Source organism: Pseudomonas sp. Marseille-Q5117, from assembly GCF_946901175.1.
In the GTDB taxonomy this organism is placed as follows: domain Bacteria; phylum Pseudomonadota; class Gammaproteobacteria; order Pseudomonadales; family Pseudomonadaceae; genus Aquipseudomonas; species Aquipseudomonas iranensis.
The window spans coordinates 169818-396638 of sequence record NZ_CAMPPP010000003.1 but is presented as its reverse complement, the minus strand read 5'-3'; the positions used below and the strand labels follow the sequence as shown (position 1 = coordinate 396638).

Genomic DNA, 226821 nt, shown 5'->3' with positions numbered 1-226821 from the left:
TGAATGCCGCTGTCGAGCAGACCGTCGAGAACCTCGGCACTGATCCCGGGAAACAGCGGCAACACCGCCACTTTCGCCAGTTGCTTCGGCTGGTTGTAGTTCAGCGCGACTGGGATCGACGGCGCCTTCACACCACCGCCCTGACGCTCCAGGCGTTTGAACGGATGGCGGCCGAAGCTGCGCACTTTCGCGCAGCGGGTCGGCGCCAGCAGTTCACCGTGGAAGTACAAATGCACGCCCGGCGCCAGGCCCTGGCCGAGGGCGACCAGCGCGCCGCCGAGGTTTTCCCAGGCATCGCTGTCGGTCACGCCCGCCGGCAACATCGAGCCGGTGAAACACACGCGGGCATGCAGGCCGAGCAACTGAAAACTCATCGCCGCCGCGCTGTACGCCAGCGTGTCGGTGCCGTGGAGGATCAGCACGCTGTCGCAGCCTTGCACGTCCACGGCATCGACCACCGCTTCGCGCAGTTGCTGCCAGTAGGCCGGAGTCATGTTGGCGCTGTCGATCAGCGGCGACATTTCCCGAAACTGCCACTGCGGCACTACCAGCTCAGGCTGGCTGTGCAGGTAGTCGCGCATCCGCGCTTCGAAACCGGACGCCGGGGCCAGCCCGTTGGCGCTGGCCTGCATGCCGATGGTGCCACCGGTGTAGAGCACCATGACGTGTTGAGCGGCGGGATAGGTCGACGAGCTCATAGGATTCTCCGAAACGATGAGGGTCTTGTGGGAGCGAGCAGGCTCACTCCTACAAGTTATTGCATCACAATAACTGACGGGCGCAGGGGATGCGCCCGTCATTCACCTGTCAGCGTTGCGCTGCAGGTACGCCTTGCGGCGCGGTATCAGTCTGGCCCGCCGCTGCTGGCGGGTTGACCGGCCAGGCGTTGCGATCCAGATCCAGATCGGCGAATTTGCTCGAGTCGAACACTGGCTGTTTGACGCCGGCGCGACGCTGCTCATCGTAGTCGCGCATCACCCGCAGGCCGACCTTGAACAGCATGGCCAGGGCTACGAGGTTGACGAAGGCCAGACAGGTCATGGTGATGTCGGCGAAGGCGAATACCGTCGTCAGGTCCTGCATCGAACCCCACACCACCAGCGCCAGCACAAGGCCGCGGAATAGCATCAGCAGGGCGCGGTTGCGGCTGAGGAACTGCAAGCTGTTCTCGCCCAGGTAGTAGTTGTAGAGGATGCAGGTGAAGACGAACAGTGACAGCGCGACGCTGACGAACATGCGACCCCAGTCACCGACCACGGCAGCCAGCGAGTTCTGGGTCAGGACGATGCCGTCACCTTCGAAGCCCGGGGTGTAGAAGCCCGACAGCAGGATCAGCAGCGCGGTGCAGGTGCAGATCACGAAGGTGTCGAGGAACACGCTGAAAGCCTGGACCACGCCCTGCGCGCCCGGGTGCTTGACGGCGGCCACAGCGGCGACGTTCGGCGCACTGCCCAGGCCCGCTTCGTTGGCGAACACGCCACGCTTCACGCCCATGACAATGGCGCTGCCGAGCAGACCCGCAAAGGCCGGGTCGAGGCCGAAGGCGCTCTTGAAGATGGTTTCCAGCATGGCCGGTACGTGTTCGATCTGGGTGCCGATCACGTACAGGGTCACGCCGATGTAGGCCAGGGTCTTGATCGGTACCAGCAGGTCGGAGACCGAAGCGATGCGCTTGATCCCGCCGATAAAGGTGATGGCCAGCAGCACCGCGAGGACGATCCCGGTGTGTTGTGGGTTGAAGTCAAAGGCGTTCTGCAGCGAGTGGGTCACGGTGTAGGACTGCAGGCCGATGAAGGCGAAGCCGTAGGTGACCAGCAGCAGAACGGAGAAGACTATCGCCATGCCTTTGAGCTTGAGCCCGTGCTGGATGTAATACGCCGGGCCACCACGGTACAGGCCGTCGCCATCGGCGCGCTTGTAGACCTGGGCCAGGGTGCACTCGAAGAAGCTGCTGGACATACCGACCAGCGCGGTCACCCACATCCAGAACACCGCACCCGGACCACCGAGGGTCACGGCGATGCCGACACCGGCAATGTTGCCTGCACCGACGCGGCCGGCGAGGCTGAGCATCAAGGCCTGAAACGAGCTGAGCTGCCCGGCGCTGCCTTTGAGGCTGTCGCGGAACACCGCGAACATGTGGAAGAAGTGACGCAGTTGAACGAAACGCGAGCGAATCGTGAAGTAGCTACCGAGCCCGACAATGAGCACGATCAGTACTTTCCCTGAGAGGAAGTCGTTGATGACTTCGAGCATGGATTTATCCTCGCTGTTTTTTGTGGGTGCAAATGCTGGATCGGAGAAACATCGTGTTACACCGGTCTGCGCGCGGCACGACGGGTGAGGCGAAGGTTTCGTCCCGGATCCATATCGCGGGTTTTGTTATTAGTTCGGGTTTCGCATGGGTTATGGCCTCGTTACCGACGACCGCTCACGCGAAGAGGGGCGGCACTATACCGATCAGTGGCGCGCCCGTCTGCACGGTAGTGGTGCAAGCGACGAAACGAAGCTTTGAAACACTTGGCGTTTGTGGCGAGGGGATTTATCCCCGTTCGGCTGCGAAGCAGTCGTAAACCATTGCACGCGGTGTTTCTGGTACATCCTTATTGTTGGTATCGGGGCCGCTTCGCAGCCCAACGGGGATAAATCCCCTCGCCACAAAGGCTCACCTGCATATTGTTCAGTCCTCTACGTTCGGGTCTCAGGATAAACAGTTAAAAAAAAGGGCTCGGGGACAAAATCCCCAAGCCCTCAAAAGGTGAGAGGTGTCTAGTCCCTCGACCTGGTGAGCGGTGCTACAAGTTCGCGTCGGCTCAGGCTTTGAGCGGAACCAGACGCGGGGCAATCATGTTTTCCGGGCGCAGGATGTCGGCGAGCATGGCTTCGTCGAGCAGACCTTCTTCGCGCACCAGTTCCAGCACGCCGCGGCCGCTTTCTAGAGCGATACGGGCGATGCGGGTGGCGTTTTTGTAGCCGATGTACGGGTTCAGTGCGGTGACCAGACCGATCGAGTGCTCGACCAGTTCGCGGCAGCGCGCTTCGTTGGCGGTGATGCCGACGATGCAGTGCTCGCGCAGCATGTCCATGGCACGTTGCAGCAGGCGGATCGAATCGAGGATCTTGAAGGCGATCAGCGGCTCCATCACGTTCAGTTGCAGCTGGCCGCCTTCGGCTGCCATGGTCAGCGCCAAGTCGTTACCGATGACCTGGAACGCGACCTGGTTCACGGCTTCCGGGATCACCGGGTTGACCTTGCCGGGCATGATCGAGCTGCCTGGCTGACGCGCCGGCAGGTTGATTTCATTGATGCCGGTGCGTGGGCCGCTGGACAGCAGGCGCAGGTCGTTGCAGATCTTCGACAGCTTGACCGCGGTGCGCTTGAGCATGCCGGAGAACAGCACGAAGGCGCCCATGTCGGAGGTCGCTTCGATCAGGTCGGCGGCCGGTACCAGCGGTTGGCCGCTGATCAAAGCCAGACGTTGAACAGCCAGTGCCTGATAACGCGGGTCGGCGTTGATGCCGGTGCCGATCGCGGTGCCGCCGAGGTTGACCTCGGTCAGCAGTTCCGGGGCCAGCGTCTTCAGACGCGCGAGGTCTTCGCCCATGGTGGTGGCGAACGCGCGAAATTCCTGGCCGAGGGTCATCGGCACGGCGTCTTGCAGCTGGGTACGGCCCATTTTCAGGACGTGGTCGAACTCTTTGCCCTTGGCCGCGAACGCCTGGATCAGGCTGTCGAGACTGGCCAGCAGCGCGTCGTGACCGAGCAGCAGACCCAGACGGATCGCCGTCGGGTAGGCGTCGTTGGTCGACTGCGCCATGTTCACGTCGTCGTTCGGGTGCAGGTACTGGTATTCGCCTTTCTCGTGGCCCATCGCTTCCAGAGCAATGTTGGCGATCACTTCGTTGGCGTTCATGTTGGTGGAAGTACCGGCGCCACCTTGAATCATGTCGACCACGAACTCTTCGTGGTAGTCGCCGCGGATCAATCGGGCACAGGCTTCGCTGATGGCAGCGTGCTTGGCTTCGCTCAGGTGACCCAGCTCGCGGTTGGCGTCAGCGGCGGCCTGTTTGACCATCGCCAGGCCCACAACCAGTTTCGGGTAATGCGAAATCGGAACGCCCGAGAGGCGGAAGTTGTTCACCGCTCGCAGGGTCTGGATGCCGTAATACGCATGGGCCGGTACTTCGAGGGCGCCAAGCAGGTCGGTTTCTGTGCGGAAAGATGCAGCGGAGGACATGATAGAAATCATCTCGATAAGGACCCGGTCTGTGCCGGAACGCTGCGAATGCTAGGCTTGTGGGGATTTTTGGGCCAATGCTGTTCAGCACTGCCCTATGCACATTCGGCATAATGCCCATGTGACGCCGTCTGTGCGGCAGACGTGTGACCTGTTTTGGTGCGTGTCCGGGAGGACGTGATGAATCTGGAAAGCAAATGGCTCGAGGACTTCAGTGCCCTGGCCGCCACTCGCAGCTTCTCGCAGGCGGCCGAACGGCGCTTCGTGACCCAGCCGGCGTTCAGTCGGCGGATCCGCAGCCTCGAAGCGGCGCTGGGGCTGACCTTGGTCAATCGCTCGCGCACGCCGGTCGAACTGACGGCGGCGGGGCAGTTGTTTCTGGTGACCGCGCGCACCGTGGTCGAACAGCTCGGCGAAGTGCTGCGCCATCTGCATCATCTGGAAGGCGGGCAGGGCGAGGTGATGCAGGTGGCGGCGGCACACTCGCTGGCGCTGGGCTTTTTTCCGCGCTGGATCGCCCAGTTGCGTAACGAAGGACTGAACATCGCCACGCGGCTGGTGGCGACCAACGTTGGCGACGCCGTGCACGCTTTGCGTGAAGGTGGCTGCGATCTGATGCTGGCGTTCTACGACCCGGATTCGGCGATGCAGATGGACCCGGAAATCTTCCCGTCGCTGCACTTGGGCCAGACCGAAATGCTGCCGGTGTGCGCGGCGGATCTGGATGGCAAACCGCTGTTCGATCTGGAAGGCGAGGCCAGCGTGCCGTTGCTGGCGTACAGCGCCGGGGCGTTTCTCGGCCGTTCGGTGAATGGATTGTTGCGCCAGCGCCAGTTGCGCTTCACCACGATCTACGAAACCGCCATGGCCGACAGCCTGAAAAGCATGGCGCTGGAAGGCCTCGGCATTGCCTGGGTGCCGCAACTGAGCGTACGCGCAGAGCTGGCCCGCGGTGAACTGGTGGTATGCGGCGGCCCGCAGTGGCATGTGCCGCTGGAGATTCGTCTGTACCGCTGCGCCCTGGTACGCAAGGCCAACGTGCGGTTGCTGTGGCGCAAGCTTGAAGGCGGTGCCGCACAAAGCGCTTGAAGCTGATGAAGATCGAATGTGGGAGCGAGCCTGCTCGCGAATGCGGAGTTTCAGGCGCTGAGGTATCGTCTGACGCAACGCTTTCGCGAGCAGGCTCGCTCCCACAGGGGGATTTTTGCGGTGTTCTTTCGCTGACCTCAAGGTCAATAAAACCGGGCGTTTCGCTCATTTGACAGATGGTCGTTTCGGGGGCTGTTTATTGCTTTCTTTGCGGTATACTGCGCGGCCTTCGGCCGGCACGTCCGGCCATTTTTCGTACAATCAAGCCACGCAACCTGCGTGGCTTGTTGTTTTATGACGCGCCTGCGGGCGCTCCAGAGAGAAGAGGCGCGACGATGAGTGCACTGGTTGGCGTGATCATGGGCTCCAAGTCCGATTGGTCCACCCTTAGCCACACCGCCGATATGCTGGAAAAGCTCGGCATCCCGTACGAGGTCAAGGTGGTTTCCGCCCACCGCACCCCGGATCTGCTGTTCCAGTACGCCGAAGAGGCTGAAAGCCGCGGCATCGAGGTGATCATCGCCGGTGCCGGTGGCGCAGCCCACTTGCCAGGCATGTGTGCGGCCAAGACCCACCTGCCGGTGCTGGGCGTGCCGGTGCAGTCGGCCATGCTCTCGGGCGTCGATTCGCTGCTGTCGATCGTGCAGATGCCGGCCGGCATTCCGGTCGCCACCCTGGCCATCGGCAAGGCCGGCGCAATCAATGCCGCTCTGCTCTCGGCGAGCATCCTCGGCGCCAAGCACCCGCAATTTCACGCGGTACTGAAAACCTTCCGTGCCGAGCAGACAGACAGCGTCCTGGACAATCCAGACCCACGTATTGCCTGAGGTTGTTGAGATGAAGATCGGTGTAATCGGTGGCGGCCAGTTGGGTCGCATGTTGGCCCTGGCGGGGACTCCGCTGGGCATGAACTTCGCTTTTCTCGACCCTGCGCCGGACGCCTGTGCGGCCGCGCTGGGCGAACACCTGCGGGCCGATTACGGCGATCAGGATCATCTGCGCCAACTGGCCGACGAAGTCGATCTGGTGACCTTCGAATTCGAAAGCGTCCCGGCCGAAACCGTGACGTTTCTTTCGCAATTCGTGCCGGTCTACCCGAGCGCCGAAGCCCTGCGCATTGCTCGTGACCGCTGGTTCGAAAAGAGCATGTTCAAAGACCTCGGCATTCCGACCCCGGCCTTCGCCGACATCCAGTCGCAAGCCGACCTGGACGCCGCCGTCGCTTCCATCGGTCTGCCGGCCGTGCTGAAAACCCGCACCCTGGGTTATGACGGCAAGGGCCAGAAAGTCCTGCGCAAGCCGGAAGATGTTGCCGGTACGTTCGCCGAACTGGGCAGCGTTGCCTGCCTGCTGGAGGGCTTCGTGCCATTCACCGGCGAAGTGTCGCTGATCGCCGTGCGTGCCCGCGATGGTGAAACGAAGTTCTATCCGCTGGTGCACAACACCCACGACAGCGGCATCCTCAAGCTGTCGGTAGCCAGCACCGATCACCCGTTGCAGGCGCTGGCCGAAGATTATTCCAGCCGTGTGCTCAAGCACCTCGACTACGTCGGCGTGATGGCTTTCGAGTTCTTCGAAGTCGACGGTGGCCTGAAAGCCAACGAAATCGCCCCGCGCGTGCACAACTCCGGGCACTGGACCACCGAAGGTGCCGAGTGCAGCCAGTTCGAAAACCACCTGCGTGCCGTCGCCGGCCTGCCGCTGGGTTCGACCGCCAAGGTCGGTGAGAGCGCGATGCTCAACTTCATCGGCGTAGTGCCGCCGGTGGAAAAAGTCATCGCCATCGAAGACTGCCATCTGCATCACTACGGCAAAGCTTTCAAGGCCGGACGCAAGGTCGGCCATGCCAACCTGCGCTGCGCCGACATGGCCACGCTGCAAGCGCAGATCATCAAGGTCCAAGCGCTGATCGCCGAGTAAACCAGTTTCATGTGCCAGCGGCGGAACCATTCAGGGGCCGCCGTTCTCTCATGGCAGGATGCCAAAGTCTGTCTAGGCTTTGGCATATCTACCAAATCAGAGGGAAATGCCATGGGAATTATCGGAACCATCTTTATCGGCTTGATCGTCGGCCTGCTGGCTCGGTTCCTGAAACCGGGCGATGACAGCATGGGCTGGATCATGACCATCCTGCTCGGTATCGGCGGTTCGCTGGCGGCCACCTACGGCGGCCAGGCTCTGGGCATCTATCAGGCGGGCGAGGGCGCGGGTTTCCTCGGCGCACTGGTCGGCGCTGTCGTGTTGCTGGTGATCTACGGTCTGATCAAAAAGAACTGATCGAAAGCGACAAAGCCCTCTCGGCCATCACGGCCGGGAGGGCTAGAATGCGCGGCGACTCACCGTCCATTCCTTTGCCTGCCGAGCACCTTCATGCGCCGTCTTCTGTTGACTCTCCTCTTGCTGGGCAGCAGTCTCGCCCACGCCGGCGAACTGCCGGAAACCGACTGGCTGGAACTGATGCCCAAGTCGGATCAAAAGGCTCTCGAGGCCATGCCGGAAATCGACCACAACTCCCCCGAAGCCACCGGCACCTTCACCGAGAGGGGCGGGATGAAGCAGGCCAAAGGTCTGCCAGCGGTGATGTATTCGACGAAAACCGTGGCGTCGATGAACGACAAGCACATCCGCATCGGTGGTTACCCGGTGCCGCTGGAATCCGATGCCAAGGGCCGCAGCACGTTGTTCTTCCTCGTGCCGTATCCGGGCGCCTGCATCCACGTACCGCCACCGCCGCCCAATCAATTGGTGCTGGTGCGATATCCGAAGGGTTTGAAGCTGGACGATATCTACACACCGCTGTGGGTGACCGGCACACTGAAAATCGAGAAGGTCAGCAATGACCTCGCTGATGCGGCGTATGCGCTGGAGGCGGAGAAGGTGCGGGTGGTGCAGGAATCTGACCTCTAAAGCGCGCCGCACATAAATTTAGGAGCGAGCCTTTTTGGTGAGGGGATTTATCTGTGGTGAAGGGATTTATCTGTGGCGAGGGGATTTATCCCCGCTGGACTGCGCAGCAGGCCCCAGCTTTTGATTTAGAAAAAGCGGGGGCCGCTGCGCGACCCAGCGGGGATAAACCCCCTCGCCACAGGGCTCTTTGCCCTTTTGTATGGCGCTAGAGCTTAGAGCGGCGTAGCAGCTACGCTGACACCCATCGTATGGCTCGCACCCGGCGCCAGGGTCACCAGATCATCCATCACATTCGCCGTTTCGATGCACAGCATGCGCTGCCAGCCATCGTTGTCCATGTCCGGCAGAGCGGCGGCGCGGTCGATCCACGGGTTCCAGATCACCGCCGTGCGCGAGCCGGTAGAGGTCAGCACGATGCGTCGTTCCCACGTCGGATCAACGATGCTCAATTGCGGCGGAACGTCGAGGTAGATGCGGTCGGTCTCGCCGGCGAAATGCAGATCGCCGCTCTGGCTGGCCGTGTTCCAGTCATCCAGGGTCTCGATGTAGTTGAGCCCGGCCACGCCGTCGACATGCACATTACGCACGTCACTCACGACGAAATAGGTGTGCAGCGCCTGACTCAGCGTGACGGTGTCAGTACCACGGTTATGGCTGGTCAGGCTGTAATGCAGTTGATCCGCCAGATGCAGGGTCAGGGTCAGGTCGACTTCGTGGGGCCAGCCCGGCAGGCCTCCTTCCGGGTAGGGCAGCTTGAACTCGACCTTGATGCCGTCAGCCTCTGACTCGATGTTGCCCAACTGCCAATCCATCGCCCGCACCAGACCGTGCGCGGGGGCCGGTTGCGCGCCGGTGTACATGGCCTGCACGCTGCTCGGGTTGCGTTCGAATTTGCCGAACCACGGCCAGCACACCGGCACGCCGGCGCGGATGCTTTTGCCGGTCTTGAACTCGGCCTTGTCGTTGAGCCAGATGATCGGCGGCTGGCCGTCGATCTGATAACTGAGGATGTGCGCGCCTTGCTGGGCCACCAGCACTTCGGCCTTGCCGTGGCGGATGCGCCAGCAGTTCAGTTCATCCTGTTTCACGGCTTCAACGTTGGGCGTGTTCATGGGCAACTCTCGATCAGACACTGGGGACGACTATCGACCGCAAAACGGCCGCGAGGTTTAACGCGCGCGTGGCGGCACCGAACGGGTGCGACCGCTGCCGTCGATGGCGACGAAAACGAAAACCGCTTCGGTGACCTTGCGCCATTCACTGGACAGTGGGTCATCGCTCCACACTTCGACCATCATCTGGATCGAGCTGCGGCCGATTTCCAGGGTCTGGGTATAAAAGGACAACTGCGCGCCGACGGCGACCGGGACGAGAAACGCCATGCGGTCGATGGCGACAGTGGCAACGCGGCCGCCGGCCACCCGGCTGGCCATGGCAGTGCCGGCCAGATCCATCTGCGAGACCAGCCAGCCGCCGAAAATATCGCCAAAGCCGTTGGTTTCGCGGGGAAGTGCGGTGATTTGCAGGGCCAGGTCGCCCTGTGGGATCGGATCTTCTTGTTCGAGCTCTATCATGCCGAGGGGCCTCTGACCCGTGACTCTTCGTGGGTATTGCGGGTGGTAGCCGTCTTCAAGAAAAACGATTCAACACCGAACACACTGCGTTCGTCACGTTTTCCATCAGGCGCCTAAAGGGAAACTCTGCGAAAAAGGCTAAATCCCGAGCAAAGGACGGGCCAACAACGTTTTCGCACAGCAACCTCTTACAAATCCTGCGCTGGTGGCGAGTATATCGGTCGATAGACCCCGCGACGACCACCCGGTTCTGATTTCGACCGTCAATTACGCGCCTCTATGTGCTTTTTCGAACAATTTGCTATGGTGCCGAACCTGTCCGAGCCACCGCCAGCGTTGTTGTGGCGACAGATTCGACTATAAGAGAAGCCCTTGCCATGACCACAGCGCCTTCGAGCCTCGCGCAGCCCGAGCAACCCGCACGACCGTTGACCCGCAATGACTACAAGACTCTGTCGCTGTCCGCCCTCGGCGGGGCGCTGGAGTTCTACGATTTCATCATCTTCGTCTTCTTCGCCACCGTCGTCGGCAAGCTGTTCTTCCCGGCCGACATGCCCGAGTGGCTGCGCTTGATGCAGACCTTCGGCATCTTTGCTGCCGGCTATCTGGCGCGCCCTTTGGGCGGCATCGTCATGGCGCACTTCGGTGACCTGCTGGGGCGCAAGAAGATGTTCACCCTGAGCATTTTCATGATGGCCGTGCCGACGCTGATCATGGGCCTGCTGCCGACCTACGCGCAGATCGGCATCTGGGCGCCGATCCTTTTGCTGCTGATGCGGGTGATCCAGGGCGCGGCGATTGGCGGCGAAGTGCCGGGGGCGTGGGTCTTCGTTTCCGAACACGTACCGCAAAAGCACATCGGTTATGCCTGCGGCACGCTCACCAGTGGCCTGACTGCCGGCATCCTCCTCGGCTCGCTGGTCGCCACGGCGATCAACAGCATTTATACGCCAGCCGAAGTGTCGGATTACGCCTGGCGGATCCCGTTCCTGCTCGGCGGCGTGTTCGGCCTGTTCTCTGTGTACCTGCGCCGCTGGCTGCACGAAACTCCGGTGTTCGCCGAACTGCAATTGCGCAAGGCGCTGGCCGAAGAAGTGCCGTTGCGCGCGGTGCTGCGTGATCATCGCGGCGCCATCGCCATTTCGATGCTGCTGACCTGGCTGCTGTCGGCCGGCGTCGTCGTAGTGATCCTGATGACCCCGACCGTGCTGCAAACGGTCTACCACTTCTCGCCGACCACGGCCCTGCAGGCCAACAGCCTGGCCATCGTGTTCCTCAGCCTCGGCTGCATTGGCGCCGGCGCGCTGGCCGATCGCTTCGGCGCCGGTCGCGTCTTCGTCTTTGGCTGCCTCGGTCTGCTGATCAGCTCCTGGACCTTCTACCACAGCCTCGCCGACCACCCGGACTGGCTGTTCCCGCTGTACGCATTGACCGGTTTGCTGGTCGGCACCATCGGCGCGGTGCCGTACGTGATGGTGAAGGCGTTCCCGCCGGTGGTTCGCTTCAGTGGCTTGTCGTTCTCGTACAACGTCGCGTACGCGATCTTCGGTGGCCTGACGCCGATGGTGGTGAGCCTGCTGCTCAAGGAAAGCGCGATGGGACCGGCTTACTATGTAGCGGTGTTGTGCGGCGTGGGGATGGTGGTCGGTGCGTGGCTCTGGAAAAACGGCCGCTGATTAACGGCTGATCGTTCCCACGCTCTGCGTGGGAATGCATCCCGTGACGCTCTGCGTCACCTCTGGAAGCGGACGCGGAGCGTCCCTGGCGGCATTCCCACGCGGAGCGTGGGAACGATCTGTCGCGACATACTGGCCTTTCATCCAATTGTCATATTTCAGCCATAGAGTGTTCACATGGCCTGCTGATACTTGGCCCCGACTTAACACACCCTATCTGCTAGGAGTAAGGCATGAAACTGAAGCGTTTGATGGCGGCAATGACTTTTGTCGCTGCTGGCGTTGCGACTGCTAACGCGTTCGCCGCTGTTGACCCTGCTATCCCGAGCTACACCAAGACCACTGGTGTGTCGGGCAACCTGTCCAGCGTCGGTTCCGATACCCTGGCCAACCTCATGACCCTGTGGGCTGAGAACTACAAAAAAGAATACCCGAACGTCAACATCCAGATTCAGGCTGCCGGTTCTTCCACCGCGCCACCTGCACTCACCGAAGGCACCGCCAACCTGGGCCCGATGAGCCGCAAGATGAAGGACAACGAGCTGCAGGCTTTCGAACAGAAGTACGGCTACAAGCCGACGGCAATCCCGGTTGCCGTGGATGCCCTGGCGGTGTTCGTGCACAAGGACAACCCGATCAAGCACCTGACCATGGCTCAGGTCGATGCGATCTTCTCCTCGACGCGCCTGTGCGGTGCCAAAGCTGACGTCAAGACCTGGGGTGACCTGGGCGTGACCGGTGACCTGGCCAACAAGCCAGTCCAGCTGTTCGGTCGTAACTCGGTGTCCGGCACCTACGGCTACTTCAAGGAAGAAGCCCTGTGCAAAGGCGACTACAAGCCTAACGTCAACGAACAACCAGGTTCGGCGTCGGTGGTGCAGTCGATCAGCAGCTCGCTTAACGGCGTCGGCTACTCGGGCATCGGCTACAAGACCGCCAGCGTGAAAACCGTCGCCCTGGCCAAGAAAGAAGGCGGCGAGTTCATCGAAGACACCGAAGAAAACGCCCTGAACGGCAAGTATCCGCTGTCGCGCTTCCTCTACGTTTACGTCAACAAAGCCCCGAACAAGCCTCTGGCCCCGCTGGAAGCCGAGTTCGTGAAGCTGGTGCTGTCGAAGCAGGGCCAGGAAGTGGTAGTGAAAGACGGCTACATCCCGCTGCCAGCCAAGGTTGCCGCCAAGGCACTGGCTGACCTCGGTCTGCAGGAAGGCGGCGCTGTCGCCAAGAAGTAACACCCTGAGGCCGGCCTGAAGCCGGACTCCTGTGGGAGCGAGCCTGCTCGCGAAGGGGTGGTCACATGCAGCATCGATGTGACTGACCCGGCGCCTTGACGAGCAGACGCGCTCCTGCAACCACCAAATTTTCGACTCCGCTGCCGGACTTCCGGCTGGCGGATTTGCTGCGTCACTGCACTGTCATCTTTCTGTCATACAGGATCGCTAGGGTGTGCGCATGAATGATCTGGCCAATTCCCCAATGACTACGTCTTCCCCTCCCAAGCGCATTGATTTCAATACGCCTGAGCTGCAACGCAAGCGCCGCATCCGCGCGCTCAAGGATCGCTTCACCCGTTGGTACGTCCTCGTTGGCGGCCTGGCGGTGCTGGCGGCCATCACCCTGATCTTCTTCTTCCTCGCCTACGTCGTTGCGCCACTGTTTCAAGGCGCCGACCTGACCGCGAAAGACTCGATCACCCCGGCCTGGATGCAGGACGCGGGCAAGCCCCTGATGATCTCGCTCGAAGAGCAGAATCAGGTGGCCATGCGTGTATCCGACAAGGGCCAGGCGCTGTTCTTCGATCTCGACAGTGGCGCTGAATTGAGACGTGTCGATCTGCCGCTGCCTGCGGGCGCTACCGTGACGTCCATTGGCGAAGACCAGCCGGGTCATCCGCTAGTGGCCGTGGGGCTGTCCAATGGTCAGGCGTTGGTGTTCCGTCACACCTATAAAGTCAGCTACCCCGATGGCAAGAAAACCATCAGCCCGGCCATCGAATATCCCTATGGCGAGGCACCGATCGCACTGAACGAAAGCGGCGGCGCGCTGGAGCATGTCAGCCTCAATGCCACCGACTCGACGCTGATGCTGGTCGGCTCCACTGGCTCGCAACTCAACGTGCTTTCGCTGACCAGCGAAGAAAACATGATGACCGGCGAAGTCACCAACGAGCAGACGCGCATCGATCTGCCGCAGATGACCGAGCCGGTGAAAAACATCTTCGTCGACCCGCGCCAGCAGTGGCTGTACGTGGTCAACGGGCGAGCTCAGGCCGACGTGTTCAGCCTGCGCGACAAGAGCCTCAACGGGCGCTACAAACTGCTGGAAAACGCTGACGCCCAAGTCACCGCCACCGCGCAGCTGGTCGGCGGTATTTCGCTGATCGTCGGCGATTCCAAGGGCGGTCTGGCCCAGTGGTTCATGGCTCGCGATACCGATGGCGAGCAGCGTCTGAAGCAGATCCGCACCTTCCAGATGGGCACCACGCCGATCGTTGAAATCGCTGCCGAAGAGCGCCGCAAAGGCTTCCTCGCCCTTGATGCCAGCGGCAAGCTCGGCGTGTTCCACAGCACCGCACACCGCACGTTGCTGGTCGATCAGGTGGTGGATGGCCAAGGCCTGTTCGGTCTGTCGCCGCGCGCCAACCGAGTGATCGTCGAAGCCGACGGCAAGCTGCAACCGCTGCTGCTCGACAACCCGCACCCGGAAGTATCGTGGAGCGCGCTGTGGAGCAAGGTCTGGTACGAGAACTACGACGAGCCTAAATATGTCTGGCAGTCGACCGCCGCCAACACCGATTTCGAACCGAAACTGAGCCTCTCGCCGCTGACCTTCGGCACCCTGAAAGCCGCGTTCTACGCCATGCTGCTGGCGGCGCCACTGGCCGTCGCTGCGGCGATCTACACCGCGTACTTCATGGCCCCGGGCATGCGCCGCAAGGTCAAACCGGTGATCGAACTGATGGAAGCGATGCCGACGGTGATCCTCGGTTTCTTCGCCGGCCTGTTCCTCGCGCCGTATGTAGAAGGCCATCTGCCGGGCATCTTCAGCCTGCTGATGTTGCTGCCGATCGGCATTCTGGTCGCCGGTTTCACCTTCAGTCGTCTGCCCGAATCGATCCGCCTGAAAGTCCCGGACGGTTGGGAAAGTGCTCTGCTGATTCCGGTGATCCTGTTTGTGGGCTGGCTGTCGCTGTACATGAGTCCGTTCATGGAGAACTGGTTCTTCGGTGGCGACATGCGCATGTGGATCTCCCACGACCTGGGCATCACCTACGACCAGCGCAACGCTCTGGTGGTCGGTCTGGCCATGGGTTTCGCGGTGATCCCGAACATCTACTCGATCGCCGAAGACGCCGTGTTCAGCGTGCCGCGCGGTCTGACCCTGGGATCGCTGGCCCTCGGTGCGACGCCATGGCAGACCATGACCCGCGTGGTGATCCTGACCGCCAGCCCGGGGATTTTTTCGGCGCTGATGATCGGCATGGGCCGTGCGGTCGGCGAAACCATGATCGTGCTGATGGCCACCGGCAACACCCCGGTCATGGAGATGAACCTGTTCGAAGGCCTGCGCACCCTGGCCGCCAACGTCGCGGTGGAAATGCCCGAGTCGGAGGTCGGTGGCAGCCACTACCGCGTGCTGTTCCTCTCGGCGCTGGTGCTGCTGCTGTTCACCTTCGTCATGAACACCCTGGCAGAACTGATTCGTCAGCGTCTGCGCAAGAAATACTCGTCGCTTTAAGCAAAGGTAGAAGTCTGTGAAACAGAACTCCCTGAAAGGATGGTTCAAGAGCGGCGCCCCGGGCGTCTGGATCAGCGGTGGCGCGGTGTCCATCGCGGTCATCATGACCATTGGCCTGTTGGCGGTGATTGCCGTGCGCGGTCTCGGTCACTTCTGGCCGGCGGACCTGATCCACGCCCATTACGACGTACCGGGCCAGGCCAATCACCTGGTGATCGGCGAAGTGGTGCAGAAAGAGGAAGTGCCGCGCGCACGTCTGAAGAGCGCCGGCCTGCCGGTACCGGACGAAGGTCCGGAATTCATGACCCGCGAGCTGATCAAGGTCGGCAACCGTGACCTGAACGGCAACGATTTCACCTGGATCGTCGGCGAGTGGCTGACCAAGCAGACCACACCGCCCGAGCTGATGGCGATCGAGCGTCGCGAGTGGGGCAACTTCTACGGCTACCTGGTCAACGTCAAACAGGATGGCAAGGTCATCGCCGAAGGCGAGGCCGCTTGGCCTGAGCTGCAAGCGCGCATCGATCGGGTGAACGATCTTGCTGCTCAACTGAAGACGCTGGAAAAAACCGACATCGGCGCGATCAACGCCGGTCTTGAACGCATCCGATTGCATGGGCGCAAACTCGAGCTGGAAGGCAAACTCGACGCCACCGCACAAGCGGACATGGAATCCGAGCGCGCCGAACTGGACGCGCGCTACAAGGACATCGAAGCACGTCTGTCTGATTTGCATGCACAGTTCAACCGCGACGCCTTGACCGCCCGTGACGCCAACGGCAAGGAAATCGAAATCGGTCTGGGCAAAGTCGTGCATGCCTACCAGCCAAACGGCATGAGCACCTTGACCAAGGTTGGTTTCTACTTCAGCAAGATCTGGGAATTCCTCTCCGACGACCCGCGTGAAGCGAACACCGAAGGCGGGATCTTCCCGGCGATCTTCGGCACCGTGATGATGACCCTGATCATGGCGATGATCGTGACCCCGTTCGGCGTGCTGGCAGCGGTGTACCTGCGCGAATACGCCAAGCAGAACACCCTGACCCGGATCATTCGCATTGCGGTGAACAACCTCGCTGGCGTACCGGCGATCGTTTACGGCGTGTTCGGTCTGGGCTTCTTCGTTTACGTGCTGGGTGGCTCGGTCGACCGCTTGTTCTTCCCTGAAGCTCTGCCGGCGCCGACGTTCGGTACGCCGGGCCTGCTCTGGGCTTCGCTGACCCTCGCGCTGCTGGCCGTGCCGGTGGTGATCGTGGCGACCGAAGAAGGTCTGGCGCGGATTCCCCGCACTGTGCGTGAAGGTTCGTTGGCTCTCGGCGCGACCAAAGCGGAGACGCTGTGGAAAATCGTTATCCCGATGGCCAGCCCGGCCATGATGACCGGGATGATCCTCGCCGTGGCCCGCGCCGCCGGTGAAGTGGCGCCGCTGATGCTGGTGGGTGTGGTGAAACTGGCGCCGTCGCTGCCGGTGGACGGCAACTACCCGTACCTGCACCTGGACCAGAAGATCATGCACCTGGGCTTCCACATCTATGACGTCGGCTTCCAGAGCCCCAACGTCGAAGCAGCCCGCCCGCTGGTGTACGCCACCGCGCTGCTGCTGGTGCTGGTGATCGCGACGCTGAACCTGTCGGCGGTGTATATCCGCAACCACCTGCGCGAAAAATACAAAGCACTGGACAGCTGATTTTGCAGCACTGATTTCCATGTGGGAGCGAGCCTGCTCGCGAAGGTATCACCGCGGTTTCATAGACAAACCGCAGCGCCTGAATCGCGAGCAGGCTCACTCCTACAAAAACCGAACCGAATTTGTTAGCACAGGGAGCCTCCCATGCAGCACGAAACACACAGCCACGGCATCAACATGTCTGCCCTGGGCCGCGACAAGCAGAGCCTGGACCTGGCGCAGGAAACCGTTGCCATCGAAGTACCGGGCCTGAGCCTGTACTACGGCGAGAAACAGGCCCTGTTCGACGTCAGCATGAACATCCCGAAACAGCGCGTGACCGCGTTCATCGGCCCGTCCGGCTGCGGTAAGTCGACGCTGCTGCGTACCTTCAACCGGATGAACGATCTGGTCGACGGCTGCCGCGTCGAGGGCGCGATCAATCTGTACGGCAACAACATCTATCGCAAGGGCGAAGATGTTGCCGAGCTGCGTCGTCGCGTCGGCATGGTGTTCCAGAAGCCCAACCCGTTCCCGAAGACCATCTACGAAAACGTGGTCTATGGCCTGCGCATCCAGGGCATTAACAAGAAGCGCATCCTCGACGAAGCCGTTGAGTGGGCGTTGAAAGGCGCGGCATTGTGGGACGAGGTCAAAGACCGTCTGCACGACTCGGCCCTCGGCCTGTCCGGTGGTCAGCAACAGCGTCTGGTGATCGCGCGCACCATCGCGGTCGAGCCGGAAGTGCTGCTGCTCGACGAACCGTGCTCGGCTCTGGACCCGATCTCGACGCTGAAAGTCGAAGAGCTGATCTACGAGCTGAAGTCCAAGTTCACCATCGTCATTGTTACCCACAACATGCAACAGGCGGCACGGGTGTCCGACTACACCGCGTTCATGTACATGGGCAAACTGGTGGAATTCGGCGACACCGATACCCTGTTCACCAATCCGGCGAAGAAGCAGACCGAAGACTACATCACCGGTCGCTATGGCTGATTGGGGCAGCCGCAAGCTTCAAGCTTCAAGCGGCAAGAAAGAATTGGTGCGATATCAGGACTTACACATAACTGCTTGAAGCTTGCAGCTTGAAGCTTGCAACTTTCGCGGAGCGAACAATGATTTCCAAAGAAGGCCTTACCCATCACATTTCCGCGCAGTTCAACGCTGAACTGGAGGAAGTGCGCAGCCACCTCCTTGCCATGGGCGGGCTGGTCGAGAAGCAGGTCAACGACGCGGTCACGGCGCTGATCGAGGCCGACTCAGGCCTGGCTCAGCAGGTGCGTGAGATCGATGACCAGATCAACCAGATGGAACGCAACATCGACGAAGAATGCCTGCGCATTCTCGCCCGTCGTCAGCCGGCAGCCTCCGACCTGCGTTTGATCATCAGCATTTCCAAGTCGGTGATCGACCTCGAGCGTATCGGCGACGAAGCCACCAAGATCGCCCGTCGTGCCATCCAGTTGTGCGAAGAAGGCGAAGCGCCGCGCGGTTACGTCGAGGTTCGTCACATTGGCGACCAGGTGCGCAACATGGTGCGCGATGCGCTGGACGCCTTCGCGCGTTTCGACGCCGATCTGGCCTTGTCGGTGGCGCAGTACGACAAGATCATCGACCGCGAATACAAAACCGCCCTGCGTGAGCTGGCCACCTACATGATGGAAGACCCGCGCTCTATCTCGCGGGTGCTGAGCATCATCTGGGTCCTGCGTTCGCTGGAGCGCATCGGCGATCATGCGCGCAACATCTCCGAACTGGTGATCTACCTGGTGCGCGGCACCGACGTGCGCCACATGGGCCTCAAGCGCATGAAAGAAGAAGTTGAAGGCACAAGCGCTGAAACCGCTAATGTTCCGGGCGAAGCTGACGATAAGTAAGATTGCCTGAGAGAAGCGCCCGGCCCTCTGGCCGGGCGTTTTTGTTTCTGCTTTTCAGAAGCGGATTCGTATCAAAAGCAGCACCCGCGAACGAAAAGTCCCGGCGTGACTGAAGAGTTTTGGCAATGTGCCATCAGCCAGCGTTATGCTTGCCGGGATTTTAATAGGGGTGTTGGATGAGCAAGATCAGTGTGTTGGTCGTGGACGATGCTTCGTTCATTCGTGACCTGGTGAAAAAGTGCCTGCGTAATTACTTCCCGGGGATCCGCACCGAGGACGCCATCAACGGCAAAAAGGCCCAGGCGATGCTGGCCAAAGAGGCTTTCGACCTGGTGCTGTGCGACTGGGAAATGCCGGAAATGTCCGGCCTCGAACTGCTGACCTGGTGCCGCGAGCAGGACAACCTCAAGACCATGCCGTTCGTCATGGTCACCAGCCGTGGTGACAAGGAAAACGTCGTGCAGGCGATTCAGGCCGGCGTATCCGGCTACGTCAGCAAGCCGTTCACCAACGAGCAGTTGCTGACCAAGGTCAAGCAGGCACTGAACAAGGTCGGCAAGCTCGACACCTTGATGAACAGCGCGCCGACCAAGATGAATTCGGCGTTCGGCAACGATTCCCTGAGCGCACTGACCGGCGGCAAGCCGGCCGTGGTCGGCGGCGCTGCGGCCAGGCCTGCCGCTGCCGCTGCTGCCCCCGCTCCAGCCGCTGCGCCGTCGCGCGGTTTGCTCAACAGCCCGCCAGTTCAGGCGCCCGGTGCATCCAAGGCGCCGGTGGGCGGTCGTGGTCAGGGCCAGTTGCGCCTGCCGAGCGGTACTCAGCAATGCGTGATCAAGGCCTTGAGCATCAAGGAAGCCCTGCTGGTAGTGAAGCGCACAGAAACCCTGCCGCAGATCCTCGACAGCGCCGTGCTCGATCTGGAGCAGGGTGACAACGCCGAGATCGCGCGCCTCAACGGTTACCTGCACGCCATCGTCGCCCACGAGCAGAAAGCCGACAGCGACTGGCTGCAACTGACCTTCCGCTTCGTCGACCAGGATGCGCAGAAGCTCGACTACATCTCGCGCCTGATCGCCCGTGGCACGGCGCAAAAGCACTTCGTACCCGGCGCGTAAGCTTCGTCGCCCGATAGGCCGCCTTCGCGAGCAGGCTCGCTCCCACCCTGGAACGCATTCCAAATGTGGGAGCGAGCCTGCTCGCGAAGGGGCCAGCCAAAACACCACTTGTCTCCCGTGCTCTGATCGTTCCCACGCGCAGCAAAGGAATGCCTCAACCGGACGCTCCGCGTCCTCTGTGCAGGGGACGCAGAGCGTCCCGGGCTGCATCCCCACGCAGAGCGTGGGGACGATCATTTGAAACATCTGTCGACTAGCCTGGTCTGTCTCAGCTGCTAGGCTGATTCCCAGGCCTTCCTTCGACAGACTTTTGCCCATGCTCGCGCGCCTGCTGTTTTTCTGCGGTCTCTGCCTTGCCTCCCAGCTGGCGATGGCCATGACCATTTACAAATCCACCGACGCCAACGGCGTGGTCTCGTACAGTGACCGCCCGAGCAAAGGCGCGAAGGTGTTCGTGTTTCAGGACCGCATGGTCGAGCGCCTCGACCGCCAGGTGTACTTGGACATCAAGAAGCAGAAGGGCGTCGACGTAGTGTTTGCGCGCAACGATCTGTACGCGCCGGTCGAGGTTGCCCTGGCCTTCATCGGCACGAGCAATGTGCGTGGCGCGCCCGCGCGGGCGATCCGTCGTGTGCTGCCACCGCGCAGCAACACGCGGCTGGCGCTGCTGACCGCGATCAGTCGTGACCAGCCGCTGGTGTATTCGCCGCAGTTCCAGTATTCACTGGGCGACCCCGCAGGCACCGCACAGAGCTATCGCTATCCGCTGCCCTGGCGTGGCGGGCCGTTTCGCCTGAGCCAGGGCGCCAACGGCCAGTACAGCCACTACGGGCCGAAAACCGCTACGCCATGGACATCGCCATGCCGGTGGGCACGCCGATCATCGCCGCGCGAGCGGGAGTGGTAGTCAAGACCGAGAACTCCCAGAGCGGGCGCGGCACCGATGCCTCCGGCAATTTCGTCCGGGTGCTGCACGACGACGGCACCATGGGCGTGTACCTGCATTTGAAACAGGGTTCGGTGAGCGTGCGCGAAGGACAACGGGTGAAGGTCGGCAGCCCGCTGGCGCTGTCGGGCAACACCGGCAACAGCAGCGGCCCGCACCTGCACTTCGTGGTGCAGCGCAATACCGGCGAAGGGCTGGTGTCGATTCCCTATCAGTTCAACCAGCCGCTGGGGGCGTTGCCCAACTTTGCGTTGGGCAAGCAGTAGGCGCGATAGGGTGTTGAGGGTTTTTGTGGCGAGGGGATTTATCCCCGTTGGGCCGCGAAGCGGCCCCAAATATTGCAACTCTGTACTAACTGACTGCATTCAATGGTTTTGGGACGGCTGCGCCGTCCAACGGGGATAAATCCCCTCGCCACAAGAGCCCCCCAAACTCCCATCAATCCAGCATCAACACCTTGGCCAGGACAATCTTCGGCCCTTTCATCTTCTTGATGATGATGCGCAGGCCTTCGACTTCCAGCACTTCTTCCTCTTCCGGCACCCGTTTCAGGGTTTCGTAAATCAGCCCGGCGAGGGTTTCCGCTTCGATGTGATCGAGATCGATGCCCAGCAGACGTTCAACCTTGAACAACGGCGTATCGCCACGCACCAGCAATTTGCCCGGTTGATAGGCGAGGATGCCGCGCTCTGCCTTGCGGTGTTCGTCCTGAATGTCGCCGACCAGCACTTCCAGCACGTCTTCCATGGTCAGGTAGCCGATGATGTTGCCGTCAGCCTCCTCGACCACGGCGAAGTGCGAGCCGCCCTTGCGGAACTGCTCCAGCAGTTGCGACAGCGGCATGTGCCGCGATACGCGCTCCAGCGGGCGGGTCAGCTCGGCCAGGTTGAACGACTCGGGAATGTGGTCCAGCGCCGCCAGTTCCAGTAGCAGATCCTTGATGTGCAGCAGGCCGACGAACTCCTGGCGCTCGCTGTCGTACACCGGATAACGGCTGAACTTGTGGCGACGGAACATCGCCAGGATTTCTTTCAGCGGCGCGTTGAATTCCAGAGTGATCAGGTCTTCGCGGGAATTGGCCCAGTCGACCACTTCCAGCTCGCCCATTTCCACGGCCGAGGCCAATACGCGCATGCCCTGATCGCTCGGATCCTGGCCCCGGCTGGAGTGCAGGATCAGTTTCAGTTCTTCGCGGCTGTAATGGTGTTCATGGTGCGGGCCGGGTTCACCTTGCCCGGCGATACGCAGAATCGCGTTGGCGCTGGCGTTGAGCAGGTAGATCGCCGGGTACATCGCCCAGTAGAACAGGTACAGCGGCACCGCCGTCCACAGCGACAGCAGCTCGGGTTTGCGGATCGCCCACGACTTGGGCGCCAGCTCGCCGACCACGATGTGCAGGTACGAAATGATGAAGAACGCGGTGAAGAACGACACGCCTTTGATGATCTCGGGCGATTCGACGCCGACCGCGCTCAGCAGCGGTTCGAGAATATGCGCGAACGCCGGCTCACCGACCCAGCCCAGGCCAAGGGAGGCGAGGGTGATGCCGAGCTGACACGCCGACAGGTAGGCATCGAGCTGACTGTGCACGGTGCGCAGGATGTGTCCGCGCCAGCCGTGTTGTTCAGCGATGGCCTCGACCCGGGTCGAGCGCAATTTGACCATGGCGAATTCCGCTGCAACGAAAAAACCGTTGAGCAAAACCAGGATCAGAGCAAAAAGAATCATGCCGAAGTCGGCAAAAATGGTCGCGAGGGACAAGCCAGGGGAAGGGTCCATGATGGAGTTTTGCGGGTTCCGTGTGATTCGAAAGTAGGGAGAAACAGCGCCTGAAAGGCAGGCACAAGTCAGCCAATGTAGCGGCTGACCGTGCGATTGCCTAGTGGCGTGTGCCGGGCGGCATCACTCGGTGGCGCTGATCGCCCGTGCGCTGGCCACTTGGGCCGGGGCGAAATGGCAGGTGAACGTGCTGCCGTGGCCGGGCACGCTGCTGATCTCCATGCGAGCGCGGTGGCGCAGCAGCACGTGCTTGACGATGGCCAGACCGAGGCCGGTGCCGCCGGTGTTGGAGTTGCGGCTGGAATCGACGCGGTAGAAACGTTCAGTCAGGCGCGGCAAGTGTTTGCTGTCGATGCCGATGCCGGAATCCTGCACGCTCAGGTGCGCGCCCTGATCGTCGCCCCACCAGCGAATGCGGATGTTGCCCTCGGCCGGGGTGTACTTGACCGCGTTGAACACCAGATTGGAGAACGCGCTGCGCAGCTCGGCCTCGCTGCCCTTGAGCAGCACTCCGGCATTGGCCTCAAGGCTGATGCGCTGGTTCTTCGCCCCGGACAACTGCTGCGCATCGCTGGTGATCGATTGCAGCAGTGTGTCGATCTGCACTGGCTGGTTGTCCGACGGATAGTCGGTGGCTTCCAGTTTTGCCAGCAGCAACAGGTCGTTGAGCAGCGTCTGCATGCGCCCGCCCTGTTGCTGCATCTGTTGCAGGGCTCGGCTCCAGCGCGGGTTCACTTCCTCGACATTGTCGAGCAGGGTTTCCAGATAGCCGCAGATCACCGTCAGCGGTGTACGCAGCTCGTGTGAGACGTTGGCGATGAAGTCCTTGCGCATTTGTTCCAGCTGATGAATGCGCGTCACGTCGCGGACCAGCATCAGGTGTTCATTGTTGCCGTAGCGGGTCAGGTACAGCTGAATGCGCACGCGATCGTTGGTCGGCGAAGGGATTTCCAATGGCTCGGCGAAGCTGTCCTGCTCGAAGTATTCCTTGAAGCGCGGATGGCGCACCAGGTTGGTCACCGGTTGGCCGCTGTCCTGCGGAGTCTTCAGGCCGAGCAGGGTTTCGGCGGCACGGTTCCACCATTCGAGGTTGCCGTCGCTGTCGAGCATGATGACCGCGTCTTTCAGCGCGGCGGTGGATTCCTGCACCCGGTCGATCACCGCTTGCAGACGTCCGCGCACCCGTTGGTCGCGGCGTTGCAGGTGATAGATGCTGTCGAACACCTCGCCCCACAGACCATAGCCATCGGGCGGTGCTTCGTCGGGTTGATGCTGGCGCAGCCATTCGTGCAGACGCAGCAGTTGCTTGAGCGTCCAGGCCAGATAAAGCCCCAGACCCGCCGCGAGGCTCCAGCCGTAATAGCCGGTGATCAGGCCGATCACCAGGCAGGCGGTGACCAGCAACAGCATGTGGCGAATCAGGGTGCCATGCCAGTTTTGATTCACAGTCGATACGGTCCTTGTCAGCGAGTCTGGCGGGCGGATCAGGCCTTTGTAGAGAACCGATAACCGGTGCCGCGCACGGTTTGTACCAGATTTTCGTAAGCGTCGCCGAGGGCCTTGCGCAGGCGGCGGATGTGCACGTCGACGGTGCGTTCTTCGACATAGACGTTGCCGCCCCAGACCTGGTCGAGCAACTGGCCACGGGTGTAGGCGCGTTCCTGATGGGTCATGAAGAATTGCAGCAGGCGGTATTCGGTCGGGCCCATCTCGGCGGGTTTGCCGTCGATGGTCACGCGATGGCTGATCGGGTCGAGCAGCAGGCCGCCGACTTCGATCGGCGCTTCGCCATCGGTCGGTCCGGCGCGGCGCAGCACAGCCTTGAGGCGGGCGACCAGTTCACGCGGCGAAAACGGTTTGGTGATGTAGTCGTCGGCGCCGACTTCCAGGCCCTGGATCTTGTTATCCTCCTCGCCCTTGGCGGTGAGCATGATGATCGGGATGTCCCCGGTCAGCTCGTCACGCTTGAGGCGCCGGGCCAGTTCGATGCCCGAGGTGCCGGGCAGCATCCAGTCGAGCAGGATCAGGTCCGGTTTGCGGTCGACAATGATGGCGTGAGCCTGCTGCGAGTTCTCTGCCTCGAGGCAGTCATAGCCGGCCATTTCCAACGCCACGGCGATCATTTCGCGAATGGGCGCTTCGTCGTCGACGATCAGAATGCTCCTGCCAACCATGCCTTAATCCTCTTGTCATTTAACTGTCTTGCGCCGCATTAGATAACGGAATTATTGCAGTCGTGTGACAGTATTTCAGGCCGGCAACATTTGCACCTATCCTCGACTAAGCTCTAAGTCCGAATCCTGACAACCACAAAAGAAGGTTTCCATGACTCAGATGACTGCTTCGTTCAAAGCCCTGCTGCTGGCCGCCGCCCTGACATTGCCGGGGCTGGCCATGGCGGCCGATCCGGCGATGGAAAAGGACGGCATGTACACCGACCACAAGGGCATGACCCTTTACACCTTTGCCAAGGACTCCGCTGGCAAGTCCGCGTGCAATGACAAGTGCGCGGCAAACTGGCCGCCGCTAATGGCGACAGCGAATGACAAGTCGATGGGGGACTGGACGGTAATCACTCGTGATGATGGCAGCAAGCAATGGGCCTACCAGGGCATGCCGCTGTACACCTTTGTGATGGACAAGAAGGCCGGCGACATGACCGGCGACGGCAAAATGGACGGCGCGTGGAAAGTCGCCAAGGCCAAATAGACGCAACCCAGACCCTGTGGGAGCGAGCCTGCTCGCGAAAACGATGTGTCAGTTATCGCAGAGGTGACTGACATGACGCCTTCGCGAGCGGGCTCGCTCCCACAGGTGTCATGCATCAGCGCAGCGCGTAATCCAGCACGATCCCGACAAATATCGCCAACCCAGCCCAGTGGTTGTGCAGGAACGCTTTGAAGCAGCGCATGCGATCGCGATCACGGGTGTACCAGAACTCCCACGCATAACACCCGGCAGCCACCAGCAAGCCGAGGTGGAACCAGATCCCCAGCTCGAACTTCGACCCGGCCAGAATCAGGCAGCCCAATGACAGCGCCTGCAAGCTGAGGATGATCATCCGATCTGCCTCGCCAAACAGAATCGCCGTGGATTTCACGCCGATCTTCAGGTCGTCATCGCGATCGGTCATTGCGTAATAAGTGTCATAACCCACCGTCCACAGCAGATTGGCGATCCACAGCAACCACGCCGCCGCCGGTAATTCTCCGGTCTCGGCGGTAAAGGCCATTGGCATGCCCCAGGAAAACGCCGCCCCCAGCACCACTTGCGGGTAGTAGGTGTAGCGCTTCATGAACGGATACGTGAATGCCAGCGCCAGACCGCCCAGCGACAGCCAGATCGTCGGTGCGTTGGTGCACAGCACCAGCAGAAAACTGATGCCCATCAGCACTGCAAAGAACATCAGCGCTTCCTTCGAGCTGATGCGGCCAGCAGCGAGCGGCCGTTGCGCGGTGCGTTTGACGTGGCCGTCGACCTTGCGGTCAGCCCAGTCGTTGATCACGCAACCACCGGCGCGGGTCAGCACTACGCCAAGAACAAAAATCACCACGTTGGCCAGCGACGGCGAACCCTTGCCGGCAATCCACAGCGCCCACAGCGTTGGCCACAGCAGCAGGTAAATGCCAATCGGCTTGTCCATGCGCGTCAACTGAACGAAATCCCAGGCGCGCGGGTTCAGACGGTTGAGGGACTTGAGCAGGCTCTGATACATCAGCAGTTCTCCGGATGGGCGCGGGCGGCGTCCCACAGGCTCGGCAGAAAGATTTCCGCGACCAGCACGCTCAGCGCGCCACGGTCGAAACGCGAACGCCGGCCCCACAGCTCAGGGGCTTGCACCGCTGGCGGCAACCATTGTTCAGGGTAGCGGCAGACTTCAATCGCGCGGCGCTGGAACGCCCGATCGCAAAACAGCAATTCGCCCAGCGAGCGGCTGCCCAGTTCATCCATGTGCAAACCATCACCTTGCAGGGCCGCCCGTGAGGCAACGCTGCGGGCAAACACCCAGGCCTCGCCGTGGCCGCGCAAATACACCTCGCGCACCCAGCCTTCGCTGCCCTCGGCCAGATCCAGTGCCGCGCATTCATCAGCGCGCAAGATGTCCCAGCCTTCGAACAGCGGCGACACGCTGAAGCCGTCCTCGGACAAACGGGTCAAACGGCGGGTCAGCGAGCCTTCGTCGAACAACCAGTCGAGGGTCAACGGATCGGGGCGGGGCGTCAGGCGTTGCTGGGTCAGCCAGAGCGGGGCGGGGCAGGCATTTGAATGTTGCACAATGAGTCATTATTGGCCGCAAATGAGGCGGCGAGCTTACCATGGCGGGCGACAGGATTGAGCGGCGCCGGCCGCCGTTGCGCCGAACAGGCTTGCATCTGCGCGGCACCCTCAGTACAAAACGCCCTGAGCCGGATGGCAACGCAGCACCCATCGACCGTCCGCGCCGGCACTACGCCTGAACCCTGAGGAAGTACCTGAATGAAGAAGTGGCAATGTATCGTCTGTGGCCTGATCTATAACGAAGCCGATGGTTGGCCGGATGACGGCATCGCGCCGGGCACCCGCTGGGAAGACGTACCGGCAGACTGGCTGTGCCCCGACTGCGGCGTCGGCAAAATGGACTTCGAAATGATCGAAATCAACTGAGCAAATCAGAGGAGTAAGGCATGAGCGCACCAGTCGTCATCATCGGCACCGGGCTTGCGGGCTACAACCTGGCCCGCGAGTTTCGCAAGCTCGACAGCGAAACCCCGCTGCTGCTGATCACCGCCGATGACGGCCGCTCTTACTCCAAGCCGATGCTCTCCACCGGTTTCGGCAAGAACAAGGATGCCGACGGCCTGAGCATGGCTGAACCCGGCGCCATGGCCGAGCAGTTGAAGGCCGAAGTGCGCACCCACACGCGCATCAGCGGTATCGACGCCGGCCACAAACGCTTGTGGATCGGTGAAGAAGCCGTGCCCTATCGCGACCTGATTCTGGCCTGGGGCGCGGAAACCGTGCGCGTGCCGATCGAAGGCGACGGCGCGGAACTGGTGTTCCCGATCAACGATCTCGAAGACTACGCGCGCTTCCGTGCCGCAGCGGCGGGCAAGCGTCGGGTTTTGTTGCTCGGCGCCGGGTTGATCGGCTGCGAATTCGCCAATGACCTGATTCTCGGTGGCTACGAAGTGCAACTGGTCGCGCCGTGCGAACAGGTCATGCCGATGCTCTTGCATCCCGCCGCTGCGGCGGCCGTGCAGGCCGGGCTGGAAAGTATCGGGGCGAAGTTTCACCTCGGCCCGGTGCTGACCCGGCTGGAGAAAGTCGCCGATGGCCTCGAAGCGCACCTGTCCGACGGCCAGATCATCCCGTGCGATGTGGTGGTCTCGGCGATCGGCCTGCGCCCGCGCATCGATCTGGCGGCGGCTGCCGGCGTGCAGGTCAATCGCGGCGTGATGGTCGATCGTTACCTGAAGACCTCTCACGCCAACATCTACGCCTTGGGCGACTGCGCCGAAGTCGACGGGCTCAATCTGCTCTACGTGATGCCGCTGATGAGTTGCGCGCGCGCGTTGGCGCAAACCCTCGCAGGAAACCCGACCGCGGTCAGCTACGGGCCGATGCCGATCACCGTGAAAACCCCGGTGTGCCCGCTAGTGGTGTCGCCGCCGCCACGGGGCAGCGAAGGCATTTGGAGCGTCGAAGGGCAGGGCGCCGACATCAAAGCGCTGTGCCACAGTGCCGACGGTCAGTTGCTCGGTTACGCCCTGACCGGCGGGGCGGTCATGGAAAAACTGGCCCTGAACAAACAGCTGCCGCCGCTGCTGGCGTAAATGCCGGTCGTTCTGTCGCAAACACCGCTCTTTTGCCCCGACAAAGGTCTTGGGGAGACTGGCGCCGCCGTTGGCGGCGTGCCATTCTCACTCCCGTCTGCCGCAGAGTAGAGCCTGCGGCGCCTTGGGCGCTGTTCCAGCGAGAACAGCACGGACATAACAACAAAAAACCGTCAAAGGGGCTTCACTAATGCGTAAACCAGAACTCGCCGCTGCAATCGCCGAAAAGGCCGACCTGACTAAAGAACAGGCCAACCGCGTCCTCAATGCCGTCCTCGAAGAAATCACCGGCGCCCTGCACCGCAAGGACAGCGTGACGCTGGTCGGCTTCGGCACCTTCCTGCAGCGCCACCGCGGCGCCCGCACCGGCAAAAACCCGCAGACCGGCGAGCCGGTCAAGATCAAGGCCAGCAACACCGTTGCGTTCAAGCCAGGCAAATCGTTGAAAGACAGCGTCAATCCTTGATGGCGGCGTGCTCCCCTGAATGACGGGGAGAACCGCAAATGAGAAATGGGCACACCGATTGCGGTCGGGTGCCCATTTTTTGTGGCTGTCTGTTGGCTTACTGGCGTCGGAAGCAGGCCTTGCCGTTGCCGAAATCCACGGCCAGGCAGTTTGGCTCGATCACCAGTTGCAGGTCCTGGAACAGTCCGCCCAGATCGCTGTTGGAGGCAGGCTTGGTTTTGCTTTCCAGCACTACTGTCTGGTTCTCGACTTTCCAGGTGCCTTTGGCAAAGCCATCGGCGCTGCCATACGCCACACCGGCATCAAAGGTGCCGTCCTTTCGCAACAGCAACTCGGCGCCCATTTCCATTGCGCCGGTCAGGTAGTAATGGCCGTCCAATGGTGGGGTTTCCGCTGACGCGTGGGTGATGGGCAGCCACATGAGCGCGGCGAAAAACAGTGGTTTCAGTTCCATGAAGTAAAGCTCCAGACCTGCGTTTCAAGGGGATTTGCTTGGGCTCGGATCTTAACCAAGCCTGCAGGATATGAATTATGTAAGAAGTATCCCTGAGTTTTGTCAGAGTATTTTCTGGCATGAGGTGAAAGCATTGCCGGGGAAAAATACATCAATAACTATCGAGTTCGCTGTGGAGCGGCGTATATGTTGAACATACAAGTTTCAATTATGTGAAATGCCATCATTTTGCTAGCATTTTTTTCGTTGCTCGTTGTCGTCTGCGAAAGGTTAAAAGATGCCGGTCTTTATTCAGAAGTGTCCTACTTCTATTTTTTTCCGGATTTGTCATGCTGCACGCCGCTCAAGGACATGAGCGTCCGGTAAACTCGCCCGTCTGCAACGGGAGGCTCTGGATCAATGGTTTCGCAGGACCATGGTGAATGCGCTGTATATCAATCAGCCTCAGGGAAACCCCTGCGACATATAGGGCGATCTCCTACAGACCTCAACGAACAGTTCGTCTTGTTGTTTAATCAGATGCTTGCTAGTGGCCATCATAGTGATTACGATGCGCCCACTTGAAAGAGCACATCTCAATTGGATGAGTCGCTGAACTGCTCTTCGATACTGTCCCGCGTTGCTGAAACTCCAGTCGCGCGCATGACTGTAATCCTTAATAAAGGCCATGGATGTCCTACTCAAGCAAACTTTCCGCCCATTACCTCGAACTCGCAAAAGTCTCTGTTTCCAAAGAGAATTTCGCGGGCGAGGACGTTCGTTTCTCGAGCGAATTCGAGGCGCTGGAAAGTGAGCTGGCCAAGGCTTCGTCGATGCACGAAAGCGGGCAGATCGACTGGCTGAAAATCCGCGAAAACAGCGAAAATCTGCTGCGTACCCAATCCAAGGATCTGCGTGTCGGCGCCTGGCTGACCTGGTCGCTGTACCAGCGCGAATCCTTCCCCGGGCTGCTCGCCGGCCTCGGTCTGCTGCACCATCTGTCGGAAAACAACTGGGCCGACGTCCACCCGCTCAAACCCCGCACTCGTGCCGCCGCGATCGGCTGGCTGGTGCCGCGTCTCGAGCAGGTCATCACCGAAAACATTGCGATCAAAGAGCAGTTGCCGATGTTCCGGCAGCTCTCCGAGCACCTGGCCGGCCTTGAGGCCGCGTGCACTGAGCATCTGGGCGATGACGCGCCGCTGCTGCTGCCGATCTCCCGCCGCCTGAAAACCATGATTCAGCGCGCCGCCGACAACCAGCCGGCGCCCGGCGTGGTGGGCGCGGCGGTGGCGCAGGTCAAGCAGGCCGCGACCCAACTGCTCACCCCTGGCGCGCCGATCGACAACGAGCGGGATGCGCACAAAGCCCTGCGCGCCCAGCAGGACAGCGCCCGGCCATTGTGTGCCTGGTGGCTGAAACAGAAAGCCACCGACCTGCGTGCCCTGCGCCTCAATCGCACGCTGCTGTGGATGACCATCGACGCGGTGCCCGAGCGCAACGCCGAGCAGATCACCGTGCTGCGCGGTCTGCCGCTGGAAAAGCTCAAGCTCTATCAGGACCGTTTCGATCAGGGCAAATACGCCGACCTGCTGGTGGAACTGGAGGCGAGCCTGGCGAAGGCGCCGTTCTGGTTCGATGGCCAGAGGATGGTCTGGGAATGTCTCCAGAACCTCAACGCCGAGCTGGCCATGCGCGAAGTGGAAATCCACTTCGCGCTTTTGATTCAGCGCCTGCCGGGCATCATCGAGTTGCGCTTCCATGACGGCGCGCCGTTTGCCGATCCGTCCACCCGGGCGTGGATCGCCGCCAATGTCATGCCGCACCTGCAAAGCGCCAGCGCGCCGCGCAAGGTCGAAAGCGAGAACGTCGAAACCCAGCCGGCCTGGGAAAAAGCCCTCGAGGAAGTTCAACCGATCCTGCGCAAGGAAGGCTTGAAGCCGGCCGTGCAGATTCTCAAGCAGGGCCTGCAATCGGCCCACGGTGGCCGCGAACGCTTCTTCTGGCAGTTCACCCTCGCGCGGCTGTGTTTCCTGGCCAAGAAATACGAACTGGCCAAGAACCAGCTCGAAACCCTCGATCAGACATTACAGGACTCAGGCCTGCACGCCTGGGAGCCCGATCTTGCATTGCAAGTGCTGCACCTGCTGCACAGTTGCTGCGAGTTGTTGCCGCAGAACCACGCCGTACGTGAAAGCAAGGAAGAGATTTATCGCAGGCTGTGCCACCTCGACCTCGAAGTGGTACTCGAATAGGCCCCAGGGCCACAACCGCAAGGAGAAAAGCCATGGCCAAAGAAGGCTCGGTAGCCCCCAAGGAACGCATCAACGTCACCTTCAAACCCGCCACCGGCGGAGCTCAGGAAGAGATTGAACTGCCGCTGAAGCTGCTGGCAATCGGTGACTACACCCACCGCAAGGACGATCGCAAAATCGAAGATCGCAAGCCGATCAGCATCGACAAGATGACCTTCGACGAAGTGTTGGCCAAGCAAGAGCTGGGTCTGACGCTGAGCGTGCCGAACCGTCTGCAGGAAGATGGCGAGGCCGACGAGCTGGCTGTGCAACTGCGCGTCAATTCGATGAAGGACTTCAACCCGGCCAGCCTGGTCGAGCAAGTGCCTGAGCTGAAAAAACTGATGGAACTGCGCGATGCGCTGGTGGCCCTCAAAGGCCCGCTGGGTAACGCACCTGCGTTCCGTAAAGCGATCGAAGGCGTGCTCGCCGACGACGAATCCCGCGGTCGCGTACTCGGTGAGCTGGGCCTGAACGCCGCAGCCCCGGACGCCTGAGACTCCAGCCAAGGAAGCCAACACAATGAGCACTAGCGCAGCACAAGAGAAGAGCGCCGGCAACGGCGAGTACAGCATTCTCGACAGCATCATCGCCGAAACCCGTCTGACTCCGGACGACGAAGCCTACGACATCGCCAAGCGCGGTGTGTCGGCGTTCATCGAAGAACTGCTCAAGCCGCAGAACAACGGTGAGCCGGTCAAGAAAGCCATGGTTGACCGCATGATCGCCGAGATCGATGCCAAGCTCAGCCGCCAGATGGACGAGATCCTGCACCACCCGGATTTCCAGGCGCTGGAATCGTCGTGGCGTGGTCTGCAGTTGCTGGTCGACCGCACCAACTTCCGCGAAAACATCAAGATCGAAATCCTCAACGTCTCCAAAGAAGACCTGCTGGACGATTTCGAAGATTCGCCGGAAGTCATGCAGTCGGGCCTGTACAAGCACATCTACACCGCTGAATACGGCCAGTTCGGTGGTCAGCCTGTGGGCGCGATCATCGCCAACTACTACATGTCGCCAAGCTCGCCAGACGTCAAGCTGATGCAGTACGTGGCCAGCGTTTCGTGCATGTCCCACGCGCCGTTCATCGCTGCCGCTGGGCCGAAATTCTTCGGCCTGGAAAGCTTCACCGGCCTGCCGGATCTGAAAGATCTGAAAGACCACTTCGAAGGCCCGCAATTCGCCAAATGGCAGAGCTTCCGTACCTCGGAAGACTCGCGCTACGTTGGCCTGACCGTGCCGCGTTTCCTGCTGCGCAACCCGTACGATCCGGAAGAAAACCCGGTGAAATCGTTCGTGTACAAGGAAACCGTTGCCAACAGCCACGAGCACTACCTGTGGGGCAACACGGCTTACGCGTTCGGCACCAAGCTGACCGACAGCTTCGCCAAATTCCGCTGGTGCCCGAACATCATCGGCCCGCAGAGCGGTGGCGCGGTTGAAGACCTGCCTTTGCACCATTTCGAAAGCATGGGCGAAATCGAAACCAAGATTCCTACCGAAGTATTGGTTTCCGACCGTCGTGAATACGAACTGGCCGAGGAAGGCTTCATTTCCCTGACCATGCGCAAAGGCTCCGACAACGCGGCGTTCTTCTCCGCCAGTTCGGTGCAGAAGCCGAAGTTCTTCGGCATCAGCGCAGAAGGCAAGGCCGCAGAGCTGAACTACAAGCTCGGCACCCAACTGCCGTACATGATGATCGTCAACCGTCTGGCTCACTATTTGAAAGTGTTGCAGCGCGAGCAACTCGGTTCGTGGAAAGAGCGTACCGACCTCGAGCTGGAACTGAACAAGTGGATCCGTCAGTACGTTGCCGACCAGGAAAACCCGAGCGCCGAAGTCCGTGGCCGTCGTCCGCTGCGCGCTGCGCAAGTGATCGTCAGCGACGTTGAAGGCGAGCCGGGCTGGTACCGCGTGAGCTTGAACGTGCGTCCGCACTTCAAGTACATGGGCGCCGATTTCACCCTGTCGCTGGTTGGCAAGCTGGACAAAGAGTAAGAGCGACTCATGGACGGATACGGCAGCCTGTTCGAACGCCTCAATGGCGACGCACAACTACGCAAGGGCAACAGCCTTGAGGCTTGTGCCATGGCGTCAGTGGCTGCCCATCTGGCCAAAATGCTCAGCACCCGGGCCGGCAGCGTGCAAACGCTGGCCGACTACGGGTTGCCCGATCTCAATGACATGCGCCTGAGCCTGCACGATTCCCTGAGTCAGGCCCGTCTGGCTATCGAAAACTTCATCGAAGCCTACGAGCCACGCCTGAGCAACGTGCGTGTCATTTCCCTGCCGCGTGACCACGATCAACTTCGCCTGGCCTTCAGTATCGAAGGCCTGCTGGAAGTCGAGGGTTTCAAGCGTCAGGTCAGTTTCTCCGCGCGCCTGGATGGCAGCGGACAAGTCAAGGTCACCTAAGGAGATCCCCGATGTCTGGCAAACCCGCAGCACGCGTATCCGACCCCACCGCTTGCCCGCTCCCCGGTCACGGCACCAACCCGATCGCCGCCGGTTCCGGCGACGTGTTCTTCGACGGCCTCGCGGCCGCCCGCCAAGGCGATGCCTCTGCGTGTGGTGGTGCGCTGGTCGGCGACCTTGCCACTACCGTTTTGATCAACGGCAAACCGGCTGCGACAGTAGGTTCGGTTGGATCTCACGGCAACAAGGTCACGGCTGGGTCCGGGACGGTGATTATTGGCAATTCGCATACGCCGGCGCCGTTTGTGCCGCCGTTGCCTTTGATCATTCCGGGCTTTGATGCTCAATTCCAACTCAAAAACGGCCTGGGGAACCCGCTAGCGGATACCAAGTACTTACTACGCCGAGCGGATGGATCTCTCGAAAGCGGAATCACCAATGAGTTGGGTCTGACTCACCGCGTGAAGGCACACACAGCCTCCGAAAAAATTGAAGTTTTTATTGAGAGCTGAGGGAGTACTCGTTCATGGCCGAGGCTGAAAAAATCAGTAAGGATGGGCAGGAATATGTGCCAGCGGGCGCGGCCGCGAGCACGAAAACCTCTGATGTTGCGCCAGTAGAGTTGCAAGTTTGCCGCTGTAATGGAAAAGAAGTCACAACGCTGACTGGCTACGACAGTGTCGCTAGCTATACCGGTGAGCTGCCTTCCCCGTTGCAAATAATGTGGTATGTGCCAAAAACCAAAGAAATGCTCAAGGCGAGTTTCTCTGATACAGAAATTCGGGTCTGGATTAAGCAGGCGGCTGAATATTATGGGATCCCGCATATTTTGCTTGCGGTTATTCTTCAGCAGGAGAATGGACCTAAGGGTAGTAAATTTCTGCAAACTATGCAGTTCGGCGAACGGTCGCTGACCACTCTGTTAGCGATTGTCGACAATATGGCTTTTGACGCCGTGCCGGACAAGTTGGCTGGGGGGTCCAGCGGTTTTGCCAACATGAGCCGCGCAACATTGCAGAACTCTGTTAAATACACAGAGAACTATTACTGCAAGAAACCTTTGCCCGAAGACGTTCAGTACCGGATTTTTGGTTGGAATCAGGACACGAGAATCCCGGGTGATGACTGGAAGGCAGACCTCTACTATTGCGCCGGCCATCTACGTGAACTGATTGACCGGGCTACCGGGACTCGTTGTCATTCCGGGGCATTATCCGCAGATCAACTGAAAAAAGTCATTGCTTCCTACAACGGTTCTGGCCCGCTTGCCGAAAAATATTCAAGCGATGCGATGGCGTTATTAGACGCAGCGAAAGCAGGCACTGCGTGGTTGTATTTTTATGAAAAATAAGCTGTCGACGTCTACCACTATTGCGCTTGTTGCCGGAGTTTTGGTTTTGGGGGGCGTCTTGTTGACTAATATTTTCTCTAACTCGCTGATGCTGTTGATGGATCGCGTTAATTTTATTCCTGCGGAATCTTCAATCCTTGCCTTCGAACCCTATGAAATAAATCAAGGGTCGTCCTCTTATTGGATCTACGGCCAGGACGGTGAGAATTATTATTATTTTTCTTATGACGCGGCTGCGCCTTATATTTTTATTTCCAAAGCCAATGTTTGCCAGGGATTTGATCGCTTGAATTTCAAAACATGGTGCAGTGCGAAACAAGGCGCGAAGAGATGATCGGCGAGACAACGATCTACCCATGATTTTTTTTTGCGGAACAGCTCAATGAAAATCAGAGCGTGGCAATGCCTTGGCGCGTTCCTATCTTCGGTCGGTTTGCTGACGATTCTGGTCGGCTTCGCTGTGCTGTTGCGAATGGAAAGCTCGACCGAACCAAAGCTGTTCGCGCATCCAAATGCATTGTGGGTTGGGGCCGAGGATGGCGGGGTATTCGTCGAGATTACGAAGCACGAAGCGCCGGACTACTACGTTGAAATTCGTCACCAGAATGGTGGGATGTGGACTGAGGGTTGGGTTCGATATGGCACCCGGGATAGCCATCCACTCAGCGCTGCGGCCATTGGTGGCTACGGCGGTGAAGAGCTCTATGTCTATACGGGTGCGGCGATCACGCCGCAAAAACAGGGAGTTGGGCAGCGATGAATATCTACTTGCGCCTTGCACTTTGCTTGGCGATCCATGCGGCGGGCTGCGTGGCCTACGTGTTTCTGAATAACGCAGTCGTTGTAGCCTACAAGGCATTCAACGGCGGATTCACGTCCCGCGGTGTGGCATACGGTATTGCCCACTATATGTTCATTTACATCTTTCTCGGGGTGAACGCATTGGCCGCAATTATCCCGAACCTGTGGGCCAAGCTCGGTCTGCTTGCTCTGATGGTTGTCTGGATTCTGTTCATAACGGTGCCCCACAACCCACTACGTGCGCTGTTCTACACCGTGGCCCAAGGCGGAGTCACGTTGTTGGCGATTCTGGTCACGCAGGTCATCGAATTGCGTTGGGAAAAATGTGTGCTGATGCGACGGAACTCGCTTGTGAGCCCTACCCATGCTTAGCCGCGCACAACTGAGCTTCTTCATGGCTGCATTGTGGCTGCCACTGCTGGCCGTGTTGGCGATTACTTCCTATGACCTGTGGAATGGCGAGTATTTAACATCCGAGTCGTCCGGAATTTATTGGCAGTTCCTGTTGTGGTGGGGCGTTCCCGGGCTTCTGGGTTTCTCGCTGTGGATGTCCCGATCGGCGCGGCGCCGGAACGAGCAACAGGCATTGCGGATGGTTTGGTGGGCGCCAGTGAAGTTCATCCCGTTCTATGCCGTGCCCTGGATGCTGTATGGCTTGTTCAGTCTGATCGTCCGTCCGCTGAATGATGCTTACATGGCGTACGGCTGGATCTCGGTTGTGCCGTTCCTGCTGATTGGCGGCTATGTCTGTGCCGGCGTGACGGTCGCGCTCTACAGGATTTTTTTTTGATGAGTTCCACTACCAGGCAGGTACCCCGTGTCCTTTAACCACTACTACCAAAGCGAACTCACCGCACTGCGCCAGCTCGGTCGTCGTTTCGCCGAGCGTAGTCCGGCGCTGGCGCCGTATCTGGGGCAGGCCGGGCGGGATCCGGATGTGGAGCGGTTGCTCGAAGGCTTTGCGTTCCTCACCGGGCGGCTGCGGCAGAAGCTCGATGACGAACTGCCGGAGCTCAGCCATTCGCTGATGCAGCTGCTGTGGCCGAACTACATGCGCCCGCTGCCGGCGTTCAGCATTCTGCAGTTTGATCCGCTCAAGCGTTCCGGGCCGGCGCTGTTGGTTGAGCGCGATACGCCGATCGAGAGCAAGCCGATCGAAGACGTGCGCTGCCGTTTCCGCACCTGTTACCCGACCGAAGTCTTGCCGCTGGATCTGGCTGCGCTGAATTACTCGGTGAAGGGCGATGGCTCGCTGCTCAGCCTGCGCCTGGAAATGAGCGCTGACGGCCACCTCGGCGAACTGCAGCTGAGCAAGTTGCGCCTGCACTTTGCCGGTGAGCGCTACATCAGCCAGATGCTCTACCTGAGCCTGCTGCGCAACCTCGACGGCATCGAACTGATCCCGCTCGACGGCGCCGGCAAGCCGATTGAGGGCGTCAGCGGCAAGCCGATGGCGTTCAAGATTCCCGGCGACCGGGTCAAACCGGTGGGCTTTGCCGAAGAAGAAGCGTTGATCCCGTATCCGCTGAACACCTTCCGTGGCTATCGCTACCTGCAGGAATACTTCGCCTTCCAGGACAAGTTCCTGTTCGTCGACGTCAACGGTCTGGACATTCTCAAGGCGCTGCCGGAAGACACCCTCAAGCAGATGCGCGGCCTCGAATTGCGTTTCGACATTCGCAAGAGCGGCATCATGCGCATGCGGCCGACCCTGGATAACGTCAAGCTGTTCTGCACGCCGATCGTCAATCTGTTCGAGCACGACGCGCTGCCGATTCGTCTCGATGGCAAGCAGGACGAATACCTGTTGCTGCCGGCCGAATACGACCTGGAAAACTGTGGCGTGTTCTCGGTGGAAACGGTCACTGGCTGGAAGCCCGGCGGCCTCGGTTATCAGGAGTACGTGCCGTTCGAATCCTTCGAACACGACCCAAGTTTCGACGTGCCCAACAGCCGTCCGCATTACAGCATTCGCCAGCGTTCTTCCTTGCTGCACGACGGCCTCGACACTTACCTGAGCTTCGGCATCCGCCACACCGAAGCCCACGAAACCCTGTCGATCGAGCTGATGTGCACCAACCAGAACCTGCCGAAAAAGCTCAAGCTCGGCGACATCTGCATGGCCAGCGAGCAGACCCCGGAATTCCTCAGTTTCCGCAACATCACCCCGGCCACCCCGAGCTTCGCGCCGCCGCTGAACCGCGACTTCCTGTGGAAGCTGATCAGCAACATGTCGCTTAACTATCTGTCGCTGGCGGACGTCAATGCGTTGAAGGTGATTCTGGAAACCTACGACCTGCCGCGCTACTACGACCAGCACGCGGAGAAGGTCAGCAAGCGCCTGCTCGGCGGCCTCAAGCACATCAAACATCATCACGTCGACCGGCTGCATCGCGGTCTGCCGGTGCGCGGTTTGCGCACCGAACTGACCATCGACCCGGAAGGCTATATCGGCGAGGGCGACCTGTTCGTCTTCGCTTCGGTTCTCAACGAGTTTTTCGCGCTTTACGCCAGTCTCAATTCATTCCATGAGCTGCGGGTAAAAAGCACACAGGGAGAGGTGTACCAATGGACACCACGTATGGGCCTGCAGCCCCTGCTTTAAGCGGGCTGACCAAGGTAATACGCGAGTACTCGCTGTTTCAGGCCGTGCTGTTGGTGATCGACCGGCTGCGCGAGGCACACCCGCATCTGAGCGAAGACGATCTGTACGATCAGGTCGAGTTCCAGGCCAACCCGAGCCTGGGTTTTCCGCGCAGCGACGTCGATCGCGTGGAGTTTTTCGAAGAGCACGGCAAGATGCGCGCGCGCGTGCGTTTCAACCTGATCGGCCTGGTCGGCTCCGGTTCGCCGTTGCCGGCGTTCTATGGCGAGCAGGCCCTGGGCGACAGCGAGGACGGCAACCCGACGCGCAACTTCCTCGACCTGTTCCACGTCGCTGATGCTGATCGAGCGCTACCGCGCGAGCTTCGTTTCCGGCGCACTTTGCGCTGATCGGCCTGGGTGGCGACGAGATCCGCAAGGCCAAGGAACTCAACTGGAAACGCTACGCCTGTCAGTTTGCGCACGGCGCGCTGCGGCCGTTGCGTTACACTTCAAGCACGGACGGTCATCGGCATTCGAGCGCCGCGTGGAAATTCTCGACGAGCAGCGCAATCGTTTGGGCCGTGCCAACAGCGTACTCGGCGAAGACCTGGTGCTGGGCGAACACGTGCGCGATCGCAGCGGCAAATTCCGCATTCACATCACCGAACTCGACTGGCAGCGATTCCATGAATTCCTGCCGATCGGTTTCGGTTACCAGCCGCTCTGCGCGCTGGTGCGGTTCACCTTGCGTGACCCGCTCGATTACGACATTCGCCTGGTCCTGCGCCAGGAAGAAATCCGCGAACTGCGCATCGGTGAGCAGAACGCCTGTCGCCTCGGTTGGACCAGTTGGCTGGGCCGCGAAAAAGCGGACGGCGTGGTGACCCTGGGCAGCAAAATTCATTAAGGACGTGAGCCATGATCAACGTAGACCTGCAACAACTCATCCAGGCGCTGGACGCCGAAACCCGTCGTGATCTGGAACGTTCGGCCGAGCGTTGCGTCGCCCGTGGCGGCAGCAAGATCCTCGTCGAAGACTTGCTGCTGGGCTTGCTCGAGCGCCCGAACGGCTTGCTGTCGCGCGCGCTGCAAGATGCTGACGTCGACGCCGGTGAACTGACCGCTGCATTGCAATCGCGGGTCGAACACAGCGCTTCGCGCAACCCGGTATTCGCTCCGGAACTGGTGCAATGGCTGCAAGACGCGCTGCTGGTGGCCAACCTCGAGCTGGGCCAGACCCAGGTCGAAGACGCCGCGCTGATCCTGGCGTTGCTGCGCAACCCGATGCGTTATGCCGGCAGCCGCTATCAACCGCTGCTCGCCAAGTTGAACATCGATCGCCTGAAGGAATTTGCCCTGTCGCAACAGGAGCAGCCGGCGGCCAATGGCAAACCGGCGGCGCGAGGCGAGTCGCTGTTGCAGCGCTTCACCCACAACCTGACCCAACAGGCCCGCGACGGCAAACTCGACCCGGTGCTGTGCCGCGATGGCGCGATCCGGCAGATGGTCGACATCCTCGCCCGTCGCCGCAAGAACAACCCGATCGTCGTCGGTGAAGCCGGTGTCGGCAAGACCGCGATCGTCGAAGGTCTGGCCTCGCGCATCGCTGCCGGTGAAGTGCCACAAGTGCTCAAAGGCGTTGAATTGCTCTCGCTGGACATGGGCCTGTTGCAGGCCGGCGCCAGCGTCAAAGGTGAATTCGAGCGTCGTTTGAAAGGCGTGATCGACGAAGTCAAAGCCTCGCCGAAACCAATCATCCTGTTCATCGACGAAGCCCATACCCTGATCGGTGCTGGCGGCAACGCTGGCGGTTCCGATGCGGCCAACCTGCTGAAACCGGCGCTGGCCCGTGGCGAACTGCGCACCATCGCCGCGACGACCTGGGCCGAGTACAAAAATACTTCGAGAAAGACCCGGCGCTGGCCCGTCGTTTCCAGCCCGTGCAACTGCACGAACCGACTGTCAGCGAAGCAGTGACCATTCTGCGTGGTCTGGCTCAGGTCTACGAGAAGAGCCACGGCATCTACCTGCGCGATGACGCGGTGGTGTCCGCTGCTGAATTGTCCGCGCGTTACCTGGCCGGTCGGCAACTGCCGGACAAGGCCGTCGACGTCCTCGACACCGCTTGCGCCCGCGTGCGCATCAGCCTCGCTGCGGCCCCGGAAAGTCTGGAGCGCCTGCGTGGCGAACTGGCTGAAGGCGGCCGTCAGCGCCAGGCCCTGCGTCGCGATGCCGAGGCCGGTCTGCTGATCGACCACGAAGCGCTGGAGGCACTGGAAGCGCGGCTGGACGAAGCCGAAAGCGAGATGGTTGCGCTCGAGACCTTGTGGACTGAGCAAAAAGAACTGGCCGAGCGCCTGCTGGAACTGCGTCAGCAACTGGCCAAGGCCCGCGAAGCCGCAGCCGTCGAGCCGACCGTCAGCGTTGAAGAAGACGCCGAAGGCACCGTGATTGAAACTGTGGTCGCCGAAGTCGAAGAAGGCCAGAGCGTCGAAGCGCTGGAAGCTCAGCTGCATGAAACCCACGCCGCGTTGACCGCTGCGCAAGTCAAAGAACGCCTGGTCAGCTTCGAAGTCTGCCCGCGTCTGGTTGCCGAAGTGATCAGCGCCTGGACCGGTGTGCCGCTGGCGCAACTGGCCCGCGAGCACAACGCCAAGGTCGCCAGTTTCGCCACCGATCTGCGCACACGCATCCGTGGTCAGGAGCAAGCCGTGCATGCGCTGGATCGTTCGATGCGCGCAACCGCTGCCGGTCTGAACAAGCCTGATGCACCGGTCGGTGTGTTCCTGCTGGTCGGCCCGAGCGGCGTCGGCAAGACCGAAACCGCGCTGGCCCTGGCGGACCTGCTGTACGGCGGCGACCGCTTCATCACCACCATCAACATGTCCGAGTTTCAGGAGAAGCACACCGTCTCGCGCCTGATCGGTGCGCCACCGGGCTACGTCGGTTACGGCGAGGGCGGCATGCTCACCGAAGCCGTGCGCCAGAAGCCGTATTCGGTGGTGTTGCTCGATGAAGTCGAGAAGGCCGACCCGGACGTGCTCAACCTGTTCTACCAAATCTTCGACAAAGGCGTGGCCAACGATGGCGAAGGTCGCGAGATCGACTTCCGCAACACGTTGATCCTGATGACCTCGAACCTCGGTAGCGACAAGATCAGCGAACTCTGCGAAGACGGCGCGCGGCCGACCGCCGAAGTGCTCGAAGAAACCATTCGCCCGGTGCTCAGCAAACACTTCAAACCGGCGCTGCTGGCGCGGATGAAAGTGGTGCCGTACTACCCGGTGGGCGGGCCGGTGCTGCGCGAGCTGATCGAGATCAAACTCGGCCGTCTAGGCGAGCGCCTGAACCGTCGTCAGCTGGAGTTCAGCTGGTGCCAGAACCTCGTCGATCATCTGTCCGAGCGCTGCACGCAAAGCGAAAGCGGCGCGCGCCTGATCGATCATCTGCTCGATCAACACGTGCTGCCGTTGGTGGCCGATCGTCTGCTCGATGCGATGGCGACCGGCGAAAGCCTCAAGCGTGTGCATGCCACGCTCGACGGCAACTCCAGCGTGACCTGCGAGTTCGTCTGAGGTGGGCGTGATGTTCACTCAAGTGCCGCAGCCACTGGTCTATGCCGAAGCGTTGCTGGCGCAGTTCGCCAGTCTTTCGCGCGCGGCGGACAGTGCTGCGCTGCTGAGTGAATTCGTCCGTGGCCTGGCCGAACTGAGTGGCTGCGAACTGACGCAGCTGTATCTGCTCGACGCCACCCACACCTGCCTGGGGATGAATGCCGAGTGCCTCGACGGCGCGCTGCAACCGCGTCAGGCGGCGAGCCTGCCGGCGGATTACAACGGTGAACAACTGCTGCAATTCGCCCTGTGCCAGAACCGCGTGGTGTGCCTCGACGACCTGACCGGCAGCCTGCACGAAACCAGTTTTCTGCCAGCGGCGAGCACGCCGTGGCAGTCGCTGTTGTGCGTGCCGCTGGTCAATCAGCACAAGTCGGTTGAGGGCTTGCTGCTGTGTGCCAGTCGTCGTCGCACTGACTTGCAGGGTTTCGCCGACTCCCTTGGCCAGCTCGGCTCGTTCGTGCTCGGCCAACTGCATCTGCTGCAACGCCTGCGTCAGCCAGCCGCCGAATCGGCCACCGCCACTCGCAGTGTGCCGAGCATCAGTGGCTACGGCCTGATCGGCAAAAGCGCGGCGATGCGCCAGACCTACTCGCTGATCAGCAAGATCCTCCACAGCCCGTACACCGTGCTGTTGCGTGGCGAGACCGGCACCGGCAAGGAAGTGGTGGCGCGGGCGATTCACGATTGCGGCCCGCGTCGCTCCCAGGCGTTCATCGTGCAGAACTGCGCGGCGTTCCCGGAAAACCTGCTGGAAAGCGAGCTGTTCGGCTATCGCAAAGGCGCCTTCACTGGTGCCGATCGCGATCGTGCGGGGCTGTTCGACGCGGCCAATGGCGGCACGTTGCTGCTCGATGAAATCGGCGACATGCCGTTGTCGCTGCAAGCGAAGATTCTGCGCGTGTTGCAGGAAGGCGAGATCCGTCCGCTGGGTTCCAACGACACGCACAAAATCGACGTGCGCATCATCGCCGCGACGCACCGTGATCTGGCGGCGCTGGTCAGCGAAGGCAAGTTCCGCGAGGACTTGTACTACCGCCTCGCACAATTCCCGATCGAGCTGCCGGCCCTGCGTCAGCGCGAAGGCGACATCCTCGATCTGGCCCGGCATTTCGCCGAGAAGACCTGCACGTTTTTGCAGCGTGACCCGGTGCGCTGGTCGGATTCGGCACTGGAGCATCTGTGCGGCTACAACTTCCCCGGCAACGTTCGCGAACTCAAGGCACTGGTCGAGCGCGCGGTGTTGCTCTGCGAGGGCGGCGAGTTGCTCGCCGAGCATTTTTCCCTGCGCCTGGAAGCGATGCCCGAGGACAACAGCGGCCTGAATCTGCGCGAACGCCTGGAGCAAGTCGAGCGCACATTGCTGCTCGATTGCCTACGCAAGAACGACGGCAACCAGACCCTCGCCGCCCGCGAGCTGGGCCTGCCACGGCGCACGCTGCTGTACCGCCTCGGGCGCCTGAATATCAATTTGGGTGACTTTGATGGTTGAGCTACAGCACTTCTTCGAACCCAACACATACCCTGTGGCGAGAGGATTTATCCCCGTCCGGCTGCGCAGCAGTCGCAGTCCGGTACATACGGTTTCACTGAGAAATCGCGCTGGCAGGTTATGGGGGCGCTGCGCACCCCAACGGGGACAAGTCCCCTCGCCACGGGAGGTCGCCGTACCTCCAGACTATGGCTCAAGGCCCCGATCTAGAGGCTTCGAGCCCACCTCAAGAACTTATTTCAGCGCCGCCCGCAAGGGTCGGCGCTTTGTGCTTTGTCTACACCTGGAGACCCTCTGATGTCTGTTCGTCACTGGCACGCTGTCCTGCTGACCCTCGTCGTTCTATGCGGCCTTGGCGGCTGTAGCGGCAATTACAAATTCAACGACAACGACTATCGCCCGTTGGGTGATCCGCAAGCGGTCAATCGCGGCAAGTGACCGCAAGGAGCATCAAACATGGAATTGGTTTTCGAAATGCTGAACACCAAGCAGTTCGTGCCCACCGAGTTGTGCCAGCGGACCTTCAAACAGGCCGGTGGCGTGATCGGGCGCGGCGAGGACTGTGACTGGATCATCCCTGACCGCAAGCGGCACCTGTCCAATCATCACGCGATTGTCAGCTACCGCGAGGGCTCGTTCTTCCTTACCGACACCAGCAGCAACGGTGTTCAGGACGGCAGCAGCGGCGCACGCCTGCACAAGGGCGAGCCGGTGCGCATCGAGCACGGCAGCACCTACATTCTCGGCGACTTCGAGATCCGCGCGCGGCTGGTCCGTGACCCGGCCACTTTCGACGGCGAAGTCGGCCGCCCGCGCGCCGCTGGCAGCATCATTCCGGACGACGCGTTTCTTGACCTCGACCCGCTCAACGCCCTCGAACAGCAAGAGCGCGTGTACTCGGAAATCGACGAACTGCTGTCGCCTACCGCCAAGCCCGAAGATTCCCGTCAGCGTGCCGACTACGCGCGCATCGACATGGAAAGCCTGATGGTCCCGGAGCTGATTGCCGCCCCGGTCGAGCCTGAGCCGGCGCCTGCGCCGAAAGCCGTCGAGCGTCAGAGCGAAGGCTTCTGGGAGCACTTCGGCGCGGCGCTCGGCGTCGACGTCAAAGGCCTCAGCCACGACGAACGCGAAGCGTTGGCGCTCAACACTGCGCGCCTGCTGCGCCAGAGCATCGGCGGTTTGCAGCAAAGCCTGCGTACCCGCTCCGAGCTGAAAAACGAATTGCGTCTGGCCCAGACCACCGTGCAAGGCACCAACAAGAACCCGCTGAAATTCGCCGTCGATCCGAGCGAAGCACTGCAGATTCTGTTGCAGCCAAGCAAGCCTGGCCATCTGCCCGCCGAGCAAGCGATCTCCCGCGCATTCCGCGACCTGCAGGCGCATCAAGTGGCACTGCTGACCGCCAGTCGCGCTGCTGTGCGTGGCACGCTGGAGCACTTCTCGCCGGAGCAGCTGACCCTGCGTTTCGAGCGTGACAGCAAGCCATTGATCGCCACGTCGGGCGGGCGCTGGAGAGCATTCGGCCGCTACCACCAGGCACTGCGTCAGGACGATGACTGGAGCGAGCGTCTGCTGGCCCGCGACTTTGCTCAGGCTTACGAAGAACAGATTCGTCTGATCTCCACCCTCCACACCGACCACCAAGGATGATGCGCATGTCTCGCCGCTCGACCGCTTTTTTCAAGACGCTGACTGCGCTCACCGTGCTGGTGCTGCTCGCCGGTTGCTCGTCGCTGTCGCCATACTCGAAAGTGACCAAGATCAACCTCAAGCTGACCGGCAGCGATCAGCTCAACCCGGACCTCAATGGTCGGCCGTCGCCGATCGTCGTGCGTCTGTTCGAACTCAAGCACCCGGTGACCTTCGAGAACGCTGATTTCTTCAGCCTCTACGAACGCGCCAAGGAATCCCTCAACCCGGATCTGGTGGCCAGCGAAGAACTCGAACTGCGCCCGGGTGAAACCGTGGAACTGAAACTCAGCGTGGAGGAGGGCAGCCGTTACGTGGGCATCCTCGCTGCTTATCGCGACCTGCCGGATACGCAATGGCGCCACACCGTGCAGATCACTCCGCTGGAACTCACCGAGGCTGATCTGACCCTCGATCAGGCCGGTATCCGCAACACCCAACAAGTGCTCGCCAAGGCGGATGACTGATCATGAACACCCATAAAGTCATTTGGCAGGAAGGCATGCTGCTGCGACCGCAGCACTTCCAGCACAACGATCGTTACTACGATCACCAGATGAAAACCCGCACGCAATTGCTCGGTGGCTACACCTGGGGTTTTCTCAATCTGGAAATCGACTTGCAGTTCCTCAACATGGGCAAACTGGTGATCAGTGAAGCCTCGGGGATTCTGCCGGACGGCAGCCTGTTCGAACTCGGTGGCAACACCGAGCCGTTGGCGCTGGACGTGCCGCCAAACACCGGCAACACGCCGATCTATCTGGCGCTGCCGCTGGTCACCGGCAACCACATCGAGGCCCGGCGCCCGGAGCAATCCGACGTGCTCGCGCGCTACACCGCCTATGACGCCGAAGTCGCCGACTCCAACGCCGGCGACGATTCCGCCAGTCAGGTCAGCTGCGGTCGCCCGGATTTCAAACTGCTGCTCGGCGAGCAGCAGAGCGATCAGGCCTACGTGAAGCTGAAGATCTGCGACGTGCTCGACACCACGCCCGACGGCGTGATCAGCCTCGACCCGGATTTCGTCCCGACCTACATTCAGGCCCACGCCTCCAGCTACCTGCTGTCGTGCCTGAAAGAAGTCATCAGCATGCTCAGCCACCGTGGCGACACCATCGCCGAGCGGATTCGCTCCAATGGCAAGGTCGGCGGCGCTGAAGTCGGCGACTTCATGATGCTGCAACTGATCAACCGCACCGAACTGCTGCTGCGCCATTACCTCGGTCTGGAACAAGTGCATCCGGAAGAGTTGTACCGCACGCTGCTGACCATGCTCGGCGATCTGGCGACCTTCTCCGGCGAGAGCAAACGCCCGCGTCTGGACAGCCGCTATTCCCACGCCGATCAGGGCGCAAGCTTCCGCAAACTGATGGAAGCGATCCGTCAGGTGCTGTCGATGGTGCTCGAACAGCACGCCATCGAGTTGATCCTGCAGGCGCGTCAGTACGGCATCATTGTTTCGCCGTTGCACGACCACAAACTGCTCGGCTCGGCCTCGTTCGTGCTGGCAGCCAGTGCCAACTGCGACTCCGAAGAACTGCGTCAGCGTTTGCCGCAGCACCTCAAGGTCGGCCCGGTGGAGCGCATCCGCCAACTGGTCAACCTCCACTTGCCGGGGATCAAGGTCAAACCGTTGCCGGTGGCACCACGGCAGATCGCGTTCCACTCGAACAAAACCTATTTCATTCTCGAACTCAGTTCCGAAGACCTGGCACAACTCGAACGCTCCGGCGGTTTCGCGTTCCACGTGTCCGGCGAATTCGCCGAGCTTGAACTGAAATTCTGGGCCATCAGGAACTGACCGACATGATCAAGGAAACGGATTACAACCAGGACGACAAAACCGTCCTGCTCGACCGTCAGGGCCACGGACCGGCATCGAGTCCGCTGACCGACTTCGCCGCGCCGCCGCGTTTCGAGCAACTGGAAGAACGCATGATCTACGCCGCGCGCCTGCGTCCGGCAGAGGCCTTCAACATCAGCCTCAATTCGTTGGTCGCGGCCTCGTCCGACCTGCTCTCGGAAGTGGTGCGTCTCAAGCACAGCGAGACCCGCGAAGACCTGTACGCGCTAAATGAGCGGCTGACCGCCGGGCTGAAATTGTTTGAAGTGCGCGCCCTGCACAACGGCGCCGAAAGCAGCCAGGTGATGGCCGCGCGTTACGTGCTCTGCACCGTGGTCGACGAAGCCGTCGTGACCACGCCGTGGGGCAACGAAAGCGAGTGGTCGCAGATGAGCCTGCTCAGCAGCTTCCACAACGAAACCTTCGGCGGCGAGAAGTTTTTCCAGCTGCTCGATCGGCTGTCGAAAAACCCGGTCAAGCACCTGCCGATGCTCGAACTGATGTACCTGTGCCTGTCCCTTGGTTTCGAGGGCAAGTACCGCGTACAGGCACGCGGCATGCTTGAGCTTGAAGGCATCCGCGACGCCTTGTACCGGCAGATCCGTCAGTTGCGTGGCGACGTGCCGCGCGAGTTGTCGCCGCACTGGGAAGGTCTCAACGATCAGCGCCGCAACCTGGTGCGCATCGTGCCGGCGTGGATGGTGGTGCTCTTTACTCTGGTCTGCCTGGTGGTGATGTATTCGGGCTTCGCCTGGGTCCTGAGCGAACAACGCGACACCGTTCTGCATCCTTATCAGCCGCTTGATCCAGCCGCGGTGCAACCGCAGGCGCAGCCGTAAAACAGGGACGTGTGATGAAAAAGTTTTTCAAGAAAGTCGGCGCCTTCCTGCGCCAGACCTGGGTCTGGACTCTGCTGCTGGTGCTGTTCGTGGCGCTGCTGGTGTGGTTCGTCGGCCCGTTGTTGGCGGTCGATGATTACAAGTTCTGGGAAAGCGCGACCTCGCGTCTGCTGACCATCAGCGTGCTGTTCCTGATCTGGGGCCTGACCATGGTCTTCGTCAGCTGGCGCGCGGGTATCCGCAAGAAAGCCGAAGAAGAAAGCGAGGACGGTCAGGACCGCATTCGCCGCGAAGAGCTGATCGACGAAGAACAGAAAGAGTTGAAGGCGCGTTTCAAGGACGCGCTGAAAACCCTTAAGACGTCGAGCCTGTATCGCGGTCGCAGCGAGCGCTGGCGCAGTGACTTGCCGTGGTACCTGCTGATCGGTCCGCAGGCCTCGGGCAAAACCAGCCTGCTGGATTTTTCCGGTCTGGAATTTCCGATCAACAAGATCGACCGCAAGCTGACCCGCGACACCCTCGGCACCCGTCATTGCGACTGGTATTTCGCCGATCACGGTGTCCTGATCGACACCGCCGGGCGCTACACCACTCAACCGGACGCCGAAGTCGACGGCAACGCCTGGACCACCCTGCTGGAACTGCTGCGCAAGCGTCGTCGCGGCCGTCCGTTGAACGGCGTGCTGGTGACCATTCCGGTGGAAACCCTCACCGGCGGCAGCGAGCAGGACATCGAGACCCTCGCGCGCCAGGTGCGCAGCCGTTTGCAGGACGTGCATCAGAAACTCCACGTCGATGTGCCGGTGTATCTGGTCCTGAGCAAGGCTGACAAGCTGCTCGGCTTCGACGAGTTCTTCGATCAACTGACCCGCGAAGAAAGCGATCAGGTGCTCGGCACCAGTTTCCGCAAGGATCAGGTCGGCACCGACGTCACGGTCCTGCGCAACGAGTTCGAAGAGCTGCTGCGCCGCCTGAACAGCCAAGTGATCATGCGCATGCACTCCGAGCGCGACACTCAGCGCCGTGGCCGCATCCTCGACTTCCCGCATCAGTTGGGGCAGATCGGCGAGCGTCTGTGCCTGTTCGTCGACATGGCGTTCACCGGCAACCGTTATCAGCGCGCCACGCAACTGCGCGGTTTCTACCTGACCAGCGCGCCACACCTGACCCAGGAAATGGACTCGACTACCGCCGGCATCGGCGCCAGCCTGGGCATGAACGCCGGTGTGCTGCCGACCCTGCGCAGCGGTCGTTCGCGATTCATCCACCACTTGCTCAGCCAAGTGATTTTCCCCGAGGCCGATCTGGCCGGTCTGGACAAGCGCGAGCGCAGCCGCATTCATTGGGGCCAGCGTGCGCTGTACGTCGGCGCACTGGCAGCACTGGCACTGTTCGGCATGCTCTGGGCCGGTGGTTTTTCGGCCAACTACGAGCGTCTGGAAAACCTGCGCACGCTGGCGCAGAACTGGACCCAGCAACGCTCGGCCGTCACGCCGCGTGATGACGCCATGGGCGTGCTGAAAGTCCTCGACACCAGCTACGCCGCGACTCAGGTGTTCCCGAGCAAGGGCGACGTCTCGTACCACGAGCGTGGCGGCCTGTATCAGGGCGAAGAGATCAACCCGGTGGTGAAAACCGCCTACGAGCGTGAGCTGGAAGCGCAGTTGCTGCCACGGGTCGCGACCATGCTTGAGGGGCAGATCCGCGCCAACATGAAGGACCGCGATCGCCTGCTCAACAGCCTGCGTGCGTACCTGATGCTGAACATGAAGGATCGTCGCGACGCGGCGTGGCTCAAGGACTGGGTCGCCACTGACTGGTCGCAGCGCTACACCGGCAACACCGCGGTGCAGAACGGTTTGAACACGCACCTCGAGCGCTTGCTCAAGCAGCCGTTCATTTATCCGCTGAACGATCAACTGGTCACGCAGGCGCGTCAGGTCCTGCGCAGCGAATCGTTGGCCAACGTGGTTTACCGCATGCTCCGCGAGCAGGCGCGCAACCTGCCGGACTACCGCTTCAGCCAGCACCTCGGCCCGCAAGGTTCGTTGTTCATCGGCACGGAATACGTGATCCCGGGTTTCTACACCCAGCAGGGTTATCAGCAGTATTTCTCGGTGCAGGGCGCGGCGCTGGTCACCGATATCCTGCGTGACAACTGGGTGCTGGGCGAAGGCGCGGGCATCAGCGACATGGATTTGCGTCGCCTGATGGTCGAACTCGAGCAGCTGTACTTCCGCGACTACGCCAACTACTGGAGCGAAGCCGTTGGCCAGGTCGCACTGCCACCAATCAGCGACGCTGGCGAAGGCGCCGAGCAACTGGCGGGCCTGACTTCGGCCAACTCGCCGGTCCTCGCATTGCTCACCGAAGTGCGTGAAAACACCCGCTTCGAAGCCGCGGCTGATCCGGTCGATGAAGCCGGCGAAGCTGCCGATGCGCTGGCCGGGCAGAAAGGCAAACTGGGCAAGGTCGGCAAACTCGCCGCGGCTGCCGCCGACAAGGCTTCGGCGCTGAACGTGGCGAAGAACCTGCCGGACACCGCGAAGAAATCCCTGCAACGCCGCTTCGAACCGCTGCATCGTCTGCTCGATGACAACAACGGCCCGGGTGCTGACCTGACGCCAGCGTTCAGCGCGCTCAACGACCTGCAACTGCAACTGGCCGGTCTGGCCCGTTCCAGCACGCCGGAGCAAGCCGCGTTCGAGATGGCCAAGACGCGCATGAGCGGCCAGCGTGATGCGCTGACCAACCTGCGCAATGCCTCCGGTCGTTTGCCGCGTCCGCTGAGCGTGTGGTTCAACGTGCTGGCCGAAGACTCGTGGCGTCTGGTGCTCAACGATGCCTATCAATACCTGAACGGCCGTTATCAGAACGAGCTGTACAGCGTGTACGGCAAAACCATCAGCAAGCGCTATCCGTTCAGCGCCAGCAGCACCAGCGACGTGGCGATCAGCGACTTCCGTGAGTTCTTCCGTGCTCAAGGTACCGTCGACCGCTTCTTCGACAGCTACATGCGTCCGTTCGTCAGCGGCGATCCGGGCAACTACCGCATGCGCAGTGTCGACGGTCACAGCCTGCCGGTATCGAAGGTCTACCTCGATCAGATGGCGGCGGCGCAGACCATTCGCCAGAGCTTCTTCTCGATCAACCCGGCCGAGCCGACCGTGCAGTTCAAGCTCGAGCCGTACACCCTCGATCCGGCGGTCAGCCGCTCCGAATTCAAGTTCGGCGACAAGACCATGGAATACCGTCACGGCCCGATCCTGCCAATGACCTTCAAGTGGCCGACCGATGCTGAAGACGGTCGCACCAGTCTGGTCATGGACAAAATGGCCGGGCGTCCTATCGGGATCGAGAAAAACTCCGGCCCATGGTCGCTGTTCCGTCTGTTCGACCTGATGCAGACCGAGTACCTGAACGGTCGCGACGTGCTGGTGCTGAAGGCGGACGTAGGCGGTCTGCGCGCCAACTACCTGCTGACCAGCCAGCGCACGCCGAACCCGTTCGATATGGGCGTCCTGCGTACCTTCCGTATGCCGGTGCAGCTCTGATGCTGGTGGCCAGTCCCTGGCGCAGCGCGGCGCGTACCGACCCGGGCAAGGTGCGGGCGCGCAACGAAGATGCCTTCCTCGACTCGCCGCAGCACGGGCTGTGGGTGGTCGCGGACGGCATGGGCGGTCATCAGGGTGGCGACATCGCCAGCCAGTTGATCGTCGCAAGCCTGGCTGAGTTGCCGCAACACGAGGACTTCGACGAACGCCTCAAAGCCATCCGCCAGTGCCTGCACTGGCTGAACCGGCGTTTGGGGCAGGAGTTGACCGTCACCGCCGGGCGTCACGACAGCATCATGGGCAGCACCGTCGTCGCGCTGCTGGTGGAAGGCAATCGCGCGGCCTGCATCTGGGCCGGCGACAGTCGTTGCTACATGTGGCGCGGGCAGCGGTTGTATCAGCTGTCCAAGGACCATTCGCTGCAACAGCAACTGATCGACGAACAGCAAATGAGCGTCGAACAGGCGGCAGCGCACCCGGCGGCTCAGGCACTCACCCGAGCCGTCGGCGCCGCCGAGACACTGACCCTGGATGTGCTTGAACTCGAGGTCTATCCGGGCGATGTGTTTTTGCTCTGCAGCGATGGTTTGTATCAGGGCCTGAGCAGCGACGCCCTCGGCAACGCCCTCAGCCTCAGCGCGCCGCACGTGGCGCTGGAACGTTTGTTCGACGGCGCTCTGCGGGGCGCCGCGCGGGACAACCTGACTGCCGTGGTGATCCGCCAATGAGTGAACTCGAATCGCCCATCGATGACCTGCTGATCAGCGAAGAGCAGGCCAGCAACCTGACCTACTTCGCCTTCGCCAAGGGCAACAAGGCCGAACCGTTGCTGGCGCCGACCAAGGCCAGCATCGGTGCGCTGCCGGATGTACTCGCCGGTCGCTACCACCTCGAGCGTCTGCTCGGGGCCGGTGGCATGGGCGCCGTTTACCGGGCGCGGGATCTGCTGCATGAGCAGTTCGGCGATCCCGATCCTTACATTGCGCTGAAACTCCTCAGCGAAGAATTTGCCGAATCGCCGGACGCCAGTGCCTTGCTCTACAGCGAGTTCGCCCTGACCCGACGCCTGCGCCACGACAACGTCGTGCGTGCACACACCTTTGAAGTCGACACCGACTGCCAGCGGGCCTTCATCACCATGGAATACATGCGTGGCCTGACCCTGGACAAATTGCTCTGCGAGCGGCCCCTCGGCCTGCCGTGGCAAGAACTGCGCGACATCGTGCTGCCGCTGCTCGACACGCTGGCCTACGCCCACCGTCGCGGCGTGCTGCACGGTGATCTGAAACCGAGCAACGTCATGCTCAGCGAAGACGGCCTGCGCCTGTTCGACTTCGGTCTGGGACAGGCAGAGGAGGGCACCTTGCCCGGCCTGCCGCACCTGAGCCGCGAGCGCTTCAATGCCTGGACCCCGGGCTACGCCGCCCCCGAACTGCTTGAGGGCCAACCGTTGTCGGCCAGCGCGGACGTGTACGGCGTGGCCTGCGTGATCTATGAACTGGCGAGCGGCAAACACCCGTTCCGCCGCTTGCCCTCGACCCAGGCCCGCGATGAGCATCTGGAGCGCGAGCTGCGCGCGCCAGCGAATCTACCCCAGCACGGCTGGCAAGCGCTGCGAACCGCGCTGAGCTTCAACCCGGCAGAACGCACCATCACTGCCCAACAATTGCGTGACGCCTTGGGCGCCACTTCGTCCTGGCTGCAACGTCTGCGACTTCGGGCGTAACGGATGACATTCGAACAGGGAGCACACGATGTTCAACTCAGCTAACGAAACCCACTTCAGCCTCAAGGTCGAAGACTACGTCGGCGACCTGCAAGTGCTGTCGTTCACCGGCACCGAAGGCATCAGCCAGGCGTATCGCTTCGACGTCGAACTGGTCAGCGAAAACCCCGATCTGGACCTCGAACAACTGCTGCACAAGCAGGCGTTTCTGGCATTCGATCCCCAAGGCTCGGGCATCCACGGCCAGATCTACCGCGTCGCCCAAGGCGATGCCGGCAAGCGCCTGACCCGCTACAAAGTCTCGATCGTGCCGCAACTGCAATACCTGCATCACCGCACCAACCAGCGTATCTACCAGCAGATGTCGGCGCCGAAAATCATCGCGCTGATCCTCGAAGAGCACGGCATCAAGAGCAACGCCTACAGCTTCCAGCTCAGCCAGCCGTGCCCGGATCGCGACTACTGCGTGCAGTACGACGAAACCGACCTGCATTTCGTCCAGCGTCTGTGCGAAGAGGAAGGCATTCACTACCACTTCCAGCACAGCGAAAAAGCGCACCTGCTGGTGTTCGGCGACGACCAGACCGTGTTCCAGAACCTTGGGCAGCCAACTGCTTATGTGCAGGGCAGCGGCATGGTCGCCGACGAGCCGGTGATCAAAGCCTTCAAACTGCGCCTGGAAACCCGCACCACCCGCACCACGCGCCGCGACTACGACTTCGAAAAACCGCGCCTGCGAATGGAAGCGGCCTACAAACCGGACGGCGACAGCACTGAACCGGATCTCGAAGACTACGACTACCCCGGCCGCTTCATCGACCGCGCGCGCGGCAAGTTCCTCAGCCAGCGCGCCCTCGAACGCCACCGCGCCGACTACCGCCAGGCCGAAGGTCGCGGCGACCAGACCCGACTGGTCAGCGGCCACTTCATGGAAATGTCCGACCACCCGCGAAGCGAGTGGAACGACCTCTGGCTGCTCACGGAAATCTTCCACGAAGGCAAACAACCGCAAGTCCTCGAAGAAGGCGTGACCAGCGACACCACCGACGAAAAAGATGACTTCCACCAGGGCTACCGCAACCGATTCCTCGCCACCCCGTGGGACGTGTTCTACCGCCCGGCCCTCGAACACCCGAAACCGCGCGTGCTCGGCAGCCAGACCGCCATGGTCACCGGCCCCAAAGGCGAAGAAATCCACTGCGACCAATACGGCCGCATCAAAGTGCAATTCCACTGGGACCGCGAAGGCTTGGCCGACGACAAAACCAGCTGCTGGCTACGCGTCTCCAGCTCCTGGGCCGGCGACCGCTACGGCGCCATCAGCATCCCGCGCATCGGCATGGAAGTCCTCGTCACCTTCCTCGAAGGCGACCCCGACCAACCGCTGGTGACCGGCTGCCTGTACCACAAGGAAAACCCGGTGCCGTATGCACTGCCGGCGAACAAGACGCGCAGCGTGTTCAAAACACTCAGCTCACCGGGTGGCGGTGGCTACAACGAGCTGCGCATTGAAGACAAGAAAGGTGCGGAGCAGATCTACATCCACGCGCAGCGGGATTGGGATGAGAACGTCGAGCATGACCAGAAGATTCGGGTCGGCAATGAGCGTCATGACACGGTGGTTAAGAACTCCTACACCGAGCTGAAGGCTGAAGAACACCGCACCACGATCTCCGACCGCAAGGTTGAGGCAAAGCTGGACGATCATTTGACGATTGGGCAGAACCAGCATGTGAAGCTGGGTACGGCGCAGCTGACCAGTGTCGGGAAAGAGATTCACCTCAAGGCTGGGGACAAGATTGTTATCGAGGCCGGGACAGAGCTGACCATTCTTGGGGGTGGGAGCTTTATCAAGCTCGATGGCGGTGGGGTGACGGTGGTTGGGCCGGTGATCAAGATCAATGCCGGTGGCTCGGCTGGCTCCGGCACGGGCATCGGGATTAAACCGCCGGTGCTGCCGGGGGCGGCGGATAAGGATAAGGCGGGGAGTTTGATGGATCAGGCGTTGGGGAATGCGCCGCCTGAGAAGGTTAAGCCGAAGGCTTTTTTTGTGTTTTCCGAGTGATGACTCACCCGCTCAAAAGGAACTGTAATATGAAGTATCAGCGGCGCGTTATTTTCACGTTAGTTATTTCAGTGTTTGGAATGTTTTCGAATTGCGTAATGGCAGACGCATCTGAATTAGAGACTTGCCCATCGAAAATATTTTCGAAGTTTCTACCTGCTTATTTGGAGAGTGCTTCTATTCAAGCAACGTTTACTCATATTCCATTGAGGAAAATAGTTACGGTAGACGCCGAACCTGAGCCGGAGCAAAGAATAGTCCTATTGGATAAGCAAGGCGTCATATTCCCGGTGATTCCTGGGAAGGAGAAGCGAGTCGCCGATGGTGTCGAAGTGACAGTTTTGGAAGAGGTAGATGGTATTGCAAAAATAAAAATAGAAAAGCCAGATACCGATTATCAAGTTCTATATGTATTTAAGTTTGAGAAGTGCTGGTTTCTGGACGAAGTTCAAGACTATTCGCTTTGATGGAAAATTAAAAAGGAATTGGTATGTCTTTCAATGAAGTGATGCTGCGTGTTCTGCCTCCAGTTGACGGCCACCAGCCCCATATCACAGGAGTTTATGGCGAGCAGCGTGCGAGTGGCCCACATGGAGGGACGGATTTTAACTACATCGGCGGCCAGAATGGTATCAATCTACAGAATCCTAAAGTCTATGCCCCAATCGCTGGAACAGTAACGTTTACCGGTGGTAATTACGGCACGATAAAAATCAAGGATGCGGATGGCAATAGTCATGAAATTCTGCATACGAGCAGTCACGTTGTTAGCCAAGGCGCAACTGTTGCTGCCGGTGATGAAATTGGCACCATGGGGGGCAAAGGGCCGAATGGTGTAACTCAGTATCCACGTCATGTTCACTACCAAATGAAGGATCCGAGCGGCAATCTGATTAGTCCAGAGGTATGGTGGGACCAACAGACTGTTGCTCCGAGCACGGCACCAACTGAATCAACTGTGTTTAGCCTGTTAAACTTTCAGTTCCCAATAAGAAAAACGGGTGGTGGGCGTTATAAAGATGCGGACGAGTTTTTTTCTGTGTTGCAAAATGAAACTTCAGGTAATTATCTTTTAGGTAGTCATAAGTTTTGGCATGGGGGAATTCATATAAGTGATTCAAGTGCCCCGCAATGCGTTAGCGATGAACCTGTTCGCTGTATGGCTGATGGCGTGGTCGTAGCTTACCGTCTAAATAAAGATTATGAGAAATCTATATTTGAGGGTGAGGGCGGTTCGGAGGAGCTAAGATACTCAACCTCTTTTTGTTTGGTTCGGCATGATTATAAATCTCCATCCAATACTCAGGTAACTCCTGTTACGAATAACACACTCACATTCTACAGTTTGTATATGCACTTGCTACCGTTTCAGCATTATCCCCTCGAGGTGGGGGGGGGTACAATTGCTCGATCGAAACCGGGTTATTGGCAAGGAAAGGTTCGCGCGCGAGTCACGGGAAGCGGATTGGTTTTACGGAATGCGCCTGCAACTTTGACTGATGGAGCCAACGCCGGAACAAAAAAAGGCAGCTCCATGGTTCTGAGCACCAATAGTGTTATTGAATTCGATAGTTCGAAAATTCTTTCCCTAAAACTCAATGGTAAGCTGCTTAGAATGGCTGAGTGTGTATTCATTCCCAGTACTTCGAATCCACCTACCGGGTTAAAAAATCAATCAGGGGCGGTGCCGTCAAGTTTTTGGGCTTGCGTAGAGGATGTGAGCCCCAATCGTTTTGTCGAATGGCTGGAATTAACTCCAGCAACATTTGACGTAGTCGTTCCAATGAATATGAAGATTAAAGCGGGTGACACTATTGGATACCTTGGCCTCAACGAGGTCTTGGCTGGTCCTAACGGAGGGATAGCCCGTAAGAGGCAAGTCCACTTGGAGATTTTTACGCTCGATCCAAAGATTGATGATTTCCTGAAGAACACTGCTGGAGTTAAGAAGGGCAAACGGTATATCCACCTACCCTCGGGCACTGTTTTGAATAAGAAAGCTCCTGACACAGGGAGCGTAACGTTGGAAACGAACCATTGTGTAGAACTGAATAAATGTCCAATATTCAAAGATCCTACTGAATGGTATGAAGTGACTGTTAAAGAAAAAAGTCAAGACATTAAAGGGTTAATAAAAAAGGCAGAAGCCGAGATAGTCACCCAACATGACTGGGAAAAACTAGGGTTTCGTGTTGTCAAAGAAAGTAATTCTGGCTCTGACGGTTTCTTGGATCCGGATGATATGCCAGTTTTTTTCAAAGAGCTGTATGACGATTTGGACAAGCTCGGCAACCACGATAACAATGTTACGGCGGAAGACTTTCCTGAAGCAATAAAAAACATAGAGTTTCGAGATCATTGGTCTAAATTAGTCGCTTACCATCCGACCGAGTGGAAAGAAAAATCTGACGCTGCAAAATGGACTCATCTGAGCCAGATCCTCGAAGGGTCTCCGGCGATTCTCAAGCTAGAAAAAGACCGGATTGATAAACTGGTGTTTTGGGATGATCCAATTATTCAAGAAAAAGGTCTTGGTGATGGAAATATCTGGCACTTCCATCCAATTGCAATGATAGGAAATTTTCTAGCAAAAGAAGCTTCTAGAGCAGGACAAATTACCTATGACGCCGAAGGTAATGATATTCCGGGATCACCGTTTTTTAGTCGTCATATCCACTGGCCTGGAAATGATTTGTCAGGTGTCACGTTAGGACGCGGCTACGATATGGGGTTTAGGTCTGAAACGGAAATATATAACCATATGATTGCTGCAGGTATAGAAGATATTCAGGCAACAAAGATTTCTAAGGCAAGACTGTATAAGGGTACGCACGCGAGGGACTTTGTGGCTCAGAACCGCTCTGACATAGGCACAATAACGATCGAGCAGCAAGAAGCCCTATTTGATTTGATTTATCCTGGCTACGTTACAAAGGCGATCGCGAATTACAATCATTGGACCGCTCCCTTCTCAGATCGACTAGAGTGGGATGCATTGAGCCAAATCGTTAAAGATATTCTGGTAGACTTTGTATACCAAGGTTTTACGAAAGGGGAGAATCCGATGAAAGCTGGGATGAAAGATGATGTTGACCAGCTAATAAGTTATATAGAGAATAATCCTACAATTAGACAATATGAAGACGGTCGAAAACGCGCTGCTTATTTGAGACAAAACCGCTAGGAGAGATACGTGAGAAATTTAGTGTTGTTTGTCAGTCTTCTGTTGCCTTTGTCGGTTGCCGCTGCGCAATTTGATTGCGCTAATATTTCTACTAGCCAACAGGTAGATATATGCGCAAAGCAGGCGAAGGAGTCTGCAGATTCCAATCTTAATGTCAGCTATCAGAAGCTCATAAAAAGAGTTGCATCACAATACCGAGTTGACACTGCACTTCGCGATGACTACATGCAAAAGCTGAAAGAGTCTCAGCGCGCATGGTTAAAACTGCGCGATACTAATTGTACTCTTGAGGCATTTGAAGTCGAGGTCGGACAGCCTGCCTACGTTACGACTGTGAATAACTGCATAGCGCGCATGAGTTTAGAGCGTTCTATTTATTTGGACAAGACATTGCCCGATCTCTAGGGCGGAAATGGGGACGACGAAAATGGGCGAAAATGGGGACAGACCACGATTATCCGAAAAACGTGGTCTGCCCCCCCTTTACCTTTGATGGCTGATTCAATGAAAAATTTACATTCGCTTCCCTACTTTTTATCGTTAACCTTTTTGCTATTCAGTTCGGTCGCATTTTCAGCGAGTTTCGACTGTGGCAAAGCTTCGACGGACGTAGAGAGGAAAATTTGTAGTTCTCCTTCTTTGTCCGCAATGGACGAAAAACTCAGTGAGGTCTTCAAACCGATAAAAAATCGGCGTGCTTTACAAGTAATCGAAAGTGATTGGCTTAATTCAGAGCGTAATTCTTGTGAGTCAGTGGAGTGCTTAGAGGATTCTTATGCTCGGCAGATACGCTTTCTGTCGCCGGTTCCTATTGCGCCTAGGCCAACTCAGAAAGATATTAAGTTAATGTTGGGTGATAAGCCCTACACACAGTTTGAACGCTCATGGAAGGTCATTGATTTAGCATGGCTTCCCAATGAAAAAGGGGCTGTCGAACGATTTGTGATTTTCTCAGATACAATTTCAGGCATGTTGCATGTCATCGTGTTTGAAGGGCGTTTTGATGCGGCGATGATTGCGTACCGGGGTAATCTATATGAGTACGTTGATCGCAACGACAGGCCGGTATTGCATACGATTGCGAAAGATATCGGTTTTGATGGTGCTTTGAGTTTGGGTTCAAACGACGAAGGTAAAAGGTTCGCGGGACTCTTGGATGGGAAGTTTTACTATCGACAGCAGCTCTCTAAGAATCAGCTGCGGGGGATGGTTTATAAGCTCGGTTCAAAATCTCCGCCATTGGAAAGCAGTTTGCTGTTCCAGCAGTGGCCAAATACTGATGAAAATGCTGTTAGTGGTTTGACATTCGGCTGGGGTGGTGATTATGGAAAATTGCAAGCGTACTACTCGCACACCTCAGGGTATGAAACGATAGCGCAGGCTGGTCGACCCGAGGCCGGTTGGAATATATATGCTCCAATTTGGAGCAAGTCGCGGCCGACGTTCTATTTCAAGAATGGTGATGAAACTATTTGGCGTGCCAATGTTGCGGATAAGACGTTAACAAAAATTGCGAAGGCTAGTGATGAAGGAATGATCCAGAATCCTACCCCTGTCGATATTAATGGGCGCGAAGCAGTCGTTTATCTGAATGGATCTACTCTGAAAATGGCTATCTCCCTTGAAGAATAGGCACGACTTTAAAATACACTTTCGCAAAATATTGTTGGAATTTGCCTTGAGTAAATATCTTATTCCGGTGCTGCCCGCCGTGCTGATTGGTGGTTTATCTCTGTTGGGGAGACATGCATTTGCTGACGATGCATGTGCCGATATCACTACGAGCTCTCAGAGTGAAAGATGCTCTGTGAGTGCCAAGGCTGCAGCAGATACGCAGTTGAATACCAGTTATCAAGAGCTGATGGTTCGGCTCGAGGGTGGGTATCAAACCGATCCAGTTCTTGCGGCGAGAAAAAAGGCAACGGTTCAGGAAGCTCAGCGCGCCTGGATCAAACTGCGCGATACCGATTGCCAGGTCGATGCGTTGGAGACGGAACCGGGCTCTTCGGCGCATGTGGCAGCGGTGAACAATTGCATCGCCAGTATGAGTCGTGACCGTTCAGTGTTTTTGGACAATATCGCGTCCGATACCGGGAGTGGTTCGATATTTGGACGTGGCTCGTGCCCTACGCAAGACTTTGCACAGTTTCTTCCAGCATTCTCCGCTAATGTCGAATCGCAGAAGCGACTAACTGCGCAGGCCGTGAAGCTGCTGGTATTAAAGGGGACGTCGGATATAGGGCGGATTGTGACTCACGTTACTGCGGAGGTGGGACGCGATATGGCGTTTCCTTTAATGGTGGCTGTGCCCGATGGGAAAGTGGAAGGAATAGAGATCGAGAAGGTGGATGACCGCCACGTTAACGTTGTGGATAAACGCGCCGGCAACAGCAATATCAAGATTTTCAACTTTTCGCGGAAGTCCTGCTGGACGCTTGATGGGGTTGAGGACTGGTCGATTCCTGATAAAGAGCTTTCTGTAGCCAGTACGCGGAAAATGAGTCGTGCGGAGAATTTCTGTTGGCAGCGCGGACAAGGATTTGCTGGCTTGGGCGGCCTTGAGCAATACCGACTGACAGGAGAACTTTTTGAGGCGACTTTGGAAAATTACCTGTGCGCGGCCGCTTCAGGCGATCCTATATCTAGTTCGGCTGCGGCCGGGCTGAGTCTGTCGGGTATGGCCCCGCAATTGGAATACGGCAAAGTTGAGGCTCTTTTCAAAGCAGCAGCCGTTGATTCGCCAAGCGGTGCTGAGTCGTTGGCTGGCTTCTATTGTTTTGGCACTCCCCCTTCCTTTTCCTTCCCCTTCCCTCTCCCTCTTTCCTTCTCCCACTCTTTTATTCGTTCTCCCACCATTTTATCAACGCATGCATTCGTTTCGTTAGGCGATTATTGGAAAAGCGGCGATCTAGGAAAGAAAGATACTCCTCGCGCCTTGGCCTGTTATCAGCTTGCCGCCGACAAAGGTAACGACTCGGGCATCAATGCGATTAAGCGACTTCAGTCCGAAGTGGCCGAACCGATAGTGGCCAGCAGCTGCTTTTAGTAAGGTTAAGTGAGAAGGGCGTTTACAGAGCCCGACGCCTTTTCACCTCGATGTGATCAAACGCGTTCCGCCATCACGGCTAACGCGTTTTCATATGCGCTGAGCCAGAATCCGCGGCGCTTAAACGTTTAATATTTGAGCATCTAACGACCTCGGTTTTCCTTTAAACTCCCCCCCAAGGAACGCGCTCAGGACACGGAATGCCAGCCTCTTCTTCCTCGGTTCGCCCAGCGTTGGTGCTCTGGCTATACGCCGCTGCGATCACCCACATCCTCGCCGGTCTAACCCTGACCTGGGCCGGTGACTCCGGCTTGCTCGAGGGCTACCTGCAAGTCCTCGAACTGTCGTTCTGGGGCACCGATGCGGTACCTGCTGCCGGCCACGAACAACAAGTCTGGTGGCTCGCGCTGTTCGGCGCGACGTTGCAAAGTTATTCGCTGTACATGCTCGCGCTGGTGCATCTGGGCAATCGCTTGAAAGTCCCGGCAGTCTGGGGCTGGTTGATCGCCGGCATCCTGTTATGGGCGCCGCAGGACATGTGGCTCTCGGCGCAGCAGCAGGTCTGGTCGCACGTGTGGCTTGATGGTTTTGCGTTGTTGGTGTTGTTGCCGCCGCTGTTTTGGCTGTACAGACATGACCGTCAAGGGAAGGAGTGACAGCGTGAAAGGATTTTCGATTCTTCTCGGTTGCTTGATCTCTGCTGCGTCATCCGCATTGTTTGCTGGAGAGGCGTGCAACCCAGACAGTTTGTCTAACCCGGACTTGATCACCTGCGGCCAGCAAACCCTCAAGAAGGTCGATGGTGTCTTGAATGAGCAATACAAAAAAGCGCTGTCGACTCTGGCTCCTGCGGAGCAAAGCCATCTGAGAGATGTGCAAAAGAACTGGGTGCGCTTCAAAGAGTCGTTTTGCGAAGAGCTTTATGAAGCCGCGTTGCCGGGCGCCGAAGCGCCAATCGAGAAGCTTGGGTGCCTCGTGCAGACGACCAATGCTCGGCTGGGAGAGCTGATCGCTCTACAGACGGGTTTACCGCTGGATGGTTTTTACAAAGCGGCATCCGCGATTGCCGGGAAGGACCGTGAGAGAAGTTTAGCGGCCTCAATCGAGCTGCTGGGAGGGGAAGAACTCGATGATCCGCTTTGGAAGCAATACGCGGATGGGCACTGCAAAATGAGCGAGCGTTTGTTCCGTGAGGATTTTGCGAATTGCAGGGTGCGGATGCGCTTTCAGTTGCCTATGAATCGTTAAAGGAATTTCGATTTCAAGTTCTCGCCTGCTAGTTCCACTACTGCCCATAGTGAAATTTCTACAAGCTAAGGCGGGTGCCACGTTCGGTACTTCAACTCGGTCAAGTTTTCCTTCACTAGCCTCTTATGTCCTGCCGATGAGCGACTGCGTCGCCGGTTGAGGCTTGAAGGCGGCGGAATGCTCGGACCAAGTAATCAGTGTCAGGTTATTTTTGTTTATGTTCAGAAGCTTGGGTTGAGCGGTAATACTATCCAGTCAAATTTCGAGACCCGAGAGGTTTCCATGAAAAAGTCCAAACATGAACCAAAGCCTTTGATGGCTGCCCGGTTCCAGGCTGAAGCTCGTGAAGTCTTGGCCAAACGCTCCGGTAAGCGCAGCCGCTTTCTGGATGCTGCGCTGTCAAAAGGCAGTGATTTTGAGCCTGTCGGTCGACTGGCCGGTTGAAGCTTTCGAGACTCTTAAAAAAGCTGCCCTCGTAGGCAGCTTTTTTATGTCTGGATTTTTACGGACATTGGTGGAAGGGGACTTGGCGTCCCCTTTTTTTTCATCCGCAAGTCCCGCTACGGCTTCGCCGCCGCGCTCTTCACCTCAATATGATCAAGTGTCCCTTCCACCATCAATCGCACCCCGTCCGCCATTCTGCTCAGGGCCAGTGCCACAGAGCGGCGTGAGCCGTGCAGATCGTCGGCCAGGTCGCAGGCGATGACGCTGATGGACAGGAGGTCTTCGGAGGCGTTGGCCATGAGGGCTTCGGCGTCGGTGCCGGGGGAAAGTTTGAAGAGGCCGGTTTCGCGTTTGGGGTGGGGTTCGGTGGGCGGTTTGAAATGATGGTCGAGGGCGCGCTCGGCGGCTTCGTGGAATTTCTTCGATTCCAGAGATTCGTAGGGCGATATGTCCGGGGTTTCCGGGGGATTGGGTGTTGGTTTCTTCATTCGGTCTTACTCCAGTTTCAGGAGCTGGCACCGTTTCGCTCGCACTTCGAAAGGGGTGGCAGCTGTGCATAGGTGTGCAAGACCGGTGGAGTCACCCGGCAGACCCGAAGGCCTCCCATACACAGCAGCCATAACGATCCGCGAGCATAGGAAAACGCTCGGCGAATTGCCATAACCAATGTGTACTCCCCCCGGACTTGCACGTCCGTATCGCCCGTTTTTGCGGCGACACATAAAGCCTATCCCTCAAGAGCAACCCCGCCTAGTTCACGGACAGCCCGGCACTTCGCAGGAAATTTCCCATAGATTCGCGGGGCGGAAGATCAAAAGATCGCAGGCTTCGCCAGCTCCTACAGGGATGTGTTTCAACAGGTGTAGGAAAGGTGAGTGGTGAGACGCGGAGCGTCTCGGGATGCATTCCCACGCGGAGCGGGGGAACGATCAGTGGGCGAGCGCTGAATCGTGACTTGGCAGTCATCGTGCGGGAAATGGTCTGCATCCTCTTCCAACAGCGGCAGATACTGGCGTTATCGTCCGAATCCCTTACACTGCCCCGGCCGTTCATTTTCCTTTTGAGGCTGTGCGCATGAAATTTCGTTTTCTTCTGTGGATGATGGGTTTGTTGATGGGTAAGGCCAGCCGGACAAATCCTGCGTTCCAGCAGCAGTTGGGTGACAAGGATCTGGTGTTTCAGCTGCAGACGCTGGACGGGAAAGTGGCGCGGCATTTCGTGGTCAAGGATCAGCGCATCACCAGCAAGTCTGGCGTGGTGGCAGAGCCGGCGTTTGCGATTGCGTTTAAAGATGCCGGTTATGGCTTTGCCACGATGCAGGCGAAGAACAAGCAGTTGGCGTTTATGCAGGGCATTCAGGACAAGTCGATCCAGCTGAAGGGTAATCCGGCGCTGGTGATGTGGTTTCAGGGGTTGATGAAGTATTTGAAGCCGAGGAAGGCTAAGCCTAAGGCTTGAGCCTTTGGTGACGCGGAGCGTCACGGGATGCATTCCCACGCGGTGCGTGGGAACGATCAAATGTGGTCAGGTAGACCTAGTTGCATTCTTCGCGAGCAGGCTCGCTCCCACACGGATTTGTGTAAATCCTGGGGAGCGGGCCTGTTTCGTTTTAGGCCTGGCTGAACTGCGAGGCCAGTTCACGTAGCAAAACTTCGGCTTCGAGGACTTTGCTGACGACGTCGTTGGCTTTGTCGCGGGTAAGGCCGACGCGTTCGAGCAGCGCGTCAGGGATGTCTTCATCCGGCCCGGAGCCAATCCCGCGTCCACGCAGCAGGCGCACGGCCAGGCAGACGAGGTTCGGGTATTCGGCGTAGGCGCCGTCGTAGCTTGGGTCGTGCTGGAAGCGCAGGGCGGTGGCCAGTTCATCCGGCATGTCCCAGTAGCGCATCAGCCACGAGCCGATCTGTTCGCGGCTGATACCCAGCAGGTGTTGCTCGATGTAGCTGTGGCACAGGTGCGGGTTGACCTCCAGGTGACGGCAGATCAGCGAGAAGTGCGGCGGGAACACGTGGGCCAGCAGCAGGTAACCGAAGTTGTGCAGCAGACCAGCGAGGTAGGTCAGGCCGGCTTCCGGGCGCTGGGCGCGCGGCATGGCGCGGGTCAGGCCTTCGATGACGGCGGCGGTGTAGATCGACTGCTGCCAGTACGGTGTGGTGTGTTGCGGGTGGTCTTTGGGCAGGCTCAGGGTCTTGCCGAGGGCCAGGCCCAGTGCCAGGTTGATCACCAGATCGAAGCCGAGCACGCGGACGATTGCGTCTTCAACTGAACGAATCTTGCCCGGCGAGGCGTAATACGGCGATGCCGCCCAGCTCACCACTTGCGCGGCCAGCGCCGGGTCGGTTTCGACTACGCCGGTGATATCGTCGATGGTGGCGTTGGGGTCGACGCGCAGCTTGATGATTTTTTGCGCGGTTTCGGCCAGCGGCGGAATCTCGATGGTCGCTTCCAGACGTTGCTGAATGCGCCGCGCGGTGAACGCCTGCACGGCCTGGGTGATTTCCTCGCGGTCATCGTCCGGGCGGTCGAGGTTCGGGCGAATGCTGCTCAGGGCTTCGCCGAAGTTGGCGGCGCTGGCTTTGGTCAGCATCGATTTGAAGTCATCGCTGCTGATTTCCAGCAGCAGGCCCGGCTCGCCGGAGTTGATCAGCAGCTTCGGCTCGCGCAGCAGGCTTTCTTCGTAGAGGCACGGCGAACTGGTCAGCGCCGGCAGGCCCGGCAGCAGGCTCAGATTGTGTTTGCCGAGCATCTTTTCCAGGCGCTCGGTGGACACGGCTGTGAGGCGGCGACCAGTGAGTTCGGCGAGGCGATTGAGATCCAGCAACTGGCTCTGTGGAAACAGCACCATCAACGCGCCCACGGCGTCATCCAGCAACACCGCCTGCACTTTGCGCGAGGCATTGAGGCCGTGGTGGTCGAGCACTTCTTCGTAGGCAACGCCCAGCTTGTTGAGCAGCAGCCGAATAACAGACGGAGCTTGCGGAGATTCGGGGACGAGAGCAGCTTCGGTCATGGTCTGTATCCGTTTTTGAAACAATGGCAGGAGTATAACCACCTCTGCCGGAACGAGCTGTCGGAAACTGCGACGGTGCTCACACTTGGCCGTATTGCTGCCCATGGCGCAGCCAGCGGTCAAGCAATGGGCTGACGTGGGTCGGCCAGCGCTCCAGCAGGGCTTGCGCAGCGTCGCGCACGGCGGGCAGCAGGTCGGCGTCGCGCATCAGGTCGGCGACCTTGAATTGCAGCAGGCCGGTCTGACGGGTGCCGAGCATTTCCCCGGGGCCACGCAGTTCGAGGTCTTTTTCGGCGATGACGAAACCGTCGTTGGTCTCGCGCATGATGCCCAAACGCTGACGGCCGATCTGCGACAGCGGCGGATGGTAGAGCAGCACACAATGGCTGGCCGCGCTGCCCCGGCCGACGCGACCGCGCAACTGGTGCAGCTGCGCGAGGCCAAGGCGTTCTGGGTTTTCGATGATCATCAGGCTGGCGTTGGGCACGTCGACGCCGACTTCGATCACGGTGGTGGCGACCAGCAGTTGCAGGTTGCCGGCCTTGAACTCGGCCATCACCGCAGCTTTTTCAACCGGCTTCATGCGCCCGTGAATCAGCCCGACCTTCAATTCGCCGAGGGCGGCGGTGAGGTCTTCGAACGTGGTTTCGGCGGCTTGGCAGGTCAGCTCTTCGGATTCTTCAATCAGCGTGCACACCCAATAGGCCTGCCGCCCTTCGGCACAAGCACTACGCACCCGTTCGATGACTTCGACGCGGCGGGTGTCGGTGACCAGCACGGTGTTGACCGGCGTTCGCCCGGGCGGCAATTCATCGAGGATCGAGGTGTCGAGGTCGGCGTAGGCACTCATCGCCAGCGTTCGTGGAATCGGCGTGGCGGTCATGATCAGTTGATGTGGGCACATGCGCCCGCCGACGCCTTTCTGCCGCAGCGCCAGACGCTGCTGCACGCCGAAGCGGTGCTGTTCGTCGATGATCACCAGTGCGAGGTTCTTGAACTGCACTTCGTCCTGAAACAGCGCGTGGGTGCCGACCACCATTGGCGTGCCGCTGGCAATCTGTTCCAGAGCGGCGACGCGATTCTTGCCCTTGAGCTTGCCGGCCAGCCACGCGACTTCAATGCCCAGCGGTTCGAGCCAGCGCTTGAAAGTGATGAAGTGCTGTTCGGCGAGGATTTCGGTCGGTGCCATCAGCGCGACCTGATAACCGGCCTCCAGCGCTTGCAGTGCGGCGAGGGCGGCGACCACGGTTTTGCCCGCGCCAACGTCGCCCTGAATCAGGCGCAACATCGGTTCGTGCTGACTGAGGTCGTAGGCAATTTCATTGCCGACTCGCTGTTGCGCGCCGGTCGGGTTGAAGCCGAGGTTCTTCAGGTATTTCGGCGGCAGCCTGGTGGCTTTCGGCATCGCTGGCGCGCGCAGCGAGCGCATGCTTTCACGCAGACGCTGTTGCGACAGTTGATGGGTGAGCAGTTCTTCGAAAGCCAGGCGATGCTGCGCCCAGTGATGGCCAAGGGCGAGTTCGTCGACGTCGGCGTCGGCGGGCGGGTTGTGCAGGTAGCGGATCGCATCGTCCAGCGGCGCGAGTTGATAGTCGCGGGCGAGTTCGGTCGGCAGCCAGTCGGGCAGGGTGCTCGGCTTGAGCAGTGTCAGGGTCTGCATGCACAACTGGCGCAGGCGCTGCTGGGTCAGGCCTTCGGTGAGCGGGTAGACCGGGGTCAGGGTTTCATCGACTGGCGGCGGTTCATCGCCGGTGATCGCCCGGTATTCCGGATGATAGATTTCCAGGCCTGAGGCGCCGGGCCGGGCTTCACCGTAGCAGCGAACCCGCGTGCCACGCTTGAGCCCTTCCTTCTGCGCGTTGCTGAAATGGTAGAAACGCAGACTCAGGCCGCCGGTACCGTCCTGCAAGCGCACGACCAGACTGCGCCGGCGACCCATGACCACGTCGGCACCGCTGACGGTGCCTTCGACCACCGCGTCCTGCCCCGGCCGCAGCGCGCCGATCGGCACCACGCGGGTGCGATCCTGATAACGCAGCGGCAGGTGGAAGAGCACGTCCTGCAGATTCTCCAGGCCGACCTTGGCCAGTTTCTCGGCCATGGCCTCGCCGACACCCTTGAGTGCCGTCACCGACACTTGCGACAGCTCCGTCATGACGCTCGCTTAACCGGCCGTAACCGGTGCGGCAGGCTTGGCCACCGAGCACAGGCGAATGGAGTCGGCGAGGATCTCGATGGCTTTCGGCCGTGGGAAGCTCGCGCGCCAAGCGATCGCAACGGTGCGGAACGGCACCGGCGCGGTCAGTGGACGCACTTCGATCACGCCCGGGGCGTAGTGATGACTGTCCACCGCCGACAGCGGCAGGATCGAGATGCCCAGGCCGGAGGCGACCATGTGGCGAATGGTTTCCAGCGAGCTGGATTCGACCGTGGTGTGCTTGGCGCCGTCGTTGCCCTTGGTCAGCGTCGGGCAGGCCTCGAGCACCTGATCGCGGAAGCAGTGGCCTTCACCGAGCAGCAGCAGGCTCTTGTCGTTGAGCAGGCCGGCGTCGATGGATTCTTTTTTGGTCCACGGGTGCTGGGCCGGCATCAGGACGTAGAACGGCTCGTCGTACAGCGGCAGGGTCAGTACGTCGGCTTCGTTGAACGGCAGGGCGATGATGATCGCGTCGAGCTCGCCGTTGCGCAGTTTGTCGCGCAGCACGTGGGTAAAGTTTTCTTCGATGTGCAACGGCAGCTGCGGGGCACCCGGTGCAGTTGTGGGATCAGGTGCGGGAACAGGTACGGGCCGACGGTGTAGATGGCGCCGACTTTCAGCGGCGCGGTCAGCTGATTCTTGCCGGCCTGGGCCAGTTCGCGAATGCCTTGGGCTTGTTCGAGGACTTTCTGCGCCTGAGCGACGATGCCCTCGCCGACCGGGGTCAGGCGCACGGCGCTTTTGCTGCGCTCGAAAATCAGCACACCGAGTTCGTCTTCAAGTTTCTTCACGCCCACCGACAGCGTCGGCTGACTGACGTGGCAACGCTCGGCGGCATGGCCGAAATGCTGCTCTTGGGCGAGGGTAACGATGTAGCGTAATTCTGTGAGAGTCATAGCAAGCGTCCATGAAGATGCGCGCCAAGCATACCGGCTGCGATCGATAGACGCACGTTATCAGACTGCGGGCTGAGTGCGACACCGGTCGAGGTCGGTTTGCCGCTGGCAGATACGCAAAAGGCACCTTTCGGTGCCTTTTGGCTGGATCTACTGGTTAGCACATCACTTTGTGGGAGCGAGCTTGCTCGCGAATGCGGTATGTCAGACGAAACTGCTCTGACTGACCTGGCGCCTTCGCGAGCAAGCTCGCTCCCACAGGTATTGCGGTGTTGCTTAGCGACGGCGTTCGAGCGAATAAACAAACGGCGCAACAATTTCGATCGAGCCGTTGTTGAGCATGTCGGCCGGTGGTTTTGGCAGCGGTTGCGCGCGGCGGATCATGTCCAGGGTGGCCCGGTCCAGATCAGCGTTGCCAGAGCGGCCCACCAGTTCGAACGACAGCACATTACCTTCGCCATCGACCACGAAGCGCAGACGATTCAAGCCCTCCTTGCCCCGCGACTGCGCACTCTGCGGGTACTTCTTGTACTTCTGCAGATGCGCGAGCAGGGCGCCTTGCCAACTGGCCTTGGCGGCCACTTCAGCTGGCGATGGGCCCGGTGCCGGCTGGGCGGATTTCTCCGTCGGTGCCTGGGTCGGTTGCGTATCGGCCGGTTTCTCCTCGGAAGGTTTTTCCTTCGGCGGCTCTGGCAGTTTTTTCTCGACCGGCTTCGGCGGTTTTGGCTTGGGCTTCGGCTTGGGTTTGGGTACCGCGATTTCCGCTTTTGGTGCTTCGGCCAGTTTCGGAATCGGCAATTCTTCCACCGGAGCCGGTGGCTGCGGCGGTGTGACGACTTTCGGCGGAGCCGGCGGTGGCGGGGCAGGCAACGGGGCCAACTCGACCATCATTGCCTGCGGCGGCAATTCGATGGGCGGGCGGGCGGTCCAGTTCAGCGCCAGCGCGATGGCCAGCGCGTGCACGCCCAGCACCACGGCCAGGCTACCGCTGTAACGCGTCAGCTTATGGCGCGTCGTGATCATTTCTTGGCTGCCGTCTCGAGACCGACCAGACCGACCTTCAGGTAACCGGCGGCGCGCAGGCTGTCCATCACGCTCATCAGGTCGCCGTAATCCACGCCTTTGTCGGCCTGGAAGAAGATGGTGGTGTCTTTCTTGCCCTGGGTCTTGGCGTCGAGGGTGGCGCCGAGGGTTTCGGCTTTCACTTCGTCGTCACCGAGGAACAGGCGCTGGTCAGCTTTCACACTGAGGAACACCGGTTTCTCTGGCCTCGGCGCCGGTTTGGCGGTCGAGGCGGGCAGGTCGACTTTGATGTCCACAGTGGCCAACGGCGCGGCCACCATGAAGATGATCAACAGCACCAGCATCACGTCGATGAACGGCGTGACGTTGATTTCGTGGTTCTCGGCCAGATCGTCGTCTGCGCCTTCTTTCAAATGCAGGCCCATGGCCGATTACCCCACTTTAACCATGTGCGGCTGCGAGCTGCGCTCAGGCTGGTGGTCGAGGTCGCGGCTGACCAGCAGCAGGACTTCTGCCGAGGCATCGGAGACCTGCGCCTTGTAACCGGCGATGGAGCGGGCGAAGACGTTGTAGATCACTACCGCAGGGATCGCCGCAACCAGACCCAGTGCAGTGGCCAGCAGGGCTTCAGCGATACCCGGTGCGACAACGGCGAGGTTGGTGGTCTGGGTTTTGGCGATGCCGATGAAGGAGTTCATGATGCCCCATACGGTACCGAACAGACCGACGAACGGTGCGGTTGAACCGATGGTGGCAAGGACGCCGGTGCCGCTGCTCATGTTGCGACCGCAGGCTGCTACCAGGCGCTCAAGGCGGAAGCTGACGCGTTCCTTGATACCTTCTTTCTCGCGACTGTTGACCGACAGGCGCATCTCTTCGAGCGCGTCATGCACCAGCAGGTTGGCGAGGGTGCCTTCTTTACCAGCGGTAGCGCTGGCTTCCTTGAGGGTGGTGGCTTTTTTCAGTGCGGCAATTTCGCCACGCAGACGACGCTTGGCGCCCATCAGCTCGAAGCCTTTGGCGATCCAGATGGTCCAGGTGATGATCGATGCGATGGCCAGACCGATCATTACGATTTTCACGATGATGTCGGCGTTCTGGTACATGCCCCACGGCGACAGGTCGTGGGCCATGCCCAAGGTGTTGTCGGCTTCGAGGACTTCAGGTGCGTCGGCCGCGTCGACAGCCTGCACCGGATCGGTGGCGGCCGGTGCAGCCGGAGCGGCAGCGGGTGCGCTCTGCTCGGTGGCGGCCGGGGTGGCCGGGGTGGCGGGCGCTTGAGCGTTGGCGAAGGCGGCGGTCGGTGCCAGCATCAGGCTGAGCAACAGAGCCGCGACGGCGCTCCAGGCGCGAGGTCGAGTGGTTGGCGAAGCGGGAGTTTGATTACGTGTCATGCTGGCCGGACCTGAGATAGAAAAACGTTGTTGCTCTTCCAGGCCTCGTGAGGCCGAGAACAAAAGTGGCGTGCATTATTGCAAGTAATTCTTGTTAACAAAAGTAATAGAGTAACTTTTTTTCCTTCATTGCTAGCCGTTCGTCCTGTGCCAGAGCTAGTCTGTGCCTTTCTGATGGGAGTTTTCTGATGTCCGCGCCTTCTGTTTTGATTGCCGGTTGTGGTGATGTCGGCAGTCGTCTGGCCAAGCAATTGCTGGCGGCTGGCTGGCAAGTCCATGGCCTGCGCCGCGACGTTTCCAGGCTGCCGGAGGATGTCATCGGCGTCGCCGGCGACCTTTTCAGCGAAGAGTGCCCGGCGACCTGGCCGGTAGGTGCTGTCGATTATCTGGTGTATTGCGCTGCGGCCACCGATCACGACGAAGAGGGCTATCGCAAGGCTTACGTGCAGGGTTTGCAGAATGTGCTGAGTTGGCTGGGTGATTATGGGCAAGTGCCCGAGCGACTGGTCTTTGTGTCCAGCAGCAGCGTGTACGGCCAGCAGGACGGAGCATGGGTGGATGAGACCTCCGAGACTGTCGCGGCCGGATATTCAGGTCGCTTGATGCTCGAAGCCGAGCAGGTCGCGCTCAATAGCGGCATCCCGGCTAGCGTGCTGCGCCTGACCGGCATTTACGGGCCGGGTCGCGAGTGGCTGCTGACTCAGGTGCGTCGCGGCTATCGCGTGGCTACGGAGCCGCCGCTGTATGGCAATCGTATTCATGCCGATGATGCAGCGGGGCTGCTGGCGTTCTTGCTGGAAAAAGACCGCGAGGGGGTCAAGCTGGACCAGCTCTATATCGGTGTGGATGACGCGCCGGCGCCATTGGCTGAGGTGGTGGGCTGGTTGCGCGAATACCTGGGTGTGACTGAATGGGCCGAAGACGCCAGTGTGCGCCGCACCGGCAGCAAGCGTTGCAGCAATGCGCGGGCGAAAGCGTTGGGGTGGGTGCCGAAGTATTCGAGTTATCGCGAAGGCTATGCAGCGATTCTTGAAGGTAAGTGCTGAATTTCCAGCAACACAAAAACCACTGTGGGAGCGAGCCTGCTCGCGAATGCGGTATGTCAGTCATTATCAGTTTGACTGACCCACCGCGTTCGCGAGCAGGCTCGCTCCCACATTTGATCTTCTGAGATTTCGGAGGCAGGTTACTGTTTCTCCAGCAACCACTTGCGCTCACCTGCGGCGAACTGCGGTTGCTCATCCGCCAGCGCAGCGTTCACTGCCTGCAGAATCTCCAGCTCCTTGCCCTTGCGCACAAAGATCCAGTTGTTGCCCTGGCCATTGAGTTGCAGCCACATGCTGTCGTTGCCATTGCTCATGGACGCGCAATCGCCGGCCAGACACAAGGCATAACGATCAACGCCCGGCAGGCCGGTCACCTGGCCGTCGGCCTGGAACTGCACGGTGCCGCCTTCACCCTGGCCGCTGGCGATGATCCAGTTACCGCCCAGATACGCTGAATACAGAGCGCGTTCGAAGCTGGCACCGATTGGTGCGCCTTCCGGTACCGGGATCTGTGCGCGATCGAAGACTTGTTCGGGTTCGTTGTCGCTGGCAGCTTGTTGCAGGCGCCCGCCATCGCGTTTCAGTTCGCTGGCGGAGCTGCCGTAGAAGTCGACTTTCCAGGCGCCGGACTCTTCGCCCAGCAGCCGTCCTTCGACGTTCTCAAAACCGTTGGTGTAGCGGGCCTGACCGGCCTTGGTGTTGACGTCCCATTCCAGATTCGGGCCGTAAGCCTGCAGCGCTTCACGCAGGGGACCGCCCTTGGCGGCGGCATCGATCGCCACCTGATTGATCCAGGTGCCGCTGATGTCACGGTCGGCAGGGTCGCTGGCGCAGCCGCCGAGAAACAGGGCGAGCAGCGAGAGAGCTAGCGCTTTGCGCATGGTGGAATCCTTTCAAAACCTTTTCTTGCGGCAGTCGGCGCGGCGTGCAGGCCGCGCCGTGCGCATCACTCGATGACCAGAATGGCATCCATTTCAACCTGCGCACCCTTCGGCAGGGCGGCCACGCCAATGGCGGCGCGGGCAGGGTATGGCTGGTCGAAGTACTTGCCCATGATCTCGTTGACCTTGGCGAAGTGGCTCAGGTCGGTGAGGAAGATGTTCAGTTTGACGATGTCCTTGAACGAACCGCCGGCGGCTTCGGCCACGGCTTTGAGGTTCTCGAAGACCTGGACGGTCTGGGCTTCGAAGCCTTCGACCAGTTCCATGGTTTTCGGGTCCAGAGGAATCTGGCCCGACATGTAAACGGTGTTGCCTGCCTTGATCGCCTGGGAGTAAGTGCCGATGGCGGCCGGGGCCTTGTCGCTGGTGATGACGGTTTTGGTCATGTAGGACTCCTTGTAATAGGCAGGTTATGCACGCATGCGGGTGATGCGGATCACCCCGGTCAAGGCGCGCAGTTTCTTGATCACGCGGGCCAGGTGCACACGGTCGTGAACGCTGACCACCAACTGCACGACGCTGATGCGACCATCGCGTTCGTCCATGCTGATTTTCTCGATGTTGCCGTCGGCCGCGTTGACGCTGCTGGCCAGCAGGGCGATCAGGCCACGCTGATGTTCCAGCTCGACGCGCAGCTCGACGTTGAATTCGCCGGTGACATCCTTGGCCCACGAGAGCTGGATGCATTTTTCCGGGTTGTGCCTGATTTCGCTGATGTTGCGGCAGTTGTCCAGGTGCACGACCATGCCTTTGCCCGCCGACAGGTGCCCGACAATCGGGTCGCCCGGGATCGGCGTGCAACACTTGGCATAACTGAGCACCAAGCCTTCGGTGCCGCGAATTGCCAGCGGACCTTCCGGACTTGGCAGTTGTTCGCCTTCGCCAAGCAGGCGGCGGGCGACCACGTAGGCCATGCGGTTGCCCAGGCCGATGTCTTCGAGCAGGTCTTCGATCAGTTCGAGGCGGTACTCGGTAAGCATTGCCTTGACGCGCTCTGCCGGGATCTTCTCCAAGGAGCTGTCGAAACCGTTGAGCACCTTGTTCAGCAGGCGTTCGCCGAGGCTGATCGACTCAGAGCGGCGCTGTAGCTTCAGCGCATGACGAATGTGCGTGCGCGCCTTGCCAGTAACGACGAAGTTGAGCCACGCCGGGTTCGGCCGGGCGCCGGGGGCGCTGACGATCTCGACCGTGGAGCCGCTTTGCAGCGGTTCGGACAGCGGCGCGAGACGACGGTTGATGCGGCAGGCGATGCAGCTGTTGCCGACGTCGGTATGTACCGCGTAGGCAAAATCGACCGCCGTGGAGCCTTTTGGCAGCTCCATGATTCGGCCTTTGGGCGTGAACACGTAGACCTCGTCCGGGAACAGGTCGATCTTCACGCTTTCGATGAATTCCAGCGAGTTGCCGGCGCGTTGCTGCATTTCCAGCACGCCTTTGACCCACTGGCGGGCGCGGGCGTGCGTGCCTTTCGGCTGCTCGTCGCCGCTGGATTTGTACAGCCAATGGGCGGCGATGCCGTTGTTGGCCATCTCTTCCATTTCGCGGGTGCGGATCTGGATCTCGATCGGTACACCGTGCATGCCGAACAGCGTGGTGTGCAGCGACTGATAGCCGTTGGCCTTGGGGATCGCGATGTAATCCTTGAAACGCCCTGGCAACGGTTTGTACAAATTATGCACAGCACCCAATACGCGGTAGCAGGTATCGACCTTGTCGACGATGATCCGGAACGCGTAGACGTCCATGATTTCGTTGAAGGCCCGACGCTTGCCGCGCATTTTCTTGTAGATGCCGTAGAGGTGTTTCTGCCGACCGCTGACTTCGCCCTGGATGCCGTCGATGGCGAGGCAGTGACCAAGGGATTCTTCGATCTTGTTGACGATTTCCTTGCGGTTGCCCCGGGCGCGCTTGACCGCCTGGTAGATCCGCGCGGAACGCATCGGGTGCATGGCCTTGAAGCCGAGGTCTTCGAATTCGATGCGGATCGCGTGCATGCCCAGCCGGTTGGCGATGGGTGCGTAGATCTCGAGGGTTTCCTTGGCGATGCGCCGGCGCTTTTCGCCGGACAGCACTTCCAGCGTGCGCATGTTGTGCAGACGGTCGGCGAGCTTGACCAGGATCACCCGGATGTCGCGCGCCATGGCCATGGCCATTTTCTGGAAGTTTTCCGCCTGGGCTTCGGCCTTGGTCTCGAAATTCATCTGGGTCAGTTTGCTGACCCCGTCGACCAGTTCGGCCACGGTTTCACCGAACTGCGCTTGCAGCGCTTCCTTGGCGATACCGGTGTCTTCGATCACGTCATGCAGCATCGCGGCCATCAGGCTCTGATGGTCCATGTGCATGTCGGCAAGAATATTGGCCACGGCAAGAGGATGCGTGACGTACGCCTCACCGCTGCGACGGCGCTGACCGTCATGGGCTTGTTCGGCGTAGAAATACGCTCGGCGGACCAGGTTGACCTGGTCGTTGCCGAGGTAGGTCGATAAGCGATCGGCGAGGGCGTCTATGCTCGGCATGATGATTCCTGCCGAAAGCTGTGACCCCGCGCCGTGCTACGTCGACCAGGCATAGGCTTAGACGGCCTCGTTCGACTCGTCCTCGAACGCTGCGAACAGCGGTTCATCCTGGACGATTTCCTGCTCGGCGATGAACTCGTAGCTCATCAGGCCTTCAGCAATTTCACGCAGCGCGACAACGGTCGGCTTGTCGTTTTCCCACTGCACCAATGGCTCTTTGCCGCCGGTGGCCAGTTGACGGGCACGCTTGGTAGAGAGCATGACCAGCTCAAAGCGGTTTTCCACGTGTTCTAGGCAGTCTTCAACGGTTACGCGGGCCATGGTATTCCTCGGAGCGAATGCAATATGCGCGCTGCCCGGTTGGGCGAGCGGACTGAGCAGTTTAAAAAATCACCAGCGATTAGGGAAGCGCTGATTTTTTGACCAGACCCTTCAACGCGCTGCAAGCACCAATGTAAAGCGCTTGCAGGCATTTTGGGAAGTGCTGTTTCAGCCGAGCAATTCAGCCAGCAATTTGCCGAAACGCACTTGCTGGCGTTTCTGTTGCAGCTGATTGGCGCGGAAAATCGCTTTCAGATCGTCCAGCGCGTGGGCGAAATCGTCGTTGATGATCAGGTAATCGTAGTCGACGTAATGGCTCATCTCGCTGACCGCCTCGCGCATGCGGCCGTCGATGATCTCGTCGCTGTCCTGGCCACGGTTGGTCAGGCGCTGGTGCAGGGCTTGCAGCGACGGCGGCAGGATGAAGATCGAGCGCGCCTGCGGCATCAGCTTGCGCACTTGCTCGGCGCCTTGCCAGTCGATTTCCAGAATCAGGTCGTGACCTTCGTCCAGGGTTTGCTGCAGGCGGCTTTGCGAGGTACCGTAGAAGTTGCCGAAGACTTCGGCGCGCTCAAGAAAGTCTCCGTGCTCGCCCATCTTCACGAACTCTTCGCGGGTTACGAAGTGGTAGTTCACGCCGTCCACTTCGCCCGGGCGCATGGCGCGGGTGGTGTGCGAAACGGAAACGCGGATCTCCGCATCGGCGTCGGTCAACGCCTTGACCAGACTGCTCTTGCCCGCGCCCGATGGCGCGGAAATGATGTACAGGGTGCCGGTGTGTTGGGTCATGTCAGGGTAGCCTTACTCAATATTTTGCACTTGTTCGCGCATCTGCTCGATCAACACCTTGAGGTTGACGGCGGCCTGGGTGCTGCGCGGGTCGAAGGCTTTGGAGCCCAGTGTGTTGGCTTCGCGGTTGAGCTCCTGCATCAGGAAGTCCAGACGCCGCCCGGCGGCCCCACCGGACTTGAGCACCCGGCGAACTTCGATGATGTGAGTGCTCAGGCGATCCAGTTCTTCGGCCACGTCGCTTTTTTGCGCGAGGATGACCATTTCCTGTTCCAGGCGCTGCGGGTCGAGCTCGGCCTTCATATCGGCAAAGCGATCGAGGACCTTCTGGCGCTGGGTGGCGAGCATCTGCGGCACCAGTTCACGCAGGGTTACCACGTCTTCTTCGATGGAAGTCAGGCGGTCGTTGATCAAGCGAGCCAGCTCCGCGCCTTCGCGCTCGCGGCCAGCCTTCAGATCCTTCAAGCCCTGATTGAACAGCGCCAGCGCTTCGGCATTCAGCGCTTGCGGGTCGGTCGCATCGGCCACCAGCACGCCGGGCCAGGCCAGCACTTCCAGCGGATTCAGCGCAGCCGGATTCTTGATCAGCCCGGCAACGGTTTCCGCAGCGGCCACCAGTTGCGCGGCGCGCTCGCGGTCCACTTGCAGCGGTTTGCCGGTGCTTTCTTCGGTGAAGCGCAGCGTGCATTCGAGTTTGCCCCGCGACAGGCCCTGACGCAGCGCTTCACGCACGGCGCCTTCGAGGTCGCGGAACGATTCGGGCAAGCGCAGGTGCGGTTCCAGATAGCGGCTGTTGACCGAGCGCAGTTCCCAGCTCAGGGTGCCCTGAACGCCGGCTTTCTCGACGCGGGCGAAGGCGGTCATGCTGTGCACCATGGCGGTGACCTCGCAATGCAGATCGGCGCGAAACGCTGTTTCGCAGGCGCGATTTCAATGAATTTAAGCCGACTGGCAGCAAAGGCGCAGGATTGTAGCGCAGTGCGGCGAATGCGCCCAAACACACGGTGTGACAAAGCGCTGCAGCCCGTCGGTTATGCGCGCTTGGGGGGCTTCGGTCGTCGGCCGGCGGTTTTAACCAGTGCCCACTCGCGGTGCGGCGCTCTATAATGCTCGGCAGTTTTCCGTCCTCAGTACAGGTATCCCTATGAAACGTCCAAGTGGTCGCGCTGCCGATCAGCTCCGCTCGATCCGCATCACCCGCAACTACACCAAACACGCCGAGGGATCCGTACTGGTCGAATTCGGTGACACCAAAGTCATCTGCACTGTCAGCGTCGAGAACGGCGTGCCGCGCTTCCTCAAAGGCCAGGGCCAGGGCTGGTTGACTGCCGAGTACGGCATGCTGCCGCGCGCCACCGGCGAGCGTAACCAGCGTGAAGCCAGTCGTGGCAAGCAGGGCGGGCGTACTCTGGAAATCCAGCGCCTGATCGGTCGTTCCCTGCGTGCAGCGCTGGACATGTCCAAGCTCGGCGACGTGACCCTGTACGTCGATTGCGACGTGATCCAGGCCGATGGCGGCACTCGCACCGCGTCCATCACCGGCGCCATGGTTGCGCTGGTCGATGCCTTGAAAGTGATCAAGAAGCGCGGCGGCCTGAAAGGCGGTGACCCGCTCAAGCAGATGATCGGTGCGGTCTCGGTCGGCATGTACCAGGGCGAGCCGGTGCTGGATCTGGACTATCTTGAAGATTCTGCAGCTGAAACCGACCTGAACGTGGTGATGACCAGCACCGGCGGCTTCATCGAAGTGCAGGGCACCGCTGAAGGCGCGCCGTTCCAGCCTGACGAGCTCAATGCCATGCTGGAACTGGCCAAGCAGGGCATGAACGAAATCTTCGAATTGCAGAAGGCTGCGCTGGCCGACTGAGGTTTTTGACCACAAGGAGGACGTGATGAGTGATGAGCAAGAGTTGCTGCCCAAACCGAGCCAGGAGGTTCGCCAGTGGGCGATGTTCTGTCACTTGTCCGCCTTGCTGGGGATCTGGATTCCGTTCGGCAATCTGATCGGGCCGCTGATCCTTTGGCAGATGAAGCGCGAGAAGGACCCTTTTATCGATGCACAGGGCAAAGAAGCGCTGAATTTTCAGATCACTGTCGCCATTGCCTCGATGATCTGCTTCCTGCTCATGCTGCTGATCATTGGTTTCTTCCTGTTTGGCTTGCTGGCGATCGCCGCACTGGTCCTGACGATCATTGCAGGGGTCAAAGCCAACGAAGGTTTCCCGTACAGATATCCGTTCACTTGGCGACTGATCAAGTAACAGTCTGTTGTATCGCTATATGGAAATGCCCCGACTTATCGGGGCATTTTTATTTGTGCAACTCAATAATTGGTCTTTGTTGTAGGACTACTCTGTTGTCGATGTGCGGTTTGGCATTTATTTATTGATATTTCTTCATTACATCTTTGGTCACAACTGATCGACCACGTGCTTATTCTCGTTCTTGTTATTGACGCGAGCGGGTTGTTAAAGTTGCCCAATGTAATGTTTCGGTTGAAACATTCCGATATGTTCAGGCCATCGATGGCACTTGAATTCCCCAGTAATCAGTGTTGATAAAATCAGCCGGTTCACCCGTCGAGCCCAGGTAAACGCTCGCCTCGTGAATACTCAGCCAAGAATAATCCACATGATTGAGCTCGATTTCTACGGCACGCTCGTGGCCGCTTCTTTAGTACTACTGCTCGGACGCGGGCTTGTTACGCGTGTCGGCTTTCTGCGAAGTTACAATATTCCTGAACCGGTAGCGGGCGGCCTGGTGGTTGCCTTGCTCTTGTTGATATTGCGCACTTTCGATATAGAAGTCCGCTTCGATACATCATTGCAAACACCGTTGATGTTGGCGTTCTTTGCCACGATTGGCTTGAGTGCCGACCTTGCCAGTCTGAAAAAGGGCGGGCGCATCGTCGGCATCTTCCTGCTGGCGGTCATTGGCTTGCTGGTGGTGCAGAACGCCATGGGCATCGGATTGGCAACCCTGCTCGGGCTCGACCCTTTGATGGGCTTGCTGACAGGCTCGATCACGCTCGCTGGCGGTCACGGCACTGGCGCTGCATGGGGCGCGGTGTTCAGCGAGAAATATGGCCTGGCTTCGGCTTCGGAGCTGGCGCTGGCCTCAGCGACGTTCGGTCTGGTGCTGGGCGGGTTGATCGGTGGGCCCGTCGCCCGGTTGCTGATCAAGCGCGTGCAAGTACCGGGCTGCAGTCCCCAGCAAGCGCCGCGACTGCCAAGAGGTTTTGAACAGCCGAACAAGGAACGCTCGATCACGCCGTTTTCGTTCGTCGAGACGCTGGCGCTGATTGCCGTCAGCCTGCTCGTGGGCAATCTTTTGAATGGTTTGCTGCACGGCACTGCATTCGAACTGCCGACGTTTGTTTGCGTGCTGTTTGTGGGTGTGGTGTTGCGCAACAGTCTGTCAGCACTTGGCTTGTATCAGGTGTTCGAGCGTGAAGTTTCCGTGCTCGGAAATGTCAGCCTCTCGTTGTTTCTCGCGATCGCGCTGATGTCGCTGAAATTATGGGATCTGGCGGCGCTGGCATTGCCGATCTTCATCATCCTGGCCGTGCAGGCGCTGGTCATGGCTCTGTTCGCGATTTTCGTGACGTTCCGGGTGATGGGCAGCAACTACGATGCCGCAGTGCTGGCTGCGGGACATTGCGGCTTCGGTCTGGGCGCCACGCCGACGGCGATTGCCAACATGCAAGCGGTGACGCAGCGCTATGGGCCATCGCAGATCGCGTTTCTGGTAGTGCCGATGGTAGGAGCGTTCTTCATCGATATCGTTAACGTCATCGTGATCAAGCTGTACCTGGCCTTGCCATTCTTCGCTGCCGTCTAGAAAGCACGGCGCATAAAAAATGCCCGCATCTCACGATGCGGGCATTTTTTTGGCTGCGAGGACGCTTAGATGGTCAGCGTCCAGTCGTAGTCGACGATCAACGGCGCGTGCTGCGAGAACCGTGGCTGACGCGGCAGGCGTGCACTGCGCACCGAGCGACGCAGGCCCGGGGTCAGGATCTGATAATCGAAACGCCAGCCCAGATTGAGCATCTCGGCCTGTTCGTTATCCGGCCACCAGCTGTACTGGTCGCCTTCGCGGCTGACTTCGCGCAGCGCATCGACATAGCCCATGTTGCCGACAATCTCGTCCATCCAGGCGCGTTCCGGCGCCAGGAAGCCTGGAGATTGCTGGCTGTCGCGCCAGTTCTTGATGTCGAGTTTCTGCTGCGCAACGTACAGCGAGCCACAATAAATGTACTCGCGACGTTTGCGTCGCTGTTTGTCCAGGTACTTGCCGAAATCGTCCATGAGCTTGAACTTCTGGTTCAAGTCCTCATCGCCGTTCATCCCCGAAGGAAACAGCAAGGTGGCAATACTGACTTTGTCGAAGTCTGCTTGCAGGTAGCGCCCGTAGCGGTCGGCCGTCTCGAAACCGAGACCGCTGATGACAGCCTTCGGTTGCAACCGCGAATACAAAGCCACGCCGCCTTGGGCAGGGACTTCAGCATCGCAGGCATAAAGGAAGTAGCCATCCAGTTGGAAGGCTGGGTCATCCAGTTCAAAGGCGGAGGCACGGGTGTCCTGCAGGCAGATGACGTCGGCATTCTGGGCTTGCAGCCAACTGAGCAAACCGCGCTCGACTGCCGCCTGAATACCATTGACGTTCACACTGATGATCCGCATAAATGGCCCCAAAAATCGCGTGCGTGTATGATACACGGCGTCAAGCTAATTAGCTAAATCCGTGGTATTTGGGGTTTTTTTCATGCAAGCGTATCAGCGCGATTTCATTCGTTTTGCCATCGATCGCGGCGTTTTGCGCTTCGGTGAGTTCACCCTGAAGTCCGGGCGCACCAGTCCCTACTTCTTCAACGCCGGCCTGTTCAACTCAGGTTCGGCCCTGGCGCAGCTTGGGCGTTTCTACGCCGCCGCCATCGCCGAGAGCGGCATCTCCTTCGACGTTCTGTTTGGCCCGGCTTATAAGGGCATTCCGCTGGCGGCCACGACCGCCGTTGCGCTGGCCGAACATCACGACCGTGACCTGCCATGGTGCTTCAACCGCAAGGAAGCCAAGGCCCACGGCGAGGGCGGTAGCCTGGTTGGCGCGCCGCTGACCGGCGACGTGCTGATCATCGACGACGTGATCACCGCCGGCACCGCCATTCGTGAAGTGATGCAGATCATCGCTTCCCAGGACGGCGCCAAGGCCGCTGGTGTGCTGATCGCACTGAACCGTCAGGAGCGCGGCAACGGCGAACTGTCGGCGATCCAGGAAGTCGAGCGCGACTTCGGCATCCCGGTGATCAGCATTGTTTCGCTGAATCAGGTGCTGGAATTCCTCGCCGACGATCCGCAGCTCAAGCAGCACCTGCCAGCCGTGGAAGCGTACCGCGCCCAATTTGGCGTTTGACCAATGTGGGAGCGAGCCTGCTCGCGAATGGCCGTCACCTGTCAGCGATGTGAGGCAAATTACGCTTTCGCGAGCAGGCTCGCTCCCACAGCAAAAAGACCCGGTTCAGTCAGGCTGAGCCGGGTCTTTTTGTTGGCGATCAACGCAGGCTTCGCCATTTCATCAGCAGTCTCAGCGCCAATGCAGCGTTCACCAGCGCAAAAACCAGCAGCGCTACAACCACCATCACGTACAGCGTGCGATCCACATCGAAATCCCACAGGTCCAGCGTGCTGCTGCGCATGATCCCGACTGCTGCCGGCAAGTTAACGTAAAACAGCGCCACAAAAGCACACGTCAATGGCAATGCTCGCCAGTAGAAAGCAGCCATCACCTTGTCTCGACTGCGCTTGCGGGCCTGCGAACCTTTTTGAAATTCATCTTCAGCCAGCGCTTCATTGAGCGCCGGCCACGCCAGATTGAACATGAACGTGGTCAGGGTCAGCAGCAAGCCACTGACCGCGACGATGTCACTGAACGGCATTCAGACCCAGCGTTGCACAGAGCAATGCGTGGGAATCTTCGCTGATCTCGAATTGCCCGGCGCTGGCCTTGCGTTTGGTGATGGGTTTGAAGGTCGGCTCGTTCTGGGTGATGAGCATGTTCAATTCATCGCGGATCACGTCCGAGCTGATCACCACCAGAAACACGTTTTGCGCATGTTCGGCGGACTCGATTACGGCGCGCATGCTGTGCTGCAGGATGTCGTCGAGCTGGTTGCGAAAACGCGAAACGGTGTTTTTCAGCAGGGTTTTGCTTTGGCTCTGGGTCAGCTGAAAGATTGTCGAGATCTGCGATTCGGTCGGCAGGGTTTGCCCGAAGTAACTCTGAATCAGATACAGCAGGCGATCCTGCTTGGCTTCGTCCGCCCGGCTGGGCATGCCGCCCTCGACCAGCATTTTCAGGTATTCGGTCAGGCTGGCCTTGGCGATGCGCTCCAGCGCATGGGCGATTTCAGCGTCGCCGATGCGCAAGGTCTTTTTCACCGGTTCCTTCTGTTCCTGCTCGAAAGCGTCGGCGTCGATCGTGAACGAGATCTGCATGGCTCAGGCGCTCCGGGATTATTTTTTGCTGGCAGCCGGCTTTTCGGATTTTTCCGGGTACGGATCTTGTGGGGCGTCACCTTGGCCGGTGAGGGTTTTCCAACCGTTCAGGACATGCGCCGTTTTCCTGAACTGCGGGCAGGGCGGCATAGAGGTTTTGGCTTGATTGGAATAACGATGTCCGCAGTCCACGCATTCGTAGGTGCCTGCTGAAACATCGCTGCCGTAGGGAACGTAATCTTTCTGCATGAGTGAATCTCCGTTGGATGAGAGGAAGATCCTAGGGAGATTTATTCTGAAGGGATGTCGGACGTTTCGCTGTGTCGAGTCAGGCTTTTCCTGCGCGCACAAAAAAGATCGCAGCCTTCGTCAGTTCCTACAAAGCGGATTCTCGCGTGTGCGAAATCCCTGTAGGAGCTGCCGAAGGCTGCGATCTTTTGCTTTCAGCGATCAGCCATCAAGGACGCTTGCGATTACTGATCAGCGTGCCCACGCCAGTATCGGTGAAGATTTCCAGCAGAATCGCGTTCGGCACACGACCGTCGATGATCAACGAACTGCCTACGCCACCCTGAACCGCTTCCAGAGCGCAGCGGATCTTCGGCAGCATGCCGCCGTAGATCGTGCCATCGGCGATCAGGTCGTCGACCTGCTGCGTGCTCAGGCCGGTCAACACGGTGCCCGACTTGTCCATCAGGCCGGCAATGTTGGTCAGCAGCATCAGCTTTTCAGCTTTCAGCGCTTCGGCAACCTTGCCCGCCACCAGGTCGGCGTTGATGTTGTACGACTCGCCGTTCTCACCGACGCCAATCGGCGCGATGACCGGGATGAAGTTGCCTTTGACCAGCAGGTTCAGCAGTTCGGTGTTGATGCCGACGACTTCGCCAACGTGGCCGATGTCGATGATTTCCGGCTGGGTCATCTCCGGGGTCTGACGGGAGACGGTGAGCTTCTTCGCGCGAATCAGCCCGGCATCCTTACCGGTCAGGCCGATGGCGCTGCCGCCATGGCGGTTGATCAGGTTGACGATGCTTTTGTTGACCTGACCGCCAAGGACCATTTCCACCACGTCCATGGTCGCCGCGTCGGTAACGCGCATGCCGTCGACGAAATGGCTTTCGATCGACAGGCGCTTGAGCAGGTCACCGATCTGCGGGCCGCCACCGTGCACGACCACCGGGTTGATGCCCACGGCTTTCATCAGCACGATGTCGCGGGCGAAGCCGGTTTTCAGCTCCTCGCTTTCCATCGCGTTGCCGCCGTATTTGATCACCAGGGTCTTGCCGACATAGCGTCGGATGTAAGGCAGCGCTTCGGACAGGACCTTGGCAGTGTTGGCGGCGGCTTCGCGTTCGAGGGTCATTCAGGGCTCCGGGTGGATCAGAACGGTAGTTGGAGATCAGGTGCAACGCGTTTCAGTTGGGCGTGGAACACATCCTTGATGCGCTGCAATTCAGCCTCGTCATCGGCCTCGAAGCGCAGCACCAGCACCGGTGTGGTGTTGGATGCGCGCACCAGGCCCCAGCCTTTGGCGTAATCGACCCGCACGCCGTCGATGGTGGTCAGGTCGGCGCCTTCGCCCCACTGAGCATCGTGCAGTGCATCAATGATGCTGAATTTGCTCTCTTCGGTCACATGGATATTGATTTCCGGCGTGGAAATATCGTTCGGGAAGGTCGCAAACAGCTCTTCCGCAGTGGATTTTTCCTTGCTGAGGATCTCCAGCAGACGTGCGGCGCTGTAGATGCCGTCGTCGAAACCGAACCAGCGCTCCTTGAAGAAGATGTGCCCGCTCATTTCGCCGGCCAACAGCGCGCCGGATTGTTTCATTTTCTTTTTGATCAACGAGTGACCGGTCTTCCACATTAGCGGCCGACCGCCGTATTCCTTGATCAGCGGCACCAAACGGCGGGTGCATTTAACGTCGAAGATGATTTCCGCGTCCGGGTTACGCGCCACTACGTCGCGAGCGAACAGCATCAGCAGACGGTCCGGGTAGACGATGCTGGCGGTGTTGGTCACCACGCCGACGCGGTCGCCGTCGCCGTCGAAGGCCAGGCCGATATCGGCGTTGGTTTCCTTGACCTTGGCGATCAGGTCGACAAGGTTTTCCGGTTTGCCCGGGTCCGGGTGATGGTTAGGGAAATTGCCGTCGACTTCGCAGAACAGCGGGATGACTTCGCAGTTCAGCGCTTCGATCAGTTGCGGGGCGATCACGCCGGCCGCGCCGTTGCCGCAGTCGACCACGACTTTCAGGCGGCGGGCCAGTTTGATGTCCTGGACGATTTCGGTGTTGTAGCGGTCGAGGATTTCGACTTGGGTGACGCTGCCCTGGCCGCTGCTCAGGTCATTGTTCTTGATGCGCTCGTGGAGCACCTGAATCTGCTCGTTGGCGAGGGTGTCGCCGGCGATGACGATTTTGAAACCGTTGTAGTTCGACGGGTTGTGGCTACCGGTGAGCATTACCCCGGACTTGCCGGCGAGCACGTTGGCCGCGTAGTACAGCGCTGGCGTTGGCACCAGGCCGACATCGCTGACGTGGCAACCGCTCTCGGCGATGCCGCGAATGAGTTCCGCGACCAGCTCCGGGCCGGACAGGCGGCCGTCGCGACCGACCGACACATTCGGTTCGCCCTGGGCCAGGCTCTGCGAGCCGATGGCACGGCCGATCCAGTAAGCGGTTTCACCATTGAGGTATTCCGGCACGGTGCCACGAATGTCGTAGGCGCGGAAAATACTGTCAGGCAGCTTCGGGGCGATTTTGGCGGGGGTGCTCATCTGTGGGCATGCTCCATCTCGAAAAGGGCGGGACAGACCGGCGAAATGTTCGACGGCAGGCTCAAACTGAAGGGTATGACGGCGTTTTCCACAGAGAGTTCGTGCTATGAAAGGGCCATGACGCCCCGGCTGGCGTGGCTTTCGGCCGGCAAAACCTTGATTTACGGTGTTAAAACCTGCTGCCGATGTAGCGCATTTTTTGTGGTGAGGGGATAAACCCCCTCACCACAATAATTTTTATCCGTTTATTTGGTGCCGGTATGGCCAAAACCACCGGTACCGCGCTCGGTCTCGACAAACTCTTCAACCATTTCGAAATGCGCCTGCACCACCGGCACGAGCACCAATTGCGCCAGACGTTCGCCGACGGTCATGGTGAAGTCGCTCTGGCCGCGGTTCCAGCAGGAGACCATCAGCGGGCCCTGGTAGTCGGAGTCGATCAGGCCGACCAGATTGCCGAGCACGATGCCATGTTTGTGGCCCATGCCCGAGCGCGGCAGGATCAGCGCGGCGAGATTCGGGTCGCCGATATAGACCGACAGGCCGGTGGGAATCAGCACGGTTTCACCCGGTTTGATCACGATGTCCTGTTCCAGCATGGCGCGCAGGTCGAGGCCGGCGGAGCCCGGCGTGGCGTATTGCGGCAGCGGGAATTCGGTACCGATGCGTGGATCGAGGATCTTGGCTTGCAAAGCGTGCATGTAAATTAAACCTGGTTCAGACGTTCGGCGATAAAAGTGACCAGTTGGCGAGCGATCTTGCTCTTGCTGGTCTGGGCGAAAACCGTGGCGTGCAGCTCACGGTCGATGACGCTGCAGGCGTTTTCTTCGCTGTTGAAACCGATGCTCGGGTTGGCGACGTCGTTGGCGACGATCAGATCGAGATTCTTGTCCTTCAGCTTGCGTGCAGCGTAGTCGAGCAGGTGTTCGGTTTCGGCAGCGAAGCCGACACTGAACGGACGGTCGGGACGGGTCGCGATGGTGGCAAGGATGTCCGGGTTGCGCACCATTTGCAGGACGAAGCCGTCACCGCTCGTAGGATCTTTCTTGAGTTTATGCGGGGCGACGACTTCAGGGCGGTAGTCCGCCACCGCTGCCGACGAGATGAACACGTCGCAAGGCATGGCTGATTCGCAGGCGGCGAGCATGTCGCGCGCGCTGACCACATCGATCCGCGTCACGCGATCAGGCGTCGGCAAGTGCACCGGGCCGCTGATCAAAGTGACACGGGCGCCGGCTTCCACGGCTGCTTCGGCGAGGGCAAAGCCCATTTTTCCCGAGCTGTGGTTGGTGATGTAGCGCACCGGGTCGATGTTTTCCTGAGTCGGACCGGCGGTGATCACCACATGCTTGCCGGTCAATGCCTGGCGCTGGAAGCAATCGGCGGCGAGCAGTGCCAGATCGGTGGCTTCCATCATGCGGCCCATGCCGACGTCGCCGCAGGCCTGGCTGCCCGAGGCCGGGCCGAAAGTCTTCAGGCCACGGCTCTCCAACAGTTGCAGGTTGGCCTGGGTCGCCGGGTCGCGCCACATCGCCTGATTCATTGCTGGCGCGACAGCAACCACAGCGTCGGTGGCCAACACCAGCGTGGTCAGCAGATCGTTGGCAATCCCTTGGGCCAGGCGGGCGATCAGGTCGGCGGTGGCCGGGGCGATCAGCACCAGATCGGCCCATTTCGCCAGCTCGATATGGCCCAAGGCGGCTTCGGCGGCAGGGTCGAGCAAGTCGAGGTGAACCGGGTGGCCCGACAGGGCCTGCATGGTCAGCGGGGTGATGAATTCGGCGCCGCCATGGGTCATGACCACGCGCACTTCGGCACCCTGGTCGATCAGGCGGCGAACCAGATCGGCGCTCTTGTAGGCCGCAATGCCGCCGCCGACGCCCAGAACGATGCGTTTCCGATACAGCCGCTGCATAGGTCTGCCTTTCATTTCGTTGATGACGGCGGTGCGATGCCCCTCCCCAGGGTTGAATCGACCGCCAAAAAGATGGGCTACGATATCACAGCGACCGCTACGGAACAGCGGCGCCCACAGACAAGGAGGTGCTATGAGTATTCGCGATTGGCCGGCGGCGGAACGGCCGCGGGAAAGGCTGTTGGAACACGGCGCAGGGAGTCTTTCGGACGCTGAGCTGTTGGCGATTTTTCTGCGCACCGGATTGCCCGGAAAAAGCGCAGTCGACCTTGCCAGACATCTGCTGACGCAATTCGGTGGCCTGCGTTTGCTGCTCGAGGCCGATCAGGACGCATTCAGCAAACAAATGGGCCTCGGCCCGGCCAAATTCGCCCAGCTGCAAGCCGCGCAGGAAATGAGCAAGCGCCATCTGGCCGAGCGCTCACGACAGAAGCCGGCACTGGAGAACCCACAGGTCGTCCGCGATTACCTCAAGGCGATGCTGCGGCACGAGCCGCACGAGGTGTTCGGCTGCCTGTTTCTCGATTCAAAGCATCAGGTGCTGAATTTCGAGGCGCTGTTTCGCGGCTCTATCGACAATACCAGCGTGCACCCTAGGGAGGTGGTGAAGCGCGCGCTGGCCAATAACGCCGCAGCGGTGATCCTCTGTCACAACCACCCGTCCGGCAACACCGATCCGAGTCAGGCCGATCGGCTGCTGACCAAGCGCCTGCAGAAAGCGCTGGAGCTGATTGACGTGCGAGTGCTTGATCACTTCATCGTCGGAGACGGCGAACCGCTGTCGATGGCGGAGTGTGGCTGGATGTAGTTCTCGGTGCCAATTCCGGACCTTGTGGGAGCGAGCCTGCTCGCGAAGGCGTTGTATCAGTCAGCATCATTGTTTGCTGACAGACCGGCTTCGCGAGCAGGCTCGCTCCCACAGGTTTGATGCCATCCACAGGTTTTGTGCAGGGCAGGTTATTTGAGGTTGACCCTGGAATAGTCTTGCCGACCGAACGGGCTCACCGAATAGCCGTTGATGTCCTTGCGCGTCAGCGCATACGCCGTCGGGTGCGCCAATGGCAGCCACAACGCCTGCTGCTGGATCTGCGCCTGTGCCTGTTCATACAGCTTGGTGCGCACGCCCTGCTCGCTGGTGGTCTTGCCGGCGCTGATCAGCTTGTCCAGATCGGCGTTGCAGTACCGCGCGAAGTTGGTCCCGGACTTCACTGCTGCGCAGGAAAACTGCGGAGTGAGGAAGTTGTCTGGGTCGCCGTTGTCACCGGCCCAGCCCATGAACAGCAGGTCGTGTTCGCCGGCCTTGGCGCGGCGAATCAGTTCGCCCCACTCGATCACGCGGATCTCCGCCTGGATGCCGATCTCGGCCAGATCCGACTGCAACATCTGCGCGCCGAGACTTGGGTTCGGGTTGAGCAGGCTGCCTGATGGACGCGTCCAGATTGTGGTCTGGAAGCCATCCTTCAAGCCGGCCTTGGCCAGCAGCGCCTTGGCCTTGGCCACGTCGTGCGGATAGCCCGGCAGGTTCTTGGCATAGCTCCAAGTGTTCGGCGGGTACGGGCCGTTGGCCGCTTCGGCGGTGTCCTCGAACACGGCTTTGATGTAGTTGGCCTTGTCGAAAGCGAGGTTGATCGCCTGGCGCACTTCCGGTTTGTCCAGTGGCGGATGCTGGCTGTTGATGCCCACGAAAGCGGTCATGAACGCGTCAGTCTTTTCGACTTTCAGCGACGGTTCCTTCAGCGCAGCCTGTACGTCCAATGGTTTTGGCGACAGGGCAATCTGGCATTCATTGCGCCGCAGCTTTTGCAGGCGCACGTTGGCGTCCGGCGTGATGGCGAAAATCAACGGGTCGACGGCAGGCTTGCCACGGAAATAGTCCGGATTGGCCTTGTAGCGAATCGCCGCGTCTTTCTGGAAGCGATTGAACACGAACGGGCCGGTGCCGATCGGCTGGCTGTTGAGTTTGTCGGTGGCGCCGGCCTTCATCAGTTTGTCGGCATATTCGGCGGAGTAGATCGAGGCGAAGCCCATGCTCAGGGTCGCGAGGAAGGTCGAATCCGGATGGTCGAGGGTAAAGCGCACGGTCAGCGGGTCGAGGGCGTCGATCTTCTTGATCAGGCTCGGCAGTTGCATCGACTGCGCATGGGGGAAGCCGCTCTGGGCGACTTTGTGCCACGGGTTGGCCGGGTCAAGCATGCGGTCGAAGCTGAATTTGACGTCCTCGGCACTCAGCTCGCGGCTCGGCTTGAAGTAGTCGGTTGTGTGAAATTTCACCTGCGGGTGCAGTTTGAACACATAGGTGAGGCCGTCGGTGCTGACTTCCCAGCTGTCGGCGAGGCTCGGGATGACCTTGCCACTGGCGGTGTCGAAATCCACCAAGCGGTTCATCAGTACGTCAGCCGAAGCATTGGTGGTGGTCAGCGAGTTGTACTGCACCACGTCGAACCCTTCGGGGCTGGCCTCGGTACACACGCTCAACGCGGCGGCCTGGGCGAGGGGGCTCAGCAACAGCGGAGCGAGTAACAGGGGTAGGGCAGCGAGGCGCATGGTCGGTTTCCTTTACAGATCGAAGGCCCATCTGCAAGTGCAGTCTGGAAAAGTCCTACCCTAGAGCTCTGAATTGCAAATGACTATCCCCTTTTTGCATTTTCAGGCGCACTCTTGCGCGGTTTCGAGCGTAGGCAGCCAGATGAAAAGTCTGAATCGGCTGTAGGGCGGGATTTCTGCGACGAGTGGTCAAAACTGGCCGCAGCCTTTGTCCAAGGCGTCTGCGGCGGAAAAAATCGCCCTTTTGCCGATTGATTGCACACCGATTGTTGTTGCACCCCGGTCTTTCTGGTATAAAGCAGCGCTCTTTTCTAGGGGCCCGGTTCCTTCACTGTAGGTGTAGCCGGTAAGACCTCTAAAGAAACGCGGCGCCTGGCGCCAAATGACTGAGAGATTAAGCGGCCAACCCATGCCGGGTTGGGCATGTGGTTTTAGAGGGCTGAGGCATGTCGAGAGTATGTCAAGTTACCGGTAAGGGTCCGGTGACTGGGAATAACATTTCCCACGCAAACAACAAAACCCGTCGTCGTTTCCTGCCGAACCTGCAGCATCACCGCTTCTGGGTTGAAGAAGAGAAACGTTTTGTGCGTCTGCGCGTATCTGCCAAAGGCATGCGTATCATCGACAAGCGTGGCATCACTGTCGTGCTCGCCGAACTTCGCCGCGATGGCAAGATTTAAGGGAGCTAATCATGCGTGAATTGATTCGTTTGATTTCGAGCGCCGGTACTGGTCACTTCTACACTACCGACAAGAACAAGCGTACTACCCCGGACAAAATCGAGATCAAGAAATATGATCCGGTTGTTCGCAAGCACGTGATGTACAAGGAAGGCAAAATCAAGTAATTGATTTTCCTGACTGCGAAAAAGGCCCGTATCGTGAGATACGGGCCTTTTTTGTTTGCCTTGGATTCTGCGGTGACCGGTTGGGCCTTATCGCTGGCAAGCCAGCTCCCACATTGATTTCCGGTCTTCACAGAACCTGTGTCATGCACAGAACCTGTGGGAGCTGGCTTGCCAGCGATAAGGGCCGATCAGCCAGCAAACATCTCAAGCCTTCTGTTCAAAGATCACATAAACCTTGCGGCAAGCCTCCAGCACTTCCCAGGTCCCGCGAAACCCCGCCGGAATCACGAAGCGATCACCAGCGCGCAAAGTCTTGGCATTGCCATCGCTGTCACGCAACACCGAAACCCCCTGCAGAATCTCGCAGTACTCATGTTCGGTGTAATTCACCGTCCACTGACCCACCGCGCCTTCCCACACGCCCACGCCCATTTGCCCACAAGGGCTGTCGTATTGATGAAACACCGCCTGCTCAGGGTCACCCTTGAGCACCTTCGCCGGGTCCGGGCGATAGCGCTCGGCTTCGCTGCTGGCGAGGCTGATGTCGACGACGTTCTGGATGTTCATTGTTGTTTTCTCCGCTAGTGACGGCGCATTGGCTGGAATGGGCCAAAGTCTATGTTTATTAAAATGAACACCGCAAGGCCGTATGGCCAGCTTATGTCAAATATATTGAAACAAACCCGGTCGCTGGTTTAGGGTGGCGGGTGCCTCGGGCCGAAAGTGCAGGCTGGCCGGGCAGAATTCTTGAACAGCGCCGCAGCGCTTGCGGTGCTCGTATTCAATAAGAGGAGGACACCCGAATGACCACCCTGACTCGTGCCGACTGGGAACAACGCGCCCGCGATCTGAAAATCGAAGGCCGCGCCTTCCTGAATGGCGAATACACCGACGCCGTCTCCGGCGAAACCTTCGAATGCATCAGCCCGGTCGATGGCCGTCTGCTCGGCAAGATCGCCAGCTGTGACGCCGCCGACGCCGACCGTGCCGTGGAAAACGCCCGCGCCACTTTCAATTCCGGCGTCTGGTCGCGCCTGGCGCCGACCAAGCGCAAAGCCACCATGATCCGCTTCGCGAGCCTGTTGAAACAGCACGCCGAAGAACTGGCGCTGCTGGAAACCCTCGACATGGGCAAGCCGATCAGCGATTCGCTGTACATCGACGTGCCGGGTGCGGCGCAGGCGTTGAGCTGGAGCGGCGAAGCGATCGACAAGATCTACGACGAAGTCGCGGCGACTCCACATGATCAACTGGGGCTGGTGACTCGCGAGCCGGTGGGCGTGGTCGGCGCTATCGTGCCGTGGAACTTCCCGCTGATGATGGCCTGCTGGAAACTCGGCCCGGCGCTGTCGACCGGTAACTCGGTGATCCTCAAGCCGTCGGAAAAGTCGCCGCTGACCGCCATCCGCATCGCTGCGCTGGCCATTGAAGCCGGGATTCCGAAAGGCGTGCTCAACGTGCTGCCGGGCTATGGCCACACCGTCGGCAAGGCGCTGGGTCTGCACAATGATGTCGACACGCTGGTATTCACCGGCTCGACCAAGATTGCCAAGCAACTGATGGTCTATGCCGGCGAATCGAACATGAAACGCGTCTGGCTGGAAGCCGGCGGCAAGAGCCCGAACATTGTCTTCGCCGATGCGCCGGACCTGCAGGCCGCCGCTGAATCCGCCGCCAGCGCCATCGCCTTCAACCAGGGCGAAGTCTGCACCGCCGGTTCGCGCCTGCTGGTCGAGCGTTCGATCAAGGACAAATTTCTGCCGATGGTCATCGAGGCGCTGAAAGCCTGGAAACCGGGCAATCCGCTGGACCCGGCGACCAACGTCGGTGCGCTGGTCGATACCCAGCAGATGAACACCGTGCTGTCGTACATCGAATCCGGCCATAGCGATGGCGCCAAACTGGTCGCCGGCGGCAAGCGCATCCTCCAGGAGACCGGCGGCACTTACGTTGAGCCAACCATTTTCGATGGTGTGAGCAATGCGATGAAGATTGCCCAGGAAGAGATTTTCGGCCCGGTGTTGTCGGTGATCGCTTTCGACAGTGCCGAAGAAGCAATCCAGATCGCCAACGACACGCCATATGGTCTGGCCGCAGCGGTGTGGACCCAGGACATCTCCAAGGCGCACCTGACCGCCAAGGCCTTGCGCGCCGGTAGCGTGTGGGTCAACCAGTACGATGGCGGCGACATGACCGCGCCGTTCGGTGGCTTCAAACAGTCGGGCAACGGTCGCGACAAATCGCTGCATGCCTTCGACAAGTACACCGAGCTGAAGGCGACGTGGATCAAGCTGTAAGCCGCTGACGGGAGCCCGCTACTCCGGGCTTCCTGACCAAACAGAGATCCCCTGTGGGAGCGAGCCTCTGTGGAGAGGGGATTTATCCCCGTTCGGCTGCGAAGCAGTCGCTAAACCATTGCACGCGGTGTACCTGGTACATCGTGGTTGCAGGTTTTGGGGCCGCTGCGCGACCCAACGGGGATAAATCCCCTCGCCACAGGGGCTCGCTCCCACAGTGATTTTGTGGTGCATATAAAAATATCCACAGGAGCGTGGAACATGCGGTGGGCGACGTATTTCGCCGTGTTGGCGTCTGTCTTGAGTGTCGGCCTGGCCCTGGGGGTCAGCATGCCGCTGGTGTCGTTGCGCCTGGAGGGCTGGGGGTACGGCTCGTTCGCCATCGGTGTGATGGCAGCCATGCCGGCAATCGGCGTGCTGCTGGGGGCGAAGATTTCCAGCCATCTCGCCGCGTATTTCGGCACGGCGAACCTGATGCGTCTGTGCCTGTGGGCCGGGGCATTGTCGATCGGCCTGCTGGCGCTGCTGCCGAGTTATCCGATCTGGTTGCTGCTGCGCCTGCTGATCGGGGTGATCCTGACCATCGTGTTCATCCTCGGCGAGAGCTGGATCAATCAATTGGTGGTCGAGCAGTGGCGCGGGCGCCTGGTGGCGCTGTATGGCAGCAGCTATGCGCTGAGCCAACTGTCTGGTCCGTTGCTGCTGGGGGCGCTCGGTACCGAGCATGATTACGGTTTCTGGGTCGGGGTCGGCCTGCTCACGCTCTCGCCCTTTCTGCTGCTGGGGCGCAGCGGTGCGCCGAGCAGTGAAGCCAACAGCGTGACCTTTGGTGATCTGTGGGGCTTCGCCCGTGAGTTGCCGGCGATTGCCTGGGCGGTGTCGTTGTTCGCCGCGTTCGAGGCGATGATTCTGACGCTGCTGCCGGTGTACTGCCTGCAACAAGGGTTCACCGCCGAAATCGCGCTGGCCATGGTCAGCACCGTGGTGGTCGGCGATGCGCTGCTGCAATTACCGATCGGCGCGTTGGCCGATTACCTGTCGCGGCGCACGCTGTTCGCCGGATGCGCGGTGGTGTTGATGCTGTCGAGTCTGGCCATTCCGATGTTGCTCGACACGCTGCTGATCTGGCCGCTGTGGGTGCTGTTCGGTGCCAGTGCCGGCGGTTTGTTCACCCTGTCGCTGATTCTGATTGGCGAGCGTTATCGAGACGATGCGCTGGTCCGCGCCAATGCGCATATCGCGCAGTTGTGGGGTGTCGGTTGTCTGGTCGGGCCGTTGGCGGCAGGGGCGGGCAGTCAGTGGATCAATGGTCATGCGTTGCCGCTGTTGATGGCGGCTGGGGCGTTTGGTCTGGTGCTTTTGTTGTTGCGCCAAGGCGCCTTTGGCACAACGGCAGAAGCTGCCTGAGCGCATTCCTGTGGGAGCGAGCCTGCTCGCGAAAGCGGTGCATCAGTCAGCTCATTTGCTGGATGTGAAACCGTTTTCGCGAGCAGGCTCGCTCCCACAAGGGATCACCAACTTACAGCATCCGCTCGAGGCCAACGCTGGTGCTGAACCATGAGTTGAAGCGCCGCCACCAGCTCCCCGGTTCCTTGGTCAGGGTATGCATCTGGCCGTTGTCTTCGGTGACCCAGACGACCTTGCCGTCCTCGAGTTTCGCCTGATAACTCAAGGTCGGCGCCATGCCTTGCAACGCTAGTGCGCGGACGTGCTCGGCCAGTTCCGGGCTGTCGACGAGCACGCCGACTTCGGTGTTCCACAGCACCGAGCGCGGGTCGAAATTGAACGAGCCGATAAACGATTTGCGTCGATCAAAGATCATCGCCTTGCTGTGCAGGCTGGAATCCGAGCCGCGAAACGACTTGCTGTAGAACACCCGCGGCCCGCTGCCGTAGTTATCCCCAGGCTGGCGGCGCAGTTCATAGAGTTTCACCCCGTGTTCAAGCAACGCCTTGCGATAGGGCGCGTAACCGCCATGCACCGCCGGCACGTCAGTGGCCTCCAGTGAATTGGTCAGCAGGCTCACGGAGACTCCGGCATCGGCGCGCCCGGTCAGGTAGACCAGCCCCGGCTGGCCGGGCACAAAGTAGGCGGAAATCATGATCAGCTCTTTGCTGACGCCGGTCAGTTCCGGCGCCAGTTGTGTGGTCAGCAGCAGATGCGGATCCGGTTCGCCCTTGGACAGGACCTTGCTCGGCGCATCCCACAACGCCTGGTTCCAGGCCCAGATCAGCTCCTTGCGCCAGATGTCCATGCGCGGGTCGGTGGTGAACTTCATCAACTGTTGATAGAGCGCGTGGTTTTGCTTGCGGGTTTCTTCCAGCGATTCTTCCAGGCGTGTGCGCGTGTTTTGCAGGTCGGCGGCGGTCGGTTGGCTGGAGAGGAATTCGTCGATCGGCTTGCTCAGCGCGCTGTTCCAGTACTGGTCGAAACTGTGTCCGAGCTGTTCGGCCACCGGGCCGATGCTGAGCATGTCGATGTCGGTGAAATTCAGGTTGGGTTCGGCGTCGAAATATTCATCGCCCAGATTGCGCCCGCCGACGATGGCCGCGCTATTGTCCGCCAGCCACAGTTTGTTGTGCATGCGCCGGTGCTGCACGGACAGGTTGAACAGTCGCCCGGCCGCGCGCGTTACGCCGGTGCTGCGCCCCAGGTGCAACGGATTGAACAAACGAATCTGGATCTGCGGATGTGCCGCCAGCGTCGCGATGATCTGGTCGAGGCCGTCGCTGGTGGTGTCGTCGAGCAGGATGCGCACGCGCACGCCACGGTCGGCCGCCTTGAGCACTTCCTCCACCAGCATTCGCGTGCTGATGCCGTCATGGACGATGTAGTACTGCAAGTCGAGGCTGACCTGCGCATGACGAATCAGCTCGGCGCGGGCGGTAAACGCCTCGCCACTGTCGGAGAGCAGGCGAAACCCCGACTGCCCTTTGTAGGGAGCGGCCTGAGCCTGAATCGAACGGCCGAAGCTGGATTCCGACGCTGGCAATGCCTGGCTTGGTTCGCGCGGCACATCGAGGCTGGCGCAGCCGCTGAGGAACGAGGCGAGTATCAGTAAAGCGAGTAAGGGCTGTCTGAAGCTCACGTAGGGTCGTTCCGGTTGGCGGCTGAGGTCGGCAATTTGGACGCCGGGCGCGCAAAAAAGGTCAGTCGGTCTCAGCGAGTAATTTGATTGCCGCAGCGCCGACCTTGCGCACCGCTTCTTCGATCTGCGCTGTTGGTTTGGCAGCGTAGTTCATCCGCAGACAATTGCGGTACTTGCCCGAGGCGGAAAAGATGCTGCCAACGGCAATCTGTACGCCCTGATCGTGCAGTGCGCGATTCAGTTTCAGCGTGTCGAAGCCCTCCGGCAGTTCCACCCAGAGCATGAAGCTGCCTTGCGGTCGACTGGCGCGAGTGCCGGCGGGAAAGTAGCGCGTTACCCAGTCGATCATCGCGTCACGATTGCGCTGGTACTGCATGCGCATACGCCGCAAGTGCGGCTCGAAATGGCCGGCCTTGATGAATTCGGCGATGGCGATCTGCGGTTGCGGCGCGGTGGATCCGGTGCTGATGTATTTCATGTGCAGCACCCGCTCGAGATATCGGCCTGGTGCCACCCAGCCGATGCGCAGCCCCGGCGCCAGGGTCTTGGAGAACGAGCTGCAGAGCAACACGCGGCCGTCTTCATCGAAGGACTTGATCGTGCGCGGGCGCGGGTAGGTATAGGCCAGTTCGCCGTACACATCGTCTTCGATGATCGCCACGTCGAAACGCTGGGCCAACGTCAGCAACGCGCGTTTGCGCGACTCGGGCATTACGTAGCCGAGCGGGTTATTGCAGTTTGGGGTGAGCTGAATGGCCTTGATCGGCCACTGTTCCAGCGCCAGTTCAAGGGCGTCGAGGCTGATGCCGGTGAGCGGGTCGGTGGGGATTTCCAGGGCTTTCATGCCCAGGCCTTTGAGGGTCTGCATGGCGCCGTGGAAGCTCGGCGAGTCAACCGCGACGATGTCACCCGGCTCGCAGATCGCGTGGATGCTGGTGGACAGCGCTTCGTGGCAGCCAGTGGTGATGACCAGATCGCTGGCGCTTAACTGACAGCCGGAATCGAGCATCAGCCGTGCGATCTGTTCGCGCAGTTCGAGGTTGCCGTGGATGTTGTCGTAATACAGGCCGGGCATGTCCTGCCGCCGGCTGATTCGCGCCAGTCCGCGCAGCAGCGGCTTCATGGTCGGCGAGCCGACATCGGGCATGCCACGGCCCAATTGCACGACGTCCTTGCGCGGTACCGCGCGGATCAATTCCAGCACCTGATCCCATTGCGAAATCTCGACTGGCCGCTGCGCCGGGCGGCCTACGGCGGGGAGCTCGGGCAACTCGCGGCCGACTGGGACAAAGTAGCCAGACTTGGGTTTCGGCGTGGCGAGGCCGCTGTCTTCAAGCACGCGATACGCCTGCTGCACCGTGCTCAGACTGACTCCGTGTTCGACGCTCAAGGCACGCACTGACGGCAAACGATCGCCGGGGCGATAGAAACCTTGTTCGATGCGGGTGCCGAGCAATTCGGCGAGGTTTACATACAGAGTCATGGCAGCCTCGGTGCGTCTTGGTGGAAACCAGTACAGATGCGACAAAAATCAGTCATTCAGTCGACGAATCGGCAAATCTGTATGGAGTTAATACAGGTTCGTTGAGTCTGTAATGGTTTTGCCCGCCCGCGCATCATGGAATCTCTGGCTACCCAAGTAAACAGGAGCAACCAAAATGAACGGCTTGAGCGACGTGCGGCTGACGTTACACAGTCAGGAACTGGCGGCAGGGCAGAAGGACAACGCGCGCAATATGCTGCGCAACGCGCCGTCCGGCCTCAGTCGCTGGGGGCTGTTCTGGCATCGTCTGCACACGCGCAAGGCGTTGCTCGGCCTGACACCGGAGCAACTCAGGGATGTCGGGCTGACGCGAGAGCAGGCAAGGGAGGAGGGGTTGAAGCCGTTTTGGCGGATATGAATACCACAGAGCGTTCCCACGCTCTGCGTGGGAACGCCGCCCCGCACGCTCTGCGTCCGCTGTGACGCAGAGCGTCACTGGATGCATTCCCACGCGGAGCGTGGGAACGATCCTGATTCGTCAGACCAACTCTTTCAGCCGATGCCACATCATCCCCAACGCCAACAACGGCGAGCGCAAATGCTTACCGCCCGGGAAAGTGATGTGCGGCACCTTGGTGAACAGATCAAAGCCGCCGCCATGCTGCCCGCTGATCGCTTCGGCCAGCAGCTTGCCGGCCAGGTGGGTGGCATTCACCCCATGCCCGGAGTAGGCCTGGGCGTAATACACGTTCGGCTGGTCGGCAAGTCGGCCAATCTGCGGCAAGCGGTTGGCACCGATGCCGATCATCCCGCCCCACTGATAATCGATTTTCACCCCGGCCAGTTGCGGGAACACTTCAAGCATCTTCGGCTGCATATAGGCGCCGATGTCTTTCGGATCGCGTCCCGAGTAATGACACGCGCCGCCGAACAGCAAACGTCGATCCGCCGAGAGCCGGTAGTAATCCAGCGCTACCCGCTGATCACAGACCGCCATGTTCTGCGGCAGCAGGTTGTGCGCCTGCTCTTCGCTGAGCGGTTCGGTGGCGATGATGTAACTGCCGGCGGGCAGGACCTTGCCGCTCAGTTGCGGGTTGAGGTCATTGAGATAGGCATTGCAGCCCAGCACCAGGGTCTTCGCCCGCACCGAGCCTTGCGCGGTGTGCACCTTCACTTCGGGGCCGTAATCGATGCGCGTCACGGCCGAACGCTCGAACAACTGCACGCCCAGTTGCTGCGCCGCTGCCGCTTCGCCCAGCGCCAGATTCAGCGGATGCAGATGCCCGGAGCCCATGTCGATCAAGCCGCCGACATAGCGCTTGGAACCGACCACGGTGTGCATTTCACTGGCCTGCAACAGACGGGTTTCGTAGCGGTAACCGAGGCCGCGCAACTCTTCGGCATCTTCGGCAAAATCGTCGAGATCGGAAGGCTTGTTGGCGAGGTCGCAGTAACCCCAGGTCAGGTCGCAGGCAATGCCGAAACGCTCGACGCGCCGGCGGACAATCTCCACCGCTTCCAGGCCCATGAGTTTCATCTCGCGCACGCCCTCGGCACCGATGACATTGGCGAACTGATCAAGGCCGTGACCGACACCGCGTATCAACTGCCCGCCGTTGCGACCGCTGGCGCCCCAGCCGATCCTGTGCGCTTCCAGCAACACCACGCTGAAACCGCGTTCGGCGAGTTCCAGCGCGGTATTCAGCCCGGAAAAGCCACCGCCGACCACGCAGACATCCGCCACCACTTCGCCTTGCAGCAGGGGATGGTCAGGCTGCGGCAGGCTGCTGGCGGCGTAATAAGAGGCAACGTGGGGTTGGCTCGCGGTGGTCTGGGCGCGGGCGGTCATGGGCATCATCCAACGGCTGAGTGTCGAGAAAATTTGACGGAGCATAAGCCGCACGCCCGAACGTGGGCAACATCGGTCGGCCTGCGGTGTCTGGATCCGGGCTTTTGCGGCACAATCGTTATCCCGCCACTTTGGTCACCGTTTCGATGAGCTGCAACAGCCAGAAAATCCGCAACCTGCGTCAGCAGATCCCCACGTTCGACTGCGTGCCGGGCTGCCACGACTGCTGCGGGCCGGTGACCACTTCGCCCGAGGAAATGGCCCGGCTGCCGCGCAAGACCCGCGCCGAGCAGGATGCCGCGCTGGAAGAACTCAACTGTGTGCACCTGGGGCCGAATGGCTGCACGGTGTATGAAGAGCGGCCGCTGATCTGCCGCTTGTTTGGTACCACCAAGACGCTGCCATGCCCGAACGAGCGGCGGCCGGTGGAGCTGATTCATCCGCGGGTCGAGAAGCAGATTTTCGAGTACATGGCGGCGAATCGGCAGGTGTTGGTGTAAGCGATCGTTCCCACGCTCTGCGTGGGAATGCCTCTTCGGACGCTCCGCGTTCGGCCTTTGGGACGCAGAGCGTCCCGGGCTGCATTCCCACGCAGAGCGTGGGAACGATCAGTGCGGTGATCAATCCGGAATCGGCAGGCACAGGCTCTCTTTCACCTCTTCCATGACGATATAGCTCTTCGATTCACGCACATGCGGCAGCTTCAACAGAATGTCGCCGAGCAGTTTGCGATACGAGGCCATCTCGGAAATCCGCGCCTTCACCAGATAGTCGAAATCCCCTGACACCAAATGGCACTCCAGCACATGCGGCAGCTTCAGCACCGCGCGCCGGAACTCTTCGAATGTGTCACCGGATTTGTAGTCGAGGCTGATCTCGACGAACACCAGCAAGCTACCCTTCAAATGCTGCGGATTGAGCCGGGCGTTGTAGCCCATGATGATCCCTTCGCGCTCCAGACGCCGCACGCGCTCGGTGCACGGCGTGGTCGAGAGGCCGACCTTTTCCCCCAGTTCGGTGAAGGAAATCCGCCCGTCCGCCTGCAGGATGCGCAAGATGTTGCGGTCGATCTTGTCCAGCTCACGTTTGGTCTGAGTGTTGGTACGCATAGGGGATGCGCCTCCGTGAAAAGGGTTTTTGCCGAGAATTGTCGCCAAATATAGGCGCTTATATAGTGAAAAGCACTGGCATTTCTTTTTTACACTGCGCCCATCATTGCTCTAACAAACAGTTCGGCGAAAAGCCGCGATGAGGGATTGAAAATGCGCGTCATGGTCTTGGGTAGCGGCGTCATCGGTACCGCCAGTGCTTACTATCTGGCCCGTGCCGGGTTTGAAGTGGTGGTGGTCGACCGGCAGCCTGCTGCGGCCATGGAGACCAGTTTCGCCAACGCCGGCCAGGTCTCGCCGGGTTACGCCTCGCCGTGGGCCGCGCCGGGCGTGCCGCTCAAGGCCATCAAGTGGCTGCTGCAACGCCATGCGCCGCTGGCGATCAAGGCCACCGCCGATATCGACCAATACCTGTGGATGGCGCAAATGCTGCGCAACTGCACCGCCAGCCGTTACGCGGTGAACAAGGAGCGCATGGTGCGTCTGTCCGAGTACAGCCGCGACTGCCTCGATGAATTGCGCACTGAAACCGGTATCGCTTACGAAGGCCGCAGCCTCGGCACCACGCAGTTGTTCCGTACTCAGGCACAACTGGATAACGCCGCCAAAGACATCGCCGTGCTGAAAGAATCCGGCGTGCCGTTTGAAGTCCTCGACCGCGCCGGCATCGCCCGCGTCGAGCCGGCTCTGGCAGGCGTGACCGACATTCTCGCGGGCGCGCTGCGTCTGCCCAACGACCAGACCGGCGACTGCCAGATCTTCACCACCCGTCTCGCCGAAATGGCGCGCAAGCTCGGCGTGGAATTCCGTTTCGGCCAGGACATCCAGAAACTCGACTACGCCGGTGATCGAATCAACGGCGTGTGGATTGACGGCAAGCTGGAAACCGCTGATCGCTACGTGCTGGCGCTCGGCAGCTACTCGCCGCAACTGCTCAAGCCGTTGGGCATCAAGGCCCCGGTGTATCCGCTCAAGGGCTATTCGCTGACCGTGCCGATCACCGATCCTGCCATGGCGCCGACGTCGACCATTCTCGACGAGACCTACAAGGTCGCGATCACCCGTTTCGACAACCGCATCCGCGTTGGCGGCATGGCCGAGATCGCCGGTTTTGACCTGTCGCTGAACCCGCGTCGGCGCGAAACCCTGGAGATGATCGTCAACGACCTTTATCCTCAGGGCGGCAATCTGGCCGAAGCGAGTTTCTGGACCGGCCTGCGTCCGACCACGCCGGACGGTACGCCGATCGTTGGCGCCACGCCGTTCAAGAACCTGTTCCTCAACACCGGTCACGGTACGCTCGGCTGGACCATGGCCTGTGGTTCCGGTCGTTTGCTAGCCGACCTGATGGCGAAGAAAAAGCCGCAGATCAGCGCTGAAGGCCTCGATATTTCCCGTTACGGCAACCAGACCCAGGAGTCCGCAAAACATGTCAATCCAGCGCCAGCTCACCAATGAGCGCATGAGTCAGATCGTCAGCCACAACGGCACCGTGTATCTGGCCGGGCAGGTCGGCGACGACTTCGACGCCGGAATTGAACAGCAGACCCGCGACGTGCTCGCCAATATCGAACGTCTGCTCGATCTGGCCGGGACGGACAAACAGCATCTGTTGTCGGCAACGATCTATTTGAACGACATCGAAGCGCACTTCGCCGGGATGAATGCGGTGTGGGACCAGTGGCTGCCAAAAGGCGCCGCGCCGGCCCGCGCCACCGTCGAAGCGAAGATGGCCAAGCCGAGCATTCTGGTGGAGATCTCCATCGTCGCCGCGTTGCCATAAGTTTCATAGATCCCTCTCCCGGCGCTGTTGGCGGTTCACGTCGTCAGTCAGCGCCGGTTTTTCTTCCCATGACCGCCCAGAAGTCTGCCGCCATGCGTCCTGCCCGTGCCCTGATCGACCTTCAAGCCCTGCGCCACAACTACCGAATTGCCCGCGAAGTCACCGGCGCCAAGGCGCTCGCCGTGATCAAGGCGGACGCCTACGGCCATGGCGCGGTACGTTGCGCCCAGGCGCTGGAAGCCGAGGCGGATGGTTTTGCCGTGGCCTGCATCGAAGAAGCATTGGAGCTGCGCGCTGCCGGGATCCGCGCGCCGGTACTGCTGCTGGAAGGCTTCTTCGAAGCTGATGAGCTGGCGTTGATCGTCGAGCATGATGTGTGGTGCGTGGTGCATTCGCTGTGGCAGCTCGAAGCGATCGAACAGGCAGTCCTGAGCAAACCGATCACGGTGTGGCTCAAGCTCGATTCCGGCATGCACCGCGTCGGCCTGCATCCGAAGGATTACCAAGCCGCTTATCAGCGCCTGCTGGCCAGCGGTAAAGTGGCAAAAATCGTTTTGATGAGCCACTTCGCCCGCGCCGATGAACTGCATGCGCAAAGCAGTGCCGAGCAGGTCGCGGTGTTCGAAGCGGCGCGTCAGGGTCTGGCGGCGGAAGTCAGCTTGCGCAACTCGCCCGCCGTGCTTGGATGGCCAGAAATCCAAAGCGATTGGGTCCGCCCGGGCATCATGCTCTACGGCGCGACCCCGTTCGAAGAAGCCAACGCCGTCGCTGAACGCCTGCAACCGGTAATGACCCTCGATTCGAAAGTCATCAGTGTGCGTGAATTGCCGGCCGGCGAACCGATCGGCTATGGCGCCAGGTTCATCACCGACAAGCCAATGCGCATCGGCGTGGTCGCCATGGGCTACGCCGACGGTTACCCGCGTCAGGCGCCGACCGGCACACCCGTGCTGGTGGCGGGCAAACCCAGCCGCCTGCTGGGGCGCGTGTCGATGGACATGCTCTGCATCGATCTGACCGACGTAGCGGAAGCGGGGCTTGGCTCGACCGTCGAGTTGTGGGGTAAGAACATCCTCGCCAGCGACGTGGCAAAGTGGGCCGATACCATCCCGTATCAGATCTTCTGCAACCTGAAGCGGGTGCCAAGGCTCTATTCCGAGGGTTGACGCCGCTGCGGGGGCCAGCTGTTGTAAATACTGAACGCTGTCGCCATGATAACGCTCAATATTCTTACAACATCAGGAGGCTCCCGCCTTGGACGTCGGTGAACGACTGCAATCGATCCGCAAGCTCAAAGGGCTTTCCCAGCGTGAACTCGCCAAACGCGCGGGCGTCACCAACAGCACCATTTCGATGATCGAAAAGAACAGCGTCAGCCCTTCGATCAGTTCGCTGAGAAAGGTGCTCGGCGGCATTCCCATGTCGATGGTCGAGTTCTTTTCCGAAGAGATCCTGCAGGACCAACCGACTCAGATCGTCTACAAGGCCAATGAGCTGATCGATATCTCCGACGGCGCCGTGACCATGAAACTGGTCGGCCGCGCCCACCCGAGCCGCGCCATCGCCTTCCTCAACGAAATCTACCCGCCGGGCGCCGACACCGGCGAAGAAATGCTCACCCACGAGGGCGAGGAAACCGGGATTCTGGTAGAAGGTCGCCTCGAACTGGTGGTGGGGCTGGAAACTTTTATCCTCGAAGCCGGCGACAGCTACTATTTTGAAAGTACCAAACCGCATCGTTTCCGTAATCCGTTCGACGTGCCGGCGCGACTAATCAGCGCAGCCACGCCGGCGAATTTCTAAGCAGAAGGCGCCAGGCCATGGCGGCGAAGGTGCCCGAACCGATTTACCGATGGGCAACAAGACCCCTCTAACCATGGGGTTGTTTCAGTACAGCGGCCTACCCGCTATACTTGCGCCCGCCTGCGAACCGTGGCCGCAGGCGTGAATAGCCACCATTGAGGGTGAACGCGTGAACCTAATTATGAAAATGCTGGCTGCACCAGCAACCGTACTGGCCCTCTGGGCTGTCAGCGCTCAAGCTGCGACAAATGACGACATCGCCAAACGCCTCGAGCCGGTCGGACAGGTGTGTGTGCAAGGGCAAGAATGCAAGGGTATGGAAGTGGCTGCTACCGCTGGCGGTGGCGGCGGAGCAAAGGCCCCTAAAGACGTGATCGCCAAGCACTGCAACGCTTGTCACGGCACGGGCCTGCTCGGCGCGCCGAAGATCGGTGACACCGCAGCCTGGAAGGAGCGCGCTGACCATCAGGGTGGCCTCGACGGCATCCTCGCCAAAGCCATCACCGGCATCAACGCCATGCCGCCAAAAGGCACCTGCGCCGATTGCACCGATGAAGAGCTCAAGGGCGCGATCAAAGAGATGTCCGGTCTGTAATCAGCGCCGGCTTTGAAAAAAACCGTCTTCGGACGGTTTTTTTGTGCCTGTGGTTTCTGGTTTCCGATTCATTCAGGCCCTGATCCCTCCAAACCAAATGCTGTCCTTTGCAGCAAACTCAAGGCAATCTCGGTCTACCCCTATCAACGGAACGGGCGGGAGGCTTCAGATGGTGCAGTTGTGTTCGATCGAACAGGCGGTGGACGACGTATTGGCGCGTTTGCCTGCGCACATCCACATGGGCCTGCCGCTGGGGTTGGGCAAGCCGAATCACTTCGTCAACGCGCTGTACCGGCGCATCAAGGACCTGCCCGAGCGGCAGCTGACGATCTATACCGCGCTGTGCCTTGGTCGGCCGAATCTGGGCGATGGCTTGCAGAAGCGCTTTATCGAGCCCTTTGTAGAGCGGGTGTTTGGTGATTATCCGGAGTTCGATTTCCTCGCCGATCTGCAGCGCGACAGCCTGCCCGCCAACATTCGTATCCAGCAGTTTTTCATGCAGCCTGGCAGTCTGCTCAACAGCGCGCCGGCGCAGCAGGATTACGTCAGCAGCAATTACAGCCATGCCGCTCGCGACATCAACGCAGCGGGTCTCAATCTGGTGGCGCAATTGCTCGCCAGCAGCAGCGAACACCCTGATCGCTTAAGCCTGAGCTGCAACCCGGACATCACCCTCGACCTGTTGCCGATGATCGCCAAGCGTCGCGAAGCGGGGGAGACCATTGTGCTGGTCGGCCAGGTGCATACGGATCTGCCGTACATGCCCGGCGATGCGGAAGTCGATATCGACACGTTTGATTTGCTGATCGACGAAAAGGACAGCAGCACGCTGTTTTCCACGCCGAACATGCCGGTGGGCTTTCAGGATCATTTCATTGGCTTGCACGCCAGTACGCTGGTGCGCGATGGCGGCACATTGCAAATTGGTATCGGCTCGATGGGGGATGCGTTGACTGCTGCGCTACTTGCCCGTCAGGCCGATAACGCCGGTTATCAGGCGTTGCTCGGTGACATCAACCTCAGCCAATGGGCGCAGTTGATCCAGCGCGAGGGCGGCACCGCGCCATTTGCCAAAGGCCTTTACGGTTGCAGCGAGATGTTCGTCAACGGGCTGTTGGTATTGGCGGATGCCGGGATCATTCGGCGCAAGGTCTATCCGGATGTGCCGACTCAGCAGCAGGCCAACGCCGGTACCCTCGACGAAGCCGCGCAGCCCGACGGTATCTCGGTGCACGGCGGCTTCTTCCTTGGCCCGCGCAGCTTTTATGAACGTCTGCGCGAGTTGCCGCAAAGCAGGCTGCTTGAATTCAACATGACCCGCATCAGCTACATCAACGAACTGTACGGCCAGGAAGAGCTCAAGCGCTTGCAGCGCATCGATGCGCGCTTCATCAACACCGTGTTCACCATGACTCTGCTCGGCGCCGGCGTGGCTGATCAATTGGCAGACGGACGCGTGCTCAGCGGTGTCGGTGGGCAGTACAACTTTGTTGCTCAGGGCCACGCGCTGGAGGGCGCGCGATCGATGTTGATCCTGCGCAGCTGGCGCGAGTCCGGCGGCGAGGTCAGCTCCAATATCGTCTGGGACTACGGCCACTGCACGATCCCGCGGCACCTGCGCGACATCGTCGTCACCGAGTACGGCATCGCCGACCTGCGCGGAAAATCCGACGCGGCGGTGATCGAAGCGTTGCTCAATATCAGCGACTCGCGGTTCCAGCCGGGGTTGATCGAGCAGGCGCAGACAGTCGGTAAGCTGCCGAAGGACTTCCGTCTCGATCCACGGTTTGCCGACAACACACCGCAACGCTTGCGGGCGATTGCCGCACGGCATCCGAACCTGTTTCCGGAGTATCCGCTGGGCTGTGATTTCACCGCCATCGAACGGGATCTGCTGCGGGCGCTGAACTGGCTGAAGAGCAAGTTCAAGCTGACCGAGATTTTGGAACTGGGCAAGGCAGCGCTGGATGCGCCGGAGGCCTCAGCTTTCCCAGAACATCTTGAACGGATGCAGCTGACGAATCCGGAAGGCTTGAAGGAGGACCTTTTCCAACGCCTGCTGCTCACAGGCCTGAAAGCTACCGCACAGTAACTGCCCACCCCCAGAACCCACTGTGGGAGCGAGCCTGCTCGCGAAAGCGGTGTGTCATTCACTCAACAGGGTGACTGACACAATGCATTCGCGAGCAGGCTCGCTCCCACAGGGGTAACTCGGTGCCGCTGGTTACTCGATGAAGGTAACGACGCCATCCTTCAGCGATTGCACGCGAGCCAGCGACTCGACGCGGTAGCCCTGCGAGTCCAGTTCGGCGCGGCCGCCCTGGAACGACTTTTCGATGACGATGCCCAGACCGGCAACGGTGGCGCCGGCCTGTTTGATGATCGAGATCAGCGCTTGCGAGGCCTTACCGTTGGCCAGGAAGTCGTCAATGATCAGCACGCGGTCGCTGCTGGTCAGGTGGCGCGGGGAGATGGCCACGGTGCTTTCGGTCTTCTTGGTGAACGAGTAGACGGTCGCCGAGAGCAGGTTTTCAGTCAGGGTCAGCGACTGTTGCTTGCGGGCGAAGATCACCGGCACGCCGAGGTTCAGACCGGTCATGATCGCCGGGGCGATGCCCGAAGCTTCGATGGTGACGATCTTGGTGATCCCCGAGTCCTTGAAGAGCGCGGCGAATTCGTCACCGATCAGCTTCATCAGGGCCGGGTCGATCTGGTGGTTCAGGAAAGCGTCGACTTTCAGGACCTGATCGGAAAGCACGATGCCTTCTTCGCGGATTTTTTTGTGCAGTGCTTCCACAACAGCTTCCTCTGTTGGCGCGATGGGCGCCGAAGGTAGATTAAAAAGTAGTCGATTCTAGCGCTTTAACATCGCGCGTATGTCGGCCAATGCGCTATTGCCACGCACGGCTTTGACTTCAGTCGGGGTGTCGTCGTTGCCTTCCCAGGCCAGATCGTCCGGCGGCAGCTCATCCAGAAAGCGACTCGGCGCGCAGTCGATGATTTCACCGTACTGCTTGCGCTTGGCTGCGAAGGTGAAGGCCAGGGTCTGACGGGCGCGGGTGATGCCCACATAGGCCAGGCGGCGTTCTTCTTCGATGGTGTCGGCTTCGATGCTGGAACGGTGCGGGAGGATTTCCTCTTCCATGCCCATGATGAACACGTAGGGAAATTCCAGCCCTTTGGAGGCGTGCAGCGTCATCATCTGCACACCTTCGGCACCGTCCTCTTCTTCCTGCTGGCGCTCGAGCATGTCACGCAGCACCAGTTTGCCGATGGCGTCTTCGACGGTCATTTCGCCGTCTTCGTCTTTCTCGAGGGTGTTTTTCAACGCCTCGATCAGGAACCAGACGTTGCCCATGCGGTAGTCCGCCGCCTTGTCGCTGGAGCTGTTGGTACGCAGCCAGTTCTCGTAGTCGATGTCCATGACCATGCTGCGCAGCGCCGAGATCGGATCTTCGCCGGCGCACTGCTCGCGGACCTTGTCCATGAAGCGCTTGAAGCGCGCCAGGCGATCAGTGAAGCGGCTGTCCAGATGCTCGCCGAGACCGATTTCGTCGGTGGCGGCGTACATCGAGATCTTGCGCTCGGTGGCGTAGTTGCCGAGCTTTTCCAGGGTGGTCGAGCCGATCTCGCGGCGCGGCACGTTGATCACGCGCAGGAAGGCGTTGTCGTCATCCGGGTTGACGATCAGGCGGAAGTAGGCCATCAGGTCCTTCACTTCCTGGCGACCGAAGAAGCTGTTGCCGCCGCTCAGGCGATACGGCACTTGGTGGTGTTGCAGCTTCAATTCGATCAGCTTGGCCTGATAGTTGCCGCGATAAAGAATCGCAAAATCGCTGTACGGGCGGTCGGTGCGCAAGTGCAGGCTGAGGATTTCCATGGCCACGCGCTCGGCTTCGGCGTCCTCGTTGCGGCAGCGAATCACGCGGATCTCGTCGCCGTGGCCCATCTCGCTCCACAACTGTTTTTCGAATTCGTGCGGGTTATTCGAGATCAGCACGTTGGCGCAGCGCAGGATGCGGCTGGTGGAGCGGTAGTTCTGCTCCAGCATGACCACTTTCAGGGACGGATAGTCGTCCTTGAGCAGCATCAGGTTTTCCGGGCGCGCGCCACGCCAGGCGTAGATCGACTGGTCGTCGTCGCCGACCACGGTGAACTGGTTGCGCTTGCCGATGAGCATCTTCACCAACAGATACTGGCTGGCGTTGGTGTCCTGGTATTCGTCGACGAGCAGGTAACGGACCTTGTTCTGCCATTTTTCGAGAATGTCGGCGTGTTCTTCGAAGAGCTTTACCGGCAGCAGGATCAGGTCATCGAAGTCCACCGCGTTGAACGCCTTGAGCGTGCGCTGATAGTGGGTGTAGACGATGGCGGCGGTCTGCTCCTTCGGGTTGCGCGCGTTTTCCAGGGCCTGGGCGGGCAGGATCAGGTCGTTTTTCCAGGCGCCGATCATGTTCTTGATCTCGTCGACGCCGTCGTCGCCTGCGTATTCCTTCTGCATGATGTCGGTCATCAGGGCTTTGACGTCGGTCTCGTCGAAGATCGAGAAACCGGGTTTGTAGCCCAGCCGCGCATGCTCCTTGCGGATGATGTTCAGGCCCAGGTTGTGGAAGGTGCAGACGGTCAGGCCACGCCCTTCGCCGGCACGCAACAGGGTGCCGACCCGCTCTTTCATCTCGCGCGCGGCCTTGTTGGTAAAGGTCATGGCGACGATGTACTGGGCGCGGATGCCGCAGTTCTGGATCAGGTGCGCGATCTTGCGCGTGATCACGCTGGTCTTGCCGGAGCCAGCACCGGCGAGCACCAATAGAGGGCCGCCGACGTAGTTCACGGCTTCTTGCTGCCGGGGATTGAGTCGGGACATACGAAAATTCGGGAGTCGTTGACGAAACGGGCCGGCATTTTAACAGGCTCAGCGATTTCTGCTGCTCTGTCCGACTTGTGACGCAACACGCGATTCAAATTTGCCGGTTTTGTTACTTTCACGCAGGATACGCGGGGATTTTGCGGCTAATGTTCTCATTCGTGACACAAAATAACGTTTCGATGCCGTTGTCATCAGACAACGCATTGGTCATTGTTCAGCACACCGGCATAATGCCCCGCCTACATCATTGCAGAGTCTAGGGAGTCAGCTTGTCTACGCCTGTCGAACCCTTGCGTTTGCTGCTACTGGCCGAAGAGCCAGCGTGGACAGCGTTGTTGCGTGAGTGTCTGGCTCCGATGGGGAGCGCGGCGGTGCTGATCAGCGCGCCGAACTGGGATTCGGTCAGCCGCCTGTTCGAAGACAACCGCCACGCGGTACTGCTGACCCTGCCAGCGTTGCAGCCGCCGCCCGGGCGTTGCAGCCTGCCGACCGTTCTGCTGCTGGAGCACGAGCCGGCCACCGCGCCGGTCGGTGTCAGCGACTGGCTGGTGTTCGACGCCCTCGACGCCGGCATGCTCCAGCGTTGCCTGCGCCATGTGCGCGAGCGCGGCGTGCTGGAAAACACTCTTCAGCGCCTCGCCGAACAGGACCCGCTGACCGGTATCGCCAACCGTCAGGGCTTCCAGACTCTGCTCACCGCGCGCCTTGCCGAAGGCGACGGTCGCGGTCTCGCCCTCGGCCATCTCGATCTCGACAACTTCCGCCATGCCAACGATGCCCTTGGTCATCAGGCCGGCGATCGCTTGATCCTGCAAGTTGTCGCGCGGCTGAAAAGTCAGCTGGAGGCCGGCGATCAACTGGCACGGCTGGGCAGCGATGAATTCGCTCTGCTGATCGATACCCGCCGCGCGCCGCAACGCGCCGAGTGGATGGCCGAACGCATCACTGAGGCGTTGGCCGAACCTTATTGGGTCGACGGCGAGAGCCTGCTGATCGGCTCCAGCCTTGGCATCGCCCATGCCCGTGCCAACGGCGGTGCCGATCCACTGATGTGGCACGCCCATATCGCCATGCAGCAGGCCAAGAGCACGCAGGGCTGCACCTTTCATATCTTCAACGAACGCATCAACCGCAACGCGCGCAGCATGGCCGACCTCGAAAGTGAACTGCGCCGGGCCTTGCGCCGCGATGAGCTGGAACTGCATTACCAGCCACGCCTGAATCTTGAAGACGGCCAGATTGTCGGCCTCGAAGCGCTGGTGCGCTGGCGTCATGGCGAGCGCGGTCTGTTGCCACCGAGCGAGTTCGTCCCGCTGGCCGAACAGAGCGGGCTGATCGTGCCGCTGGGCTACTGGGTGATTTCCCGCGCCTTGCGCGATATGCAGGCCTTGCGCGAGCAGGGGCTGCCGGCGCTGCACATGGCGATCAACCTGTCGTTCCGCCAGTTTCAGGACAGCCAGTTGCTGCCGACGCTCAGCCGTCTGATTGCCGAGCGTGGCGTCGAGGCGCAGTGGCTGGAATTCGAACTGACCGAAACCGCGGTGATGCGGCGCAGCGATCTGGTCAAACAGACCATGGACGCCCTCGGCCGCCTCGGCGTGCGCTTCTCGCTGGACGATTTCGGCACCGGGTTTTCATCATTCGTGCACCTCAACAGCCTGCCCATCACCTTGCTGAAGATCGACAAGAGTTTTGTCGGCGGCATGGAACAGCGCGAAGAGAACCGCAAACTGGTGCACGCGATGATCAACCTCGCGCACAACCTTCATCTGGAAGTGGTTGCCGAAGGGGTCGAGACGCCAGAGCAGCTAGATTTGTTGCGCGGGTTCGGTTGCGATCAGGTGCAGGGTTACCTGATCAGCCGACCGTTGCCGTTGGATGAGTTGGTGGAATATCTGACCTTTGGAGCCAGTCAGCAGGTTTCGGTGGAAGCCATTTAAAAGATCGCAGCCTTCGGCAGCTCCTTCCTTGGAATGTGTTCCCTTGTGGGAGCCGCCGAAGGCTGCGATCTTTTGATCTTAATCCGCGCCGATGGCCTCGAACCTTTCTGCAACTGGCTCGCGCCGAATCATCCGCTGCATCTTCCATTCAAACGCCAGCGTCAGGCTCACCGCCGCGCATGCCAGCCCCAGCGCCAGGCCCCACCACACGCCCGTCGGCCCCCAATTGAGGTGGAACGCCATCCACCACGCCGCCGGTGCGCCAATCAGCCAATAGCAAGCGAGCCCCACGAGAAATGTGGTTTTGGCATCCTTGAGTCCACGAATGCAGCCCATGGCAATCGTCTGTGTGCCGTCGAACAACTCGAACCACGCCGCCACCGCCAACAGGCTCACCGCCAGACGGATCACCTCGGCAAACGCCGGGTCGTTGTGGTCGAGGAACAGGCCGACCAACTGATTCGGCCACAGCCAGAACACCAGGCCGAAGCCGAGCATTACTACTGCTCCGAAGGCGATGCCGACACGCCCTGACATGCGTGCGTCGATCAGTTGCCCGGCGCCGTAGTGTTGGCCGACGCGCATGGTGATGGCATAGGACATCCCGGCCGGGACCATGAACGCCACCGACACGATCTGCAGTGCAATCTGATGCGCACCCATTTGCGTACTGCCCATGGTGCCCATGCACAGCGCAGCGAAAGCGAACAAGCCGACTTCCACCGCATAGGTGCCGCCAATCGGCAGACCCAGGCGCCACAACTCTTTCAGGTATTGCCGGTTCGGCCGCGACAGGCCGGCGCGCAACGGATAAGCGTCATACGCCGGATGCCGGCGGATATGCCAGGCCAGCGCCAGTGCCATGCAGTTGGCGACAATCGCCGTGACCAGACCGATACCGGTCAGGCCCAGTTGCGGCAGGCCGAACATGCCGGTGATCAGCGCGTAGTTGAGCAGGAAGTTGGCCACCGTACCGGCGAGGCTGATGACCATCACTGGCGTCGCCCGGCCAATCGCACTGGTAAAACCGCGCAGGGCCATGAAGCTAAGGTAACCGGGCAGGGCGAAGGGCAGGGCGATGAGAAATTGCCCGGCGGCGTTGACGTTGGTTTCGGTTTGGCCGAACAGCAGCAACACCGGTTTGAGGTTCCACAACAACAGCCCGCCGCCGAGGGCCATCAGCCAGGCCAGCCACAACCCGGCCTGGGTCAGGCGCGCGGCACCGAGGATGTCGCCGGCACCCTGACGGATCGCCACCAGTGTGCCGACCGCTGCAATCACGCCGATGCAGAAAATCGACACGAACGAGTAGCTCGCGGCACCGAGGCCGCCACCGGCCAGCGCTTCGGGGCTGAGGCGCGCCATCATCAGGGTGTCGGTCAGCACCATCAGCATGTGCGCCAACTGCGAAGCAATCAGCGGCCCCGCCAGCCGCAGAATGGCCCAGAGTTCGGTACGCACAGGATGCTGCATGGTCATCACCACCCAAATATCAGAGGAAGCAGAAGAGCGTCGATTCTCGGCGCTTGGCAGGCTTTGCACAAAGGGATAAAAAGGATGGGTGGCATGATTAATACTCATCCTGAATCGTCCTGCCGAATTGGCTGTATCCCCGCTATTGGAGCTTTGTGTATGTCCCGACGCCTTCCGCCGTTGTATGCCCTGCGCGCATTCGAAGCGGCCGCGCGACACAGCTCGTTCACCCGCGCGGCGGAAGAACTGTCGATCACCCAGAGCGCGGTCAGTCGGCACATGCGCACTCTTGAAGAACACTTCGCCTGCCGGCTGTTTCACCGCAGCGGGCGCAATTTGCAACTGACCGAATCGGCGCGGCTGCTGTTACCCGGTATCCGCGAAGGCTTCGCCGCCCTTGAGCGCGCCTGCAATACCTTGCGCGCCGAGGACGACATCCTGCGCATGAAAGCGCCATCGACCCTGACCATGCGTTGGCTGCTGGCGCGGTTGAGTCGCTTCCGCCATTTGCAGCCGGGCAATGAGGTGCAACTGACCAGCGCATGGATGGATATCGACTCGGTGGACTTCAACAACGAACCGTTCGATTGCGCGGTGTTGCTCAGTGACGGGCATTTCCCTCCGGACTGGGAAGCGAGCCTGCTGTTTCCCGAGGAATTGATTCCGGTCGGCGCGCCGAACCTGCTCAATGATCAACCTTGGGATGTAGCGCGTCTGGCGACCGCCGAACTGCTGCACCCGACCCCGGATCGCCGTGACTGGCGCAGTTGGCTGGAGCGCATGGGCCTGTCCGATCAGGTCTCGCTCAAGGGCGGACAAGTGTTCGATACGCTGGAACTGGGCATGATCGCCGCGGCGCGCGGCTACGGCGTTTCGATGGGTGATCTATTGATGGTCGCCGAAGATGTCGCGCAAGGGCGCTTGAGCCTGCCATGGCCAACCGCCGTCGCCAGTGGCCTGAATTATTACCTGGTGTGGCCGAAACCGCGTCCGGGAGGTGAACGTTTGCGCCGTCTCAGCGATTTTCTCCAAGGCGAAGTCCGTGCCATGCAATTGCCGGCGGTAGAGCGCTTGAGCTGAAACGTTCGAGCCGGCACAATGCCACTACTGCGCCATACCCACGCAATCCGCTCAAGTATTCGGATTTTCCGCCGACTACGAGCATGTGGAACCGTCGTGCCGGTTCCGCGCTACCCCCATTATTAGAATATTTTCCGGGCAATTACCGCGATCAAGGAGGATTCGGTGGCTCGGCCAGGAGCTGTTCATGTCTCAACCTCGCGCTCGGATCGCCTCGCAGCTGGGCCTTGCCCTTGCTGTGATACTGGCGATAGTCATCAGCGGCAGTACGGTGTTCGCCTTGCGTTCGCTGGATTCCGCCAACCTCGCCACCCGTGAAGAGCATCTGGCCAGTGAGGCCCGGCTGCTGGCCGATCAGCTGAGTACCTTCCACGGTACGCTGCGCGAAAGCACCCTGCGCCTGAGCGGGCTGTTCGAAAAGCGCTTCGGCAGTGGTTTGAGTGTGCACCCCGATCAGCCAGTGACCGTGGCCGGCGTGCAGACTCCGGGCCTGCACCTGGGCAACGAAGTGCTGAACAACAACTTCAAGGAAGTTGACGAGTTCAAGCAGATGACCGCTGGTGTGGCCACGGTATTCGTGCGCAGCGGCGAAGACTTCATTCGCGTCAGCACCAACGTCAGCAAGCAGGACGGCACCCGTGCCATCGGCACCGTGCTCGATCATGCCAACCCGGCGTACGCGAAACTGATGGCGGGGCAGAGTTATGTCGGCCGCTCGTTGCTGTTCGAGCGCTACTACATGTCGCAGTACACCCCGGTGCGCGATGCGGGCGGCAAGATCATCGCCGTGCTGTACGTCGGCTTCGACTACACCGACGCGCAGAACGCGCAGTTCGCCAATCTCAAGCGCTTCCGCATTGGCAAGACCGGCTCGCTGGCGCTGCTCGACGAGCAGAACAAATGGCTGGTGCCGATTGCCGGCGTCGAAAACCTGGATCAAGCCGCCCCGACCGTCAACAACCTGGTGAAAACCCCGGGCAAGGGTGAGTTCTGGAGCGACAAGGGCGAGGACTTCTACAGCATCGCCGTGCCGTTCGAAGGTGGCCCGTGGTCGGTGGTGGCGAGCATGCCGAAAGCCGAGATCCGCGCGGTGACCTGGAGCGTCGGTACGCAACTGGCGATCGGCAGCCTGCTGGCGATGTTGCTCGCGGTCGGTTCCGTGGTCTGGCTGCTGCGCAGCAAACTCGCCCCGCTGGGCGATCTGGTGCGTCAGGCCGAGGCCTTGGGCGCGGGTGATCTGAGCGTGCGGCTGAACGTATCGAGCCACGATGAAATCGGTCAGCTGTCGCGCGCGTTCAACCAGATGAGCCAGGCGCTGTCGACCATGGTCGAGCACATCCGCCGCGCTTCGGAAGAGGTCAACAGCCGTGCGCAGGCGCTGTCCGGTTTGTCCGGCGGTGCGTATGAAGGCATGGAGCAGCAGTCGGGCGAAATCACCAGCATGGCCGGCGCCGTGGAAGAGTTCAGCGCCACCTCGCTGAACATTGCCGACAACATGGGCGCGACCCAGCGCCTGGCGCAGGAAAACGCTCAGCAGACCCAGATCGGCCGCAGCTCGATGGAAGAGGCGTCGTCGTCGCTGGAGCAGATCGCTGGCGCGCTGAACAGCACCGCCAGCGTGATCAACACGCTGGGGCAGCGCTCTCAGGAAATCGGCGGGATTGTCGGCGTGATCACTTCGATCGCCGAGCAGACCAACCTGTTGGCACTTAACGCTGCCATCGAAGCCGCTCGTGCCGGTGAACAAGGTCGCGGTTTTGCCGTGGTCGCGGACGAAGTGCGCAGCCTCGCCTCGCGTACCCGCCAGGCGACCGACGAAATTTCCAGCATGATCCACAGCATTCAGCAGGAAACCGGCAACGCGATCAGCACCATGGAGCAGGGCAATGTGCTGATGCAGGAAGGCCTGTCGCGCAACGCCAATGTCGCCTCGGCACTGGCGCGGATCGATGAGCAGAGCCGTTCGGCAGGCCAGCAGTTCGCCGCGATCACCACCGCCACTCAGGAACAAAGCAGCACTGCGACGTTGCTGAGCAGCAATTTGCAAAGCATCGCCTTGGCCAACAGCGAGCAGCGTGAGGTGGTGTCGAACCTGGCTGTCACCGCTAAAGAGCTGGAAAAGCTGGCGGCGGATCTGCGTTCCGAGGTTGACCGCTTCCGTTGATGCATCTTTGAAACAGCTATCGCGAGCAGGCTCGCTCCCACAGTAGTCGGCGTAATTCACAAATATTGTGAAGGTCCGAAATCCCTGTGGGAGCGAGCCTGCTCGCGAATGCCTATCACCGACAGCTTCTTTGGACTTGCTGAAACGTTTCCGCAGCGCTATAAAAATGGCACAACTCCAATAAAGGCTGCTGCCATGACCCCGCTCAAACTCCTCGTCGCACTCGGCGCATTGTCTGCCGCTTCTCATGCCATGGCTTGGGACTATGTCCTGCTCGACGCCAACACTCCGGCAAAAAACTGGACGATCACCAGTGAGCAACTCGGCGTAAAAACCGCCAAACCGTTTTCCGTGACCCTGCGTACCCTGCATGGCGGTCGTCAGGAGGGCGTCAGCATTGTCGATATCGATAACGGCACGATGAAGCTGTCGGTCGTGCCGACCCGTGGCATGAACGTGTTGCAGGCGTCGGTGGGCAACGTGCGGATGGGCTGGGATTCGCCGGTCAAGGACGTGGTCAACCCGGCGTTCATCGAACTCAACGGTCGCGGTGGCCTGGGCTGGCTCGAAGGCTTCAATGAGCTGGTGACCCGTTGCGGTTATGAGTGGGTTGGCCATCCCGGCATGGACAACGGCGAATTGCTGACCTTGCACGGTCGCGCCGCCAACATCCCGGCCAGCACCGTCACTTTGCACATCGACGAGAAGCCGCCGTATGCCATCACGCTGCGTGGCGAGCTGAAAGAGCAGGCATTCAAGAAAGTCGATTTCTCGGTAGCGACCGAACTGGTCACCGAACCGGGCAGCGCCAGCTTCGCCCTCAACGACACCCTGACCAACAACGGCGACTATGCGAAGGAATATCAGGCGCTGTATCACAGCAATTTCAGCACGCCGTTTCTTGAGCAAGGGGCAAAATTCGCTGCGCCGGTTAAGCAGGTTTCGCCGTTCAACGACAAGGCCAAGGGAGATCTGCCCGACTGGCAGACCTATCGCGGGCCAACCAAGGACTACGACGAAACTGTCTACAACGTCGTGCCGTATGCGGACCCCAAGGGTGACACCCTCACCGTGCTGCACAACAAGGCCGGTAGCCTCGGCGTATCCGTTGGCTTCAACACTCAGCAGCTGCCAGTGTTTTCGCTGTGGAAAAACACCGACACCCAAGGGCAGGGCTACGTCACCGGGCTGGAGCCGGGAACCAGTTTTTCCTACAACCGTCGCTATCAGCGGCCGTTGAATCTGGTGCCGACCATTGCGCCGAAAGAACATAAACAGTTCCAGATCAGCTACAGCCTCCTCGCGGACAAGGTGGCTGTGGATAACGCTTTGAAGCGCGTGACCGAGATTCAGGCCGGGCGCGACACTGAAGTGCGTCAGGCACCGCTGGTTGATCTGACTGAGCATTAAGGTGTCGCCGGCCGGTATTGCAGTGCCTCGGCCAGATGCTCGCGGGTAATCGCATCGGCCTGTTCAAGATCCGCCAGCGTGCGCGCGACCTTGAGCAGGCGATGCGCCGAGCGCAGCGACAAGATCAATCGCTCGCAGGCCGCCTCCAGCCATTTCTCGTCGGCTGTGGATAACGTGCAGTGGCGCTTCAACCCCGGCAGGTCGAGAAAGGCATTGGCACAGCCCTGACGTTTCTGCTGACGCTCCCGCGCTTCCGCCACCAACGCCGCAGCGCTGGCGCTGTTTTCGCCTGGCTTGGCTGCCGGATTCAATGCGGTTGCCTCCCGCGCGACGGTCAGGTGCAGATCAATCCGATCCAGCAGCGGCCCTGACAGCTTGTTGCGATAGCGCTGGACCATGTCCGGTGTGCACGAGCATTTGCCGCTGGGTTCGCCAAGATATCCACAGGGACACGGATTCATCGCTGCCACCAGTTGAAACCGTGCGGGGAAACGCACGCGATCCTTGGCCCGAGCGATGACGATATGCCCGGACTCCAACGGCTCGCGCAGCACTTCCAGAACCTTGCGATCAAACTCCGGCAACTCATCGAGAAACAGTACGCCATGGTGGGCGAGGGTGATTTCGCCGGGTTGCGGTTTCGAGCTGCCACCGACCAATGCCGGCCCTGAAGCGGAATGGTGCGGTTGGCGGAAGGGGCGTTGCGGCCAGTGAGTCAGAGGCACCCCGCTGGCGACCGATTGAATCGCTGCCACTTCCAGTGCCTCGCATTCGGATAGCGGCGGCAATAATCCTGGTAGACGACTGGCCAGCAGAGTCTTGCCGGTTCCCGGAGGCCCGCTGAACAACAAGTTGTGCGCCCCCGCTGCGGCAATCAGCAGTGCGCGTTTGGCGGCTGTCTGCCCCTGCACCTCGTTAAGGTCGGGATAGGGTTTGGCAGCGTGCATCAAACCATCGGAAACGTAAGGCTCGACCGGCGTGTGCCCATTGAAATGCGCCACCGCTTCCAGCAAGTGATCGACTGCGAACACTTTCAGCCCCGAAGCCAGGCACGCCTCTTCCGCATTCGCTCGAGGCACCACCAACGCCCGCCCGGCCTTGCGCGCCGCCAGTGCCGCCGGCAGCACGCCACGCACTGGTCGCACGGCACCGGACAATGCCAATTCACCCAGACATTCCACCTCATCCAGGGTCAGACACGGCACCTGCACACTGGCCGACAGAATCCCCAAAGCAATCGCCAGATCGAAGCGCCCGCCATCCTTGGGCAGGTCCGCCGGCGCCAGATTCAAGGTGATCCGCCGCGCCGGAAATTGCAGCCCGGAATTGATGATCGCACTGCGCACCCGATCCTTGCTCTCCTTCACCGCCGCCTCGGGCAGGCCGACCATGGTCAGCGACGGCAGACCGTTGGCCAGATGGACTTCGACGGTGACAGCGGGGGCTTCCACGCCAATCTGGGCGCGACTGTGGACAATGGAGAGGGACATGGTCGTTCCTTGAGCTGAATCGGGGAGCCGCTTCCTGCGGGTTTTTGAAGGGTAGTTGAGCCGGGTTTCAGTGCTGAAATAGAGGTTTACAAGACGTATCAAGACCCGATGGGCTGTCATTGCTTGCCTGAATTGGACCGTTGACTCTCGACCGGCATTGACGGATCATCCCGTTCGAGGACTGCAACTGCGCATTCGTCGGGACTGGGCACCAGCAAAAGCTCCCCCGCATTTTTGGCAGCAGAGAAAGCTGGTTTCTCTGAAGTAGTGACGACGGGCTAGCCTGTCGGATTCTGAACCCAAGGCCGTAAAGCCAGGAGCTAAAGAATCGCTGCGACTACTCCTCAAAAAATACTTAAAAGGCGTCCATCGGACGCCTTTTTTTATTTCTGATTTGGTGGTGCTCGTGGTATCTGCCCCACTAACGTGCCATGTGCACGTTTTTGCGGGTACCAAGTCACCACGAAGTAACCAAATCCTGTGGCGCGCTCGTGTCGCGGTTCAAGAATCAGTGTTCCCATAGATGTCCTCAGTACCGCGACCCTGTTTCCACATCGCTGTTCTTTGAACTCACAATAGATTTGTGCCCCCGGGACGATCATTTTCGCAACAATCGCTGTTACCCCATCGGCAGTCTGGCAACCATGCTTGAGCAAATCGGCACTATGGGCTTCCCAAATGTGCACTACGCCAAAACCACTATTCGCTCGACGGTGAATACCTACCCGCAGATAAATCTTCCCGCCTGGCAAGCCGAATTTTGGCATATCGGGGATCGTGCCAAAGATGTAACCACCATCTGGATGCTGAACCAGCGTGTTTTCTTTGAGCTTGAGCAAATGAGACAAGAGGGATCCAGAACCAGAGTGTCTGGCGATCAATGTGTATCGCCTGGAACTCGACGAATAGGATCGACCAGCGCAGGCGAAAGCCACCAGCCTAATCACAGCCAAGAACTCACGGAATCAGGCGCAGACGCTGATTCTCGTAGGGTTATGCCCTATTAGTTGTAGGACGCCGGCCAAACGGTTTTGATGGTCTTGTTTTCCTGAATCGGATGCTCCAGTTTGGTCACTCAACGCAGCCTCTGGAGGCGAAAAATGAACCGCAATGGTATGCGCCCGATTCATCCGGGCGAGGTTCTGAATAAAGAGTTCATGGAGCCGTTGGGCATGACTGTCATGGATCTGGCCATGCCCACGAACTGGCCCGAAAGTGAGATCGAAAAGCTTGTGAAATGCCAGCTCAGGATCTGCGCCGATCTGGCAATCAGCCTTGCCACTCATCTCAACACTAGGCCTGAGTTCTGGATGAATCTCCAATCGACTTACGATTTGCGCAGGGCCCAGCTCCGGCATGCGGGTTTATAGCGATTGCAGCATCCGCGAAGCCCTTTTCCACCATGGCCCTGCCCTGGTCGCCAAACCCTCTGCTGAACATTCAGTATCAGATGAGCTTAGAAACCTGGGCTTTTTGGCGCAATCGGACGGCGGTCATAAAGGTTGTAGGACGTTGCGGGGATGGTTGAAGGTCTATAGATCAAAAGATCGCAGCCTTCGGCAGCCCCTACAGGGGGCGCGAATTATTCCGCGGGCGGTGTCAGCTTCGCTTCCATCTCGGCAACCTTGGCTTCGAGGCTTTCGAGGCGGGCGCGCGTGCGAGCCAACACCACCATCTGACTATCAAACTCTTCCCGGCTGACCAGATCGAGTTTGCTGAAGGCACTTTGCAGCAGCATCTTGAACTGGCTTTCGATTTCGGCTTTCGGCAGTGGCGTGTCGCCGCTGAACAGGCGGGAGGCGGTGCCGCTCAGGGCGTCGAGGAAGTCTTTGGGCGCGAGCATGGGAAATGTCCTGGAAACAATGGCCGGCAGTGTATCACGCAGTGTCTATAGTCAATTCCGTTGCACGGATGCACGCTTTTCGCGCAGGGGGACGGACGGTGGCGCACCGTTGTTGTGCGTATCGGCAAAAGCTTTTCTGCACGAGCGCGTGCAACAGGGGCCAAGGGATTGAAATGCAGGGTTTTTGCCGAGCTGGCAAGGTTTCTGCTTAGTCACCCTCGACCCATGCACTGATGCAGTCGCTGTGACGAATGCAGTGCGGCAGACGAAGCGGGGAGTTTCGTCTGATGCGGTTAGCTGGCGTCAACGATGCGTTACAAAGCCAGGCACTGCGCTTAGACTTGAGACGGGTTTGTTTTCCTGGGGCAAGTCCACCAATTCGGGAGAGAGTTTCATGAAGCTAGTCACTGCCATCATCAAGCCGTTCAAGTTGGACGACGTGCGCGAGTCGCTGTCCGAAATCGGCGTGCAGGGCATTACCGTCACTGAAGTCAAAGGCTTCGGCCGGCAGAAGGGTCACACCGAGCTGTATCGCGGCGCGGAATATGTGGTCGATTTTCTGCCCAAGGTGAAAATCGACGTGGCCATCGACGACAAGGATCTGGATCGGGTTATCGAGGCGATAACCAAAGCGGCCAACACCGGCAAGATCGGTGACGGCAAGATCTTCGTGGTCAATCTGGAACAGGCGATCCGCATCCGTACCGGCGAAACCGATACCGACGCGATCTAAGCGCCGCCACAAACCCAACGCCCCAGGAGAAAACAATATGACTCTGCGTAAATTCGCAGGGCTAGGCGCCCTGTTGTCCATCGTAATGCCCGGCATCGCCATGGCGGCAGACGAAGTGGCAGCGCCAGTCCTCAATTCCGGCGACACCGCCTGGATGCTCACCTCGACGGCACTCGTGCTGTTCATGACGATCCCGGGCCTGGCGCTGTTCTACGGCGGCATGGTTCGCTCGAAAAACATTCTTTCCGTGCTGATGCAGTGCTTCGCCATTACCGGTCTGATCAGCATCCTGTGGGTCATTTATGGCTACAGCATTGCCTTCGACACTACCGGCATGGAACAGGGCGTCGTCAACTTCAATTCGTTCTTCGGCGGCATGGGCAAGGCGTTCCTCGCCGGTGTCACGCCTTCGAGCATCACCGGCCCGGCGGCGCTGTTCCCTGAGGCGGTGTTCATTACCTTCCAGATGACCTTCGCGATCATCACCCCGGCGCTGATAGTCGGTGCGTTCGCCGAGCGCATGAAGTTCTCCGCGATGCTGATCTTCATGGGCATCTGGTTCACTCTGGTTTATGCACCGATCGCGCACATGGTCTGGTCCGGTAACGGCGGCCTGATGTGGGACTGGGGCGTGCTCGACTTCGCTGGCGGCACCGTGGTGCACATCAACGCCGGTATCGCCGGTCTGGTCGCGTGCCTGGTACTGGGCAAGCGCAAAGGCTTCCCGACCACACCAATGGCTCCGCACAACCTCGGCTACACGCTGATGGGCGCGGCGATGCTGTGGGTCGGCTGGTTCGGCTTCAACGCCGGTTCCGCTGCCGCTGCCAACGGCACTGCCGGTATGGCCATGCTGGTTACCCAGATCGCCACTGCCGCTGCCGCACTGGGCTGGATGTTTGCCGAGTGGGTCACCCACGGCAAGCCAAGCGCGCTGGGCATTGCTTCGGGTGTGGTCGCCGGTCTGGTCGCGATCACCCCGGCCGCTGGCACCGTCGGCCCGATGGGTGCACTGGTGATCGGTCTGGCCGCAGGCGTGGTGTGCTTCTTCTGCGCCACCACCCTGAAGCGCAAACTCGGCTATGACGATTCCCTGGACGCCTTCGGCGTGCACGGTATCGGCGGTATCCTCGGCGCGATCCTCACCGGTGTGTTTGCCGCACCGGCACTGGGCGGCTTCGGCACCGTGACTGACATCGGCGCGCAGGTCTGGATTCAGATCAAAGGCGTCGGCTTCACGGTGATCTACACCGCGATCGTCACCTTCATCATCCTCAAGGTGCTGGACGCCGTCATGGGTCTGCGCGTAACCGAGGAAGAAGAGTCGGTCGGCCTCGATCTGGCACAACACAACGAACGCGGCTACAACCTGTAAGTACGCGCGATAAAAAAATTGCCCGGTTCGCCGGGCATTTTTTTGTCCGGGATTTGTCATTCAGGGAGCGGCTGAAAGGATTTTTCTTACGGCTTTGGTCGTCTTTACGACGAGGCTTTTTCTGCGGGCAATCGCTTACATCGCTGCAGGAATATTAGGGCCTTTGTTTTTTTTCAGAGCACGCTAGAATGCGCCCCGAACGAGCGGAGAACTGTATGTGGCAACAGACTCTGATAACCCTGCGGGCAAGGCCCCGGGGCTTTCATCTAGTGACGGACGAGTTGCTCGCAGGCTTGCCTGAACTCAAGACCTGTCGGGTCGGTCTGTTGCATTTGTGGCTGCAGCACACGTCGGCGTCGTTGACCATCAACGAGAACGCCGATCCGGCAGTTCGTCGCGACTTCGAACGATTTTTCAATCGTCTGATCCCACAAGGAACGGACGGCTACGAGCACAACGATGAAGGCCCGGACGATCTCCCGGCGCACTTCAAGGCCAGCGTGCTGGGTTGCCAGATCAGCCTGCCGGTTTCGGCAGGGCGGCTGGCACTGGGTACCTGGCAAGGGATTTATCTGGGCGAGCACCGTGATCACGGCGGTGCCCGTAAAGTCCTCGCCACCTTGCACGGTGAACAGGCATGAGCCGCTGCCGGGCAGCGGTGGAAGATTTTTCAACGGCGGCTTCGACAGCCGCCCAAGCTGGTCTATAACTAATCTGCTTTTGGCAAGTCATGAGGTAGAACATGAGCGACGATGATCTGGAAAACGACGACCTCGAAGTAGGCGACGAAGACGAGGCCGAGGAAGGCCTGGAAGCGGCAGCGGAAGACGTTGCCGAAGACGATGGCGGTGACGACACGCCGGCCCCGGCTGCCAAAGGCAAAGCCAAGGCTGCGGTATCGGTCGACGAGTTGCCGAGCATCGAAGCCAAGAACAAGGAGCGTGACGCCCTGGCCAAGGCCATGGAAGAATTCCTTGCGCGCGGCGGCAAGGTGCAGGAAGTGGAGGCCAACGTGGTCGCCGATCCGCCCAAAAAGCCGGACAACAAGTACGGCAGCCGCCCTATCTGAGGCGCGTCGCTCGCTTGCTGAAAAAGCCCGCCGTCGCTGCGGGCTTTTTCATGCCTGGAATAAATGCGTTGAAAACAAATGCAGTCCCCGGTGGCAGCGAGCCTGCTCGCGAAGAGGGCATGTCAGCCGACATACATGTTGGATGACACACCGCATTCGCGAGCAGGCTCGCTCCCACAGGGCTGTAGATCAGTTCGAGGAAGCATTCCAGCGGGAGAGCACGGCGGGCAATTCGGTCAGGCTGCGAATCTCCGCATCCGGCAAGCGCTCCGCTTCCCAGACCTTGCCCGTCGGGTTGAACCACACCGCGCGCAAGCCTGCCTGCTGAGCGCCGGCAATGTCATCGCCAGGATGATCGCCGACATGCACCGCCGCTGCGGGGCTTACACCACCGCGCTGCAACGCTTCATGAAACAGCCGCGCATCCGGTTTGGCGATGCCGATGTCTTCGGCGCACAAGGCGAACTTGAAGTAATCCGCCAGCCCCAGTCGACGCACGTCGGCATTGCCATTGGTGACCACGCCGAGGGCGTAGTGATTGGCGAGCAGCTCCAGCAGCGGCTCGACTTCCGGGAACACTTCGATCTGATGCCGCGCATGCAGGAACACTTCAAAAGCCTTGTCAGCCAGCTCCGACGCCTCGCCGTGGGCGTACCCGGCTTCCTCCAGAGCATGGAACAGCACACGTCGACGCAGCGCGCTGATGCGGTGCTTGAGCCCCGGTTCGCCCGCCAGCACCCGCTCGCGAATCGACCACAAATGCTCCACCGGCACCGCGCCCAGATTCGACGCATGCTCGCTCAGCCATTCGCGCAACACGGTTTCGGCGCTGGCGATCACCGGCGCGGTATCCCACAAAGTGTCGTCGAGGTCGAAGGTGATCAACTGAATGCTCATGAATCATCGCCTTTCATGCGTTTGGCCCGAGGGTGGGCGCTGTCGTAGACCGCCGCCAGATGCTGGAAGTCGAGGTGGGTATAGATCTGTGTGGTTTTGATATCAGAGTGACCGAGCAATTCCTGCACCGCGCGCAGATCCTGTGAAGACTCGAGCAAATGGCTGGCGAACGAGTGCCGCAGCATGTGCGGATGCAGGTTCTGCCCCAGCTCGCGCTCGCCAGCCAGTTTGACCCGCACCTGAATCGCCCGCGGGCCGAGACGCCGGCCTTGCTGGCTGACAAACACCGCATCGTCCGCCGGGTTGGTCATGGCTCTAAGCGGCAACCAGTGTTCCAAGGCTTCGCGGGCCTTGGTGCCAACCGGCAACAGCCGGGTCTTGCTGCCCTTGCCGAGCACCTGAACCATGCCGTCGGCGAGGTCGAGTTGATCGAGATTGAGCCCGGTGAGCTCGGACAGGCGCAGGCCAGAGGAATAGAACAGCTCGAGAATCGCCTGATCGCGCCGGGCGAGAAAATCGTCCTCGACCGCACCTTCCAGCAATTGCAGGGCGCGGTCAGTATCGAGAGTCTTCGGCAGACGCCGTTCGCCTTTCGGCGGGGCCAGGCCGGTGGCCGGGTCGTGGTCGCACAGGCCTTCGCGATTCAAATAGTGATAGAGCCCGCGCACCGCCGAGAGCAGGCGGGCGAGGCTGCGCGAGGACTGGCCTTGCGCATGCAATCGGGCGATCAGGCTGCGCAGACGCTGGATATCCAGCGCGGCCCAGCTGCCGATGTTCTGCTTGATGCACCAGCCGAGGACTTTATCGAGGTCGCGGCGATAAGCCGACAGGGTGTGCGGCGACACCTGTCGCTCACTGCGCAGATGTTCGCAGTAAGCGTCCAGTTGTCGTTCCATGGTCAGCGTACCGAGCGCAGCGAGCTGTTGACCCGTGGCAGCACGCGGCCCATGACCTCGGCGATGTAACTGAGGAACAGGGTGCCGACCGAGCTCTTGTAGTGCTGCGGGTCACGGCTGGCGATAGCCAGAATGCCGTGGATACCCTGATGGCTGACGGCAACCACGGCGGTCGAGCCGATCTGCTGGCGCTGTTCTTCGCCGAAGAGGAAATCCAGCTCATGTTCACGCAGGCTGCCGCTGACGCTTTTGCCTTCGGTGAGCAGGCCACCGATCGCGGTTTGCGCGTCGGCGTGAGTCACCCAGCGGCCGACCGGGGCCGGGTTGTCGCCGAGCAGGATCAGGCTGACGAAGGGCACCTGGAAATCCTGACGCAGGCTGTCTTCAACGCTGATGACCACGTCTTCCAGGGTCGATGCATCCATCAGTGCGAGGATCAGTCGGCGGGTTTTTTCAAACAGGCGATCGTTGTCGCGGGCCACGTCCATCAGATGCGAAAGGCGATGGCGCATCTCGATATTGCGATCGCGCAGGATGGTCATCTGCCGCTCGACCAGCGACACGGTGTCGCCGCGTCGGTGCGGAATGCGCAACGACGGCAGCAGCTCTTCGTGCTCGACGAAGAAGTCCGGATGAGCCTCCAGGTAGGCGGCAACCGCGGCTGCCTCAAGGCTCTCGGACGCTGATTCGTCGACTGGTCGGGCGGGTACCTGTGGCTTGTCGGTCATGATTTCTGCTCGCTCAAAGACGCACTTGTCCTTCGTATACACGCACTGCCGGGCCGGTCATCAATACCGGTTCGCCCGGGCCGGCCCACTCGATGGACAGACGTCCGCCGGGCAGGTCGATCAACAGCGGCGAATCCATCCACCCCTGACTGATGGCCGCCACCGCCGCCGCACAGGCGCCGGTGCCGCAGGCCTGGGTTTCCCCGGCGCCGCGTTCCCAAACACGCAGTTGCGCGCGATGGCGGTCGATGACCTGAAGGAAGCCGACATTGACCCGCGCCGGAAAGCGCGGATGGTGCTCGATCTTCGGCCCCAGTTCATGCACCGGTGCGCTGTTGATGTCGTCCACGCGGATCACCGCATGGGGATTGCCCATCGACACGGCGGCCAGTTCGACCGTGGTGCCATCGACGTCCAGCGAATAGCTGCTGGCCTGCGCTGGCGCCTGGAATGGAATGTCTGCCGGCACCAGGCGCGGCGCGCCCATGTTCACGCCGATCTGGCCGTCGTTACGTACGTCCAGTTCGATGATGCCGCCCTTGGTCTCGACGCGGATCTGCCGCTTGGCAGTCAGACGCTTGTCGAGCACGAAGCGGGCGAAGCAGCGCGCACCGTTGCCGCACTGCTCCACTTCCGAACCGTCGGAGTTGAAGATCCGGTAGCGGAAATCCACATCCGGGTTGCTCGGCGCTTCGACGATCAGCAACTGGTCGAAACCGATCCCGGTGTGGCGGTCGCCCCATTGCTTGGCGTGTTTGGGCTGAATGTGCGCGTGCTGGCTGACCAGGTCGAGGACCATGAAGTCGTTGCCCAGGCCGTGCATTTTGGTAAAACGCAGCAGCATGGGTTACTCCGGCAGCAGGCTTTCGCCGGCAAACAGCTCGGCCACGGTTTCGCGGCGACGCACTTCAAAAACCTGATCACCATCCACCAGCACTTCAGCGGCACGGCCGCGAGTGTTGTAGTTGGAGCTCATGACGAAACCGTAGGCACCGGCCGAATGCACTGCCAGCAAGTCGCCTTCTTCCAGCGCCAGCTCGCGGTCCTTGGCGAGGAAGTCGCCGGTTTCGCAGATCGGGCCGACGATGTCGTACTTGCGTGCAGCGCTGTCGCGCGGTTTCACCGCGGTGACGTCCATCCACGCCTGATACAGCGCCGGGCGGATCAGGTCGTTCATCGCCGCGTCGACGATGGCGAAATCCTTGTGCTCGGTGTGCTTGAGGTATTCGACCTGCGTCAGCAACACGCCGCCATTGGCAACGATGAAGCGACCCGGTTCGAACACCAGCGCCAGATCACGCCCGTCGAGACGCTCGCGCACGGCTTTGATGTAGTCGGCAGCCAGCGGCGGCTCTTCATCGCGATAACGCACGCCCAGGCCGCCACCGAGATCGATGTGGCGCAGGTGAATGCCGCAATCGCCCAGACGGTCGACCAGATCGAGCAAGCGATCCAGGGCGTCAATGAATGGCGGCAGCGTGGTCAGTTGCGAACCGATGTGGCAGTCGACACCGACCACTTCCAGGTTCGGCAGATGCGCGGCGCGCACGTACACGTCTTCGGCGTCGGCAATGGCGATGCCGAACTTGTTCTCTTTCAGACCGGTGGAAATGTACGGGTGGGTGCCGGCATCGACGTCAGGGTTCACGCGCAGCGAAACCGGGGCGCGAACACCCAGCTCGGCGGCGACTACTTGCAGGCGCTCGAGCTCGTCGGTGGATTCGACGTTGAAGCAGTGCACGCCGACTTCGAGGGCGCGACGCATGTCGTCACGGGTCTTGCCGACGCCGGAGAAAACGATCTTGTCGGCGTTGCCACCTGCGGCCAGTACACGTTCCAGCTCGCCACGGGAAACGATGTCGAAACCGGCGCCGAGACGGGCCAGGACATTCAGTACACCGAGGTTGGAGTTGGCTTTGACCGCGAAGCAGACCAGATGCGGCATGCCAGCCAGCGCATCGGCGTAGGCCAGATACTGCGCTTCGATGTGCGCGCGCGAGTAGACATAGGTGGGCGTGCCGAAGCGGTCGGCGATGGCGGACAGCGCCACACCTTCCGCGAACAGTTCCCCGCCACGGTAGTTAAAAGCGTCCATGGCGATCCCTTAGTAAACGTCGTGCTTGTGAGCCTTGGATGGCTGCTTCTGCGAAGACTGGGCTTGTTCGGCCGGGTCCTGGTCGTCATCGGGCAGGTACAGCGGGCCTTTTTGACCACAGGCCGAAACCAGGCAGGCAACCGCGACGAGCGCAGCAAGGGAAGAGATCAGGCGCTTCATGGCGAAATCCTTGAAAATGCGTTAATTGCGCCGGAGTATACCGGCCACCCGGCAGCTTGCCTATGCGACGGGGTTCCCGTCCGGCGGGGCTCCTGTGATGCGCATCATCCCTGTGGGAGCGAGCCTGCTCGCGAAGGCGTCGGCAAATTCAACAGGCTCGTTGCCTGACACACCGCTTTCGCGAGCAGGCTCGCTCCCACGGGGGCGGTGCTGGATGGGCCGACAGGTGCTTGGTCGTTAATCTTTGCAATCGGCCGGCAGCGTCCGTATCTTTCGGCGCTTGAGCCTGATCAGACATTTTTGAGGTTGCCACAATGAGTTTGTCCGAAGCCCGTTTCCACGATCTGGTCGATGAAACCCAGGAAAAACTGGAAGACATATTTGACGAAAGCGATCTGGACATCGATCTGGAAAGCTCGGCAGGTGTCTTGACCGTCAAGTTCGAAAACGGCTCGCAGCTGATCTTCAGCCGCCAGGAGCCATTGCGTCAGCTGTGGCTGGCGGCCGTGTCCGGTGGCTTCCATTCGACTACGACGAAGAAAGCGAGCGCTGGATGTGCGACAAGAGCGAAGAGCAGCTGGGCGAAATGCTTCAGCGCCTCGTCAAGCAGCAGGCTGGCGCCGAATTCGATTTCGAAGGTCTGTGATTCGTGACGGATGCCGCGCCTGTTCGCCCGCCGAAGCCGCTTTACAGCAACGTCAGCCCGGCGGTGCCTTCGCCGTGCACGGGTGTATGTCGACTGGACGAGCAGAAAGTCTGCCTCGGCTGCGCGCGTCACGTCGAAGACATTCGCGAATGGCGCTCGGCCGATGATCAACGGCGCCGGGTGATTTGCCAGCAGGCTGCCGCACGAAAATCCCAAGCCTTTTGATATCGTGGCGAGGGGGTTTATCCCCGTTGGGGCGCGTAGCGGCCGCAAAATCTATACGGCTGCTGCGCAGCCGACGGGAATAAATCCCCTCGCCACAAGGGTTTCACCCAGGCAAAAAAGGGCGTGACTTGTATATTTTTTGAGCTGTGATAGTGTCCGCGAACGCCTCAAACCACCGAGGCACGGTGAAAACCCCGTCTTTTTTGGCGGGGTTTTGCTTTTTTTGTGCAGAAGAAAGGAGTCTGCCTGGATCATGACCGCACCTTCCATCACCCTTACCCGTCTGGACGTGCAACGTCTGGAGCGCTTGATCGACAGCCTGAACGAGAAAGACCAGGCAGCGCCGGGCGTGATCGCGCTGCAAACCGAACTGGATCGCGCCACCCTGGTAGGCCACGATGAAGTGCCGGCTGACGTCGTGACCATGAATTCCCGCGTGCATTGCCGCGAAGAAGGCAGTGGCAAGGATTACCACCTGACGCTGGTCTATCCCAAGGACGCCAACGCCGATGAAGGCAAGATTTCCATTCTGGCGCCGGTCGGCAGTGCGCTGCTGGGTCTGAAGGTCGGTCAGCACATCGATTGGCCGGCCCCGGGTGGCAAGTCGCTGAAACTGACCTTGCTGGAAGTGGAATCGCAACCGGTCAACGGCGGCGCCTTTCCCGAATAACTCCCCGCTTCAAACCTGTTCGAGCGCTTCATTCAACGAGCGCTCCAGGTCCGCCTTGTAGCGCAGATACAGATTGCTTGAACTGTGCCCGTCACCGAGCAACCCCGAGAGGTCGAGGTCGGTGATGTAGCAGCGATAGCGTTCGGTCTCGCGGCGCTGCTCGACGATCTCCCGGGCGACCACGCTGAACAACTGGTCGCCATGCTCCAGCTCGCTGAATTCACGCTGATTGCAATACAGGGTGACCTGCACTTCGCCGGGCGCGGCTTTACCGATGATCGCCTGTACGTCATAGAACGGTTTGTTCACCGGGGTCTGCGGTGCCGGCCGGGTTTCGACCCTGCGCGAGCGCCCCGGGCCTGACGGCAACAGCTGGTAATACAAAGTCTCGGGGCTGCCTGCAGGGCCACCGTCCATCGGCAATTGCGCTTCACGGCGGTATTGGATCGATTGCAGAAAACGCTGCAGCGGTACCAGCAGACTCTGCTCGTCGTGGTACGGCAGTTGCTGCTGCCACAGCGCATTGAATTCATCCAGCACGTACAGCTCGGCCTGCTGCTCGCTGATGCGGTAGAACACCTGAATGCACTCCGGCTGACCCATCGGCAGGATCAGCGCCAGGTCGCGATCTTCCAGTGCCATCGGGTCGAGATGCAGCGGGCTGTAGCGCGGTTGTTCTTCGCCCAGATAATCGAGCAGTGCCGGCAGAGTGGCGAGGGCGACATGGTTGACCTGACCCGGCACCAGCTCCAGCACGTGATAGTGCTGCTGCACCTGAATCAGGTAGCGATGATTCAACTCGCTGAGCAACAGGGTCTGCGCGGTGTCGACGATTTCCTCGACGCGGCGGGCAATGAATTGCGCGCGGTTGTGGCAGAAACAGCGCACCTTCAGCGACGGCTGCACCGGGCCGCGCGGCAGGTTGTTGAGGTAATCGCGCAGGCAGTCGAGCAGTGCATGCGGGCCGTCGAAACGATTGACCAGCACTTCGTTCCAGCTGTTGAGCGTGACTTGATCGAGGGTCAGCACCAGGTTTTCGCGCACGCCGGCATAGCTCAGCGAGTCGGTGCGTTCGGTGGTCATCAGGATGTTCAGATCACGGTGATGCTTGAGCGGGTCGACGCCGACGTTGATCAGCAGCAGCACTTCGCTGGGCACAGCGGCACGCAGCAAGGGCTCTTCGGCGACGGTGGACAAGGGCAGGGCGATGCACTGCTGCAGGCTGCCGAGCAGGTTGAACAGTTCGAACTCGCTCAAGTCGCTGGTGCCCGGATGCAGGGCCAGGCGGGTGCTGCTGTCGATCACGCCGTTGCGGTGGCACCAGGTCAGCAGTTCAAGCAGCTCGCGACTGCGCTTGATCGGTGCGAAATGTTCCCACTCCAGCGCCGTCAGGCTGCCGTTGTACAGGCCCCACTGGGTCTGCCCCGGCTCTTTTTTGTTCGGCGACTGCACCAGGGTCAGGGTGTCTTCGGCCAGGTCCGGGGCGATGCCCGGATTGATGAACTCGACTTTGTCGGCCTTGCGCTCGAACGCTGCGTATAGGCGCCTGCCGAGGACATTGAGGTCGCGCTTGTTGATCAGGCTGACGGTCTGTTCGCTGCGGGCGAACTGGGTCAGGAAGCGATAGCTGTAGTTAAGTTCGTTGACCAGTGCGCGGCGCTCGGCGCTGACCTGGCGGACTTTCCACTGACTGCGGCTGTCGAGCAGCGCCAGTTGCCGTTGATCCCAATGCCACTCGCCAGCCAGGCGTTCGAGCAGTGCGCGTTGCCAGCCTTGGCTGCGGCTGTTGCCGGTGAGCTTGCGGTTGACCTTCAGATACAGCGCGCGGCGCACCAGTTCAAGACGCTCCGGTTCGTTGCGGGCGATCAGGTATTCCTCGATACGCCGGTACACGACCATGTACGGGTCAAGCTCATCGAGATCGAGCTGATTGGCGAACACGGCTTTCTTGAAGCGCAGGCTCAGGCACTGCACGTGCGGATGTTCGCTGGCGTACACCTCGGTCAGCAGCAGTTTGAGCACCGACTTGTAGGGCGACTCGATGCCTTTGAACAACTGCCACAATCCGGCACCGATGAACTCCCCGGGCGGAATGGTCGCCATCGGCCCGAGATCCAGGGTTTCGTCGGCGCGAATGAAGCGTTTGGACAGCAGGGTGTGGGTGTAGGCGTCGTAGGCTGTTTCTTCATAAACCGGCACCAGCCACCAGATCGGCGTGCGCCCGGCCAGCCAGATCGCCGTGCGATAAAACTCGTCGAGCAGCAGATAGTGCTGGGTGCTGCCGCAGTTGTCCGAACTGAGCTTGGAATCGCGTTCGCCTTTGACGAAGCGCGTGGGGTCGATCAGGAAGAAATGCGCTTCGGCACCCTGGCTCGCAGCCCAGGCTTCCAGCAATTGGCACTTCTTGCTCAGCTCGGCGAGCTCGCTTTCGCTCAGGTCCGGCCCATGGCAGACCCACACGTCCATGTCGCTCTGATCGGCCTGGGCCAGTGTGCCGAGGCTGCCCATCAGGAACAGGCCGTGGATCGGTCGCGGCGGGTTGCTGCCGTGGCGCGGCCTGTAAGAGAACGAGCGAGTCAGGCGCTGCGCCTCGGTCAGCGCATTGGCGTCCGGCTCATAATTCGAAAGCCCCGCCGGCGTACTGCCCGAGACATAGCCGGGCAGCAACGGATGATTGACGTGAAAGAACAGCGGCAACAGCGTCAACACGCTTTGCTGGCGCGTCGACAAGCCTTCGAGGGCGCGGCCGAGGCGGCCTTCATTGAGTTTGAGAAAACGTGCGCGCAGTTGGCTGAGGACCTTGCGGTCGATGCCTTCGTCCAGGTCGGGGCGGATTTCGTGGGTGCGGGTCATGTCAGCTCAAACCGGCTTGCAGGCTCGGACGTAGAGGGTCTCGGAATGGCCGCAGTTTAGCCGCTGCGCGGGAAGACGTTTAAGCTGAATTTGTTTTTTGGCGGCAGATTTTTATCGACGCAGACCGGGCAAGCCCGCGGAAATCCCGTGGCAGGAGTTCCCGTGGGCAAAGTCAGAGAAATCAGGCGGTTTCCTGTTCTTTCAAAATCGTCAGTACGGTCTGCACGTTTTGCGCGGCATCGCGACCGAGGCTGGTCAGATAACCGCCATCGGGCTGGTCGGTGAGTTCTTTTTCAAAGAGGCGCTGGGCAGCAGCGATGTGTTTCGGGGCAGCAGTCTGATGAATTTTCAGACCTTCCTGGGAACTGTCCAGGTTGAAGAGTGCAAGGACTTCCAGTTCGGCAACCAACTCAGGGGTAAGCGACATAAGGACTCCAGACTTTCTAGGAATTGGACGACAGCGCCTCTAAGGTGAACCCGCTGGTGCAGCATGTCCAGTGCTCGGATCAGGGGATTTTGTCTTGAGGCGAATTCCAGTGTAGTCGGGCGGCAGCAGATGGCTGGATGGATGCGTAACAAACCTTGTGGGAGCGAGCCTGCTCGCTCCCACAGGAATGATGTGGTTACTGCTTTTCCGGTGGCAGCTCTGGCAAAGCGCGCAGTGCCGCTTCGTACCACTGGGTGTCGAACGGGCGATCTTCATCGAGCATCGCGTCAATTTCGAAAGCCAGCACGTGGGCCATCAGATTGAGGATCTCCTCACGGTCCATGCCGACCAGAGTCAGCTTGTTCAACGTCGCCTTGGCCGCCGGCGGGTTGTCGCTTTCGATCTGGTTCTCGATGGCTTCGATCAGGGTCGCTTCGGTGAATGCTTCTTCGTCGTCATCGTTGACGATATCTGTCGGCTCGCTCATGGCAGGCTCCTCAGGGAAAGGCGCCAGTTTACCCGCATTCAGCGGCGTGATGCTGCTGGCGGGAAACGCCGCGGCGATCTATAAACAGGCACTGCCCACCCCGCACGGCCTGGAGGCTCTGTGATGTTCAAGCTCTACGGATTCGCTGTCAGCAACTACTACAACATGGTCAAACTGGCACTGCTGGAAAAAGGCCTGCCCTTCGAAGAGGTGACCTTCTACCCGACGCAGACACCGGAGTCACTGGCAATCAGTCCGCGTGGCAAGGTCCCGGTGCTGGGTGTCGACGCCGGTTATATCAACGAAACCGCGATCATCCTCGAATACCTCGAACAAGCACCAAAGGGCACGCCACTCCTGCCCAGCGACCCGTTCGAGCGCGCGCAGGTATTGGCAATTGCCAAGGAGATCGAGTTGTACATCGAGTTGCCGGGGCGTGCCTGCTATGGCGAGGCGTTTTTCGGTATGACATTGCCGGAGCCGATCAAGGAGAAGACCCGGACTGAACTGTTGCTGGGCTTCGCCGCGCTGGGCCGTCATGGCAAGTTCGCCCCGTACGTGGCGGGTGACAGCCTGAGCATTGCCGATCTGTATTTCCTCTACAGCGTGCCGCTGGCCTGTGCGGTCGGGCAGAAGTTGTTCGGCATTGATCTGCTGGCCGAGATGCCGCAGGCGAAGGCGCTGCTGGAGCGGCTTGAGCAGAATCCGCATGTGCAGAAGATCGCGGCGGACAAGGACGCGGCGATGCCGGCGTTTTTGGCGATGATTGCTGCCAAGAAGTGAATTTTGTAGCGCTCTGAAGGAAGCCTTCGCGAGCAGGCTCGCTCCCACATTGAGCCGGTGATGAACACAAAATTTGTGAACATCCAGAATCCCTGTGGGAGCGAGCCTGCTCGCGAAGCTCTTGGTTTTTAGCGGCTGGCGATTAGGGCCTGACCGCGCGCCACCGCAGCCTTGACCTGCGCCGGTGCAGTCCCGCCAATATGGTCGCGGGCATTCAACGAGCCTTCGAGGGTCAGCACGGCAAACACGTCCTGCTCGATCTGATCGCTGAACTGACGCAGTTCTTCCAGGCTCATCTCGGCCAGATCCTTACCCGTGTCGACGCCGTATTTCACCGCGTGGCCAACGATTTCATGGCAGTCGCGGAACGGCAGGCCACGGCGCACCAGATAATCCGCCAGGTCGGTCGCGGTGGAGAAACCGCGCAGTGCCGCTTCACGCATGATCGCGTGTTTCGGCTTGATCGCCGGGATCATGTCGGCAAACGCGCGCAGCGAATCGCGCAGGGTGTCGGCGGCGTCGAACAGCGGTTCCTTGTCTTCCTGGTTGTCCTTGTTGTAGGCCAGTGGCTGGCCTTTCATCAGGGTCAGCAGGCCCATCAGCGCGCCGAACACACGGCCGGTCTTGCCGCGTACCAGCTCGGGCACGTCGGGGTTTTTCTTTTGCGGCATGATCGAGCTGCCGGTGCAGAAACGGTCCGGCAGATCGATGAACTGGAACTGCGCGCTGGTCCACAGCACCAGCTCTTCGGAAAAACGCGACAGGTGCATCATCGCGATGCTCGCGGCCGAGCAGAATTCGATGGCGAAGTCGCGATCGGAAACGTTGTCCAGCGAGTTGCCGCCGACGGCGTCGAAGCCGAGCAGTTGCGCGGTGTATTCGCGGTCGATCGGGTAGGTCGTGCCGGCCAGCGCGGCGCTGCCCAGCGGCATGCGGTTGGTGCGCTTGCGGCAGTCGACCAGACGCTCGTAGTCGCGGCTGAGCATTTCGAACCAGGCCAGCATGTGGTGCCCGAAGGTCACAGGCTGCGCGGTCTGCAAGTGGGTGAAGCCCGGCATGATGCTCGCGGCCTCACGCTCGGCCTGCTCCAGCAGGCCTTTTTGCAGGCGGGTGATCTCGGCGAGGATCAGGTCGATTTCATCGCGCAGCCACAGGCGGATATCGGTGGCGACCTGGTCGTTGCGGCTGCGCCCGGTGTGGAGCTTTTTACCGGTGACGCCGATGCGGTCGGTCAGGCGTGCTTCGATGTTCATGTGCACGTCTTCGAGGTCGACGCGCCAGTCGAACTGGCCGGCCTCGATTTCGCCCTGAATGGTCTTCAGGCCATCGATGATGCTGTCGCGCTCGGCATCGGTCAGCACGCCGACCTTGGCCAGCATGGTGGCGTGGGCGATCGAGCCCATGATGTCGTGGCGATACAGGCGCTGGTCGAAAGTGACGGAGGCGGTGAAGCGGGCGACGAAGGCGTCGACGGGTTCACTGAAGCGGCCGCCCCAGGACTGATTGGTCTTGTCAGTGCTCATGAATTCGCTCGTATCGGCTTGAAGAAATGGCGTGAAACGCTGGCGCGGATAATAACAGGGTTGCCAATCCTGTCGCTGACACCGGTCGATAGGTTTTTTCGCGGATGTGTCAGGCATGTCCGGCGCGGTCTGCAAGGAATTTACAAAAGGATATTTTTTGATTGAGCAATATCGTTCCGACGAACGTCTACAGTGGACATAAGGGTCGGTGCGAATGCGGATCATGCAAAGGTCCGGCCACTGGCTATAAGAAGAGGGGGCGGGTGAGTTGTACAACGGTCACCCACCGTGAGAAACGCAGGAAACACTGGGCTCCGAGCGGTACGACCCGGACGCTGGCAAATATTGCTGGCCGACGTACGGCACTTTTTGGCGCTCGGGCTAGTCTTAGCGTGGATCGCGGTGACGGAGGTCACTACACCTGTCTACGCTATCCTTGTGCGAGACTCACGCAGGAATCCAGCGCAATATGAATGTCCTGATCGTTGATGACGAACCCCTGGCTCGCGAGCGCCTAAGCCGTATGGTGAGCGAGCTCGAGGGTTACACAGTCCTGGAGCCCAGTGCCACGAATGGCGAGGAGGCGTTAGCGCTGATCGACAGCCACAAGCCGGATATCGTGCTGCTCGATATCCGCATGCCGGGCCTCGATGGCCTGCAGGTTGCTGCCCGACTGTGCGAACGAGAGACGCCGCCGGCCGTGGTGTTTTGCACCAGTCCCGATGAATTTGCCGTGGAAGCCCTGCAGGCCAGCGCCGTGGGCTATGTGGTGAAACCTGTGCGAACCGAACACTTGAATGAAGCCCTGAAGCGGGCTGAACGTCCCAACCGGGCGCAACTCTCGGCCCTGACCCGTCCCGCTGCCGAAAGTGGCAACGGCCCACGCAGCCACATCAGCGCACGGACCCGTAAAGGCATCGAGCTGATTCCGCTGGATCAGGTGGTCTACTTCATCGCCGACCACAAATACGTGACCCTGCGTCACGAAGCCGGCGAGGTGCTGCTCGACGAACCCCTCAAAGCCCTTGAAGACGAATTCGGCGAACGCTTTGTGCGTATCCACCGCAATGCGCTGGTCGCTCGTGATCGCATCGAGCGATTGCAACGCACACCACTGGGACATTTCCAGTTGTTCCTCAAAGGCCTCAATGGCGATGCACTGATTGTCAGCCGGCGGCATGTTGCCGGTGTGCGCAAGATGATGCAGGGGCTTTGACCCGGTCCTCACCGGGCCTTTCGAGTTCTTTTATCCGGCATGGCTGGCCAGGGAGGGCACGCCGGTTCTGATTCAGGTCAAAGTGGAATTGACTGAGCTGTTATTATCCGCCGTATCTATTCAGTACGGATTGTTCCATGTCCCCTCGCGAAATCCGCATCGCCACCCGTAAAAGTGCGCTGGCCCTCTGGCAGGCCGAATACGTCAAAGCCCGTCTCGAGGCGGCCCACCCGGGCCTGCTGGTGACGCTGGTGCCCATGGTCAGTCGCGGCGACAAGCTGCTCGACTCGCCACTGTCGAAGATCGGCGGCAAGGGTCTGTTCGTCAAGGAACTGGAAACCGCGCTGCTGGAAAACCAGGCCGACATCGCCGTGCATTCGATGAAAGACGTGCCGATGGATTTCCCGCAAGGGCTGGGCCTGTTCTGTATCTGCGAGCGCGAAGATCCGCGCGATGCTTTCGTCTCCAACACCTACGCCAGTCTTGAAGCGCTGCCTGCCGGGGCCATCGTCGGCACTTCGAGCCTGCGTCGGCAAACGCAATTGCTGGCGCGGCGTCCCGATCTGCAGATCCGTTTCCTGCGCGGCAACGTCAACACCCGTTTGGCCAAGCTCGACGCCGGCGAGTACGACGCGATCATCCTCGCCGCGGCCGGTCTGATCCGCCTGGGTTTCGAGGAGCGCATCACATCGGCGATCAGTGTCGATGACAGCCTGCCGGCCGGTGGCCAGGGCGCGGTCGGCATCGAATGCCGCAGCGCCGACCACGAAATCCACGCCTTGCTCGCGCCTTTGCATCACGCCGATACCGCTTCGCGGGTGAACGCCGAACGCGCCCTCAACAAACATTTGAACGGCGGCTGCCAAGTGCCGATCGCCTGTTACGCCGTGCTTGAAGGCGAGCAGTTGTGGTTGCGCGGTCTGGTCGGCGAGCCGAGTGGTGGCAAGCTGCTCAGTGCCGAAGCCCGGGCGCCGCGTGCCGACGCGGAAATCTTGGGTGTGCAGGTCGCTGAAGACCTGCTCAAGCAAGGCGCTGACGACATTCTCAAAGCGGTGTACGGCGAGGCGGGTCACGAGTGACGGCCTGGCGCCTGCTGCTGACGCGCCCTGCGGATGATTGCGCGGCGCTGGCCGAACAGTTGGCCGGGCACGGGATTTTCAGCAGTTGCCTGCCGCTTCTGGACATTGTTCCGCTGCCGCTCTCTGACACTATTCGCCAGACGATTTCGCGATTGCCCGCTTGTAGCGCAGTGATTGTGGTCAGCAAACCGGCGGCGCGGATCGCGGTGGATCTGCTCAAGTCCCAAGGCACGGCGCCATTGAGCATGCCGTGGTTCAGCGTCGGCGCGGCGACCGCAGGCATTCTTCGTGAGCATGGTCTCGATGTCAGCTTCCCGGCTGACGGCGATGACAGTGAAGCCTTGCTGCAATTGCCGCGTCTGCGCGAGGCGCTCGACCAGTCCGGCGCGCAGGTGATGATCCTGCGCGGCGAGGGCGGTCGTGAACTGCTCGCCGAGCGCCTGCGCGCGCTTGGTGCTAGTGTCGAGTATCTGGAGTTGTATCGCCGCGATCTGCCAGCCTACCCGTCAAACGAGCTGCCACGGCGGATCGAAGCGGAACGCTTGAACGGGCTGGTGGTCAGCAGTGGACAGGGTTTCGAGCACCTGCGGCAGATGGCCGGCGATGCCTGGCCGAAGATTGCGCAGTTGCCGTTGTTTGTTCCAAGCCCGAGGGTCGCCGAGCTGGCACGTGCCGCCGGGGCTCAAACAGTTGTGGATTGCCGCGGCGCAAGTGCCGCGGCTTTGCTGACGGCGTTACGGGAATGTCCCGTGCCGTTTTCTAATGCAAAGGATGGATACGTGAGCGAAACAGCCTTGCCAAAAGATGACGTCCAGCCTGCGCTCGATGCCCAGGTTGAAACTCCACCACCGGCCAAAGAGCCGCGCCGAGGCAATGGACTGGCGATTGTCGCCTTGCTGCTCGGTGCCGCCGGTGTCGCCATCGGTGGCTGGGGTGTCTGGCAGGTGCGCCACCTGCAGAACAACACGCAGCAACAGTCGAGTCAGGTGCAGGCGTTGAACGATCAGGCGCAGAGTCTGAAGCTCAACGAACAGCGTCTGACCGAGCGTCTGGCGCAGTTGCCCGGTGCTGACGAACTCGCCGAACGCCAGCGTCTGGTGACGCAATTGCAGGGCGATCAGCAGCGCCTCAATCAACGTCTGGAAACCGTCCTCGGCGCCAGCCGCAAGGACTGGCGTCTGGCCGAGGCCGAACACTTGCTGCGTCTGGCCAGCCTGCGCCTTTCAGCGTTGCAGGACATCAGCAGCGCCCAGGCATTGGTGCAAGGCGCCGATGAGATTCTCCGTGAACAGAACGATCCGGGCTCCTTCGCCGCGCGCGAGCAAGTGGCGAAAACCCTGGTTGCCCTGCGCAGCACCGAACAGCCGGATCGCACCGGGCTGTTCCTGCGTCTCGGCGCGCTGCGCGATCAGGTCATCGACCTCACGGAGCTGGCGCCGGAGTACAAGGATCGCGGCGAGTCATTGCTGGGCCTGACCGCCGATGGCGATGGCGCCAGTCGCTGGGCGCAGTGGTGGGACAAGGTGTCGCGCTATATCCGCATCGACTTCAATGCTGACAAGAACGTCAAACCGTTGCTGGCCGGACAGAGCCTGAGCCAGGTGCGCCTGGCCCTGAGCCTGGCGCTGGAGCAGGCGCAGTGGGCCGCGCTCAACGGTCAGGCGGCGGTGTACACCCAGGCGCTGGCCGAGGCACGCGATGTGCTCAAGGGCAATTTCAACCCGGACAATCCGCAAAGCAAAGTCATGCTGGAACAGGTCGCCGAGCTGAGCAAGGAACCGGTCACCGTCAAGACGCCGGATCTGACCGGCACCTTGAGTGCGGTGCAGGGGTATCTGGAGCGGCGTAACGTCAATGCCGAGGAATCGGTGAAACCGTTCGCCAAGCCTGCCGCCAATGCTGCGCAGGAGGCGACCCCATGAAGCGCCTCTATGTAATCGTGTTTCTGGTCATCGCCGCGACGGCAGCGCTTGGCCTGGCGATTGCCGAGCATTCCGGTTACGTGCTGGTGGCGTACAAGAGCTTCCGCTACGAGTCGAGCCTGTGGGCAACACTGGCTGTGATCGCGGTGCTGTGGCTGCTGTTCTGGGGCATCAAGGTGCTGGTCGAGCTGGTGATGACCTCCACCGGCGTGGTCAATCCGTGGTCGCGGCGCAATCGCAGCCGCCGCGTGCAAGTGGCGATCGAACACGGCCAACTGGATCTGGCTGAAGGTCGCTGGGCCAGCGCGCAACGGCATCTGACCCGAGCAGCGGAAGCCGAGCGTCAGCCACTGCTGTATTACCTCGGCGCCGCCCGTGCGGCGAACGAGCAAGGTCAGTACGATGAAAGTGATCGTTTGCTCGAACGCGCGCTGGAGCGTCAGCCGCAAGCCGAATTGGCGATCGCCCTCAGCCACGCACAGTTGCAGACCGATCGTGGCGACACCGACGGTGCGCTGGTGACCTTGCAGGCAATGCATGAACGGCACCCGCGCAGCGCGCAGACATTGCGTCAATTGCAACGTCTGCATCAGCAGCGTGGCGAATGGCCGGCGGTTATTCGTTTGCTGCCAGAGTTGCGCAAAGACAAGGTCCTGCCGCCGGCCGAACTGGCTGAACTCGAGCGTCGCGCCTGGGGTGAGAACCTGTCCTTGGCAGCGCATCGCGAAGAAGACGGTACGGTGGGTCTGCAATCGCTCAAGCGGGCGTGGGAACAGCTGACTTCGGCGCAGCGTCAGGAAGCACCTTTGGTGCTGGCCTATGCCGAGCAACTGCGCCAGTTGGGCGCTCAGGTCGAAGCCGAAGAAGTGCTGCGCACAGCGCTCAAACGCAAGTACGACAGCCATCTGGCGCGGCTTTATGGTCTGGTTCGTGGCAGTGATCCTGCGCGTCAGTTGCAGAATGCTGAAGGCTGGCTCAAGGAGCACCCGGCCGATCCGAGTCTGTTGCTGACCCTCGGGCGCTTGTGTCTGCAAACCAGCCTGTGGGGCAAGGCTCGCGACTATCTGGAGAGCAGTTTGCGCGTGCAGCGCAATCCGGAGACCTGTGCGGAGTTGGCCCGTCTGCTTGCACAGCTTGGCGATACCGAGCGCAGCAATCAGTTGTTCCAGGAAGGTCTGGGGCTGCTGGACGAGCGTCTGCTGGCGGCGCCTTTACCGGTTGCGGCAAAGGTCTGAAGGGCGGGGGAGGATGCTCCCTCGTGAACTTTGATGACCGAAAATTCCCCTTCTTCGCTCTCTGGAGACAAAGTCCTACAGAGCGCTTCACCGTTTCCTATCGAGCCTGTCGGGTTTTCCCTACACCTGCGGTGAACTGTCGGCAGGCCCTTGCCTTGAAAGGCTGACACGCTTTCCTCTACCGTAACCGTCTGTCTCTACTGTTACGGAAAAGCCATGTCGTTGGCCTGCTCACGCTCCTTGTTCTTCATGGCTTTCATTGCGGGGGCCTTTGCTCTGGGAGCTTCCTATTACCTCGAATACGCGGTCGGCCTGACGCCTTGCAGTCTGTGCCTGGTGCAGCGATTGTTCCTCACATTGCTGTGCATCGGCTGCGGCGTGGCGGCGGTGCATGGCCCTCGGCGCGTTGGCTTATGGTGGTACTGGCTGTTTGCACTCGGCGCCAGTCTGGGTGGTACCACCGCTGCGTGGCGGCAGGTGTTGATCCAGAGTGACTCGATGCTGCAACTGGTCAAATGCACGCCAACCGTGGAGTCACTGTTCAGCGACCTGCCGTGGATCTGCGCCTTGCAACGGATGTTCAACGGCGGCGCCGATTGTGCGGACATCTCCTGGACACTGTTCGATCTGAGCATCCCGGAATGGAGCCTGCTGTTTTTTGTCGGGGTGTCGATCCTTGCGGTTTATCAGTTGTTGCGTCTGATCTGGGGCGCTCTGCAACAACCGGTCAGCGACGAAGCGTCGCACCACCTGCTGGTCAGGGATTAAACACTTGTATGAACTTTATCTCCTGCGTACCTTGAAGCCATAGGCGTGCGGGCATAATCTGGCCGGCACGTGTCATTGGATTTATGTTGCTCGATGACGCTCTGCCCGATCGTCCACCAGTCAAATCACAACAGGGGCGCGGGTGTAGAGCAGCATGACCCACAAGGGAAGAGAGATCGCCATGCTCGAAAGTTGTCAGAATGCTCAGGAACGTTGGGGTGGGGTTCATCTGCTGATCGACCGCTGGTTGCAGGAGCGTGAAGAGCTGATCGGCGCCTACGACAAGCTCGGTGCGCAGCCTGAGTCGCTGTCCGAGAGCCGCAAGCCTTTGCAGGAATTCTGCGGCGTGCTGGTCGATTACGTATCGGCGGGGCACTTCGAAATCTATGAACAGCTGACTGGCGAAGCCAAGGCGTTCAACGACAAGCGCGGTCTGGAACTCGCCGAGACCATCTACCCGCGCATCGACGTCATTACCGAGAAGCTGCTCGCGTTCAATGATCTGTGCGATGAAGGCAAATGCGTTGCGGAGAAATTCAAGGAATTGGGCGGCTTGCTGCATGAGCGCTTCGAACTTGAAGACTGCCTGATCGAAGTGCTGCACACGGCACACAAGGAAGAAGATCCGGTTCAGGCCTGATCCACGTCCTTCATGAAAAAACGGTGCGCCCGAAAGCGCACCGTTTTTTTATGCCTGATCAGCTCGTCGCGCCACGCAATTCCACTTCGAAAACCAGAGGCGTGAACGGCGCGATCAGGTCGCCGGCACCGTCGGCGCCATAGGCTTGATCCGATGGAATCACCAGCCGCCATTTCGCCCCCACCGGCATGTTCTGCAAGGCGGTGCGCCAACCGGCGATCACGCTGTCGAGGTTGAACCATTGCGGCTGGGTGTTCTGATCGAACACGGTGCCATCCGGCAGCTTGCCGACATACAGCACCTGCACTTTGCCGTCCGGGCCGGCCTTGGCGCCAGTGCCCGGAACCAGTTCAGTCAGAAGGATGCCGTCGGCCAGTTCCTTCACCCCCGGTTTGGCTTTTTCCGCACTGAGAAAGCGTTGCTCGTTTTCCATCGCCGCGTCGCTCGATTGCCGTGATGCCTGCTCGGCATTGCGCGATTCGTGGTCGGCCAGAATCTGTTCGATACGCGCTTCACTCAGCGCCAGCGGCTTGCCCTGATACGCCTGTTGCAGACCTTCGATCAGCGCCTGGATCTGCAACTGCGGCACCTCTTGGCGCAGCCTTTCGCCGAGGCTGGCACCGAGGCTGTAAGCCAGATCATGAGCATCGTTCGCCGTGTTTTTTTCATCGGCATACGCCGCCGAAAAAAACACGCAGAGGGACAAAATAAAGTAGCGCGACATGGGCACTCTCCGACCTGGGATGCGGGGGATTATGCCAGTGCAAACGTCTGCATCGGTGAACTGCTTTTTCCCGCGCGCAGAACATTTCGGCTTCGGTGCAACGCAACGGTGCAGATACTGTCAACATGCCCTAGCGGCGGTATCAGCAGAGGTCTAGTATGAGCCGCACTCACGTCAGCCAGGAGGTAAACCATGTCGGCCACCAAGAAGCCTGTAAATACTCCGTTGCACTTACTCCAACAGTTGTCGGGCAGCCTGCTCGAGCATTTGGAAAACGCTTGCTCGCAAGCCTTGGCTGATGCTGAAAAACTGCTCGCCAAGCTGGAAAAACAGCGTGGCAAGGCGCAGGAAAAACTGCACAAATCGCGCACCAAATTGCAGGACGCCGCCACCGCCGGCAAAGCCAAGGCACAGAACAAAGCCAAGGCTGCCGTGAAAGAACTCGAAGACCTGTTGGACGCTTTGAAAGATCGTCAGTCCGAAACCCGCAGCTACATTCTGCAGCTCAAGCGCGATGCCCAGGAAAGCCTGAAACTGGCCCAGGGTGTTGGCCGCGTGCAGGAAGCAGTGGGCAAAGTTCTGTCGTCGCGCTCGGCCACACCGGCAACAGCACCAGCGAAGAAAGTTGCTGCCAAGCCTGCTGCAAGCAAAGCCCCGGCGAAGACCGCTGCGGCGAAACCTGCTGTTGCGAAAACCGCCGCCAAACCAGCGGCCAAGGCGCCAGTGAAAGCGGCTGCCAAACCAGCGGCGAAAACTGCAGCGAAGAAGCCGGCGGCGAGCGCGGCAAAACCGGCGGCTAAAACCACCGCAGCCAAACCTGCTGCAGCCAAGCCAGCAGTGAAAGCCACCCCTGCCAAAGCCGCTGCAAAACCGGCCGCGAGCAAAGCTGCACCGGCGAAAACCGCAGCCGCCAAACCTGCTGCCAAAGCAGCAGCGAAACCAGCAGCAAAACCTGCTGCCAAGACTGCCGCTACGAAGCCTGCTGCCAAGACTGCGGCCAAGCCGGCCGCTGCCAAACCTGCTGCGAAAGTGGCGGTAAAACCGGCTGCCAAACCAGCCGCAACATCGGCAGCAAAACCTGCGGCAAAAACCGCTGCGAAACCGGCCGCCAAGCCAGCTGCGAAACCCGCTGCTGCAAAGCCGGCCGCCAAGCCAGCCGCAAAACCAGCGCTGAAAAAGCCTGCAGCTGCCAAGCCAGCCGCGACCAAACCGGCTACTGCTCCAGCAGCCAAGCCCGCCACTGCCGCTACCCCGGCGGCCCCAGCTGCGTCGGCCCCGTCGTCCGCCACTCACTCGACCCCTTCGACTGCGCCAGCGCCAGCCGCTTCGTCGAACGTCAGCAGCACCCCGACCAGCGCTTCCTAAGTGCCGGTTGCCGCGACGCGCAGCACTTGCAGCGCGTCGCGGTTCAGGCTGGCGGCATTGCCGGCCAAGCCCTCAAGCCAGGTCACCGAACCTGCATCGTTGCGCGTCCACTCCTGCGCCACACCTTCGAGCCGTGACAGCAAGGTGCGCTCAGCTTCAAGCTCCAGTGATTTGATCTGCTCGCGCATGCCGGCTACCACCGCATCGTCGACGGCCCGCGCTTTCCATTGCAGGCGCAGGCTTCGCAGCGGCTGCACCACTTCGATATCCCACGGCGCGGTCAAGGCCTTGAGCAGACGTACGCGCGGTTCATCGCACGCCACCGCGCGCTGCTCCAGCCATGAACCGCAGAGCAGCAGGCAGACATTGGCGCCCGCCGTTTGCAATTGCAGGCAGGCATCTTCCACGCCCGGCCGGGCGTAGACATCAAGTGCAAAGCTCCACAGGTCAGAGGACATCGTGCTACTCGCGCCAGTTGTGAGCGAAGCTGGTAGACTCCGCCGCCATTATGATCCGACTTCAGAACCTGACTTTACAGCGTGGCCCGCAACGTCTGCTAGAAGACGCCGAGCTGACCCTGCACGCCGGCCACAAAGCCGGCCTCATCGGCGCCAACGGTGCCGGCAAATCCAGCCTGTTCGCCCTGCTGCGCGGCGAGTTGCACCCGGACTCGGGCGACTGCCTGCTGCCGGCCGACTGGCGTATCGCGCATATGCGCCAGGAGGTCGACACGCTCGAACGCCTGGCGGTCGATTATGTGCTCGATGGCGACCTGCGTCTGCGCGAGGTGCAACGCGAGCTTGCCGCTGCCGAAGAGGCCCATGACGGCACCGCACTGGCGCGCCTGCACGCCGAACTCGACAGCGCCGACGGCTACACCGCCGATGCGCGGGCGCGCAAGCTGCTCGCCGGTCTTGGTTTCACCAATGAGCAGATGGATCGTCAGGTAGGAGATTTCTCCGGTGGCTGGCGGATGCGTCTGAATCTGGCGCAGGCACTGATGTGCCCGTCGGATCTGCTGCTGCTCGACGAACCGACCAACCACTTGGATCTCGACGCGATCATCTGGCTCGAAGAGTGGCTGAAGAGTTATCCGGGTACCTTGCTGCTGATTTCCCACGACCGGGATTTCCTCGACGAAGTGGTCGATCACGTCGCCCATGTCGATCAGCGCAAACTGACCCTCTACCGGGGCGGCTACACCGCGTTCGAACGCGCCCGCGCCGAGCGTCTGGCCCAGCAGCAACAGGCCTACGAGAAGCAGCAGGCGCAGCGTGCGCACATGGAAAGCTACATCGCCCGCTTCAAGGCGCAAGCGACCAAGGCCCGTCAGGCGCAGAGCCGGATCAAGGCGCTGGAGCGCATGGAAGAATTGTCGGCGGCCCACGTCGATTCGCCGTTCGACTTCGTCTTCCGCGAGTCGACCAAGATCTCCAGCCCACTGATCGACCTGTCCGATGCACGCTTGGGTTATGGCGACAAGACCATCCTCGAGAAGGTCAAGCTGCAACTGACCCCGGGTGCGCGGATCGGTCTGCTTGGGCCGAACGGTGCGGGTAAATCGACGCTGATCAAGAACCTCGCCGGCGAGCTCGAACCGCTGGCCGGGCGCCTGACCCGTGGCGAAAACACCGTGGTCGGCTACTTTGCCCAGCATCAGCTCGACTCGCTCGACTCCAAGGCCAGCCCATTGCTGCACTTGCAGCGTCTGGCGCCGAGTGAACGCGAGCAGACCCTGCGCGACTTCCTCGGCGGCTTCGACTTCCGGGGCGCACGCATCGATGAGCCGGTGCTGAATTTCTCCGGTGGCGAGAAGGCCCGTCTGGCCCTTGCCTTGATCGCTTGGGAGCGGCCGAACCTGCTGCTGCTCGACGAACCGACCAACCACCTCGACCTGGAAATGCGTCTGGCGCTGACCATGGCCCTGCAGGAATTCAGCGGTGCGGTGCTGGTGGTTTCTCACGATCGGCACTTGCTCAAGAGCACCACCGACAACTTCTATCTGGTCGCCGACGGCAAGGTCGAAGAGTTCGACGGCGATCTCGAAGACTACGCACGCTGGCTGGTGGAATACCGTCAGCGCAATGCGCCGGTCAGCAACACGCCGGTCAACCCGGACAAGACCGACAAGAAAGCGCAACGCCAAGCGGCGGCAGCGTTGCGTCAGCAACTGGCGCCGCACAAGCGCGAGGCCGACAAGCTCGAAGCCGAACTGGGCAAGCTGCACGAGAAACTGGCCAAGGTCGATGCCAGCCTGGGTGACAGCGATATCTACGAGCCGGCACGCAAGAATGAATTGCGTGATCTGCTCGCCGAACAGGCGAAATTGAAGGTGCGTGAAGCCGAGCTGGAAGAAGCCTGGATGGAAGCCCTGGAAACCCTGGAAAGCATGCAGGCGGAGCTGGAGGCGTTGTCCTGATGGAAGCCTTCAAGCTGCCTTTCTCGGCGGTGTGGGTCGAGCCGCTCTGGTTCACCGCGCAGATTCTGCTGATTCTGCTGGCCGGTTACCTGACCCAGCGTTTCGTCGCCAAAGGCCTGACTCGCCTGGGTGAGCGCTATCCGTTTCCGCCGCAGTTGCTGATGCCGCTGCGCGGCGTGTTGCGCTGGCTGATCATGGGCAGCGCGCTGCTCTTCGTGCTCGAGCGCCTCGGCGTTTCGGCCACGGTGCTGTGGACGGCGCTGTCGGGATTTGTCGCGGTGGCGGCGGTGGCGTTCTTCGCCATGTGGAGCGTGCTGTCGAACCTGCTCTGCGCCATTCTGATCTTCACCGTCGGGCCGTTCCGCCTCGGCGACGTGGTCGAGCTGGTCGACACCACCGACAAGCCTGGCGTCAAAGGCCGGGTGATCGCGATCAATCTGCTCTACACCACGCTGGTCGAGGCCGAAGAACTCGGCACCGGCAGCGCCATGGTGCAGGTGCCGAACAGCCTGTTCTTCCAGCGATCGGTGCGGCGTTGGCGCGGGACCGATGTGTTGCCGTCGAGCGGGTTCGAGAAGTAGATCTCGGCGTTGTCTGTTCGGACGCTTTCGCTCCCACATTTGCAATGCGCGTCCCTGTGGGAGCGAGCCTGCTCGCGAAGAGGCCGTCAGCCGCACCTGCAACATTCAGCAAGAAATCGGTAGTCATCCACACGAAGCCGCATTAGCTTAGGCTTTTGTCACAAGCATCAGCCGAGGTGTGCGATGGAGCTTCAAACATGGCTGGCATTCTTTGCCGCCTGCTGGGTGATCAGCCTGTCCCCGGGCGCGGGCGCCATCGCGTCGATGTCCAGTGGTTTGCAATACGGATTCTGGCGCGGTTATTGGAACGCGCTGGGCCTGCAGATCGGTCTGGCGGTGCAGATCGCGATTGTCGGCGCGGGTGTTGGCGCTGTGCTCACTGCTTCGGCCACGGCATTCCATGCGATCAAATGGTTCGGCGTTGCCTATCTGGTTTATCTGGCGATCAAGCAATGGCGGGCGCTGCCCATGGACATGAGCGATGACGCCGCAGTGCGGCCGATCGGCAAGCCGCTGGCTTTGGTGTTTCGCGGCTTTCTGGTGAACATCAGCAACCCCAAGGCGTTGGTGTTCATGCTCGCGGTGTTGCCGCAGTTCATCAATCCCCATGCGCCGCTGCTGATTCAGTATCTGGTGATCGGCGTGACCATGGTGTTCGTCGACCTGATTGTCATGGCCGGCTACACCGGACTGGCGTCGAAGGTGCTGCGCCTGTTGCGCACGCCCAAGCAGCAGAAACGCATGAACCGCACCTTTGCCGGGCTGTTCATCGGCGCAGCGGCATTCATGGCGACGTTGCGCAAAGCGGCGGCGTAAAACGCTCGGGCACAAAAAAGGCGACCTCAAGAGGTCGCCTTTTGCATTTCTACCGAGACATCGGGGCAAGCGAGCTTTTCTTGAATCAATAGCGAGGGCCGCTTCGCGACCCAACGGGGATAAATCCCCTCGCCACAGAGCCCTTCGCCACAAAAGTCCTCAGATCCGGCTCAGCGTAAAATCACCGGCGCCGTATCACGCGGCAGATTGTTGCGCTGCGGCGCTTCACGCGGCTGCTCATAACCGTCACCACCACCGAGCTGCATGCTCAGCTGCCCGGCCACGTCTTCGCCCAAAGCCTTCGACACCTCACGCACCACCCGCGGACGGTTCAGCGAGATCTTGATGTCGCGATGGTTCACCAGTTTGGTGTCCTGCGCTTCGCCCATCGCCGTGAAGGCCGAGGTGATCTCGTAGGTCTTGGTGTTGATCAGACTGAAATCCGCCACCAGCGTCAGGCCCAGCACCGCCGAGTAGCTGTCGGTGTGCGCCAGCTCATTGATGTCCTGGGTGAAGTCGATATCGGACACGGTGCCGAACAGCACGTAGTCGGCGCCTTTGAAGTTGCCGGCCTTGATGCGCTTGATCACGTCATACACATCGCCTTTGGATGAGGCGGTATAAGGCGTGCCCTGCACCAGCTGGAACATGCCGGTACGCAGGATTTCACCCTTGATGTCGCCGGTGAATTTGCGCAACTCGCCCTGTTCGATGTAGCTGGTGGTCGCTTCGATCTCGTTGTAGCTCGAAGAACCGCTGGCGCTGTAGTAACTCTCGCGGTGATTGCTCTGCGCCGAAACGATGTGGATGTATTGCTCCACGCGCTCCTGATACGCCAGATCCGTCACCGCCACTTTCGGGGCCGCCTGCGCGCTGAAGGCGCAAGCCAGGGCCATCATGCCAATCCATGTGCGCATCGATCAACGCTCCGTGGTTTTGCGGATCTCTTTTTCATCCATCCACTCGGCCAGACCGCTTTCGACGTCGATCAACTGCAGGCTGAATTTGTAGAAGACGTCCTTGTAGTCGCTGCTGCGCTTGACGATCGAGCTGATCGAGCCTTCGATGCGGTACTTGGCGGCAACCATGTTGCCGGTCTTGGCCACGGTGCTTTTCTTGTACAGGCCGCTCTGGTTTTGCAGCTTGAGCTGGTCAACCTGGCTCTGCATCGCATTGTTGTCGCTGGCGAAGCGCGCAACACCGGTCTTCATCAACTGAGTCTTGATGCTGGTGGTGATTTCGCGGGTGTCGATGTACTCGCTGGTCTTGTTCTTCACATCGTAGACCTGAACTACCGGACGACCCTGCAGGATGCCGGACTGGGCCAGCGAGCGGGTCATCGACTCGGCGATCATTTGCAGGTCGGTCGAACCGAATTCGTTGGTCACGGTTTCAACCGCTTTGGTGTCGCCGTAGCTGATGTTCTTGCTGCCCAGGGTCGGCGAGGTGTTGGCGCAACCGGAGGCGAGCAGGGCGATGACGGCGATGCAGGAAAAGCGTGCAAACATGAGAAAGCTCTCTCAATCAGAAATAGGGTGGCGGGCTTAAGGCGTCTTGATTTCCAGACGGAAATCCACGGCTTTCGGGGTTGGGGCGATAGCCTGAATGAAGCTGGTCTGGGCGCCGTACATCATCTGGCTTTTCCACACTTCTTCTTCGGCAACCGGGAAACCTTCGGCGCCGAGCCAGGCGAAGCGGTAGTAGAAAATCTTGTTGCTGTTGAGGGTGTTGCTCAACTGCACGTTGACGGTCATGAAGCCGTTTTCACGAGCCACGCGCATGGCGCCGACGACGATGTGTTTCTGCGGGCCCATGGCCACGACTTTGCTCGCGGCGCTGCCCGGCTCAGGTGGTGGCGGGGTGGCGCAGCCTGCCAGCAAGGCGAGGGCGGCGACGACGATGATCTTCAAGCGCATTGCAAAGACTCCGTTCTTAAGGTTGTTTGAGGCTGGCGACGTTGGTCGCGGCAGCGCTCGGCATTACGTGAGCAGCGATGCCGCCAGCGAATACCTGGTTGCCCACGGCACGCAGGCTGATCACTTGGTAGCGCTGGTCGACAGTGACCTTGACCACCGAGCCGCCGACGGCGCTCGGCAGGGTAACCTGATGCTCACCTTTTTTCAGGCGCAGACGTACCACTTGGGTGTTGTCCGGCAGGGTGCGCCATGTACGGGTATCGGCACCTTCGAGCACCGCTGAAGAAATCCCCACGGCGAGACCGGCCAGGGGGTTGGTTTCGTTTATCTGTTTCTGCGCCACACCTTTGGTGATCGCGCGCACGGTGGTGCGCACGATGATCCCCGGCATGTCATCGCGCAGAGCGCGGCGGGACATGGCGGTGGTGCTGTTCAGCGCGGTCAGGTCAACCTGCTTGCCGTCGACACCGATCTGCGCAAACGGCGCGGTGGAGGTGTCCGGTTTGATGATCGGGAACGACAGCGGAGTGATCACCACGTTGTTGGAAATCGGCAGCGGCAGCGGCACACGAATCGAGTCGCGGGCCGGGGCCAGACCGCTCTGCACGACGATGAGAATGTCGCTGTCATCGGATTTGGAAGGCTTGTCGAGATTGACCAGCGCCTGCTCGAGCAACGGCGTGTTCGGGCGCAGTTCGGCAGCCTTGCGATAACCCGGCGCGGCCAGATCCTTCTCGCCCAAAGCTTCGTAAACGAAACCGGCCAGGTAATGGCTGAATGCACTCTGGTAGCTGTTCTTCAGGCCGACCACTTCCGGCGCGTCGAGGCTGGCCACCGGATAACCCTGCAAATCCTTGTACTGGGTCTTGATGCCTTCTTTCTCGGCCTCTTCTTCGCTCTTGAGGTATTCCTTGTCGCGCAGGTCGGCGATCACCGCTTCGCGTTCGTGGGTCTTTTTGATCGCCGTGCGGGCGCCATCGAAATCGTTGACCGCCAACAGGTTCAGGGCCATCTGCGTGGTCAGCATGACTTTTTCGTAGTCATAGCCTTCGTAGCGACGCACCTTGTCGTTGACGATGAAGCTGCCGAACTGTGCCAGGTACTTGGCCGAGTCGAGCTTGACTGCGTCTTCCCACTGACCGACCACCTGATCGGCATTGCCCCAGGCGTTCTGGCTGCCCGACAGGTCGCCCTTGGCGCGCAGCAGTTCACCTTTCTCGAAGTAATAGAGCAGGTCTTTGTCGGTGCCGGTGTTGTTCTTTTCCAGCAGGGTCAGCGCGGCGTCGACGTTGCCGGATGCCAGTTGCTGATTGGTCTGGGCCAGTTCGGAATCGTAGTTGCGAAACGCTGCGCAGCCGGACAACAGCGTGACAGCGCTGAGCGCGAGCAGCATGGAAGCGCGGAATGCCATGGGTACTTCTTCCCTGAGTAACAAAACTTGCAGCCGCGTGTGCTGGTCGGGCTGGTGTGACCTATCGACGGCGGCGCTGGCCTCCTGCCAATTCCTCATGGGTGAGGAGCTTTTGATGCCGGCTCGCTGGGCGAGGGCGCGGCATTATAAACGTGGGGTGATGGCTATGTAATAGCTTTTTGGGTGCATTTTCAGATGTGGTGCCATCACTTCTCCGCAGTAGCGGGTTTATCCGACGCGGGTTTTTGATTCGGTACAAAGGCTGATCCGACGGTATAGACCTGATCCCGGAATACCCGCAGGTGCAGAATCTGGCGGTCCTGGTCGACGCGCATTTCAAAAGGGTGGTCGATGGACGCAGGCGCAAAACGGAAGGTATGCAGGCCTTTCTTCAAACGCAGGCGGGCGACCAGCGTCTTGTCCGGCAACGCTCGCCATGTGCGGGTGTCGGCTTCTTCGAACGGATCATGCTGAGTGACGATCAACGAGGCTTTCGCCGGGTTGCGCTCGTTTTCCTGCGCTTGACCGATGGCGGCCATGTTGGCGCGGAACATCGCCCGCGAGATGATTTGCGGCATGTCGTCGCGCAGTGTGCGCATGGACATGTCAGTCACGCTGTTGATTACTACCAACGGCTGTTTGCGACCGTCTACGGTGATATGGCTGAAGTTGGGCGTAACTGCGTCCGGCACCATCACCGGGAATGAAATGGGCGCGATGATGACCAGCGTTTCGTTCAGACGAACCGGGATCGGCACTTGCACTGAGCTGCGAGCCGGAGCCAGGCCACTCTGGATAATCAGCAACACATCGCTTTCATCGGCTTTCGCTGGCGATTTGTCGAGATTGCGCAGGGCCTTTTGCAGCAAGGGCATGTCCGGCCGCAGTTCGATCGCCTGACGATAACCGGCCGCCGCGAGGGCGCGCTCGCCGAGGGCTTCATAGGTGAATCCGGCCAGATAGTGGCTGAACGCACTTTGGTAGCCGTTTTTCAGCTCAACAACCTGCGCCGCATCAAGCAAGGCGACCGGGTAGCCTTCCAGTTCTTTGTAATGGGGAATCTTGCCCTGAGCTTTGGCCTGCTCCTCGGCCGCTTCGTATTGCTTTTCACGCTGGCGGGCGATCAATGCTTCGCGTTCGTGGGTTTTCCTGATGTCTGCGCGGGCGCCGGCAAAGTCATTGACGGATAGCTGGTTCAAGGCCATTTGCGTAGTCAGCATGACCTTTTCGTAATCGTAGCCTTCATAGCGCCGCAGCTTGTCGTTGACCAGCATCGTGCCCATTTCATCACCGAAACGCGCCAGTAATTTCATCGCGCCGGACGGGTTGGCTTCCTCGCGCTGGAAGATCATCCGGTCGGCATTGCGCCAGGCGTCCTGGCTGTCGGGCAGGGCACTGCCAGCGCTGAGGATCGCGCCTTTTTCCAGGTAATACAGCAGATCCTTGTCTTCCCACGGGTTGTTCATTTCCACCAGTGCCAGAGCCCCGGTCAGATTGCCCCGGGTCATTTGCTCGGTGGTCTGCTGCATTTCAAGATCGTAGTTGCGATAGGCGGCACAACCGCTCAACTGAACAGCGACGCAAAGCAGCAAAACGAACGGAAGACTCCGCATTGAGGTTGATTCCTTGCGCGCAAATGCTCTGGGGCGGGCAGTATAAAGTGGATGATGGCAAATGGCTGTGATCTTGATCGAACGTGTCGATGCTCAATCGGCAGCGGGCAGTGCGGCAATACTCGGCGACAAACGCTGCTGCCGTCTGCCGGGTATTTCCTGCCAATCAAAGCGAAACGCCGACAAAGCTTGAGAGAAATGTCTTCGAAGTGAACAATATGTAACTTCGCATTTCCATTTGAGATTCGTTCATGACTGCCTCGTCCCGATTGCTGGCCTGGCTGCTGTTCCCGTTATTGTCCCTGAGCAGCCTGCCGCTGCTGGCCGATACCGTGGAAGGCGCGCCGCAAGCGTTGCACCTGCTCGATTACATCAGTGCCGATTACCCGCCAACGGTCGCGGCAGGCAAAGTCATCGACGATGGCGAATACCGCGAGCAGCTGGAATTCACTCAGGTCCTGCAAGGCTTGATCACTGCATTACCGGCCAAACCGGAAAAAGCCGCGCTGGAACAGGGCGTCGAATCTTTGCATGCCGCCATCACTGCAAAGCAGGACGGTGCCGATGTCGCCCGTCAGGCCCGACAGCTGGGGGCGAAACTGGCGGTGGCTTATGAAGTCAGCCAGGCACCGATCATCACCCCGGACCCGACACGCGGTGCGCCGTTGTATGCGCAGAACTGCTCGGTGTGCCATGGCGACACTGGCGCTGGCGACGGCCCGGCCGGCGTCGGTCTGACCCCTGCGCCAGCCAACCTGCGCGATGCTGCGCGCATGGATCACCTGAGCCTGTACGCGATCTACAGCACCCTCGGCCAGGGCGTCGAAGGCACCGACATGCCGGCGTTTGCCGATCAGCTCGATGATCGCCAGCGCTGGGATCTGGCCACCTACATCGCCGGCTTCAGTGCCGATGCGGCAGCCGCCAAGTCCGACAAGGCCTACAACATTGCCGACCTGGCCCGGCAGACCCCGGCCGAGGTGCAGGCTGCCGAGGGCGCAGAGGTCGCGGCAACGTTCCGGGCTCAGCGCGCGCAACCGCCGCAGGTCAAACGTGGTCCGGCACAGTTGCTTGATTACACTGCCGCCACGCTGGACAAGAGCCTCGCGGCCTACCGCGCCGGTGAACATGATCAGGCCTATGACCTGTCGGTAGCAGCGTACCTGGAAGGCTTCGAACTGGTCGAAAGCTCGCTGGACAACGTCGATGCCAACGTGCGCAAGGACACCGAAAAATCGCTGATGGCTTACCGGCAGTCGCTGCAGGACGGTCTGCCGGTCGAGCAGACCGAGCAGCGTCTGGACGCGGCCAAGGCCAGACTCAAGGAGTCCGCCGGTCTGCTGGGCAGCGATGGTCTGAGCTGGTCGCTGAGCTTCATCTCCGGTCTGCTGATTCTGCTGCGCGAAGGTCTGGAAGCGATTCTGGTGCTGGCGGCGATCCTCGCCTTCTTGCGCAACACCGGTCAGCAGTCAGCGGTGCGCAGTGTCAACGTTGGCTGGGGCCTGGCGTTGCTGGCGGGCTTGGGCACCTGGGCGCTGGCGGCGTATGTGATCGACGTCAGCGGTTCGCAGCGTGAGTTGCTGGAAGGCGCCACCGCGTTGTTTGCCAGCGTCATGGTGTTGTGGCTCGGCGTGTGGATGCATGACCGCCGTCACGCGGCGGCCTGGCAGGATTACATCAAGAGCAGTCTGGTAGGCGGCGGTGGTCGTTTCGGTTTTGCGATCCTGGCGTTCTTCTCGGTCTATCGCGAGTTGTTTGAAGTGATCCTGTTCTACGAAACCCTGTGGCTGCAGGCCGGGCCTGCCGGGCACAACGCCGTGTTGGCCGGCGGTGCGACGGCGCTGGTGCTGCTGGTCGGTCTGGCCTGGGTGATCCTGCGCGGCTCGGCGAAACTGCCGCTGACGCTGTTCTTCAGCATCAACGCCGCGCTGTTGTGCGCGTTGTCGGTGGTGTTTGCCGGGCATGGCGTGAAGGCCTTGCAGGAGGCGGGAATCTTCGGCACACGGCCGGTGGCGTTCTTTGAATTCGACTGGCTGGGGATCCATGCCGATGCCTATTCGCTGACCGCGCAGGTGGTGGCGATTGTGGCGATTGCTGTGCTGTATGGGCGCAGTTGGGTGGCGGAGAAGCGACGGGTGTCGGCTGCATAAAGGCATTCGCTGCGCTCATATTCGCGAGCAGGCTCGCTCCCACAGGTTCGGTATGTATCCTGTGGGAGCGAGCCTGCTCGCGAATTTTTTGGAGGCAAGAACATGCGTGTATGGATCGATGCCGACGCCTGTCCGCGGGCGGCGAAGGATCTGGTGGTGAAGTTCGCGTTAAAGCGCCAGTTCGAAGTGGTGCTGGTGGCCGGGCAGCCACAGATCAAGCCGGGGCTGGCGATCGTCAAATTGATTGTGGTGCCGAGCGGGCCGGATGCGGCAGATGATTATCTGGTCGAGCATGCGGTGCCGGGCGAGTTGGTGATCTGCAGCGATATTCCGCTGGCCGATCGGCTGGTGAAGAAGGGCGTGGCGGCGCTGGATCCGCGCGGCAAGGAGTTCGATGCGCAGAACATGGGCGAACGCCTGGCGGTGCGTAATCTGTTCACCGATCTCAGAGAGCAGGGCCAGATGAGCGGCGGGCCGGCGCCGTTTGGCGAGCGTGAAAAGCAGGCGTTTGCCAATGCGCTGGACCGGATTCTGACCCGGCTCATCCGCAAGTCCTGAAAAGATCGCAGCCTGCGGCAGCTCCTACCGGGGCGGTGTATGCCGCAATATCACGGCGCGACACGGAACCTGTAGGAGCTGCCGAAGGCTGCGATCTTTTGATTTCAAGCGTCGTTTTCGTGGGTCAGTTCGAGCACGCGGTCGACCAGTTTGTTGATCCCCGAAGCCGCTTCACTGATGGTCTGCGCCAGCATGTACGCCGGGGTGGTGACCAGTTTGCGCGCCTTGTCTTCGACGATTTCGGTGACGGCGCACTCTTCGTGGGTGGCGCCCATCTTGTTCATGGCCGCAGCGGTGTCGGCGTCGTTGCCGATGGTGCAGGTCACGCCCGGGCCATAGATTTTCGCCGCCAGCGCCGGGGAGATGCAGATCAGCCCGACCGGCTTGCCCGCTTCGGCAAATGCTTCGGCCAGGGCCAGCACTTCGGGTTGCACGGTGCAGCCGGCGCCTTCGATGGCGAAGTTCGACAGGTTCTTCGCCGCGCCGAAACCGCCGGGCACGATCAGCGCATCGAAGTCTTCGACATCGGCATCGCGGATATCCTTGACGTTCCCCCGGGCAATGCGCGCCGATTCCACCAGCACGTTGCGCGACTCCGGCATTTCTTCGCCGGTCAGGTGGTTGATCACATGCAATTGCGCGATGTTTGGCGCGAAGCACTGCACCTGTGCGCCGCGCTGGTCGAGGCGCAGCAGGGTGATGACACTTTCCTGGATTTCGGCGCCGTCGTACACGCCACTGCCGGACAGGATCACTGCAACTTTTTTGCTCATGGGCTTCTCTCCAGATTCATGGCGCTCAATGTCCCTCAAATCGTCGCGCGTGGCCATAGGGGCATGGCTGACGCGCGCGGGGGCAGAGCGCTCTCTCAATGGATCGCAACGGCGGCGGGGTGTTCATTATTTGCCTGGGCTGCGCGTGGCAGCCGCCAGCGAATGGCTTATTCGGCTGGCGTTTTCGGTCCGGCAGGAGGGGTCGTTTCGGCCAAGCGCAACTGCTCTGCCTCGGCGGCTTTGGCCAGTTGCTCGTCCTGATAGATTTTCTTCGCCAGTTGCGCATTCTTGAAGCGGCGCCGCAGCCACAGGCCCAGGCCGAGGATCAGCAATGCGCCGAGCACCCACAGCTCGTACTTCTTGATGCTGCCGAGCATGCCTTCCAGCACTGCGCCGAAGTGGTAAGCCGCCGCAGCCAGCGCGGTGGCCCAGATCGCCGCGCCGATGCCGTTGAGCAGCAAGTAACGTCCCGGTGGATAACCGGACAGGCCGATCGCCACCGGCATCACCGTGCGCAGGCCATAAACGAAGCGGAAGCTCAGGACCCAGATGTCCGGATGTTTGCGGATGTGCTCCAGCGCACGGTCGCCCATCATCTGCCAGCGCGGTTTGCGCGCGAGCAATTTGCGCCCGTGCTTGCGCCCCAGGAAGTACCACAGCTGATCGCCGGCATAACTGCCGAAGAATGCCACGACCACCACCAGGTTGATGTCCATGTATCCACGGAACGCAAGGAAGCCTGCGAGCACCAGAATGGTTTCGCCTTCGAAGAACGTGCCGAGAAACAAGGCAAAGTAGCCAAAGTCGTGCAGAAATTGTTGGAGCATTGTCTGGGTGCTGGCGAAATGAACGCGCAGCCTAACCCTTCGGACACATTCATGAAAGTGTCCAAATGTGTCTCGACGTGAACATTTCCTACATCGACAATGGATTGCGGCTACCTGTCACAGAGCACACATAACTGTCATCTGTTGGTCATAATGGCCGTCTATAACTGTCACGCTCGCCCGTTTGCCCGGGCTCAGGAGTCTGCCGTGAGCTTTACCCCCGCCAATCGTCTGTTCCCAGCCACTCGTCTGCGCCGCAATCGTCGTGATGATTTTTCGCGGCGCCTGGTGCGTGAAAACGTATTGACGGTCGATGATCTGATTCTGCCAGTGTTCGTGCTCGACGGTGAAAACCGCCGCGAAGCCGTGGCCTCGATGCCGGGCGTCGAGCGACTGACCATTGATCTGCTGCTTGAAGAAGCGGCGAAATGGGTCGAGCTGGGCATTCCGGCGCTGGCGCTGTTCCCGGTCACCCCGCCTGAGCTGAAATCCCTCGATGCCGCCGAAGCCTGGAATCCCGAAGGCATCGCCCAGCGCGCCACTCGCGCCCTGCGTGAGCGTTTCCCGGAGCTGGGCGTGATCACTGACGTCGCGCTGGACCCGTTCACCACCCACGGTCAGGACGGCATTCTCGACGAAGACGGCTACGTGCAGAACGACATTACCGTCGATGCGCTGGTGCGCCAGGCGCTGTCCCACGCCGAAGCCGGAGCGCAGGTGGTGGCGCCGTCGGACATGATGGACGGCCGCATCCAGGCGATTCGTGAGGCGCTGGAAATCGCCGGCCACGTCAACGTGCGCATCATGGCCTACTCGGCCAAATACGCCAGCGCCTACTATGGCCCATTCCGCGATGCTGTGGGTTCGGCGTCGAACCTCGGCAAGGCCAACAAGGCTTCTTATCAGATGGACCCGGCCAACAGCGACGAAGCGCTGCACGAAGTCGGTGCCGACTTGTCTGAAGGCGCGGACATGGTCATGGTCAAGCCGGGCATGCCCTACCTGGACATTCTTTTTCGGGTCAAAGATGCCTTCAAGGTGCCGACCTTCGTCTATCAGGTCAGTGGCGAATACGCCATGCACATGGCCGCTATCCAGAATGGCTGGTTGAGCGAAGCGGTGATCCTCGAGTCACTGACCGCCTTTAAACGTGCCGGTGCAGATGGCATCCTGACTTACTTTGCCGTTCGTGCCGCTCAATTGTTACGAGAGCAGAAATAGCCCTCCCAGGAACATTCCATGAATACCGAAGGACTCACTGAAGTTGCCGTAAAAGAAGCTCAGCCGGTGGTCGAGCAAATCACCGAAACCCCGCCGGAACTGGAGCCTGCGCCACCCGCGCCGGTTGCCGAAACCGCTGTGGCGGTGCCGGCGATCGCCATTCCCGGCCTGGATGACAGCAGCCTGTACATCCACCGCGAGCTTTCGCAATTGCAGTTCAACATCCGCGTGCTGGAACAGGCGCTGGACGAGTCCTACCCGTTGCTGGAGCGGCTGAAGTTCCTGCTGATCTTCTCCAGCAACCTCGACGAATTCTTCGAGATCCGCGTCGCCGGGCTGAAAAAGCAAATCACCTTCGCCCGCGAACAGGCCGGCGCTGACGGCTTGCAGCCGCATCAGGCGCTGGCGCGGATCAGCGAGCTGGTCCACGGTCACGTTGACCGCCAGTACGCGATCCTCAACGACATCCTCCTACCGGAGCTGGAAAAGCATCAGGTGCGCTTCATCCGTCGGCGCAACTGGACGACCAAGCTCAAGACCTGGGTCCGGCGCTATTTCCGCGACGAGATCGCGCCGATCATCACCCCGATCGGCCTCGACCCGACTCACCCGTTCCCGTTGCTGGTGAACAAGAGCCTGAACTTCATCGTCGAGCTCGAAGGCATCGACGCCTTCGGGCGCGACTCCGGTCTGGCGATCATCCCCGCGCCGCGCCTGCTGCCACGGATCATCAAGGTACCGGAAGAAGTCGGCGGCGCCGGCGACAACTATGTGTTCCTGTCGTCGATGATCCACGCCCACGCCGATGACCTGTTCCAGGGCATGAAGGTGAAAGGCTGCTACCAGTTCCGTCTGACCCGCAACGCCGACCTGGCGCTCGATTCCGAAGATGTCGAAGACTTGGCCCGCGCTCTGCGTGGCGAGTTGTTCTCGCGGCGCTACGGTGACGCGGTGCGTCTGGAAGTTGCCGACACCTGCCCGAAACACCTCTCGGACTACCTGCTCAAGCAGTTCAACCTGAGCGAGACCGAGCTGTATCAGGTCAACGGCCCGGTCAACCTGACGCGCCTGTTCAGCATCACCGGTCTGGACAGCCATCCGGAGCTGCAATACACGCCGTTCACCCCGCAGATCCCGAAACTGCTGCAAAACAGCGAAAACATCTTCAGTGTGGTCAGCAAGCAGGACATCCTCTTGCTGCACCCGTTCGAGTCGTTCACCCCGGTGGTCGACCTGCTGCGTCAGGCCGCGAAAGACCCGCATGTTTTGGCCGTACGGCAAACCCTGTACCGCTCCGGCGCCAACTCCGAGATCGTCGATGCGCTGGTCGACGCCGCGCGTAACGGCAAGGAAGTCACTGCGGTGATCGAGCTGCGCGCGCGCTTCGACGAGGAATCCAACTTGCAACTGGCCAGCCGTCTGCAAGCGGCCGGTGCGGTGGTGATCTACGGCGTGGTCGGCTTCAAGACCCACGCCAAGATGATGCTGATCCTGCGCCGTGAGGCTGGCGAGATCGTCCGTTATGCGCATCTCGGTACCGGCAACTACCACGCCGGTAATGCCAAGCTCTACACCGACTACAGCCTGCTGACCTCCGACGACGCTTTGTGCGAAGACGTCGGCAAACTGTTCAGCCAGTTGATCGGCATGGGCAAGACGCTGCGCATGAAAAAGCTGCTGCATGCGCCGTTCACCCTGAAGAAGGGCATGCTCGACATGATTGCCCGCGAAACCCAGTTCGCCCTCGAAGGCAAACCGGCGCACATCATCGCCAAGTTCAACTCGCTGACCGATCCGAAGATCATCCGCGCGCTGTACAAGGCCAGCCAGTCCGGCGTGCGCATCGATCTGGTGGTGCGCGGCATGTGCTGCCTGCGTCCGGGCATCGCCGGGGTTTCGCACAACATTCATGTGCGCTCGATCATTGGCCGCTTCCTCGAGCACACGCGGGTGTTCTACTTCCTCAACGGCGGCGACGAGCAGATGTTCCTCTCCAGCGCCGACTGGATGGAGCGCAACCTCGACAAGCGCGTCGAGACCTGCTTCCCGGTGGAAGGCAAGAAGCTGCTGACCCGCGTCAAGAAGGAGCTGGAGCTGTACCTGACCGACAACACCCACAGCTGGAGCCTGCAGTCGGACGGCCGCTACATCCGCAACACACCCACCGGCAACCAGAACCCGCGCAGTGCGCAGGCGACGTTGCTGGAGCGGTTGGGCAGCCCGATACTGCCTGTCAGCAGTTAAGTGCCGAAGGTCAAAAGCCCCTCACCCTAACCCTCTCCCGGAGGGAGAGGGGACTGACCGAGGTGTCTTGCGTCATACACTGACCTGAAATACCTGATCGAACTCTGGCCTCAACGCTAGTACAAATCGGCTCCCTCTCCCTCGGGAGAGGGCTGGGGTGAGGGGAGAGCTACACCGCCGCTCTCAAACCAAACCCAATAAAAAGGCGATCCTAACGGATCGCCTTTTTTATGCCAGCCAGTTACTCAGTGCACCGTGAGAACAATCCCCACCCGCGTCAACCAGTCCGCCTCAAGCCCGAAATCCGCCTGGGTCAGCTGATTTTCATCCAGCCAGTTCTCCGGGAATTCCACATCCAGATGGTCGCCATTGGCATGCAGCACCACCTGCGGCATCGCCTGGGTTCCGCGAATGTGATGGAACAGAATGGCAAACCGCAGCAGCACGCACAGGCGAATCAGCTTGATGCCGTCATCGCCGAATTCGGCGAATTTGTCCTTGGGAATATTGCGCCGGTGCCCGCGCACCAATAGCGCGAGCATCTGCTGATCCTCACGGGAGAAGCCGGCCAGATCGGAGTGCTCGATCAGGTAGGCACCGTGCTTGTGGTAGTGATAGTGCGCGATGTCGAGGCCGACTTCGTGGACTTTCGCCGCCCAGCCGAGCAGTTCGCGCCAGATGCCGTCATCCAGCTCCCAGTCGACGGCGACCTGATCGAACGCGTGCAGGGCCTTGCGCTCGACCCGCGCCGCCTGTTCCAGATCGACGTGATAGCGCTCCATCAGCGAGGTCAGGGTGCGTTCGCGCACGTCTTCGTGATGATGGCGGCCGAGCAAGTCGTAGAGCACACCTTCACGCAGCGCGCCTTCGCAATGGTCCATGCGTTGCAGTTCGAGGGCATCGAAAATCGCTTCGAGAATCGCCAGGCCCGCCGGAAAGATCGCCCGGCGATCGGGCTTGATGCCTTCGAAATCGATCTTGTCGGCGTCGCCGAGCTTGAACAGCTTGCGCTTGAGCCATGCCAGACCTTCGGCGTTGACCTCGCCGCTGCCGTGGCCGCCAGCCTTCAGGGCCAGGCCGATGGCGCGAATCGTACCGGAGGAGCCGATGGCTTCATCCCAGGTCAGGCGATGCAGAGCGTGCTCGATGCTCATGATTTCCAGGCGCGCCGCCGTGTAGGCCTGGGCGTAGCGGGCCGGGGTGATCTTGCCGTCCTTGAAGTAGCGCTGGGTGAAACTCACGCAGCCCATTTGCAGGCTTTCGCGCAGCAACGGCTCGAAGCGCTGGCCGATGATGAATTCGGTACTGCCGCCGCCGATGTCGGCGACCAAACGTTTGCCTGGGGTATCGGCGAGTGTGTGCGAAACGCCGAGATAGATCAGGCGCGCTTCTTCACGGCCGGAGATGACTTCTACCGTGTGGCCGAGGATTTCCTCGGCGCGGCGGATGAATTCGCCACGATTGCGCGCTTCACGCAGGGCGTTGGTGCCGACGATGCGCACGGCACCGAGCGGCATACCGTTGATCAGTTGCGCAAAGCGCTTGAGGCAATCGAGGCCGCGCTGCATCGATTCTTCGTTGAGCTGGCGCGCGTCGTCGATGCCGGCGGCCAGTTGCACCTTCTCGCCGAGGCGCTCGAGGATGCGGATTTCGCCGTTCTGGGCCTTGGCCACGACCATGTGAAAGCTGTTGGAGCCCAGGTCGATTGCGGCGATCAGGGACAGATTCTTGGCTTGGGATTGCGGCATGGTCAGGGGGTCTCGGTCGATAACCCCGACATCGTGCCACGATCAAACGCTGGCGCCAACGCGCATGGTTCAAACCGTTGATTCAGCGCAGAAAGTCTGGGGATCGCGACGCGGCCATTCGCGAGCAGGCTCGCTCCCACAGGTGACCGCATTCCCATGTGGGAGCGAGCCTGCTCGCGAAGAGGGCATCACTGCCTCAGAAAATCTTCAGGCTGTCGCCTCCACCGTACCAATAAAGTTCGCCAGCTCCGCCGTCTGCGGATTGGCAAACAGCACCTTCGGATCGCCGACCTCATGCACCTTGCCGTGGTGCATGAAGACCAATTTATCGCCGACTTCCCGGGCAAAGCGCATCTCGTGGGTGACCATGATCAGCGTCATGCCTTCCTTGGCCAACTGCCGCACCACGCTGAGCACTTCATTGACCAGTTCCGGGTCCAGTGCCGAAGTGATTTCATCGCACAGCAGCACCTTCGGCGACATCGCCAAGGCCCGGGCAATCGCCACCCGCTGTTGCTGCCCGCCGGACAGGCGATCCGGAAAGGCATCGAATTTCTCCCCGAGCCCCACTCGCTCGAGCATTTCCCGCGCCAGTTCGGCAGCCTTGGCCTTGGGTACTTTCTGCACCACTTGTGGCGCGAGCATGACGTTCTCCCCGACGGTCAGGTGCGGGAACAGGTTGAACTGCTGAAAGACCATGCCGACCTTCTGCCGCAGGCTGCGCAGATCGGCGCGGGCGGCGTCGAGGTATTCGCCGTCGACTTCGATCACGCCGTCGTTGATCGACTCCAGGCCGTTGAGTGTGCGCAACAAAGTCGATTTGCCCGAGCCGCTGCGGCCGATGATCGCCACGACCTGGCCTTCCTCGACGCTGAGGTCGATGCCTTTGAGTACGTGGTGATCGCCGTAATATTTATGCAGGGCGGAAATTCTAAGCAGAGGCATGCAGTCTCCTTTCCAGGTAGCGCGCACTGAGGGACAAGGGGTAGCAGAGCAGGAAGTAGCCGAGGGCGACGAGGCCGTAGACCATGAACGGTTCGAACGTGGCGTTGGCGAGCATGCCGCCGGTCTTGGTCAGTTCGGTGAAGCCGATGATCGAGGTCACCGCTGTGCCTTTGACCACTTGCACCGAGAAGCCCACGGTCGGCGCCACGGCGATGCGCAGCGCTTGCGGCAGAATCACGTAGCGCAGCTGCTCCAGCGGATTGAGCGCCAGGCTCGACGAGGCTTCCCACTGACCGTGGGGAATGGCCTCGACGCAGCCGCGCCAGATCTCTGCCAGATAGGCGCTGGTGAACAAGGTCAAAGCGATCGCGGCGGCCATCCACGGTGAAATCTCGATGCCGGCCAGCGCCACACCGAAGAACACCAGAAACAGTTGCATCAACAGTGGCGTGCCCTGAAACAGCTCGATCCAGGTGCGGGCGATGCTGCTTGGCAGGGTGTTCTTCGAAATGCGCATCAGCAGAATCAGCAGGCCGACAAGGCCGCCGCCGATGAATGCCACCAGCGACAGCGCCAGGGTCCATTGCAGGCCGGTGAGCAGGTTGCGCAGGATGTCCCAGAAAGTGAAATCGCTCATTGGCTGCTCCTCGCAATGAACCGCCGGCCGAACCAGTTGAGCAATTGGCGGATCAGCAGCGCCATGCACAGGTAGATCAGGGTGGTCAGCGCGTAGGTTTCAAAAGCGCGGAAGTTGCGCGACTGAATGAAGTTGGCGGCGAAGCTCAATTCTTCCGTGGCGATCTGCGAACACACCGCCGAACCGAGCATGACGATGATGATCTGGCTGCTCAGCGCCGGCCAGACCTTGCCCAGCGCCGGCAGCAGGACGACGTGGCGGAACGCTTCGAAGCGCGTCATCGCCAGTGCCGCTGCGGCTTCCAGTTGCCCGCGCGGAATCGCCTGGATTCCGGCGCGGATGATCTCGGTCGAATAGGCGCCAAGGTTGATCACCATCGCCAGCACCGCCGCCTGCCATTCGGAAATCTGCACGCCAAGCGACGGCAGGCCGAAGAAGATGAAGAACAGTTGCACCAGAAACGGCGTGTTGCGGATCAACTCGACGTAGACGCCGAAGATCGCCGAGAACGGGCGGATCTGCCACGCCCGCACCAGCGCCCCGACAATCCCGACGCCGACCCCAAGCAGCGCGCCGATGGCAGTCAGCTCAAGGGTGAACAGGGCGCCGCGCAGTAGCAGGTCGGTGTTTTCCACCACCGGCAAAAAATCGAACTGATAAGCCATGAACGTCTCCCGCGCAGTCGATCAGAGATCGGCCGGCAGCGGCTCTTTCAGCCAGGTCTGCGAGTTCTTTTCCAGCGCGCCGTCAGCCTTGGCGGTGTTGAGGATGTCGTTGACCTTGGCCAGCAACGCCGCTTCGTTCTTGTTCACACCGACGTAGACCGGCGAATCCTTGAGTTTCACCTTCAGCGCCGGTACGCGCTTGGGGTTCTTCTCGCTGATGGCCACCATCACCACGTTGCCGCTGGCGATCAGATCGACTTGCCCTGCCAGATAAGCAGCGATGGTCGAGTTGTTGTCTTCGAAACGTTTGATGGTCACGCCTTCGGGCGCGACTTTGCTCAGCTCGATGTCTTCGATGGCGCCACGGGTGACGCTGATGGTCTTGCCCTTGAGGTCGTCGAGGCTGGTGATTGCAGCGTCTGGCGGGCCGAACACGGCGAGATAGAACGGCGCATAGGCGCGGGAGAAGTCGATGACCTTCTCGCGCTCGGCGTTTTTGCCTAGGCTGGAAATCACCAGATCGACCTTGCCGGTGGTGAGAAATGGAATGCGGTTGGTGCTGTTGACCGGGGTCAGCTCAAGTTTGACCTTGAGCTGATCAGCGAGCAGTTTCGCCGTGTCGATGTCCAGGCCGCGCGGTTTCATGTCCGGGCCGACCGAGCCGAACGGCGGGAAGTCCTGGGGCACGGCAACTTTCAGCGTGCCGCGTTTGACCACGTCGTCCAGACCGTCGGCGTGAGCGGGGGCCTGGCACAGCAGCAGGCCGGCAAACAGGGAAGCGAGGAGGGCGCTGTAACGCTGGGTCATGGACAATCTCCGGATCGGCGGGAAGTGGTTGTTGCGATCGGACAGAGCATGGGCCGTGCCAAGAGGTGGATTTCGCCCCGGCAGGCCGCAGTAGCAGCGGCTTGGTTCGGTCTTACTGGTCTGAACAGTCAACTCGGTTTTCGCACTGCGATGGCGCATCGGCTGCACGCGCCGAACTCCGCTGGGGCACGACTTGCCGGACTCGACGAATAGCTTTACAACTAGCCGCACCTTGGCCGTGACGCGTCCGCACATCATGAATTCGATCTCCCGCGCCGTACCCGAAGTGGCGCTGCAAGCGATCCGCAAACTGATCACCGAACAGGGCTTCGGTGCCGGCGACGCGTTGCCGTCGCAACGGGATCTGGCGCTGCAACTGGGCGTCAGCCGCGCATCGTTGCGTGAAGCGCTGTCGTCGCTCAGTGCACTGGGCGTGGTCAGCATTCAGCCGGGCAAAGGCGTGTTCGTGCAGTCGCCGGTCGAATTGTCGCGCGGCGACAACGCGCCAGGCTGGTCGTTCGCGGCGCAGGCATCACCGCTGGATATCTTTCAATTGCGCTATGCGCTCGAAGGGTTTGCAGCAGGGTTGGCGGCGGTGACGTTGAGCACGTTCGATCTGGATGCGCTGGAAGACAACGTTGCGGCCATGCGCGAGCAATTGAAGCTCGGCGACTTTGAGGCAGCGGCGAAACTCGACTTCGAATTTCACCGGCGCATCCTCCTCGCCAGCGGCAATCAGGCGATGCTGAGCATCCTCACCGCCAGCGCCGAGATCTTCCTCGAGAGCCAGAAACTGCCGTTCATCCGCGCCGAGCGCGCCATGGAAACCTGGCAGGAACACCGCAAGATTCTCCGTGCCCTGGCCCGCCGTGCGTCGGGAGCAGCGCAAAAAGCCATGCAGGAACATGTGCGCAACGCCGCCCTGCGTACCGGAATCGCCTTCATCGCTCCCGCCACGGCGTGAGTTGAGCTATACCCAAACTCATCAAGGGCCATAGCAACACTCAATCATCTGCGGCTTCCTGAACAAGGGAAGGGCGGCTATGATGGGCCACGTTTTTTTGCTTACAACCTGGAGAATTCCATGAGCAGCGATCTGATCAAACACGTTAGCGACGCTAGCTTCGAAGCCGACGTACTCAAGGCCGAAGGCGCTGTCCTGGTCGACTACTGGGCTGAATGGTGCGGCCCTTGCAAAATGATCGCACCGGTTCTGGACGAGATTGCCGAGACTTACAAAGGCAAGCTGACCGTCGCCAAACTGAACATCGACGAAAACCAGGAAACCCCGGCCAAGCATGGCGTGCGTGGTATCCCGACGCTGATGCTGTTCAAGAACGGCAACGTTGAAGCGACCAAGGTCGGCGCACTGTCGAAGTCGCAGCTGGCGGCGTTCCTCGACGCCAACATCTGAGCGTCGCAGTAAAACGCTGAAAAAAAGCCCCGCAAAATGCGGGGCTTTTTGCGTATTCAGGGCTAGACGCTCCGAAATTCAGGTGGTACATTCGGCCCCGCACTGGTTTCTCCAATGCCCCCTGCTAGCCGTCGCCGACGCACTCCTTTTCGAATTAGTTCGCGATCCTGTCGCCTTCTCCGCGGCGCGGCCTCATTAAGCCAAAAGCTTAATTTCCCCCCTCCATAAATGATTACGTCATTCCTATATGAATCTGACTGAACTCAAGCAAAAGCCGATTACCGAACTGCTCGAATTAGCCGAACAGATGGGCATAGAAAATATGGCCCGTTCGCGCAAGCAGGACGTGATTTTCTCCCTGCTGAAAAAACACGCGAAAAGCGGCGAGGAAATCTCCGGTGATGGCGTGCTGGAGATTCTCCAGGACGGCTTCGGCTTCCTGCGCTCCGCAGACGCTTCCTACCTCGCCGGCCCTGACGACATCTACGTCTCGCCGAGCCAGATCCGCCGCTTCAACTTGCGCACCGGTGACACCATCGTTGGCAAGATCCGCCCTCCGAAGGAAGGCGAGCGGTACTTCGCCCTGCTCAAGGTCGACACGATCAACTTCGATCGTCCGGAGAATGCGAAAAACAAGATTCTCTTCGAGAACCTGACGCCGCTGTTCCCGACGGTGCGCATGAAGATGGAAGCCGGCAACGGTTCCACCGAAGACCTCACCGGTCGCGTGATCGACCTGTGTGCACCGATCGGCAAAGGCCAGCGTGGTCTGATCGTCGCACCGCCGAAAGCCGGTAAAACGATCATGCTGCAGAACATCGCAGCGAACATCGCCCGTAACAATCCTGAAGTTCACCTGATCGTGCTGTTGATCGACGAGCGTCCGGAAGAAGTAACCGAAATGCAGCGCACCGTGCGCGGCGAAGTGGTTGCCTCAACCTTCGACGAGCCGCCGACCCGTCACGTGCAGGTTGCTGAAATGGTGATCGAGAAGGCCAAGCGCCTGGTCGAGCACAAGAAAGACGTGGTGATCCTGCTCGACTCCATCACCCGTCTGGCCCGTGCCTACAACACCGTGATCCCGAGCTCCGGCAAGGTTTTGACCGGTGGTGTCGATGCCCACGCCCTGGAGAAGCCGAAGCGTTTCTTCGGTGCCGCGCGTAACATCGAAGAAGGCGGCTCGCTGACCATTATCGCCACCGCGCTGGTTGAAACCGGCTCGAAGATGGACGAAGTGATCTACGAAGAATTCAAGGGCACCGGCAACATGGAACTGCCTCTGGATCGCAGGATCGCCGAGAAGCGAGTGTTCCCGGCCATCAACATCAACCGTTCCGGCCCCCGCCGCGAAGAGTTGCTGACTGCCGACGACGAGCTGCAGCGCATGTGGATTCTGCGCAAGCTGCTGCACCCGATGGACGAAATCGCCGCCATCGAGTTCCTCGTCGACAAGCTGAAGACGACCAAGACCAACGACGAGTTCTTCTTGTCGATGAAGCGCAAGTAATACTCTGGCGTTTCAACAAAGAACGCTCCCGCAAGGGGGCGTTTTTTTTGCTCCGAAAAATCTCACGGCCATCGCCGATATCTGTTGATGGGCCGATTCTGCGGCACCGGCAGCGCGCTCCCGAGTTGGACGCCTGCCCCTTCGCCGCAGCGCGCGCGCCACAATCGAGCGATGACGGGCTGCTGTTTGCCCGTCAGAGCAGGTAGGATGTACGCCTATTTTGAGGGTGCCATCGTCAATGAAATTCAAGGATCTTCGGGATTTCGTGCAGCAGCTTGAGCAGCGCGGAGAGTTGAAACGCATCCAGATTCCCGTCTCGCCGGTGCTGGAGATGACTGAGGTGTGCGACCGCACGCTGCGGGCGAAAGGCCCGGCGCTGCTGTTCGAAAAACCCACCGGTTACGACATTCCGGTGCTCGGCAACCTGTTCGGCACCCCCGAGCGCGTGGCCATGGGCATGGGCGCCGAGTCGGTCAGCGAGCTGCGCGAAATCGGCAAGCTGCTGGCCTTCCTTAAGGAGCCGGAGCCGCCGAAGGGCTTGAAGGACGCGTGGTCGAAACTGCCGATCTTCCGCAAGATCATTTCGATGGCGCCGAAAGTGGTCAAAGACGCGGTGTGCCAGGAAGTGGTCATCGAAGGCGACGACGTCGATCTGGCGATGTTGCCGGTGCAGACCTGCTGGCCCGGCGACGTCGGCCCGCTGATCACTTGGGGCCTGACGGTCACCAAAGGCCCGAACAAGGAACGCCAGAACCTCGGTATCTACCGCCAGCAAGTGATCGGCCGCAACAAGGTGATCATGCGCTGGCTCAGCCATCGTGGCGGTGCTCTCGACTTTCGCGAGTGGTGCGAGAAGCATCCGGGCCAGCCGTTCCCGGTGTCCGTGGCCCTTGGCGCCGATCCGGCAACGATTCTCGGTGCCGTGACGCCGGTGCCGGACAGCCTTTCCGAATACGCTTTCGCAGGGCTCTTGCGCGGTAACCGCACCGAACTGGTCAAGTGCCGTGGCAACGATCTGCAAGTGCCGGCCACTGCCGAAATCATTCTTGAAGGCGTGATTCATCCCGGCGAAATGGCCGACGAAGGCCCGTATGGCGACCACACCGGTTACTACAACGAAGTCGACAGCTTCCCGGTGTTCACCGTCGAGCGCATCACCCACCGGATCAAACCGATCTATCACAGCACTTACACCGGCCGTCCGCCGGATGAGCCGGCGATTCTCGGCGTGGCGCTGAACGAAGTGTTCGTGCCGATCCTGCAGAAGCAGTTCCCGGAGATCACCGACTTCTACCTGCCGCCGGAAGGCTGCTCGTACCGCATGGCCGTGGTGACGATGAAGAAGTCGTATCCGGGGCATGCCAAGCGCGTGATGCTCGGTGTCTGGTCGTTTTTGCGACAGTTCATGTACACCAAGTTCGTTATCGTCACTGACGACGATATCAACGCCCGCGACTGGAACGACGTGATCTGGGCCATCACCACGCGCATGGACCCCAAGCGCGACACGGTGATGATCGACAACACGCCGATCGACTACCTCGACTTCGCCTCGCCGATTTCCGGCCTGGGCTCGAAAATGGGCCTGGATGCCACCCACAAGTGGCCGGGCGAAACCACCCGCGAGTGGGGCCGCGTGATCGTCAAGGACGACGCCGTCACCCAACGGATCGATGCCATCTGGAATCAGTTAGGAATAGATTGATGCGTGTAACCCTGCAGCCTTCCGGAGCAGTGCTCGAGATACAGCCCGGTGAGCGGATTCTCGACGGCGCGCGGCGCCTGGGCTATGACTGCCCGCAAAGCTGCCGCAACGGCAATTGCCACGTTTGCGCGGCGCTGCTGGTGGAGGGCCGCGTCGAGCAGGCCGGCAAAGTCCACGATCATGGCGAGTTCTACACTTGCATCGCCGCACCGCTGGAAGACTGCGTGCTGCTATGGGATGGCGTGCTCGCACTGGGTGAGCTGCCGGTGCGCAGCCTGTCATGTCAGGTCATCGAGTGCCGCGAGGTCGGTGGCGATACCTGGCGCGTGCGTCTGCGTGCACCAGCAGGCAAGCCGCCGCGCTATCACGCTGGGCAATATTTGATGATCGAGCGCGAGAGCGGTGAGAAGTCGGCGTTCTCCATGGCTTCGGCACCCCACGGCGGACGTGATCTGGAAATCCATGTGCTGGCGCGCGAAACCAGTGCGTTGAGCCTGATCGAGCAGCTGCAACGCAACCCGCTGGTGCGTGTCGAGTTGCCGTTCGGTGACACACATCTTGCGGAGCTGCCCGACGGTCCTCTGGTGTTGATCGCCGCGGGCACCGGCATGGGCCAGATTCACAGTCTGATCGAACATTGCCGCGCCGAAGGCTTCAAGCATCCAGTGCATCTGTATTGGGGCGTACGCCGCCCGGAAGATTTTTATCAGATCGAGCACTGGGACGAATGGCTGAAGCTGCCCAATCTGTTCCTGCACAAAGTGGTCAGCGACCAGTGCGGCTGGGAAGGGCGCTGCGGGATGTTGCACGAGGCGGTTTGCGAAGATTTCCCTGATCTGAAGGCGCTGCACGTCTATGCCAGCGGTTCGCCGGCGATGGTTTATGGCACTCTGGATGCGCTGGTCGAGGCGGGCATGGACGCGCATCAGATGCGCGCCGACGTCTTCGCCTACGCGCCGCGCTCCTGAGACTTATAACTTGGTATATAGCCGATCGATATTTATCTAATTAGGCAAATACCGCTAGGTTATATATCGATCAGGCAATTAAGCAGTGGCACTTAATTTGCCTTAAAACATATGTGCCTTATTGTTACAGCGGTGCGTTCTATTAAGTAATTCTTCACCCGCGGGGAGCTGAACGCTATTCGCCATGAGCGCCATTGAAAACGCAATTCTGAACCTGGCTTACCCTCCGCGGCTCGATCTTGGGCCGCAGCTGACGCACGAACAACTTCTCGCTTCCATGCAATCGACCATGGCGCGCCACAAGGGCGGGCCGGTGTGGCTGTTCGCGTATGGTTCGCTGATCTGGCGCCCGGAATGCACGGCAGTCGAGCGCATGCGCGGTCGCGTGCATGGCTATCATCGCGGCTTGTACCTGTGGTCCCACGAGCATCGGGGTACGCCGGAAATGCCCGGTCTGGTGTTCGGTCTGGATCGTGGCGGTTCATGCAGTGGCTTTGCCTACCGCTTGCCGGAAGACAATCTCGATACCGCGCTGTATGCGCTGTGGAAACGTGAGATGCCGTTTCCCTCGTATCGCCCGCACTGGCTCAATTGCCGGCTCGAAGATGGCACTCAGGTGCAGGCCTTGGGCTTCGTGCTGGAGCGTCACCTGCCGAGCTATGCCGGCAACTTGCCGGACCATGTGCTCAGCCAGGTGTTCGCCAGCGCCAGCGGGCGTTACGGCACCACTCGCGATTATGTCGAGCAGACCGCGCACGCCCTGCGCAGCCACGCCATGCCAGACCGCAATCTGGAGGCGCGGCTCAAGCGCTGTAAATCACACAGCGATCAGGCGACCGCTTCGCGGCTCTGACTGGCGACTTGCTTGTGCCACAGCGTTGGCGCAAGGAAGGCCATCGCCAGCAGGCAAGCGCCGACCAGCAGCACGAAACCGCCATCCCAGCCGAAGTGGTCGACGGTGTAGCCCATCGCCGCACTGGCCGCGACCGAACCCCCCAGATAACCGAACAGACCGGTGAAGCCCGCTGCGGTACCGGCGGCTTTCTTCGGCGCCAGTTCCAGCGCTTGCAGACCGATCAGCATCACCGGGCCGTAGATCAGGAAGCCGATCGACAACAGGGCGATCATGTCGACCATCGGATTGCCGGCCGGATTGAGCCAGTAAACCAGGGTCGCGACAGTCACCAGGGCCATGAACACCATGCCGGTCAGGCCGCGGTTGCCACGGAAGATCTTGTCCGACATCCAGCCGCACAACAGCGTGCCCGGGATGCCTGCCCACTCGTAGAAGAAATAGGCCCACGAGGTTTTATCCACGGTGAAACCCTTGGCTTCCTTCAGATACGTCGGCGCCCAATCCAGCACGCCGTAGCGCAGCAGGTAGACGAAGACGTTGGCCAGAGCGATGTACCAGAGCATTTTGTTGCGCAGCACGTATTTGACGAAGATTTCCTTGGCGCTGAATTCGTCTTCGTGGCTGGCGTCGTAGCCTTCCGGGTAATCGTTCTTGTACTGCTCGATTGGCGGCAGACCGACCGATTGCGGGGTGTCACGCATGGTGATGAAGGCGAACACCGCTACGCCCAGTGCGACTGCTGCCGGGACGTAAAACGCCGCGTGCCAGTCGTTGAACAAGCCCATGCCGATCAGGAACAGCGGGCCGATCAGACCGCCGCCGACGTTATGCGCTACGTTCCACACCGACACCACGCCGCCGCGTTCCTTCTGCGACCACCAGTGCACCATGGTCCGCCCGCTCGGCGGCCAGCCCATGCCCTGCGCCCAGCCGTTGATGAACAACAGAATGAACATCATCGTCACGCTGGACGTTGCCCACGGCGCGAAACCGAAAATGAACATCACCCCGGCCGAGACCAGCAGACCGAACGGCAGGAAGAAGCGCGGGTTGGAACGGTCGGACACCAGGCCCATGAGGAACTTCGACAGACCGTAAGCGATGGCGATCGCCGACATCGCCAGACCAAGGTCGCCACGGCTGTAGCCTTCGTCGATCAGGTAAGGCATGGCCAGGGAGAAGTTCTTGCGCAGCAGGTAGTAACCGGCGTAGCCGATAAAGATACCGGCGAAGATCTGCCAGCGCAGGCGGCGGTAGGTGCTGTCTATTTTTTCTTCAGGCAATGGAGCCTGATGTGCGGCAGGACGAAAGAAAGCAAACATTCAAGAGCTCCAGTTTTCTTGTTTTGACTGCGGATGCGAATGTTACAGTTTCGTTACCGAAAATAGCATCGCTTCGCGTCGGCAAAACAGCGGAAATTTGGGCAGATGAGCGTTCCTTTATGAACATGTCGCTCTGAGATAAGAAGGCGGCGCTGAGGGGATGGTGGCTCGGGTGGGTTTCTGCGGTTTAACGTATTGGCGAGGCGATCTCAGCGTTAAAGCGATCCGGATGGTTGCTCCGGATCGCTACATGTTTTAACGAACCTGAACGACAACCTTGCCGACAGCCTTGCGCTGGCCGAGATCATCGATCGCCTGCGCGGCATTGCTCAGCGGATAGACCTGCGATACCAGCGGTTTCAGCTTGCCCTCGGCAAACCAGGCGAACAGCTGCTGGAAGTTTGCTGCGTTGTCCTGGGGCTGGCGCTGGGCAAAGGAGCCCCAGAACACGCCGAGCACCGCCGCGCCTTTGAGCAGGGCGAGGTTGACCGGCAGTTCCGGGATGCGTCCGCTGGCGAAGCCGACTACGAGCAGGCGGCCGTTCCAGGCGATGGCGCGGATGGCCTGGTCGAACAGGTCGCCGCCGACCGGGTCGTAGATCACGTCGGCGCCCTGGCCGTCGGTTAGGCGTTTGATCTCGTCCTTGAGGCTGGCTTCGCTGTAGTTGATCAGTTCATCGGCGCCGGCAGCCTTGGCCACCGCGAGTTTTTCGGCGCTGCTGGCGGCGGCGATCACCCGGGCGCCCATGGCTTTGCCGATCTCCACGGCGGCGAGGCCGACACCACCGGATGCGCCGAGCACCAGCAGGGTTTCGCCCGGTTGCAGGTTGGCGCGTTGTTTGAGCGCGTGCATCGACGTGCCGTAGGTCATGCTGAATGCAGCGGCAATGTTGAAGTCCATCGACGGCGGAATCGGCAACACGTTGTAGCCCGGCACCGCAACCTGCTCGGCAAAACTGCCCCAGCCAGTCAGGGCCATGACCCGGTCGCCGACTTTCAGATGGCTGACCTTTTCGCCGACTTCACGCACCACGCCCGCCGCTTCACCGCCCGGCGAAAACGGGAAGGGCGGTTTGAACTGGTACTTGCCCTCGATGATCAGCGTGTCCGGGAAATTGACTCCGGCGGCGTGCACGTCCAGCAGGATTTCATTCTTTTTGGCGACAGGACTGGCGACGTCTTCCAGCACCAGCGATTCGGCAGGGCCGAAGGCTTTGCACAGCACGGCTTTCATCAGGGCTATTCCTTTGGGAGTGATGGCCGATAAGTGTAGGTGTGTGAATCAACGGGTCAACGAGCATGCCCGGCCCTGATAGTCAGCCATAAGCTTGTGCTTGCGCGGCGGGTCGTTATGCTAGGCCGCAAACCGGATAAGGAGCGAATTGTGAAAGCGTGGATCATGTTGTTGCTGGCCCTGTCTCTGCCTGTGGCAGCACTGGCCGAAGAAGCCAAAGAAGGCGAGGCGCCGAAGGTCAATTACATCACCCTGAGCCCGCCGTTCGTCGGCAACTATGGCCTGGACGGCACCGCCAAGCTCAAGGTCTACAAGGCCGATGTGGCCCTGCGCGTAACCGGCGAAGAGGCGACCAAACTGGTCAAGGCCAACGAGCCGCTGATCCGCAATCAGTTGGTGGCGCTGTTCACTCAGCAGTCGACCGAGGCGATGGGCAGCATTGAAGGCAAGGAAAAGCTGCGGCAGGAAGCGTTGAAGCAGACCCAGCAGGTCATGAATGACGAGACCGGCAAGCCTGTTGTTGAGGATCTGTTGTTCAACAACCTGATCATTCAGTAATTCATTCGCTGTCCGGGCAGGCCTCTTCGCGAGCAGGCTCGCTCCCACAGTGGATTGGTGGTGATGCACATTTTTGCATTCACCGAATAACCCTGTGGGAGCGAGCCTGCTCGCGAAAGCTATTTATCAGGCAAAAATGAATCAGGGTTTGAGCGCGATGACTGCCGCCCACTGTTCTGGTGTAACCGGCATCACCGACAACCGTGAGCCCTTCTGCACCAGCGGCAGCTCCGCCAGCGCCGTCTGCTGCTTCAGATAATCGAGCTTCAACACCCGTTTGAACGTCTCGACATGCTCGACATCGATCGCGCTCCAGGCATTTTTCTCCGGCGTAGCTTTCGGATCGAAGTAGTGACTGTCTGGCTCCAGCGCCGTCGGATCGGGATACGCTGCTTCAATAATTTTGCCGATCCCGGCAATCCCCGGCTCGGGGCAGCTGGAATGGTAGAAAAAGAACTCGTCACCGACCGCCATCGCCCGCAGGAAGTTGCGTGCCTGATAGTTGCGAACCCCGTCCCAGCGCGCCTTGCCGAGCTTTTCCAGACCCTTGATCGAGAGTTCGTCGGGCTCTGATTTCATCAGCCAGTAGGCCATGTCGTATGCTCCTGAAGCGGTCATTGGGCAGGTTGTCGGGCAATTTTATGACAAACCGACAGTCGGTTGACGTCAGCGTTTGCGCACAGGTTCACGTTGCCGCAAAATGCCGGCCTTTAAAGCTTGACGCTGCTGCACGGCCTACGAACGGAAACCGCTGCTGTCATCGTGATGATGTGCCTTGAGGGGGGCAATCGATGAAACGCAAACCGGATTTGCTATGGACTTTGGTAATTTTGTTTGGCCTGGGCGTGGTAACCACCGGTTACGCGCAGAGCCTGTGGGCGAACAAGACCGACGCGCCGATTGAAGTGGCGCAACAGGTGCAACAGTCGACCGCTTTCAAACGCTGAACCTGTCTCTTCGACGCCGCTATCCCTGCGGCGTCTACTCTGCGAAATACCATGCCTTATCGGTGACCGTGCCTTGTAACGGGACATCCCAGCTCGCCTGCGCCAAACGTTCGACCTTCTGACATTCATGGGCCAGGCCCAGCAGCGTCGGCTTGCGCCAGTTCTTGCGCCGGGCGAGGTAGGCGAGGCTGCGATCATAAAATCCGCCGCCCATGCCCAGGCGCCCGCCGACATCGTCAAATCCCACCAGCGGCAACAACACCAGATCCAGCGCCCAGACCTTGCGTTGCCGAGCCAGATTGGCCCGGGGCTCGAGGATGCGGAAGCGATTGGGCGTGAGCTTTTCGCCGGGCCGGATGCGCTGGAAGACCATTTTGGTTCTGGGCCAGGCGCTGAGTACCGGCAGATAAGTCGCCTTGCCGCGACGCTGGGCTTCGCGCAGGAGCAGGCGCGGATCGATTTCACCGTCGGTGGGCAAATACAGAGAGATATGTTTTGCCCGTCGAAAGTGCGGGTTTTGCGCCAATTGCCGGAACAGGCCTTTGGCAGCCTGGCGTTGTTCGCCTGGCGTCAGTGCGCGGCGCGCCTTGCGCAGCAGGCGGCGGAGTTGCGGGCGGGGCAGCAGCGCGGGTTCGGTCATGGTTCGGCTTCGGCAGGTGGATGCAAAAACGTACGCATAAAAAATCCGATGTCGGCATACACCGACATCGGATTCGAATCAGGCTCCCCGGATGAACCGCTGTCAACTCAGCCCTTGAACCCGAAAGTTCAAGGTGGAAGAAGCAGTAGACTTTAAGGCTTTCCGTCTAGCGGACATGCACACCAGCCCAACGTGCAACTTCCAGGGTAGTGCGAATCGGCTCCGGGACATCGTCAACTGGCAAGCACCCCAGGGAGTGCCGCGAGTATACCTCAAGCTGTCAGTCGAATCAGCCCTTGGCGGTGTTCTGATCGTCGGCCAGGACCAGATCGACACGATCGAGCAAGTCGCGTACCTGTTCGCGGGTCGAACCGCTGGCCTGGATGTCCGGGCGCTCTTCTTTGTGCAACAGGTCGTGGGTGATGTTCAGCGCGGCCATCACGGCAATGCGGTCGGCGCCGATGACTTTGCCGCTGCTGCGGATCTCGCGCATCTTGCCGTCCAGGTAGCGGGCGGCGCTGACCAGATTGCTGCGTTCTTCCGGCGGGCAGATGATCGAATATTCTTTGTCGAGGATCTGCACGGTAACGCTATTGCTTGAACTCATGAGTCTTGCTCCAGGGCCTTGAGGCGCGAAATCATCGATTCGACCTTACGCCGGGCGATTTCGTTTTTTTCAATGAGGTGAGCGCGTTCCTCGCGCCAGGTTTTTTCCTGAGCTTGTAAGAGTGCGTTTTGACTCTTAAGTTGCTCGACTCGGCCAATCAGCAGTTCGAGTCTGGCCATCAGCGCTTGCAGGTCGGTGTCTTCCATTGGGTCCACGTGTTCGTCTGATGGATGGTGACTGGCGGACAGCCTTTAATGGTCTTGGCGGGGCTGTCGATGTAGGATACAAGGCCTTCATTCTAGACATAGCGCCGTCTGGCGCCTAGCTGCCCATGACCATTGCGAATTCCCCGTACCAAGCCTTTGCCACCCTGCTGACTGCCAGCGGCCACAACGTCTCGCCTGCCGAACTGCACGGCGTGCTGCTCGGGCGCAGTTGCGCCGGGGCCGGCTTCGATCACGAAGGCTGGCTGATCGACGCCGCCGAACTGCTCGAAGGCGAGATCCAGGACAACGTCCGCAACGCCCTGATCGGCCTGCAGGAGATGGTCAAAGGCGAGCTGACCGGCGACGACGTCACTGTCGTTCTGCTGTTGCCGACCGACGATGCGCCGCTGGCCGACCGCGCTGCTGCACTGGGCGAGTGGTGCCAGGGCTTTCTCAGCGGTTTCGGCCTGAACTGCCGCGACAGCAGCATGCTCAGCACCGAAGCCACCGAAGTGCTGCAGGATCTGGCCGCTATTTCCCAGGTGCAGGACGCGCTGGAAGAATCCGAAGACGGCGAATCCGACTACATGGAAGTCATGGAATACCTGCGCGTCGCGCCATTGCTGCTGTTCTCGGAAACCAAAAAAGCCGATGTGCCGCCAGCCGCCAAACCGTCGCTGCATTAATCGCGTGCCAGGGAAAGCCATCTGCCCATGACCCACATCCCCAAAGCGGAATACAGCCGTCGCCGCAAGGCCCTGATGGCGCAGATGGAACCCAACAGCATCGCGATCCTGCCCGCCGCCGCGGTGGCCATCCGCAACCGCGACGTCGAGCATGTCTACCGTCAGGACAGCGACTTCCAGTACCTCAGCGGTTTTCCCGAGCCCCAGGCAGTCATCGTCCTGATGCCCGGCCGCGAGCACGGCGAGTACATCCTGTTCTGTCGTGAACGCAACGCCGAACGCGAATTGTGGGATGGCCTGCGCGCAGGGCAGGAAGGCGCGATCCGCGAGTACGGCGCCGACGACGCCTTTCCGATTACTGACATCGACGACATTCTTCCCGGCCTGATCGAAGGCCGCGACCGGGTGTATTCGGCGATGGGCAGCAACCCGGAATTCGATCGGCATTTGATGGACTGGATCAACGTGATCCGCTCCAAGGCGCACCTCGGCGCGCAGCCGCCGAATGAATTCGTTGCCCTGGATCATCTGCTGCACGACATGCGCCTGTATAAATCGGCGGCAGAAGTGAAGGTGATGCGCGAAGCCGCGCGGATTTCGGCGCAGGCGCATATCCGCGCGATGCAGGCCAGTCGTCCGGGGCTGTATGAATACAGCCTCGAAGCCGAACTGGATTACGAATTCCGCAAGGGCGGGGCGAAGATGCCGGCCTACGGTTCGATCGTCGCCGCCGGGCGCAACAGCTGCATCCTGCATTACCAGCAGAATGACGCACTGCTCAAGGACGGCGATCTGGTGTTGATCGACGCCGGTTGCGAGATCGACTGCTACGCCAGCGACATCACCCGCACGTGGCCGGTGAATGGCAAGTTCTCGCCGGAGCAGAAAGCGATCTACGAGTTGGTGCTGGCTTCGCAGGAAGCGGCGTTCGCCGAGATCGCCCCCAACAAGCACTGGAACCAGGCGCACGAAGCCACGGTGCGGGTGATCACTACGGGTCTGGTCAAGCTTGGTTTGTTGCACGGTGAGGTTGAAGAGTTGATCGTCAGCGAAGCCTACAAGGCTTTTTATATGCACCGTGCCGGCCACTGGCTGGGCATGGACGTGCATGACGTCGGCGAGTACAAGGTCGGCGGCGAATGGCGCGTGCTCGAGGTCGGCATGGCGCTGACCGTGGAGCCGGGCATCTACATCGCCGCGGACAATCAGAACGTGGCGAAGAAATGGCGTGGCATTGGCGTGCGCATCGAGGATGACGTGGTCGTGACCCGGTCCGGTTGTGAAATCCTCACCAGCGGCGTGCCAAAAACCGTCGCCGAGATCGAAGCGCTGATGGCACAAGCAAGGACACACGCAGCATGAGTCGAGTCAATCTGGCAATCATCGGTGGCGGCCTGGTCGGCGCCAGTCTGGCGTTGGCGTTGCAGGCCGGGGCCAAGACGCAGGGCTGGAAAATCGTCCTGATCGAACCGTTCGCTCCCGGCGACAGCTGGCAGCCGAGCTACGACGCCCGCTCTTCGGCGCTGTCGTTCGGCTCGCGGCAGATTTATCAGCGCCTGGGCGTGTGGCAGGAAATTTCCCGCCGCGCCGAGCCGATCAAACAGATTCATGTCTCCGACCGTGGCCGTTTCTCCACCGCGCGCTTGTCGGCGATGGAAGAGGGTGTGCCAGCGCTCGGTTACGTGGTGGAAAACGCCTGGCTCGGCCAGTGCCTGTGGCAACACCTCGACAAAGACGTGATCACGTGGCGCTGTCCGGCGGAAGTCATGCGCATGGAACCGTTGGCCGATGGCTATCGCCTGACCCTCAACGATGAAACCACCCTTGAATGCGACCTCGCGGTGCTCGCCGATGGCGGCCGCTCGGGGTTGCGCGAACAGTTGGGCATCAACGTGCGCAAGCGCCCGTACAACCAGAGCGCGCTGATTGCCAACATCACCCCGAGTGAAGCGCACAACGGCATGGCCTTCGAACGCTTTACCGATGAGGGGCCGATGGCCCTCCTGCCGTTGCCGGACAATCGCTGCGCACTGGTGTGGACGCGACTGGGCATGGATGCGCAGCGTCTGACTGAATTGAGCGAGCGTGATTTTCTCAGCGAGCTGCAAGGCGTGTTCGGTTACCGCCTCGGCACCCTGAAGCAGGTCGGCGCACGGCATCTTTATCCGCTGTCACTGATCGAAGCTGAAGAACAGGTGCGTTCGCATCTGGCCGTGCTCGGCAACGCCGCACACAGCCTGCACCCGATCGCCGGCCAGGGCTTCAACCTGTCGCTGCGTGACGCCGACGCCTTGGCTGCCGCGCTGCTGGCGAGTGATAAGCCGCTGGGCGACTTCGCCACGTTGCAGGCCTATCGCGAACGGCAGCGCCTCGATCAGGACCTGACGGTGGGCTTCTCCGATCAGGTCACGCGCCTGTTCGGCAGCAGCCAGCCGCTGGTGTCGCTGGGGCGCAATCTCGGCCTGCTCGGCCTCGACCTGCTGCCACCGGCCAAGCGCTGGTTCGCCCGGCAGGCGATGGGCTTGGGAACGCGCCCGGATGCTTGAGGGGCTGGTTGGCACGTTTACTTTCATGAGCGCGTCGCCCACTGGCGCGTTCGGTAAAACTCTTTACGTGCGGCTAATGCCGCAAGCGAGACAGGCTTAAGCATGGAAATGCGCGCAGATCTGCTGATTGTCGGAGCCGGAATGGTCGGCAGCGCCTTGGCGCTGGCGCTACAGGACAGTGGGCTGGAAGTGCTGCTGCTCGACGGCAGCCCGCTGAGCGTGAAACCATTCGATGCCGAAGCGGCGTTCGAACCGCGCGTCAGTGCATTGTCGGCGGCGAGCCAGCGCATCCTCGAACGCCTCGGTGTCTGGGATGGCATCGCCCAGCGGCGCAGCAGCCCGTACACCGACATGCACGTCTGGGACGGCAGCGGCACCGGGCAGATTCATTTCTCGGCAAGCAGTGTGCATGCCGATGTGCTCGGCCACATCGTCGAAAATCGCGAGGTCCAGGATGCGCTGCTCGAGCGTTTGCATGATTGCGACCTCGGCATGTTGGCCAATGCGCGTCTGGAGCAGATGCGTCGCTCCGGCGACGACTGGCTGCTGACCCTGGCCGATGGCCGCACCTTGCGCGCACCGCTGGTGATCGCGGCGGACGGCGCCAATTCAGCGGTGCGCCGTCTCACTGGGGTGGCGACTCGCGAGTGGGATTATCTGCATCACGCCATCGTCACCAGCGTGCGCTGCAGCCAGCCTCACCGCAAAACCGCCTGGCAGCGCTTTACCGATCACGGGCCATTGGCGTTTTTGCCGCTGGAGCGTGATGGTCAGCAGGACTGGTGCTCGATCGTCTGGTCGACCACACCGGCTGAAGCCGAGCGCCTGATGGCACTCGAGGAGACTGCGTTTTGCGCTGAGCTGGAGCGAGCCTTCGAGGGGCGCCTTGGTGAAGTGATCAGCGCCGACCCGCGTCTGTGCGTGCCCCTGCGTCAGCGTCACGCCAAACGTTATGTCGCTGAAGGCCTGGCGTTGATCGGTGATGCGGCGCACACCATTCACCCGTTGGCGGGGCAGGGCGTGAACCTTGGTTTCCTCGATGCAGCGGTGCTGGCGGAAGTGTTGCTGCAAGCGCTTGAGCGCGGTGAGCGACTGGCAGACGTGAAGGTGCTGAGCCGCTACGAGCGTCGGCGCATGCCACACAATCTGGCGCTGATGGCGGCGATGGAAGGCTTCGAGCGGTTGTTCCAGGCCGACCCACTGCCACTGCGCTGGTTGCGCAATGCCGGGTTGAAACTGGTCGAGCAGATGCCCGAGGCGAAGGCGTTGTTTGTGCGCGAGGCGCTGGGGTTGACCGGGGATCTTCCAGCTCTGGCAAAACCCTGACCGCCTCATTGAGGCTGATGGCCCCTTCGCGAGCAGGCTCGCTCCCACAGTTGAGATGCATTCCAATGTGGGAGCGAGCCTGCTCGCGAAAGCGTCCGTCAACTCGCCGCAGTTTTGAGTCGTGCAACATCTGGTAACGCCTTCACCCAGTGTTCGATTGTGGTGGTAAATGTGAGTCCTTATCATTTGGCCCACCTTTCCCGACCGTGAGACCACTCCCATGTTGGCACCCAAGCGTCTTCTGACCGCACTGGCCTTGACCCTGATCGGCAGCACCACTGCCCAGGCCGCCGATGAGGTGGTGGTTTACTCGTCGCGTATCGATGAGCTGATCAAACCGGTATTCGATGCCTACACCGCCAAGACCGGGGTGAAGATCAAGTTCATCACCGACAAGGAAGCGCCGCTGATGCAGCGCATCAAGGCCGAAGGTGAAAACGCCACCGCCGATCTGCTGCTCACCGTCGATGCCGGCAACCTTTGGCAGGCCGAGCAGATGGGCATCCTCCAGCCATTCACCTCGAAAACCATCGACACCAACATTCCCGCGCAATATCGCTCGTCCACCCACGCCTGGACCGGCCTGAGCCTGCGCGCGCGGACCATCGCCTATTCCACCGTGCGGGTGAAGCCGGGCGAACTGACCACCTATGAAGCGCTGGCCGACAAGAATTGGGAAGGCCGCCTGTGCCTGCGCACGGCGAAGAAGGTCTACAACCAGTCGCTGACTGCGACCATGATCGAAGTTCACGGCGCCGAAAAGACCGAGAAGATCCTCAAGGGCTGGGTCAACAACCTGTCCACTGACGTGTTCTCCGATGACGTTGCGGTGCTGGAAGCGATCAACGCCGGGCAGTGCGATGTCGGCATCGTCAACACCTACTACTACGGTCGCCTGCACAAGCAAAAGCCTGAACTGCCGGTGAAGCTGTTCTGGCCGAATCAGGCCGATCGCGGTGTGCATGTGAACCTGTCGGGCATCGGCCTGACCAAACATGCGCCGCACCCGGAAGCCGCGAAGGCTTTGGTTGAATGGATGACCACACCTGAGGCGCAGAAGATTTTTGCTGACGTAAACCAGGAATTCCCGGCCAACCCGGCGGTGGCGCCTTCGGAAGAAGTGGCGGCTTGGGGCAAGTTTGTTGCCGATACCTTGCCGGTAGAAGTGGCGGGCAAACGTCAGGCTGAGGCGATCCGGATGATGGATCGGGCGGGGTGGAACTGAGGCGTTTCGTGTAACTGTTGATCGTTCCCACGCTCCGCGTGGGAATGCAGCCCTCGACGCTCTGCGTCGAGCCGCTGGAAGCGTGACGCGGAGCGTCACAGGATGTGTGCCCACGCAGAGCGTGGGCACAATCATTTGAACGAGATTGTTTCCTTGGCCCACCCCGCCCAACGCCGCTGGTACCCCATCGTCTTCGCCATCGCCGCGCTGGTGTTGTTGCCGCTGAGCGTGCTGCTGCTGTCGTGGCAAACCATCGATCAGCAGATCTGGTCGCACCTGTGGCAAACCCAGATGCCGCGTCTGCTCGGCAATACCCTGACGCTGATCCTCGGCGTCGGTGTCGGCGTGACCCTGCTGGGTGTCAGCCTCGCGTGGCTGACCAGTCTCTGCGAATTCCCCGGTCGGCGCTGGCTCGACTGGGCGCTGATGCTGCCCTTCGCCATTCCAGCGTATGTACTGGCGTTCGTTTTCGTCGGCCTGCTCGATTTCGCCGGCCCCGTGCAAACCCTGCTGCGCGAATGGTTCGGCAGCGGTCTGCGCCTGCCGCGAGTGCGTTCCACCGGCGGGGTGATCGTGGTGTTGGTACTGGTGTTTTATCCCTACGTTTATCTGCTGGCGCGCACCGCGTTTCTGGCTCAGGGCAAAGGTTTGATGGAAGCGGCGCGGGTGCTCGGCCAGTCGCCGTGGCAGGCGTTCTGGCGGGTTGCGCTGCCGATGGCGCGTCCGGCGATCGGCGCGGGCGTGGCGCTGGCGCTGATGGAAACCCTGGCCGATTTTGGCGCGGTGTCGGTGTTCAACTTCGACACCTTCACCACGGCAATCTACAAGACCTGGTACGGCTTCTTCAGCCTGCCCAGCGCCGCACAACTGGCCAGTCTGTTGCTGCTGGTGGTGATGCTGGTGCTGTACGGCGAGCGCCGTGCACGCGGGGCGAATCGTGCCGCCAACGAGCGGCCACGGGTGAAGGCGCTGTATCACCTGCGCGGGCTCAAGGCGTTCGCGGCGACAGGCTGGTGTGCATTGGTATTCGCCTGCGCCTTCGTCATCCCGGTGCTGCAACTGATCGTCTGGTTCTGGCAGCGCGGACGCTTCGATCTGGATGAGCGCTACGGCGGGCTGATCCTGCACACGCTGTATCTGGGCGCGATGGCCGCGCTGATCACCGTCAGCGTTGCGCTGTTGCTGGCGTTTGCCCGGCGTCTGGCGCCGACCCCAGCCATCAACTCCGGCGTCGGTCTGGCCAATCTCGGCTACGCCTTGCCCGGTTCGGTGCTGGCGGTGTCGATCATGCTCGCCTTCAGTTATCTGGATCGTGAACTGGTGATTCCGCTCTCCGCCTGGCTCGGTGGTGCCGGCAAACCATTGCTGCTCGGCAGCCTTGCGGCGTTGCTGATGGCGTATCTGGTGCGCTTCATTGCCGTGGCGTATGGGCCGCTGGAAAGCAGTCTGGCGCGTATACGGCCATCTTTGCCTGAAGCGGCACGTAGCCTGGGTGTCAGTGGGCCGCGACTGTTTTTCAAAGTGTATCTGCCGCTCTTGCTGCCCGGCACCTTGAGCGCCGCGTTGCTGGTGTTCGTCGATGTGCTCAAGGAAATGCCCGCGACCCTGCTGATGCGCCCGTTTGGCTGGGACACGCTGGCGGTGCGCATCTTTGAAATGACCAGTGAAGGTGAATGGGCGAGGGCCTCATTGCCGGCATTGACCCTGGTGCTGGTTGGTCTATTGCCAGTGATCGGATTGATTCGACGTTCGGCGCACCGAAACACTTAGTCGTCAGTCCTACACCATGCGGCTACAATGCGCGGCATTCGGTGCGGTTCGTCTGACAGACCCGTGCGCTGGAATCGGCTGCAAGCCTTATTCATCAAGGCTTTCCGCCGTATAGCGGCGGTCCGCACCCTCGCCACGCCCGGAAGGAGAAACCCATGGGACAGCGTACGCCTCTGTATGACCTGCACCTCGCGCTCGGCGCGAAGATGGTCGATTTTGGCGGTTGGGACATGCCACTGCATTACGGCTCGCAGGTCGAGGAGCACCACGAAGTGCGCCGCGATTGCGGGGTGTTCGATGTTTCCCATATGACCGTGATCGATGTCACCGGCGCCCAGGCCAAGGCCTGGCTCCAGCATTTGCTGGCCAACGACGTCGAACGTCTGCACCGCCCCGGCCGGGCGTTGTACAGCACCATGCTCAATGAGCGCGGCGGCATCGTCGACGACATGATCGTCTATCGCCTCGACGACGCGTACCGGCTGGTGTTCAACGCCTCGACCCGCGATCAGGATCTGGCCTGGATGAACGCCCAGCTCGGCGCTTACGAGGTGCAACTGCACGAGCGCGCCGAACTGGCGATGCTCGCCATCCAAGGCCCGCAGGCCCGGCACAAGATTGCCGAACTGGTCACCCAGTCGCGCGCCACGCTGATCCAGCAACTCAAACCTTTCGAAGGCGCCATCGACGGCGACTGGTTCATCGCGCGTACCGGTTACACCGGCGAGGATGGCCTGGAAATCTGCCTGCCCGCGAATCAGGCGCCGGGTTTCTTCAACGATCTGGTCGGTGCGGGTATTTCGCCGATCGGTCTCGGTGCTCGCGACACCTTGCGTGTCGAGGCCGGAATGAACCTGTACGGTCAGGACATTCATCAGGACGTTTCACCGCTGGCCTCGAACATGGCCTGGAGCATCGCCTGGGAGCCGGCCTCGCGGCAGTTCATCGGCCGTGCGGCGCTGGAGGCGGAAAAAACCGCCGGCGTGGCGCACAAACTGGTCGGTCTGGTGCTGGAAGAGCGCGGCGTTTTGCGCGCTCACCAAGTGGTTCGCATCGCCGATGTTGGCGAAGGGGAGATCACCAGTGGTAGTTTCTCTCCTACGCTGAGCAAATCGATTGCCCTGGCGCGTGTACCGATGGCAACCGCCGACCGCGCCGAAGTGGAAATCCGTGGCAAGTGGTATCCGGTGCGAGTGGTCAAACCGACCTTCGTGCGTCATGGCAAAACCTTGATCTAACCTTTTCTGGCGGGCATGACCGCTGACCAATTTCCGAGGAACCGAAGATGAGCGATATCCCTGCCGAACTGCGTTTTGCCGAAAGTCATGAATGGGCGCGTCTGGAAGCCGACGGCACCGTCACCGTGGGCATCAGCGATCATGCGCAGGAAGCGCTGGGCGACGTGGTGTTCGTCGAGCTGACCGAAGTCGGCAAGGTGTTCGCCGCCGGTGACCAATCCGGCGTGGTCGAGTCGGTGAAAGCCGCCTCCGACATCTACGCCCCGGTCAGCGGTGAGGTCATCGCGATCAACGAAGACCTGAGCGGCTCGCCCGAACTGCTGAACTCCGACCCGTACGGCGCGTGGATCTTCAAGCTCAAGCCAAGCGACAAGGCCGAGCTGGACAAGCTGCTGGATGCTGCGGCTTACAAGGCTGCCATCGGCGAGTAACTTGCCGGCGCGACCCAAAGCCCCGATTCGTCGGGGTTTTTTATGGGCGACGAATATCCCTTTGTGGGAGCGAGCCTGCTCGCGAAAGCGCCATATCAGTCAATGCCAATGTGACTGAAACACCGCTTTCGCGAGCAGGCTCGCTCCCACAGGGGCGGCGTGATCTTGAAAATTCGCCTGCTATGCTGGTTTGACCGTGTCATTGACGCCAAGCGCCAGCCAGGAGAGCCCGTCATGTCCCAGTCGCCGTCCCTGAGCCAGTTACGCGATCCCGAAGCCTTTCTGCGCCGTCACCTCGGCCCGGATGCCGCCGAGCAGCAGGCGATGCTCGACAGCCTCGGCCTGGGCAGTCGCGCCGAGCTGATCGAGCAGACCGTGCCGCCGGGGATTCGCTTCAATCGCGCACTGGATCTGCCGCCGGCTCTCGACGAACAGGCTGCACTGGCGAAGCTGCGCGGTTATGCCGAGCAGAATCAGCTGTTCACCAGCCTGATCGGCATGGGCTATCACGGCACCGTCACGCCGACCGTCATCTTGCGCAACGTGCTGGAAAATCCCGGCTGGTACACCGCGTATACCCCATACCAACCAGAAATCGCCCAAGGCCGGCTCGAAGCGCTGCTCAATTTTCAGCAACTGACCATCGACCTTACCGGCCTGGAACTGGCCAACGCCTCGCTGCTCGATGAGGCTACCGCAGCGGCCGAAGCCATGGCTTTGGCCAAGCGCGTGGCGAAGTCGAAGAGCAATCTGTTCTTTGTTGACGAGAACTGCCATCCGCAAACCCTCTCCGTGGTACAGACCCGCGCCGAAGGTTTCGGCTTCGAGCTGATCGTCGACGCCGTGGATAACCTGGCGCAGCACGAGGTGTTCGGCGCGCTGCTGCAATACCCCGACACCCACGGCGAAATCCGCGATCTCAAACCCTTGATCAACCACCTGCACGCACAACAGGCCCTGGCCTGCGTCGCCACCGATTTGCTCAGCCTGCTGGTGCTGACACCGCCGGGCGAGTTGGGTGCCGATGTGGTGTTCGGTTCGTCCCAGCGTTTCGGTGTGCCGATGGGTTATGGCGGCCCGCACGCGGCGTTCTTCGCCAGCCGCGAGGAATACAAACGCGCGATTCCGGGGCGGATCATCGGTGTGTCGAAAGATGCTCGCGGCAACGTCGCGCTGCGCATGGCTCTGCAAACCCGCGAGCAACACATCCGCCGCGAGAAAGCCAATTCGAACATCTGCACCGCGCAGGTGCTGCTGGCCAATATCGCCAGTTGTTATGCGGTGTATCACGGCCCCGAGGGTTTGAAGCGTATCGCCCAGCGCGTGCATCGCCTGACCTGCATCCTCGCGGCGGGACTCGAGCGCAACGGCATCAAACGGCTCAACAGGCAGTTCTTCGACACGCTGACCCTGGAGGTCGGCGGTGCGCAAACGGCGATCATCGAAAGTGCTCAGGCAGCGCAGATCAACCTGCGCATTCTTGGGCGCGGCCGCGTCGGTCTAAGTCTGAACGAGACCTGTGATGAACACACCGTGGCGAAGCTGTTCGATGTGCTGCTCGGCGCCGATCACGGCCTGAGCGTTGATGCGCTTGATGCGCTTGATGCGCTTGATGCGCAGGACATCGCCTCGGGAATTCCCGACGAACTCCAGCGCAGTACGCCGTACCTGCAACATCCGGTGTTCAACGCTCACCACAGCGAAACCGAGATGCTGCGTTACCTCAAACAGCTGGAAAACAAGGATCTGGCGCTCAACCAATCGATGATCCCGCTGGGCTCGTGCACGATGAAACTCAACGCCACCAGCGAGATGATCCCGATCACCTGGCCGCAGTTCGCCCATCTGCATCCGTTTGTGCCGAGGGAGCAGGCTGTCGGTTACACGCTGATGATCGAAGAGCTTGAGCGTTGGCTCTACGCGATTACCGGTTTCGATGCGATCTGCATGCAGCCCAACTCCGGCGCCCAGGGCGAATACGCCGGGCTCCTGGCGATCCGTAAATATCACGAGAGCCGAGGAGAGGGCGCGCGGGATATCTGCCTGATTCCGTCGTCGGCCCACGGCACCAATCCAGCGTCGGCGCAGATGGCCGGGATGCGTGTGGTGATTGTCGAATGCGATGAGGCGGGCAACGTCGATCTGGATGATTTGCAGCTGAAAGCCGCGGAGGCCGGGAATAAGTTGTCGTGCCTGATGGCGACCTATCCGTCGACCCACGGGGTTTACGAGGAAGGCATCAGTGAAATCTGCGCAGTGATCCACCAGCACGGCGGCCAGGTGTATATGGATGGCGCCAATCTCAATGCCCAGGTCGGCCTGGCCAGACCAGCGGACATTGGCGCCGACGTGTCGCACATGAACCTGCACAAGACCTTCTGCATTCCCCATGGCGGCGGCGGGCCGGGCATGGGCCCGATCGGGGTTCGCGCGCATCTGGCGCCGTTCGTCGCCAATCATCCGGTGGTGCCGATTGACGGGCCGCTGGCACAGAACGGCGCAGTCAGCGCAGCGCCGTGGGGCAGTGCGAGCATTTTGCCGATCAGTTGGATGTACATCGCCATGATGGGCCCGCAACTGGCGGACGCCAGCGAGGTGGCGATTCTGGCGGCGAATTATCTGGCGCAGCATTTATCCGGCGCGTTCCCGGTGCTCTACACCGGGCGCAACGGCCGCGTGGCGCATGAATGCATTCTTGATCTGCGCCCATTGAAGGCGCAGACCGGCATCAGCGAGGAAGACGTCGCCAAGCGGCTGATGGATTACGGTTTCCACGCGCCGACCATGTCCTTCCCGGTGCCAGGGACGTTGATGGTCGAGCCGACCGAGAGCGAGTCCAAGGCGGAGCTCGACCGCTTCATCGCGGCGATGCTGAGCATTCGTGCCGAGATCAATGAAGTGCAGAAGGGCAACTGGCCGGGCGAAAACAACCCGCTCAAACGCGCGCCGCATACCTTGGCCGATGTCACTGGAGTCTGGGAGCGACCCTACAGTGTCGAACAGGCCATCACCCCGGATGCGCACACACGCTTGCACAAATATTGGCCGGCGGTGAATCGGGTGGATAACGTCTACGGCGATCGCAATCTGTATTGCGCATGTGTGCCGGTGGATGATTACCGCTGATCTCTAAATCCACCACCGTCCCTGTGGGAGCGAGCCTGCTCGCGAAAGCAATCGTCCAGCCGGCATTTGCGGTGACTGGCTCACCGCTTTCGCGAGCAGGCGCGCTCCCACAAGGCAGGGTGGTGAGGCGGTAATCCGGGCAAAAAAATGCCGCTCGTTTGAGCGGCATTTTTGTTACTCGGAAGCCACGGCGTTCTTCGCCAGGATCGCGTTCGCCAGTTCCATGTCCGAAGCCTGCAGGCCAGGGTTGTCGGCGCGGACTTTCTGCATCGCTGCTTCCAGGTACGGGCCACGGATGCCGCCGTCGCTGGCGACGAAGCTGCCGGCGTCGTCCTGGGCGGCGACGATCAGCTTGTGATCCTTGAAGGTCAGGTAGGTCGAACCGGTGGTGGCGCCGGAGGAGATGACGTTACGCCAAAAGCTGTCCGCCATGGCCGAACCAACGGGAAGCGACAGCAGGGCCAAGGTGGCGACAGCGAGTTTGAGACGCATGATGAGGTGACTCCTGGGATTGACTACGGCGTTGGATAGCCGATCCCCGATCCAGTTCCGTGCTGAATTATTTCAACTCACTTTGCGGTGTCACCCGCAACACTTCCTCCACCGTGGTCAGCCCTGCCGCAACTTTCTGCGCACCGGACAGGCGCAGGCTGCGCATGCCTTCCTTGAAGGCCTGGCGGCGGATCGCGGTGAGGTCGGTATCCGGGGTGATCAGCGCTTTGAGGCTGTCGCTCAGCTGCATGATTTCGTACACGCCGGCGCGGCCGCGATAGCCGGTGTCGCGGCATTCCAGGCAACCGATCGCCCGTTGCGCATTGCTCGGCAGCGGCGCCTGCCAGGGCCGGGTCAGGGTTTGCCAGTCTTCATCTTCGAGCGTCAGCGGCGCCTTGCAGTGCGGGCACAAGGTGCGCACCAGACGCTGGGCCATGACCCCGAGCACGGTGGCTTTGATCAGGTAATGCGGCACGCCCAGTTCGAGCAAACGGCTGATGGCGCTTGGCGCGTCGTTGGTGTGCAGGGTGGACAGGACCAAGTGCCCGGTGAGCGCGGCCTGAATTGCCATTTCCGCAGTTTCCAGATCGCGGATCTCGCCGATCATGATGATATCCGGGTCCTGCCGCATCAGCGCGCGCACCCCGGCGGCGAAGGTCAGTTCGATGTTGTGCTGCACCTGCATCTGGTTGAAGGCCGGCTCGACCATTTCGATCGGGTCTTCGATGGTGCAGAGGTTGACCTCCGGCGTCGCCAGTTTTTTCAGCGTGGTGTACAGGGTCGTGGTCTTGCCCGAACCGGTCGGCCCGGTGACCAGAATGATGCCGTTGGGTTGGCGGGTCATGTCCTGCCAGCGGCGCAGGTCATCGGCGCTGAAACCCAACTGGTCAAAATTCTTCAGCAGCACTTCGGGGTCGAAAATCCGCATGACCATTTTTTCGCCGAACGCCGTCGGCAAGGTCGACAGCCGCAGCTCCACTTCGCCGCCGTCCGGGGTCTTGGTCTTGACCCGGCCATCCTGGGGTTTGCGCTTTTCCGCGACGTTCATTCGACCAAGACTTTTCAGGCGGCTGACGATCGCCATGGTCACCTGCGGCGGGAATTGATAGACGTTGTGCAGCACGCCGTCGATGCGAAAGCGCACGGTGCCGTGCTCGCGGCGCGGTTCGATATGGATATCGCTGGCGCGCTGCTGGAAGGCGTACTGGAACAGCCAGTCGACGATGTTGACGATGTGCGCGTCGTTGGCGTCCGGCTCCTGGTCGCTGGCGCCGAGGTTGAGCAGTTGTTCGAAATTGCCGAGGTTGCCGCCCTGAGCGTCGGCATTGCTGGCGCCGCTGACCGATTTGGCCAGCCGGAAAAACTCGACGCTGAAGCGCTGGATATCCACCGGGTTGGCCACGACCCGTTTGATCGGCAGCTTCAATACGTGGGTCAGGTCGGCTTCCCAACCGCTGACGTAGGGCTGAGCGCTGGCCACGGTGACCGAGTCGCGGTCCACTGCGACGGCGAGAATTTTGTGCCGTTGCGCGAAGGCATAGGACATCAGCGGCGTGATCGCCGCGACATTGATTTTCAGCGGATCAATGCGCAAATACGGCTGACCGGCCTGTTGCGCCAGCCACAGGGTCAGGCTTTCCAGATCCAGATGTTTGCCCGGACGGCTGAGGTCGTCGAGTTGCTGGCTGGCGATGAATTCCAGCGGATGCATCTGCCCGTGAGCAGCATGGCGACGGCGGGCATTGAGCGCCTGTTCCGCCGCGTCCTGGCAGATGAAGCCTTGGGCGACCAGTTCTCGCAACACATCGTTGAGGTCGAGCCAGCGGTCCTGAGTGACAAATTGAACGGACATGCGGCTTTCCTTTTTAAGCGTCATGCGCAAAAGGATAGTCGTGGCCCCGCTGACCGTTGGGCCACTACCCGACGAAGCCGTTGCCGGATTTGTCAGCCGGCAGCCTGGGCGGGCGCCTGCCACCCCGCGTCGGCGTTGTGCAGGTCCACCACGCAAACGCTGATCAGGTTGCGCAGTTTCTCGGCGATCACTTGCGCACGATGCCAACTCAGGCCGCTTATGAGCAGATCGATCGACAGCAGATCGTCCTGGCGCTGGACGTTGACCTGCTCCGGGGTCAGAAACTGCAAAGCGAACAGATTCAGCACCCGCACCAGCAGATCCGGCTCCGCCTCGGCGAGGATCCGGTACTGCGCCAGGCAGTGGGCGTTATTGACGTTCCAGACATCGGCGCGGGTGGCGGGGCTGTTTACGGCTTCAAGGTGCGGCATGGTGAATCTCCAGATCAGTGGAGAAATTTTTACATTCGGTGCGGGGTATTTCTTGGCTATGATCGGCGTCTGAACGGATTTATCGAAAGAGTTGATTCGTGGAAGCTGATATTTGAGGATTTTTTATGCACAGCGAGCTGGACGCCTACGACCGCAAGATCCTCGCCTTGCTGCAGGAAGACGCTTCGCTGTCGAGCGCGCAGATCGCCGAGCAGGTGGGCCTGTCGCAATCGCCGTGCTGGCGGCGGATTCAGCGGATGAAGGAGGAGGGCATCATTCGCGGTCAGGTGACCTTGCTGGATCGCAAGAAGATCGGCCTGAACACGCAGATTTTTGCCGAGATCAAACTCAACGCCCACGGCCGCTCGAACTTCACCGAATTCACCGAGGCGATTCGCGGCTTTCCGGAAGTGCTGGAGTGTTATGTGCTGATGGGCGCGGTGGATTTCATGTTGCGCATAGTCGCGGCGGACATCGAGGCGTACGAGCGGTTCTTCTTCGAGAAGCTGTCGCTGGTGCCGGGGATACAGGAAGTGAATTCGATCGTGGCGCTGTCGGAGATCAAGTCCACCACCAGCCTGCCGGTCTAGTGCGGATGGCCTTTGTGGCGAGGGGATTTATCCCCGCTGGGCTGCGCAGCAGTCCCCGCTTGATCGTTCCCACGCGCAGCAAAGGAATGCAGCCCGGGACGCTCTGCGTCCCAAGCGGACGCAGAGCGTCCATTGAGGCGTTCCCACGCAGAGGGTGGGAACGATCAGGTGGGAAGGTGTTTAGCTGCGCAGCAGGATTTTCCAGGCGCGGTTCTGGTACACCGCAATCGCCTGATGCTTGCGCGCATCGAGCAGTTCGTCGGTGATGGTCGGCTCGTTGGCCAGTTGCGCCAGTTTGTTCAGCTCACCGTACAGGCGATCCATTTCCGGGATGTCCAGCACGTTGCGCGCATGGTGCAACCAGACCTGAATGCGCTCGATACGTGGCAGTTGCTCGGCAAGGTCTTCCGGCTGCTGCTGATAGCGTTGCAGCTGCAGAGCAGTGGCTTCTTCGCCCAGCAGACGCGGCAACCAGCTGTGCAGTTGCGCGTCACCCTGACGGTTGCCACGGGTGTTGCGGTCGGCAGTCCAGGTGCGGGCCAACAGCCAGCGTGAAGCGTTCAGCGAGAACTGGCCCCAGCGCGGGTCTTCCAGTTCTTCGAGGAACTGCTCCGGCGCGGCTTTGCGCACGTCTTCGTCTTCGATGCCGACCTGCACCAGTGGGCGCCAGTCTTCCAGCAAGGCATCGAGGGCCACGCGCAAATCGTGGGTCGACTGACGCGGCGCCGCCTGGCCGAGGCTGCTGAGCAGGGCGCGCATTTCCGCGAGGTTCTCGACCCAGTCCTGCAACAGACGCCAGTGGCCGTTGAAGCGATATTGTTCGGCCAGACGCTGGCTGCTGCCGAGCAGATGCCAGCTCAGCGCGGCGAAGGCGTCGTCGAGACGGGTTTCGGTGGTCAGCTGCGGCGCCGGCAGGCTCAGCGAGTAACTGTTGGCGTCGTGCAGACGATAACCGCGCTCAGCCTTGCTGATATCGCACGGCATCAGCGCCAGGGTTTCGGCCAGTTCGGCAGCCAGTTCCAGCAACGCGGCAGGTTCGCCTTCGCGCAGCTCCAGTTCCAGCTCGCAGATTTCTTCCTTCTGCTTGCCGACCACCACGTGACCGAGATCCAGCGCGGCTTCGATGACCACTTTGGTCTTGCCACGGCCCCAGGCGATTTCGGCGCGCTCGCGGACGAAATCAGTGGTGAAGATCGGCTTGAGGGTTTTCTTGTCCAGCTCGGCCAGTGCCTCGGGCCAGCATTCGCCGTCGAGTTTTTTTACGTCGAGCTTGGCTTTCGCCAGTTTCCAGTCGTACTCGTTACGCTCGGACAGGCCGGCGACGCTTTGGCCACGGGTCTTGAGGGTCTGAATCACTTCGTCACCGTCCTTGCGCAGGCGCAGGGCGACCTTGGCTTGGGCGAGGTCGCGCTCGGGGGTGTCGAAGTACTGGTTCATCAACTCACGGCGTTCCCAGCCACTTTTGTTGCGTTTCTTCAGCAGCGGGTGCTCGCGCAGGGCAGCGAGGGTTTCGCGGCTGACGCGGAGTTTGATTTCAGTTTCTTTTTGCATGGCCGGAACATCCAGAATCGGGAGCGCAGCCGGGGGAATGTGTGGCTGCCAAGGCCGTGCAGTGTACAGGAGTCAAACTTCCTGCGCCCTGCGGCGGTTTATTCCGCGCGCCGGATGGTTCTATAGTGGGCCTCAATCCGGGACCTGGAGTCAGTGATGCCATTGCCGTCCATGCAAGACCAGTTCGCCGCGCTGATTGCCGCGCCATCGGTCAGCTGTACCCAACCGAACCTGGACCAGTCCAACCGCGCCGTCATCGATCTGCTGGCGGGCTGGCTCGGTGACCTGGGTTTCAGCTGCGAAATCCAGCAGGTCAGCCCCGGCAAATTCAATCTGCTCGCCAGTTTCGGCAGCGGCCCCGGCGGCCTGGTGCTGGCTGGGCACAGCGACACCGTGCCGTACGACGACGCGTTGTGGCAGACCGACCCGCTGAAGCTCACTGAAGTCGATGGCCGCTGGGTCGGGCTGGGCAGCTGCGACATGAAGGGCTTTTTTGCGCTGATTATCGAAGCCGTGCGGCCGCTGCTCGATCAGCCGTTCAAACAACCGCTGCTGATTCTCGCCACCTGCGACGAAGAAAGCTCGATGTCCGGCGCCCGCGCGCTGGCCGAGGCCGGGCAACCGTTGGGCCGCGCGGCGGTGATCGGTGAGCCGACCGGGCTCAAGCCGATCCGCATGCACAAAGGCATCATGATGGAGCGCATCGACATCCTCGGGCAGAGTGGCCACTCGTCTGATCCGCGTCTGGGCCACAGCGCCCTTGAAGCGATGCACGATGCCATCGGCGAACTGCGCGGCCTGCGCCTGCTGTGGCAGCGCGAATTCAGCAATCCACAGTTCAGCGTGCCGCAACCAACGATGAACTTCGGCTGCATCCATGGTGGCGACAACCCCAATCGTATCTGCGGCCAGTGTTCGCTGGAATTCGACCTGCGGCCGCTGCCGGGCATGGACCCGAACCTGCTGCGCACGGAAATCCTGCGCAAGCTCAACCCGGTGGCCGAGCGGCATAAGGTGAAGATCGACTACAAGCCGCTGTTCCCGGAAGTGCCGCCGTTCGAACAGTCCGAGGATGCCGAACTGGTGCGCATCGCCGAAAAGCTCACCGGCCATCGCGCCGAAGCAGTAGCGTTCGGCACCGAAGCGCCTTATCTTCAGCGCCTCGGCTGCGAAACCATCGTCCTCGGCCCCGGCGACATTGCCTGCGCGCATCAACCCGGCGAGTACCTTGAAATGTCACGTTTGCAGCCTACCGTGCATCTGATTCGGCAGTTGATTGAACATTACTGCCTGACGACAGACGAACGATGATGGCCCTGTGTGGGAGCGAGCCTGCTCGCGAAAGCGTTTTGTCAGTCGCCATTGATGAACCTGATCCAACGTTTTCGCGAGCAGGCTCGCTGCCACAGGGTTAAATGTCTTGCATCAACCCGGTAAATTGCCTGTACCCCAACCCGTATTCATGAGGAGAGCGCGCGTGTCGCCAAGCCTGTTCCGACGATAACCATCAGCCCGCTGTGCGTTTTTCGTTTCGCCCCTTTTTTCGGCTGCTCTTTATTACAGGCCCAGGTTCATGCCCGAATACGTCAATTGGCTTCGCCACGCGTCCCCTTACATCAATGCTCACCGCGATTGCACCTTCGTCGTCATGCTGCCCGGCGACGGCGTCGAGCATCCGAATTTCGGCAACATCGTCCACGACCTGGTCTTGCTGCACAGTCTGGGCGTGCGTCTGGTGCTGGTGCACGGCTCGCGCCCGCAGATCGAAACCCGCCTCGCCGCCCGTGGCCTGACCCCGCATTACCATCACGGCATGCGCATCACCGATGCCGCGACGCTGGAGTGTGTGATCGATGCGGTCGGCCAGTTGCGCATCGCCATCGAAGCACGGCTGTCGATGGACATGGCCTCGTCGCCGATGCAGGGTTCACGCCTGCGGGTGGCCAGCGGCAACCTCGTCACCGCGCGGCCGATCGGCGTGCTCGAAGGTGTCGACTATCACCACACCGGCGAAGTGCGTCGGGTCGACCGCAAGGGCATCAATCGCCTGCTCGATGAACGCTCGATCGTATTGCTGTCGCCGCTGGGCTATTCGCCGACCGGCGAAATCTTCAACCTCGCCTGCGAAGATGTCGCCACCCGCGCCGCGATTGATCTGGGCGCGGACAAGCTGCTGTTGTTCGGCGCCGAGCTCGGCCTGATCGACGAGAACGGCAAACTGGTACGTGAACTGCGCCCGCAACAAGTGCCGGCCCATTTGCAGCGCCTCGGCATGAGCAACTATCAAGCGGAGTTGCTCGATGCCGCCGCCGAAGCCTGCCGTGGCGGCGTGGCGCGCAGCCATATCGTCAGTTACGCCGAAGATGGCGCGCTGCTGACGGAGCTGTTCACCCGCGACGGTGGCGGTACGCTGGTGGCGCAGGAGCAGTTCGAAATGGTGCGCGAAGCGGCGATTGAAGACGTCGGCGGTTTGCTCGACCTGATCAGTCCGCTGGAAGAGCAGGGCATTCTGGTGCGCCGCTCGCGAGAAGTGCTGGAGCGCGAGATCGAGCAGTTCAGCGTGGTCGAGCGCGAAGGCATGATCATCGCCTGTGCGGCGCTGTATCAGATTGCCGACTCCGATGCTGGTGAACTGGCGTGTCTGGCGGTGAATCCCGAGTATCGCCACGGCGGACGCGGCGACGAATTGCTCGAACGCATCGAAACCCGCGCGCGGGCGCAGGGTTTGAAAACCCTGTTCGTACTCACTACGCGCACTGCGCATTGGTTCCGCGAGCGCGGGTTCGAGCCAAGCAGCGTCGAACGTCTGCCAGCGGCGCGGGCGTCGCTTTACAACTATCAGCGTAATTCGAAGATCTTCGAAAAGACCCTCTGAACAACAGCGAGGTCTGTGGCGAGGGGATTCATCCCCGCTGGACTGCGCAGCAGTCCCCTTGCGTTTCCAAGTGAAAACATAGGTGGTCGCTACGCGACCCAGCGGGGATAAAATCCCCTCACCACAGGGTTCTGCATTCAGTCAGAGATGAACTTGGCGCTGACGTACGGCGAATAATCCGCCAGCACCGTCTCGACCTTGCCCTGTTCCTTGAGGAATTTCGCCGTTTCGGCAATGGCCTTGGCGGTGCCGCCGTCCAGCAGCGCCGTGGTTTGCTGCGCCTTGGCATCCGGGAACGCCGAACCGGCCAGCAGTTCCGGCACATCTGCTGCGTTGGCACCGGTCAATTTGGCGATTTTCTGCACAGGCACCGAATCGGCCGTCCAGCTGTCTTTGTGTGCGGCGTAATCAGCGAACGACTCCAGGGTGACCTTGGCAAACTTGGCCACGACCTCGGGATGCTTCTCGGCAAAGTCCTTGCGCGCCACCCAGACTTCGAAAGTCGGTGCACCCCATTGGCCGACTTGTGCTGCGTCGGTCAGGGTCTTGCCGGTCTTGCGGATCTCACCCAGCGCCGGTGACCAGACAAACGCCCCGTCAATGTCGCCACGCTTCCACGCGGCGGCGATTTCCGCCGGTTGCAGGTTGACCACTTTGACTTGCGAAGCATTCAGGCCCCAGTGCTTCAGCGCCCCAAGCAGACTGTAGTGCGAGGTCGACACGAACGGCGTGGCGATGGTTTTACCGATCAGGTCCTGCGGTTTGTCGATGCCGCTGCCGTTGCGCACCACCAAGGCTTCGGCGGCATTAATCTGCGCCGAAACGATAAACGCCACGATCGGCAGATTGCGTGAAGCAGCTGCTGCCAGTGGGCTTGAGCCAAGGTTGCCGATCTGCACGTCGCCAGAAGCAATGGCAGTGACGACTTCCGGGCCGCTGTTGAAACGACGCCAGTCGATCTTCTCGCCGATGGTTTTTTCATAGACACCATCGGCCTGCGGCACTTTGCTCGGATCGATCCCGGTCTGGTAGCCGACCGTCAGACCGGCGGCATGTGCGGAAAAAGAAAACAGTGCCGACACACAAACTGTAACAAATTGACTTGATAGTGCGCGTTTCGCCATGATGCGTCGCCTTTTCGATGGGATTTGCCGTGTTGGGAGCACGGCAAAGCTAATCGATCTAAAAAAAGGTCAACAAATACCATTTAGGAATGAGCTTAGGCGCCGATACGCTGTTTCCCGGCGCAAAGGGCCATTAATGGGCCATATACCCGAATGGTATGAAAAAGAATGAATAAATTCTTTTTGGGATTATCAGGAAGTCTTTACGCTGCAGGGACCCAATCACTGGCGATTAGACGATGGTCGTAGACACACAAGGTTACGATTGACTTGGCAGTCACGGTCTGGCGCTAATCGCGCATCTTAGGATTCAGGGCAAATCGACCCCGAACCAGGAACACAAGAATTAGAACGAGAGGAGCGATACATGAACAAGTCCACCTTGGCCCTGGCTGTGGCCGTTGGGGTTATGGCGCAGCAGGCAGGCGCCGCCGGTTTCATCGAAGACAGCAAGGCTACTCTGGGTCTGCGTAACTTCTATATCAACAACGATAACCGTGATAGCGCTGCCAATAGTCCCGCTAACAAGCGTAACGGTGTGCAGAGCAAGAACGAAGAATGGGGCCAAGGCTTCGATCTGCGCTTCATCTCCGGCTACACCCAAGGAACCGTAGGTTTTGGTATCGATGCTATCGGTCTGCTGGGCGTTCGCCTGGATTCGGGCGGTGGTACCAACGGTGCGACCTCGACTTCGTACGGCGGAACTGTATTCCCAAGCAAATCCAATGGCGAAGCTGTTGATAACTTCTCGAGCCTGGGTCTGACGGCTAAAGCCAAGATTTCCCAGACAGAGCTGAAGCTGGGTACCTTGCAGCCGAAGAACCCGGTCATCGTCACCAACGACGGTCGTCTGCTGCCGCAAACCTGGCAGGGTGGCCAGATTACTTCCGGCGAGATCAAGGACTTGACGCTGGTCGGTGGCCAGATCGAGCACGTGAAAGGTCGTAACTCCAGCAACAATGAACAGCTGTCGATCGGTGGCGCAACTGCGCGCACCACAAACAGCAACAAGTTCATCTACGCCGGTGGTGACTATAAAATCACCAAGGATCTGACGGCCCAGTACTACTACGGCAACCTGGAAAACTTCTACAAGCAACACTTCCTGGGTCTGGTGCATAACTGGTCGATTGGCCCAGGTGTGTTGAAGTCCGACTTCCGGTACTTCAATAGCTCCGATGACGGCCGCAATGGCAACGATTCGGACTACTTCAGCAACGGTGCGTACGGCAACAGTACGCTGGGTAACGGCAAAGGCAAGGTCGACAACAACCTGTACAGCGGCTTGTTCCTTTATACCGTTGCCGGTCACACCTTTGGTGGCGGCTATCAGGTGAGCAACGGCAGCAGCGACTTCCCTTGGCTGAACCAGGGTGACGGCTCGTCTAACTACACGATCACCGACATGCAGATCCAGAAGTTCAACCGTGCCGGCGAGCGCACTTGGCAGGCACGCTACTCCTATGACTTCGCCAAAGTTGGCGTGCCAGGCCTGACCGCTGGCATGGTTTATCTGCGCGGCGACAACATTGATACCTACGGTAGTCGTGTGCAAACCTCGAATGGCGCCTCCGAGTGGGAACGCGATTTGACCGTGGCGTACGTTGTTCCGGAAGGCCCGTTGAAGAACGTCGGCTTCATGTGGAAAAACGCTACGTGGCGCAACGACATCGCCGGTCAACGCGACCAGGACGAAAACCGCCTGATCCTCAGCTACTCGATCCCGCTGCTGTAACAGCTCGACCAAGTAACTGAAGCAAAAAAAGCCCCGTCCGGCATCGCGCCGGACGGGGCTTTTGCGTTTCGAGTCAGGCTCACCCCCGTAAGCCCTTCTCGATTTCCCTCTTTGCTGCAACTCAAGGCCTTCTCGAACCTTGCAACCGATATTCGTCGCGATGCCGGCCGGTGTCCAATGAACAGATGTTTAATATTCATTAATGATCTAGATATCTAGTTATTTATTCTTTTTCACGCTGTTCGATCACGAGCTACAGTTGTTGTCTCCCATCCCTCATCAGGAGCAGCACCATGAGCCTCAGACTCGGCGACATCGCCCCCGATTTCGAACAAGACTCCAGCGCCGGCAAGATTCGTTTCCACGAATGGCTGGGCGATAGCTGGGGCGTGCTGTTCTCCCACCCGGCGGACTTCACCCCGGTGTGCACCACCGAGCTGGGTTTCACCGCCAAGCTCAAGGATGAATTCAGCCAGCGTGGCGTCAAGGCCATCGCGCTGTCGGTCGACCCGGTGGACTCGCACCACAAGTGGATCGAGGACATCAACGAAACCCAGAACACCATCGTCAATTTCCCGATCCTGGCCGATGCCGATCGCAAGGTGTCCGATCTCTACGACCTGATCCACCCGAACGCCAACGACACGCTGACCGTGCGTTCGCTGTTCGTCATTGATCCGAACAAGAAGATCCGTCTGACCATCACCTACCCGGCGAGCACCGGGCGCAACTTTCACGAGATTCTGCGGGTGATCGATTCGCTGCAGCTCACCGACAACTACAAGGTCGCCACCCCGGCCAACTGGCAGGACGGTGAAGAGGTGGTGATCGTGCCGTCGCTCAAGGATGAGGACGAGATCAAGCAGCGCTTCCCGAAAGGCTATCGCGCGGTGAAGCCGTACCTGCGCCTGACGCCGCAGCCGAACAAATAAGATTTGCGGTGTAGTCACCGCCGCTTTCGCGAGCAGGCTCGCTCCCACATTTGCAATGCATTCCCCTGTGGGAGCGAGCCTGCTCGCGAAGGCGTCAGCCCAGGCACTTGAGAATCCAGAATGACACCGCAGGGGAATTTCGGCCGTTTCGACGGCCTTTTTTTTGCCTGATTTCTGTCCGACCGCATATCTCTTAAACGAATAACCAAATGAATAAATATGATTTATGGATATATAAATCAGCTGGTAAGGTCACTGCCATTGAAGCGAGATCGCAGCCTGCGAATCGCCTGTAACGCTTAAGGAATCGTCTCAATGCTGGTCGTCTCACTCGGTGGCAGCCCCAGTCTGCGTTCCCGTTCCGGGGTGCTGCTGGAGCGTTCGCAACGCTGGTTGCAACAGCAAGGGGTGGAAGTGGTGAGTTATCAGGTGCGGGACTTCCCGGCCGAGGATCTGCTTCACGCGCGCTTCGACAGCCCGAAGGTCCTCGACCTGCTGCAACAGATCGCAAACGCCGATGGCCTGCTGATCGCCACGCCGGTGTACAAGGCCTCGTTTTCCGGTGCGCTGAAGACCCTGCTGGATCTGCTGCCGGAGCGTGCCTTGAATCACAAGGTTGTCTTGCCGATGGCTACCGGCGGCAGCATCGCCCACATGCTGGTGGTCGATTACGCCCTCAAGCCTGTGCTGTCGGCACTCAAGGCCCAGGAAATGCTTCAGGGCATTTTCGCCGAGGACAGCCAGATCGCTTACGGCGAAGGCAGTGCCGCCGCGCAACTGGCGCCGGCCCTGGAGCAACGCTTGCACGAGGCCCTGGACCAGTTCATCGGCGCCATGGCGCGCCGGCCGAAACCGCTGGAGCCGGGCCTGCTGAACGAACGTTTGTTGAGTGCTCGCTGGAGCATTTAAGCCTTATCGAAATTTGAAGTACTGGCCTTACTCGCCCGCCAACGGGCAAGCAGGTGCAGCCAAAACCCAACAGCAAAAAGGAGAGCGCTATGCGCCCTGTATTTTTGCGTCGTGGTCTGGTCGCTCTGTTTGCTGCGGCTGTCACCTTCGGCGCCATCACTCAAGCTCAAGCCGAGACATTGCGGATCGGTTATCAGAAGTACGGCACGCTGGTGCTGCTCAAAGCCAAAGGCACGCTGGAAAAACGCCTCGCTGCGCAAGGCGTCGACGTGCAATGGACCGAGTTTCCCGGCGGCCCGCAGCTGCTCGAAGGCCTCAACGTCGGCTCGATCGATTTCGGCGTGACCGGCGAAACCCCGCCGGTTTTCGCCCAGGCCGCTGGCGCGGATCTGCTCTACGTCGCCTATGAACCGCCAGCGCCGAACAGTGAAGCGATCCTCGTGCCGAAAGACTCGCCGATCAAATCGGTGGCCGATCTCAAAGGCAAGAAAGTCGCCCTTAACAAAGGCTCCAACGTGCACTACCTGCTGGTGCGCGCGCTGGAAGACGCGGGCCTCAAGTACAGCGACATCCAGACCGTGTTCCTGCCGCCGGCCGATGCCCGCGCCGCGTTCGAACGTGGCAGCGTTGACGCCTGGGTCATCTGGGACCCGTACCAGGCCGCCGCCGAGAAACAACTGCAAGCGCACACCCTGCGCGACGGTAAAGGCATCGTCGACAACCACCAGTTCTATCTGGCGACCAAACCGTATGCGCAGAAAAATCCCGAGGTGATCAAGACCCTCGTCGAAGAGGTGCGCGCGGTTGGTGAATGGTCGCAAGCCAATCCCGAAGACGTGACGCAACAGGTCGCGCCACTGCTGGGCCTGCCGGCGGACATCACCCTGACCTCGGTGAAACGCCAGGGCTACGGTGCGCTGTTCCTGACCCCGGAAGTGGTCGCCGCGCAACAGAAAATCGCTGACACGTTCTTCCAGCTCAAGCTGATTCCCAAGCCGTTGAGCATCAAGGATGTGATCTGGACCCCGCCGGCCGCTGTGGCCCAAAGCTCCCAAGCCAAGTAATTCGAATCCACAAGGAGACTACTCCATGAGCCTCAATATCTTCTGGTTCCTGCCGACCCACGGCGACGGCCATTACCTTGGCACCGCCGAAGGCGCCCGCGCGGTTGATCACGGTTACCTGCAACAGGTCGCGCAAGCGGCGGATCGTCTGGGTTTTGGCGGGGTGCTGATTCCTACCGGGCGTTCCTGCGAAGACTCGTGGCTGGTGGCGGCCTCGCTGATTCCAGTGACCCAGCGTCTGAAATTCCTCGTTGCCCTGCGCCCCGGGATCATCTCCCCGACGGTCGCCGCGCGGCAGGCAGCCACGCTGGATCGTTTGTCCGGCGGGCGTGCATTGTTCAATCTGGTCACCGGTGGCGACCCGGAAGAACTGGCTGGCGACGGTCTGTTCCTCAACCATGAGGAACGCTATCAGGCCTCGGTGGAATTCACCCGCATCTGGCGCCGAGTGCTGGAAGGCGAAACCGTCGATTACGACGGCGAGCACATCAGCGTGAAAGGCGCGAAGCTGCTTTATCCACCGATCCAGCAACCGCGTCCGCCGCTGTATTTCGGTGGCTCCTCCGAAGCGGCGCAGGATCTGGCCGCCGAGCAGGTCGAGATGGTGCTGACCTGGGGCGAGCCGCCGGCAGCGGTGGCCGAGAAGATCGCACAAGTGCGCGCCAAAGCCGCCAGGCTCGGCCGCACCGTGCGCTTCGGCATTCGCCTGCATGTGATCGTCCGTGAAACCAACGCCGAAGCCTGGCAGGCGGCGGACCGGCTGATCTCGCATCTGGACGACGACACCATCCAGCGTGCCCAGGCTTCGTTGGCGCGTTTCGATTCGGTCGGCCAGCAACGCATGGCCGCGCTGCACGGCGGTAGCCGCGACAATCTGGAAGTCAGCCCGAACCTGTGGGCCGGCGTCGGGCTGGTGCGCGGCGGTGCCGGCACGGCGCTGGTCGGCGATGGCCCGACCGTGGCGGCGCGGGTCAAGGAATACGCCGATCTGGGCATCGATACCTTCATCTTTTCCGGTTATCCACACCTCGAAGAATCGTATCGGGTGGCCGAGCTGCTGTTCCCGCACCTCGACGTTGAACGCCCGGAACTGCCGAAGAGCGCCGGTTATGTCAGCCCGTTCGGCGAGATGGTCGCTAACGACATCCTGCCCAAAGCCGCATCGCAGAGCTGAGGCGCGGCCATGAACAAATTTATCCACAGCCTCGCGCCTTGGGCGTTGCCGGTGTTGCTGCTGGCGGTGTGGCAGCTGTCGGTGTCGGCGGGCTGGTTGTCGACACGGATTCTGCCGGCACCGGTGGCGGTGATCGAGGCTGGCGTCAGTCTGGTACGCAGCGGCGAGATCTGGACGCACCTGGCGATCAGCGGCTGGCGCGCGGCACTCGGTTTTACCATCGGCGGCAGCATTGGTCTGGTGCTGGGTTTCATCACCGGCCTGTCAAAATGGGGCGAGCGCCTGCTCGACAGCTCGGTACAGATGATCCGCAACGTGCCGCATCTGGCGCTGATTCCGCTGGTGATCCTGTGGTTCGGCATTGACGAATCAGCGAAGATTTTTCTGGTGGCGCTGGGCACCTTGTTCCCGATTTACCTGAACACGTATCACGGCATCCGCAACGTCGACCCGGCGCTGGTGGAGATGGCGCGCAGTTACGGCCTGAGCGGGTTCAGCCTGTTCTGGCAGGTGATTCTGCCGGGTGCGTTGCCGTCGATTCTGGTTGGCGTGCGCTTCGCCCTGGGCTTCATGTGGCTGACGCTGATCGTCGCTGAAACCATCTCGGCCAGCTCCGGCATCGGCTATCTGGCGATGAACGCTCGAGAGTTCTTGCAGACCGACGTGGTGGTGCTGGCGATCCTGCTTTACGCGGTGCTCGGCAAACTCGCCGACCTCGCCGCCCGTGGACTTGAACGTGTGTGGCTGCGCTGGCACCCGGCCTATCAGGTTGCCAAGGGAGGTGCGGCATGACCGCTCAACAACCTCCACGCCTGTTGCGCGGGATTCCGCTGGCGGTGCGCAACCTGCAGAAAACCTTCGGCGCGCGCCAGGTGCTGCGCGAAATCGATCTGCACATTCCGGCGGGGCAGTTTGTCGCCGTGGTCGGGCGCAGCGGTTGTGGCAAGAGCACGTTCTTGCGCTTGCTCGCCGGCCTCGATCAACCCACTGGCGGCGAGCTGCTGGCCGGCTCCGCGCCGCTCAGCCAGGCGCGCGACGATACGCGGCTGATGTTTCAGGAAGCGCGACTGCTGCCGTGGAAAAAGATCATCGACAACGTTGGCCTTGGCCTCAAGGGCAACTGGCGCCAGCAAGCGCTGGATGCACTGGAAGCCGTGGGTCTGGCTGATCGCGCCAATGAGTGGCCGGCAGCATTGTCCGGTGGCCAAAAGCAGCGCGTGGCGTTGGCCCGGGCGCTGATTCACCAGCCGCGTCTGCTGTTGCTCGACGAACCGCTCGGCGCGCTGGATGCGCTGACCCGCATCGAGATGCAGCAACTGATCGAACGGCTGTGGCAGCAACACGGTTTTACCGTGCTGCTGGTGACCCATGATGTTAGTGAAGCGGTGGCGATCGCTGATCGGGTGATTTTGATCGAGGACGGCGAAGTCGGCCTTGACCTGCACGTCGAACTGCCGCGCCCCAGGGTGCGTGGCTCGCATCGCCTCGCCGCACTGGAAACCGAAGTGCTCAACCGTGTTCTGTCCCTGCCCGGCGAACCGCCGGCGCCGGAACCCGTTTCACCCCTGCCTACGCAACTGCGCTGGGCGCAATAACACCTTTATCAACGACAGGAATCAATGCCATGACTATCAAAGCCATCAACGTGCGCAACCAGTTCAAAGGCTCGATCAAGGAAATCGTCCTCGGCGACGTGCTGTCGGAAATCGACGTGCAGACCGCTTCGGGCATCGTCACTTCGGTGATCACTACCCGCTCTGTTAAAGAGCTGGAGCTGGTGGTCGGCAGTGAGGTGATCGCCTTTGTGAAATCCACCGAGGTATCGATCGCCAAGTTGTAAGCCGGTGAACAAAAAACAACCCCGGAGGGTGTGAGCCCTGCGGGGTTTTTGTGCCTGTCGCGGATTCGGCGGCGCGGCTTTCGCGAGCAGGCTCGCTCCCACAGGGGAACGCATTTCAAATGTGGGAGCGAGCCTGCTCGCGAAAGGGCCGGTGCATGCGCTAGAGATTTCTTTTGGGTAAATATGGCGGAAGGTACAACCCGATATAGGCATCAAACACGCGCATCCCTTCCTCGGCCATGCGCGGGGTGATCTGCCCGTGCTGCTGCACCGAACGAGCATAGACCCGGTCGCCCAGTTCCATCGCCAGGGCAAACACATCGACATCGTCCGGCAGCCTCGGCAATTCGAAATGCTGGTCGAACAACTTGTGCATCAGGTCGCCCAGTTCCAGATCGTGCTGGCGGTCAGCCTGGGTCACTTCGGTCAGGCCGTGTTGCGCCAGAATCAATTGCCGTGCGGCCGCATCCTGGTCGTAGATCTCCAGCATGCGCTGTTCGACCAGTCGCGACAGGTCTCGCCAGTCGCGTAACGCGTCGTGGTCGATCGGCGCTTGCAGGCAGGCGCGGAAGGCTGCGTGGACATCGGCGGTCCGGGCTTCAAGCAGCGCCGGGACGCTGGCGAAGAAGTGATATACGGAAGAGGGCGGAATCTGCGCACGCTCGGCGACGCTGTAGATCGACAGACTGGCCACGCCCTCGGCCGCCAGCAGCGTGCGCGCGGCGTCGAGGATCGAATCGATCCGCGCCTGACTGCGGGCACGGGGTTTGCGAACGGTGGCGGGACGCGTCATGGAAGTCTCCTGCGGGGCAGCGGGCATTGTACGAGGCGGTTCAGGTGTTGTCTGCCAGTACCCTGTGGCGAGGGGATTTAGCGAAACGTCGCACCGCCCCGTTCGGCTGCGCAGCAGTCGTAAACCCTGAGAGCCGGGTATTCCTGACGCACCGAGTGGGATGGATTTGGGGCTGCTTCGCAACCGAACGGGGCGGTGCGACGTTTCGCTAAATCCCCTCGCCACAGGTTTTGTGTTCGGCCATAAAAAAACGCCGCTGGCTGAATCAGCCAACGGCGTTTTTTTGAAGCTGCAAACCATTTAAACGGTATGCAGATACCAGTTGTACTCAAGGTCGGAGATGGAGTGTTCGAACTCCTCCAGCTCGCTTTCCTTGCAGGCGACGAAGATATCGATGTACTTCGGATCGATGTACTTGGCCATCACCTCGCTGTCGTCCAGCTCGCGCAGGGCATCGCGCAAGTTGTTCGGCAGGCTCTGTTCGTTCTGCTCGTAGCTGTTGCCTTCGACAGGCGCGCCCGGTTCGATCTTGTTGACCAGGCCGTGGTGCACGCCGGCCAGTACCGAAGCCATCAGCAGGTACGGGTTGGCGTCGGCGCCGGCCACGCGGTGCTCGATACGTACGGCATCGGCTGAACCGGTTGGTACGCGGATCGCCACGGTGCGGTTGTCCAGGCCCCAGCACGGCGAGTTCGGTACGTAGAACTGCGCGCCGAAGCGACGGTAGGAGTTGACGTTCGGGCAGAGGAAAGCCATCTGCGCCGGCAGGGTCTCGAGCACACCGCCGATCGCGTGACGCAGCGCGGCGTTCTGCTCGGGATCCTCGCTGGCAAAAATGTTTTTGCCGGCTTTGTCCAGAATCGAAATGTGTACGTGCAGACCATTGCCCGCCTGGCCCGGATACGGCTTGGCCATGAAGGTGGTGTCCATTTCATGGTCGTAGGCGATGTTCTTGATCAGACGCTTGAGCAGGACGGCGTAGTCGCAGGCCTTGATCGGGTCGGCGACGTGGTGCAGGTTCACTTCGAACTGCGCCGGGGCACTTTCCTTGACGATCGCGTCGGCCGGGATGCCTTGCTCTTTGGCACCTTCCAGAATGTCCTGGAGGCAATCGACGTATTCGTCGAGGTCGTCGATCAGGTAGACCTGCGTCGAGTGCGGGCGTTTGCCGGAGATCGGCGAGCGTGGCGGCTGCGGACGGCCGTTCACGTTTTCCTGGTCGATCAGGTAGAACTCGAGTTCGAAGGCGGCGCAGATGGTCAGGCCGAGCTCGTCGAACTTGGTCACCACCTGGCGCAGCACTTCACGGGGGTCGGCGAAGAACGGATCGCCTTCGAGTTCGTGCATGGTCATCAACAGCTGCGCGGTCGGGCGCTTCTGCCATGGCTCGTTGCACAGGGTATCGGGGATCGGATAGCAGATGCGATCGGCGTCGCCGATGTCCAGGCCCAGACCGGTGCTTTCCACCGTGGAGCCGTTGATATCCAGAGCAAATAGAGAGGCCGGCAGGTTGATGCCTTTCTCGTAAACCTTGTGGAGGCTGGTGCGTTCGATGCGCTTGCCGCGCACCACACCATTCATATCCGCAATCAGAAGGTCAACGTACAGAACCTCAGGATGTTCCTTAAGGAACGCGTTCGCTTCGTTAAGCTGAACGGCACGCGGGGGTACCGACATGATGCAACACCTTTGTTGTTAAAAATATCAATCATTGATCTTTTCTGGTTTCAGTCAACCCGAACGGCCTGCCGAAGTCAAGCGAGGCCTTTTTTGCCCCGAAAAAGCGCTTGAAGGGCATTTATGGGGCACTTTGGGGCGTTTTTTCAAACCTTGAACGTTGCTCAGCTGCGGGCTTGAGCAGGCCGTGTTGTATTTTTTACGGGGGTGTTGTGTAAAAAAATGAACAAGGCTAAGCTCCGGTCAAACCCATAACAGCAATAATACCGGGGTGCTTCATGTCTCGCCTGCCGTTAATCGGCATCACCGACTGCTCGCAACAGTCCGGTCTGCATGCTCATCACATCAGTGGCGATCAATCCGTCCGTAGCGCAGCCAGCAAGGCGCGCAGCCTGTTGACGACACGCTCGCCAACATCCGGCAAAACGGCAGCGTCCGATATTCTGGACGTCGGGCACAGCATCCGCTTTATGGCGTCTCCTTTCACTATAGAACTCTTTCCCTCTCAAAGCCCGTGCCGCACTCAGCGTCATGCTTGTGATTCTGCACGTTTGCAAAGTGCACGGGAAATGCAACGCCAGCGTCAAGGGCAGGTAAGCTCCTCTTTCATTGTCTATGCGCGGTGCCAGGCGTAAGCCGGCACTGCGCGAGCAAGCCCCCTTTAACGCGACGCCGCAAGCGTCAAAATTGCCTGACATCGCGTCAGGAGACTCAGCCCAGAGGCATTTATGAGTAACAACCTCGACCAGCTCACCGATTGGTTGAAAGACCGCAAGATCACAGAAGTCGAATGCATGATCGGCGACTTGACCGGTATTACCCGGGGCAAGATTTCGCCGACCAACAAGTTCATCGCCGAGAAAGGCATGCGTCTGCCGGAGAGCGTGCTGCTGCAGACCGTGACCGGCGACTACGTCGAAGACGACATCTATTACGAACTGCTCGACCCGGCCGACATCGACATGATCTGCCGCCCCGACCAGAACGCCGTGTACCTGGTGCCGTGGGCCATCGAGCCGACCGCGCAGGTGATCCACGACACCTACGACAAGCAAGGCAACCCGATCGAGCTGTCGCCACGCAACGTCCTCAAGAAAGTCTTGAAGCTGTATGCCGACAAGGGCTGGCAGCCGATCGTGGCGCCGGAAATGGAGTTCTACCTGACCAAGCGCAGCGACGACCCCGACTATCCGTTGCAGCCGCCGATCGGCCGCTCGGGCCGTCCGGAAATCGGCCGGCAGTCGTTCTCCATTGAAGCGGCGAACGAATTCGACCCGCTGTTCGAAGATGTCTACGACTGGTGCGAATTGCAGGAGCTGGACCTCGATACGCTGATCCACGAAGACGGCACAGCGCAGATGGAAATCAACTTCCGTCACGGTGACGCCCTGTCGCTGGCCGATCAGATTCTGGTGTTCAAGCGCACCATGCGCGAAGCCGCGCTCAAGCACGACGTGGCGGCGACGTTCATGGCCAAGCCGATGACCGGCGAGCCTGGCAGCGCCATGCACCTGCACCAGAGCATCATCGACATTCAGACCGGCAAGAACGTCTTCTCCAACGAAGACGGGACCATGAGCCAGTTGTTCCTGCACCACATCGGTGGTCTGCAGAAACTGATTCCCGAGCTGTTGCCGCTGTTCGCGCCGAACGTCAACTCGTTCCGCCGCTTCCTCCCGGACACTTCGGCACCGGTGAACGTCGAGTGGGGCGAAGAGAACCGTACCGTCGGCCTGCGCGTACCGGATGCCGGCCCGCAGAACCGCCGCGTGGAAAACCGTCTGCCGGGCGCTGACGCCAACCCGTACCTGGCGATTGCCGCGAGCCTGCTCTGCGGTTACATCGGCATGGTCGAGGGCCTGAACCCGAGCGCGCCTGTGGTCGGCCGTGGTTACGAGCGCCGCAACCTGCGCCTGCCGCTGACCATCGAGGACGCGCTGGAGCGTATGGAAAACAGCGCGACCATCGAGAAGTACCTCGGCAAGACCTTCATCACCGGCTACGTCGCGGTCAAGCGGGCCGAGCATGAAAACTTCAAGCGCGTGATCAGTTCCTGGGAGCGTGAGTACCTGCTCTTCGCCGTCTGATGCGCCGGGCGCGGCGGCCAGCCGTCGCGCCTTCACCGATAACAAGGAGAATTGGCATGACCAGCAACAACCCGCAAACCCGTGAGTGGCAAGCGCTGAGCAGCGATCACCACCTGGCACCGTTCAGCGACTTCAAGCAACTGAAAGAGAAAGGCCCGCGGATCATCACCAACGCCAAGGGCGTTTATCTGTGGGACAGCGAAGGCAACAAGATCCTCGACGGCATGGCCGGCCTCTGGTGCGTGGCGATCGGTTACGGTCGCGATGAGCTGGCCGATGCCGCCGCCAAACAGATGCGCGAACTGCCTTACTACAACCTGTTCTTCCAGACCGCCCACCCGCCGGCGCTGGAACTGGCCAAGGCGATTGCCGACGTGGCGCCGGAAGGCATGAACCACGTGTTCTTCACCGGTTCCGGCTCCGAAGGCAACGACACCATGCTGCGCATGGTCCGCCACTACTGGGCGATCAAAGGCCAGCCGAACAAGAAAGTCATCATCAGCCGCAAGAACGGTTATCACGGTTCGACCGTGGCCGGCGCGAGCCTCGGCGGCATGACCTATATGCACGAGCAGGGCGACCTGCCGATTCCGGGCATCGTCCACATCGCGCAGCCATACTGGTTCGCCGAAGGCGGTGACATGTCGGCGGAAGAATTCGGCATCTGGGCGGCCAATCAGCTCGAAGAGAAGATTCTCGAGGTCGGCGTCGACAACGTCGGTGCCTTTATTGCCGAGCCGATCCAGGGTGCCGGTGGCGTGATCATCCCGCCCGATACCTACTGGCCGCGCATCAAGGAAATCCTCGCCAAGTACGACATCCTTTTCGTTGCCGATGAAGTGATCTGCGGTTTCGGCCGTACCGGTGAGTGGTTCGGTAGCGATTTCTACGACCTCAAACCCGACATGATGACCATCGCCAAGGGCCTGACCTCCGGCTACATCCCGATGGGCGGGTTGATCGTGCGTGATTCGGTGGTGGCCGTGCTCAATGAAGGCGGCGATTTCAACCATGGCTTCACTTACTCCGGCCACCCGGTGGCAGCCGCGGTGGGCCTGGAAAACATCCGCATCCTGCGCGACGAAAAAATTATCGAGAACGCTCACAACGAAACGGCACCGTATTTGCAGAAACGTCTGCGCGAGCTGAACGATCACCCGTTGGTGGGTGAAGTTCGCGGCGTCGGTCTGCTGGGGGCGATCGAGCTGGTGCAGGACAAGGCCACGCGCAAGCGTTACGAGGGCAAGGGCGTCGGCATGATTTGCCGGCAGTTCTGCTTCGACAACGGCCTGATCATGCGCGCGGTGGGCGACACCATGATCATTGCGCCGCCGCTGGTGATCAGCAAAGCGGAGATCGATGAGCTGGTTACAAAGGCACGCAAGTGTCTGGACCTGACCCTCGGTGCGCTGCAGGCCTAGGTGCTAGGCTTTGAGCGGGGGAGCTGCGGCGCACTCGCTCAAAGCTGTCAGAAAGGCTGGTCTTTTGTTGAAAGACCGCCTCGGATCTTGCCAGACTAGCCGCGGTTCCAGTTGTCCGGGTTCGGCCGCTGAACAAAGTGGTTCAAAAAAGAAAAACTTGGAGCATGACGCATGAAGGCATTAGGTAAAAAGCTAGCTGGCAAGACTCTGCTCGCGCTGTCCATGGCGGGCATGATGGCGGGTGCGGTGCACGCGGACGACAAGGTGCTGCACGTCTACAACTGGTCCGACTACATCGCGCCGGACACCGTGGCCAACTTCGAAAAAGCCACCGGGATCAAAGTCGTCTACGACGTCTTCGACAGTAACGAAACCCTGGAAGCCAAGCTGCTGGCCGGCAAGTCCGGTTACGACATCGTGGTGCCTTCCAACAATTTCCTCGCCAAGCAGATCAAGGCCGGCGTTTACCAGGAGCTGGACAAGTCCAAGCTGCCAAACTGGAAAAACCTCGACGAAGACCTGCTCAAGGCCGTTGGCGATGCCAGCGACCAGGGCAACAAGCACGCCTTCCCGTACATGTGGGGCTCGATCGGCATCGGTTACAACCCGGCCAAGGTCAAGGCTGCACTGGGCATCGACAAGATCGATTCGTGGGACGTGGTGTTCAAGCCGGAAAACATCGAGAAACTCAAAAGCTGCGGCGTGAGCTTCCTCGATGCCCCGACCGAAATGATTCCGGCGGCATTGCACTATCTGGGCAAGCCGACCAACAGCAAGGACAAGGCTGATCTGAAAGCCGCCGAAGATCTGTTCCTGAAGATCCGTCCTTCGGTCGCCTACTTCCACTCTTCCAAGTACATCTCCGACCTGGCCAACGGCAACATCTGCGTCGCCGTCGGTTACTCGGGTGACCTGGAGCAATCCAAGACCCGCGCTCAGGAAGCCGGTGACAAGGTCAAGCTGGCCTACACCATTCCGAAAGAAGGCGCCGGTACTTTCTACGACATGGTCGCCATTCCCAAGGATGCCGAAAACGTCGAAGCCGCCTACAAGTTCATGAACTACCTGATGGAGCCGCAAGTGATGGCCGGCATCACCAACGCCGTGCGTTTCCCGAACGGCAACAAGGCGGCGACGCCTATGGTGGACAAGGACATCACCAGCGACCCGAGCATCTATCCTTCGGCTGACGTGAAGAAGCAACTCTATGCGATCAGCGATCTGGACGCCGCCACACTGCGTCTGATCACCCGCAGCTGGACCAAGATCAAATCGGGCAAATAAGCCGGTTTGTCGCCACAACCACTGGCCGTCGTCGTCGCGACGGCGGCCAGCGGATAATTAAATGACAGAAAGTTTTGCTGGATCGGTTTTTCGAGGGTAAGTTGCGCGCCGGTTTTGTTGTCGGGCAGCCATGGCTGTCATGCAGCGCGGGGCAACTTGGGCCCAATCAATTTAGAGGACCTCCACTTGCCTGTATTTTCTTCTTTGCGCAAAGCCCTGCTGGCCGCTGCCGGCCTGACAATCGCTGTCGGAGCCCAGGCCGCCGGTACGGTGCATATTTATAACTGGTCCGATTACATCGGCGAATCGACCCTGGCCGACTTCGAGAAAGAGACCGGGATCAAACCGGTCTACGACGTTTTCGACTCCAACGAAACCCTGGAAGGCAAGCTGCTCGCCGGGCGCACCGGTTACGACGTGGTCGTGCCGTCGAACCACTTCCTTGGCAAGCAGATCAAGGCGGGCGCGTTCCAGAAGCTCGACAAGGCGCAACTGCCGAATTATTCCAACCTCGACCCGGTGCTGCTCAAGCGCCTGGAACAGAACGACCCCGGCAACCTCTACGCTGTGCCGTATCTGTGGGGCACCAACGGCATCGGCTACAACGTCGACAAAGTCAAAGCCGTGCTCGGTATCGACAAGATCGATTCCTGGGCCGTGCTGTTCGAGCCTGAAAACATCAAGAAGCTGCACAGCTGCGGTGTCGCGTTCCTCGATTCGGCTGATGAAATGATGCCGACCATGCTCAATTACCTGGGCCTGAACGCCAACAGCACCAACACCAAAGACTATGAAAAGGCCACCGCCAAGTTGCTCGCGGTGCGTCCATACGTGACCTATTTCCATTCCTCGAAGTACATCGGCGATCTGGCCAACGGCGACATCTGCGTGGCCATCGGTTTCTCCGGCGATATCTTCCAGGCGAAGAACCGTGCCGAGGAAGCCAAGAAGGGCGTCAACATCGCCTATTCGATTCCGAAAGAGGGCGGCGCGCTGTGGTTCGACATGCTGGCGATCCCCAAGGATTCGTCCAACGTCAAGGAAGCCCACGCCTTCATCAACTATTTGCTGAAACCTGAGGTGATCGCCCAGGTCAGTGATTACGTCGGTTACGCCAACCCCAACCCGGGTTCGGACAAGCTGATGGAACAATCCATTCGCACCGATGAAGCGGTTTACCCACCGCAAGCAGTCCTCGACAAGACCTACGTGTCGACCGAGTTGCCAGCCAATATTCAGCGTTTGATGACCCGCAGCTGGACCAAGGTCAAGTCGGGCAAATAACGCACAAACTATCCAGGGTTCGTCTTGCGGGGCGAACTGCTGCTTCTGTTGGGAGTTTCGTAAATGGCAGTTGCCTCCGGCGCCTACAAGAAAGCCCTCGAGGGCGACCAGACACCAAAACAGGTGCTGGTCAAAATCGACCGGGTCACGAAGAAGTTCGACGAGACGATTGCCGTGGACGACGTGTCCCTGGAAATCAAGAAGGGCGAAATTTTTGCCCTGCTCGGCGGTTCGGGATCGGGCAAATCCACCTTGCTACGGATGCTCGCAGGCTTCGAACGGCCCACGGAAGGGCGGATTTTCCTCGACGGCGTCGACATCACCGACATGCCGCCGTACGACCGTCCGATCAACATGATGTTCCAGTCTTACGCTTTGTTCCCGCACATGACCGTGGCGCAGAACATTGCCTTCGGCCTGCAGCAGGACAAGATTCCCAAGGCTGAAATCGACGCCCGCGTGGCCGAGATGCTCAAGCTGGTGCAGATGAGCCAGTACGCCAAGCGCAAGCCGCATCAACTGTCCGGCGGTCAGCGTCAGCGTGTGGCCCTGGCTCGCTCGCTGGCCAAGCGCCCGAAGCTGTTGCTGCTCGACGAACCGATGGGCGCACTGGACAAGAAACTGCGTTCGCAGATGCAACTGGAACTGGTGGAAATCATCGAGCGCGTCGGCGTGACCTGCGTGATGGTGACCCACGACCAGGAAGAGGCCATGACCATGGCCGAGCGCATCGCGATCATGCACCTCGGTTGGATCGCGCAGATTGGTAGCCCGATCGACATCTACGAAACCCCGACCAGCCGTCTGGTCTGCGAATTCATCGGCAACGTCAACATCTTCGAAGGCGAAGTGATCGACGACGCCGAAGGCCACGCGACCATCACCTGCAAGGACCTCGACCGGCAGATCTACGTCGGCCACGGCATCAGCACCTCGGTGCAGGACAAGTCGGTCACCTACGCGATTCGCCCGGAAAAACTGCTGGTCACCGCCGACATGCCGACCTGCGAGTACAACTGGTCGAGCGGCAAGGTCCACGACATCGCTTATCTGGGCGGGCACTCGGTGTTCTACGTCGAATTGCCGAGCGGCAAACTGGTGCAGTCGTTCGTCGCCAACGCCGAACGTCGCGGCGCGCGTCCGACCTGGGGCGATCAGGTCTACGTGTGGTGGGAAGACGACAGCGGCGTGGTACTTCGCTCATGAACATGCGCAAATTCAAACGCCGCATGAACCGAATCATCCCCAATGGCCGGCAAATGGTCATCGGGGTGCCGTTCATCTGGCTGTTCCTGTTCTTCATGCTGCCGTTCTTCATCGTTCTGAAGATCAGTTTCGCCGAAGCCGACGTGGCGATCCCGCCGTACACCGAGATCTACACCTACGCCGAGCAGAAGCTGCAACTGCTGCTGAACCTGGGCAACTACGCGATGCTCGGCGACGACGAGCTGTACATCGCCGCCTATCTCGGCTCGCTGAAAATGGCCTTTATCAGCACCGTGCTCTGCCTGCTGATCGGTTATCCGATGGCCTACGCCATCGCCAGCGCGCGCAAAGAGCTGCAAACGGTGCTGGTGCTGCTGATCATGATGCCGACCTGGACGGCGATCCTGATCCGCGTCTACGCGTGGATGGGCATCCTCAGCAACAACGGCCTGCTCAACGGCTTCCTGATGAGCATGGGCCTGATCGACGAGCCGCTGCAGATTCTCAATACCAACCTGGCGGTGTACATCGGGATTGTCTATTCGTACCTGCCGTTCATGATCCTGCCGCTGTACGCCAACCTGGTCAAACACGATCAGAGTCTGCTGGAAGCCGCGTCTGATCTGGGTTCGAGCACCTTCAACAGCTTCTGGAAGATCACCATTCCGCTGTCCAAGAACGGCATCATTGCCGGCTGCATGCTGGTGTTCATTCCGGTGGTCGGCGAGTTCGTAATCCCGGAACTGCTCGGCGGCCCGGAAACCCTGATGATCGGTAAGGTGCTGTGGCAAGAATTCTTCAACAACCGCGACTGGCCGGTGGCGTCCGCGCTGGCGGTGGTGATGCTGGCGATCCTGATTGTGCCGATCATTCTGTTCAACCGCAGTCAGGCCAAGGAAATGGAGGGTAAAGAATGAAACGCTTCCGTTTCTCCAGCCTGATGCTGGTATTGGGTCTGATCTTCATCTATCTGCCGATGCTGATCCTGGTGATCTACTCGTTCAACGCCTCGAAACTGGTGACGGTGTGGGGCGGCTGGTCGGTGAAGTGGTACGTCGGCCTGCTCGACAACTCGCAACTGATGGGCTCGGTGCTGCGCTCGCTGGAAATCGCCTGCTACACGGCGGTTGCTGCGGTGGCACTGGGTACCCTGGCAGCGTTCGTGCTGACCCGTATCACCCGCTTCAAGGGCCGCACGATGTTCGGTGGCCTGGTGACTGCGCCGTTGGTGATGCCGGAAGTGATCACCGGTCTGTCGCTGTTGCTGCTGTTCGTGGCCATGGCGCAGATGATCGGCTGGCCGCAGGAGCGCGGCATCGTCACCATCTGGATCGCCCACACCACGTTCTGCGCGGCGTATGTGGCGGTGGTGGTGTCGGCGCGCTTGCGTGAGCTGGACCTGTCGATCGAAGAGGCGGCGATGGACCTGGGCGCGCGGCCGTGGAAGGTGTTCTTCCTGATCACCATCCCGATGATCGCGCCGTCGCTGGCGGCGGGCGGGATGATGTCGTTCGCGCTGTCGCTGGATGACCTGGTGCTGGCGAGCTTCGTGTCCGGCCCGGGTTCGACGACGCTGCCGATGGAAGTGTTCTCGGCCGTGCGCCTAGGTGTGAAACCGGAAATCAACGCCGTGGCCAGCCTGATTCTGCTGGCGGTGTCGCTGGTGACCTTCCTCGTCTGGTTCTTCAGCCGCCGCGCCGAAGAAGCCCGCAAGAAAGCCATCCAGCAAGCCATCGAAGAAAGCGCGGCTGATTCGTGGAAGCAACCGGACGCACGTCGCGCGCCTGCGCCACAGACTGTGTGAGCCGGCGGGTTGGTTTCATTCCCGAGGCCAACCCAAATCAAAATGTGGGAGCGGGCTTTTGTGGTGAGGGGATTTATCCCCGATGGACTGCGCAGCAGGCCTTTTTTTTTGAGGGTCGCTTCGCAACCCAGCGGGGATAAATCCCCTCGCCACAGGGCCCAGTTCCAAATCTGGTTTTAAGCAATCCAGGGAGACTGGCGGATGACCTCGACGAAATTCATCGGTTTGAACCCCGGCTCCTGATCCACCAGCACATCAGTCTTCACATTGCCAAACGTGGTCTGCGGGCGATGACGCAAGCCGTCGGCGAACGCGCAGATGATGCACTCCTTGAAACCTTCCCCACGTGGATGCGCATGCACCACGGCTTCGCGCTGCACGCTGCTGAACGCCGCGTAGTCCATGCCCAGCACGTCCATCTCCACCCCGGCGGTCACCAGCGCGACGGTCGGGCGCAGATGCCTGGGCACGCCCGGCGTGGTGTGCAATGCGATCGACAGCCACACCTGCTCGATATCGTCGTCGCTCAGCCCGTACGGTTTGAGAAAGGCTGCGGCGGCATTTGCGCCGTCCACTTCGAAGCGCTCGTCATCGCTGCGATGACCTGCGACCAGACCAAGGTCGTGGAACATCGCGCCGACATACAGCAGCTCCGGGTTGTAGGCCAATTGCTGGCGCTCGCCGCTCAAGGCACCGAACAGAAACACCCGGCGCGAGTGGTGATAAAGCAGTTCGGATTCGATGTCGCGGATGTATTCGGTGCTGGCCCGGGCGAGGGCGCTGTCAGGGATCTTGATGCCGGCGATGGTGCTGGTCATAACGGTTTCCTCGTCAAAACGCCGTGGTGGCGCTGCTGGAGAAAGTCTGTTCCCGGCGCGCATAGCGAACAATCGAGGCATGGCTGCGATCCTTGCCAATCCACCTGCAAATCGTGCCAGGCTCGCTTGTCGGGTGTGGATTGGCTAGGGTGACCCGGGCAACAAGCCAGGCACGGCCCATGTGGGAGCGAGCCTGCTCGCGAAGGCGGTGTGTCATTCGACAGCTATGTTGCGTGTGACGGCCTCTTCGCGAGCAGGCTCGCTCCCACAGGTTTGTGTGTTTGTCACAGGTATTGAGGACGTTTGAGCCATGAACAAATCCGTCGCCATTGTGGTGTTCCCCGGCGTGCAGTCACTGGACGTCAGCGGCCCCATGGACGTGTTCGCCGAAGCCAACCGCTTTCTTGCGCCGCAAGATCACTATCGCTTGCAAGTGATCGGCGTCGAGCACGGGCCGATGGCCTGTTCCAACGGCATGAGCCTGAACGCTCACTGCCACTTCAGCGAAGCAACGGATAGCCCCGACCTGTTGCTGGTCGCCGGCGGCCCGCAATTGCCATTCATGGATTTCGGCCCGACGTTCGACGCCTGGCTGCGCGATGCCTGTGGCCGCGCCCGGCGTTTCGGCTCGATCTGCAATGGCGCGTTCATGCTCGCCCGCGCCGGTTTGCTCGAGGGGCGCACTGTCACCACGCACTGGAACGATGCCGGGGCGTTGGCGCATTTGTGCCCGACCACGCGGGTCGAGGCGGATCGCCTGTATGTCGAGGACGGCACGCTCTACACCTCGGCCGGAGTTACGGCGGGCATCGATCTGTCGCTGTACCTGCTGGCGCGCGAGCACGGTGCCGAGGTGGCGCTGAGTGTGGCGAAACGGCTGGTGGTGTTCACCCAGCGCTCGGGCGGGCAATCACAGTTCAGCCCGTTCCTCACGCCGCATGCCGAGCCGACGTCAGCGGTGGCGTTGGTGCAGTTGTATGTGCAGGCCAATCTCACTGGCGATCTGACGATCGCCGATCTGGCCAATGCGGCGAACATGAGTGCGCGCAATTTCTCCCGGGTGTTTGCGCGGGAAGCGAAAGTGACCCCGGCGGAGTTTGTCGAACGGGCGCGGGTGGATGCGGCGCGGGTCATGCTGGAAAGCACCACGGCGCCGCTGAAGACCGTGGCCTATCAGTGCGGGTTTCGTGATGCGCAGCATATGCGCAGTGTGTTCAACCGCAGATTAGGCGTGACGCCGCAGCAGTTTCGGCTGAATTTTGCGCTGAATGTTTGATCCGGGCTTGAGCTCGAAAGCCCTCACCCCAGCCCTCTCCCAGAGGGAGAGGGAGCCGACTGCAGTGTCTGGCGTGTTACATCGACCTGAAAGACCTTATCGATTATGGATTCGGCGCCAATCTTTCACGTCGGCGTTTCTCATGAATATCCCCCAATCGGTCCCCTCTCCCTCTGGGAGAGGGCTAGGGTGAGGGGCTCTTCAGGGCTTGCGCGCAGGCAACAGCTTCAACGTACTGCGCGTATTCGCCAGCACCTCTTCCTCACTGAAATGCGCCTGCACATAAATCCCCTCCACATACGCCTCGGCCTGGTCGTCATAGTGAGTGTCCAAAGGCACGCCACTCTGGCCGACCGGGTTGATCGTCAGGCCATGCACCGGATCGGCGAAATCCACCAGACGTCGCGTCGACGGTCCATAGGTCACCGGCCATGGCGCCGGGCCGATCTTCGCCGAGAGGTTGTTCGGCACTTCGTGGCTGCCCGGCGCTGCGAACGGGCCGACGTTGAACAGGCGATCCAGCGGCTTCTGCTGCCCCAGCGGATGGCCGTGGGTGAGGGTGTGCGCCGCGCCCCACTGCCAACTGGCCACGTTATCGCCGAGGGTCAGTTTCAGATGCGCCATGCTTGCCGCCCACGCCGTGCGCACGACATCGGCGCGGGTTTCTTTGGCTGGCGTGCTGCGATTGTCCCACCACGGTGAATCCGCCTTGGCCGCCAGGCGTGGCAGCGCCGAATCGATCACCCGCGTCGACAGCAGTGTTTCGAAGAAGTCATTGCCCAACTCATCGCGCATCGCCGCATCGGCAAGGTCGTAGAGGAACTGGTTGAACACCGTCGCGCTGATCGAATTCAGCGGATAGTCGCCAGGCCACTGCGCCAGTTGCTCGACCAGTTTCAGTTGCGCCGGATCACTGACCACCTCACGCAACACCGGCAACAGCGGCGCCAACAGGCGCGGGCCGTAACCGGTCGCCGTGCCCAGTTGTAGTTGCTGGTTGGCCTCGTTGCTCCACTTCACCCGGTTGTTGCTGAGCTGACGGTCAAGCTGCTGACCGCGATCGGCGAGGTTGTAATAACCGGGAATCTCCATGCCGGTCGGCGACACGGGCTGGAAGTTGGCCGAGACGATATAGCCGCGCGCCGGGTTCTCTTCCTGCGGGTTGGCGCTGAACGGATAGTAGCCGTCCTTGTCCGCCTCGGGCGTGCTGCCGTCGAGGATGAAGCCCGGTTGCACCCCGGCCGGACGTTTGGGCAGCAGGGCCGAGGCCCACCAGGCGATATCGCCTTTGGCGTTGGCGTACACCAGATTCAGACCCGGCGCCTGCACCTTGGCCGCTGCCGCGCGGGCCTTGGCCAAGGTGTCGGCGCGGTTGAGCTGGTAGAAGCCGTCGAGGATTGGGTTGGGTGTTTCGAGGAAGGCCCACCACATCGCAACCGGGGTCTTGCCGGCAGCACTGCCGAGGGCGTCGTTGACGATTGGCCCATGCGGGGACTGGCGCAAGGTGAGAGTCACCGGCGCCTGACCCTTTACATTGATCTGTTGTTCGCTGACGAGCATCTCGGTCCACTGGCCGCGATACCAGACCTGATTGGGGTTGTCCGGGTTGACCTTCTCGGCGATGAGATCGAGATCGTCGTTCTGGAACATGGTCAGGCTCCAGCCGAAATCGAGGTTGTGCCCCAGAAACGCGAACGGCACCAGTGCCTGATGATGGCCGTACAACTCGAAACCCGGCGCCGACAGCTGCGCCTCGTACCACACCGACGGCACCGAAAAGCGGATATGCGGATCGCCGGCCAGCAACGGCTTGCCACTCCGGCTGCGGCTGCCAGCAATCACCCAGGCGTTGCTGCCTTCGAACTGCGGCAGGCCGTTGTCGAGCAGCGCCTGTTCGCTGAGGCGGGCGAGGGCGGTGAGGTCCTGCCAGTCGCCGGCGGCAAGGGCCGGTGCGTGCCGGGTGTAATCGGTGGCCAGAACGCCTTTGGCCTGCCATTCGAGATCGAACACATCGAGGTAATCGGCGCCGAGCTGATCGCGTACGTAGGTCAGCAGCGGCTCGGTGCGAAACGCGGCGGCAAAGCTGTAGGCCATGTAACCGGCGACGCTGATGCTGTCTTCGGCAGTGAACGGCCGCTTGGGGATGCCCAGCACGTCGAACTCGATCGGCGCGGCGTGGCTGCTCTGATATTGGTTGATGCCGTCCAGATAGGCTTGCAGGCCCTTCCACGCCGGCGACTGCTTGTCGAGGCTGGCGACGTAACTGGCCGCACGCTCGCGGATGCGCAGGCTGCGAAACAGTTTGTCGGTGTCGAGCAGTTTCGGCCCGAGCACTTCGGCCAGCTCGCCCCGGGCGAGGCGGCGCATGGCTTCCATCTGGAACAGACGATCCTGCGCGTGCACATAACCGAGGGCGCGATAGAGGTCGGTTTCGTTCTCGGCGCGGATATGCGGCACACCGCGCTCGTCATAGCGCACGGTCACCGAGCCTTGCAGGTTGCGCAGCTCGACCTGGCCCTGGCGCGTCGGCTGCTTGCTGTAGATATACCCGCCAGCGGCGCCGAGCAGGACGACGATGAGCAAGGCAACGACGATCAACGCACGCTTCATGGTGACTCCTTGTGCAGGCGGGAAGGCCGCCCGTCGGGCTGCAAACATTTAGCACAGAGCATCTGTGCGGTGCAGCGCTGTCCTTGAAAAGTCCGGAATGCCTTACTTCGCGTCCGCCGGCCACCGGCAATAACACCCCACCGCCAGCGTATGCGTGGCATTGACCGGGCGATCTTCCGTCAGGGCATGCAGGATCGGTTCGATAAAGCTGTTGCTCGAGTTGCAGGTCAAGCCTTCGCTGTACGGGCCGAAGTAGGCCAATTTGCCGTTGCGATCCCAGATCGCCACAGCGGGGCTGGCGGGGATCTGTTCGGCGCCGGGCAGGACGATGATGGTTTTCAGGCTGGCGAGGGTGGCGGGTAACTGGCCGTGGCTGCCGGGCTTTTGCACGGCGAAGAACTCCACGCCGCGAGGGCCGAACTGTTCGACCATCTCGCTCAGGTGCTGTTGATTACCGACGTTGCACGGGCAGGCCGGGTCCCAGAAGTGCACCAAGCGGATATTGCCCGGCCCGGCGAGGTTGTCCGGCAGGCGCAGCGGGTCACCGGAAAATACCGCCGTATGTTCGCTGAACGCGCGCAGATAGCGGCCCTGAAACCAGTCATATGCCGCCCACAGCACCCCGGCGCAGATCAGCGCGAGCAGGCTGGCGAACAGTGCGGTGCGGTAGGGCGAACGCATGGTTTTCGATCCTCGAAAGGCCGGCTAGCTTGCCATGTCTGCCTCTACAGATGAATATCGCAGGCCGATAAAGTCCGTTTACCGCTTTGGAATGTCCGCATGCCTGATACTTTCGACCCCGATCATTTACGCGCGAGCCTCAAGCCATTGGCCGAGTGGCAGCCGTTATCGGATGAGGCGAAGGCTTATCAGCGCTTCTACAAGACCGACTTCGCCGAGCGCGATGTCTGGCGCGGCATGGGTCGTTTCGAGGTCGATGGCTACGAGCTGGTCAGCCATTGCTGGTGGCCGGAGAAGGTCAAGGCGACGTTGTTTCTGCTGCACGGTTACTACGATCACATCGGCCTGTACCGGCATCTGATCGAGTGGGCGCTGGATCAGGATTTCGCCGTGATTGCCTGTGACTTGCCAGGGCACGGATTGTCGAGCGGGCCACGGGCGAGCATTCGTGATTTCGCTGAATACCAGGATATGTTGCAGGCGCTGTTTGCTGAAGCGAACTCGATCGCGCTGCCGCAGCCTTGGCATTTGTGCGGGCAAAGCACCGGTGGCGCGATTGTCGTCGATCACCTGCTCAACCATGGCGAGAACAGCCCGGCGCAGGGGCAGGTGATTCTGCTGGCGCCGCTGGTGC

The 226821-nt window shown here is 60.5% G+C and carries 210 protein-coding genes, 1 other RNA gene and 8 pseudogenes (2 of these 219 running past the window's edge); 134 read left to right on the top strand and 85 right to left on the bottom strand.

Going from position 1 to position 226821, the window contains the following annotated elements; genetic code table 11:
- From OC605_RS07715 to aspA, 3 genes are all read right to left on the bottom strand, one after another.
- Positions 1-698, bottom strand: partial view of an asparaginase gene (locus tag OC605_RS07715; RefSeq protein ID WP_073470874.1) — the 5' portion only. 307 nt of this gene lie to the left of the window's left edge; only the first 698 of its 1005 coding nucleotides appear in the window; its start codon is at positions 696-698; the stop codon falls past the left edge of the window.
- A 109-nt stretch (positions 699-807) separates the two neighbouring features.
- Positions 808-2256: an alanine/glycine:cation symporter family protein gene (locus tag OC605_RS07710; RefSeq protein ID WP_133335588.1), complete on the bottom strand. Its 1449-nt coding sequence runs from the start codon at positions 2254-2256 to the stop codon at positions 808-810.
- A 557-nt stretch (positions 2257-2813) separates the two neighbouring features.
- Positions 2814-4238: an aspartate ammonia-lyase gene (aspA, locus tag OC605_RS07705; protein WP_016772472.1), complete on the bottom strand. Its 1425-nt coding sequence runs from the start codon at positions 4236-4238 to the stop codon at positions 2814-2816.
- Between the two features lie 180 nt (positions 4239-4418).
- On the opposite strand from aspA, the gene OC605_RS07700 reads away from it, so the two are divergent.
- The 5 genes from OC605_RS07700 to OC605_RS07680 all read left to right on the top strand — a co-directional run bounded on the left by OC605_RS07700 (position 4419) and on the right by OC605_RS07680 (position 8234).
- Complete coding sequence (locus tag OC605_RS07700) at positions 4419-5327, top strand: LysR substrate-binding domain-containing protein (protein ID WP_024014837.1); 909 nt, start codon at positions 4419-4421, stop codon at positions 5325-5327.
- A gap of 335 nt (positions 5328-5662) precedes the next feature.
- Entirely contained in the window at positions 5663-6154 is a 492-nt protein-coding gene (purE, locus tag OC605_RS07695; protein WP_007920220.1) for a 5-(carboxyamino)imidazole ribonucleotide mutase, read from the top strand.
- Between the two features lie 10 nt (positions 6155-6164).
- A complete protein-coding gene (locus OC605_RS07690; protein ID WP_262136621.1) occupies positions 6165-7247 on the top strand; it encodes a 5-(carboxyamino)imidazole ribonucleotide synthase in 1083 nt (360 codons plus the stop codon).
- Positions 7248-7358: 111 nt separating this feature from the next.
- On the top strand, positions 7359-7604 hold the full coding sequence (locus tag OC605_RS07685; RefSeq protein ID WP_016772475.1) for a GlsB/YeaQ/YmgE family stress response membrane protein: 246 nt from the start codon (positions 7359-7361) through the stop codon (positions 7602-7604).
- Between the two features lie 93 nt (positions 7605-7697).
- The gene (locus OC605_RS07680; RefSeq protein WP_262136620.1) at positions 7698-8234 is read left to right on the top strand and encodes a DUF3299 domain-containing protein; all 537 of its coding nucleotides are present in this window, start codon (positions 7698-7700) and stop codon (positions 8232-8234) included.
- Positions 8235-8446: 212 nt separating this feature from the next.
- Here OC605_RS07680 and OC605_RS07675 read toward each other — a convergent pair whose 3' ends face one another.
- Positions 8447-9346 carry a D-hexose-6-phosphate mutarotase gene (locus OC605_RS07675; protein WP_262136619.1) on the bottom strand — a complete coding sequence of 300 codons (900 nt, stop codon included), beginning with the start codon at positions 9344-9346 and terminating at the stop codon, positions 8447-8449.
- A gap of 57 nt (positions 9347-9403) precedes the next feature.
- Positions 9404-9808 carry an acyl-CoA thioesterase gene (locus OC605_RS07670; RefSeq protein WP_139641270.1) on the bottom strand — a complete coding sequence of 135 codons (405 nt, stop codon included), beginning with the start codon at positions 9806-9808 and terminating at the stop codon, positions 9404-9406.
- A 377-nt stretch (positions 9809-10185) separates the two neighbouring features.
- On the opposite strand from OC605_RS07670, the gene OC605_RS07665 reads away from it, so the two are divergent.
- The 8 genes and pseudogenes from OC605_RS07665 to OC605_RS07630 all read left to right on the top strand — a co-directional run bounded on the left by OC605_RS07665 (position 10186) and on the right by OC605_RS07630 (position 21095).
- Positions 10186-11484, top strand: a complete 1299-nt coding sequence (locus OC605_RS07665) for an MFS transporter (RefSeq protein WP_129997972.1) — start codon at positions 10186-10188, stop codon at positions 11482-11484.
- Positions 11485-11717: 233 nt separating this feature from the next.
- Positions 11718-12716, top strand: coding sequence for a phosphate ABC transporter substrate-binding protein PstS (locus OC605_RS07660; protein WP_016772480.1), 999 nt, complete (start codon positions 11718-11720; stop codon positions 12714-12716).
- Between the two features lie 220 nt (positions 12717-12936).
- On the top strand, positions 12937-15222 hold the full coding sequence (locus tag OC605_RS07655) for an ABC transporter permease subunit (protein ID WP_186568781.1): 2286 nt from the start codon (positions 12937-12939) through the stop codon (positions 15220-15222).
- A 16-nt stretch (positions 15223-15238) separates the two neighbouring features.
- Positions 15239-16909: a phosphate ABC transporter permease PstA gene (gene pstA, locus OC605_RS07650; protein WP_207807584.1), complete on the top strand. Its 1671-nt coding sequence runs from the start codon at positions 15239-15241 to the stop codon at positions 16907-16909.
- A gap of 144 nt (positions 16910-17053) precedes the next feature.
- On the top strand, positions 17054-17887 hold the full coding sequence (pstB, locus tag OC605_RS07645; protein WP_016772482.1) for a phosphate ABC transporter ATP-binding protein PstB: 834 nt from the start codon (positions 17054-17056) through the stop codon (positions 17885-17887).
- Positions 17888-18006: 119 nt separating this feature from the next.
- Entirely contained in the window at positions 18007-18768 is a 762-nt protein-coding gene (phoU, locus tag OC605_RS07640) for a phosphate signaling complex protein PhoU (RefSeq protein ID WP_016772483.1), read from the top strand.
- Between the two features lie 176 nt (positions 18769-18944).
- On the top strand, positions 18945-19883 hold the full coding sequence (locus tag OC605_RS07635; protein ID WP_039757306.1) for a response regulator: 939 nt from the start codon (positions 18945-18947) through the stop codon (positions 19881-19883).
- Positions 19884-20199: 316 nt separating this feature from the next.
- A pseudogene (locus OC605_RS07630) lies at positions 20200-21095 on the top strand (peptidoglycan DD-metalloendopeptidase family protein).
- A 172-nt stretch (positions 21096-21267) separates the two neighbouring features.
- Here the strand turns inward: OC605_RS07630 and OC605_RS07625 are convergent.
- From OC605_RS07625 to phoB, 3 genes are all read right to left on the bottom strand, one after another.
- Positions 21268-22608: a hemolysin family protein gene (locus OC605_RS07625; protein WP_262136618.1), complete on the bottom strand. Its 1341-nt coding sequence runs from the start codon at positions 22606-22608 to the stop codon at positions 21268-21270.
- Between the two features lie 123 nt (positions 22609-22731).
- The gene (phoR, locus tag OC605_RS07620) at positions 22732-24018 is read right to left on the bottom strand and encodes a phosphate regulon sensor histidine kinase PhoR (RefSeq protein ID WP_221264854.1); all 1287 of its coding nucleotides are present in this window, start codon (positions 24016-24018) and stop codon (positions 22732-22734) included.
- Positions 24019-24092: 74 nt separating this feature from the next.
- Complete coding sequence (phoB, locus tag OC605_RS07615) at positions 24093-24782, bottom strand: phosphate regulon transcriptional regulator PhoB (RefSeq protein WP_007896474.1); 690 nt, start codon at positions 24780-24782, stop codon at positions 24093-24095.
- Between the two features lie 151 nt (positions 24783-24933).
- Between phoB and OC605_RS07610 the strand changes: the two genes are divergently transcribed.
- On the top strand, positions 24934-25317 hold the full coding sequence (locus tag OC605_RS07610; RefSeq protein WP_073470882.1) for a hypothetical protein: 384 nt from the start codon (positions 24934-24936) through the stop codon (positions 25315-25317).
- A 115-nt stretch (positions 25318-25432) separates the two neighbouring features.
- Here the strand turns inward: OC605_RS07610 and ubiA are convergent, their stop codons facing one another.
- Together ubiA and OC605_RS07600 are read right to left on the bottom strand one after the other, a co-directional pair.
- Positions 25433-26323, bottom strand: coding sequence for a 4-hydroxybenzoate octaprenyltransferase (gene ubiA / locus OC605_RS07605; RefSeq protein WP_262136617.1), 891 nt, complete (start codon positions 26321-26323; stop codon positions 25433-25435).
- Complete coding sequence (locus OC605_RS07600) at positions 26323-26883, bottom strand: chorismate--pyruvate lyase family protein (protein WP_186568784.1); 561 nt, start codon at positions 26881-26883, stop codon at positions 26323-26325. Before OC605_RS07600 ends, ubiA begins: the two co-directional genes overlap by 1 nt.
- A 201-nt stretch (positions 26884-27084) precedes the next feature.
- Between OC605_RS07600 and OC605_RS07595 the strand changes: the two genes are divergently transcribed.
- The 3 genes from OC605_RS07595 to OC605_RS07585 all read left to right on the top strand — a co-directional run bounded on the left by OC605_RS07595 (position 27085) and on the right by OC605_RS07585 (position 28887).
- Positions 27085-27252 (top strand): rubredoxin, encoded by a 168-nt coding sequence (locus OC605_RS07595; RefSeq protein WP_003177199.1) that lies wholly within the window; start codon positions 27085-27087, stop codon positions 27250-27252.
- A gap of 20 nt (positions 27253-27272) precedes the next feature.
- Positions 27273-28421: an NAD(P)/FAD-dependent oxidoreductase gene (locus OC605_RS07590; protein WP_262136616.1), complete on the top strand. Its 1149-nt coding sequence runs from the start codon at positions 27273-27275 to the stop codon at positions 28419-28421.
- 190 nt (positions 28422-28611) lie between these two features.
- A complete protein-coding gene (locus OC605_RS07585) occupies positions 28612-28887 on the top strand; it encodes an HU family DNA-binding protein (RefSeq protein ID WP_003213368.1) in 276 nt (91 codons plus the stop codon).
- Positions 28888-28984: 97 nt separating this feature from the next.
- Here OC605_RS07585 and OC605_RS07580 read toward each other — a convergent pair whose 3' ends face one another.
- Complete coding sequence (locus OC605_RS07580; protein WP_262136615.1) at positions 28985-29341, bottom strand: hypothetical protein; 357 nt, start codon at positions 29339-29341, stop codon at positions 28985-28987.
- A 671-nt stretch (positions 29342-30012) separates the two neighbouring features.
- Here OC605_RS07580 and tssA point away from each other — a divergent pair.
- From tssA to OC605_RS07425, 31 genes and pseudogenes are all read left to right on the top strand, one after another.
- Complete coding sequence (gene tssA / locus OC605_RS07575; protein WP_056790892.1) at positions 30013-31575, top strand: type VI secretion system protein TssA; 1563 nt, start codon at positions 30013-30015, stop codon at positions 31573-31575.
- A 32-nt stretch (positions 31576-31607) separates the two neighbouring features.
- Positions 31608-32111, top strand: a complete 504-nt coding sequence (gene tssB / locus OC605_RS07570; RefSeq protein ID WP_003229587.1) for a type VI secretion system contractile sheath small subunit — start codon at positions 31608-31610, stop codon at positions 32109-32111.
- Between the two features lie 25 nt (positions 32112-32136).
- A complete protein-coding gene (tssC, locus tag OC605_RS07565; RefSeq protein ID WP_007920272.1) occupies positions 32137-33612 on the top strand; it encodes a type VI secretion system contractile sheath large subunit in 1476 nt (491 codons plus the stop codon).
- Positions 33613-33621: 9 nt separating this feature from the next.
- Positions 33622-34029, top strand: a complete 408-nt coding sequence (tssE, locus tag OC605_RS07560) for a type VI secretion system baseplate subunit TssE (RefSeq protein ID WP_007920274.1) — start codon at positions 33622-33624, stop codon at positions 34027-34029.
- A gap of 11 nt (positions 34030-34040) precedes the next feature.
- Positions 34041-34541: a PAAR domain-containing protein gene (locus OC605_RS07555; RefSeq protein ID WP_186568786.1), complete on the top strand. Its 501-nt coding sequence runs from the start codon at positions 34041-34043 to the stop codon at positions 34539-34541.
- A gap of 14 nt (positions 34542-34555) precedes the next feature.
- Positions 34556-35380 carry a hypothetical protein gene (locus OC605_RS07550; RefSeq protein ID WP_225927653.1) on the top strand — a complete coding sequence of 275 codons (825 nt, stop codon included), beginning with the start codon at positions 34556-34558 and terminating at the stop codon, positions 35378-35380.
- The gene (locus tag OC605_RS07545; RefSeq protein WP_186568787.1) at positions 35370-35714 is read left to right on the top strand and encodes a hypothetical protein; all 345 of its coding nucleotides are present in this window, start codon (positions 35370-35372) and stop codon (positions 35712-35714) included. Before OC605_RS07550 ends, OC605_RS07545 begins: the two co-directional genes overlap by 11 nt.
- 48 nt (positions 35715-35762) lie before the next feature.
- The gene (locus OC605_RS07540; protein WP_262136614.1) at positions 35763-36140 is read left to right on the top strand and encodes a hypothetical protein; all 378 of its coding nucleotides are present in this window, start codon (positions 35763-35765) and stop codon (positions 36138-36140) included.
- The gene (locus OC605_RS07535) at positions 36137-36553 is read left to right on the top strand and encodes a hypothetical protein (protein ID WP_186568789.1); all 417 of its coding nucleotides are present in this window, start codon (positions 36137-36139) and stop codon (positions 36551-36553) included. The genes OC605_RS07540 and OC605_RS07535 overlap by 4 nt, the downstream gene beginning before the upstream one ends.
- A gap of 22 nt (positions 36554-36575) precedes the next feature.
- Positions 36576-36971 carry a hypothetical protein gene (locus OC605_RS07530; protein WP_262136613.1) on the top strand — a complete coding sequence of 132 codons (396 nt, stop codon included), beginning with the start codon at positions 36576-36578 and terminating at the stop codon, positions 36969-36971.
- A 27-nt stretch (positions 36972-36998) separates the two neighbouring features.
- Positions 36999-38786, top strand: a complete 1788-nt coding sequence (gene tssF, locus OC605_RS07525) for a type VI secretion system baseplate subunit TssF (RefSeq protein ID WP_262136612.1) — start codon at positions 36999-37001, stop codon at positions 38784-38786.
- Positions 38750-39674 (top strand): annotated as a pseudogene (locus OC605_RS07520) (type VI secretion system baseplate subunit TssG). The gene tssF and the pseudogene OC605_RS07520 overlap by 37 nt, the downstream one beginning before the upstream one ends.
- Before the next feature lie 11 nt (positions 39675-39685).
- A pseudogene (tssH, locus tag OC605_RS07515) lies at positions 39686-42342 on the top strand (type VI secretion system ATPase TssH).
- Between the two features lie 10 nt (positions 42343-42352).
- A complete protein-coding gene (locus OC605_RS07510; protein WP_206421366.1) occupies positions 42353-43873 on the top strand; it encodes a sigma-54 interaction domain-containing protein in 1521 nt (506 codons plus the stop codon).
- 297 nt (positions 43874-44170) lie between these two features.
- Positions 44171-44311, top strand: coding sequence for a hypothetical protein (locus tag OC605_RS07505; protein ID WP_003229566.1), 141 nt, complete (start codon positions 44171-44173; stop codon positions 44309-44311).
- Positions 44312-44329: 18 nt separating this feature from the next.
- Positions 44330-45526 carry a type VI secretion system-associated FHA domain protein TagH gene (gene tagH, locus OC605_RS07500; RefSeq protein ID WP_137214425.1) on the top strand — a complete coding sequence of 399 codons (1197 nt, stop codon included), beginning with the start codon at positions 44330-44332 and terminating at the stop codon, positions 45524-45526.
- Positions 45527-45531: 5 nt separating this feature from the next.
- Positions 45532-46032, top strand: coding sequence for a type VI secretion system lipoprotein TssJ (gene tssJ, locus OC605_RS07495; RefSeq protein ID WP_016772509.1), 501 nt, complete (start codon positions 45532-45534; stop codon positions 46030-46032).
- Positions 46033-46034: 2 nt separating this feature from the next.
- The gene (gene tssK, locus OC605_RS07490; protein ID WP_016772510.1) at positions 46035-47366 is read left to right on the top strand and encodes a type VI secretion system baseplate subunit TssK; all 1332 of its coding nucleotides are present in this window, start codon (positions 46035-46037) and stop codon (positions 47364-47366) included.
- Between the two features lie 5 nt (positions 47367-47371).
- A complete protein-coding gene (gene icmH / locus OC605_RS07485) occupies positions 47372-48247 on the top strand; it encodes a type IVB secretion system protein IcmH/DotU (RefSeq protein ID WP_016772511.1) in 876 nt (291 codons plus the stop codon).
- Positions 48248-48261: 14 nt separating this feature from the next.
- Complete coding sequence (tssM, locus tag OC605_RS07480) at positions 48262-51801, top strand: type VI secretion system membrane subunit TssM (protein WP_016772512.1); 3540 nt, start codon at positions 48262-48264, stop codon at positions 51799-51801.
- Positions 51801-52529, top strand: a complete 729-nt coding sequence (locus OC605_RS07475; RefSeq protein WP_042608097.1) for a PP2C family protein-serine/threonine phosphatase — start codon at positions 51801-51803, stop codon at positions 52527-52529. The genes tssM and OC605_RS07475 overlap by 1 nt, the downstream gene beginning before the upstream one ends.
- Positions 52526-53527 carry a serine/threonine-protein kinase gene (locus tag OC605_RS07470; RefSeq protein ID WP_262136611.1) on the top strand — a complete coding sequence of 334 codons (1002 nt, stop codon included), beginning with the start codon at positions 52526-52528 and terminating at the stop codon, positions 53525-53527. Before OC605_RS07475 ends, OC605_RS07470 begins: the two co-directional genes overlap by 4 nt.
- Before the next feature lie 28 nt (positions 53528-53555).
- Entirely contained in the window at positions 53556-55592 is a 2037-nt protein-coding gene (locus tag OC605_RS07465; protein WP_262136610.1) for a type VI secretion system tip protein VgrG, read from the top strand.
- 29 nt (positions 55593-55621) lie between these two features.
- On the top strand, positions 55622-56059 hold the full coding sequence (locus OC605_RS07460) for a hypothetical protein (RefSeq protein WP_262136609.1): 438 nt from the start codon (positions 55622-55624) through the stop codon (positions 56057-56059).
- A 23-nt stretch (positions 56060-56082) separates the two neighbouring features.
- Complete coding sequence (locus tag OC605_RS07455) at positions 56083-58776, top strand: peptidoglycan DD-metalloendopeptidase family protein (RefSeq protein WP_262136608.1); 2694 nt, start codon at positions 56083-56085, stop codon at positions 58774-58776.
- A 9-nt stretch (positions 58777-58785) separates the two neighbouring features.
- Positions 58786-59181: a lysozyme inhibitor LprI family protein gene (locus tag OC605_RS07450; RefSeq protein ID WP_262136607.1), complete on the top strand. Its 396-nt coding sequence runs from the start codon at positions 58786-58788 to the stop codon at positions 59179-59181.
- 99 nt (positions 59182-59280) lie between these two features.
- A complete protein-coding gene (locus tag OC605_RS07445; RefSeq protein ID WP_262136606.1) occupies positions 59281-60408 on the top strand; it encodes a lysozyme inhibitor LprI family protein in 1128 nt (375 codons plus the stop codon).
- 46 nt (positions 60409-60454) lie between these two features.
- Complete coding sequence (locus OC605_RS07440; protein WP_262136605.1) at positions 60455-61822, top strand: lysozyme inhibitor LprI family protein; 1368 nt, start codon at positions 60455-60457, stop codon at positions 61820-61822.
- Between the two features lie 200 nt (positions 61823-62022).
- Positions 62023-62478, top strand: coding sequence for a cell division protein (locus OC605_RS07435; protein WP_262136604.1), 456 nt, complete (start codon positions 62023-62025; stop codon positions 62476-62478).
- Between the two features lie 4 nt (positions 62479-62482).
- Complete coding sequence (locus tag OC605_RS07430; RefSeq protein ID WP_262136603.1) at positions 62483-63070, top strand: lysozyme inhibitor LprI family protein; 588 nt, start codon at positions 62483-62485, stop codon at positions 63068-63070.
- A gap of 282 nt (positions 63071-63352) precedes the next feature.
- Positions 63353-63514, top strand: a complete 162-nt coding sequence (locus tag OC605_RS07425; protein WP_208939242.1) for a hypothetical protein — start codon at positions 63353-63355, stop codon at positions 63512-63514.
- Between the two features lie 116 nt (positions 63515-63630).
- Here OC605_RS07425 and OC605_RS07420 read toward each other — a convergent pair whose 3' ends face one another.
- Entirely contained in the window at positions 63631-64002 is a 372-nt protein-coding gene (locus tag OC605_RS07420) for a DUF6124 family protein (RefSeq protein ID WP_093096920.1), read from the bottom strand.
- A 586-nt stretch (positions 64003-64588) separates the two neighbouring features.
- Between OC605_RS07420 and OC605_RS07415 the strand changes: the two genes are divergently transcribed.
- Positions 64589-64972 (top strand): helicase, encoded by a 384-nt coding sequence (locus OC605_RS07415; protein WP_039757355.1) that lies wholly within the window; start codon positions 64589-64591, stop codon positions 64970-64972.
- 151 nt (positions 64973-65123) lie between these two features.
- On the opposite strand, the gene OC605_RS07410 is transcribed toward OC605_RS07415, so the two are convergent.
- From OC605_RS07410 to exbB, 6 genes and pseudogenes are all read right to left on the bottom strand, one after another.
- Positions 65124-66524, bottom strand: a complete 1401-nt coding sequence (locus tag OC605_RS07410) for an aminoacyl-tRNA deacylase and HDOD domain-containing protein (protein WP_262136602.1) — start codon at positions 66522-66524, stop codon at positions 65124-65126.
- 79 nt (positions 66525-66603) lie between these two features.
- Positions 66604-68679, bottom strand: coding sequence for an ATP-dependent DNA helicase RecG (recG, locus tag OC605_RS07405; RefSeq protein WP_262136601.1), 2076 nt, complete (start codon positions 68677-68679; stop codon positions 66604-66606).
- A 9-nt stretch (positions 68680-68688) separates the two neighbouring features.
- Positions 68689-69617 (bottom strand): annotated as a pseudogene (locus OC605_RS07400) (LysR substrate-binding domain-containing protein).
- A 276-nt stretch (positions 69618-69893) separates the two neighbouring features.
- The gene (locus OC605_RS07395) at positions 69894-70640 is read right to left on the bottom strand and encodes a TonB family protein (RefSeq protein WP_076564548.1); all 747 of its coding nucleotides are present in this window, start codon (positions 70638-70640) and stop codon (positions 69894-69896) included.
- The gene (gene exbD, locus OC605_RS07390) at positions 70637-71065 is read right to left on the bottom strand and encodes a TonB system transport protein ExbD (RefSeq protein ID WP_016772535.1); all 429 of its coding nucleotides are present in this window, start codon (positions 71063-71065) and stop codon (positions 70637-70639) included. The genes OC605_RS07395 and exbD overlap by 4 nt, the downstream gene beginning before the upstream one ends.
- A gap of 6 nt (positions 71066-71071) precedes the next feature.
- The gene (gene exbB, locus OC605_RS07385; protein WP_262136600.1) at positions 71072-72034 is read right to left on the bottom strand and encodes a tonB-system energizer ExbB; all 963 of its coding nucleotides are present in this window, start codon (positions 72032-72034) and stop codon (positions 71072-71074) included.
- Between the two features lie 188 nt (positions 72035-72222).
- Between exbB and OC605_RS07380 the strand changes: the two genes are divergently transcribed.
- Entirely contained in the window at positions 72223-73080 is an 858-nt protein-coding gene (locus tag OC605_RS07380) for an SDR family oxidoreductase (protein WP_262136599.1), read from the top strand.
- A 140-nt stretch (positions 73081-73220) separates the two neighbouring features.
- Here the strand turns inward: OC605_RS07380 and OC605_RS07375 are convergent, their stop codons facing one another.
- The 6 genes from OC605_RS07375 to OC605_RS07350 form a co-directional block, all read right to left on the bottom strand.
- Complete coding sequence (locus tag OC605_RS07375; protein WP_016772538.1) at positions 73221-73961, bottom strand: hypothetical protein; 741 nt, start codon at positions 73959-73961, stop codon at positions 73221-73223.
- A gap of 65 nt (positions 73962-74026) precedes the next feature.
- Entirely contained in the window at positions 74027-74407 is a 381-nt protein-coding gene (locus OC605_RS07370; protein ID WP_014340863.1) for a RidA family protein, read from the bottom strand.
- A gap of 24 nt (positions 74408-74431) precedes the next feature.
- Complete coding sequence (gene spoT, locus OC605_RS07365; protein WP_007920338.1) at positions 74432-76537, bottom strand: bifunctional GTP diphosphokinase/guanosine-3',5'-bis pyrophosphate 3'-pyrophosphohydrolase; 2106 nt, start codon at positions 76535-76537, stop codon at positions 74432-74434.
- 57 nt (positions 76538-76594) lie between these two features.
- Entirely contained in the window at positions 76595-76858 is a 264-nt protein-coding gene (rpoZ, locus tag OC605_RS07360; RefSeq protein WP_008030604.1) for a DNA-directed RNA polymerase subunit omega, read from the bottom strand.
- 168 nt (positions 76859-77026) lie between these two features.
- On the bottom strand, positions 77027-77647 hold the full coding sequence (gmk, locus tag OC605_RS07355) for a guanylate kinase (RefSeq protein ID WP_133335669.1): 621 nt from the start codon (positions 77645-77647) through the stop codon (positions 77027-77029).
- A 12-nt stretch (positions 77648-77659) separates the two neighbouring features.
- A complete protein-coding gene (locus OC605_RS07350) occupies positions 77660-78523 on the bottom strand; it encodes a YicC/YloC family endoribonuclease (RefSeq protein ID WP_016770639.1) in 864 nt (287 codons plus the stop codon).
- A 268-nt stretch (positions 78524-78791) separates the two neighbouring features.
- On the opposite strand from OC605_RS07350, the gene rph reads away from it, so the two are divergent.
- The 3 genes from rph (at position 78792) to gltS (ending at position 81487) form a co-directional block, all read left to right on the top strand.
- On the top strand, positions 78792-79514 hold the full coding sequence (gene rph / locus OC605_RS07345; protein WP_024014799.1) for a ribonuclease PH: 723 nt from the start codon (positions 78792-78794) through the stop codon (positions 79512-79514).
- A gap of 25 nt (positions 79515-79539) precedes the next feature.
- Complete coding sequence (locus OC605_RS07340; protein ID WP_016772541.1) at positions 79540-79908, top strand: DUF4870 domain-containing protein; 369 nt, start codon at positions 79540-79542, stop codon at positions 79906-79908.
- A gap of 370 nt (positions 79909-80278) precedes the next feature.
- Positions 80279-81487, top strand: a complete 1209-nt coding sequence (gene gltS / locus OC605_RS07335; protein ID WP_262136598.1) for a sodium/glutamate symporter — start codon at positions 80279-80281, stop codon at positions 81485-81487.
- A 65-nt stretch (positions 81488-81552) separates the two neighbouring features.
- On the opposite strand, the gene OC605_RS07330 is transcribed toward gltS, so the two are convergent.
- Entirely contained in the window at positions 81553-82332 is a 780-nt protein-coding gene (locus OC605_RS07330; protein WP_016772543.1) for an exodeoxyribonuclease III, read from the bottom strand.
- An 82-nt stretch (positions 82333-82414) separates the two neighbouring features.
- On the opposite strand from OC605_RS07330, the gene pyrE reads away from it, so the two are divergent.
- Complete coding sequence (pyrE, locus tag OC605_RS07325; protein WP_076564544.1) at positions 82415-83059, top strand: orotate phosphoribosyltransferase; 645 nt, start codon at positions 82415-82417, stop codon at positions 83057-83059.
- Positions 83060-83198: 139 nt separating this feature from the next.
- On the opposite strand, the gene OC605_RS07320 is transcribed toward pyrE, so the two are convergent.
- The 7 genes and pseudogenes from OC605_RS07320 to coaBC form a co-directional block, all read right to left on the bottom strand.
- Positions 83199-83582, bottom strand: coding sequence for a hypothetical protein (locus tag OC605_RS07320; RefSeq protein WP_122506222.1), 384 nt, complete (start codon positions 83580-83582; stop codon positions 83199-83201).
- A complete protein-coding gene (locus OC605_RS07315) occupies positions 83569-84141 on the bottom strand; it encodes a hypothetical protein (RefSeq protein ID WP_262136597.1) in 573 nt (190 codons plus the stop codon). Before OC605_RS07315 ends, OC605_RS07320 begins: the two co-directional genes overlap by 14 nt.
- A gap of 18 nt (positions 84142-84159) precedes the next feature.
- Positions 84160-84390 (bottom strand): hypothetical protein, encoded by a 231-nt coding sequence (locus OC605_RS07310; protein WP_016772547.1) that lies wholly within the window; start codon positions 84388-84390, stop codon positions 84160-84162.
- Between the two features lie 208 nt (positions 84391-84598).
- On the bottom strand, positions 84599-85504 hold the full coding sequence (argB, locus tag OC605_RS07305) for an acetylglutamate kinase (protein ID WP_016772548.1): 906 nt from the start codon (positions 85502-85504) through the stop codon (positions 84599-84601).
- A 17-nt stretch (positions 85505-85521) separates the two neighbouring features.
- A pseudogene (locus OC605_RS07300) lies at positions 85522-86925 on the bottom strand (phosphomannomutase/phosphoglucomutase); the annotation flags it as partial.
- Positions 86926-87164: 239 nt separating this feature from the next.
- A complete protein-coding gene (gene dut, locus OC605_RS07295) occupies positions 87165-87620 on the bottom strand; it encodes a dUTP diphosphatase (RefSeq protein WP_016772550.1) in 456 nt (151 codons plus the stop codon).
- Positions 87621-87625: 5 nt separating this feature from the next.
- Positions 87626-88834, bottom strand: coding sequence for a bifunctional phosphopantothenoylcysteine decarboxylase/phosphopantothenate--cysteine ligase CoaBC (gene coaBC, locus OC605_RS07290; RefSeq protein ID WP_262136596.1), 1209 nt, complete (start codon positions 88832-88834; stop codon positions 87626-87628).
- 133 nt (positions 88835-88967) lie between these two features.
- Here coaBC and radC point away from each other — a divergent pair, with 133 nt between their 5' ends.
- On the top strand, positions 88968-89642 hold the full coding sequence (radC, locus tag OC605_RS07285; RefSeq protein ID WP_016772552.1) for a RadC family protein: 675 nt from the start codon (positions 88968-88970) through the stop codon (positions 89640-89642).
- A gap of 149 nt (positions 89643-89791) precedes the next feature.
- Here radC and OC605_RS07280 read toward each other — a convergent pair whose 3' ends face one another.
- Positions 89792-91378, bottom strand: a complete 1587-nt coding sequence (locus tag OC605_RS07280; protein ID WP_262136595.1) for an ABC transporter substrate-binding protein — start codon at positions 91376-91378, stop codon at positions 89792-89794.
- Positions 91379-91824: 446 nt separating this feature from the next.
- Between OC605_RS07280 and rpmB the strand changes: the two genes are divergently transcribed.
- Positions 91825-92058: a 50S ribosomal protein L28 gene (gene rpmB, locus OC605_RS07275; protein ID WP_007920377.1), complete on the top strand. Its 234-nt coding sequence runs from the start codon at positions 91825-91827 to the stop codon at positions 92056-92058.
- An 11-nt stretch (positions 92059-92069) separates the two neighbouring features.
- On the top strand, positions 92070-92225 hold the full coding sequence (gene rpmG / locus OC605_RS07270; RefSeq protein WP_016772554.1) for a 50S ribosomal protein L33: 156 nt from the start codon (positions 92070-92072) through the stop codon (positions 92223-92225).
- 204 nt (positions 92226-92429) lie between these two features.
- Here rpmG and OC605_RS07265 read toward each other — a convergent pair whose 3' ends face one another.
- Entirely contained in the window at positions 92430-92792 is a 363-nt protein-coding gene (locus OC605_RS07265; protein WP_262136594.1) for a cupin domain-containing protein, read from the bottom strand.
- A 236-nt stretch (positions 92793-93028) separates the two neighbouring features.
- Between OC605_RS07265 and OC605_RS07260 the strand changes: the two genes are divergently transcribed.
- Both OC605_RS07260 and OC605_RS07255 read left to right on the top strand, forming a co-directional pair.
- Positions 93029-94522, top strand: a complete 1494-nt coding sequence (locus OC605_RS07260) for an aldehyde dehydrogenase (RefSeq protein ID WP_016772556.1) — start codon at positions 93029-93031, stop codon at positions 94520-94522.
- A 261-nt stretch (positions 94523-94783) separates the two neighbouring features.
- Entirely contained in the window at positions 94784-95929 is a 1146-nt protein-coding gene (locus OC605_RS07255; protein ID WP_016772557.1) for an MFS transporter, read from the top strand.
- Between the two features lie 112 nt (positions 95930-96041).
- Here the strand turns inward: OC605_RS07255 and OC605_RS07250 are convergent, their stop codons facing one another.
- Both OC605_RS07250 and OC605_RS07245 read right to left on the bottom strand, forming a co-directional pair.
- The gene (locus tag OC605_RS07250; RefSeq protein ID WP_262136593.1) at positions 96042-97610 is read right to left on the bottom strand and encodes a phospholipase D family protein; all 1569 of its coding nucleotides are present in this window, start codon (positions 97608-97610) and stop codon (positions 96042-96044) included.
- 61 nt (positions 97611-97671) lie between these two features.
- Positions 97672-99093, bottom strand: a complete 1422-nt coding sequence (locus OC605_RS07245) for a PLP-dependent aminotransferase family protein (RefSeq protein ID WP_041476641.1) — start codon at positions 99091-99093, stop codon at positions 97672-97674.
- A gap of 175 nt (positions 99094-99268) precedes the next feature.
- Between OC605_RS07245 and OC605_RS07240 the strand changes: the two genes are divergently transcribed.
- Positions 99269-99511, top strand: a complete 243-nt coding sequence (locus OC605_RS07240) for a DUF1127 domain-containing protein (RefSeq protein WP_262136592.1) — start codon at positions 99269-99271, stop codon at positions 99509-99511.
- A 120-nt stretch (positions 99512-99631) separates the two neighbouring features.
- Here the strand turns inward: OC605_RS07240 and OC605_RS07235 are convergent, their stop codons facing one another.
- Positions 99632-100942: an NAD(P)/FAD-dependent oxidoreductase gene (locus OC605_RS07235; protein ID WP_262136591.1), complete on the bottom strand. Its 1311-nt coding sequence runs from the start codon at positions 100940-100942 to the stop codon at positions 99632-99634.
- Between the two features lie 146 nt (positions 100943-101088).
- Between OC605_RS07235 and OC605_RS07230 the strand changes: the two genes are divergently transcribed.
- Positions 101089-101442: a YkgJ family cysteine cluster protein gene (locus tag OC605_RS07230; RefSeq protein ID WP_123441968.1), complete on the top strand. Its 354-nt coding sequence runs from the start codon at positions 101089-101091 to the stop codon at positions 101440-101442.
- Positions 101443-101562: 120 nt separating this feature from the next.
- Here the strand turns inward: OC605_RS07230 and OC605_RS07225 are convergent, their stop codons facing one another.
- Positions 101563-102051 (bottom strand): Lrp/AsnC ligand binding domain-containing protein, encoded by a 489-nt coding sequence (locus tag OC605_RS07225; protein WP_010465173.1) that lies wholly within the window; start codon positions 102049-102051, stop codon positions 101563-101565.
- A gap of 153 nt (positions 102052-102204) precedes the next feature.
- Between OC605_RS07225 and dadA the strand changes: the two genes are divergently transcribed.
- From dadA to OC605_RS07195, 6 genes are all read left to right on the top strand, one after another.
- On the top strand, positions 102205-103509 hold the full coding sequence (dadA, locus tag OC605_RS07220) for a D-amino acid dehydrogenase (protein WP_262136590.1): 1305 nt from the start codon (positions 102205-102207) through the stop codon (positions 103507-103509).
- Complete coding sequence (locus OC605_RS07215; RefSeq protein WP_016772564.1) at positions 103481-103834, top strand: RidA family protein; 354 nt, start codon at positions 103481-103483, stop codon at positions 103832-103834. Before dadA ends, OC605_RS07215 begins: the two co-directional genes overlap by 29 nt.
- Before the next feature lie 92 nt (positions 103835-103926).
- A complete protein-coding gene (gene alr / locus OC605_RS07210) occupies positions 103927-105000 on the top strand; it encodes an alanine racemase (RefSeq protein WP_262136589.1) in 1074 nt (357 codons plus the stop codon).
- Between the two features lie 88 nt (positions 105001-105088).
- A complete protein-coding gene (locus OC605_RS07205; protein WP_016772566.1) occupies positions 105089-105637 on the top strand; it encodes a cupin domain-containing protein in 549 nt (182 codons plus the stop codon).
- A 181-nt stretch (positions 105638-105818) separates the two neighbouring features.
- Complete coding sequence (locus OC605_RS07200; RefSeq protein ID WP_130901966.1) at positions 105819-106232, top strand: c-type cytochrome; 414 nt, start codon at positions 105819-105821, stop codon at positions 106230-106232.
- A 169-nt stretch (positions 106233-106401) separates the two neighbouring features.
- A complete protein-coding gene (locus tag OC605_RS07195; protein WP_186569462.1) occupies positions 106402-108324 on the top strand; it encodes an acetyl-CoA hydrolase/transferase family protein in 1923 nt (640 codons plus the stop codon).
- A 132-nt stretch (positions 108325-108456) separates the two neighbouring features.
- Here OC605_RS07195 and OC605_RS07190 read toward each other — a convergent pair whose 3' ends face one another.
- The gene (locus OC605_RS07190; protein WP_016772573.1) at positions 108457-109029 is read right to left on the bottom strand and encodes a xanthine phosphoribosyltransferase; all 573 of its coding nucleotides are present in this window, start codon (positions 109027-109029) and stop codon (positions 108457-108459) included.
- 57 nt (positions 109030-109086) lie between these two features.
- Positions 109087-111096 carry a DNA helicase Rep gene (rep, locus tag OC605_RS07185; protein ID WP_016772574.1) on the bottom strand — a complete coding sequence of 670 codons (2010 nt, stop codon included), beginning with the start codon at positions 111094-111096 and terminating at the stop codon, positions 109087-109089.
- Between the two features lie 272 nt (positions 111097-111368).
- Between rep and OC605_RS07180 the strand changes: the two genes are divergently transcribed.
- Positions 111369-113039 (top strand): putative bifunctional diguanylate cyclase/phosphodiesterase, encoded by a 1671-nt coding sequence (locus OC605_RS07180; protein WP_262136588.1) that lies wholly within the window; start codon positions 111369-111371, stop codon positions 113037-113039.
- Between the two features lie 78 nt (positions 113040-113117).
- On the opposite strand, the gene OC605_RS07175 is transcribed toward OC605_RS07180, so the two are convergent.
- Positions 113118-114512: a NorM family multidrug efflux MATE transporter gene (locus OC605_RS07175; protein WP_262136587.1), complete on the bottom strand. Its 1395-nt coding sequence runs from the start codon at positions 114510-114512 to the stop codon at positions 113118-113120.
- A gap of 159 nt (positions 114513-114671) precedes the next feature.
- Here OC605_RS07175 and OC605_RS07170 point away from each other — a divergent pair, with 159 nt between their 5' ends.
- The 3 genes from OC605_RS07170 (at position 114672) to OC605_RS07160 (ending at position 119166) form a co-directional block, all read left to right on the top strand.
- Positions 114672-115592, top strand: a complete 921-nt coding sequence (locus OC605_RS07170) for a LysR substrate-binding domain-containing protein (RefSeq protein WP_024014781.1) — start codon at positions 114672-114674, stop codon at positions 115590-115592.
- Positions 115593-115779: 187 nt separating this feature from the next.
- Complete coding sequence (locus OC605_RS07165; protein ID WP_133335700.1) at positions 115780-117756, top strand: methyl-accepting chemotaxis protein; 1977 nt, start codon at positions 115780-115782, stop codon at positions 117754-117756.
- A gap of 195 nt (positions 117757-117951) precedes the next feature.
- Positions 117952-119166: an aldose 1-epimerase family protein gene (locus tag OC605_RS07160; RefSeq protein ID WP_262136586.1), complete on the top strand. Its 1215-nt coding sequence runs from the start codon at positions 117952-117954 to the stop codon at positions 119164-119166.
- On the opposite strand, the gene OC605_RS07155 is transcribed toward OC605_RS07160, so the two are convergent.
- Positions 119163-120656 (bottom strand): YifB family Mg chelatase-like AAA ATPase, encoded by a 1494-nt coding sequence (locus tag OC605_RS07155; protein WP_110644495.1) that lies wholly within the window; start codon positions 120654-120656, stop codon positions 119163-119165. The genes OC605_RS07160 and OC605_RS07155 overlap by 4 nt on opposite strands.
- A 383-nt stretch (positions 120657-121039) precedes the next feature.
- Positions 121040-121504: a hypothetical protein gene (locus tag OC605_RS07150; RefSeq protein WP_186569458.1), complete on the bottom strand. Its 465-nt coding sequence runs from the start codon at positions 121502-121504 to the stop codon at positions 121040-121042.
- Between the two features lie 252 nt (positions 121505-121756).
- On the opposite strand from OC605_RS07150, the gene OC605_RS07145 reads away from it, so the two are divergent.
- Positions 121757-122026, top strand: a complete 270-nt coding sequence (locus OC605_RS07145) for a HigA family addiction module antitoxin (RefSeq protein WP_262136585.1) — start codon at positions 121757-121759, stop codon at positions 122024-122026.
- A 212-nt stretch (positions 122027-122238) separates the two neighbouring features.
- On the opposite strand, the gene OC605_RS07140 is transcribed toward OC605_RS07145, so the two are convergent.
- The gene (locus OC605_RS07140; protein ID WP_007920416.1) at positions 122239-122499 is read right to left on the bottom strand and encodes an accessory factor UbiK family protein; all 261 of its coding nucleotides are present in this window, start codon (positions 122497-122499) and stop codon (positions 122239-122241) included.
- Between the two features lie 394 nt (positions 122500-122893).
- Between OC605_RS07140 and glnK the strand changes: the two genes are divergently transcribed.
- The 4 genes from glnK to sutA all read left to right on the top strand — a co-directional run bounded on the left by glnK (position 122894) and on the right by sutA (position 125676).
- Positions 122894-123232 (top strand): P-II family nitrogen regulator, encoded by a 339-nt coding sequence (glnK, locus tag OC605_RS07135; protein ID WP_002555808.1) that lies wholly within the window; start codon positions 122894-122896, stop codon positions 123230-123232.
- Positions 123233-123269: 37 nt separating this feature from the next.
- On the top strand, positions 123270-124607 hold the full coding sequence (locus OC605_RS07130; RefSeq protein WP_041476939.1) for an ammonium transporter: 1338 nt from the start codon (positions 123270-123272) through the stop codon (positions 124605-124607).
- A gap of 215 nt (positions 124608-124822) precedes the next feature.
- Complete coding sequence (locus tag OC605_RS07125) at positions 124823-125248, top strand: secondary thiamine-phosphate synthase enzyme YjbQ (protein ID WP_039757391.1); 426 nt, start codon at positions 124823-124825, stop codon at positions 125246-125248.
- Between the two features lie 101 nt (positions 125249-125349).
- Positions 125350-125676, top strand: coding sequence for a transcriptional regulator SutA (sutA, locus tag OC605_RS07120; protein WP_016772583.1), 327 nt, complete (start codon positions 125350-125352; stop codon positions 125674-125676).
- 189 nt (positions 125677-125865) lie between these two features.
- On the opposite strand, the gene OC605_RS07115 is transcribed toward sutA, so the two are convergent.
- The 6 genes from OC605_RS07115 to lptM are packed head-to-tail and all read right to left on the bottom strand — an operon-like array spanning position 125866 to position 130472.
- A complete protein-coding gene (locus OC605_RS07115; RefSeq protein WP_122698695.1) occupies positions 125866-126573 on the bottom strand; it encodes an HAD family hydrolase in 708 nt (235 codons plus the stop codon).
- Positions 126570-127469: a tyrosine recombinase XerC gene (gene xerC, locus OC605_RS07110; protein WP_024014773.1), complete on the bottom strand. Its 900-nt coding sequence runs from the start codon at positions 127467-127469 to the stop codon at positions 126570-126572. Before xerC ends, OC605_RS07115 begins: the two co-directional genes overlap by 4 nt.
- A 2-nt stretch (positions 127470-127471) precedes the next feature.
- Positions 127472-128197, bottom strand: coding sequence for a DUF484 family protein (locus OC605_RS07105; protein WP_024014772.1), 726 nt, complete (start codon positions 128195-128197; stop codon positions 127472-127474).
- Between the two features lie 13 nt (positions 128198-128210).
- Positions 128211-129041: a diaminopimelate epimerase gene (gene dapF, locus OC605_RS07100; protein WP_016772587.1), complete on the bottom strand. Its 831-nt coding sequence runs from the start codon at positions 129039-129041 to the stop codon at positions 128211-128213.
- 3 nt (positions 129042-129044) lie between these two features.
- Positions 129045-130292, bottom strand: coding sequence for a diaminopimelate decarboxylase (gene lysA, locus OC605_RS07095; RefSeq protein WP_186569457.1), 1248 nt, complete (start codon positions 130290-130292; stop codon positions 129045-129047).
- A gap of 9 nt (positions 130293-130301) precedes the next feature.
- Positions 130302-130472 (bottom strand): LPS translocon maturation chaperone LptM, encoded by a 171-nt coding sequence (gene lptM / locus OC605_RS07090; RefSeq protein WP_016772589.1) that lies wholly within the window; start codon positions 130470-130472, stop codon positions 130302-130304.
- Positions 130473-130849: 377 nt separating this feature from the next.
- Here lptM and cyaY point away from each other — a divergent pair.
- The 3 genes and pseudogenes from cyaY (at position 130850) to rnk (ending at position 132013) form a co-directional block, all read left to right on the top strand.
- Positions 130850-131118, top strand: a pseudogene (cyaY, locus tag OC605_RS28135) (iron donor protein CyaY).
- Between the two features lie 3 nt (positions 131119-131121).
- Positions 131122-131343, top strand: coding sequence for a DUF1289 domain-containing protein (locus OC605_RS07075; RefSeq protein WP_262136584.1), 222 nt, complete (start codon positions 131122-131124; stop codon positions 131341-131343).
- Between the two features lie 253 nt (positions 131344-131596).
- Positions 131597-132013, top strand: coding sequence for a nucleoside diphosphate kinase regulator (gene rnk, locus OC605_RS07070; RefSeq protein ID WP_262136583.1), 417 nt, complete (start codon positions 131597-131599; stop codon positions 132011-132013).
- 9 nt (positions 132014-132022) lie between these two features.
- Here rnk and OC605_RS07065 read toward each other — a convergent pair whose 3' ends face one another.
- The 3 genes from OC605_RS07065 to OC605_RS07055 all read right to left on the bottom strand — a co-directional run bounded on the left by OC605_RS07065 (position 132023) and on the right by OC605_RS07055 (position 135780).
- On the bottom strand, positions 132023-134866 hold the full coding sequence (locus OC605_RS07065; RefSeq protein ID WP_262136582.1) for a class I adenylate cyclase: 2844 nt from the start codon (positions 134864-134866) through the stop codon (positions 132023-132025).
- Between the two features lie 181 nt (positions 134867-135047).
- Complete coding sequence (locus tag OC605_RS07060; protein WP_016772594.1) at positions 135048-135293, bottom strand: TIGR02647 family protein; 246 nt, start codon at positions 135291-135293, stop codon at positions 135048-135050.
- A 196-nt stretch (positions 135294-135489) separates the two neighbouring features.
- Complete coding sequence (locus OC605_RS07055) at positions 135490-135780, bottom strand: hypothetical protein (RefSeq protein WP_122698690.1); 291 nt, start codon at positions 135778-135780, stop codon at positions 135490-135492.
- A 123-nt stretch (positions 135781-135903) separates the two neighbouring features.
- Between OC605_RS07055 and OC605_RS07050 the strand changes: the two genes are divergently transcribed.
- Positions 135904-136563, top strand: coding sequence for a glutathione S-transferase (locus tag OC605_RS07050; protein ID WP_262136581.1), 660 nt, complete (start codon positions 135904-135906; stop codon positions 136561-136563).
- Positions 136564-136691: 128 nt separating this feature from the next.
- Here OC605_RS07050 and argH read toward each other — a convergent pair whose 3' ends face one another.
- Entirely contained in the window at positions 136692-138086 is a 1395-nt protein-coding gene (gene argH / locus OC605_RS07045; protein ID WP_262136580.1) for an argininosuccinate lyase, read from the bottom strand.
- A gap of 314 nt (positions 138087-138400) precedes the next feature.
- Here argH and OC605_RS07040 point away from each other — a divergent pair.
- From OC605_RS07040 to OC605_RS07005, 8 genes and pseudogenes are all read left to right on the top strand, one after another.
- Positions 138401-138559 (top strand): annotated as a pseudogene (locus OC605_RS07040) (sensor histidine kinase); the annotation flags it as partial.
- Positions 138556-139302, top strand: coding sequence for a LytR/AlgR family response regulator transcription factor (locus OC605_RS07035; protein WP_016772598.1), 747 nt, complete (start codon positions 138556-138558; stop codon positions 139300-139302). The pseudogene OC605_RS07040 and the gene OC605_RS07035, both read left to right, overlap by 4 nt.
- Before the next feature lie 137 nt (positions 139303-139439).
- Positions 139440-140381 (top strand): hydroxymethylbilane synthase, encoded by a 942-nt coding sequence (gene hemC / locus OC605_RS07030; protein WP_110599874.1) that lies wholly within the window; start codon positions 139440-139442, stop codon positions 140379-140381.
- Positions 140378-141124 (top strand): annotated as a pseudogene (locus tag OC605_RS07025) (uroporphyrinogen-III synthase); the annotation flags it as partial. The gene hemC and the pseudogene OC605_RS07025, both read left to right, overlap by 4 nt.
- Positions 141125-141160: 36 nt before the next feature.
- Positions 141161-142303, top strand: coding sequence for a uroporphyrinogen-III C-methyltransferase (locus OC605_RS07020; RefSeq protein ID WP_262136675.1), 1143 nt, complete (start codon positions 141161-141163; stop codon positions 142301-142303).
- Positions 142300-143538, top strand: a complete 1239-nt coding sequence (locus OC605_RS07015) for a heme biosynthesis protein HemY (protein WP_133335736.1) — start codon at positions 142300-142302, stop codon at positions 143536-143538. The genes OC605_RS07020 and OC605_RS07015 overlap by 4 nt, the downstream gene beginning before the upstream one ends.
- 216 nt (positions 143539-143754) lie before the next feature.
- Positions 143755-144306: a disulfide bond formation protein B gene (locus OC605_RS07010; RefSeq protein WP_186569452.1), complete on the top strand. Its 552-nt coding sequence runs from the start codon at positions 143755-143757 to the stop codon at positions 144304-144306.
- 181 nt (positions 144307-144487) lie between these two features.
- Positions 144488-144946 carry an Rsd/AlgQ family anti-sigma factor gene (locus tag OC605_RS07005; RefSeq protein WP_016985889.1) on the top strand — a complete coding sequence of 153 codons (459 nt, stop codon included), beginning with the start codon at positions 144488-144490 and terminating at the stop codon, positions 144944-144946.
- Positions 144947-145004: 58 nt separating this feature from the next.
- Here OC605_RS07005 and OC605_RS07000 read toward each other — a convergent pair whose 3' ends face one another.
- On the bottom strand, positions 145005-145670 hold the full coding sequence (locus tag OC605_RS07000; RefSeq protein WP_133335740.1) for an FKBP-type peptidyl-prolyl cis-trans isomerase: 666 nt from the start codon (positions 145668-145670) through the stop codon (positions 145005-145007).
- Positions 145671-145862: 192 nt separating this feature from the next.
- Here OC605_RS07000 and OC605_RS06995 point away from each other — a divergent pair, with 192 nt between their 5' ends.
- Positions 145863-147035: an AlgP family protein gene (locus tag OC605_RS06995; protein ID WP_262136579.1), complete on the top strand. Its 1173-nt coding sequence runs from the start codon at positions 145863-145865 to the stop codon at positions 147033-147035.
- Here the strand turns inward: OC605_RS06995 and OC605_RS06990 are convergent.
- Positions 147032-147493: a TIGR02444 family protein gene (locus OC605_RS06990; protein WP_186569449.1), complete on the bottom strand. Its 462-nt coding sequence runs from the start codon at positions 147491-147493 to the stop codon at positions 147032-147034. The genes OC605_RS06995 and OC605_RS06990 overlap by 4 nt on opposite strands.
- Before the next feature lie 50 nt (positions 147494-147543).
- Here OC605_RS06990 and OC605_RS06985 point away from each other — a divergent pair, with 50 nt between their 5' ends.
- From OC605_RS06985 to rhtB, 3 genes are all read left to right on the top strand, one after another.
- The gene (locus OC605_RS06985; RefSeq protein WP_262136578.1) at positions 147544-149454 is read left to right on the top strand and encodes an ATP-binding cassette domain-containing protein; all 1911 of its coding nucleotides are present in this window, start codon (positions 147544-147546) and stop codon (positions 149452-149454) included.
- Complete coding sequence (locus OC605_RS06980) at positions 149454-150035, top strand: mechanosensitive ion channel family protein (RefSeq protein WP_130889081.1); 582 nt, start codon at positions 149454-149456, stop codon at positions 150033-150035. Before OC605_RS06985 ends, OC605_RS06980 begins: the two co-directional genes overlap by 1 nt.
- 183 nt (positions 150036-150218) lie before the next feature.
- On the top strand, positions 150219-150851 hold the full coding sequence (gene rhtB, locus OC605_RS06975; RefSeq protein ID WP_016772608.1) for a homoserine/homoserine lactone efflux protein: 633 nt from the start codon (positions 150219-150221) through the stop codon (positions 150849-150851).
- 170 nt (positions 150852-151021) lie between these two features.
- Here the strand turns inward: rhtB and OC605_RS06970 are convergent, their stop codons facing one another.
- The 5 genes from OC605_RS06970 to OC605_RS06950 all read right to left on the bottom strand — a co-directional run bounded on the left by OC605_RS06970 (position 151022) and on the right by OC605_RS06950 (position 155791).
- Positions 151022-151768 carry a hypothetical protein gene (locus tag OC605_RS06970; protein WP_016772609.1) on the bottom strand — a complete coding sequence of 249 codons (747 nt, stop codon included), beginning with the start codon at positions 151766-151768 and terminating at the stop codon, positions 151022-151024.
- A 3-nt stretch (positions 151769-151771) separates the two neighbouring features.
- Positions 151772-152359: a penicillin-binding protein activator LpoB gene (gene lpoB / locus OC605_RS06965; RefSeq protein WP_016772610.1), complete on the bottom strand. Its 588-nt coding sequence runs from the start codon at positions 152357-152359 to the stop codon at positions 151772-151774.
- Positions 152360-152395: 36 nt separating this feature from the next.
- The gene (locus OC605_RS06960) at positions 152396-152767 is read right to left on the bottom strand and encodes a YcfL family protein (RefSeq protein ID WP_186569447.1); all 372 of its coding nucleotides are present in this window, start codon (positions 152765-152767) and stop codon (positions 152396-152398) included.
- A gap of 16 nt (positions 152768-152783) precedes the next feature.
- Positions 152784-154178: a COG3014 family protein gene (locus OC605_RS06955; protein ID WP_186569446.1), complete on the bottom strand. Its 1395-nt coding sequence runs from the start codon at positions 154176-154178 to the stop codon at positions 152784-152786.
- Between the two features lie 206 nt (positions 154179-154384).
- On the bottom strand, positions 154385-155791 hold the full coding sequence (locus OC605_RS06950; protein WP_186569445.1) for a COG3014 family protein: 1407 nt from the start codon (positions 155789-155791) through the stop codon (positions 154385-154387).
- Positions 155792-156042: 251 nt separating this feature from the next.
- On the opposite strand from OC605_RS06950, the gene OC605_RS06945 reads away from it, so the two are divergent.
- Together OC605_RS06945 and OC605_RS06940 are read left to right on the top strand one after the other, a co-directional pair.
- Positions 156043-157941 carry an FTR1 family protein gene (locus OC605_RS06945; RefSeq protein ID WP_262136577.1) on the top strand — a complete coding sequence of 633 codons (1899 nt, stop codon included), beginning with the start codon at positions 156043-156045 and terminating at the stop codon, positions 157939-157941.
- Between the two features lie 102 nt (positions 157942-158043).
- Entirely contained in the window at positions 158044-158499 is a 456-nt protein-coding gene (locus tag OC605_RS06940; protein ID WP_262136576.1) for a YaiI/YqxD family protein, read from the top strand.
- 104 nt (positions 158500-158603) lie between these two features.
- On the opposite strand, the gene elbB is transcribed toward OC605_RS06940, so the two are convergent.
- Together elbB and OC605_RS06930 are read right to left on the bottom strand one after the other, a co-directional pair.
- Positions 158604-159272 (bottom strand): isoprenoid biosynthesis glyoxalase ElbB, encoded by a 669-nt coding sequence (elbB, locus tag OC605_RS06935; protein ID WP_016772616.1) that lies wholly within the window; start codon positions 159270-159272, stop codon positions 158604-158606.
- Between the two features lie 167 nt (positions 159273-159439).
- The gene (locus OC605_RS06930) at positions 159440-160099 is read right to left on the bottom strand and encodes a DedA family protein (RefSeq protein ID WP_133335756.1); all 660 of its coding nucleotides are present in this window, start codon (positions 160097-160099) and stop codon (positions 159440-159442) included.
- Positions 160100-160306: 207 nt separating this feature from the next.
- Between OC605_RS06930 and hemB the strand changes: the two genes are divergently transcribed.
- Positions 160307-161320 (top strand): porphobilinogen synthase, encoded by a 1014-nt coding sequence (hemB, locus tag OC605_RS06925; RefSeq protein ID WP_041476908.1) that lies wholly within the window; start codon positions 160307-160309, stop codon positions 161318-161320.
- 18 nt (positions 161321-161338) lie between these two features.
- Positions 161339-163564 (top strand): polyphosphate kinase 1, encoded by a 2226-nt coding sequence (gene ppk1 / locus OC605_RS06920; protein ID WP_016772619.1) that lies wholly within the window; start codon positions 161339-161341, stop codon positions 163562-163564.
- Positions 163565-163809: 245 nt separating this feature from the next.
- Here the strand turns inward: ppk1 and ppx are convergent, their stop codons facing one another.
- The 5 genes from ppx to OC605_RS06895 form a co-directional block, all read right to left on the bottom strand.
- On the bottom strand, positions 163810-165312 hold the full coding sequence (ppx, locus tag OC605_RS06915) for an exopolyphosphatase (protein ID WP_101161519.1): 1503 nt from the start codon (positions 165310-165312) through the stop codon (positions 163810-163812).
- A 207-nt stretch (positions 165313-165519) separates the two neighbouring features.
- Positions 165520-166257, bottom strand: a complete 738-nt coding sequence (locus OC605_RS06910; RefSeq protein ID WP_007911148.1) for an amino acid ABC transporter ATP-binding protein — start codon at positions 166255-166257, stop codon at positions 165520-165522.
- Positions 166244-166894: an amino acid ABC transporter permease gene (locus OC605_RS06905; protein WP_133335760.1), complete on the bottom strand. Its 651-nt coding sequence runs from the start codon at positions 166892-166894 to the stop codon at positions 166244-166246. The genes OC605_RS06910 and OC605_RS06905 overlap by 14 nt, the downstream gene beginning before the upstream one ends.
- On the bottom strand, positions 166891-167559 hold the full coding sequence (locus tag OC605_RS06900; RefSeq protein ID WP_122612308.1) for an amino acid ABC transporter permease: 669 nt from the start codon (positions 167557-167559) through the stop codon (positions 166891-166893). The genes OC605_RS06905 and OC605_RS06900 overlap by 4 nt, the downstream gene beginning before the upstream one ends.
- A gap of 21 nt (positions 167560-167580) precedes the next feature.
- The gene (locus OC605_RS06895) at positions 167581-168366 is read right to left on the bottom strand and encodes a transporter substrate-binding domain-containing protein (RefSeq protein WP_016772623.1); all 786 of its coding nucleotides are present in this window, start codon (positions 168364-168366) and stop codon (positions 167581-167583) included.
- Positions 168367-168622: 256 nt separating this feature from the next.
- Here OC605_RS06895 and OC605_RS06890 point away from each other — a divergent pair, with 256 nt between their 5' ends.
- From OC605_RS06890 to OC605_RS06865, 6 genes are all read left to right on the top strand, one after another.
- On the top strand, positions 168623-169330 hold the full coding sequence (locus tag OC605_RS06890; RefSeq protein ID WP_073471078.1) for a FadR/GntR family transcriptional regulator: 708 nt from the start codon (positions 168623-168625) through the stop codon (positions 169328-169330).
- Positions 169331-169450: 120 nt separating this feature from the next.
- Positions 169451-169780, top strand: a complete 330-nt coding sequence (gene trxA / locus OC605_RS06885; RefSeq protein ID WP_003206727.1) for a thioredoxin TrxA — start codon at positions 169451-169453, stop codon at positions 169778-169780.
- A gap of 247 nt (positions 169781-170027) precedes the next feature.
- A complete protein-coding gene (gene rho / locus OC605_RS06880; RefSeq protein ID WP_262136575.1) occupies positions 170028-171287 on the top strand; it encodes a transcription termination factor Rho in 1260 nt (419 codons plus the stop codon).
- Between the two features lie 238 nt (positions 171288-171525).
- Positions 171526-172992, top strand: a complete 1467-nt coding sequence (ubiD, locus tag OC605_RS06875; RefSeq protein ID WP_039757427.1) for a 4-hydroxy-3-polyprenylbenzoate decarboxylase — start codon at positions 171526-171528, stop codon at positions 172990-172992.
- Positions 172992-173960 carry a CDP-6-deoxy-delta-3,4-glucoseen reductase gene (locus tag OC605_RS06870; RefSeq protein ID WP_262136574.1) on the top strand — a complete coding sequence of 323 codons (969 nt, stop codon included), beginning with the start codon at positions 172992-172994 and terminating at the stop codon, positions 173958-173960. Before ubiD ends, OC605_RS06870 begins: the two co-directional genes overlap by 1 nt.
- A gap of 184 nt (positions 173961-174144) precedes the next feature.
- Entirely contained in the window at positions 174145-174813 is a 669-nt protein-coding gene (locus OC605_RS06865; RefSeq protein WP_024014748.1) for a gamma-glutamylcyclotransferase, read from the top strand.
- Here the strand turns inward: OC605_RS06865 and glpT are convergent.
- Positions 174789-176138 carry a glycerol-3-phosphate transporter gene (glpT, locus tag OC605_RS06860; RefSeq protein WP_024014747.1) on the bottom strand — a complete coding sequence of 450 codons (1350 nt, stop codon included), beginning with the start codon at positions 176136-176138 and terminating at the stop codon, positions 174789-174791. The two genes, OC605_RS06865 and glpT, sit on opposite strands and share 25 nt — an antisense overlap.
- A 255-nt stretch (positions 176139-176393) precedes the next feature.
- Positions 176394-177371: an NADPH:quinone oxidoreductase family protein gene (locus tag OC605_RS06855; protein ID WP_039757431.1), complete on the bottom strand. Its 978-nt coding sequence runs from the start codon at positions 177369-177371 to the stop codon at positions 176394-176396.
- Positions 177372-177521: 150 nt separating this feature from the next.
- Here OC605_RS06855 and OC605_RS06850 point away from each other — a divergent pair, with 150 nt between their 5' ends.
- The gene (locus tag OC605_RS06850) at positions 177522-177929 is read left to right on the top strand and encodes a flagellar basal body-associated protein FliL (RefSeq protein WP_056791694.1); all 408 of its coding nucleotides are present in this window, start codon (positions 177522-177524) and stop codon (positions 177927-177929) included.
- A 141-nt stretch (positions 177930-178070) separates the two neighbouring features.
- On the opposite strand, the gene OC605_RS06845 is transcribed toward OC605_RS06850, so the two are convergent.
- On the bottom strand, positions 178071-178523 hold the full coding sequence (locus OC605_RS06845; protein WP_186569753.1) for an EVE domain-containing protein: 453 nt from the start codon (positions 178521-178523) through the stop codon (positions 178071-178073).
- A 197-nt stretch (positions 178524-178720) separates the two neighbouring features.
- On the opposite strand from OC605_RS06845, the gene OC605_RS06840 reads away from it, so the two are divergent.
- Positions 178721-178876, top strand: a complete 156-nt coding sequence (locus OC605_RS06840; RefSeq protein ID WP_024014743.1) for a hypothetical protein — start codon at positions 178721-178723, stop codon at positions 178874-178876.
- A 34-nt stretch (positions 178877-178910) separates the two neighbouring features.
- Here OC605_RS06840 and OC605_RS06835 read toward each other — a convergent pair whose 3' ends face one another.
- From OC605_RS06835 to OC605_RS06820, 4 genes are all read right to left on the bottom strand, one after another.
- Positions 178911-179516 carry a 5-formyltetrahydrofolate cyclo-ligase gene (locus tag OC605_RS06835; RefSeq protein ID WP_262136573.1) on the bottom strand — a complete coding sequence of 202 codons (606 nt, stop codon included), beginning with the start codon at positions 179514-179516 and terminating at the stop codon, positions 178911-178913.
- An 80-nt stretch (positions 179517-179596) separates the two neighbouring features.
- Positions 179597-179775, bottom strand: a non-coding RNA gene (ssrS, locus tag OC605_RS06830) — 6S RNA.
- A 30-nt stretch (positions 179776-179805) separates the two neighbouring features.
- Positions 179806-180123 carry a cell division protein ZapA gene (locus OC605_RS06825; RefSeq protein ID WP_016772632.1) on the bottom strand — a complete coding sequence of 106 codons (318 nt, stop codon included), beginning with the start codon at positions 180121-180123 and terminating at the stop codon, positions 179806-179808.
- Entirely contained in the window at positions 180120-180329 is a 210-nt protein-coding gene (locus OC605_RS06820) for a TIGR02449 family protein (protein WP_186569751.1), read from the bottom strand. The genes OC605_RS06825 and OC605_RS06820 overlap by 4 nt, the downstream gene beginning before the upstream one ends.
- A gap of 125 nt (positions 180330-180454) precedes the next feature.
- Here OC605_RS06820 and OC605_RS06815 point away from each other — a divergent pair, with 125 nt between their 5' ends.
- The 9 genes from OC605_RS06815 (at position 180455) to gcvP (ending at position 192677) form a co-directional block, all read left to right on the top strand.
- On the top strand, positions 180455-181015 hold the full coding sequence (locus OC605_RS06815; RefSeq protein WP_123441789.1) for a YecA family protein: 561 nt from the start codon (positions 180455-180457) through the stop codon (positions 181013-181015).
- A gap of 27 nt (positions 181016-181042) precedes the next feature.
- Entirely contained in the window at positions 181043-182377 is a 1335-nt protein-coding gene (pepP, locus tag OC605_RS06810; protein ID WP_262136572.1) for a Xaa-Pro aminopeptidase, read from the top strand.
- Positions 182374-183561, top strand: coding sequence for a 2-octaprenyl-6-methoxyphenyl hydroxylase (gene ubiH, locus OC605_RS06805; RefSeq protein WP_262136571.1), 1188 nt, complete (start codon positions 182374-182376; stop codon positions 183559-183561). The genes pepP and ubiH overlap by 4 nt, the downstream gene beginning before the upstream one ends.
- A 108-nt stretch (positions 183562-183669) precedes the next feature.
- Positions 183670-184887 (top strand): 2-octaprenyl-3-methyl-6-methoxy-1,4-benzoquinol hydroxylase, encoded by a 1218-nt coding sequence (locus OC605_RS06800; protein WP_262136674.1) that lies wholly within the window; start codon positions 183670-183672, stop codon positions 184885-184887.
- Positions 184888-185107: 220 nt separating this feature from the next.
- Complete coding sequence (locus OC605_RS06795; protein ID WP_122612316.1) at positions 185108-186112, top strand: extracellular solute-binding protein; 1005 nt, start codon at positions 185108-185110, stop codon at positions 186110-186112.
- A gap of 153 nt (positions 186113-186265) precedes the next feature.
- Positions 186266-187882 carry an ABC transporter permease gene (locus OC605_RS06790; RefSeq protein ID WP_262136570.1) on the top strand — a complete coding sequence of 539 codons (1617 nt, stop codon included), beginning with the start codon at positions 186266-186268 and terminating at the stop codon, positions 187880-187882.
- Positions 187883-188037: 155 nt separating this feature from the next.
- Positions 188038-189120, top strand: coding sequence for a glycine cleavage system aminomethyltransferase GcvT (gcvT, locus tag OC605_RS06785; RefSeq protein ID WP_133335778.1), 1083 nt, complete (start codon positions 188038-188040; stop codon positions 189118-189120).
- 47 nt (positions 189121-189167) lie between these two features.
- A complete protein-coding gene (gene gcvH / locus OC605_RS06780) occupies positions 189168-189551 on the top strand; it encodes a glycine cleavage system protein GcvH (protein WP_125916753.1) in 384 nt (127 codons plus the stop codon).
- Between the two features lie 234 nt (positions 189552-189785).
- Positions 189786-192677, top strand: a complete 2892-nt coding sequence (gene gcvP / locus OC605_RS06775) for an aminomethyl-transferring glycine dehydrogenase (protein WP_262136569.1) — start codon at positions 189786-189788, stop codon at positions 192675-192677.
- A gap of 174 nt (positions 192678-192851) precedes the next feature.
- Here gcvP and OC605_RS06770 read toward each other — a convergent pair whose 3' ends face one another.
- From OC605_RS06770 to OC605_RS06760, 3 genes are all read right to left on the bottom strand, one after another.
- Positions 192852-193172 (bottom strand): DUF2388 domain-containing protein, encoded by a 321-nt coding sequence (locus OC605_RS06770; protein WP_172667868.1) that lies wholly within the window; start codon positions 193170-193172, stop codon positions 192852-192854.
- A gap of 64 nt (positions 193173-193236) precedes the next feature.
- Positions 193237-195021: a GspE/PulE family protein gene (locus tag OC605_RS06765; RefSeq protein ID WP_024014732.1), complete on the bottom strand. Its 1785-nt coding sequence runs from the start codon at positions 195019-195021 to the stop codon at positions 193237-193239.
- Between the two features lie 92 nt (positions 195022-195113).
- Positions 195114-195452 carry a hypothetical protein gene (locus tag OC605_RS06760; protein WP_262136568.1) on the bottom strand — a complete coding sequence of 113 codons (339 nt, stop codon included), beginning with the start codon at positions 195450-195452 and terminating at the stop codon, positions 195114-195116.
- A 125-nt stretch (positions 195453-195577) separates the two neighbouring features.
- Between OC605_RS06760 and OC605_RS06755 the strand changes: the two genes are divergently transcribed.
- Positions 195578-196042, top strand: coding sequence for an Lrp/AsnC family transcriptional regulator (locus OC605_RS06755; protein WP_024014730.1), 465 nt, complete (start codon positions 195578-195580; stop codon positions 196040-196042).
- A gap of 180 nt (positions 196043-196222) precedes the next feature.
- On the opposite strand, the gene OC605_RS06750 is transcribed toward OC605_RS06755, so the two are convergent.
- Positions 196223-197593 carry an inorganic triphosphatase gene (locus OC605_RS06750; protein ID WP_125916749.1) on the bottom strand — a complete coding sequence of 457 codons (1371 nt, stop codon included), beginning with the start codon at positions 197591-197593 and terminating at the stop codon, positions 196223-196225.
- Positions 197594-197749: 156 nt separating this feature from the next.
- Between OC605_RS06750 and argE the strand changes: the two genes are divergently transcribed.
- Together argE and argA are read left to right on the top strand one after the other, a co-directional pair.
- Complete coding sequence (gene argE / locus OC605_RS06745) at positions 197750-198904, top strand: acetylornithine deacetylase (protein WP_262136567.1); 1155 nt, start codon at positions 197750-197752, stop codon at positions 198902-198904.
- A gap of 262 nt (positions 198905-199166) precedes the next feature.
- Positions 199167-200468, top strand: coding sequence for an amino-acid N-acetyltransferase (argA, locus tag OC605_RS06740; protein WP_186569743.1), 1302 nt, complete (start codon positions 199167-199169; stop codon positions 200466-200468).
- A gap of 137 nt (positions 200469-200605) precedes the next feature.
- On the opposite strand, the gene tauA is transcribed toward argA, so the two are convergent.
- Positions 200606-201595, bottom strand: a complete 990-nt coding sequence (gene tauA / locus OC605_RS06735; RefSeq protein ID WP_186569761.1) for a taurine ABC transporter substrate-binding protein — start codon at positions 201593-201595, stop codon at positions 200606-200608.
- A 364-nt stretch (positions 201596-201959) separates the two neighbouring features.
- Here tauA and OC605_RS06730 point away from each other — a divergent pair, with 364 nt between their 5' ends.
- The 8 genes from OC605_RS06730 to OC605_RS06695 all read left to right on the top strand — a co-directional run bounded on the left by OC605_RS06730 (position 201960) and on the right by OC605_RS06695 (position 209246).
- A complete protein-coding gene (locus OC605_RS06730) occupies positions 201960-203327 on the top strand; it encodes an OprD family porin (RefSeq protein ID WP_071172168.1) in 1368 nt (455 codons plus the stop codon).
- 293 nt (positions 203328-203620) lie between these two features.
- Complete coding sequence (locus OC605_RS06725; protein WP_024014725.1) at positions 203621-204259, top strand: peroxiredoxin; 639 nt, start codon at positions 203621-203623, stop codon at positions 204257-204259.
- Between the two features lie 315 nt (positions 204260-204574).
- Positions 204575-205168, top strand: a complete 594-nt coding sequence (ssuE, locus tag OC605_RS06720) for an NADPH-dependent FMN reductase (protein WP_016772651.1) — start codon at positions 204575-204577, stop codon at positions 205166-205168.
- An 89-nt stretch (positions 205169-205257) separates the two neighbouring features.
- Positions 205258-206232 carry a sulfonate ABC transporter substrate-binding protein gene (locus OC605_RS06715; RefSeq protein WP_262136566.1) on the top strand — a complete coding sequence of 325 codons (975 nt, stop codon included), beginning with the start codon at positions 205258-205260 and terminating at the stop codon, positions 206230-206232.
- A gap of 25 nt (positions 206233-206257) precedes the next feature.
- Positions 206258-207406: an FMNH2-dependent alkanesulfonate monooxygenase gene (gene ssuD / locus OC605_RS06710; protein WP_133335804.1), complete on the top strand. Its 1149-nt coding sequence runs from the start codon at positions 206258-206260 to the stop codon at positions 207404-207406.
- 9 nt (positions 207407-207415) lie between these two features.
- Positions 207416-208198, top strand: coding sequence for an aliphatic sulfonate ABC transporter permease SsuC (gene ssuC / locus OC605_RS06705; protein WP_027610511.1), 783 nt, complete (start codon positions 207416-207418; stop codon positions 208196-208198).
- Positions 208195-209001, top strand: coding sequence for an aliphatic sulfonates ABC transporter ATP-binding protein (gene ssuB / locus OC605_RS06700; protein ID WP_262136565.1), 807 nt, complete (start codon positions 208195-208197; stop codon positions 208999-209001). The genes ssuC and ssuB overlap by 4 nt, the downstream gene beginning before the upstream one ends.
- A gap of 29 nt (positions 209002-209030) precedes the next feature.
- Positions 209031-209246: a molybdopterin-binding protein gene (locus OC605_RS06695; RefSeq protein ID WP_003229256.1), complete on the top strand. Its 216-nt coding sequence runs from the start codon at positions 209031-209033 to the stop codon at positions 209244-209246.
- Between the two features lie 160 nt (positions 209247-209406).
- Here OC605_RS06695 and OC605_RS06690 read toward each other — a convergent pair whose 3' ends face one another.
- Both OC605_RS06690 and OC605_RS06685 read right to left on the bottom strand, forming a co-directional pair.
- Positions 209407-210039, bottom strand: a complete 633-nt coding sequence (locus OC605_RS06690) for a TetR/AcrR family transcriptional regulator (RefSeq protein WP_262136564.1) — start codon at positions 210037-210039, stop codon at positions 209407-209409.
- A gap of 300 nt (positions 210040-210339) precedes the next feature.
- Complete coding sequence (locus OC605_RS06685; protein ID WP_016772657.1) at positions 210340-211716, bottom strand: glutamine synthetase family protein; 1377 nt, start codon at positions 211714-211716, stop codon at positions 210340-210342.
- 278 nt (positions 211717-211994) lie between these two features.
- Here OC605_RS06685 and OC605_RS28130 point away from each other — a divergent pair, with 278 nt between their 5' ends.
- The 8 genes from OC605_RS28130 to OC605_RS06645 all read left to right on the top strand — a co-directional run bounded on the left by OC605_RS28130 (position 211995) and on the right by OC605_RS06645 (position 220802).
- Positions 211995-212351 carry a glutamine amidotransferase gene (locus tag OC605_RS28130; RefSeq protein ID WP_404939047.1) on the top strand — a complete coding sequence of 119 codons (357 nt, stop codon included), beginning with the start codon at positions 211995-211997 and terminating at the stop codon, positions 212349-212351.
- 93 nt (positions 212352-212444) lie between these two features.
- On the top strand, positions 212445-213803 hold the full coding sequence (locus tag OC605_RS06675) for a glutamine synthetase family protein (RefSeq protein ID WP_016772658.1): 1359 nt from the start codon (positions 212445-212447) through the stop codon (positions 213801-213803).
- A 56-nt stretch (positions 213804-213859) separates the two neighbouring features.
- Entirely contained in the window at positions 213860-215224 is a 1365-nt protein-coding gene (locus tag OC605_RS06670; protein ID WP_262136563.1) for an aspartate aminotransferase family protein, read from the top strand.
- A gap of 171 nt (positions 215225-215395) precedes the next feature.
- Positions 215396-216508, top strand: a complete 1113-nt coding sequence (locus OC605_RS06665) for a polyamine ABC transporter substrate-binding protein (protein WP_262136562.1) — start codon at positions 215396-215398, stop codon at positions 216506-216508.
- Positions 216509-216694: 186 nt separating this feature from the next.
- A complete protein-coding gene (locus OC605_RS06660) occupies positions 216695-217792 on the top strand; it encodes a polyamine ABC transporter substrate-binding protein (RefSeq protein ID WP_038860901.1) in 1098 nt (365 codons plus the stop codon).
- Between the two features lie 63 nt (positions 217793-217855).
- On the top strand, positions 217856-218998 hold the full coding sequence (locus OC605_RS06655) for an ABC transporter ATP-binding protein (RefSeq protein WP_016772662.1): 1143 nt from the start codon (positions 217856-217858) through the stop codon (positions 218996-218998).
- A gap of 35 nt (positions 218999-219033) precedes the next feature.
- Positions 219034-219915, top strand: a complete 882-nt coding sequence (locus tag OC605_RS06650) for an ABC transporter permease subunit (RefSeq protein WP_262136673.1) — start codon at positions 219034-219036, stop codon at positions 219913-219915.
- Positions 219912-220802: an ABC transporter permease subunit gene (locus OC605_RS06645; protein WP_262136561.1), complete on the top strand. Its 891-nt coding sequence runs from the start codon at positions 219912-219914 to the stop codon at positions 220800-220802. The genes OC605_RS06650 and OC605_RS06645 overlap by 4 nt, the downstream gene beginning before the upstream one ends.
- Before the next feature lie 176 nt (positions 220803-220978).
- On the opposite strand, the gene OC605_RS06640 is transcribed toward OC605_RS06645, so the two are convergent.
- Positions 220979-221620, bottom strand: coding sequence for an HD domain-containing protein (locus OC605_RS06640; RefSeq protein WP_262136560.1), 642 nt, complete (start codon positions 221618-221620; stop codon positions 220979-220981).
- A gap of 310 nt (positions 221621-221930) precedes the next feature.
- Between OC605_RS06640 and OC605_RS06635 the strand changes: the two genes are divergently transcribed.
- Positions 221931-222896 (top strand): GlxA family transcriptional regulator, encoded by a 966-nt coding sequence (locus tag OC605_RS06635; RefSeq protein ID WP_262136559.1) that lies wholly within the window; start codon positions 221931-221933, stop codon positions 222894-222896.
- A gap of 201 nt (positions 222897-223097) precedes the next feature.
- On the opposite strand, the gene OC605_RS06630 is transcribed toward OC605_RS06635, so the two are convergent.
- Entirely contained in the window at positions 223098-225506 is a 2409-nt protein-coding gene (locus OC605_RS06630; RefSeq protein WP_262136558.1) for a penicillin acylase family protein, read from the bottom strand.
- 102 nt (positions 225507-225608) lie between these two features.
- A complete protein-coding gene (locus tag OC605_RS06625; RefSeq protein WP_186569346.1) occupies positions 225609-226187 on the bottom strand; it encodes a DUF6436 domain-containing protein in 579 nt (192 codons plus the stop codon).
- Positions 226188-226286: 99 nt separating this feature from the next.
- Here OC605_RS06625 and OC605_RS06620 point away from each other — a divergent pair, with 99 nt between their 5' ends.
- A protein-coding gene (locus OC605_RS06620; RefSeq protein ID WP_262136557.1) for an alpha/beta hydrolase crosses the window boundary here: on the top strand, positions 226287-226821 show its 5' portion. 413 nt of this gene lie beyond the right edge of the window; the window shows 535 of its 948 coding nt (coding positions 1-535); the start codon lies at positions 226287-226289; its stop codon lies beyond the right edge, outside the window.

What these genes read in the sequence shown, in the direction of transcription:
- dadA (WP_262136590.1), top strand. Translation starts at nt 102,205, where the DNA reads ATGCGCGTCATGGTCTTGGGTAGCGGCGTCATCGGTACCGCCAGTGCT.
- OC605_RS07590 (WP_262136616.1), top strand. Translation starts at nt 27,273, where the DNA reads ATGAGCGCACCAGTCGTCATCATCGGCACCGGGCTTGCGGGCTACAAC.
- OC605_RS06695 (WP_003229256.1), top strand. Translation starts at nt 209,031, where the DNA reads ATGACTATCAAAGCCATCAACGTGCGCAACCAGTTCAAAGGCTCGATC.
- gltS (WP_262136598.1), top strand. Translation starts at nt 80,279, where the DNA reads ATGATTGAGCTCGATTTCTACGGCACGCTCGTGGCCGCTTCTTTAGTA.
- OC605_RS06970 (WP_016772609.1), bottom strand. Translation starts at nt 151,768, where the DNA reads ATGCGCACATGGATTGGCATGATGGCCCTGGCTTGCGCCTTCAGCGCG.
- ssuB (WP_262136565.1), top strand. Translation starts at nt 208,195, where the DNA reads ATGACCGCTCAACAACCTCCACGCCTGTTGCGCGGGATTCCGCTGGCG.
- OC605_RS07625 (WP_262136618.1), bottom strand. Translation starts at nt 22,608, where the DNA reads ATGGACCCTTCCCCTGGCTTGTCCCTCGCGACCATTTTTGCCGACTTC.
- icmH (WP_016772511.1), top strand. Translation starts at nt 47,372, where the DNA reads ATGATCAAGGAAACGGATTACAACCAGGACGACAAAACCGTCCTGCTC.
- OC605_RS06995 (WP_262136579.1), top strand. Translation starts at nt 145,863, where the DNA reads ATGTCGGCCACCAAGAAGCCTGTAAATACTCCGTTGCACTTACTCCAA.
- OC605_RS06750 (WP_125916749.1), bottom strand. Translation starts at nt 197,593, where the DNA reads ATGCAAAAAGAAACTGAAATCAAACTCCGCGTCAGCCGCGAAACCCTC.
- phoB (WP_007896474.1), bottom strand. Translation starts at nt 24,782, where the DNA reads ATGGTTGGCAGGAGCATTCTGATCGTCGACGACGAAGCGCCCATTCGC.
- OC605_RS07265 (WP_262136594.1), bottom strand. Translation starts at nt 92,792, where the DNA reads ATGAACATCCAGAACGTCGTCGACATCAGCCTCGCCAGCAGCGAAGCC.
- OC605_RS07665 (WP_129997972.1), top strand. Translation starts at nt 10,186, where the DNA reads ATGACCACAGCGCCTTCGAGCCTCGCGCAGCCCGAGCAACCCGCACGA.
- OC605_RS07580 (WP_262136615.1), bottom strand. Translation starts at nt 29,341, where the DNA reads ATGGAACTGAAACCACTGTTTTTCGCCGCGCTCATGTGGCTGCCCATC.
- OC605_RS07470 (WP_262136611.1), top strand. Translation starts at nt 52,526, where the DNA reads ATGAGTGAACTCGAATCGCCCATCGATGACCTGCTGATCAGCGAAGAG.
- tagH (WP_137214425.1), top strand. Translation starts at nt 44,330, where the DNA reads ATGGAATTGGTTTTCGAAATGCTGAACACCAAGCAGTTCGTGCCCACC.
- OC605_RS07710 (WP_133335588.1), bottom strand. Translation starts at nt 2,256, where the DNA reads ATGCTCGAAGTCATCAACGACTTCCTCTCAGGGAAAGTACTGATCGTG.
- OC605_RS07370 (WP_014340863.1), bottom strand. Translation starts at nt 74,407, where the DNA reads ATGACCAAAACCGTCATCACCAGCGACAAGGCCCCGGCCGCCATCGGC.
- OC605_RS06625 (WP_186569346.1), bottom strand. Translation starts at nt 226,187, where the DNA reads ATGCGTTCGCCCTACCGCACCGCACTGTTCGCCAGCCTGCTCGCGCTG.
- OC605_RS07635 (WP_039757306.1), top strand. Translation starts at nt 18,945, where the DNA reads ATGAGCAAGATCAGTGTGTTGGTCGTGGACGATGCTTCGTTCATTCGT.
- OC605_RS06930 (WP_133335756.1), bottom strand. Translation starts at nt 160,099, where the DNA reads ATGCTCCAACAATTTCTGCACGACTTTGGCTACTTTGCCTTGTTTCTC.
- ssuE (WP_016772651.1), top strand. Translation starts at nt 204,575, where the DNA reads ATGCTGGTCGTCTCACTCGGTGGCAGCCCCAGTCTGCGTTCCCGTTCC.
- OC605_RS06690 (WP_262136564.1), bottom strand. Translation starts at nt 210,039, where the DNA reads ATGACGCGTCCCGCCACCGTTCGCAAACCCCGTGCCCGCAGTCAGGCG.
- coaBC (WP_262136596.1), bottom strand. Translation starts at nt 88,834, where the DNA reads ATGCAGCGGCTGTATCGGAAACGCATCGTTCTGGGCGTCGGCGGCGGC.
- alr (WP_262136589.1), top strand. Translation starts at nt 103,927, where the DNA reads ATGCGTCCTGCCCGTGCCCTGATCGACCTTCAAGCCCTGCGCCACAAC.
- OC605_RS07130 (WP_041476939.1), top strand. Translation starts at nt 123,270, where the DNA reads ATGACTCTGCGTAAATTCGCAGGGCTAGGCGCCCTGTTGTCCATCGTA.
- OC605_RS07510 (WP_206421366.1), top strand. Translation starts at nt 42,353, where the DNA reads ATGTTCACTCAAGTGCCGCAGCCACTGGTCTATGCCGAAGCGTTGCTG.
- gmk (WP_133335669.1), bottom strand. Translation starts at nt 77,647, where the DNA reads ATGACCCAACACACCGGCACCCTGTACATCATTTCCGCGCCATCGGGC.
- OC605_RS07420 (WP_093096920.1), bottom strand. Translation starts at nt 64,002, where the DNA reads ATGAAGAAACCAACACCCAATCCCCCGGAAACCCCGGACATATCGCCC.
- tssK (WP_016772510.1), top strand. Translation starts at nt 46,035, where the DNA reads ATGAACACCCATAAAGTCATTTGGCAGGAAGGCATGCTGCTGCGACCG.
- OC605_RS06825 (WP_016772632.1), bottom strand. Translation starts at nt 180,123, where the DNA reads ATGAGTTCAAGCAATAGCGTTACCGTGCAGATCCTCGACAAAGAATAT.
- OC605_RS06890 (WP_073471078.1), top strand. Translation starts at nt 168,623, where the DNA reads ATGAATTCGATCTCCCGCGCCGTACCCGAAGTGGCGCTGCAAGCGATC.
- pstB (WP_016772482.1), top strand. Translation starts at nt 17,054, where the DNA reads ATGCAGCACGAAACACACAGCCACGGCATCAACATGTCTGCCCTGGGC.
- pepP (WP_262136572.1), top strand. Translation starts at nt 181,043, where the DNA reads ATGACCCACATCCCCAAAGCGGAATACAGCCGTCGCCGCAAGGCCCTG.
- OC605_RS06910 (WP_007911148.1), bottom strand. Translation starts at nt 166,257, where the DNA reads ATGCCTCTGCTTAGAATTTCCGCCCTGCATAAATATTACGGCGATCAC.
- OC605_RS06800 (WP_262136674.1), top strand. Translation starts at nt 183,670, where the DNA reads ATGCGCGCAGATCTGCTGATTGTCGGAGCCGGAATGGTCGGCAGCGCC.
- OC605_RS06865 (WP_024014748.1), top strand. Translation starts at nt 174,145, where the DNA reads ATGAGCGCCATTGAAAACGCAATTCTGAACCTGGCTTACCCTCCGCGG.
- OC605_RS06985 (WP_262136578.1), top strand. Translation starts at nt 147,544, where the DNA reads ATGATCCGACTTCAGAACCTGACTTTACAGCGTGGCCCGCAACGTCTG.
- dapF (WP_016772587.1), bottom strand. Translation starts at nt 129,041, where the DNA reads ATGCTGCTGCGTTTTACCAAAATGCACGGCCTGGGCAACGACTTCATG.
- OC605_RS06760 (WP_262136568.1), bottom strand. Translation starts at nt 195,452, where the DNA reads ATGCCGCACCTTGAAGCCGTAAACAGCCCCGCCACCCGCGCCGATGTC.
- OC605_RS07340 (WP_016772541.1), top strand. Translation starts at nt 79,540, where the DNA reads ATGAGTGATGAGCAAGAGTTGCTGCCCAAACCGAGCCAGGAGGTTCGC.
- OC605_RS07195 (WP_186569462.1), top strand. Translation starts at nt 106,402, where the DNA reads ATGGTGCAGTTGTGTTCGATCGAACAGGCGGTGGACGACGTATTGGCG.
- OC605_RS07700 (WP_024014837.1), top strand. Translation starts at nt 4,419, where the DNA reads ATGAATCTGGAAAGCAAATGGCTCGAGGACTTCAGTGCCCTGGCCGCC.
- ubiA (WP_262136617.1), bottom strand. Translation starts at nt 26,323, where the DNA reads ATGTATCAGAGCCTGCTCAAGTCCCTCAACCGTCTGAACCCGCGCGCC.
- OC605_RS07540 (WP_262136614.1), top strand. Translation starts at nt 35,763, where the DNA reads ATGAAAATCAGAGCGTGGCAATGCCTTGGCGCGTTCCTATCTTCGGTC.
- OC605_RS06730 (WP_071172168.1), top strand. Translation starts at nt 201,960, where the DNA reads ATGAACAAGTCCACCTTGGCCCTGGCTGTGGCCGTTGGGGTTATGGCG.
- dut (WP_016772550.1), bottom strand. Translation starts at nt 87,620, where the DNA reads ATGCACGCTTTGCAAGCCAAGATCCTCGATCCACGCATCGGTACCGAA.
- tssE (WP_007920274.1), top strand. Translation starts at nt 33,622, where the DNA reads ATGGACGGATACGGCAGCCTGTTCGAACGCCTCAATGGCGACGCACAA.
- argB (WP_016772548.1), bottom strand. Translation starts at nt 85,504, where the DNA reads ATGACCCTCGAACGCGAAGCCGCCGCCAACACTGCCAAGGTCCTGTCC.
- OC605_RS07055 (WP_122698690.1), bottom strand. Translation starts at nt 135,780, where the DNA reads ATGAGCGAGCCGACAGATATCGTCAACGATGACGACGAAGAAGCATTC.
- OC605_RS07690 (WP_262136621.1), top strand. Translation starts at nt 6,165, where the DNA reads ATGAAGATCGGTGTAATCGGTGGCGGCCAGTTGGGTCGCATGTTGGCC.
- OC605_RS07530 (WP_262136613.1), top strand. Translation starts at nt 36,576, where the DNA reads ATGGCTGCATTGTGGCTGCCACTGCTGGCCGTGTTGGCGATTACTTCC.
- OC605_RS07260 (WP_016772556.1), top strand. Translation starts at nt 93,029, where the DNA reads ATGACCACCCTGACTCGTGCCGACTGGGAACAACGCGCCCGCGATCTG.
- OC605_RS07175 (WP_262136587.1), bottom strand. Translation starts at nt 114,512, where the DNA reads ATGCAGCATCCTGTGCGTACCGAACTCTGGGCCATTCTGCGGCTGGCG.
- OC605_RS07435 (WP_262136604.1), top strand. Translation starts at nt 62,023, where the DNA reads ATGCCAGCCTCTTCTTCCTCGGTTCGCCCAGCGTTGGTGCTCTGGCTA.
- OC605_RS07235 (WP_262136591.1), bottom strand. Translation starts at nt 100,942, where the DNA reads ATGACCGCCCGCGCCCAGACCACCGCGAGCCAACCCCACGTTGCCTCT.
- OC605_RS07115 (WP_122698695.1), bottom strand. Translation starts at nt 126,573, where the DNA reads ATGAGCATTCAGTTGATCACCTTCGACCTCGACGACACTTTGTGGGAT.
- OC605_RS07200 (WP_130901966.1), top strand. Translation starts at nt 105,819, where the DNA reads ATGAAAATGCTGGCTGCACCAGCAACCGTACTGGCCCTCTGGGCTGTC.
- OC605_RS06855 (WP_039757431.1), bottom strand. Translation starts at nt 177,371, where the DNA reads ATGAAAGCCGTGCTGTGCAAAGCCTTCGGCCCTGCCGAATCGCTGGTG.
- OC605_RS07280 (WP_262136595.1), bottom strand. Translation starts at nt 91,378, where the DNA reads ATGCGCCTCGCTGCCCTACCCCTGTTACTCGCTCCGCTGTTGCTGAGC.
- exbB (WP_262136600.1), bottom strand. Translation starts at nt 72,034, where the DNA reads ATGACACGTAATCAAACTCCCGCTTCGCCAACCACTCGACCTCGCGCC.
- OC605_RS07610 (WP_073470882.1), top strand. Translation starts at nt 24,934, where the DNA reads ATGACTCAGATGACTGCTTCGTTCAAAGCCCTGCTGCTGGCCGCCGCC.
- OC605_RS06685 (WP_016772657.1), bottom strand. Translation starts at nt 211,716, where the DNA reads ATGTCGGTACCCCCGCGTGCCGTTCAGCTTAACGAAGCGAACGCGTTC.
- OC605_RS06940 (WP_262136576.1), top strand. Translation starts at nt 158,044, where the DNA reads ATGCGTGTATGGATCGATGCCGACGCCTGTCCGCGGGCGGCGAAGGAT.
- OC605_RS07010 (WP_186569452.1), top strand. Translation starts at nt 143,755, where the DNA reads ATGTCGTTGGCCTGCTCACGCTCCTTGTTCTTCATGGCTTTCATTGCG.
- OC605_RS06945 (WP_262136577.1), top strand. Translation starts at nt 156,043, where the DNA reads ATGACTGCCTCGTCCCGATTGCTGGCCTGGCTGCTGTTCCCGTTATTG.
- OC605_RS07460 (WP_262136609.1), top strand. Translation starts at nt 55,622, where the DNA reads ATGAAGTATCAGCGGCGCGTTATTTTCACGTTAGTTATTTCAGTGTTT.
- OC605_RS06755 (WP_024014730.1), top strand. Translation starts at nt 195,578, where the DNA reads ATGCACAGCGAGCTGGACGCCTACGACCGCAAGATCCTCGCCTTGCTG.
- OC605_RS07315 (WP_262136597.1), bottom strand. Translation starts at nt 84,141, where the DNA reads ATGCAGATCTCGTTCACGATCGACGCCGACGCTTTCGAGCAGGAACAG.
- phoU (WP_016772483.1), top strand. Translation starts at nt 18,007, where the DNA reads ATGATTTCCAAAGAAGGCCTTACCCATCACATTTCCGCGCAGTTCAAC.
- OC605_RS07550 (WP_225927653.1), top strand. Translation starts at nt 34,556, where the DNA reads ATGGCCGAGGCTGAAAAAATCAGTAAGGATGGGCAGGAATATGTGCCA.
- OC605_RS06905 (WP_133335760.1), bottom strand. Translation starts at nt 166,894, where the DNA reads ATGAGCGATTTCACTTTCTGGGACATCCTGCGCAACCTGCTCACCGGC.
- rhtB (WP_016772608.1), top strand. Translation starts at nt 150,219, where the DNA reads ATGGAGCTTCAAACATGGCTGGCATTCTTTGCCGCCTGCTGGGTGATC.
- OC605_RS07050 (WP_262136581.1), top strand. Translation starts at nt 135,904, where the DNA reads ATGTTCAAGCTCTACGGATTCGCTGTCAGCAACTACTACAACATGGTC.
- OC605_RS07155 (WP_110644495.1), bottom strand. Translation starts at nt 120,656, where the DNA reads ATGTCCCTCTCCATTGTCCACAGTCGCGCCCAGATTGGCGTGGAAGCC.
- OC605_RS07555 (WP_186568786.1), top strand. Translation starts at nt 34,041, where the DNA reads ATGTCTGGCAAACCCGCAGCACGCGTATCCGACCCCACCGCTTGCCCG.
- OC605_RS07160 (WP_262136586.1), top strand. Translation starts at nt 117,952, where the DNA reads ATGACCCCGCTCAAACTCCTCGTCGCACTCGGCGCATTGTCTGCCGCT.
- OC605_RS07145 (WP_262136585.1), top strand. Translation starts at nt 121,757, where the DNA reads ATGAACCGCAATGGTATGCGCCCGATTCATCCGGGCGAGGTTCTGAAT.
- ssuD (WP_133335804.1), top strand. Translation starts at nt 206,258, where the DNA reads ATGAGCCTCAATATCTTCTGGTTCCTGCCGACCCACGGCGACGGCCAT.
- rnk (WP_262136583.1), top strand. Translation starts at nt 131,597, where the DNA reads ATGACCGCACCTTCCATCACCCTTACCCGTCTGGACGTGCAACGTCTG.
- argA (WP_186569743.1), top strand. Translation starts at nt 199,167, where the DNA reads ATGCCCGAATACGTCAATTGGCTTCGCCACGCGTCCCCTTACATCAAT.
- argE (WP_262136567.1), top strand. Translation starts at nt 197,750, where the DNA reads ATGCCATTGCCGTCCATGCAAGACCAGTTCGCCGCGCTGATTGCCGCG.
- OC605_RS07685 (WP_016772475.1), top strand. Translation starts at nt 7,359, where the DNA reads ATGGGAATTATCGGAACCATCTTTATCGGCTTGATCGTCGGCCTGCTG.
- OC605_RS06900 (WP_122612308.1), bottom strand. Translation starts at nt 167,559, where the DNA reads ATGGCTTATCAGTTCGATTTTTTGCCGGTGGTGGAAAACACCGACCTG.
- tssJ (WP_016772509.1), top strand. Translation starts at nt 45,532, where the DNA reads ATGTCTCGCCGCTCGACCGCTTTTTTCAAGACGCTGACTGCGCTCACC.
- OC605_RS07245 (WP_041476641.1), bottom strand. Translation starts at nt 99,093, where the DNA reads ATGACTCTGTATGTAAACCTCGCCGAATTGCTCGGCACCCGCATCGAA.
- tssA (WP_056790892.1), top strand. Translation starts at nt 30,013, where the DNA reads ATGTCCTACTCAAGCAAACTTTCCGCCCATTACCTCGAACTCGCAAAA.
- OC605_RS06635 (WP_262136559.1), top strand. Translation starts at nt 221,931, where the DNA reads ATGAACAAATCCGTCGCCATTGTGGTGTTCCCCGGCGTGCAGTCACTG.
- xerC (WP_024014773.1), bottom strand. Translation starts at nt 127,469, where the DNA reads ATGGAACGACAACTGGACGCTTACTGCGAACATCTGCGCAGTGAGCGA.
- OC605_RS07395 (WP_076564548.1), bottom strand. Translation starts at nt 70,640, where the DNA reads ATGATCACGACGCGCCATAAGCTGACGCGTTACAGCGGTAGCCTGGCC.
- OC605_RS06795 (WP_122612316.1), top strand. Translation starts at nt 185,108, where the DNA reads ATGTTGGCACCCAAGCGTCTTCTGACCGCACTGGCCTTGACCCTGATC.
- OC605_RS06630 (WP_262136558.1), bottom strand. Translation starts at nt 225,506, where the DNA reads ATGAAGCGTGCGTTGATCGTCGTTGCCTTGCTCATCGTCGTCCTGCTC.
- OC605_RS07380 (WP_262136599.1), top strand. Translation starts at nt 72,223, where the DNA reads ATGTCCGCGCCTTCTGTTTTGATTGCCGGTTGTGGTGATGTCGGCAGT.
- phoR (WP_221264854.1), bottom strand. Translation starts at nt 24,018, where the DNA reads ATGCTGTTGCTGGTCACCGCCTGCCTGGTGATCGGCCTGATCACCGGC.
- OC605_RS07415 (WP_039757355.1), top strand. Translation starts at nt 64,589, where the DNA reads ATGAAATTTCGTTTTCTTCTGTGGATGATGGGTTTGTTGATGGGTAAG.
- ppx (WP_101161519.1), bottom strand. Translation starts at nt 165,312, where the DNA reads ATGCCGCAATCCCAAGCCAAGAATCTGTCCCTGATCGCCGCAATCGAC.
- OC605_RS07585 (WP_003213368.1), top strand. Translation starts at nt 28,612, where the DNA reads ATGCGTAAACCAGAACTCGCCGCTGCAATCGCCGAAAAGGCCGACCTG.
- OC605_RS07230 (WP_123441968.1), top strand. Translation starts at nt 101,089, where the DNA reads ATGAGCTGCAACAGCCAGAAAATCCGCAACCTGCGTCAGCAGATCCCC.
- OC605_RS06895 (WP_016772623.1), bottom strand. Translation starts at nt 168,366, where the DNA reads ATGACCCAGCGTTACAGCGCCCTCCTCGCTTCCCTGTTTGCCGGCCTG.
- OC605_RS06655 (WP_016772662.1), top strand. Translation starts at nt 217,856, where the DNA reads ATGGCAGTTGCCTCCGGCGCCTACAAGAAAGCCCTCGAGGGCGACCAG.
- glnK (WP_002555808.1), top strand. Translation starts at nt 122,894, where the DNA reads ATGAAGCTAGTCACTGCCATCATCAAGCCGTTCAAGTTGGACGACGTG.
- OC605_RS07310 (WP_016772547.1), bottom strand. Translation starts at nt 84,390, where the DNA reads ATGCAGAAAGATTACGTTCCCTACGGCAGCGATGTTTCAGCAGGCACC.
- OC605_RS07065 (WP_262136582.1), bottom strand. Translation starts at nt 134,866, where the DNA reads ATGACCCGCACCCACGAAATCCGCCCCGACCTGGACGAAGGCATCGAC.
- OC605_RS07215 (WP_016772564.1), top strand. Translation starts at nt 103,481, where the DNA reads ATGTCAATCCAGCGCCAGCTCACCAATGAGCGCATGAGTCAGATCGTC.
- OC605_RS07375 (WP_016772538.1), bottom strand. Translation starts at nt 73,961, where the DNA reads ATGCGCAAAGCGCTAGCTCTCTCGCTGCTCGCCCTGTTTCTCGGCGGC.
- aspA (WP_016772472.1), bottom strand. Translation starts at nt 4,238, where the DNA reads ATGTCCTCCGCTGCATCTTTCCGCACAGAAACCGACCTGCTTGGCGCC.
- OC605_RS07165 (WP_133335700.1), top strand. Translation starts at nt 115,780, where the DNA reads ATGTCTCAACCTCGCGCTCGGATCGCCTCGCAGCTGGGCCTTGCCCTT.
- tssM (WP_016772512.1), top strand. Translation starts at nt 48,262, where the DNA reads ATGAAAAAGTTTTTCAAGAAAGTCGGCGCCTTCCTGCGCCAGACCTGG.
- OC605_RS06645 (WP_262136561.1), top strand. Translation starts at nt 219,912, where the DNA reads ATGAAACGCTTCCGTTTCTCCAGCCTGATGCTGGTATTGGGTCTGATC.
- tssB (WP_003229587.1), top strand. Translation starts at nt 31,608, where the DNA reads ATGGCCAAAGAAGGCTCGGTAGCCCCCAAGGAACGCATCAACGTCACC.
- OC605_RS07060 (WP_016772594.1), bottom strand. Translation starts at nt 135,293, where the DNA reads ATGTCGCTTACCCCTGAGTTGGTTGCCGAACTGGAAGTCCTTGCACTC.
- lysA (WP_186569457.1), bottom strand. Translation starts at nt 130,292, where the DNA reads ATGGACGCTTTTAACTACCGTGGCGGGGAACTGTTCGCGGAAGGTGTG.
- OC605_RS07445 (WP_262136606.1), top strand. Translation starts at nt 59,281, where the DNA reads ATGAAAAATTTACATTCGCTTCCCTACTTTTTATCGTTAACCTTTTTG.
- tssC (WP_007920272.1), top strand. Translation starts at nt 32,137, where the DNA reads ATGAGCACTAGCGCAGCACAAGAGAAGAGCGCCGGCAACGGCGAGTAC.
- OC605_RS06675 (WP_016772658.1), top strand. Translation starts at nt 212,445, where the DNA reads ATGAGTAACAACCTCGACCAGCTCACCGATTGGTTGAAAGACCGCAAG.
- OC605_RS06950 (WP_186569445.1), bottom strand. Translation starts at nt 155,791, where the DNA reads ATGCGGAGTCTTCCGTTCGTTTTGCTGCTTTGCGTCGCTGTTCAGTTG.
- OC605_RS07350 (WP_016770639.1), bottom strand. Translation starts at nt 78,523, where the DNA reads ATGGTGCACAGCATGACCGCCTTCGCCCGCGTCGAGAAAGCCGGCGTT.
- OC605_RS07170 (WP_024014781.1), top strand. Translation starts at nt 114,672, where the DNA reads ATGTCCCGACGCCTTCCGCCGTTGTATGCCCTGCGCGCATTCGAAGCG.
- OC605_RS06820 (WP_186569751.1), bottom strand. Translation starts at nt 180,329, where the DNA reads ATGGAAGACACCGACCTGCAAGCGCTGATGGCCAGACTCGAACTGCTG.
- OC605_RS07255 (WP_016772557.1), top strand. Translation starts at nt 94,784, where the DNA reads ATGCGGTGGGCGACGTATTTCGCCGTGTTGGCGTCTGTCTTGAGTGTC.
- OC605_RS07595 (WP_003177199.1), top strand. Translation starts at nt 27,085, where the DNA reads ATGAAGAAGTGGCAATGTATCGTCTGTGGCCTGATCTATAACGAAGCC.
- ppk1 (WP_016772619.1), top strand. Translation starts at nt 161,339, where the DNA reads ATGAATACCGAAGGACTCACTGAAGTTGCCGTAAAAGAAGCTCAGCCG.
- OC605_RS06640 (WP_262136560.1), bottom strand. Translation starts at nt 221,620, where the DNA reads ATGACCAGCACCATCGCCGGCATCAAGATCCCTGACAGCGCCCTCGCC.
- OC605_RS07505 (WP_003229566.1), top strand. Translation starts at nt 44,171, where the DNA reads ATGTCTGTTCGTCACTGGCACGCTGTCCTGCTGACCCTCGTCGTTCTA.
- OC605_RS07670 (WP_139641270.1), bottom strand. Translation starts at nt 9,808, where the DNA reads ATGATAGAGCTCGAACAAGAAGATCCGATCCCACAGGGCGACCTGGCC.
- ubiH (WP_262136571.1), top strand. Translation starts at nt 182,374, where the DNA reads ATGAGTCGAGTCAATCTGGCAATCATCGGTGGCGGCCTGGTCGGCGCC.
- OC605_RS07240 (WP_262136592.1), top strand. Translation starts at nt 99,269, where the DNA reads ATGAACGGCTTGAGCGACGTGCGGCTGACGTTACACAGTCAGGAACTG.
- OC605_RS07475 (WP_042608097.1), top strand. Translation starts at nt 51,801, where the DNA reads ATGCTGGTGGCCAGTCCCTGGCGCAGCGCGGCGCGTACCGACCCGGGC.
- radC (WP_016772552.1), top strand. Translation starts at nt 88,968, where the DNA reads ATGAGTATTCGCGATTGGCCGGCGGCGGAACGGCCGCGGGAAAGGCTG.
- OC605_RS07125 (WP_039757391.1), top strand. Translation starts at nt 124,823, where the DNA reads ATGTGGCAACAGACTCTGATAACCCTGCGGGCAAGGCCCCGGGGCTTT.
- rep (WP_016772574.1), bottom strand. Translation starts at nt 111,096, where the DNA reads ATGTCCCGACTCAATCCCCGGCAGCAAGAAGCCGTGAACTACGTCGGC.
- OC605_RS06960 (WP_186569447.1), bottom strand. Translation starts at nt 152,767, where the DNA reads ATGCGCTTGAAGATCATCGTCGTCGCCGCCCTCGCCTTGCTGGCAGGC.
- OC605_RS07320 (WP_122506222.1), bottom strand. Translation starts at nt 83,582, where the DNA reads ATGCCGTTCAGTGACATCGTCGCGGTCAGTGGCTTGCTGCTGACCCTG.
- trxA (WP_003206727.1), top strand. Translation starts at nt 169,451, where the DNA reads ATGAGCAGCGATCTGATCAAACACGTTAGCGACGCTAGCTTCGAAGCC.
- lptM (WP_016772589.1), bottom strand. Translation starts at nt 130,472, where the DNA reads ATGAAGCGCCTGATCTCTTCCCTTGCTGCGCTCGTCGCGGTTGCCTGC.
- OC605_RS07005 (WP_016985889.1), top strand. Translation starts at nt 144,488, where the DNA reads ATGCTCGAAAGTTGTCAGAATGCTCAGGAACGTTGGGGTGGGGTTCAT.
- OC605_RS07680 (WP_262136620.1), top strand. Translation starts at nt 7,698, where the DNA reads ATGCGCCGTCTTCTGTTGACTCTCCTCTTGCTGGGCAGCAGTCTCGCC.
- OC605_RS07015 (WP_133335736.1), top strand. Translation starts at nt 142,300, where the DNA reads ATGAAGCGCCTCTATGTAATCGTGTTTCTGGTCATCGCCGCGACGGCA.
- argH (WP_262136580.1), bottom strand. Translation starts at nt 138,086, where the DNA reads ATGAGCACTGACAAGACCAATCAGTCCTGGGGCGGCCGCTTCAGTGAA.
- OC605_RS06715 (WP_262136566.1), top strand. Translation starts at nt 205,258, where the DNA reads ATGCGCCCTGTATTTTTGCGTCGTGGTCTGGTCGCTCTGTTTGCTGCG.
- OC605_RS06990 (WP_186569449.1), bottom strand. Translation starts at nt 147,493, where the DNA reads ATGTCCTCTGACCTGTGGAGCTTTGCACTTGATGTCTACGCCCGGCCG.
- hemC (WP_110599874.1), top strand. Translation starts at nt 139,440, where the DNA reads ATGTCCCCTCGCGAAATCCGCATCGCCACCCGTAAAAGTGCGCTGGCC.
- OC605_RS07035 (WP_016772598.1), top strand. Translation starts at nt 138,556, where the DNA reads ATGAATGTCCTGATCGTTGATGACGAACCCCTGGCTCGCGAGCGCCTA.
- OC605_RS07140 (WP_007920416.1), bottom strand. Translation starts at nt 122,499, where the DNA reads ATGCTCGCGCCCAAAGACTTCCTCGACGCCCTGAGCGGCACCGCCTCC.
- glpT (WP_024014747.1), bottom strand. Translation starts at nt 176,138, where the DNA reads ATGTTTGCTTTCTTTCGTCCTGCCGCACATCAGGCTCCATTGCCTGAA.
- OC605_RS07425 (WP_208939242.1), top strand. Translation starts at nt 63,353, where the DNA reads ATGAAAAAGTCCAAACATGAACCAAAGCCTTTGATGGCTGCCCGGTTC.
- ssuC (WP_027610511.1), top strand. Translation starts at nt 207,416, where the DNA reads ATGAACAAATTTATCCACAGCCTCGCGCCTTGGGCGTTGCCGGTGTTG.
- OC605_RS07675 (WP_262136619.1), bottom strand. Translation starts at nt 9,346, where the DNA reads ATGAACACGCCCAACGTTGAAGCCGTGAAACAGGATGAACTGAACTGC.
- OC605_RS07535 (WP_186568789.1), top strand. Translation starts at nt 36,137, where the DNA reads ATGAATATCTACTTGCGCCTTGCACTTTGCTTGGCGATCCATGCGGCG.
- purE (WP_007920220.1), top strand. Translation starts at nt 5,663, where the DNA reads ATGAGTGCACTGGTTGGCGTGATCATGGGCTCCAAGTCCGATTGGTCC.
- OC605_RS07660 (WP_016772480.1), top strand. Translation starts at nt 11,718, where the DNA reads ATGAAACTGAAGCGTTTGATGGCGGCAATGACTTTTGTCGCTGCTGGC.
- OC605_RS06980 (WP_130889081.1), top strand. Translation starts at nt 149,454, where the DNA reads ATGGAAGCCTTCAAGCTGCCTTTCTCGGCGGTGTGGGTCGAGCCGCTC.
- gcvT (WP_133335778.1), top strand. Translation starts at nt 188,038, where the DNA reads ATGGGACAGCGTACGCCTCTGTATGACCTGCACCTCGCGCTCGGCGCG.
- lpoB (WP_016772610.1), bottom strand. Translation starts at nt 152,359, where the DNA reads ATGTTTGCACGCTTTTCCTGCATCGCCGTCATCGCCCTGCTCGCCTCC.
- OC605_RS06670 (WP_262136563.1), top strand. Translation starts at nt 213,860, where the DNA reads ATGACCAGCAACAACCCGCAAACCCGTGAGTGGCAAGCGCTGAGCAGC.
- rph (WP_024014799.1), top strand. Translation starts at nt 78,792, where the DNA reads ATGAAACGTCCAAGTGGTCGCGCTGCCGATCAGCTCCGCTCGATCCGC.
- OC605_RS07330 (WP_016772543.1), bottom strand. Translation starts at nt 82,332, where the DNA reads ATGCGGATCATCAGTGTGAACGTCAATGGTATTCAGGCGGCAGTCGAG.
- spoT (WP_007920338.1), bottom strand. Translation starts at nt 76,537, where the DNA reads ATGCCGAGCATAGACGCCCTCGCCGATCGCTTATCGACCTACCTCGGC.
- OC605_RS07105 (WP_024014772.1), bottom strand. Translation starts at nt 128,197, where the DNA reads ATGACCGACAAGCCACAGGTACCCGCCCGACCAGTCGACGAATCAGCG.
- OC605_RS06765 (WP_024014732.1), bottom strand. Translation starts at nt 195,021, where the DNA reads ATGTCCGTTCAATTTGTCACTCAGGACCGCTGGCTCGACCTCAACGAT.
- OC605_RS07545 (WP_186568787.1), top strand. Translation starts at nt 35,370, where the DNA reads ATGAAAAATAAGCTGTCGACGTCTACCACTATTGCGCTTGTTGCCGGA.
- OC605_RS06840 (WP_024014743.1), top strand. Translation starts at nt 178,721, where the DNA reads ATGAAACGCAAACCGGATTTGCTATGGACTTTGGTAATTTTGTTTGGC.
- rpoZ (WP_008030604.1), bottom strand. Translation starts at nt 76,858, where the DNA reads ATGGCCCGCGTAACCGTTGAAGACTGCCTAGAACACGTGGAAAACCGC.
- OC605_RS06665 (WP_262136562.1), top strand. Translation starts at nt 215,396, where the DNA reads ATGAAGGCATTAGGTAAAAAGCTAGCTGGCAAGACTCTGCTCGCGCTG.
- rpmG (WP_016772554.1), top strand. Translation starts at nt 92,070, where the DNA reads ATGCGTGAATTGATTCGTTTGATTTCGAGCGCCGGTACTGGTCACTTC.
- exbD (WP_016772535.1), bottom strand. Translation starts at nt 71,065, where the DNA reads ATGGGCCTGCATTTGAAAGAAGGCGCAGACGACGATCTGGCCGAGAAC.
- OC605_RS07225 (WP_010465173.1), bottom strand. Translation starts at nt 102,051, where the DNA reads ATGCGTACCAACACTCAGACCAAACGTGAGCTGGACAAGATCGACCGC.
- gcvP (WP_262136569.1), top strand. Translation starts at nt 189,786, where the DNA reads ATGTCCCAGTCGCCGTCCCTGAGCCAGTTACGCGATCCCGAAGCCTTT.
- OC605_RS06835 (WP_262136573.1), bottom strand. Translation starts at nt 179,516, where the DNA reads ATGACCGAACCCGCGCTGCTGCCCCGCCCGCAACTCCGCCGCCTGCTG.
- OC605_RS07410 (WP_262136602.1), bottom strand. Translation starts at nt 66,524, where the DNA reads ATGACCGAAGCTGCTCTCGTCCCCGAATCTCCGCAAGCTCCGTCTGTT.
- recG (WP_262136601.1), bottom strand. Translation starts at nt 68,679, where the DNA reads ATGACGGAGCTGTCGCAAGTGTCGGTGACGGCACTCAAGGGTGTCGGC.
- OC605_RS28130 (WP_404939047.1), top strand. Translation starts at nt 211,995, where the DNA reads ATGTCTCGCCTGCCGTTAATCGGCATCACCGACTGCTCGCAACAGTCC.
- OC605_RS06955 (WP_186569446.1), bottom strand. Translation starts at nt 154,178, where the DNA reads ATGGCATTCCGCGCTTCCATGCTGCTCGCGCTCAGCGCTGTCACGCTG.
- sutA (WP_016772583.1), top strand. Translation starts at nt 125,350, where the DNA reads ATGAGCGACGATGATCTGGAAAACGACGACCTCGAAGTAGGCGACGAA.
- OC605_RS06870 (WP_262136574.1), top strand. Translation starts at nt 172,992, where the DNA reads ATGCGTGTAACCCTGCAGCCTTCCGGAGCAGTGCTCGAGATACAGCCC.
- elbB (WP_016772616.1), bottom strand. Translation starts at nt 159,272, where the DNA reads ATGAGCAAAAAAGTTGCAGTGATCCTGTCCGGCAGTGGCGTGTACGAC.
- OC605_RS07465 (WP_262136610.1), top strand. Translation starts at nt 53,556, where the DNA reads ATGTTCAACTCAGCTAACGAAACCCACTTCAGCCTCAAGGTCGAAGAC.
- rpmB (WP_007920377.1), top strand. Translation starts at nt 91,825, where the DNA reads ATGTCGAGAGTATGTCAAGTTACCGGTAAGGGTCCGGTGACTGGGAAT.
- OC605_RS06815 (WP_123441789.1), top strand. Translation starts at nt 180,455, where the DNA reads ATGACCATTGCGAATTCCCCGTACCAAGCCTTTGCCACCCTGCTGACT.
- rho (WP_262136575.1), top strand. Translation starts at nt 170,028, where the DNA reads ATGAATCTGACTGAACTCAAGCAAAAGCCGATTACCGAACTGCTCGAA.
- OC605_RS06725 (WP_024014725.1), top strand. Translation starts at nt 203,621, where the DNA reads ATGAGCCTCAGACTCGGCGACATCGCCCCCGATTTCGAACAAGACTCC.
- pyrE (WP_076564544.1), top strand. Translation starts at nt 82,415, where the DNA reads ATGCAAGCGTATCAGCGCGATTTCATTCGTTTTGCCATCGATCGCGGC.
- OC605_RS07000 (WP_133335740.1), bottom strand. Translation starts at nt 145,670, where the DNA reads ATGTCGCGCTACTTTATTTTGTCCCTCTGCGTGTTTTTTTCGGCGGCG.
- OC605_RS07655 (WP_186568781.1), top strand. Translation starts at nt 12,937, where the DNA reads ATGAATGATCTGGCCAATTCCCCAATGACTACGTCTTCCCCTCCCAAG.
- OC605_RS06845 (WP_186569753.1), bottom strand. Translation starts at nt 178,523, where the DNA reads ATGGCCTACTGGCTGATGAAATCAGAGCCCGACGAACTCTCGATCAAG.
- ubiD (WP_039757427.1), top strand. Translation starts at nt 171,526, where the DNA reads ATGAAATTCAAGGATCTTCGGGATTTCGTGCAGCAGCTTGAGCAGCGC.
- gcvH (WP_125916753.1), top strand. Translation starts at nt 189,168, where the DNA reads ATGAGCGATATCCCTGCCGAACTGCGTTTTGCCGAAAGTCATGAATGG.
- OC605_RS07455 (WP_262136608.1), top strand. Translation starts at nt 56,083, where the DNA reads ATGTCTTTCAATGAAGTGATGCTGCGTGTTCTGCCTCCAGTTGACGGC.